219 protein-coding genes, 1 tRNA gene and 1 pseudogene (2 of these 221 only partly in view) are annotated in these 229,761 nt (G+C 56.9%); 108 read left to right on the top strand and 113 right to left on the bottom strand.

Annotated features, from left to right (window positions below):
• Together tgt and ACR0DE_RS12045 are read right to left on the bottom strand one after the other, a co-directional pair.
• Positions 1 to 381, bottom strand: the 5' portion of a protein-coding gene (gene tgt / locus ACR0DE_RS12040) for a tRNA guanosine(34) transglycosylase Tgt (protein ID WP_480753358.1). 750 nt of this gene lie to the left of the window's left edge; the window shows 381 of its 1,131 coding nt (coding positions 1-381); its start codon is at positions 379 to 381; its stop codon lies off the left edge, out of view.
• Between the two features lie 63 nt (positions 382 to 444).
• Entirely contained in the window at positions 445 to 1,356 is a 912-nt protein-coding gene (locus ACR0DE_RS12045) for a nucleoside hydrolase (RefSeq protein WP_170635657.1), read from the bottom strand.
• A 175-nt stretch (positions 1,357 to 1,531) separates the two neighbouring features.
• On the opposite strand from ACR0DE_RS12045, the gene ACR0DE_RS12050 reads away from it, so the two are divergent.
• The 3 genes from ACR0DE_RS12050 (at position 1,532) to ACR0DE_RS12060 (ending at position 3,158) form a co-directional block, all read left to right on the top strand.
• Positions 1,532 to 2,422: an SPFH domain-containing protein gene (locus ACR0DE_RS12050; RefSeq protein WP_170393209.1), complete on the top strand. Its 891-nt coding sequence runs from the start codon at positions 1,532 to 1,534 to the stop codon at positions 2,420 to 2,422.
• Complete coding sequence (locus ACR0DE_RS12055) at positions 2,422 to 2,700, top strand: NfeD family protein (RefSeq protein ID WP_170393210.1); 279 nt, start codon at positions 2,422 to 2,424, stop codon at positions 2,698 to 2,700. The genes ACR0DE_RS12050 and ACR0DE_RS12055 overlap by 1 nt, the downstream gene beginning before the upstream one ends.
• Before the next feature lie 95 nt (positions 2,701 to 2,795).
• The gene (locus ACR0DE_RS12060) at positions 2,796 to 3,158 is read left to right on the top strand and encodes an SUF system Fe-S cluster assembly protein (RefSeq protein ID WP_170393211.1); all 363 of its coding nucleotides are present in this window, start codon (positions 2,796 to 2,798) and stop codon (positions 3,156 to 3,158) included.
• A 304-nt stretch (positions 3,159 to 3,462) separates the two neighbouring features.
• On the opposite strand, the gene ACR0DE_RS12065 is transcribed toward ACR0DE_RS12060, so the two are convergent.
• Positions 3,463 to 3,786 carry a hypothetical protein gene (locus ACR0DE_RS12065; protein ID WP_170393212.1) on the bottom strand — a complete coding sequence of 108 codons (324 nt, stop codon included), beginning with the start codon at positions 3,784 to 3,786 and terminating at the stop codon, positions 3,463 to 3,465.
• A 164-nt stretch (positions 3,787 to 3,950) separates the two neighbouring features.
• Between ACR0DE_RS12065 and ACR0DE_RS12070 the strand changes: the two genes are divergently transcribed.
• Positions 3,951 to 4,316 carry a HesB/IscA family protein gene (locus ACR0DE_RS12070; protein WP_170465407.1) on the top strand — a complete coding sequence of 122 codons (366 nt, stop codon included), beginning with the start codon at positions 3,951 to 3,953 and terminating at the stop codon, positions 4,314 to 4,316.
• On the opposite strand, the gene ACR0DE_RS12075 is transcribed toward ACR0DE_RS12070, so the two are convergent.
• Positions 4,313 to 5,227 (bottom strand): isopenicillin N synthase family dioxygenase, encoded by a 915-nt coding sequence (locus ACR0DE_RS12075; protein ID WP_480753364.1) that lies wholly within the window; start codon positions 5,225 to 5,227, stop codon positions 4,313 to 4,315. The genes ACR0DE_RS12070 and ACR0DE_RS12075 overlap by 4 nt on opposite strands.
• A gap of 120 nt (positions 5,228 to 5,347) precedes the next feature.
• On the opposite strand from ACR0DE_RS12075, the gene tpiA reads away from it, so the two are divergent.
• Entirely contained in the window at positions 5,348 to 6,097 is a 750-nt protein-coding gene (gene tpiA / locus ACR0DE_RS12080) for a triose-phosphate isomerase (RefSeq protein WP_170465411.1), read from the top strand.
• A 9-nt stretch (positions 6,098 to 6,106) separates the two neighbouring features.
• Here the strand turns inward: tpiA and ACR0DE_RS12085 are convergent, their stop codons facing one another.
• From ACR0DE_RS12085 to ACR0DE_RS12115, 7 genes are all read right to left on the bottom strand, one after another.
• The gene (locus ACR0DE_RS12085) at positions 6,107 to 6,553 is read right to left on the bottom strand and encodes a nucleoside deaminase (protein WP_170510588.1); all 447 of its coding nucleotides are present in this window, start codon (positions 6,551 to 6,553) and stop codon (positions 6,107 to 6,109) included.
• A gap of 65 nt (positions 6,554 to 6,618) precedes the next feature.
• Complete coding sequence (locus ACR0DE_RS12090; RefSeq protein WP_480753367.1) at positions 6,619 to 6,930, bottom strand: DMT family transporter; 312 nt, start codon at positions 6,928 to 6,930, stop codon at positions 6,619 to 6,621.
• A gap of 156 nt (positions 6,931 to 7,086) precedes the next feature.
• On the bottom strand, positions 7,087 to 8,463 hold the full coding sequence (locus ACR0DE_RS12095; RefSeq protein WP_170393218.1) for a TRAP transporter large permease: 1,377 nt from the start codon (positions 8,461 to 8,463) through the stop codon (positions 7,087 to 7,089).
• Positions 8,463 to 9,140 (bottom strand): TRAP transporter small permease, encoded by a 678-nt coding sequence (locus ACR0DE_RS12100; RefSeq protein WP_170393219.1) that lies wholly within the window; start codon positions 9,138 to 9,140, stop codon positions 8,463 to 8,465. The genes ACR0DE_RS12095 and ACR0DE_RS12100 overlap by 1 nt, the downstream gene beginning before the upstream one ends.
• Before the next feature lie 116 nt (positions 9,141 to 9,256).
• Positions 9,257 to 10,258: a DctP family TRAP transporter solute-binding subunit gene (locus ACR0DE_RS12105; protein WP_480438504.1), complete on the bottom strand. Its 1,002-nt coding sequence runs from the start codon at positions 10,256 to 10,258 to the stop codon at positions 9,257 to 9,259.
• A gap of 318 nt (positions 10,259 to 10,576) precedes the next feature.
• Positions 10,577 to 11,806, bottom strand: coding sequence for a sigma-54-dependent transcriptional regulator (locus tag ACR0DE_RS12110; RefSeq protein WP_480753371.1), 1,230 nt, complete (start codon positions 11,804 to 11,806; stop codon positions 10,577 to 10,579).
• Positions 11,803 to 13,536, bottom strand: a complete 1,734-nt coding sequence (locus ACR0DE_RS12115; protein WP_170421367.1) for an ATP-binding protein — start codon at positions 13,534 to 13,536, stop codon at positions 11,803 to 11,805. Before ACR0DE_RS12115 ends, ACR0DE_RS12110 begins: the two co-directional genes overlap by 4 nt.
• A 46-nt stretch (positions 13,537 to 13,582) precedes the next feature.
• Here ACR0DE_RS12115 and ACR0DE_RS12120 point away from each other — a divergent pair, with 46 nt between their 5' ends.
• The gene (locus ACR0DE_RS12120) at positions 13,583 to 14,764 is read left to right on the top strand and encodes a cytochrome P450 (protein WP_480753795.1); all 1,182 of its coding nucleotides are present in this window, start codon (positions 13,583 to 13,585) and stop codon (positions 14,762 to 14,764) included.
• A 106-nt stretch (positions 14,765 to 14,870) separates the two neighbouring features.
• Here ACR0DE_RS12120 and ACR0DE_RS12125 read toward each other — a convergent pair whose 3' ends face one another.
• Positions 14,871 to 15,344, bottom strand: coding sequence for an Lrp/AsnC family transcriptional regulator (locus tag ACR0DE_RS12125; RefSeq protein ID WP_010439761.1), 474 nt, complete (start codon positions 15,342 to 15,344; stop codon positions 14,871 to 14,873).
• 245 nt (positions 15,345 to 15,589) lie between these two features.
• Here ACR0DE_RS12125 and ACR0DE_RS12130 point away from each other — a divergent pair, with 245 nt between their 5' ends.
• The 6 genes from ACR0DE_RS12130 (at position 15,590) to infC (ending at position 20,435) form a co-directional block, all read left to right on the top strand.
• The gene (locus ACR0DE_RS12130) at positions 15,590 to 15,904 is read left to right on the top strand and encodes a DUF2849 domain-containing protein (RefSeq protein WP_170393224.1); all 315 of its coding nucleotides are present in this window, start codon (positions 15,590 to 15,592) and stop codon (positions 15,902 to 15,904) included.
• Between the two features lie 65 nt (positions 15,905 to 15,969).
• Positions 15,970 to 17,634, top strand: a complete 1,665-nt coding sequence (locus ACR0DE_RS12135; protein ID WP_170625972.1) for a nitrite/sulfite reductase — start codon at positions 15,970 to 15,972, stop codon at positions 17,632 to 17,634.
• Complete coding sequence (locus ACR0DE_RS12140) at positions 17,624 to 18,385, top strand: phosphoadenylyl-sulfate reductase (protein WP_480753375.1); 762 nt, start codon at positions 17,624 to 17,626, stop codon at positions 18,383 to 18,385. Before ACR0DE_RS12135 ends, ACR0DE_RS12140 begins: the two co-directional genes overlap by 11 nt.
• Positions 18,382 to 18,789: a DUF934 domain-containing protein gene (locus ACR0DE_RS12145; RefSeq protein ID WP_170393227.1), complete on the top strand. Its 408-nt coding sequence runs from the start codon at positions 18,382 to 18,384 to the stop codon at positions 18,787 to 18,789. The genes ACR0DE_RS12140 and ACR0DE_RS12145 overlap by 4 nt, the downstream gene beginning before the upstream one ends.
• A 105-nt stretch (positions 18,790 to 18,894) precedes the next feature.
• Positions 18,895 to 19,728, top strand: coding sequence for a ferredoxin--NADP reductase (locus ACR0DE_RS12150; protein WP_170595767.1), 834 nt, complete (start codon positions 18,895 to 18,897; stop codon positions 19,726 to 19,728).
• 245 nt (positions 19,729 to 19,973) lie between these two features.
• Positions 19,974 to 20,435, top strand: coding sequence for a translation initiation factor IF-3 (gene infC, locus ACR0DE_RS12155; protein WP_238528775.1), 462 nt, complete (start codon positions 19,974 to 19,976; stop codon positions 20,433 to 20,435).
• 74 nt (positions 20,436 to 20,509) lie between these two features.
• On the opposite strand, the gene ACR0DE_RS12160 is transcribed toward infC, so the two are convergent.
• Together ACR0DE_RS12160 and ACR0DE_RS12165 are read right to left on the bottom strand one after the other, a co-directional pair.
• A complete protein-coding gene (locus tag ACR0DE_RS12160; protein WP_480704691.1) occupies positions 20,510 to 21,826 on the bottom strand; it encodes an aspartate aminotransferase family protein in 1,317 nt (438 codons plus the stop codon).
• Positions 21,823 to 22,596 carry a beta-keto acid cleavage family enzyme gene (locus ACR0DE_RS12165; protein WP_480753380.1) on the bottom strand — a complete coding sequence of 258 codons (774 nt, stop codon included), beginning with the start codon at positions 22,594 to 22,596 and terminating at the stop codon, positions 21,823 to 21,825. Before ACR0DE_RS12165 ends, ACR0DE_RS12160 begins: the two co-directional genes overlap by 4 nt.
• 88 nt (positions 22,597 to 22,684) lie before the next feature.
• Here ACR0DE_RS12165 and ACR0DE_RS12170 point away from each other — a divergent pair, with 88 nt between their 5' ends.
• Complete coding sequence (locus ACR0DE_RS12170) at positions 22,685 to 23,584, top strand: MurR/RpiR family transcriptional regulator (RefSeq protein ID WP_480613642.1); 900 nt, start codon at positions 22,685 to 22,687, stop codon at positions 23,582 to 23,584.
• Positions 23,585 to 23,631: 47 nt separating this feature from the next.
• Here the strand turns inward: ACR0DE_RS12170 and ACR0DE_RS12175 are convergent, their stop codons facing one another.
• The 5 genes from ACR0DE_RS12175 to ACR0DE_RS12195 form a co-directional block, all read right to left on the bottom strand.
• Positions 23,632 to 24,423 (bottom strand): FAD binding domain-containing protein, encoded by a 792-nt coding sequence (locus ACR0DE_RS12175; RefSeq protein ID WP_480753384.1) that lies wholly within the window; start codon positions 24,421 to 24,423, stop codon positions 23,632 to 23,634.
• Positions 24,424 to 24,518: 95 nt separating this feature from the next.
• Entirely contained in the window at positions 24,519 to 26,879 is a 2,361-nt protein-coding gene (locus ACR0DE_RS12180; protein WP_480753385.1) for a xanthine dehydrogenase family protein molybdopterin-binding subunit, read from the bottom strand.
• Between the two features lie 51 nt (positions 26,880 to 26,930).
• A complete protein-coding gene (locus ACR0DE_RS12185; RefSeq protein ID WP_170393234.1) occupies positions 26,931 to 27,416 on the bottom strand; it encodes a (2Fe-2S)-binding protein in 486 nt (161 codons plus the stop codon).
• Positions 27,417 to 27,572: 156 nt separating this feature from the next.
• Positions 27,573 to 28,574, bottom strand: a complete 1,002-nt coding sequence (locus ACR0DE_RS12190; protein ID WP_480753387.1) for a molybdopterin-binding protein — start codon at positions 28,572 to 28,574, stop codon at positions 27,573 to 27,575.
• Complete coding sequence (locus ACR0DE_RS12195; RefSeq protein ID WP_170421340.1) at positions 28,571 to 29,539, bottom strand: XdhC family protein; 969 nt, start codon at positions 29,537 to 29,539, stop codon at positions 28,571 to 28,573. Before ACR0DE_RS12195 ends, ACR0DE_RS12190 begins: the two co-directional genes overlap by 4 nt.
• A 206-nt stretch (positions 29,540 to 29,745) precedes the next feature.
• Here ACR0DE_RS12195 and ACR0DE_RS12200 point away from each other — a divergent pair, with 206 nt between their 5' ends.
• The gene (locus ACR0DE_RS12200; protein WP_480753392.1) at positions 29,746 to 30,246 is read left to right on the top strand and encodes a hypothetical protein; all 501 of its coding nucleotides are present in this window, start codon (positions 29,746 to 29,748) and stop codon (positions 30,244 to 30,246) included.
• Positions 30,247 to 30,249: 3 nt separating this feature from the next.
• Here ACR0DE_RS12200 and ACR0DE_RS12205 read toward each other — a convergent pair whose 3' ends face one another.
• Together ACR0DE_RS12205 and ACR0DE_RS12210 are read right to left on the bottom strand one after the other, a co-directional pair.
• Complete coding sequence (locus ACR0DE_RS12205) at positions 30,250 to 31,506, bottom strand: vWA domain-containing protein (protein WP_480613650.1); 1,257 nt, start codon at positions 31,504 to 31,506, stop codon at positions 30,250 to 30,252.
• A 34-nt stretch (positions 31,507 to 31,540) separates the two neighbouring features.
• A complete protein-coding gene (locus ACR0DE_RS12210) occupies positions 31,541 to 32,449 on the bottom strand; it encodes an AAA family ATPase (RefSeq protein WP_170421335.1) in 909 nt (302 codons plus the stop codon).
• Between the two features lie 146 nt (positions 32,450 to 32,595).
• Between ACR0DE_RS12210 and pyrC the strand changes: the two genes are divergently transcribed.
• Positions 32,596 to 33,633 (top strand): dihydroorotase, encoded by a 1,038-nt coding sequence (pyrC, locus tag ACR0DE_RS12215; protein WP_480753397.1) that lies wholly within the window; start codon positions 32,596 to 32,598, stop codon positions 33,631 to 33,633.
• Here pyrC and ACR0DE_RS12220 read toward each other — a convergent pair.
• Together ACR0DE_RS12220 and ACR0DE_RS12225 are read right to left on the bottom strand one after the other, a co-directional pair.
• A complete protein-coding gene (locus ACR0DE_RS12220; RefSeq protein WP_170610399.1) occupies positions 33,630 to 34,925 on the bottom strand; it encodes an MmgE/PrpD family protein in 1,296 nt (431 codons plus the stop codon). The two genes, pyrC and ACR0DE_RS12220, sit on opposite strands and share 4 nt — an antisense overlap.
• A gap of 38 nt (positions 34,926 to 34,963) precedes the next feature.
• Entirely contained in the window at positions 34,964 to 35,407 is a 444-nt protein-coding gene (locus ACR0DE_RS12225) for a type II toxin-antitoxin system RatA family toxin (RefSeq protein ID WP_170405416.1), read from the bottom strand.
• Between the two features lie 72 nt (positions 35,408 to 35,479).
• On the opposite strand from ACR0DE_RS12225, the gene hpt reads away from it, so the two are divergent.
• Together hpt and ACR0DE_RS12235 are read left to right on the top strand one after the other, a co-directional pair.
• Positions 35,480 to 36,028, top strand: a complete 549-nt coding sequence (gene hpt / locus ACR0DE_RS12230; protein WP_480753400.1) for a hypoxanthine phosphoribosyltransferase — start codon at positions 35,480 to 35,482, stop codon at positions 36,026 to 36,028.
• Positions 36,028 to 36,201, top strand: a complete 174-nt coding sequence (locus ACR0DE_RS12235; protein ID WP_170421327.1) for a hypothetical protein — start codon at positions 36,028 to 36,030, stop codon at positions 36,199 to 36,201. Before hpt ends, ACR0DE_RS12235 begins: the two co-directional genes overlap by 1 nt.
• Here the strand turns inward: ACR0DE_RS12235 and ACR0DE_RS12240 are convergent.
• Positions 36,191 to 37,336, bottom strand: a complete 1,146-nt coding sequence (locus ACR0DE_RS12240) for an amidohydrolase (RefSeq protein WP_480753403.1) — start codon at positions 37,334 to 37,336, stop codon at positions 36,191 to 36,193. The genes ACR0DE_RS12235 and ACR0DE_RS12240 overlap by 11 nt on opposite strands.
• On the bottom strand, positions 37,333 to 38,283 hold the full coding sequence (gene lipA / locus ACR0DE_RS12245) for a lipoyl synthase (protein WP_170405410.1): 951 nt from the start codon (positions 38,281 to 38,283) through the stop codon (positions 37,333 to 37,335). The genes ACR0DE_RS12240 and lipA overlap by 4 nt, the downstream gene beginning before the upstream one ends.
• A gap of 262 nt (positions 38,284 to 38,545) precedes the next feature.
• On the opposite strand from lipA, the gene ACR0DE_RS12250 reads away from it, so the two are divergent.
• Positions 38,546 to 39,094, top strand: a complete 549-nt coding sequence (locus tag ACR0DE_RS12250; protein WP_170645965.1) for a peroxiredoxin — start codon at positions 38,546 to 38,548, stop codon at positions 39,092 to 39,094.
• A gap of 51 nt (positions 39,095 to 39,145) precedes the next feature.
• On the opposite strand, the gene ACR0DE_RS12255 is transcribed toward ACR0DE_RS12250, so the two are convergent.
• Positions 39,146 to 40,069, bottom strand: a complete 924-nt coding sequence (locus ACR0DE_RS12255) for a hydrogen peroxide-inducible genes activator (protein ID WP_170732036.1) — start codon at positions 40,067 to 40,069, stop codon at positions 39,146 to 39,148.
• 60 nt (positions 40,070 to 40,129) lie between these two features.
• Positions 40,130 to 41,227: a DUF6456 domain-containing protein gene (locus tag ACR0DE_RS12260; RefSeq protein WP_170645964.1), complete on the bottom strand. Its 1,098-nt coding sequence runs from the start codon at positions 41,225 to 41,227 to the stop codon at positions 40,130 to 40,132.
• 241 nt (positions 41,228 to 41,468) lie between these two features.
• On the opposite strand from ACR0DE_RS12260, the gene ACR0DE_RS12265 reads away from it, so the two are divergent.
• Positions 41,469 to 41,768 (top strand): DUF6477 family protein, encoded by a 300-nt coding sequence (locus ACR0DE_RS12265; RefSeq protein WP_170510243.1) that lies wholly within the window; start codon positions 41,469 to 41,471, stop codon positions 41,766 to 41,768.
• On the opposite strand, the gene ACR0DE_RS12270 is transcribed toward ACR0DE_RS12265, so the two are convergent.
• A complete protein-coding gene (locus ACR0DE_RS12270) occupies positions 41,769 to 43,313 on the bottom strand; it encodes a trimethylamine methyltransferase family protein (protein ID WP_480753406.1) in 1,545 nt (514 codons plus the stop codon). It lies immediately after the preceding gene.
• A gap of 134 nt (positions 43,314 to 43,447) precedes the next feature.
• The gene (locus ACR0DE_RS12275; protein WP_480753409.1) at positions 43,448 to 43,888 is read right to left on the bottom strand and encodes a GNAT family N-acetyltransferase; all 441 of its coding nucleotides are present in this window, start codon (positions 43,886 to 43,888) and stop codon (positions 43,448 to 43,450) included.
• Positions 43,889 to 43,958: 70 nt separating this feature from the next.
• Here ACR0DE_RS12275 and guaA point away from each other — a divergent pair, with 70 nt between their 5' ends.
• The 10 genes and pseudogenes from guaA to ACR0DE_RS12325 all read left to right on the top strand — a co-directional run bounded on the left by guaA (position 43,959) and on the right by ACR0DE_RS12325 (position 54,038).
• Entirely contained in the window at positions 43,959 to 45,518 is a 1,560-nt protein-coding gene (gene guaA / locus ACR0DE_RS12280) for a glutamine-hydrolyzing GMP synthase (RefSeq protein ID WP_480590580.1), read from the top strand.
• A 57-nt stretch (positions 45,519 to 45,575) separates the two neighbouring features.
• Positions 45,576 to 46,168: pseudogene (locus ACR0DE_RS12285) on the top strand (acyltransferase).
• Positions 46,169 to 46,355: 187 nt separating this feature from the next.
• Positions 46,356 to 47,243, top strand: a complete 888-nt coding sequence (locus ACR0DE_RS12290) for a DMT family transporter (RefSeq protein WP_480753411.1) — start codon at positions 46,356 to 46,358, stop codon at positions 47,241 to 47,243.
• 137 nt (positions 47,244 to 47,380) lie between these two features.
• On the top strand, positions 47,381 to 48,607 hold the full coding sequence (locus tag ACR0DE_RS12295) for an OmpP1/FadL family transporter (protein ID WP_170393255.1): 1,227 nt from the start codon (positions 47,381 to 47,383) through the stop codon (positions 48,605 to 48,607).
• Positions 48,608 to 48,704: 97 nt separating this feature from the next.
• Positions 48,705 to 49,601 carry a DMT family transporter gene (locus ACR0DE_RS12300; protein WP_170393704.1) on the top strand — a complete coding sequence of 299 codons (897 nt, stop codon included), beginning with the start codon at positions 48,705 to 48,707 and terminating at the stop codon, positions 49,599 to 49,601.
• A gap of 49 nt (positions 49,602 to 49,650) precedes the next feature.
• On the top strand, positions 49,651 to 50,523 hold the full coding sequence (locus tag ACR0DE_RS12305; protein WP_480753414.1) for an ATPase: 873 nt from the start codon (positions 49,651 to 49,653) through the stop codon (positions 50,521 to 50,523).
• A gap of 38 nt (positions 50,524 to 50,561) precedes the next feature.
• Positions 50,562 to 51,479, top strand: a complete 918-nt coding sequence (metA, locus tag ACR0DE_RS12310) for a homoserine O-acetyltransferase MetA (RefSeq protein ID WP_170393257.1) — start codon at positions 50,562 to 50,564, stop codon at positions 51,477 to 51,479.
• The gene (locus ACR0DE_RS12315) at positions 51,469 to 52,422 is read left to right on the top strand and encodes an alpha/beta fold hydrolase (RefSeq protein WP_480753417.1); all 954 of its coding nucleotides are present in this window, start codon (positions 51,469 to 51,471) and stop codon (positions 52,420 to 52,422) included. Before metA ends, ACR0DE_RS12315 begins: the two co-directional genes overlap by 11 nt.
• 48 nt (positions 52,423 to 52,470) lie before the next feature.
• Positions 52,471 to 53,340: a polyphosphate kinase 2 gene (gene ppk2 / locus ACR0DE_RS12320; protein WP_170393259.1), complete on the top strand. Its 870-nt coding sequence runs from the start codon at positions 52,471 to 52,473 to the stop codon at positions 53,338 to 53,340.
• An 83-nt stretch (positions 53,341 to 53,423) separates the two neighbouring features.
• Positions 53,424 to 54,038, top strand: a complete 615-nt coding sequence (locus ACR0DE_RS12325; protein WP_170393260.1) for a TetR/AcrR family transcriptional regulator — start codon at positions 53,424 to 53,426, stop codon at positions 54,036 to 54,038.
• An 11-nt stretch (positions 54,039 to 54,049) separates the two neighbouring features.
• On the opposite strand, the gene ACR0DE_RS12330 is transcribed toward ACR0DE_RS12325, so the two are convergent.
• Complete coding sequence (locus tag ACR0DE_RS12330) at positions 54,050 to 55,267, bottom strand: tetratricopeptide repeat protein (RefSeq protein WP_480753419.1); 1,218 nt, start codon at positions 55,265 to 55,267, stop codon at positions 54,050 to 54,052.
• Positions 55,268 to 55,506: 239 nt separating this feature from the next.
• On the opposite strand from ACR0DE_RS12330, the gene ACR0DE_RS12335 reads away from it, so the two are divergent.
• The 5 genes from ACR0DE_RS12335 to ACR0DE_RS12355 all read left to right on the top strand — a co-directional run bounded on the left by ACR0DE_RS12335 (position 55,507) and on the right by ACR0DE_RS12355 (position 61,312).
• A complete protein-coding gene (locus tag ACR0DE_RS12335; RefSeq protein ID WP_480569452.1) occupies positions 55,507 to 55,785 on the top strand; it encodes a hypothetical protein in 279 nt (92 codons plus the stop codon).
• Positions 55,782 to 57,422 (top strand): sulfatase-like hydrolase/transferase, encoded by a 1,641-nt coding sequence (locus ACR0DE_RS12340; RefSeq protein ID WP_480753422.1) that lies wholly within the window; start codon positions 55,782 to 55,784, stop codon positions 57,420 to 57,422. Before ACR0DE_RS12335 ends, ACR0DE_RS12340 begins: the two co-directional genes overlap by 4 nt.
• 99 nt (positions 57,423 to 57,521) lie before the next feature.
• Complete coding sequence (locus ACR0DE_RS12345; protein ID WP_170421294.1) at positions 57,522 to 59,189, top strand: sulfatase-like hydrolase/transferase; 1,668 nt, start codon at positions 57,522 to 57,524, stop codon at positions 59,187 to 59,189.
• Positions 59,190 to 59,234: 45 nt separating this feature from the next.
• On the top strand, positions 59,235 to 60,479 hold the full coding sequence (locus ACR0DE_RS12350) for a DUF3179 domain-containing (seleno)protein (protein WP_480753425.1): 1,245 nt from the start codon (positions 59,235 to 59,237) through the stop codon (positions 60,477 to 60,479).
• Between the two features lie 80 nt (positions 60,480 to 60,559).
• Positions 60,560 to 61,312, top strand: coding sequence for an outer membrane protein (locus ACR0DE_RS12355; protein WP_255612112.1), 753 nt, complete (start codon positions 60,560 to 60,562; stop codon positions 61,310 to 61,312).
• 7 nt (positions 61,313 to 61,319) lie between these two features.
• On the opposite strand, the gene ACR0DE_RS12360 is transcribed toward ACR0DE_RS12355, so the two are convergent.
• The 13 genes from ACR0DE_RS12360 to ACR0DE_RS12420 form a co-directional block, all read right to left on the bottom strand.
• A complete protein-coding gene (locus ACR0DE_RS12360) occupies positions 61,320 to 62,027 on the bottom strand; it encodes an ABC transporter ATP-binding protein (protein ID WP_170393266.1) in 708 nt (235 codons plus the stop codon).
• Positions 62,027 to 62,758: an ABC transporter ATP-binding protein gene (locus tag ACR0DE_RS12365; protein ID WP_170393267.1), complete on the bottom strand. Its 732-nt coding sequence runs from the start codon at positions 62,756 to 62,758 to the stop codon at positions 62,027 to 62,029. Before ACR0DE_RS12365 ends, ACR0DE_RS12360 begins: the two co-directional genes overlap by 1 nt.
• Positions 62,755 to 63,702, bottom strand: coding sequence for a branched-chain amino acid ABC transporter permease (locus tag ACR0DE_RS12370; RefSeq protein ID WP_170393268.1), 948 nt, complete (start codon positions 63,700 to 63,702; stop codon positions 62,755 to 62,757). The genes ACR0DE_RS12365 and ACR0DE_RS12370 overlap by 4 nt, the downstream gene beginning before the upstream one ends.
• A 2-nt stretch (positions 63,703 to 63,704) precedes the next feature.
• Complete coding sequence (locus tag ACR0DE_RS12375; RefSeq protein ID WP_170393269.1) at positions 63,705 to 64,556, bottom strand: branched-chain amino acid ABC transporter permease; 852 nt, start codon at positions 64,554 to 64,556, stop codon at positions 63,705 to 63,707.
• 65 nt (positions 64,557 to 64,621) lie between these two features.
• Positions 64,622 to 65,902, bottom strand: a complete 1,281-nt coding sequence (locus ACR0DE_RS12380) for an ABC transporter substrate-binding protein (RefSeq protein WP_170393270.1) — start codon at positions 65,900 to 65,902, stop codon at positions 64,622 to 64,624.
• Positions 65,903 to 65,998: 96 nt separating this feature from the next.
• Positions 65,999 to 66,409 carry a Rid family hydrolase gene (locus ACR0DE_RS12385; protein ID WP_170510692.1) on the bottom strand — a complete coding sequence of 137 codons (411 nt, stop codon included), beginning with the start codon at positions 66,407 to 66,409 and terminating at the stop codon, positions 65,999 to 66,001.
• The gene (locus tag ACR0DE_RS12390; protein ID WP_480753427.1) at positions 66,406 to 67,587 is read right to left on the bottom strand and encodes a malate dehydrogenase; all 1,182 of its coding nucleotides are present in this window, start codon (positions 67,585 to 67,587) and stop codon (positions 66,406 to 66,408) included. The genes ACR0DE_RS12385 and ACR0DE_RS12390 overlap by 4 nt, the downstream gene beginning before the upstream one ends.
• Complete coding sequence (locus tag ACR0DE_RS12395; protein WP_170393272.1) at positions 67,587 to 68,210, bottom strand: BMC domain-containing protein; 624 nt, start codon at positions 68,208 to 68,210, stop codon at positions 67,587 to 67,589. The genes ACR0DE_RS12390 and ACR0DE_RS12395 overlap by 1 nt, the downstream gene beginning before the upstream one ends.
• Positions 68,207 to 69,586 (bottom strand): aldehyde dehydrogenase family protein, encoded by a 1,380-nt coding sequence (locus ACR0DE_RS12400; RefSeq protein WP_480753429.1) that lies wholly within the window; start codon positions 69,584 to 69,586, stop codon positions 68,207 to 68,209. The genes ACR0DE_RS12395 and ACR0DE_RS12400 overlap by 4 nt, the downstream gene beginning before the upstream one ends.
• A complete protein-coding gene (locus tag ACR0DE_RS12405; protein ID WP_480736393.1) occupies positions 69,586 to 70,770 on the bottom strand; it encodes a hypothetical protein in 1,185 nt (394 codons plus the stop codon). Before ACR0DE_RS12405 ends, ACR0DE_RS12400 begins: the two co-directional genes overlap by 1 nt.
• 23 nt (positions 70,771 to 70,793) lie before the next feature.
• On the bottom strand, positions 70,794 to 71,102 hold the full coding sequence (locus tag ACR0DE_RS12410; protein ID WP_170393275.1) for a BMC domain-containing protein: 309 nt from the start codon (positions 71,100 to 71,102) through the stop codon (positions 70,794 to 70,796).
• Between the two features lie 43 nt (positions 71,103 to 71,145).
• Positions 71,146 to 71,412, bottom strand: a complete 267-nt coding sequence (locus ACR0DE_RS12415; protein WP_170393276.1) for a EutN/CcmL family microcompartment protein — start codon at positions 71,410 to 71,412, stop codon at positions 71,146 to 71,148.
• Entirely contained in the window at positions 71,412 to 72,704 is a 1,293-nt protein-coding gene (locus ACR0DE_RS12420; protein ID WP_480753432.1) for a glutamine synthetase family protein, read from the bottom strand. Before ACR0DE_RS12420 ends, ACR0DE_RS12415 begins: the two co-directional genes overlap by 1 nt.
• 92 nt (positions 72,705 to 72,796) lie before the next feature.
• Between ACR0DE_RS12420 and ACR0DE_RS12425 the strand changes: the two genes are divergently transcribed.
• Positions 72,797 to 73,936, top strand: coding sequence for an FAD-dependent oxidoreductase (locus tag ACR0DE_RS12425; protein WP_480569433.1), 1,140 nt, complete (start codon positions 72,797 to 72,799; stop codon positions 73,934 to 73,936).
• Here the strand turns inward: ACR0DE_RS12425 and ACR0DE_RS12430 are convergent.
• From ACR0DE_RS12430 to ACR0DE_RS12450, 5 genes are all read right to left on the bottom strand, one after another.
• The gene (locus ACR0DE_RS12430; protein WP_480753436.1) at positions 73,933 to 74,283 is read right to left on the bottom strand and encodes a hypothetical protein; all 351 of its coding nucleotides are present in this window, start codon (positions 74,281 to 74,283) and stop codon (positions 73,933 to 73,935) included. The two genes, ACR0DE_RS12425 and ACR0DE_RS12430, sit on opposite strands and share 4 nt — an antisense overlap.
• Positions 74,284 to 74,372: 89 nt before the next feature.
• On the bottom strand, positions 74,373 to 75,017 hold the full coding sequence (locus ACR0DE_RS12435; protein WP_480753438.1) for a type 1 glutamine amidotransferase: 645 nt from the start codon (positions 75,015 to 75,017) through the stop codon (positions 74,373 to 74,375).
• A 50-nt stretch (positions 75,018 to 75,067) separates the two neighbouring features.
• Complete coding sequence (locus ACR0DE_RS12440) at positions 75,068 to 76,492, bottom strand: FMN-binding glutamate synthase family protein (RefSeq protein WP_170393281.1); 1,425 nt, start codon at positions 76,490 to 76,492, stop codon at positions 75,068 to 75,070.
• Positions 76,477 to 77,190 carry a GltB/FmdC/FwdC-like GXGXG domain-containing protein gene (locus ACR0DE_RS12445; protein ID WP_170405341.1) on the bottom strand — a complete coding sequence of 238 codons (714 nt, stop codon included), beginning with the start codon at positions 77,188 to 77,190 and terminating at the stop codon, positions 76,477 to 76,479. Before ACR0DE_RS12445 ends, ACR0DE_RS12440 begins: the two co-directional genes overlap by 16 nt.
• Entirely contained in the window at positions 77,187 to 78,131 is a 945-nt protein-coding gene (locus ACR0DE_RS12450) for a class II glutamine amidotransferase domain-containing protein (RefSeq protein WP_480753440.1), read from the bottom strand. Before ACR0DE_RS12450 ends, ACR0DE_RS12445 begins: the two co-directional genes overlap by 4 nt.
• A 128-nt stretch (positions 78,132 to 78,259) precedes the next feature.
• Here ACR0DE_RS12450 and ACR0DE_RS12455 point away from each other — a divergent pair, with 128 nt between their 5' ends.
• Positions 78,260 to 78,931, top strand: coding sequence for a GntR family transcriptional regulator (locus ACR0DE_RS12455; RefSeq protein WP_170405336.1), 672 nt, complete (start codon positions 78,260 to 78,262; stop codon positions 78,929 to 78,931).
• A 58-nt stretch (positions 78,932 to 78,989) separates the two neighbouring features.
• On the opposite strand, the gene ACR0DE_RS12460 is transcribed toward ACR0DE_RS12455, so the two are convergent.
• On the bottom strand, positions 78,990 to 80,297 hold the full coding sequence (locus ACR0DE_RS12460) for an aminotransferase class I/II-fold pyridoxal phosphate-dependent enzyme (protein ID WP_480753443.1): 1,308 nt from the start codon (positions 80,295 to 80,297) through the stop codon (positions 78,990 to 78,992).
• Between the two features lie 96 nt (positions 80,298 to 80,393).
• On the opposite strand from ACR0DE_RS12460, the gene ACR0DE_RS12465 reads away from it, so the two are divergent.
• A complete protein-coding gene (locus ACR0DE_RS12465) occupies positions 80,394 to 81,272 on the top strand; it encodes a LysR family transcriptional regulator (protein ID WP_480736404.1) in 879 nt (292 codons plus the stop codon).
• A 107-nt stretch (positions 81,273 to 81,379) separates the two neighbouring features.
• Here the strand turns inward: ACR0DE_RS12465 and ACR0DE_RS12470 are convergent.
• The 10 genes from ACR0DE_RS12470 to pyrH form a co-directional block, all read right to left on the bottom strand.
• A tRNA-Ser gene (locus ACR0DE_RS12470) sits at positions 81,380 to 81,469 on the bottom strand.
• A gap of 64 nt (positions 81,470 to 81,533) precedes the next feature.
• Positions 81,534 to 82,361, bottom strand: coding sequence for an exonuclease/endonuclease/phosphatase family protein (locus ACR0DE_RS12475; RefSeq protein WP_170595820.1), 828 nt, complete (start codon positions 82,359 to 82,361; stop codon positions 81,534 to 81,536).
• A gap of 87 nt (positions 82,362 to 82,448) precedes the next feature.
• Positions 82,449 to 84,902, bottom strand: a complete 2,454-nt coding sequence (locus tag ACR0DE_RS12480) for a DUF3772 domain-containing protein (RefSeq protein WP_480753446.1) — start codon at positions 84,900 to 84,902, stop codon at positions 82,449 to 82,451.
• A complete protein-coding gene (locus tag ACR0DE_RS12485) occupies positions 84,902 to 85,936 on the bottom strand; it encodes a cysteine synthase A (protein ID WP_170393289.1) in 1,035 nt (344 codons plus the stop codon). The genes ACR0DE_RS12480 and ACR0DE_RS12485 overlap by 1 nt, the downstream gene beginning before the upstream one ends.
• A gap of 66 nt (positions 85,937 to 86,002) precedes the next feature.
• Positions 86,003 to 87,121: an NUDIX domain-containing protein gene (locus ACR0DE_RS12490; RefSeq protein ID WP_480753447.1), complete on the bottom strand. Its 1,119-nt coding sequence runs from the start codon at positions 87,119 to 87,121 to the stop codon at positions 86,003 to 86,005.
• A 29-nt stretch (positions 87,122 to 87,150) separates the two neighbouring features.
• A complete protein-coding gene (locus ACR0DE_RS12495) occupies positions 87,151 to 87,591 on the bottom strand; it encodes a TrgA family protein (protein WP_170405320.1) in 441 nt (146 codons plus the stop codon).
• Between the two features lie 16 nt (positions 87,592 to 87,607).
• Entirely contained in the window at positions 87,608 to 88,816 is a 1,209-nt protein-coding gene (locus ACR0DE_RS12500; protein ID WP_170393292.1) for an SAM-dependent methyltransferase, read from the bottom strand.
• 69 nt (positions 88,817 to 88,885) lie between these two features.
• Positions 88,886 to 90,310, bottom strand: a complete 1,425-nt coding sequence (locus tag ACR0DE_RS12505) for a cryptochrome/photolyase family protein (protein WP_480753449.1) — start codon at positions 90,308 to 90,310, stop codon at positions 88,886 to 88,888.
• 47 nt (positions 90,311 to 90,357) lie between these two features.
• Positions 90,358 to 91,584: an aminotransferase class V-fold PLP-dependent enzyme gene (locus tag ACR0DE_RS12510; RefSeq protein ID WP_170393294.1), complete on the bottom strand. Its 1,227-nt coding sequence runs from the start codon at positions 91,582 to 91,584 to the stop codon at positions 90,358 to 90,360.
• 334 nt (positions 91,585 to 91,918) lie between these two features.
• On the bottom strand, positions 91,919 to 92,671 hold the full coding sequence (pyrH, locus tag ACR0DE_RS12515; RefSeq protein WP_170393296.1) for a UMP kinase: 753 nt from the start codon (positions 92,669 to 92,671) through the stop codon (positions 91,919 to 91,921).
• 97 nt (positions 92,672 to 92,768) lie between these two features.
• On the opposite strand from pyrH, the gene miaA reads away from it, so the two are divergent.
• The 5 genes from miaA (at position 92,769) to ACR0DE_RS12540 (ending at position 100,510) form a co-directional block, all read left to right on the top strand.
• Complete coding sequence (gene miaA, locus ACR0DE_RS12520; protein WP_480753451.1) at positions 92,769 to 93,662, top strand: tRNA (adenosine(37)-N6)-dimethylallyltransferase MiaA; 894 nt, start codon at positions 92,769 to 92,771, stop codon at positions 93,660 to 93,662.
• Between the two features lie 351 nt (positions 93,663 to 94,013).
• On the top strand, positions 94,014 to 95,684 hold the full coding sequence (locus tag ACR0DE_RS12525; RefSeq protein ID WP_170393298.1) for an ABC transporter substrate-binding protein: 1,671 nt from the start codon (positions 94,014 to 94,016) through the stop codon (positions 95,682 to 95,684).
• 121 nt (positions 95,685 to 95,805) lie between these two features.
• On the top strand, positions 95,806 to 96,852 hold the full coding sequence (locus tag ACR0DE_RS12530) for an ABC transporter permease (protein ID WP_170393299.1): 1,047 nt from the start codon (positions 95,806 to 95,808) through the stop codon (positions 96,850 to 96,852).
• A 13-nt stretch (positions 96,853 to 96,865) separates the two neighbouring features.
• Complete coding sequence (locus ACR0DE_RS12535) at positions 96,866 to 98,329, top strand: ABC transporter permease (RefSeq protein WP_480753453.1); 1,464 nt, start codon at positions 96,866 to 96,868, stop codon at positions 98,327 to 98,329.
• A 93-nt stretch (positions 98,330 to 98,422) separates the two neighbouring features.
• Positions 98,423 to 100,510 carry a dipeptide ABC transporter ATP-binding protein gene (locus ACR0DE_RS12540; RefSeq protein WP_170393301.1) on the top strand — a complete coding sequence of 696 codons (2,088 nt, stop codon included), beginning with the start codon at positions 98,423 to 98,425 and terminating at the stop codon, positions 100,508 to 100,510.
• 114 nt (positions 100,511 to 100,624) lie between these two features.
• Here ACR0DE_RS12540 and ACR0DE_RS12545 read toward each other — a convergent pair whose 3' ends face one another.
• The 3 genes from ACR0DE_RS12545 to ACR0DE_RS12555 all read right to left on the bottom strand — a co-directional run bounded on the left by ACR0DE_RS12545 (position 100,625) and on the right by ACR0DE_RS12555 (position 103,370).
• Positions 100,625 to 101,611: an MBL fold metallo-hydrolase gene (locus tag ACR0DE_RS12545; RefSeq protein ID WP_170510750.1), complete on the bottom strand. Its 987-nt coding sequence runs from the start codon at positions 101,609 to 101,611 to the stop codon at positions 100,625 to 100,627.
• Between the two features lie 130 nt (positions 101,612 to 101,741).
• Entirely contained in the window at positions 101,742 to 102,704 is a 963-nt protein-coding gene (locus ACR0DE_RS12550; protein WP_480753455.1) for a LuxR C-terminal-related transcriptional regulator, read from the bottom strand.
• A gap of 87 nt (positions 102,705 to 102,791) precedes the next feature.
• Positions 102,792 to 103,370: a lytic transglycosylase domain-containing protein gene (locus ACR0DE_RS12555; RefSeq protein ID WP_170421251.1), complete on the bottom strand. Its 579-nt coding sequence runs from the start codon at positions 103,368 to 103,370 to the stop codon at positions 102,792 to 102,794.
• Between the two features lie 207 nt (positions 103,371 to 103,577).
• On the opposite strand from ACR0DE_RS12555, the gene ssb reads away from it, so the two are divergent.
• Positions 103,578 to 104,063 (top strand): single-stranded DNA-binding protein, encoded by a 486-nt coding sequence (ssb, locus tag ACR0DE_RS12560; protein WP_170393305.1) that lies wholly within the window; start codon positions 103,578 to 103,580, stop codon positions 104,061 to 104,063.
• Between the two features lie 18 nt (positions 104,064 to 104,081).
• On the top strand, positions 104,082 to 105,152 hold the full coding sequence (locus ACR0DE_RS12565; protein ID WP_480753457.1) for a site-2 protease family protein: 1,071 nt from the start codon (positions 104,082 to 104,084) through the stop codon (positions 105,150 to 105,152).
• A gap of 3 nt (positions 105,153 to 105,155) precedes the next feature.
• Here the strand turns inward: ACR0DE_RS12565 and aroB are convergent, their stop codons facing one another.
• Together aroB and ACR0DE_RS12575 are read right to left on the bottom strand one after the other, a co-directional pair.
• Complete coding sequence (aroB, locus tag ACR0DE_RS12570; RefSeq protein ID WP_480753459.1) at positions 105,156 to 106,268, bottom strand: 3-dehydroquinate synthase; 1,113 nt, start codon at positions 106,266 to 106,268, stop codon at positions 105,156 to 105,158.
• Complete coding sequence (locus tag ACR0DE_RS12575) at positions 106,268 to 106,855, bottom strand: shikimate kinase (protein WP_170393308.1); 588 nt, start codon at positions 106,853 to 106,855, stop codon at positions 106,268 to 106,270. Before ACR0DE_RS12575 ends, aroB begins: the two co-directional genes overlap by 1 nt.
• A 218-nt stretch (positions 106,856 to 107,073) precedes the next feature.
• On the opposite strand from ACR0DE_RS12575, the gene ACR0DE_RS12580 reads away from it, so the two are divergent.
• The 8 genes from ACR0DE_RS12580 (at position 107,074) to ACR0DE_RS12615 (ending at position 118,489) form a co-directional block, all read left to right on the top strand.
• Positions 107,074 to 108,600, top strand: a complete 1,527-nt coding sequence (locus ACR0DE_RS12580; protein ID WP_480704622.1) for a hypothetical protein — start codon at positions 107,074 to 107,076, stop codon at positions 108,598 to 108,600.
• A gap of 2 nt (positions 108,601 to 108,602) precedes the next feature.
• A complete protein-coding gene (locus ACR0DE_RS12585; RefSeq protein ID WP_480753461.1) occupies positions 108,603 to 109,559 on the top strand; it encodes a site-specific tyrosine recombinase XerD in 957 nt (318 codons plus the stop codon).
• A 63-nt stretch (positions 109,560 to 109,622) separates the two neighbouring features.
• Positions 109,623 to 110,930 carry an HlyC/CorC family transporter gene (locus ACR0DE_RS12590; RefSeq protein WP_170393312.1) on the top strand — a complete coding sequence of 436 codons (1,308 nt, stop codon included), beginning with the start codon at positions 109,623 to 109,625 and terminating at the stop codon, positions 110,928 to 110,930.
• Between the two features lie 105 nt (positions 110,931 to 111,035).
• Positions 111,036 to 113,453, top strand: coding sequence for a GcvT family protein (locus tag ACR0DE_RS12595; RefSeq protein ID WP_480753464.1), 2,418 nt, complete (start codon positions 111,036 to 111,038; stop codon positions 113,451 to 113,453).
• 31 nt (positions 113,454 to 113,484) lie between these two features.
• Positions 113,485 to 114,099, top strand: coding sequence for a nucleotidyltransferase family protein (locus ACR0DE_RS12600; RefSeq protein ID WP_480753467.1), 615 nt, complete (start codon positions 113,485 to 113,487; stop codon positions 114,097 to 114,099).
• Between the two features lie 746 nt (positions 114,100 to 114,845).
• A complete protein-coding gene (locus ACR0DE_RS12605; protein WP_480753469.1) occupies positions 114,846 to 116,282 on the top strand; it encodes a DegQ family serine endoprotease in 1,437 nt (478 codons plus the stop codon).
• 163 nt (positions 116,283 to 116,445) lie between these two features.
• Positions 116,446 to 117,126 carry a response regulator transcription factor gene (locus ACR0DE_RS12610; protein ID WP_170393316.1) on the top strand — a complete coding sequence of 227 codons (681 nt, stop codon included), beginning with the start codon at positions 116,446 to 116,448 and terminating at the stop codon, positions 117,124 to 117,126.
• Positions 117,083 to 118,489, top strand: a complete 1,407-nt coding sequence (locus tag ACR0DE_RS12615) for a sensor histidine kinase (RefSeq protein WP_480753471.1) — start codon at positions 117,083 to 117,085, stop codon at positions 118,487 to 118,489. The genes ACR0DE_RS12610 and ACR0DE_RS12615 overlap by 44 nt, the downstream gene beginning before the upstream one ends.
• Positions 118,490 to 118,524: 35 nt before the next feature.
• Here ACR0DE_RS12615 and ACR0DE_RS12620 read toward each other — a convergent pair whose 3' ends face one another.
• The gene (locus ACR0DE_RS12620) at positions 118,525 to 119,748 is read right to left on the bottom strand and encodes a cytochrome P450 (protein ID WP_480753474.1); all 1,224 of its coding nucleotides are present in this window, start codon (positions 119,746 to 119,748) and stop codon (positions 118,525 to 118,527) included.
• Positions 119,749 to 119,840: 92 nt separating this feature from the next.
• Here ACR0DE_RS12620 and ACR0DE_RS12625 point away from each other — a divergent pair, with 92 nt between their 5' ends.
• The gene (locus tag ACR0DE_RS12625; protein ID WP_170563089.1) at positions 119,841 to 120,188 is read left to right on the top strand and encodes a TfoX/Sxy family protein; all 348 of its coding nucleotides are present in this window, start codon (positions 119,841 to 119,843) and stop codon (positions 120,186 to 120,188) included.
• Here the strand turns inward: ACR0DE_RS12625 and rpiB are convergent.
• From rpiB to ACR0DE_RS12640, 3 genes are all read right to left on the bottom strand, one after another.
• Complete coding sequence (rpiB, locus tag ACR0DE_RS12630) at positions 120,185 to 120,634, bottom strand: ribose 5-phosphate isomerase B (protein ID WP_480753476.1); 450 nt, start codon at positions 120,632 to 120,634, stop codon at positions 120,185 to 120,187. The two genes, ACR0DE_RS12625 and rpiB, sit on opposite strands and share 4 nt — an antisense overlap.
• 118 nt (positions 120,635 to 120,752) lie before the next feature.
• Positions 120,753 to 121,175: a nucleoside-diphosphate kinase gene (gene ndk / locus ACR0DE_RS12635; RefSeq protein WP_008757405.1), complete on the bottom strand. Its 423-nt coding sequence runs from the start codon at positions 121,173 to 121,175 to the stop codon at positions 120,753 to 120,755.
• 104 nt (positions 121,176 to 121,279) lie between these two features.
• Complete coding sequence (locus ACR0DE_RS12640) at positions 121,280 to 122,482, bottom strand: multidrug effflux MFS transporter (RefSeq protein ID WP_170405251.1); 1,203 nt, start codon at positions 122,480 to 122,482, stop codon at positions 121,280 to 121,282.
• A 105-nt stretch (positions 122,483 to 122,587) separates the two neighbouring features.
• On the opposite strand from ACR0DE_RS12640, the gene ACR0DE_RS12645 reads away from it, so the two are divergent.
• The 7 genes from ACR0DE_RS12645 (at position 122,588) to ACR0DE_RS12675 (ending at position 129,512) form a co-directional block, all read left to right on the top strand.
• The gene (locus ACR0DE_RS12645) at positions 122,588 to 124,441 is read left to right on the top strand and encodes an ABC-F family ATP-binding cassette domain-containing protein (RefSeq protein ID WP_480753477.1); all 1,854 of its coding nucleotides are present in this window, start codon (positions 122,588 to 122,590) and stop codon (positions 124,439 to 124,441) included.
• A complete protein-coding gene (locus ACR0DE_RS12650; protein ID WP_480753479.1) occupies positions 124,438 to 125,058 on the top strand; it encodes a MarC family protein in 621 nt (206 codons plus the stop codon). Before ACR0DE_RS12645 ends, ACR0DE_RS12650 begins: the two co-directional genes overlap by 4 nt.
• Before the next feature lie 41 nt (positions 125,059 to 125,099).
• Entirely contained in the window at positions 125,100 to 125,681 is a 582-nt protein-coding gene (locus ACR0DE_RS12655) for a retropepsin-like aspartic protease family protein (protein WP_170465448.1), read from the top strand.
• Positions 125,682 to 125,730: 49 nt separating this feature from the next.
• Positions 125,731 to 126,357, top strand: a complete 627-nt coding sequence (locus ACR0DE_RS12660) for an ImuA family protein (RefSeq protein ID WP_480753482.1) — start codon at positions 125,731 to 125,733, stop codon at positions 126,355 to 126,357.
• Between the two features lie 43 nt (positions 126,358 to 126,400).
• Positions 126,401 to 127,615: an MFS transporter gene (locus ACR0DE_RS12665; protein ID WP_170635609.1), complete on the top strand. Its 1,215-nt coding sequence runs from the start codon at positions 126,401 to 126,403 to the stop codon at positions 127,613 to 127,615.
• Positions 127,612 to 128,208, top strand: a complete 597-nt coding sequence (locus tag ACR0DE_RS12670) for a YceI family protein (RefSeq protein ID WP_170405236.1) — start codon at positions 127,612 to 127,614, stop codon at positions 128,206 to 128,208. The genes ACR0DE_RS12665 and ACR0DE_RS12670 overlap by 4 nt, the downstream gene beginning before the upstream one ends.
• Positions 128,209 to 128,288: 80 nt before the next feature.
• Complete coding sequence (locus ACR0DE_RS12675) at positions 128,289 to 129,512, top strand: MFS transporter (protein WP_480753483.1); 1,224 nt, start codon at positions 128,289 to 128,291, stop codon at positions 129,510 to 129,512.
• 31 nt (positions 129,513 to 129,543) lie between these two features.
• Here ACR0DE_RS12675 and ACR0DE_RS12680 read toward each other — a convergent pair whose 3' ends face one another.
• The 3 genes from ACR0DE_RS12680 to ACR0DE_RS12690 all read right to left on the bottom strand — a co-directional run bounded on the left by ACR0DE_RS12680 (position 129,544) and on the right by ACR0DE_RS12690 (position 133,102).
• Positions 129,544 to 131,217, bottom strand: coding sequence for a flotillin family protein (locus tag ACR0DE_RS12680; protein WP_480753486.1), 1,674 nt, complete (start codon positions 131,215 to 131,217; stop codon positions 129,544 to 129,546).
• A gap of 35 nt (positions 131,218 to 131,252) precedes the next feature.
• Entirely contained in the window at positions 131,253 to 131,969 is a 717-nt protein-coding gene (locus ACR0DE_RS12685) for an OB-fold-containig protein (protein WP_170563106.1), read from the bottom strand.
• Between the two features lie 206 nt (positions 131,970 to 132,175).
• Positions 132,176 to 133,102: a hypothetical protein gene (locus ACR0DE_RS12690; RefSeq protein WP_480753491.1), complete on the bottom strand. Its 927-nt coding sequence runs from the start codon at positions 133,100 to 133,102 to the stop codon at positions 132,176 to 132,178.
• 210 nt (positions 133,103 to 133,312) lie between these two features.
• Here ACR0DE_RS12690 and metG point away from each other — a divergent pair, with 210 nt between their 5' ends.
• From metG to ACR0DE_RS12705, 3 genes are all read left to right on the top strand, one after another.
• Positions 133,313 to 135,031: a methionine--tRNA ligase gene (gene metG, locus ACR0DE_RS12695; RefSeq protein ID WP_480753493.1), complete on the top strand. Its 1,719-nt coding sequence runs from the start codon at positions 133,313 to 133,315 to the stop codon at positions 135,029 to 135,031.
• Positions 135,032 to 135,322: 291 nt separating this feature from the next.
• Complete coding sequence (locus tag ACR0DE_RS12700) at positions 135,323 to 136,504, top strand: efflux RND transporter periplasmic adaptor subunit (protein ID WP_170393332.1); 1,182 nt, start codon at positions 135,323 to 135,325, stop codon at positions 136,502 to 136,504.
• Positions 136,504 to 139,641, top strand: a complete 3,138-nt coding sequence (locus ACR0DE_RS12705; protein ID WP_170626018.1) for an efflux RND transporter permease subunit — start codon at positions 136,504 to 136,506, stop codon at positions 139,639 to 139,641. The genes ACR0DE_RS12700 and ACR0DE_RS12705 overlap by 1 nt, the downstream gene beginning before the upstream one ends.
• Positions 139,642 to 139,719: 78 nt before the next feature.
• Here ACR0DE_RS12705 and glpD read toward each other — a convergent pair whose 3' ends face one another.
• Complete coding sequence (glpD, locus tag ACR0DE_RS12710) at positions 139,720 to 141,297, bottom strand: glycerol-3-phosphate dehydrogenase (protein ID WP_480753797.1); 1,578 nt, start codon at positions 141,295 to 141,297, stop codon at positions 139,720 to 139,722.
• A 189-nt stretch (positions 141,298 to 141,486) separates the two neighbouring features.
• On the opposite strand from glpD, the gene ACR0DE_RS12715 reads away from it, so the two are divergent.
• From ACR0DE_RS12715 to ACR0DE_RS12730, 4 genes are all read left to right on the top strand, one after another.
• Entirely contained in the window at positions 141,487 to 142,245 is a 759-nt protein-coding gene (locus ACR0DE_RS12715; protein WP_170801108.1) for a DeoR/GlpR family DNA-binding transcription regulator, read from the top strand.
• 89 nt (positions 142,246 to 142,334) lie between these two features.
• Positions 142,335 to 142,697: a DUF3302 domain-containing protein gene (locus ACR0DE_RS12720; protein ID WP_480753496.1), complete on the top strand. Its 363-nt coding sequence runs from the start codon at positions 142,335 to 142,337 to the stop codon at positions 142,695 to 142,697.
• Positions 142,698 to 142,718: 21 nt separating this feature from the next.
• Complete coding sequence (locus tag ACR0DE_RS12725) at positions 142,719 to 143,864, top strand: HlyD family secretion protein (protein ID WP_170393337.1); 1,146 nt, start codon at positions 142,719 to 142,721, stop codon at positions 143,862 to 143,864.
• An 11-nt stretch (positions 143,865 to 143,875) separates the two neighbouring features.
• The gene (locus ACR0DE_RS12730) at positions 143,876 to 145,426 is read left to right on the top strand and encodes an efflux transporter outer membrane subunit (RefSeq protein ID WP_480753498.1); all 1,551 of its coding nucleotides are present in this window, start codon (positions 143,876 to 143,878) and stop codon (positions 145,424 to 145,426) included.
• A 3-nt stretch (positions 145,427 to 145,429) separates the two neighbouring features.
• Here ACR0DE_RS12730 and mprF read toward each other — a convergent pair whose 3' ends face one another.
• Together mprF and ACR0DE_RS12740 are read right to left on the bottom strand one after the other, a co-directional pair.
• Complete coding sequence (mprF, locus tag ACR0DE_RS12735) at positions 145,430 to 148,036, bottom strand: bifunctional lysylphosphatidylglycerol flippase/synthetase MprF (RefSeq protein ID WP_480753500.1); 2,607 nt, start codon at positions 148,034 to 148,036, stop codon at positions 145,430 to 145,432.
• Positions 148,037 to 148,127: 91 nt separating this feature from the next.
• Positions 148,128 to 148,556: an Lrp/AsnC family transcriptional regulator gene (locus ACR0DE_RS12740; RefSeq protein WP_170393340.1), complete on the bottom strand. Its 429-nt coding sequence runs from the start codon at positions 148,554 to 148,556 to the stop codon at positions 148,128 to 148,130.
• A gap of 86 nt (positions 148,557 to 148,642) precedes the next feature.
• Here ACR0DE_RS12740 and rocF point away from each other — a divergent pair, with 86 nt between their 5' ends.
• From rocF to ACR0DE_RS12755, 3 genes are read left to right on the top strand one after another with little or no spacing between them, the layout of a single operon-like run.
• A complete protein-coding gene (gene rocF / locus ACR0DE_RS12745) occupies positions 148,643 to 149,563 on the top strand; it encodes an arginase (RefSeq protein WP_170735233.1) in 921 nt (306 codons plus the stop codon).
• Positions 149,563 to 150,483, top strand: a complete 921-nt coding sequence (gene ctlX / locus ACR0DE_RS12750) for a citrulline utilization hydrolase CtlX (protein ID WP_480753503.1) — start codon at positions 149,563 to 149,565, stop codon at positions 150,481 to 150,483. The genes rocF and ctlX overlap by 1 nt, the downstream gene beginning before the upstream one ends.
• A gap of 6 nt (positions 150,484 to 150,489) precedes the next feature.
• The gene (locus ACR0DE_RS12755; protein WP_480753505.1) at positions 150,490 to 151,533 is read left to right on the top strand and encodes an ornithine cyclodeaminase; all 1,044 of its coding nucleotides are present in this window, start codon (positions 150,490 to 150,492) and stop codon (positions 151,531 to 151,533) included.
• Positions 151,534 to 151,583: 50 nt separating this feature from the next.
• On the opposite strand, the gene ACR0DE_RS12760 is transcribed toward ACR0DE_RS12755, so the two are convergent.
• The 3 genes from ACR0DE_RS12760 to ACR0DE_RS12770 are packed head-to-tail and all read right to left on the bottom strand — an operon-like array spanning position 151,584 to position 154,696.
• Entirely contained in the window at positions 151,584 to 152,987 is a 1,404-nt protein-coding gene (locus tag ACR0DE_RS12760; protein ID WP_480753508.1) for a TRAP transporter large permease, read from the bottom strand.
• 3 nt (positions 152,988 to 152,990) lie between these two features.
• On the bottom strand, positions 152,991 to 153,620 hold the full coding sequence (locus tag ACR0DE_RS12765) for a TRAP transporter small permease subunit (protein ID WP_170393345.1): 630 nt from the start codon (positions 153,618 to 153,620) through the stop codon (positions 152,991 to 152,993).
• A 59-nt stretch (positions 153,621 to 153,679) separates the two neighbouring features.
• Positions 153,680 to 154,696, bottom strand: a complete 1,017-nt coding sequence (locus ACR0DE_RS12770; protein ID WP_170393346.1) for a C4-dicarboxylate TRAP transporter substrate-binding protein — start codon at positions 154,694 to 154,696, stop codon at positions 153,680 to 153,682.
• 408 nt (positions 154,697 to 155,104) lie between these two features.
• Here ACR0DE_RS12770 and acs point away from each other — a divergent pair, with 408 nt between their 5' ends.
• From acs to ACR0DE_RS12810, 8 genes are all read left to right on the top strand, one after another.
• Entirely contained in the window at positions 155,105 to 157,069 is a 1,965-nt protein-coding gene (acs, locus tag ACR0DE_RS12775; protein ID WP_480753510.1) for an acetate--CoA ligase, read from the top strand.
• A 7-nt stretch (positions 157,070 to 157,076) separates the two neighbouring features.
• On the top strand, positions 157,077 to 157,760 hold the full coding sequence (locus tag ACR0DE_RS12780; protein WP_170563131.1) for an adenylate kinase: 684 nt from the start codon (positions 157,077 to 157,079) through the stop codon (positions 157,758 to 157,760).
• Positions 157,761 to 157,942: 182 nt separating this feature from the next.
• Positions 157,943 to 158,227: a DUF4212 domain-containing protein gene (locus tag ACR0DE_RS12785; RefSeq protein ID WP_010439512.1), complete on the top strand. Its 285-nt coding sequence runs from the start codon at positions 157,943 to 157,945 to the stop codon at positions 158,225 to 158,227.
• Between the two features lie 5 nt (positions 158,228 to 158,232).
• The gene (locus tag ACR0DE_RS12790; RefSeq protein WP_170393349.1) at positions 158,233 to 160,017 is read left to right on the top strand and encodes a sodium:solute symporter family protein; all 1,785 of its coding nucleotides are present in this window, start codon (positions 158,233 to 158,235) and stop codon (positions 160,015 to 160,017) included.
• Positions 160,018 to 160,125: 108 nt separating this feature from the next.
• Positions 160,126 to 161,949 (top strand): DUF294 nucleotidyltransferase-like domain-containing protein, encoded by a 1,824-nt coding sequence (locus ACR0DE_RS12795; RefSeq protein ID WP_170405191.1) that lies wholly within the window; start codon positions 160,126 to 160,128, stop codon positions 161,947 to 161,949.
• 27 nt (positions 161,950 to 161,976) lie between these two features.
• Positions 161,977 to 162,495, top strand: coding sequence for a hypothetical protein (locus tag ACR0DE_RS12800; RefSeq protein WP_170393351.1), 519 nt, complete (start codon positions 161,977 to 161,979; stop codon positions 162,493 to 162,495).
• Between the two features lie 2 nt (positions 162,496 to 162,497).
• Positions 162,498 to 163,910, top strand: a complete 1,413-nt coding sequence (locus tag ACR0DE_RS12805; RefSeq protein ID WP_170421193.1) for a 3'-5' exonuclease — start codon at positions 162,498 to 162,500, stop codon at positions 163,908 to 163,910.
• Between the two features lie 86 nt (positions 163,911 to 163,996).
• Positions 163,997 to 164,497: a flavin reductase family protein gene (locus ACR0DE_RS12810; protein WP_170595890.1), complete on the top strand. Its 501-nt coding sequence runs from the start codon at positions 163,997 to 163,999 to the stop codon at positions 164,495 to 164,497.
• Here the strand turns inward: ACR0DE_RS12810 and ACR0DE_RS12815 are convergent.
• Genes ACR0DE_RS12815 through ACR0DE_RS12825 form a run of 3 tightly spaced genes read right to left on the bottom strand, consistent with a single transcriptional unit; the run spans position 164,494 to position 166,726 of the window.
• Entirely contained in the window at positions 164,494 to 164,973 is a 480-nt protein-coding gene (locus ACR0DE_RS12815) for a DUF6505 family protein (RefSeq protein WP_480753522.1), read from the bottom strand. The genes ACR0DE_RS12810 and ACR0DE_RS12815 overlap by 4 nt on opposite strands.
• Entirely contained in the window at positions 164,970 to 165,668 is a 699-nt protein-coding gene (locus ACR0DE_RS12820; protein ID WP_480753526.1) for a biotin/lipoate--protein ligase family protein, read from the bottom strand. Before ACR0DE_RS12820 ends, ACR0DE_RS12815 begins: the two co-directional genes overlap by 4 nt.
• A complete protein-coding gene (locus ACR0DE_RS12825; protein ID WP_170393356.1) occupies positions 165,665 to 166,726 on the bottom strand; it encodes an Mrp/NBP35 family ATP-binding protein in 1,062 nt (353 codons plus the stop codon). Before ACR0DE_RS12825 ends, ACR0DE_RS12820 begins: the two co-directional genes overlap by 4 nt.
• A 132-nt stretch (positions 166,727 to 166,858) precedes the next feature.
• On the opposite strand from ACR0DE_RS12825, the gene ACR0DE_RS12830 reads away from it, so the two are divergent.
• The gene (locus ACR0DE_RS12830; protein WP_170510435.1) at positions 166,859 to 167,587 is read left to right on the top strand and encodes a cytochrome c family protein; all 729 of its coding nucleotides are present in this window, start codon (positions 166,859 to 166,861) and stop codon (positions 167,585 to 167,587) included.
• Here ACR0DE_RS12830 and ACR0DE_RS12835 read toward each other — a convergent pair.
• Positions 167,581 to 169,536 (bottom strand): 4Fe-4S binding protein, encoded by a 1,956-nt coding sequence (locus ACR0DE_RS12835; RefSeq protein WP_480753798.1) that lies wholly within the window; start codon positions 169,534 to 169,536, stop codon positions 167,581 to 167,583. The two genes, ACR0DE_RS12830 and ACR0DE_RS12835, sit on opposite strands and share 7 nt — an antisense overlap.
• Before the next feature lie 250 nt (positions 169,537 to 169,786).
• Here ACR0DE_RS12835 and ACR0DE_RS12840 point away from each other — a divergent pair, with 250 nt between their 5' ends.
• The 10 genes from ACR0DE_RS12840 to ACR0DE_RS12885 all read left to right on the top strand — a co-directional run bounded on the left by ACR0DE_RS12840 (position 169,787) and on the right by ACR0DE_RS12885 (position 178,942).
• Complete coding sequence (locus ACR0DE_RS12840) at positions 169,787 to 170,341, top strand: DUF3305 domain-containing protein (RefSeq protein WP_170393358.1); 555 nt, start codon at positions 169,787 to 169,789, stop codon at positions 170,339 to 170,341.
• Positions 170,338 to 170,919, top strand: a complete 582-nt coding sequence (locus tag ACR0DE_RS12845) for a DUF3306 domain-containing protein (RefSeq protein WP_480753531.1) — start codon at positions 170,338 to 170,340, stop codon at positions 170,917 to 170,919. Before ACR0DE_RS12840 ends, ACR0DE_RS12845 begins: the two co-directional genes overlap by 4 nt.
• A 4-nt stretch (positions 170,920 to 170,923) precedes the next feature.
• Positions 170,924 to 171,535, top strand: coding sequence for a TorD/DmsD family molecular chaperone (locus ACR0DE_RS12850; protein WP_480753534.1), 612 nt, complete (start codon positions 170,924 to 170,926; stop codon positions 171,533 to 171,535).
• Positions 171,536 to 171,591: 56 nt separating this feature from the next.
• Positions 171,592 to 171,780 (top strand): ubiquinol-cytochrome c reductase iron-sulfur subunit N-terminal domain-containing protein, encoded by a 189-nt coding sequence (locus ACR0DE_RS12855; protein WP_170393361.1) that lies wholly within the window; start codon positions 171,592 to 171,594, stop codon positions 171,778 to 171,780.
• Positions 171,781 to 171,885: 105 nt separating this feature from the next.
• On the top strand, positions 171,886 to 174,780 hold the full coding sequence (locus tag ACR0DE_RS12860) for a formate dehydrogenase subunit alpha (protein WP_480753537.1): 2,895 nt from the start codon (positions 171,886 to 171,888) through the stop codon (positions 174,778 to 174,780).
• 11 nt (positions 174,781 to 174,791) lie between these two features.
• A complete protein-coding gene (fdh3B, locus tag ACR0DE_RS12865) occupies positions 174,792 to 175,385 on the top strand; it encodes a formate dehydrogenase FDH3 subunit beta (protein WP_037307340.1) in 594 nt (197 codons plus the stop codon).
• Positions 175,386 to 175,458: 73 nt separating this feature from the next.
• Entirely contained in the window at positions 175,459 to 176,667 is a 1,209-nt protein-coding gene (locus tag ACR0DE_RS12870) for a formate dehydrogenase subunit gamma (protein ID WP_480753540.1), read from the top strand.
• Positions 176,668 to 177,930: a c-type cytochrome gene (locus tag ACR0DE_RS12875; protein ID WP_480753543.1), complete on the top strand. Its 1,263-nt coding sequence runs from the start codon at positions 176,668 to 176,670 to the stop codon at positions 177,928 to 177,930. It abuts the gene before it with no gap.
• A gap of 13 nt (positions 177,931 to 177,943) precedes the next feature.
• Entirely contained in the window at positions 177,944 to 178,069 is a 126-nt protein-coding gene (locus ACR0DE_RS12880) for a hypothetical protein (protein ID WP_255612119.1), read from the top strand.
• A complete protein-coding gene (locus tag ACR0DE_RS12885) occupies positions 178,070 to 178,942 on the top strand; it encodes a substrate-binding domain-containing protein (RefSeq protein ID WP_480753547.1) in 873 nt (290 codons plus the stop codon). It begins immediately after the preceding gene.
• Between the two features lie 39 nt (positions 178,943 to 178,981).
• Here ACR0DE_RS12885 and ACR0DE_RS12890 read toward each other — a convergent pair whose 3' ends face one another.
• From ACR0DE_RS12890 to ACR0DE_RS12935, 10 genes are all read right to left on the bottom strand, one after another.
• Positions 178,982 to 179,797, bottom strand: coding sequence for an ABC transporter substrate-binding protein (locus ACR0DE_RS12890; protein ID WP_480584792.1), 816 nt, complete (start codon positions 179,795 to 179,797; stop codon positions 178,982 to 178,984).
• Positions 179,798 to 179,819: 22 nt separating this feature from the next.
• On the bottom strand, positions 179,820 to 180,554 hold the full coding sequence (locus tag ACR0DE_RS12895) for an ATP-binding cassette domain-containing protein (protein ID WP_480753554.1): 735 nt from the start codon (positions 180,552 to 180,554) through the stop codon (positions 179,820 to 179,822).
• Positions 180,547 to 181,260, bottom strand: a complete 714-nt coding sequence (locus tag ACR0DE_RS12900; RefSeq protein WP_480753559.1) for an ABC transporter permease — start codon at positions 181,258 to 181,260, stop codon at positions 180,547 to 180,549. Before ACR0DE_RS12900 ends, ACR0DE_RS12895 begins: the two co-directional genes overlap by 8 nt.
• Before the next feature lie 161 nt (positions 181,261 to 181,421).
• On the bottom strand, positions 181,422 to 182,411 hold the full coding sequence (locus tag ACR0DE_RS12905) for an ABC transporter substrate-binding protein (protein ID WP_480753562.1): 990 nt from the start codon (positions 182,409 to 182,411) through the stop codon (positions 181,422 to 181,424).
• A 59-nt stretch (positions 182,412 to 182,470) separates the two neighbouring features.
• On the bottom strand, positions 182,471 to 183,316 hold the full coding sequence (locus ACR0DE_RS12910; protein ID WP_480561690.1) for an ABC transporter permease: 846 nt from the start codon (positions 183,314 to 183,316) through the stop codon (positions 182,471 to 182,473).
• A complete protein-coding gene (locus ACR0DE_RS12915) occupies positions 183,313 to 184,230 on the bottom strand; it encodes an ABC transporter permease (RefSeq protein WP_480561692.1) in 918 nt (305 codons plus the stop codon). Before ACR0DE_RS12915 ends, ACR0DE_RS12910 begins: the two co-directional genes overlap by 4 nt.
• Entirely contained in the window at positions 184,227 to 184,658 is a 432-nt protein-coding gene (locus ACR0DE_RS12920) for a GNAT family N-acetyltransferase (RefSeq protein ID WP_170393374.1), read from the bottom strand. Before ACR0DE_RS12920 ends, ACR0DE_RS12915 begins: the two co-directional genes overlap by 4 nt.
• Positions 184,658 to 185,455, bottom strand: a complete 798-nt coding sequence (locus tag ACR0DE_RS12925) for an ABC transporter ATP-binding protein (RefSeq protein ID WP_170421163.1) — start codon at positions 185,453 to 185,455, stop codon at positions 184,658 to 184,660. Before ACR0DE_RS12925 ends, ACR0DE_RS12920 begins: the two co-directional genes overlap by 1 nt.
• Before the next feature lie 55 nt (positions 185,456 to 185,510).
• The gene (gene hydA / locus ACR0DE_RS12930; protein WP_170393377.1) at positions 185,511 to 186,965 is read right to left on the bottom strand and encodes a dihydropyrimidinase; all 1,455 of its coding nucleotides are present in this window, start codon (positions 186,963 to 186,965) and stop codon (positions 185,511 to 185,513) included.
• A 92-nt stretch (positions 186,966 to 187,057) separates the two neighbouring features.
• Positions 187,058 to 188,308: a Zn-dependent hydrolase gene (locus ACR0DE_RS12935; protein WP_170662813.1), complete on the bottom strand. Its 1,251-nt coding sequence runs from the start codon at positions 188,306 to 188,308 to the stop codon at positions 187,058 to 187,060.
• Between the two features lie 171 nt (positions 188,309 to 188,479).
• Here ACR0DE_RS12935 and ACR0DE_RS12940 point away from each other — a divergent pair, with 171 nt between their 5' ends.
• Both ACR0DE_RS12940 and ACR0DE_RS12945 read left to right on the top strand, forming a co-directional pair.
• The gene (locus ACR0DE_RS12940; RefSeq protein ID WP_170393378.1) at positions 188,480 to 189,088 is read left to right on the top strand and encodes a TetR family transcriptional regulator C-terminal domain-containing protein; all 609 of its coding nucleotides are present in this window, start codon (positions 188,480 to 188,482) and stop codon (positions 189,086 to 189,088) included.
• Between the two features lie 112 nt (positions 189,089 to 189,200).
• The gene (locus tag ACR0DE_RS12945) at positions 189,201 to 189,347 is read left to right on the top strand and encodes a hypothetical protein (protein WP_480503159.1); all 147 of its coding nucleotides are present in this window, start codon (positions 189,201 to 189,203) and stop codon (positions 189,345 to 189,347) included.
• 51 nt (positions 189,348 to 189,398) lie between these two features.
• Here the strand turns inward: ACR0DE_RS12945 and preA are convergent, their stop codons facing one another.
• From preA to ACR0DE_RS12960, 3 genes are all read right to left on the bottom strand, one after another.
• Positions 189,399 to 190,703, bottom strand: coding sequence for an NAD-dependent dihydropyrimidine dehydrogenase subunit PreA (gene preA / locus ACR0DE_RS12950; RefSeq protein WP_480753573.1), 1,305 nt, complete (start codon positions 190,701 to 190,703; stop codon positions 189,399 to 189,401).
• Between the two features lie 45 nt (positions 190,704 to 190,748).
• Positions 190,749 to 192,083, bottom strand: coding sequence for an NAD(P)-dependent oxidoreductase (locus ACR0DE_RS12955; protein ID WP_480753575.1), 1,335 nt, complete (start codon positions 192,081 to 192,083; stop codon positions 190,749 to 190,751).
• Between the two features lie 159 nt (positions 192,084 to 192,242).
• On the bottom strand, positions 192,243 to 192,875 hold the full coding sequence (locus ACR0DE_RS12960) for a cupin domain-containing protein (protein ID WP_480753578.1): 633 nt from the start codon (positions 192,873 to 192,875) through the stop codon (positions 192,243 to 192,245).
• Between the two features lie 152 nt (positions 192,876 to 193,027).
• On the opposite strand from ACR0DE_RS12960, the gene ACR0DE_RS12965 reads away from it, so the two are divergent.
• From ACR0DE_RS12965 to ACR0DE_RS12975, 3 genes are all read left to right on the top strand, one after another.
• Positions 193,028 to 194,023: a hypothetical protein gene (locus tag ACR0DE_RS12965; RefSeq protein ID WP_170817645.1), complete on the top strand. Its 996-nt coding sequence runs from the start codon at positions 193,028 to 193,030 to the stop codon at positions 194,021 to 194,023.
• Between the two features lie 72 nt (positions 194,024 to 194,095).
• Positions 194,096 to 195,388 carry an O-acetylhomoserine aminocarboxypropyltransferase/cysteine synthase family protein gene (locus tag ACR0DE_RS12970; protein ID WP_170393386.1) on the top strand — a complete coding sequence of 431 codons (1,293 nt, stop codon included), beginning with the start codon at positions 194,096 to 194,098 and terminating at the stop codon, positions 195,386 to 195,388.
• Positions 195,389 to 195,392: 4 nt separating this feature from the next.
• Entirely contained in the window at positions 195,393 to 196,103 is a 711-nt protein-coding gene (locus ACR0DE_RS12975; RefSeq protein WP_170662233.1) for a GNAT family N-acetyltransferase, read from the top strand.
• Between the two features lies 1 nt (position 196,104).
• On the opposite strand, the gene ACR0DE_RS12980 is transcribed toward ACR0DE_RS12975, so the two are convergent.
• Positions 196,105 to 196,800: an SIMPL domain-containing protein gene (locus tag ACR0DE_RS12980; protein ID WP_170421149.1), complete on the bottom strand. Its 696-nt coding sequence runs from the start codon at positions 196,798 to 196,800 to the stop codon at positions 196,105 to 196,107.
• Positions 196,801 to 196,964: 164 nt separating this feature from the next.
• On the opposite strand from ACR0DE_RS12980, the gene ACR0DE_RS12985 reads away from it, so the two are divergent.
• A complete protein-coding gene (locus ACR0DE_RS12985; protein ID WP_480753580.1) occupies positions 196,965 to 198,851 on the top strand; it encodes a hypothetical protein in 1,887 nt (628 codons plus the stop codon).
• Positions 198,852 to 198,907: 56 nt separating this feature from the next.
• On the opposite strand, the gene hppD is transcribed toward ACR0DE_RS12985, so the two are convergent.
• The gene (gene hppD, locus ACR0DE_RS12990; protein WP_170393394.1) at positions 198,908 to 200,005 is read right to left on the bottom strand and encodes a 4-hydroxyphenylpyruvate dioxygenase; all 1,098 of its coding nucleotides are present in this window, start codon (positions 200,003 to 200,005) and stop codon (positions 198,908 to 198,910) included.
• A 147-nt stretch (positions 200,006 to 200,152) separates the two neighbouring features.
• Between hppD and ACR0DE_RS12995 the strand changes: the two genes are divergently transcribed.
• Both ACR0DE_RS12995 and ACR0DE_RS13000 read left to right on the top strand, forming a co-directional pair.
• Complete coding sequence (locus ACR0DE_RS12995) at positions 200,153 to 200,608, top strand: Lrp/AsnC family transcriptional regulator (protein WP_170405101.1); 456 nt, start codon at positions 200,153 to 200,155, stop codon at positions 200,606 to 200,608.
• 20 nt (positions 200,609 to 200,628) lie between these two features.
• Entirely contained in the window at positions 200,629 to 202,512 is a 1,884-nt protein-coding gene (locus tag ACR0DE_RS13000) for a monovalent cation:proton antiporter-2 (CPA2) family protein (protein ID WP_170393396.1), read from the top strand.
• Here the strand turns inward: ACR0DE_RS13000 and cobT are convergent.
• Entirely contained in the window at positions 202,509 to 203,519 is a 1,011-nt protein-coding gene (gene cobT / locus ACR0DE_RS13005; RefSeq protein WP_480753583.1) for a nicotinate-nucleotide--dimethylbenzimidazole phosphoribosyltransferase, read from the bottom strand. The two genes, ACR0DE_RS13000 and cobT, sit on opposite strands and share 4 nt — an antisense overlap.
• A 79-nt stretch (positions 203,520 to 203,598) precedes the next feature.
• On the opposite strand from cobT, the gene cobS reads away from it, so the two are divergent.
• Positions 203,599 to 204,363: an adenosylcobinamide-GDP ribazoletransferase gene (gene cobS / locus ACR0DE_RS13010; protein WP_480753587.1), complete on the top strand. Its 765-nt coding sequence runs from the start codon at positions 203,599 to 203,601 to the stop codon at positions 204,361 to 204,363.
• On the opposite strand, the gene ACR0DE_RS13015 is transcribed toward cobS, so the two are convergent.
• From ACR0DE_RS13015 to ACR0DE_RS13040, 6 genes are all read right to left on the bottom strand, one after another.
• The gene (locus ACR0DE_RS13015) at positions 204,360 to 205,121 is read right to left on the bottom strand and encodes an ion channel (protein ID WP_170406404.1); all 762 of its coding nucleotides are present in this window, start codon (positions 205,119 to 205,121) and stop codon (positions 204,360 to 204,362) included. The genes cobS and ACR0DE_RS13015 overlap by 4 nt on opposite strands.
• Before the next feature lie 124 nt (positions 205,122 to 205,245).
• Complete coding sequence (locus ACR0DE_RS13020; protein ID WP_010439402.1) at positions 205,246 to 205,755, bottom strand: CarD family transcriptional regulator; 510 nt, start codon at positions 205,753 to 205,755, stop codon at positions 205,246 to 205,248.
• A gap of 284 nt (positions 205,756 to 206,039) precedes the next feature.
• Positions 206,040 to 206,378, bottom strand: coding sequence for a ferredoxin FdxA (gene fdxA, locus ACR0DE_RS13025; protein ID WP_480753590.1), 339 nt, complete (start codon positions 206,376 to 206,378; stop codon positions 206,040 to 206,042).
• Positions 206,379 to 206,443: 65 nt separating this feature from the next.
• Positions 206,444 to 206,809, bottom strand: a complete 366-nt coding sequence (locus ACR0DE_RS13030; RefSeq protein ID WP_170393403.1) for an RNA-binding S4 domain-containing protein — start codon at positions 206,807 to 206,809, stop codon at positions 206,444 to 206,446.
• A gap of 6 nt (positions 206,810 to 206,815) precedes the next feature.
• Complete coding sequence (locus ACR0DE_RS13035) at positions 206,816 to 209,632, bottom strand: helicase-related protein (RefSeq protein ID WP_480753593.1); 2,817 nt, start codon at positions 209,630 to 209,632, stop codon at positions 206,816 to 206,818.
• A gap of 23 nt (positions 209,633 to 209,655) precedes the next feature.
• Positions 209,656 to 210,264, bottom strand: a complete 609-nt coding sequence (locus ACR0DE_RS13040) for a tetratricopeptide repeat protein (RefSeq protein WP_170405089.1) — start codon at positions 210,262 to 210,264, stop codon at positions 209,656 to 209,658.
• 30 nt (positions 210,265 to 210,294) lie between these two features.
• On the opposite strand from ACR0DE_RS13040, the gene ACR0DE_RS13045 reads away from it, so the two are divergent.
• From ACR0DE_RS13045 to ACR0DE_RS13055, 3 genes are all read left to right on the top strand, one after another.
• Positions 210,295 to 210,585, top strand: coding sequence for an SCP2 sterol-binding domain-containing protein (locus tag ACR0DE_RS13045; RefSeq protein WP_170393409.1), 291 nt, complete (start codon positions 210,295 to 210,297; stop codon positions 210,583 to 210,585).
• Entirely contained in the window at positions 210,585 to 211,556 is a 972-nt protein-coding gene (locus tag ACR0DE_RS13050) for an alpha/beta hydrolase (RefSeq protein ID WP_170405086.1), read from the top strand. Before ACR0DE_RS13045 ends, ACR0DE_RS13050 begins: the two co-directional genes overlap by 1 nt.
• A gap of 79 nt (positions 211,557 to 211,635) precedes the next feature.
• Positions 211,636 to 213,456, top strand: coding sequence for a M3 family oligoendopeptidase (locus ACR0DE_RS13055; protein ID WP_480753596.1), 1,821 nt, complete (start codon positions 211,636 to 211,638; stop codon positions 213,454 to 213,456).
• 27 nt (positions 213,457 to 213,483) lie between these two features.
• Here the strand turns inward: ACR0DE_RS13055 and ACR0DE_RS13060 are convergent, their stop codons facing one another.
• From ACR0DE_RS13060 to ACR0DE_RS13070, 3 genes are read right to left on the bottom strand one after another with little or no spacing between them, the layout of a single operon-like run.
• Positions 213,484 to 214,377 (bottom strand): DMT family transporter, encoded by an 894-nt coding sequence (locus ACR0DE_RS13060; RefSeq protein WP_480753598.1) that lies wholly within the window; start codon positions 214,375 to 214,377, stop codon positions 213,484 to 213,486.
• A gap of 15 nt (positions 214,378 to 214,392) precedes the next feature.
• Positions 214,393 to 214,662, bottom strand: a complete 270-nt coding sequence (locus tag ACR0DE_RS13065) for a DksA/TraR family C4-type zinc finger protein (protein WP_170393417.1) — start codon at positions 214,660 to 214,662, stop codon at positions 214,393 to 214,395.
• A gap of 56 nt (positions 214,663 to 214,718) precedes the next feature.
• Positions 214,719 to 215,693, bottom strand: a complete 975-nt coding sequence (locus ACR0DE_RS13070; protein ID WP_480753600.1) for a Gfo/Idh/MocA family protein — start codon at positions 215,691 to 215,693, stop codon at positions 214,719 to 214,721.
• A 339-nt stretch (positions 215,694 to 216,032) separates the two neighbouring features.
• Here ACR0DE_RS13070 and ACR0DE_RS13075 point away from each other — a divergent pair, with 339 nt between their 5' ends.
• Positions 216,033 to 217,100, top strand: coding sequence for a fasciclin domain-containing protein (locus tag ACR0DE_RS13075; RefSeq protein ID WP_480753602.1), 1,068 nt, complete (start codon positions 216,033 to 216,035; stop codon positions 217,098 to 217,100).
• 47 nt (positions 217,101 to 217,147) lie between these two features.
• Here the strand turns inward: ACR0DE_RS13075 and rpoH are convergent, their stop codons facing one another.
• Positions 217,148 to 218,044, bottom strand: coding sequence for an RNA polymerase sigma factor RpoH (gene rpoH, locus ACR0DE_RS13080; protein ID WP_170393423.1), 897 nt, complete (start codon positions 218,042 to 218,044; stop codon positions 217,148 to 217,150).
• A 147-nt stretch (positions 218,045 to 218,191) separates the two neighbouring features.
• Positions 218,192 to 219,226, bottom strand: coding sequence for an RluA family pseudouridine synthase (locus tag ACR0DE_RS13085; protein ID WP_170405071.1), 1,035 nt, complete (start codon positions 219,224 to 219,226; stop codon positions 218,192 to 218,194).
• Here ACR0DE_RS13085 and ACR0DE_RS13090 point away from each other — a divergent pair.
• Positions 219,225 to 219,527, top strand: a complete 303-nt coding sequence (locus tag ACR0DE_RS13090; protein WP_170405068.1) for a DUF6476 family protein — start codon at positions 219,225 to 219,227, stop codon at positions 219,525 to 219,527. The genes ACR0DE_RS13085 and ACR0DE_RS13090 overlap by 2 nt on opposite strands.
• A gap of 1 nt (position 219,528) precedes the next feature.
• Here ACR0DE_RS13090 and ACR0DE_RS13095 read toward each other — a convergent pair whose 3' ends face one another.
• From ACR0DE_RS13095 to ACR0DE_RS13115, 5 genes are all read right to left on the bottom strand, one after another.
• A complete protein-coding gene (locus ACR0DE_RS13095) occupies positions 219,529 to 221,529 on the bottom strand; it encodes a tetratricopeptide repeat protein (protein ID WP_480753605.1) in 2,001 nt (666 codons plus the stop codon).
• 155 nt (positions 221,530 to 221,684) lie between these two features.
• Positions 221,685 to 222,818 (bottom strand): N-acetylglucosamine-6-phosphate deacetylase, encoded by a 1,134-nt coding sequence (gene nagA / locus ACR0DE_RS13100; RefSeq protein ID WP_170421123.1) that lies wholly within the window; start codon positions 222,816 to 222,818, stop codon positions 221,685 to 221,687.
• Positions 222,815 to 223,843 (bottom strand): SIS domain-containing protein, encoded by a 1,029-nt coding sequence (locus ACR0DE_RS13105; RefSeq protein WP_170662214.1) that lies wholly within the window; start codon positions 223,841 to 223,843, stop codon positions 222,815 to 222,817. Before ACR0DE_RS13105 ends, nagA begins: the two co-directional genes overlap by 4 nt.
• A gap of 12 nt (positions 223,844 to 223,855) precedes the next feature.
• Complete coding sequence (locus ACR0DE_RS13110) at positions 223,856 to 224,611, bottom strand: GntR family transcriptional regulator (RefSeq protein WP_170583864.1); 756 nt, start codon at positions 224,609 to 224,611, stop codon at positions 223,856 to 223,858.
• The gene (locus ACR0DE_RS13115; protein ID WP_480753610.1) at positions 224,598 to 225,485 is read right to left on the bottom strand and encodes a glucosamine kinase nucleotide-binding domain-containing protein; all 888 of its coding nucleotides are present in this window, start codon (positions 225,483 to 225,485) and stop codon (positions 224,598 to 224,600) included. The genes ACR0DE_RS13110 and ACR0DE_RS13115 overlap by 14 nt, the downstream gene beginning before the upstream one ends.
• Positions 225,486 to 225,644: 159 nt before the next feature.
• Between ACR0DE_RS13115 and ACR0DE_RS13120 the strand changes: the two genes are divergently transcribed.
• The 5 genes from ACR0DE_RS13120 to ACR0DE_RS13140 all read left to right on the top strand — a co-directional run.
• Complete coding sequence (locus tag ACR0DE_RS13120) at positions 225,645 to 226,568, top strand: N-acetylmuramic acid 6-phosphate etherase (protein ID WP_480753612.1); 924 nt, start codon at positions 225,645 to 225,647, stop codon at positions 226,566 to 226,568.
• Positions 226,565 to 227,815 (top strand): ABC transporter substrate-binding protein, encoded by a 1,251-nt coding sequence (locus ACR0DE_RS13125; RefSeq protein WP_480753614.1) that lies wholly within the window; start codon positions 226,565 to 226,567, stop codon positions 227,813 to 227,815. The genes ACR0DE_RS13120 and ACR0DE_RS13125 overlap by 4 nt, the downstream gene beginning before the upstream one ends.
• Positions 227,816 to 227,881: 66 nt before the next feature.
• Positions 227,882 to 228,796 (top strand): carbohydrate ABC transporter permease, encoded by a 915-nt coding sequence (locus ACR0DE_RS13130; protein ID WP_170421115.1) that lies wholly within the window; start codon positions 227,882 to 227,884, stop codon positions 228,794 to 228,796.
• Positions 228,797 to 228,806: 10 nt separating this feature from the next.
• The gene (locus tag ACR0DE_RS13135; RefSeq protein WP_170421113.1) at positions 228,807 to 229,646 is read left to right on the top strand and encodes a carbohydrate ABC transporter permease; all 840 of its coding nucleotides are present in this window, start codon (positions 228,807 to 228,809) and stop codon (positions 229,644 to 229,646) included.
• A protein-coding gene (locus ACR0DE_RS13140) for a Gfo/Idh/MocA family protein (protein ID WP_480753617.1) crosses the window boundary here: on the top strand, positions 229,643 to 229,761 show its 5' end (the start). 916 nt of this gene lie beyond the right edge of the window; 119 of the gene's 1,035 nt are visible here — the first part of the coding sequence; the start codon lies at positions 229,643 to 229,645; the stop codon falls past the right edge of the window. Before ACR0DE_RS13135 ends, ACR0DE_RS13140 begins: the two co-directional genes overlap by 4 nt.

Consider the following 229,761-nt stretch of genomic DNA (forward strand, 5'->3'; position numbering starts at 1 on the left):
CGTCAATTCGTGCTTCGAGCCATCGACGTGAGATTTAAAGGTCACGCCCTTCTCGGTCAGTTTGCGCAGACCGGCCAGCGACATCACCTGAAATCCGCCAGAATCCGTCAGGATGGGCCGGTCCCAGTTCATGAACTTGTGCAGGCCTCCCAAACGATCGATCCGCTCGGCCGTTGGGCGCAGCATCAGATGATAGGTGTTGCCCAACAGAATATCGGCACCTGTGGCGCGCACACTTTCCGGCATCATCGCCTTGACGGTCGCGGCTGTGCCCACAGGCATGAACGCCGGCGTCCGCACCTCACCGCGCGGCGTGTTGATCACGCCTGTGCGGGCCTTGCCATAGGTGGCTTTCAGGTCGAAAGAAAATCGTTGGGTCATGGTAACGCCTTGGATCGCTGAACCGGGCAGGCTTTGCCCGATCTGCAAGGGCATTGCAACCCGTCAGGGCAGCGAGGCTACACGGTCCGTAAACAGGCGCACCACCCCTGCCCCATCGACATCCCGGCACACTCGCACTGGTGGCCGTGCAGGGTCAGGACGAGTCGCACCGATTTCAGCCCCGTCCAACGCCACCTGCAAACCCGTTTCGACCATTTCGAACATCGGTTCATGGGTGCAGGCGATAACGGCAGTCGAGTCATGCAGTCCGCACCCTTCAAGCCCACCGATCTCCTTGTAGAACTTTAGATAGAAGCGTGAGATATCGCGCAGAAAACCACCCATGTCAGGGGAACGTTCAGCGAGCGCCTCAAAATCAGCGGTCTGGTAGAGCGTTTTCAGAGTCACATCCAATCCCACCAGAATCGTAGGCGGCGGTGCGGCAAAGACTTCGTCTGCTGCTTTGGCATCGTGATAGATATTCGCCTCGGCATGTTCGGTGATATTGCCCGGGCAGTACACGGCCCCGCCCATGATGACGAGCTTGCCAAGATTCTCTGCAAACTCAGGGTCCAATCGCATGGCATCAGCGATATTGGTCAATGGCCCAACCGCGCATACGACCAGCTCTCCGCGATGGCTGCGCGCCATGTCGACAAGAAACTCTGCGGCGGACAGGGCGTGGTTTTCACCGATCTCTTCAATCTGGGTCAGGTCACCAAAGCCTTCGGGGCCATGCACATGTTCCGAAGGTGAATGCGCGACCTCTCCCAATGCGAAGGGCGCGCCTTGGGCCACGGGAATGCCGAGCCCCAGTTTGTCCACCAGAAATCGCGCATTGCGGCTGGATTGATGCACATGGGTGTTGCCGAACACGGTGGTCAGGCCGATCAGGTCAATTTCGGAGGCAGCGGCGGCATAGGCAATGGCCATTGCGTCGTCGATGCCGGGGTCTGTATCGATAATCAGTTTCATCCTCGTCCGATAACGCAAACACCAGTGGGATGCAAAGCTGCCACAAAAGGGAATTTCTGGCCGGTATGAACGTTTTCACCGATTTGCATTCCGGCCAGCACAATCCATACCAGAGTTGAAATTGAGCGACTCAATCCCCATATGTATACCATAGTACACAATAAATGAGGACAGTATGATAGAAGACCAGATTATCGGACTGATTACTTCGAACATTATCTACCTGCTGGCAGCGGCGCTTATTGCCATTGTCATATTCAAAGGCATCAAAATCGTGCCTCAATCCGAAAAGTACGTGGTTGAACGGTTTGGCCGCCTGCATTCGGTGCTTGGGCCCGGGATCAATTTTATCGTTCCTTTTCTAGATGTTGCCCGCCACAAGATATCCATCCTTGAGCGTCAGTTGCCAAACGCAACGCAAGACGCAATTACCAAGGACAACGTTCTGGTGCAGATCGATACCTCGGTGTTCTACCGCATTCTCGAGCCAGAAAAGACGGTTTATCGCATCCGCGATGTCGACGGTGCGATTGCAACGACTGTAGCCGGTATCGTCCGCGCCGAGATCGGCAAGATGGACCTGGATGAAGTGCAATCGAACCGGGCGCAACTGATTGAACGTATTCAGGAAAGCGTAGAAACCGCTGTTGACGATTGGGGGATCGAAGTAACCCGCGCTGAGATTCTGGACGTGAACCTCGATCAGGCCACTCGTGACGCGATGTTGCAGCAATTGAACGCCGAACGTGCCCGCCGCGCGCAGGTGACCGAGGCCGAGGGCCAAAAGCGTGCCGTTGAGCTGCAGGCAGATGCCGAACTTTATGCGGCAGAGCAGACCGCCAAGGCCCGCCGAATCTCGGCTGAGGCCGAAGCTTATGCGACTCAGGTCGTGGCAAAGGCCATTCAGGACAACGGGCTGGAAGCGGCACAGTATCAGGTTGCGTTGAAACAGGTGGAATCGCTGAACGCCCTGGGCAACGGCACCGGCTCGCAGACCATCGTTGTGCCTGCAAACGCACTTGAAGCCTTCGGCAATGCCTTTAACATGCTTAAAGGAGGAAAATGATGGCCGATCCTTTCTGGCTGACGTGGTGGATTTGGTTGGCCGGAGCGCTTGCTCTGGGCATCCTTGAGGTCGCGCTGCCCGGCTTCATTTTCCTGGGTTTTGCCATCGGTGCAGCCATTACCGGAGTGGCTTTGCTGATCCCTGGCCTCACGCCATCCCTGCCCGTTCTGCTGTTGATATTTGCTGTTCTGTCACTGGTCGCATGGCTGGTTCTGCGCCGTATGTTTGCCCTGCCGCACGGTCAGGTCAAAACCTTCAGGCACGACATCAACGACTGATCTGTCGTGGCGCCCAAATCAGGCGCCACGGCACCTCTGGACGCTGCCCGGCACTTTCCCTATATAATTTCTCAGGTAACAGACCCGAGGCATCAATGACCCACCCCAGTGAACAGTTCGAAGGCAGCCCTCTGATCGCTCCCTCGACCATCGATCACCCGCTCTACGAACCCGTGGTCGAAGCTTGCCGGACGGTGTTTGACCCAGAAATACCGGTCAATATCTACGATCTCGGTCTGATCTATACGATCGACATCACCGGAGAAAACGCGGTCAAGGTGATCATGACCCTCACTGCGCCAGGTTGTCCTGTCGCAGGCGAAATGCCCGGTTGGATCGTGGAAGCAATCGAACCCGTTGCTGGCGTCAAAGAGGTCGACGTCGAACTGACTTGGGAGCCACCTTGGGGCATGGAAATGATGTCAGATGAAGCCCGGCTTGAGTTGGGTTTCATGTAACTCTCGACTTACTCACAAAAAACATGGCGATGTTACAAAACGGTGTACTGCGTGTTACTTAACCGTTTTCATGTTGTCACAATGCTGGGTCACAAGGTCCTCAGGTACTGACCCAGTGATTAAGCATGCGTTTTTCGATCTGCTGGACGTGCTGGCGCAGGATGTCGAGTAGCGGGCGTCTTATCCGATTGCCCCGCTAAATTGACATACTTCGTGAATTGCATGGGCCTCTGACCATAGCCATCCCCCATTCAATGGGCCCATTCCGGGCCGCTCTTGCCCGAGAGCGGCCCTTTTTGTTTGATTATTCGATGTTACAGGTCGACTTGATTTCAGCAGCGCGCGCGTCCAGCTCTTTTATATAGTCGCCTGACAGCATCTTCAGGTGCTTGCTCTCGGTTCCTGTGACGAGACCCAGCAAGGCACCGGCAGGGAGGATCGAGAACACGCTTTCAGCCTGCTGGTCCTCGGCATGTTTCTTTTCAGCTGCGATTGCGCGCAGATCACCGGGTGCGGTAGCACAGTTGACCGGGTGCCGTTTTGTGTCATCTATCGCAAGTGCCGCAGACGCGGACGCCAGCAACATAGATGTGAAAATGGCTGCTCCTGCCCAGTTCTGCGCTCTCATCGATCCAAACCTCTCTGGAATGCCTGTCCTTTACTTCAGATACGCTAAAGCTTCGCGCACCATCGTGACAACCCTGCGCGGAGTGTGTATTTGAACAGGCTCTCTCTTGAGCCCGGCGCGTGTCGGCCTTAGATTAGAGATAACGCGCGATAACGGAGCCCACCATGTTTGGCATTCCCGGCAAACAAGCCGTGACCATGACACCTAAAGCTGCTGAACAGATTGTTCGGCTTATGAAATCCGGCGGTCACACCGGATTGCGCATCGGCGTCAAGAAAGGCGGCTGCGCGGGGATGGAATACACCATGGACTATGTCGATGATGCGGACCCGAATGACGAAGTGGTCGAGCAGGATGGCGCGCGTGTGATGATCGCCCCCATGGCACAGATGTTCCTGTTCGGAACCGAGATCGACTACGAGGTTTCACTGCTTGAGGCCGGTTTCAAGTTCCGAAACCCGAATGTAGTCGATGCATGCGGATGCGGAGAATCGATCAAGTTCGACGAAACCTTGGCTGAACAACGCTAACTCGCAGCTTTTAGGTGGACGTAGGTCTCATTAAATCGCCGCGTCAGGTGCTCTCCGGCGCGGATCGTGGCGCATGAACCCGGCGGCGCAACATTTGTGTCGTAAGAAGGATTAAAGAACAACGGAACCGAGATCCTCTCGTTCACGCTGCCTTTGACCCTATGCTCGGTCGCTTTGACTTCTCCTGCCGTCCAAAACTCCAGCATCTCGCCGAAATTGATGATGAATTGTCCCGGCTTGGCGTTTACAGCTTGCCAATCGCCATCAGGCATACGAACTTCCAGACCCGGTGTGCCGTCCGTGGCCAGCAAAGTCAGGCAGCCATAATCCGTATGCGCGCCGATACCAAAGTCCTTTTCCCCTGCCCAATCAGGGCGTTGCGGATAGAAGTTACCGCGCAGCAGCGCCATTGGCGTATCAAAGGCCGCATCAAAACTGTTTGCATCCCTACCGATGGCAATCGCAATCGCGCGCAAAACGCGAATGGCAACTGAGCAGGCGTCTGAATAGTAACTCTGGATCGTTCTCCGAAAGGCGTCGGCCCCGTCTGGCCAGAGATTTGGGGCATACACACTTAATCCCCGCCCTGCATATGGATCATCGGCTGGCAGTTCAAAACCGCTATCAAAGACTTCTTTGAAATCCGGGTTCGCCCTGAGATCCACCTGTTCGGAACGCGGCGCACCCCAACCGCGGTTGGCACCCGTAGCTGCCATATCGACGCTCTGCTTGATCTCATCGGGTTGACGAAAAAAATCGCGATACGCGTCAATCACCAGCTGCACACGGGCGGCATCGAGGCCGGAATTGGAGATTGTTAGAAATCCGATCTGGTGAACAGCACGTCTCAGCTTTTCCATCTCAGCTGGATCACGCAGATCCAATTTGGCGAGATCGAGATCGTCTATCATGCCATCCTCCGCAACAACGCGCGCAATGTGTCCCGACACGTAGCGCTATGCAACCGGAATTGTCAGCCCCGCCTGCGGGTGATATCCGAGGGTTCAAAGCAGAAAACCGGAGGGATCGCGATGCGGCGTAAGTTGGCGGCAGGCAACTGGAAAATGAACGGAACTGGCGTTGCGCTGAGCGAGCTGGAAGCGTTGAAAGCCTCGCACCCATCTTCTGCGGTAGAAATCCTGATATGCCCACCAGCCACTTTGCTTCATCGCGCGGCAAATACGGTTGAAGGTTCGGGCATTACTGTTGGTGGCCAAGACTGCCACGCGGCGCTCTCGGGTGCGCATACCGGGGATCTGAGTGCCGAGATGCTGTTGGATGCAGGGGCGAGCGCAGTGATCCTTGGCCATTCCGAGCGCCGTGAAGATCATGCTGAGCAGAACGAAGACATTCGTGCCAAAGCCCGCACCGCCATGGATGCAGGCCTGAAGACGATCATCTGCGTTGGTGAAAGCCTTGAACAGCGCGAAGCAGCAAATACTCTGGATATCATCGGTGGACAGATGTCGGGTTCGATCCCGGATCAAGCGACAGGCGAGAACCTGATTGTCGCATATGAGCCGATCTGGGCCATCGGCACCGGTAAGGTTCCAACTTTGGAAGAGATCGGAGAAGTGCACGATTTCATACGCGCACGTCTGGAACGCCGATTTGGCGAAGGTGTCGGCCGGTCAGTCCGCCTGCTGTATGGCGGATCGGTCAAACCCGGTAATGCTGCCGAGATTTTTGGCGTTTCAAATGTTGACGGAGCGTTGGTGGGTGGCGCCAGTCTGAAAGCAAATGATTTCTCGGGCATCATTCAGGCGCTTGAAAGCGCCTGATCGCCAACTTCATTCAGCAATATCTTCGGCCCAAAGCGCGGGCTTCTCTTCGATAAAACGCTTCATCAATGTAATGCAGTCCGGGTCATCTGCGATGATGACCTCTACACCGCGATCGCGCAGGAAGTCCTCATTGCCGCCAAAATTCACGGTGTCTCCGATCACAACACGCGGGATACCGAACTGTACGATCGTGCCAGAACACATCATGCAAGGCGACAGCGAGGTATAGAGCACAGTATCGCGATAGGTCTTCTGCCGCCCTGCCTTGCGCAGCGCATCCATTTCCCCATGGGCAATCGGGTCGCCCAGTTGGACACGCTGATTACGCCCTTGCGCAACGACCTCACCACCCCGCGCAAGCACTGAACCGATTGGGCAGCCTCCTTCGTCAAATCCAGCTTTCGCCTCATCATAGGCAACGCGGAGCAAGCGTGCATCGGTGTCGGTCAGCATATGCAGGTGTCCTTTGTTCGGAGTTGTTTCGCAAAGCTGCCCGACACCACAACGGCGGTCAACGCTTAGGCCAGTTTCATGATGACCAAACCCGTCACGATTAGAATCGCAGCGCCGATCCGCATGGGCGTCAGCGCTTCGCCCAGGAATAGGACGCCAACAGTGAACGCCCCTACTGCGCCGATCCCGGTCCAGATCGTATAGGCGGTACCAAGCGGCAGATCCCGCATGGCTATTGCAAGCAGGCCAAATGACCCGATCATCGCAACACCCATGATCGCCGTCGGCCACAACCGCGTGAAACCAGCGGTCTGCTTCATCGCGACGGCCCAGACGATTTCGAGAAGGCCGGCAAACAACAGCAATATCCAGGGCATAAGAACACCTCACTTTCCGAGATCGGGTCGTCCCGAATAATCGTCCATGATGGTGAGGTCGTCCTCTGACCCTCAGATATGGGTTTAAGCATCAGTTTCAAGACAAAAAAACCGGGCGGATTACACCGCCCGGTTCATATGCTCGGTTTAACCGATCTAGTTGGTTATGATCTCAGGCCCCATGAAAGTGTTGGGCAGGAATGTCGAAATCCACGGGATGTAAGTAACCATGATGAGGAAGACGAACAGCACGGCCAAGAACGGCAACGCTGCCTTCACAACACTCATCATCGGCATACCCGCTACGCCCGAGGTTACGAACAAGTTCAACCCGACCGGAGGCGTGATCATCCCGATCTCCATGTTCACCACCATGATGATGCCCAGATGGATCGGATCGATGCCCAGCTCGATGGCAATCGGGAACACCAGGGGGGCCACAATGACCAGCAGACCTGAGGGCTCCATGAACTGGCCACCGATCAGCAGGATCACGTTGACCACAATCAGGAAAGTCACTGGCCCCAGACCCGCCGATAGCATGGCGCTTGCGATATGCTGGGGCACCTGCTCATCCGTCAGCACATGTTTCAGGATCAGCGCGTTGGCGATCACGAACAGCAGCGTGACAGTCAGTTTGCCCGCCTCGAAAAGTGTATGCTTGGTGTCGGGGTGCACAAAGGCCGTGATCAACGCATAGGGTTTCTTGAGCAGCGAGATGTTCTGCGCATCCCCTTCGGTGCTGAGCGGACCCATATCCTTGTAGACAAAACTTGCGATCAGGAACGCATAGACGGCAGCAACAGCCGCGGCCTCGGTCGGGGTAAAGATACCTCCGTAGATACCGCCGAGGATGATGACGATCAGGAACAGACCCCAACCGGCCTCGCGCGCCGAGGTGAAAACTTCGCCCCAACCTTTCCAATCGCCTTTGGGAAGGTTCTTGACCTTGGCCATGACGTAAATGGTGATCATCAGCATCAGACCAGCCATCAAACCCGGAATAACGCCCGCAAGGAACATCCGCCCGACCGAAACCTCCACGGCTGCCGCATAGACCACCATCACGATTGATGGCGGAATCAGAATGCCCAGTGTCCCTGCGTTACAGATCACACCGGCGGCGAATTCCTTGGAATAGCCCACCTGACGCATGCCAGCGATGACGATTGACCCGATTGCCACAACTGTCGCCGGAGACGAACCGGACAAGGCCGCAAACAACATACAAGCGAAGACGCCAGCAATTGCCAGACCTCCGGGCAAGTGCCCCACACAAGCGATCGAGAACCGGATGATCCGCCGCGCCACTCCACCTGTGGTCATGAAAGATGACGCGAGAATGAAAAACGGGATAGCCAAGAGGGTGAAATGCCCCTCAAATGCCTCAAACAGCGTGCCAGCGACCGAAGCCAATGAGCTGTCGGAATAGATCAGCAGGAAGAGGGTCGAGCTGAGACCAAGTGCCACCGCGATCGGAACGCCGATCAACAATAGGCCAATGACCATCGAGAAAAGTAGTACGACGTCCATCAGTCATGCTCCCCCTGCTGGGCGCGGACTTCTTCGATCTCGTCCTCAACCTCGTGGCTAGCTACAAGGCGATCAGTTTCACCGCGCCAAATCTGTACTGCGACCTGTGCGAAACGGATCACCAGCAGCAACATCGAAAGAGGCAGAACGAAATACGGAACGACCTTGGGCAGTTTCTCGTAATATTCGCCATAGTTGATCATATCTTCCAGAAACCGCAGCGGCGCGACCATCGGGATATCATCAACTTCATAGAAGCTCTGGCTGCGCGCACTCATGTCAAAGCCGGTCGGAAACCAGCGACCCGAGGTGGGCGGCAGATCGGCAAACACTGCCCAGTAGTCATACGAACCCTTGAGCAGGAGCAGAGAAAACACCAGACAGCAAGCAACGGCTATCAACGCTAAAACCCGGCGTGGCGCGGGGGCCAGCATGTTCAGGATCGCATCAACACCCAGATGTGCATGCTTTTTCACTGCATAAGACGCACCCAGCAGCACCAACCAACCGAAGGTGAATACTGTCAGTTCCAGCGCCCAAAGAATGTTAGAATTGAATACAAACCGCGCGATCACATTGGCGAAGGTGACGATTGTCATCAGACCCAACAGGCACGCAATCATGGTTTCTTCGATATGGTCGACCAGCCCGCCTTGGCCGGGTTTCGCACCAGACATCTCTCTGTCCCCGCATTTTTTTGATGAGAGTGGTGGGAGTGTGGCGGGCCATTAAGGCCCGCCCAGCCTATGCGTCCATAACTCCCCAGTCCCCGGACGCGTGGCTTGAACCGGGATCAGAACCCGGCGTTGATCGCCTGTGCGGCGTCGATCTTGTCCTGACCAACGTCACCGGCAAATTTGTCCCAGACTGGCTTCATCGCATCGACCCAGGCCTGGCGCTGCTCGGGGTTCAGTTCCCGGATGATGCCCCCTGCGTCAGTGATCGAAGCCTTGGCAGCTTCGTTTACGGAAAAGGCCTCCTTGTTACGGGTCTCGGTCACTTCGGCGAGAATCGTCAGGAATTGATCGCGAACTTCAGGCTCCAGGCTGTCCAGCCAGTCAACTGAGGTTACAACCAGATAATCGATGATACCGTGGTTCGTTTCTGTGATGCCGTCCTGCACCTCGAAGAACTTCTTGCCGTAGATGTTCGACCAGGTGTTTTCCTGCCCGTCAACAACGCCCTGTTGCAGAGCACCGTACACTTCTGAGAACGCCATCTTCTGAGGGCTGCCACCAATTGCTTCCATCTGGGCAACCAATACGTCCGATGACTGAACGCGGAACTTCAGGCCGTTCGCATCCGAAGGATCTTCCAACGGCTTGTTCGCAGACATCTGCTTCATGCCATTGTGCCAGAATGCCAGCCCCTGAAGGCCGCGGCGCTGCATGCTGTCTTTCATCGCCTGACCATCAGCCGAGGCTTGGAACGCATCCACAGCATCGATGTTCTTGAACATGAACGGCAGATCGAACAGGCGGAATTGCTTTGTAAATTTCTCGAACTTCGACAGCGAGGGCGCGGCCAACTGCACGTCGCCCTGCAGCATCGCTTCAAGAACCTTGTCATCGTTGTAAAGAGTGGAGTTCGGATAAACCTCCATGCACATCACGCCGTTCATCTCGTCATTGACGCGCTGCTCAAGCAGCGAAGCGGCGATGCCCTTGGGGTGTTTGTCCGTATTGGTCACATGCGCAAACTTCACGACGATCTCGCCATCATCGCAAGCTGCTACACCAGCGGTCGCTGTCACGGACAGTGCGATTGCGGTTGCTGCCGTTGTCAGGAATTTCATCAGTCTTATCCTCCCAGACTTCCCTAAAACTTCCATCGAGCGCTCAATCAGCGCCGTATGTTGCGGAGTGAACCGAATCGGCTCCTCACTCTCAACATTTTGTTTAGATGTTGCTGAAATCTGTTTTTTCCAATTAATTTCTTACGGTTAAATGATGATCGTTATAAATCTGGTGTTTCGGCAGAACTACGCTGTGCGATTTTTCGCACAGGCAGTCAGCACCTTGTGCGAATTTCCGCACAATATCCGAATCGATGCGAGCGAATCGCTCGCTTAAGCCACAGCGCAACCGCAGCCCGCCCTAGTGGAAGCGTTTTGCTAACGACGATAGTCTTCTGGCCTGATGTGGTAGCGGGTCAGCTTGTCATAAAAAGTTTTGCGCGGCAGCTTCAGTGCCTTGGCGGCATCCGCAGCCTTGCCATTGTGGCGCCCAAGGGCTGCAATCAGCAAAGACCTCTCAACCCGCGCCAATTGCTCGCTCAACCCCAGATCAGCGGCCTGTGCAACCTCATCCGGCATCCCCAACACAAACCGCATTGCCGCCGACATCAACGATCGGGCATTGCCCGGCCAATCCTGCGCCATCAACGAGGCCAGATGCTCGGGTGTCACTTCAGGTTCCGCAATCCCGGCCTGCTCAGCGGCCTGCGCCACATAGCGGCGAAAGATGACGGGGATATCCTCGGGCCGTTCTGACAGGGCCGGGATTCGCACCCGCATGACATCCAACCTATAGAACAGATCGGCATTGAATCTTCCTTGTGCAGTAAGTTCAGACAAATCAGCCGTTGCCCCCGCAATGATTCTGGCGTCCGTCCCTTGTTCGATCAGTTCCAGCGCGGCGTATTGCGTGGCATCCGACATCGCCGAGATCTCATCCAGATACAGCGATCCGCCTGCCGCATCCTTACAGACACGCAACAAATCATCCGGGTTCAGGCTTGAGGCAGGGCGTTTGACAAATGGCCCCTGTCCAACCGGAGACATCAGATGGACAACTTCAGCGACCTTTGAAACTCCGCTACCCGCTGGCCCGGTAACCAGTACCTCGGCCCGTGTTGGCGCTACGCTCCGCACTCGCTCACGCAAGGCCTCGGCTTGGTCTGACAACCCAAACAGCATGCGTGCTGCGGGATCGCCACGCTCAAGTTCGCGCCGTTGCTCGCGTTCCTGCAGAATTTCTGCGCGCGCTGCGAAGGCTCGCTCGAGTACCGCCAATAAATCCGCTGCTGCACAGGGCTTTTCCAGAAAATCAAATGCTCCCTGCCCCATGGCCTGTACCGCCATCGGGATATCGCCTTCACCTGTCAGCAATACCACCGGAAGCTCAGGATCAACCTCGCGCGCGTATGCGAGCAGATGAAACCCATCCCGCCCCGGCATGCGAATATCCGAGATGATCACACCGCCGAAGTCACGATGAATTTGATCCTTTGCGGCCACGAAAGATCCCGCGGTGACCGGTTCATACTCGGCCAATTCGAGGGTTTGCGCCAAGGCCTCACGTACGGCGGCATCATCATCGACCAAAAGCACTTTGCGGATCATGCTGCCTCATCTTCTTCAAAGGGTTCCAGTTCAACCGTGAATTCAGCACCCTCGTCCGTGTTGGCACCGCGAATATCCCCCCCGAAGCTCTGAACCAGACCGTAAGATATCGACAGCCCCAGACCCATCCCCTCGGACGTCCCAACCGTTTTTGTGGTGTAGAACGGCTCAAACACGCGGTCGGGGTCCTCGATGCCGGGTCCGGTATCCCGCACCGACACGCGAATAGGCTTCCCCCCTGACAGAGTGACCAATATTCTGCGCGTCGGTCGATCGACCATCGCATCCGCTGCATTATTGATTAGGTTGACAAACACCTGCACCAGACGCACCTCTCCACCCCAAGCATAGACCGCAGTCTTTGGCGGCACCCACTCCAACGCGACGTTCTCATCGCGCAGGCGCGCCTCGGTCAATTCTGTGGCAGTGTTCAGAACCTGAACCAGATCAACGCGCCCCATTGGTTCGCTTTCATTTCTCGCAAAGGCCCGCAGGTTCTTGATGATCCGCGCCATGCGTGCGGCCATATCGGAAATGCGGCCCAGATTTTCGCCAGCTCTCTGGCCCTTGCCGCGCTCAAGAAAGGCGGACCCGTTGTCGGCGAACTGCTGAATCGCCATCAAGGGCTGGTTCAATTCATGACTGATGCCAGCCGACATCTTGCCCAAAGCGCTCAACTTACCAGCCTGAACCAAATCGGCCTGCGCTTGTTTGAGCGCGGCCTCCGCCTCCTGCCTCTCGGCAACTTCGTGGCGCAAAGCGCTATTAGCCGCCGTCAAGGCGCGCGTACGTTGCGCGACCCGGCTTTCCAGCACGGTATTTGCCTCTGCAAGTGTCCGACGGCGTTCCGAGGCCAGAAACAACAACGCACCAAAGGCGAAACAGATCGCCGCAACCGCTGCCGCCTGTAACCCCGCCAACCGGCGCGCCGGGGCGACATCAACCAGCATCTCTGCGGTCATCGCAATCACCGGAAGATCGAGCGTCAGATGCAGGGCGCGACGGGGCAGATAGCGACCCCAATTGAGCTTCCACACTTCATATCCCGCAATCCAGGTTGAGGCGAAATCGACATTCTCACCTTCGGGTGACATCAGGCCCTGCTGCCCTTGCCCGCGGCGCCATAGTAGCAGATCCGATCGGTTCGAGATAAAGACAACCCCATCCGTATCAACGAAAAACACCGCATCGGTGCTACCGCGCCAAGTTTGTTCAACGTCCTGCACATCGGCCAGAACCATCAACGCGCCTTGTATCTGCCCCAATTCCCCAAATGCAGGGGCCGCATATGAATAGATGCGATCGCCGCTTGCGTCTTCGACCCCATGCGCGCTGCCCAGGGCCCCCTGCATGGCGCGCTCGAAGGCCGGATGTGCGGACATATCGCGCTGCGTCACCGGTTGGGCCGCGACAAGAACCTGACCCTCCGGATTCAGGTACATAACGTTAACGGCAGCGGTTTTGTCTGCCACATCCAGCAGCACCTTTCGGGCGGCCCGTTGCTGTTCTGATGTTTCTAGCTCCTGCAAAGCAGGATGATCCGCCATCAAGGCGGCCACTTCCTGATAGACCTGCATTTGCGTGCTCAGACGGTCGGCGGCCAGTTCCAAATCAGCCTCGGCCTTCTCGCTCAGTTGCGACAGGGCCTGACGATAGCCATAAGTCCAGACCGCCGCTGACAGCAATCCGACCGCGCATAAGAAACCGGCTATGATCCAAAAACGTTGCATATCTAGGGTCTTGCATTCAGCAGCCGCCATGGCAAGTCTGCACCGCATGAAGACGCTGACCCAATCCCCGACCGACCCGGCATTCGTGCAAAACCCATACCCCTTTTATGACAGCGCACGTCAGTCGGGCGATCTGTTCTACTGGAAAGACTACGGCCTTGTCACGGCTGTCTCGCACAAAGCGGTGCAAATTCTGCTGCGCGATCGGCGCTTCGGGCGTGAAATCCCGGCGGAACTTGCAAAACCCGGCCCAGACCATCTTGCACCCTGGCTAGAAGTCGAATCCCATTCGATGTTAGAGCTTGAACCCCCGCGTCATACTCGATTGCGTTCTCTGGTTCTGCGGGCGTTTACCTCTCGCGCGATCACGGCGCTTGAGGGGTCCACTGAACAGTTGTGCCACGATTTGATCAAGCAGTTCCCCGCTGGCCCCTTCGATCTGCTGGAGGCCTATTGCACCCAGGTCCCCGTGATCACGATCTGCCGTCTGCTTGGTGTGCCGGAAGACATGGCACCGCAACTGTTGCAGTGGTCGCACGCCATGGTGGCCATGTATCAGGCAAACCGGACGCGCCAGACCGAAGACGAAGCCGTCCGCGCCACACAAGCCTTTACCACCTATCTCGAAGAATACATCGAAAAACGCCGCACTGACCCGCGTGACGATCTGATCACCCGGTTGATCGCGGCAGAGGAAGATGGTGAAAAACTCTCGCGCGACGAACTGATCACGACCTGCATTTTGTTGCTGAACGCCGGTCACGAAGCCACCGTGCACGCCATCGGCAATGGCGTGAAGACTATATTAACAACGGGTACACAGCAGTATGTCCTGACGCCTGGCACCATCGATAGCACAGTCGAGGAAATCCTGCGTTTCGATCCACCACTGCACATGTTCAGACGCTATGCCTATGAAGACATTGAACTCTTCGGTCACCGCTTTGCGCGTGGTGACGAAGTTGCCTTGCTTCTGGGCGCAGCCAATCGCGACCCTGCTGCTTGGTCCCAACCCGATACATTCGACCCGATGCGAGATGTAAGCGCCAATACTAGCTTTGGTGGTGGCCTTCACTTCTGTGTGGGCGCTCCGCTGGCCCGGCTTGAGATGCGGATCGCCCTGCCCATCCTGTTCCAGCAATGCCCAAAGCTAAAGCTGACGGCAGAGCCGCAATATTCGGACAGCTACCATTTCCACGGGCTGACCAAACTCATGGTAACGGGCTGACTTAATATCCTGTCAAGAAACCCGGATCCGTGCTTCATCTGGCCATAAATATCTCGGGGGAGTCGCCTTCGGGCGGCGGGGGCGGCGCCCCCATTCACGCTTCATCCTATCCGACAGACTTCAGTGGTAGCATGGTGGTCGATTTGATCTCTTCCATCGAAAGCAAGGCTGTTACGTTGTGCACTCGCACCTCTGAAATCAACGCCTGATAAAACGCATCATACGCACGCGCGTTCTTGACGCGCACTTTCAGAATGTAATCAATGTCTCCCGCCAAACGGTGCGCTTCCTGAACCTCTGGACGATCGCGCAACGCTTTCAGGAACTTCTGCTGCCACTCCGCTTCATGTTCCGACGTACGGATCAGCACAAAGAATGTGGCCTCAAAGCCCAACGCTTCGGCATCCAGCAATACGGTCTGCTGGCCAATGACTCCTGCCCCCTTCAGCTTGCGAATGCGATTCCAAACCGGCGTCTTGGAGCTCCCTACACGGGCTGCGATTTCGTCAAGCGACTGGCTGGCATCCCGTTGCAGCTCGGCTAGAATTTTCCGATCCGTGTCGTCTATTCGCACCGACATTCCAATTTCCCTTCCAATTCAGAACAAACCTTCTTTCACTCACCGCATATAGAACGTTTGTTCTTATTTCTTCGCGCATATGGCGATTTGACGGGAATATTTCCTATATTGGCACTCAAGTCAAATCAGTCACGAGATGATCCGATGCAGGTCAAACAAACAAATATGCGCATTCACAAACCCGGCGTCGCCCGAGTTGCGCAATACCCGCATGTAGTCTCGGTTTTCAATAAGGAGCTTGCCTGATGGCCCGCGCTTTTACCCCCAAAGTCGTCACCGCCAACGACTTGTTGGAAGGTGATGTGATTTACCAGACCGAAGATGACCGGTGGTCGCGCGAGTTGTCCGATGCCGAACTGATCACGGACGAAGCTCACGCGCAGGTTCGTCTGCTGGATGCCGCGCGTCAGGCCAACAAGATCGTCGGCGCCTATCTTGCCGACGCGGTGGCCGGAGAAAACGGCCCCGAACCCACCCATTTTCGGGAGGATTTCCGCCGGACTGGTCCGTCCAACTATGCCCACGGCAAACAGGAAACCTCCCCGCAGCCTCGGGCCTGATCTCAGGCCATTCTCTCTCCCCTTCAAGGCCCCGGGTCCGGGGCTGCAACTAAGGACAGCTAAACATGTATCGCTACTCCGAGTTCGACACAGCATTTTTGGCAGAACGCAACGCGCAGTTCCGTGCGCAGGTTGAGCGTCGCATTGACGGTTCGCTGACAGAAGACGAATTCAAGCCACTGCGCCTGATGAATGGTCTGTATCTGCAATTGCACGCTTATATGCTGCGGGTCGCTATTCCATATGGCACGCTGTCCAGTGCTCAGATGCGTCAGCTCGCTTTGCTGGCCGAGAAATGGGACAAAGGTTACGGCCATTTTACCACCCGTCAGAACATTCAGTACAACTGGCCGAAGCTGAACGACGTGCCGGATATGCTGGACGCACTGGCCGAGGTTGGCATGCACGCCATCCAGACCTCGGGTAACACCATCCGCAACGTGACCGCCGATCATTTCGCCGGTGCCGCCGCGGATGAGGTCGCTGATCCGCGCCCCTATGCCGAACTGCTGCGCCAGTGGTCGACCGACCATCCTGAATTCCAGTTCATGCCCCGCAAATTCAAGATCGCCATCACCGGCAGCGAGAATGACCGCGCCGTGATCAAGGCGCATGACATCGGTCTGCAACTGGTCGAGCGTGATGGTGTTCTGGGTGCCCGCGTCATCGTTGGCGGTGGTCTGGGCCGTACGCCCATGATCGGCAAAGAGCTATCGGAATTCGTCGCCTTTGACGACCTGCTGGCCTATCTTGAGGCCACCGTTTCCGTGTGGAACCAGATCGGCCGTCGCGACAACAAGTACAAGGCACGTATCAAGATCACCGTGCATGAGCACGGCATCGACGCCATCCGTGCCAAAGTGAACGAACGCTTTTTGAAGGTTCGCCCGCAATTCAAAGGCGCGGATATGAACCTGCTGGAAGAAATCAAAGGCCACTTTGCGCCTCCGGCCTTCCGTGATGGTTCGGTTGCCTCGTTCGAGAGTGCCTACACCAACGATCCGGTCTTCCGTTCGTGGGTCGACACCAACATCGCGCCGCACAAGAACGCGGACCACGCGATCGTCACGATCTCGATCAAGAAGCACGGCCAGACGCCGGGCGATGCGACTGCAGAGCAGATGCGCGTGATGGCTGATCTGGCCGAAGAGTTCGCCTATGACGAACTGCGTATCAGCCATGAGCAGAACGTAATCCTGCCGCATGTCCACAAATCCGACCTGCCCGCGATCCACGCAACGCTGAAAGAACACGAGTTGGCGACCGCCAACATCGGCTTGATCAGCGACATTATCGCCTGTCCCGGTATGGATTACTGCGCACTGGCGACGGCACGTTCGATCCCCGTGGCGCAGGAAATCGCGACCCGGTTCGAAGACCTGAAACTGGAGCATGATATCGGCCACCTGAAGATCAAGATTTCAGGCTGCATCAACGCCTGTGGTCACCACCATGTGGGTCACATCGGCATTCTTGGCCTAGACCGCGCTGGCGTCGAAAACTACCAGATCACTCTGGGTGGTGACGGCACCGAATCCGCCGCCATCGGTGATCGTACTGGCCCGGGCTTCGCCTATGACGAGATCGTTCCGGCGGTCGAGCGCATCGTCGACACGTATCTAGAGCAGCGCGACAGCGCCGAAGAGACCTTCTTGCAGACCTATCGCCGCGTTGGCATGGCACCGTTCAAAGCGGCGCTTTACCCCGAGGCACAGGCCAATGCCGCTTGACCTGATCCAAACGGAACTGGGGGCTGACCGCGCCGAACTGACCGAAAAGGTCGAGGCGCTGAACGCCCGCTTCCGCCACCACAGTGCCCATGATGTGATGCATGGCGCATTGGACGAGATCGAGGAGCTTGCTCTGGTCTCCAGCTTTGGCGCGGAATCGGTGGTGTTGCTGCATATGGCTGCAGTGGTCGACAAGATGACCCCAGTACTGTTCGTGGACACCCAGATGCTGTTTGCCGAAACGCTGGAATACCAGCAGGAGGTCAGCGAGCGTCTGGGCCTGCGCAATGTGCAGATCATCCGCGCCGAGGATGAAGATATTCAGCGCGACGATCCTTATGGCGCGTTGCGTCTGCGTGACACCGATGCCTGCTGTAACCTGCGCAAGACCTTCCCGCTGCAGAAAGCTCTGACCGGGTATTGTGGCTGGATCACCGGGCGCAAACGGTTTCAGTCCGGCACCCGTGCCGCGCTGGACTTTTTCGAGGTCGAGGACGGAACCGGCCGGATCAAGGTCAACCCCTTGGCCCACTGGGCGCCCAACGATGTGCGCGCCTATATGGAAGAAAACAACCTGCCCCGGCATCCGCTGGTGGCCAAAGGATACCCCTCGATCGGCTGTGCGCCCTGCACTTCGCCGGTCAAAGAAGGCGAAGACCCCCGCGCCGGGCGCTGGCGCGATCAGAACAAGGAAGAATGCGGCATCCATTTTGTTGATGGAAAAATGGTGCGCATCGGAGAGAAAACATGAACGTAATCGTAAACGACGAGGGCTTTGCCCCCGATGATTGGACCGATGGCTATGTCACGCTGGACGATGCAGCGAATGACGTGGTTGCACTGGATATCGCCTCGGACACTGACCCCGATGAACTGTTTGACCGGCTGGGCAGCGCCCAGATGGTGCGCGTGGACTTTCCATCCTCAGCGGATGGGCGCGGCTTTACGATCGCGCGCGTTCTGCGTCTGAAAGGTTATACAGGTCGCCTGCGGGCAAAAGGCCATGTTCTTGCAGACCAATACGCCATGGCGCGTCGTAGCGGCTTTGACGAAGTCGAAATTGATGACACCTTGGCGAACCGGCAGCCCGAAGATCAGTGGCTGGCCCGGGCCAATTGGCAGGACAACAACTACCAGGCCCGCCTGCGCGGCTAACCCGCCATCGCCAACCTGTGATACGAAAGGGGCAATCTGCCCCTTTTCCTGACTTGGATCAAAGATTAAACGGAGATACCGGTTTAGCAGACCGGCAGTGAAATGATGACAGAGATGAAATCCGTGAGTGAAGCAACCGCCGTTAAGGCCCCCGTCCTGCCCGACGCCCAGACTGTGACCGAGGTCAAACATTGGACCGACCGCCTGTTCTCTTTCAAGGTGTCGCGCCCTGCATCGCTTCGTTTCCGCTCGGGTGAGTTCGTGATGATCGGCCTGCTGGGCGACAACGGCAAACCGCTGCTGCGCGCCTATTCCATCGCCTCGCCTTCATGGGATGAGGAACTGGAATTCTACTCGATCAAAGTGCAGGATGGCCCGCTGACCTCAAAACTGCAGCACATCCAGCCTGGTGATCAGATCATCCTTCGGCCTAAACCCGTTGGCACACTGGTGCATGACGCATTGCTGCCCGGCAAGCGCATCTGGTTCTTCGCCACCGGCACAGGCTTTGCGCCCTTCGCGTCGCTGCTGCGTGAACCGCAGACCTATGAGGATTATGACGAGGTTATCATCACCCATACCTGCCGCGACGTAGCTGAACTGGATTACGGTCGCGAGTTGATCGAGGGCGTCAAACAGGACGAGTTGCTGGCTGAACTGATTGGTGACGGTTTCGCCGACAAGATCCGCTATTATCCCACCACCACGCGGGAAGAGAGCCCAAAGATGGGCCGTATAACCGAGCTGTTAAAAGACGGCACCGTATTTGCCGATCTGGGCATCGAAGGTGGTATCAAGCCAGACACTGATCGCGCGATGGTTTGTGGCAGCCTTGCCTTCAACCATGACATCAAAGCAATTCTGGAAGAGTTCGGCCTGCGAGAAGGCGCCAATTCCGAACCCAAGGAATTCGTGATTGAAAAGGCATTTGTGGGCTAATGGGGTTTGCCGGTGGGGTTATCGACACCCTAAACCGGCAAAAACTCACGAATTTCATGGAAAATTCATGCGGCTTGCAATTTATGCCGCTTGAAACACCTCTCAGCCCGGTCTAAATTCCGGGCTCGAAATTCTGCAATCATCAAAGGAATGAACCCATAGCCCGCAGACCTCACAACGCGCCGCCACAGCGAGATACCGGCCCGCGCGTCAATGACAAGATCCGTGCTCCCGAAATTCGCCTGATTGGCGCCGAAGGCGAAAATGTCGGGGTGGTTCATCCCGCAAAAGCCATGCAAATGGCCGCCGACGTCGGTCTCGATCTGGTTGAGATTTCGCCCAACGCGAACCCTCCGGTCTGCAAAATCATGGATTTCGGCAAGTTCAAGTACGAACAGCAGAAACGCGAAAGCGAAGCCCGCAAGAAGCAAAAGATCATCGAGGTGAAAGAGGTCAAGTTCCGGCCCAACACCGATACGCATGACTATGACGTCAAGATGCGCAACGTGTTCAAGTTTCTTGAGAACGGCGACAAGGTCAAAGTCACCCTGCGTTTCCGTGGCCGCGAGATGGCGCACCAGAACCTGGGGCGTGAGCTGCTGGAACGTGTGGCCGAAGACGTCAAGGATCTGGGCAAGATCGAGAACATGCCCAAGATGGAAGGCCGTCAGATGATCATGATGATTGGCCCGCTGCCACAGAAGTAGGTTTTCTTTTGTAGAATGACAAAAGCCCCTCCGAAATCGGAGGGGCTTCTTTGTTTTCTGGCTTCTCGCCTAAATCAGATCACCGAGGATATCGCCCGATCCAGCTTGTCTACAAGCTCGACCAGTTGGTCATCTTCGATGATAAAGGGCGGTGCTAGGAGGATATGATCTCCGTTGCGTCCATCACGCGTTCCCGACATCGGGTAACAGATCAATCCCTCGGCCATAGCGGCCTTCTTGATCTTGGCCGCTAGGCCACGCGACGGATCAAACGGAGTTTTCGTATCCCGATCCTCGACCAACTCAATTCCTCGGAATAAGCCGCGGCCCCGTATGTCCCCGAAATTCGGGTGTTGGCCAAACTTGTTTTCCAACATGCTCTGCAATTTGCCCCCCATTACGCCGGCCCGCGCTGGCAGGTCACGAGAAGTAAGTTCCTGTACAACGGCAAGCGCAGCCGCAGTCGCGACCGGATGACCGATATAGGTGTGGCCATGCTGGAAGAAGCCCGATCCATCCCGGATCGCATCATAGATTCGACCCGAACACAGCATCGCTCCGATAGGCTGATACCCTGCCCCCAACCCTTTGGCGATACAAAGAATATCCGGCGCGACATCGTCATGATCACAGGCAAACAAATGCCCGGTACGCCCCATGCCGCACATTACTTCGTCGAGGATCAGAAGAACGCCGTGTTGATCGCAAATTTCACGGATTCGCTTGTAGTACCCCTCGACTGCCGGAACAGCCCCAAGCGTCGCACCAACCACCGGCTCTGCCATGAAAGCCATGACCGTTTCAGGCCCAAGGCGCAGGATTTCTGCCTCCAGCTCATTCGCAACGCGCTGACCATATTCAAAACTGCTCTCATCCTCAGGCTTTTCGGCGTACTCATAGCAAGGAGCGATATGTGTCATCTCGATCAGCATCGGTGCAAACTGCGCCCGCCGCCATTCATTGCCACCCGCCGAAAGTGCACCCAAAGTGTTGCCGTGATAGCTTTGTCGGCGCGCTATGACATGACGGCGTTCAGGCTGGCCGGTTTCCAGATAATACTGCCGCGCCAGTTTGATAGCAGCCTCGGTCGCCTCTGACCCGCCCGAGACAAAGTAGACCCGGTCCAGTTCGCCGGGGGCGTGTTTAATCAGCAGATCGGCCAGTGCCTCGGCCGGTGCCGATGTCATAAAGCCCGTATGCGCAAACGCAATCTGCGCCACCTGATCCTGCACCGCTTTGACCACAGCGGCGTTGGAATGGCCGAGGCATGAAACGGCAGCATCACCACAATCCAGATAGCGACGGCCGGTTGAGTCGATGAGATAACAGCCGTCACCACCAGCGGCCTCAGGCAGTTCCGACTTTGTATGGCGTGGAAATACGTGACTCATGTCGACGTCCTTTTCAGAAGATTAATGAGCGCCGCGACTGATGCAGCATTGTCTGCCCAAGCCTGGCCATCCGGACCTGCAAGGCTGTTTTCGAAACCCACTCGCACATCGCCACCCAACTGCGCGGCCTTTTGCAGGCACGCATGCTCCTGCCCTCCAAAGGCACAGACCATCCATGGATCAGCGCTGTGCGGAAACACATCCAGATCATTCGGACTCGATTCCTGCGCCGTGGCATAGCGACCAAGGACAAGCAGACGGTCGACCTGATCCGATTTTACCACCCCCCCAGCCTGCCAATGGGTCAGTAACTCAACGTCAGCGACATCATAGAGGATATGCTGAACACGAGTCCCTTGTTCCGCGCACAGAGCGTAGACCTTTGGCGCAAGTTCGGGCGACCGTGCAATCTCGCGCACCGAAATCGAAGCCCAGTCCGGGCGCACATTTTGCAAACAAGCAAGTTGTGCTTGAACGCCGAAAACGCCAGCAGCTTCTGTCGTAATCTGGATGTCCATATCAGGGGCCGCAGCACGCAGTTCAGCAATGGTTTCACAATACAAACCCGCATCAAGCGAATGCTGACCCGCCTGATCACGAACATGCAGGTGCAGGCCTTGCGCACCTGCCCGATTGCACGTCTTCGCAGCTTTGACGATTTCGTCCGTTGTGATCGGCAGCGCAGGATGATCCCCATGCCCCCGCCGCGCCCCGTTCGGAGCCACCAACACATATGGCCTTCCCGCCATCCTCGAACCAGTCTCTGACATTCCGTCACCTGTTTTGCACGATCCCGAATTAGACAGCCTGCCAACGTTTTCAATTTGCATTCTTCATAACATTTGTTTTTCTTATCGGATGCAACACACCTCATCCCAACTGACCGAGCAGCTTCGGCACGAAATCGACACCTTGCCTCAGCAAATGCAAGCCGCAGCGAAATACATCATCGACCATCCCGGCGATTTCGGGCTCGACCCAGTTCGACTAACCGCCGAGAAAATCGGTGTCAGTTCAAACGTTCTGGTTCGGTTGGCACAACGTATGGGGTTCGACAGTTTTGATGCGTTCAGACGCCCCTTTCGCCAAACCCTTGTCACAGACCGAGAAGATCGGCTGGGTCAGGGCTGGCTGGATCACATGAAATCGGGGGACCAATTCAGCGCTGCGCAAGCTGGGTTTGCGCAAAACGAACTGAACGTCGTAGCCCGCTCCCTGCGACTGGCCGATCCTGATTTGATGCAACAGGTCACAGAGTACATGATTGCAGCTAATCGCTGTTTCATAACCGCGACCCGGGCCAGCTATGCTTTGGCCTATTATCTCCACTATGCGGGCCGGATGGCACACCCAGGATTTCAGCTTATCCCGCGACATATGGGATCAGCCATCGATGATTTGCTCGAGGCCGATGAAGCAGACTGCCTTTTCGCTATTACCGTTCACCCCTATTCCTCTGACACCATACAATCCATGCGTTTTGCGCGTAAACGCGGAATGCGCATCGCGTTATTGTCGGATAGCGACGTCATCGCCCCTGGTGTTGACCCTGACATCGTGCTGCCTGTCAGTACCCGCGCGCAACATCACTTTTCCAGCTTCTCCGGAGCGATGGCAGTGCTTGAATGCCTGCTAGGTCATCTCTTTGCCGCCGGGGGATCAGCCGCGCGTGACCGCGTGGAACGCTATCAGACGGCACGAGAAGACACCGGCGCCTACTGGCGCCCCGCCAAGCCCCCAAGAGTTCGGAAAGAATAAAGAGCCCCGGCTTTCACCGAGGCTCTCAAAGCTGATTAACAATCAGATCAACTGCAAGCTTCGACAGCCCGTTTCGTCATAACAGTGACCAGATGCGCCCGATACGTTTTGCTCCCGTGCAGATCACCAATCATGTTCATCGGATTGATGTGCAGCCCCATCAAAGCGTCCGCGCGGAACTCTTTGTTCAGGGCCTCCTCGGCCTCTGCCCAGCGGAAAACTCCTTCCTCGCTTGCACCGGTTACTGCAACTCGAACGCCATCGGCAAACCGGGCAAGATATACCCCGACCAACGCAAACCGAGACGCGGGCTGCAAAAACTTCTGATAACTCGCCGCCTGAGGCACGGGGAAACGCACCGAAGTGATAATCTCGCCCTCTTCCAAAGCTGTCGTGAACATGCCCTGAAAGAAGTCATCCGCCGCTATCTGGCGATTATTGGTGACAATGGTCGCGCCTGAACCCAGCACTCCCGCCGGATAACAGGCCGCTGGATCATTGTTGGCAATCGAACCGCCAATAGTGCCACGATTACGCACCGCAGGATCACCGATCTGGCCGGCCAGCGCTGCCAGCGCCGGATAGTTGCCAGCAGCTTCAGCGGCCACATTTGCGTGGGTTGTCGCACCGCCTATCGCTACCGAGCCATCATCCTCGACGCAGACCCCTTTCATTTCAGCGATTCCGTTGACCGAAACCAGCTTGGATGGCGCGGCCAACCGCTGCTTCATTGTGGGGATCAGGGTTTGCCCACCCCCCAATGCCTGCGCATCCTCAACTCCCAACGCAGTAACCGCGTCAGCGATGGTCGAGGGTTTCTCATACTCGAAATTGTACATTTCGTTCTTCCTTTCCGAAAAGCGCGGATCCGCCCTTCATCTGGCTATAAATATCTCGGGGAGCGCGAGGGGCTGGCCCCTCGCACTCGAACCTCTCAACCATGCATTGCTGTCCAAACACGCGACGGGCTCATCGGCATGTCAATGTGATCAACAGCCTTTCCACCCGAGTTCAGCGCATCCAGAACCGCGTTGACTACCGCAGGCGGCGAGCCAATCGCACCAGCTTCACCGCAGCCCTTCACACCCAACGGGTTGTGCGTACACGGCGTCTGGCTGGAATGGTCGACCGCATAGAACGGCAGATCATCGGCGCGTGGCATCGCGTAATCCATGAAGGATGCGCTCAGCAACTGGCCATTCTCGTCATAGGCGCAATTTTCCAACAAAGCCTGACCGATACCCTGACCGATACCGCCATGTACCTGACCATCCACAATCATCGGGTTAACGATGTTGCCAAAGTCATCCGCAGCGGTGAAGGCTTCGATGATCACCTGTCCAGTCTCGGGATCCACCTCAACCTCGCAGGCATATGCCCCCGCTGGGAAGGTGAAGTTGGCCGGGTCATAAAATGCGGTCTCCTCCAGCCCCGGCTCAACCTCCAACGGGAAGTTGTGCGGTACATAGGCTGTCAGAGTCACATCACCCCAGGCCACGGACTTGTCAGTGCCCGCGACGCTGAATTGACCGTCCTTCAGCTCGATATCGGCCTCTGACGCCTCGAGCAGGTGTGCCGCGATCTTCTTGGCCTTGTCGATCACCTTTTCGGTCGCCTTAACCATGGCCGAACCACAGACCGCGAGCGAGCGTGAGCCATAAGTGCCCATGCCGAACGGGATCTTCGAGGTGTCGCCATGCACAATCTCGACCATCGACTCGTCGATGCCGATCATGTCGGCCACAACCTGCGGGAAAGCAGTCTCATGCCCCTGCCCGTGGCTATGTGCACCAACCATGACACTGATGGAACCAGTGGCGTTTACCCGCACCGTGGCAGCATCATAAAGACCCGCCCGGGCCCCCAGCATGCCGACGATGTTCGAGGGCGCGATGCCGCAGGCCTCGATATAGCAATTGACGCCTAGGCCACGCAGCTTGCCATTGGCCTCGCTTTCCGCCCGCCGCGCGGCAAAGCCAGCCAAATCAGCAGCAGCCTCAAGCTTATCCATCGTCCCGTTGTAATCCCCGGTGTCGTAGGTCAGCGCCACCGGTGTGTCATACGGGAACTGGGTGATGAAATTCTGGCGACGCAGGGCGATCGGATCGACACCCAGTTCACGCGCTGCCTTGTCGATGACGCGCTCCAACTGATAGGTCGCCTCTGGCCGACCCGCACCGCGATAAGCGTCCACCGGCACTGTGTTGGTGAACATTGCCTTCACATTCACCTGAATGACCGGCGTCTTGTAGTTGCCCGCCATCAGAGTGCCATGCAGCCAAGTCGGAACCGAGCTTGAGAAGGTCGACAGATACGCGCCCAGATTGGCGTAGGTGTTGGTGCGAAGGCCTGTGAAGTTATTGTCCGCGTCCAAAGCGAGCTCAATCGTGCTGACGTGGTCGCGGCCCTGCGCATCCGACATAAACGCCTCGGACCGGCTGGCGGTCCATTTGACCGGGCGGTTGCAGGCCTTGGCAGCGAACGTACAGAACGCCTCTTCCGCGTAGTGGAAAATCTTCGTGCCAAATCCACCACCAACATCAGGCGCTACAACACGCACTTTGTGTTCAGGCAAGCCCAGAACAAATGCGCACATCAGCAAGCGGATCACATGCGGGTTCTGCGAAGTGGTGTAGAGCGTGTACTCATCCGTACCCCGGCTGTATTCGGCCACCGCAACGCGCGGCTCCATCGGATTAGCAACCAGACGGTTATTGATCAGGTCCAGAGTGGTGACATGGGCCGCGTTGGCAAAAACCTCATTGACCTTGTCATTGTCTTCTTCGCCTAGATGCCAGTCATAGCAGATGTTGTTCTTCAAATCCTCATGGATAAGCGTCGCGCCATCCTGCGCTGCGGCTTTCATATCCAGCACGGCAGGGAGCTCTTCGATATCCACTTCAATCGCTTCCGCCGCATCGCGGGCGAGTTCAAGGCTGTCCGCGACAACGGCAGCGATGGGATCGCCTACATGTCGGACCTTGCCTTGCGCCAGAATGGGATGCGGTGGTTCCTGCATCGGGGCGCCATGACGGTCGGTTACTTCCCAGCCGCAAGGCATTCCGCCCACGCCTTCAAAGTCCTTGCCGGTGAACACCTTCACAACCCCCTGCATACCCTCGGCGGCAGATGTGTCGATGTTGGTGATCCGGCCATGCGCGATGTCGGACCGTAGGAAATGCACATAGGCCTGGCCATGTACGTTGATGTCGTCGGTGTAATTGCCTGCTCCGGTCAGAAAGCGTACGTCCTCGCGCCGCTTGGAACTGGCTCCGATGCCACTGTCTTTGGGCATTGCTTGTTCTCCTCCGTGGAAAAGAATTTTCGTCGAAAATTCTTAACCGCCTCACTCGGCGGCGATGCTGGAAACGTCTTGACCCGATGCGGCCATGATTGCCTTGACGATGTTGTGGTAGCCTGTGCACCGGCATAGGTTACCCTCAAGGTACTTGCGAATTTCGCCTTCGGTCGGGCGCGGGTTATCCTTTAGCAATGCTGCAGCGCTCATCACCATGCCCGGAGTGCAAAACCCGCATTGCAGCCCATGATGATCCTGAAAGGCCTGTTGGATCACGTTCAACGTGCCATCTTCGGCCGCCTGCCCCTCGATCGTGCCCACATCCGCGCCGTCTGCTTCAAGCGCCAGCATGTTGCAGGATTTGACCGCCTCACCATTCACGTGCACCACGCACGCGCCACATTGAGCCGTGTCGCAGCCAATATGTGTACCTGTCAAATTCAGGTGGTCGCGTAGAAATCCGGATAATAAAGTCCGCCCTTCGACATCACCGCTGACGGCAACGCCATTCACGGTCATTGAGACCTTGGTCATAAGATCCTCCCCTTTTTTTGGCTTATTTGCTAAGCCAGAGTTAAACACGGTAAATTTCGTTTGAGAACAAAAATATTTGCCTGATTTTTCCGCAGTTTCGCTGATCAGCCTTCTAACAATGATGCGTCTACCAAACAGGGCAAAATTGCCGTTGCGTCATTTACTCTTGGCAGCGCGGGGCTGTGGCCGCGTCGGGATTTCTTTTAGCAGCCCACCGACACCCATCCCTGCGATGTCCGCGCCCGTCGTTTCGATTCCGCAAGCAACGCGGGACAAGACCCAATCCGCCCCGTTCAATGCTGGTGAGCGCGCGCATCCGGGCAAACCGATGATGGGGCGCCCGCCGGAAGATCCCAAAAACAACAGGTTCCCCGGATCGACCGGCATTCCAAACCGGTCGACGATACCCCCCGCCGCCCGCACAGAAGCAGGCGCCACATCATCTTTATCCGACGTGGCCGATCCGGTCAGGATCATGACGATTTCACCCCGAATGGTCGAAATCGATGCTGTTAAGTCGCCCATCCGATGCGGCACCACCTGAACATCTGACAGATTCATACCCAAAGCCTCAACCCGGCTACGAATAGCAGCGATACCTTTTTCATTAGATGGCCCGCCAGCAATGTCGGTAACGATGAGACCCGCATTTTCGTATTTGGGCACCGATAACCGAATAGCGTCCTGCGCATGACGGGCCGCACTCTCAACGTCGGATCGAGGTACGGCATAAGAAATCACCTTGATCGTCGCGACCATGCCGCCAGCCGCCATCTGCTGATATTGCGGCACCGTCGCAACAGTGATCATCGGATTGACCTGATTGAACTTTTGCAAGGCATCGGTATCCAGCACCGCGACGCCTGGTCCATTTGCTAAAAGGTTGACCCGGCCTGTAAAGGCTTCGGTGACACGCAGATTTGCCTGTGTGGGACTTGGTGCAAGCGCTTCTGCCAGCAGCGCTGCGGCTTCGTCCTCATGGCAATCACCTTGCTCCAGTCTCGCGACTGTGACCTCGGTCAGACCGGCTTGGTGCAACTCGGCTATGTGCTCGGACGAAAGCGTTATACCCTTCCTAAGCTTGCGGTTTCCCGCTTTGACGGAATGGGCTAATATCGCGCCGTCGGCGTCGGAAACGGGTACCGGACCAAACTTCACGCTCTGCCTCGCAGGACCGCCGTCATCTGCGCCAGGATCGCAACGGCTATCTCAGACGGTCCAGCCGCCCCGATATCAAGCCCAACAGGTCCGTGAATCAGTGAAATCTGGTCATCGTTGAACCCGGCCTGCTTCATCCGCTCCACGCGTTTGGCATGTGTGCGCTTAGATCCGAGTGCGCCGATGTAGAACACATCGGCCGCCAAACCGGCCTGAAGCGCGGGGTCATCAAGTTTGGGGTCGTGGGTCAGCAACACAAGCGCCGTGCGCGAGTCGAGACCCAGCTTTGACACAGCCTCATCCGGCCAATCCGTCAGGATGGTTTCTCCGGGAAAACGTGCGTCCGATGCGAAGGCCTCGCGCGGATCTATAATCGCCGGGTCATAGCCCGCGATCCGGGCCATCGGCACCAGAGCTTGGGCGATGTGCACCGCTCCCACCACTATCAACCGTAGCGGTGGGTTGTGGACAGCGACAAAGGTTTGCCCATCCTCTTCGAACCCGGACCTGTCCATACGCAAGCGTTCGGAATAGGCATTACGGCGCAACGCGCGCTGGCCCGTCTCGACATTGACTTCATAGGCCAAGGGCTCGCGCCGCGCCCGTGCCGCGACCAGTTCGGCCAGCATTGGTTCGGGCAGGACCTTGCCGACCGGTTCAACCAAAACCCTGATCGTACCGCCGCAGGCCAGACCGACGGCAAACGCATCCTCGTCGCTTACACCGAACTCTAGCAGCCTTGCCTCGCCTTCCTCTATGGCTTCCAGCGCTTCGACGATCACGGCACCTTCGACGCAACCACCAGAAACCGAGCCTTCGATCCGACCATCGCCCGCAATGACTAACTGCGCGCCTACACGGCGCGGCGCGCTGCCCCAGGTCTCAACCACAGTGGCCAAAGCCGCGCCCTTCCCGGCGCGATACCATTTTAGTGCGGTTTCCGGGCTGCTATCGAATCGTTCCATTTAGACCTCCGGCCGTGCTTGGGTTCAACATAGTCAGCTTTGGAGCAATGAAAAGCGCTCAGCGGGTCGATCTTGTGGCGCTAACAAGCCGATTTCGAACTCACATTCACAAATTGTTGAATGTTGGAAGGCGTCATTCTAGCCTGCATGCGATTCCGGGGCCTATTCGGGATCGTCCCAACATATTTCATAGCGGAGACAAACAGTTGAAACGCATTCTTACACTCGGAGCAGCGATCGGCCTGTTGACTGCCAGCACCGGCTGGGCTGACACATTTCTGAAATACGGTGAGGTCGAAGGCTGGAAGGTTTTCATCGATCAGGACAAGAAATCCTGCCTTATCGAAGCGGTTGATGACGCTGAAAATGTCGTGCAGATGGGCCTGACCGAAGATCGCGGCGTTGGCTATGTTGGAGTCTTCACCAAGGCCAAAACCAACATCAAGAAAGGCGAGAAAGAGGCTGTTGCCATCCTTATCGGCGACAATATTTATGTCGGAGAAGCCACCGGTATGAAGGGGAACATCACCAAGGGCTATTCGGGCGGGTATGTTCTGTCAGACGACCCTCAGTTCGCAGATGATCTTGCCAAGAAGAAGGTGATGGTCGTTTTCCCGGAGAAAGAGTTCGCCTTCACCGTTGACCTGACTGGCACTTACAAAGCCATGGAGATGGCACGGAAGTGCACTGAAGAGCAGCTTTCGTAACAGCTAGTCTGAAAGCGCGGACATCAGCCGCGCTTTCTGCCCCTGATCATCTGGTTGCGAAATCACGGCGGCCAGATCTTCCAGCGACGCAATCGAATGCCCGGCGCGGAAGCTGTCGACATGTGGAAGCATTGTCGCCACACCCTGAGCTTTCGGTGCGAACCCGTCCCAGCGCAGCAATGGGTTCAGCCAAATCAGACGCCGCGACGACAGGTGCAGGCGCTCGATTTCCTTTTCCAGCATCTCGGGATCGCCCCGCTCTAACCCGTCGGTGATCAACAACACGACCGCCCCCTGCCCCATGACGCGCCGCGACCAGTCGCGATTGAACTGATGCAGGCATTCTCCGATCCGGGTTCCGCCTTCCCAGTCCTGTGCCTCGGCCCCAGCAGCGGCCAGCGCCGCATCGACATCACGTTGATGCAGATGGCGGGTGATGTTGGTCAGGCGTGTGCCAAACGTGAATGCGTGCACTTTGGCCCAACCTGCGCCTTTGGCATTCGAAACCGCGTGTAGAAAGTGCAGAATGATCCGACTGTATTGGCTCATCGACCCGGAGATATCGCACAACGCAACCAAATTCGGCCAGCGAGGTTTGGGTTGCAAGTGCGCGATATCGCGTAGTTCGCCACCCTGCCGCATCGCTGACCTAAGTGTCCGAGCGCGATCAATGCGGTGACCGAGGTGACTGGCCTGACCTCGGCGAGACTCAATGGGTTTGACCGGTAAGTTCAGGCGCGACAGCATGCGTTTGGCCTGGGCGATCTCGGATGTACTCATCTGTTCGAAATCAAGGTTGCGCAAGCGTTCTTCGGATGACGCGGTTTGGGTTGCGTCGATCTCGATCTCGCTTTCCTCTTGTTGCTCGGTTGATTCTGGCAAGTCGCGTTCGACGCCATCCAACAAGGCCTCAGCCGCCCGCTTTTCAGCCGCATCCGCTTTGCGCTCCTCCTGAACACCGCGAATGGCGGGCAGCATCATGGACATCATATGCTCTAGATACCGCGGATCGCGCCAATAGAGGCGGAAGACTTGCGCAAAAACCGCTCGATGTTCCGGCCGGTTCACGAAACAGGCATGCAGCGTCCAGTAGAAATCGCGTTTCTCGGTGAACCCCGCAGCCTGCACGGCGCGGATCGCGTCAACCACGCGCCCAGTTCCTATCGGCAGTCCGGCCTTGCGCAAAGCGCGCGCAAAATGGGTGATGTTCTGGGCCAGTTTGGGGTTGTCCGGTATATCGAGTGGGAGTTGTTCGGCCATCAAACCCCCGAAATATTTTCGAACAGATGAAGCATCAGGCCGGTTCGAGATCGGCTTTCGCCTGATCCAGAATGCGTTTGGCCTCGGACCCCTGCAACTTTTGGATGTCGTCCTGGTATTTCAGGATGGCACCCAACGTATCGCCGATTACTTCGGGACTGAGGTTGATAACGTCCAGCGCCAGCAGGCACTTGGCCCAATCGATAGTCTCGGCCACCCCCGGTTTCTTGAACAAATCTTCAGTGCGCAAGCGCTGAACAAAGGCGACCACCTCACGGCTCAGCGCTTCTGCCGCTTCGGGAGCCCGTGCGTGCAGGATTTCGATTTCGCGCGCAAAGTCAGGGTAATCAACCCAATGATATAGGCAGCGGCGTTTCAGTGCGTCGTGTACTTCGCGCGTGCGGTTCGAGGTGACGATCACGATCGGCGGTTCAGGCGCTTTGACAGTACCTAACTCGGGGATCGTTACCTGAAAGTCACTGAGCGCCTCCAGCAAGAAAGCCTCAAAGGGTTCGTCGGTCCGGTCCAATTCGTCAATTAGCAATACAGGTGCCCCATTGGCATCCGGACGCATGGCCTGCAGCAAGGGGCGCTCGATCAGATAATCATCCGAGAACAGCTCGGTCTGCAACGCGCCTCGGTCCGCCCCACCCGACGCTTCTGCGGTTCGGATCGCCACCATCTGGGCGGGGAAATTCCACTCATACACAGCGGAAGAGGCATCAAGGCCTTCGTAACACTGCAACCGGATCAAGCGGCGGCCTAGTCCTGCGGCCAGCGCCTTGGCAATTTCGGTTTTGCCGACGCCCGCCTCACCTTCCAGAAACAGAGGCCGACCAAGTTTCAGCGAAAGAAACACAACCGTCGCCAAAGCCCGGCCACAGACATAACCCTCAGAGCCCAAAAGCTCTTGCACGGCATCGATGGAGTTTGGTTGTGTCATGAGTTCCCCTTTTTCCTGCGCCCCAACAGGTCATGACCACAACCAGAGGTCAAGACCACCATCCGTCAGTGACTTACGGCGATCTGTCTCATCGGCAAGGGCAAGAGGGTCTTTCACCACCCAAGCGGCTGTGTTAGCCGGGGGCCATGACCCAATCCCTGACGATCCGCCGCCCCGATGACTGGCATTTGCATCTGCGCGATGGCGCGATGCTGCAAGCCGTCTTGCCTGAAACCGCGCGCCATTTTGCCCGTGCCATCATCATGCCGAATCTGGTTCCGCCCGTTGTCAAAGGTGACGACGCAGCAGCTTATCGGGACCGCATCCTTGCTGCTCTGCCTGAGGACATGACGTTTGAGCCGCTGATGACGCTCTACCTGACAGAAGACACAGACCCGGCGGATGTGGCCGCCGCACATGCAAGCGGATTGGTCAAGGCGGTAAAGCTCTACCCGGCTGGGGCAACAACCAACTCGTCTTCTGGCGTTCGCGATTTCGACAAGGTACGCCCGGTGCTGGAGAAGATGGCCGAGATCGGTCTGCCGCTATGTGTGCACGGCGAAGTCACGGATGCCGAGATCGATATCTTCGATCGCGAGGCGGTGTTCATCGAACGCGTTCTTGATCCAATTCGCAAAGCAACACCCGGACTGCGCGTGGTGATGGAGCACATCACGACGTCAAACGGCGTGGATTACGTCAAGGCGAACGAGAAAGATCTGGGTGCGACGATTACAACGCATCACCTGATCATCAACCGCAACCACATTCTGGTGGGTGGCATCAAGCCGCATTACTACTGCTTACCGGTCGCCAAACGCGAAGAGCATCGGCTGGCGCTGCTGACCGCCGCGACATCAGGCGATACGCGTTTCTTCTTGGGCACAGACAGCGCGCCGCACACGGATGCTAACAAGGAAATGGCCTGTGGCTGCGCCGGCTGTTTCACTGCAACTAATACAATGTCACTGCTGGCCGAAATGTTCGAGCGCGCAGATGCGTTGGACAAGCTAGAGGCGTTCGCGTCACTCAACGGCCCGGCCTTCTATCGCCTGCCAGTGAACGAAGAGACCATCACGCTGACCAAAGGCGATGAGGTCGTCTATCCGGCCAAAATCGAAAGCGGCGACGGCCCCGTCACAATATTCGATCCGGGTTTTCCGCTGCATTGGCGGGTCACTTAATCGGTTAACCTGTCAGCCAAATCCGCTGCGCGCCCGCCGGTGCGCAGCATCGACCAGATGGCGTCCGCCTCATCCCCCCCGATCAGCTTCGCCGCTTTCTCCCTGACGCGATCTTCGCGATCCGATAGAGACATCGGTGCCAGCAGATCATGGCTGGCCTCGCGGCGCGCGCCGTCCCGGCGTAACAGGGACAGATGGGCTTGTGTCTCGGATAGACTCTCATCCGCCTCAACCGTGATCCGGTCCCTTAAGGATTGCAGTCTTGGATCAGCACAAATCTTGTCGGAATAGCTCCCTGGCAGAGCTGTATCGTAGCCCATTGCCTGCATAGCAATCACGGTACGATAGGAAAACTTCGCTCCTAACCCACTGGTCGGCTGCAGTTGATTGCACACACTCATCCAGCGGGGGTGGGTTTTGATCTTGATCTCGGCCACCTCGGGCTCGGCGATGTCGAGATCGCGCGCAGCCTCAAGCGCCGCGTGCAGGCCATGGCAGCAAGCGTGGAATTTGTGGCTGATGCTTTCGAACAGCCACTCGTCCCCCAAACCATCAAGCGCAGCAGCTAAATCGTCAGCCCCCAAATGTGTCGCCCCAAACCCAAACGGGCCTTCCAATGCGTCAGCACCGGGTTGAAAACCGTTGCGGATCAACTGGGCGGCCTCAACCCCGTTCGAGGCCGCAAGTCCAGCGTTATAGGGTTTACCCATAGTCCCGAACTGTGATTTCTGCCCTGAGGCCCGGGTCGCGGTTAGCCCCAGCAGGTCACGCATCTGCTTTACGTCAAATGCCATAATCCGACCCGCAGCCACCGCAGCCCCAAACGCACCAGCCGTGGCTGTTTGGTGAAAACCAGCCTGATAATGACCACGACCAAGCCACAAACCGATGCGGATCGATAACTCCATTCCCACTAGCGCTGCCTCAAGCAGATCGACCAGAGGTCGGTCTTCCCACGCAGTAAGAGCAAGGGCTGCAGGAAAAACAGCAACCGATGGATGACCGATATGAGCGAAATGCGTGTCGTCATAATCAAGCGCATGAGAAATGGTACCATTCACCAGCGCAGCTGCGCGTAGCGGCGCATCACCGCCTCCGAACAAACGCGCCTGTGCGGCACCGCTCTCGGAAAGAACCATCTGACGTATGATGCGGGAAACCGGCTCATCTGCGCCTGCCCGCCCCACAGCAAGCCAGTCCAACGCGGATAGAGATGTCACGATACGAGCCTGCGCCGTGGTCGACACAGAACCAGCAGCAAACTCGGCAAGGGCAGTTGTCAAATCGGTCATGTGGCGCAGTCTAGCGCGCGCCGCTCGGGCGTAAAGCCTCAGCCGTACAGGACGGCAGCACGTTGTTCAAATGCTCGGACGATACGGTGCATGGCTTCGTTGAAAACCACGCCAATGATTCCTTGCAGAACCGCGTTCTTGAATTCGAAATCAACGTGGAACGAGACGTTGCAGCCATCATCCGTATCTTCGAACTCCCAATCCGAGCGCATATATTTGAAGGGGCCGTCCAGATACTCGGTATCGATCCGTTTAAGCTCATCAAATAGCGTGACCCGACTGCCAAAGCGTTCGCGGAACACCTTGAATGAAATCACCAGATCCGCCTCCATCACCTTGCCATCTCCGGCTTGATAGGTCCGACGAATGCGGGCCGCCGCGCACCATGGCAGGAACTCGGGGTATTTCGCCACATCCGCGACCAGATCATACATCTGCTGAGCGGTGTAAGGCAGCGGGCGGGTCTCGGAATGGGTTGGCATGATATCCGGGATTAACTGGTGACAATGGCGCGTGATTTCGTATGTTGCGCGCCAAAGATCAAGGGGGCAGCGATGAGCCAGCGCGCATATGTGATAGATGAGATGATCTCGGCCAAGGCAATTGCTGCCCGGATCGAAGAGCTTTGCCGCGAAATAACGGCTGAATTCGGCGGCACCGACAAGCTGGTCGTTGTCGGCCTGCTGCGCGGCAGCTTCGTCTTTATCGCTGATCTGGTGCGTGAGCTGGACCTGCCCATCGAGGTCGATTTTCTTGAGGCATCATCCTACGGAGACTCGACGGAAAGCAGTCGAGAAGTTCGTATTCTTAAGGACTTACGCGGCGCTATTGAAGGGCGCGATGTTTTGGTGGTCGAGGATATCGTGGATACTGGCCATACCCTGAACCACGTCTCCAAGCTGCTCCGCACCCGCAAGCCGCACCGGTTGAAATCCATCGCCCTTCTGGACAAACCCAGCCGGCGCGAGGTTGATTTCCGCTCGGACTGGATCGGGTTTGAAATCCCTGATGAATTTGTCGTGGGTTATGGCATCGACTATGCGCAGCGCAATCGCAACCTGCCGTTTATCGGCAAGGTTCGATTTGTCGAAGATCAGGACTGATGAGTCTGCGCCATTTTGTTCGCATGTCGAAATGGGGGCGAAACCCGCCCTCGGAACGGCGCGTGAAACTGGTGTTTGGCGCGATCCTTATCTGCCTGATGATTGCCGGAATTGAATATATGGGTTGGTGGCCCGAATGGGCAGAAAGCCAGCCCAGAAAACTCAGGCCTTGAGCGTTTGTTCGATAGCAGCCAAAAAAATATCTGTCCCGATCGGGATCAAAGCATCCGGGAAATCATAGTCGGGGTTGTGTAGCTGCGGATGATCCCGCCCCGCGCCTAGCCAGAACATGGCGCTTTTTGCGCCTTTTCCGAACTGCCCGAAATCTTCCGAAAACCTTTGTGGTGTCGCAACCAGCTTGCAAGGAATGTCGCGGCTTTGGCAGGCCTCTGACAGGATCTGCACGGCTTCACCCGAATTTGTGCAAGCCTCAAACACATCGTCATAGGTGATTTCAACACCTAATCCCTGTGCCTGAGCACGTGTAGTCACCAGCTGTTCTGCGTCGCGGATCAGGCTTGCCATCCGGCTGTCCGAGACCGTGCGCAGGGTCACCCACAGTTCGGCCTGACCGGGTGCGATACCAAAAGTGGCCTCACCCAGCCTAGCATGGGTTACCGTTGTCAGCGCATATTCTGCATCCAGCGCCCCACCCTGCCCCAGAATGGCCAAAGCAGGCATAAGCTCTGCCAGCGCACCGGCTGGCGACACTCCATCCTGAGGAGCCGCCGCGTGAGAGGTTTTGCCCGTCAAAACAATTCGCATCCCACGCGAGGCGCAATTCGCCGGACCCGAGCAAAGCTCAACCCCGCCCAATTCCAAACCCGGCAAATTGTGCAAAGAAAACACATAGTCAGGAGCGATATCCGCAAACTTGGGATCAGCACGATAGGCAATCGCACCTTGACCGGTTTCTTCGGCGGGTTGAAAAATCAGAACCACCCGCCCCTTGGTCGGACGCTTGTCCCCCAATACAAAGGCAACACCAAGCACCATCGCCATATGGCCATCATGCCCGCAAAGATGCCCCTTTCCGGGATGTTGCGACGCGTATCGTGCACTTGAGATTTCCTGGATCGGTAAACCGTCCAATTCACACCGGATTCCGATGGTTGGTCCGGGCTGTCCGCTATCATAAACCGCGGCGACACCGTGGCCACCAATACCTGTCAGAACCGCATCGGGATCACACGCCTGAAGCAAGTTCGAGATACTCGTCGCGGTTCCACGTTCCTCGCCCGATATCTCAGGCACTTGATGCAGTTCATGGCGCTTTTCGGTAAGCCAGGATTGAAGTTCGGGTTTCACCTCTGATTCAACTTCTTTTGTCGAGCTTCGCGCAAACGGGCGAAATCATCGCCCGCATGGTAAGACGACCGGGTCAAAGGAGTTGCCGAGACCATAAGGAAACCTTTGCCGAACGCAGCTTTTTCATAGGCCGCAAACTCTTCGGGTGTAACAAAGCGGTCAATGCCATGATGCTTGGGTGTTGGCTGCAGATACTGACCGATAGTCAGAAAATCGATATCCGCCGCGCGCATGTCATCCATTACCTGACGAACTTGCTGCTCGTCCTCGCCCAGTCCGACCATTATGCCGGATTTGGTGAAAATGGACGGGTCCATCTCTTTGACCCGCTGCAGTAAGCGCAATGAGTGGAAATATCGCGCACCGGGACGCACCTGAGGATATAGGCCCGGCACCGTTTCAAGATTGTGATTGAACACATCTGGCTTGGCCTCGACAACAATCTCAAGCACCGAGGGATCGCATTTCAGGAAATCCGGCGTCAGAATCTCGATCGTAGTCTTGGGCGAGCGGTGTCGCACCGCACGGATGGTCTGTGCAAAGTGATCAGCGCCTCCATCGAGCAGGTCATCCCGGTCCACGGATGTGATGACCACATGGTTCAAGCCCAGCTTCTGCACCGCATGCGCCACGCGACCCGGTTCAAATGCATCCAGAGTATCCGGCTTACCGGTCGCAATGTTGCAGAAGGTACAACCGCGCGTGCAGATTTCGCCCATGATCATCATGGTCGCGTGACCCTGGCTCCAGCACTCACCCACATTCGGGCATCCGGCTTCTTCGCAGACGGTGACCAGATTATTGTCACGCATGATCTTGTGCGTCTCGGCATAGCCCTTGCCACCCGGCGCTTTGACACGAATCCAATTCGGTTTGCGCGGAGCCGCATTGTCAGGTCGATGTGCCTTTTCGGGGTGTCTTTGCTCGGGTATTTTCAGATCACGCACAGCTGGCTTTCCTGACTTTGGGTCAATTTTCTTTGTTCATAACATAGACCGACTCATTTGGTTACACCAGCGGCGCATAGCCGCTATGCAGCACGTCTACGCGCGTGCAGCGAAAGTGACCATGCACATCATTTTACGCATTACTTATAATGCTTTAACGCCAACAAAGATATTATGCTTTTGCAGCATATATATCATTGAAGCCGAGTTAGAATCATTTTAACTCTCGCGGCAAACATATGTGAATCACAGGAGTTTGATGATGAAAACCGGTGCAAAACTACCTGACGTAACCTTCCACACCCGTGTCCGCGATGAGGCCGTCGAAGGCCCCAACCCGTTCCGTTGGGAAGACAAGACAACTGCGGATTATTTTGCAGGCAAGCGCGTTATCCTGTTCTCGCTGCCCGGCGCATTCACCCCGACATGCTCGACCTATCAATTGCCTGGTTTCGAAAAAGGCCACGGCGATTTTGCGGCCAAGGGCATCGATGCAATCTACTGCATGTCCGTCAACGACAGCTTTGTCATGAACAAATGGGCCGCCGATCAGGGTCTGGAAAACGTCAAGGTCATTCCTGATGGGTCCGGTGAGTTCACGCGTAAAATGGGTATGCTGGTCGACAAGGACAATCTGGGCTTTGGCATGCGCTCGTGGCGTTACGCAGCCATCGTCAACGATGGCGTTGTGGAGGCATGGTTCGAAGAGCCCGGCCTGATGGATAACTGCCCCGAAGACCCTTACGGCGTGTCGTCCCCAGAAAACCTAATGAAGCATCTGGACGAAGCCCGCGAACCGGCGCTTGTATAATCCTGTCATGCACTACTTTGAATGGCCCGCCATTTCGGCGGGCCTATTTCGTTAGGTTCGAGTTTTAGCTACCACGTCTTCACCGACCTGCCGAATTACTTGCGCCAATCGATCGAACCACTCCTCTGCTCCGGTCGAGCTGCGACGCACCAGGCCAATGGTCCTCGCCGGTTGCGGCGCACCAAATCGCAACAATCGCAATCCGGGGACTGCATCCGTCTCGGCCTGCGCCGCAAGTTCAGGCATCAACGTCAGGCCAAACCCTTCGGCGACCAAACGCGACAACGTGGCAAGTGAGGACGCACCCATATTAATTTGGCCGCTGGTACGATCCTGACCGCAAACTTCTAGCGCCTGATCTGTCAGGCAGTGCCCGTCTTCCAACAGCATCAACTGCGCTGTCTTCAAGTCCACAGGCCGCAACTCTTCCGGGCTGATGGTCAATCGATTCAAGCGAGTCTGACTTCCTGCCAGCAAGAACCGATCTTCGAATAGTGGCTCTTCGTGGAAAGTTCCATTTCCCAAGGGCAGCGCCAGTACGGCGGCATCTATTTCACCCAAGCCCAACATGGATAGCAATCGCTCGGTCCGGGCCTCACGAATCTGAACCCGCAACGAGACATCCGCAGCCCGCAACCCGGCTAACACCCCCGGCAGCAAATAAGGTGCAACCGTAGGAATAATCCCGATCGACAGGGACCTATGGCCACCCGAATGGTCGCGCGCAAATCGATCCAACCGTTCGGCCGCGTTCAGGACATGTTGGGCATAGTCCAAAACGTCTCGACCAAGTGGTGTCAACAGGATGTCGCGGGCCTGCCGTTCGAACAACGGCCCACCGATCGAGTCTTCCAGTGCCTTGATTTGAACCGAAAGCGCAGGCTGCGACACATGGCAGACCTGCGCGGCACGGCCAAAGTTACGCTGTTCGGCGACGGCCTGGAAATATTGCAGCTGGCGGAAGGTGAAATTCATAACCCCTGACTATCATTTGGGGTCATTTCCGCAAGGCCGGTATATGGCTGCATGAATCGTTCAGCCGATCATCCGATCCCGCTCGGTCTGGTCCTCGTAGTGGCGCTTCAGCCTTTGCAACGCGATCCGCAGCACGATCTTGCCTGATCGCGCAGACCAGCCCATCCGCTTTTCGGCCAGCTCAAGCCCTTCTAGATAACAACAACAGCGCAGCGCGACGTCGCTCAAACCCGGCCCAAGGTCAGACAGCGCGCGGGCCACACGATCCCTGGCACCAGAAGGTCCTCGCCCCACATGGCTGTCCGAGGCAAAGTCACCGCGTCCACCGCCTGTCAGAAAGCGATCCCAATTCTGTGTGACCTGAGGTCCGATCTGGGCCAGTTCGAAATCCTCACGCAAGCGCTCGCCCGCGCTCACCAGAGTTTCATCCAGAAACGGCTTGCCATCCCGGTCGCGGCGGCGCGCCAAAGCGATCAGCGGGCTTTCCACAGTGCTGTAACGGACGCGAGGCTGTGATGGCGCCCTTGCACCCGCAGTTGCGGGTTTGAATGCGGCCTGCGCTTCCGCCATGCCAAATTCATTCTGCGTGCGCGCTCGGTTTTCGGCCTCGGCAATCAAATGACTTAGCGCAGCCCTGCCCGAGGTTGAAATCCGGTAGCGCGAGATCCGACCCGGACTATCGCATGAAATCCAATCATTCAGCGCCAGAGCCTGCGCGATCCGGCAATCTACAACTGCTGTTTTAGTAGTTCCACCTTCGCCGTTGTCCCGAACCACAACAGCCTTGTCCATATCCTCGGCCACGGCAAGCACTGCACCGGATTCACACATGCGCCTCAGTACACGCAGCGACTCGCGCTCGAATTCGTCGTCTTGGGCTTCGGGCCGTTCTGCTTCAGACGTCACGATTGCAAATGCAGAACCTGTGCGCTCCATTGGCGCAAAGTGTGACTGGGCCAGAGAATGCAGAGCTGCATCCACCAAAGGATCGTCCCTGCGCATCTCGACCCTGCGGATCTGACGCAGAATGGTCGATGCATGGCACCCCGCAGACCGTGCGATATCCCGTATGGACCGTCCTGACTCTGTGTGGTCCAGATATCGCTGCGCCCCTTCGGGGACCCATGCCGGAACGGTGAATGCCACGCTGTTTTCCATATTTCTTCGCCCTCGTCGACAAAACAAACTGACAGTTTTAGCCGTCGGATTCTTAGTTAACCAAATCTAACTAGAGTTGCTTTCGTTACTCGTTCGTTAATCACAGACGGCACAGAGCAGAATTGATTCAAAAAGATAAACAGTGGTGAAACCATAGTTCGGGGTGATCCCGCACAAGGCAACACCCGCTTAGGTTGTGTCACATTTCAGACAGCGAAATTGAAAAAGAAGGAAAGCTGCCGTGCAGGACCTGATGACCATGATCACCACACTCCGCCGCCCGCGACTACTGGCCCGTGCCGCCAAGATCGGGGCGCAGGACTATAATCGCGACCGCCACCTGCAACGGCTTCTTGGGTATGGATCAACGCCGGCCACTGGAGCAGCGTTGATCCGGTTGCTGGAATTGGAGCGTGAGATAAACGCGCAGCGCATCGAAGAAGATGCGGCCTATTCACTGGTTCGCCATCTTGATCTGCTGATTGCATTGAATGGCGAAGCGCAACTGTATCAGGCCAGTCGCGCAACGCAGTATCAGTAATCAGGTGAACGCGTCCGGCATCGATGCTTTCTTTTCGGCAACATATGCGTCGAGCGCCGCCTTTACATCAGGGTCAAGCTGCGGCTGCTGGTAGTTCGCCAACAGATGCTCAACCCGTGCCGAAGCCAGCGTACGTGTATCGCGGGCGCCTTCTTCTTCCCAGGTCTCAAACGGCTTGTAATCCAAGAGATCGGTTTTCCAGAACGCTTCCTTGAAGTTGGCTTGCGTATGGGCACAACCCAAATAGTGACCTCCGGGACCGACTTCGCGGATGGCGTCCATCGCCTGTGCATTCTCATCATAGGCCACACCTTTGGCCAATCCGTGCAAGACGCCCAACTGATCTGCATCCATGACGAATTTCTCGAAATCCGCCACCAAGCCGCCTTCGAGCCAACCGCAGGAATGCAGCATGAAATTCACACCCGACATAAGACCCATGTTCAACGAGTTCGCGGTCTCATACGCAGCTTGCGCATCCGGCAATTTTGAACCACAGAACGAACCCGCAGAGCGATATGGTAGACCCAGTCGGCGCGCCAACTGACCCGCGCCATAAGTGACGTGCGAAGCCTCTGGGGTGCCAAAGGTCGGCGCTCCTGAATTCATGTCGATCGACGATACGAATGCCCCAAAGATCGCAGGAGCACCCGGACGGATGATCTGGCTATATGCTACACCTGCCATGACCTCGGCCAGAACCTGCGTCAGCGTGCCCGCGACCGAAACCGGTGCCATAGCACCACCCACGATGAACGGCGAAATAATGCAGGCCTGATTGTTTGCGGCATAAACTTCGAGAGAACCCATCATCACGTCGTCAAAGGTCATCGGCGAGTTGATGTTGGTCAACGATGTCATCACGGTGTTGTTCTGCACGAACTCTTTGCCGAACAGGATCTCGCACATCTCGATCGAATCCTGCGCCCGGCTAGGATCAGTGACCGAACCCATGAACGGTTTGTCGGACAGAGTCATATGCGCCATCAGCATGTCCAAATGGCGCTTGTTTACCGGAATATCTGTCGGTTCGCAGACCGTACCGCCCGAATGGTGCAGCCACTTGGACATGTAGGCCAGCTTCACGAACTTGTTGAAATCGTCCATTGTCGCGTAACGACGTCCGCCTTGCGCATCGCGTACGAACGGAGGACCATAGACCGGAGCCAGAACCATATTGCGACCGCCGATGACTACCGATTTCTCAGGATTGCGGGCGTGCTGGGTAAATTCGCTAGGGGCGGTCTTGATCAGCTCACGTGCCAGGCCGCGCGGCAGGCGGACACGCTCACCATCGACATCTGCACCCGCGTCTTTCCAGCGCTCAAGCGCTGCCGGATTGTCTATGAAATTGACGCCAATCTCAGCCAATACGGTTTCCGCATTGGTTTCGATAATCTCCAGCGCCTCTTCGTTGAGGACCTCGAAATTGGGGATATTGCGTTCGATATATTTCGCGGTTTCGATCTTGACCGCCGTACGCTCGGCACGACGGGCGGCACCACCGCCACCCCGTGCCCTGCGCCGGGTGTTTGCCTCTGCCATTGAGTAAATCCCGTGATTGGTTGGTTTGGTAGATGTGTTACATGAACGGCAAACTTCGCCACAGGTAGTTTACGGCGCTCTAGAGGTAAAAGCGACATGAACCGCGGGCCGCTGCGACATATGTCTGTCGGTTACTACTTTGCCTTATTCTGCATAACGACAGTGTTTCCTGACACCTCGACCTCAACCCAACCCAGATAAGTGTACATTTCGCGGGTTGCACGCATCAGCCGATGTGTCCGCAAGCGCAGGACTGAAAGCCCGGCCTCAACGGCCTTAGCTTCAGCAACTGCAAGCAGTTGCCGCGCAATACCCTTGCCCTGAGCCTCTGGCGAAACGGCGAGATTGAATATCATCACGGCCTCGGCCTGTTGATCGAATATGATGACACCGAGAAGTGCACCGTCCACTTCAGCAATGACGACCTGATGCTCTGCGATCTCTTCCTCGATACCAGACGCAACATCCGGCAGATCGGCAATGTCTCTCATCGCATCGGCATAAGCGCTTGCGATACAAACTTGTATCGACTTGGCGTCGCTTCGTTCGGCAGTTCTGAGTTTTATGGTGGTCATGTATCAGCCTCCTCGCTGAATTGACGTCATTACGCTTGCACAAGCAAGGCTTGCGACCTAATAGCCAATCATGACCCAAGACAGCCATGACCGCCTTTTGATCATCGACTTCGGCAGCCAGGTGACGCAGCTTATTGCCCGCCGCTTGCGCGAACTGAACGTCTATTGCGAAATCCACCCCTACCAGAACGTCACGATGGATTTCGTGCGAGAGATGGCGCCCAAGGCCGTCATTTTTTCGGGCGGCCCTGACAGTGTTACGCGCGAGGGTTCACCCCGCGCCCCGCAAGAGATTTTTGACTACGGCGTGCCGATCCTGGGCATCTGCTATGGTCAGCAGGTGATGATGCATCAACTGGGCGGCAAGGTTGAAAGCGGGCACGGCACCGCAGAATTTGGCCGCGCATTTGTTACTCAGAATAATCGGCTTGATATCCTCGATGGCTGGTTCGCCGAAGGTGACGAGCAGGTCTGGATGAGCCACGGCGATCATGTAAGCGAAATCGCTCCGGGTTTTGAGGTGTTCGGCACTTCACCCAACGCGCCGTATGCCATCACGGCCGACGCCTCGCGTCATTTCTATGCGGTGCAATTTCACCCCGAGGTTCATCACACACCCAAGGGTGCAAAGCTCTATGAGAATTTTGTCAAACTGGCAGGGTTCAAGGGCGATTGGACCATGGGGGCTTATCGGGACGAGATGATCCGCAAGATCCGCGAACAGGTCGGGGACAAAAAAGTCATTTGTGGCTTGTCTGGCGGTGTCGACAGCTCGGTTGCGGCGATCCTGATACATGAGGCGATTGGCGATCAGCTGACCTGCGTGTTTGTCGACCATGGGCTGCTACGCAAGAACGAAGCTGCCGAAGTCGTCGGCATGTTCCGCGACAATTACAACATCCAGTTGATCCACGCGGACGAAAGTGAACTGTTCCTGGGTGAACTTGATGGTCAATCCGATCCTGAGACCAAGCGCAAGATTATCGGCAAGCTGTTCATCGACGTGTTCCAGAAACACGCCGACACAATCGACGGCGCCGAGTTCTTGGCACAGGGCACCCTGTATCCAGATGTGATTGAATCCGTGTCGTTTTCGGGCGGTCCATCTGTGACCATCAAATCGCATCACAATGTGGGTGGCCTGCCTGAAAAGATGGGTTTGAAGCTGGTCGAGCCTCTGCGTGAACTCTTCAAGGACGAGGTCCGCGCGTTGGGCCGAGAGTTGGGCCTGCCCGACAGCTTCATCGGTCGCCACCCCTTCCCCGGCCCCGGCCTTGCCATTCGCTGCCCGGGTGAGATAACTCGCGAAAAGCTTGAGATCCTGCGCGAAGCCGATGCCATCTATATCGACCAGATTCGCAAACATGGTCTGTATGATGAGATTTGGCAGGCCTTTGTCGCCATTCTTCCGGTGCGCACAGTCGGTGTAATGGGGGATGGACGAACATACGATTACGCCTGCGCCCTCCGCGCGGTCACATCCGTCGATGGCATGACAGCGGACTACTATCCGTTCAGCCACGAATTCCTCGGTGAAACCGCCACGCGTATCATCAACGAAGTCAAGGGCATCAACCGGTGCACTTACGACATCACCTCGAAACCTCCCGGAACGATTGAATGGGAGTGATTATTCCCCCTCGACAGTGCTGAAATGCACCGCGTTTGACGGGAGAAGGACAATTCGATGAGCAACTACTCGGTACATGAAACGGCAATCGTCGATGAAGGCGCACAGATCGGAGATGGCTGCCGAATCTGGCATTGGGTGCACATCTGCGGCGGCGCTAAGCTGGGCCGAAATGTTTCACTTGGGCAGAATGTATTCGTTGGGAACAAGGTCATAATTGGCGACGATTGCAAAAAATTCAGAACAACGTTTTGAACTATGACAACACCACGCTGGAAGACGGCGTATTCTGTGGGCCGAGCATGGTGTTCACGAATGTGTACAACCCGCGTTCATTGATCGAACGAAAGGCCGAATACCGCAATACTCTGGTAAAGAAAGGGGCCACGCTGGGCGCCAATTGCACGATCGTTTGCGGTGCTACAATCGGGGAATACGCGTTTATCGGTGCAGGTGCCGTGGTTAATGCAGACGTGAAGCCATACGCACTGATGGTGGGCGTCGCTGCCAAACAGATTGGCTGGATGAGCGAGTATGGCGAGCAGTTGGATATCCCTCTCACTGGTCGTGGTGAGGTTACCTGCCCTCATACCGGTGCTCGATACGTGTTGAACGGCGATTCGGTCAGCAAAGCTCTGCCAACCACCTGAGTATCAGTGCCAGCGCGCTGACCGGTTAAGAACCCCCTTTATTTGCGGGTTCGCGTCAGAATACTGGCATCATCTAAGCCGCTCACCCAAAGCGATCATAGACGGCCAGACTTACATTTAGCCTTGCTTCATCGGGTAAAACGCAATCTATTCAGCCCGTTGCACCACGGCACATGTAAGAGATCTCATGAACAGCAATAAAATGCAGATCGGTAAGGCGGCGCTGTGGATGACAGGGGCGATCGCCTCATTCACATCGATGGCCATTGCCGGCCGCGAGCTGAGCGTGACGCACGACACCTTTGAGATCATGTTCTATCGCAGCCTAGTTGGTATCTGCGTGGTGGCAATCGTCCTCTCGGCTTCACGCAAATGGCATCAGGTAACCACCGAACGTCTTGGTTTGCATGGTATTCGAAACGTGTTGCATTTCATCGGGCAGAACCTGTGGTTCTATGCAGTAACGGTGATCCCGTTGGCCCAGGTCTTTGCACTCGAATTCACTCAGCCCATCTGGGTGATCCTGCTGTCCCCACTGCTGCTGCACGAGAGGTTGACCGCTTTGCGTCTGACCGCAGCCCTGATCGGATTTGCCGGGATTCTCATTGTGGCCCGTCCAGGGGCCGCCACACTTAGTGCCGGCGTTATTGCTGCGGCCGCATCTGCGATTTTCTTCGCGTTAACAGCAATATCGACCAAGTCCTTAACGCGCGCAGCCAGCATCGGATGCATTATGTTCTGGCTTACTTTGATGCAGGCCGGTTTGGGTCTGGTTGCATCAGGTCTGGATGGGCAAATCACACTTCCAACCTTAACGACTGCGCCGCTTCTTTTGCTTGTCGGCTTGGCAGGCCTATTGGCCCACTACTGTATTACCAATGCCCTGGCCATCGCGCCTGCGACCGTGGTCGTGCCGTTTGATTTTGCACGCCTTCCGACCATCGCGATCCTCGGGATGGTCCTTTATCACGAGCCGCTGGATCACTGGACGCTGCTGGGGGCCGTGGTGATCTTTGCCGGGATTTTCCTGAACGTTTGGTCCGAGAACCGTAGCAATTCAGCAACACCCGCATAGAGCTATTTTGCTGAATAACGCTCCGTCACCGGTTGACCCAATTTTAAAGTTTAAGACAGTAAAAAGCGGTAACGAGGCCGAATACGCCCAATGAGGATGCGTATAACAGGCAATTTGGACAGTGTAGGGAGGAATATATGAAACGAGTGTTGTTGCACACATGCGCGTTGTGCATTGGGGCAACCGCGGCGCAGGCCGGCGGCCTAGACCGAAGTGGGCAAGGTGTTAACATCCTGTTCGAAGAGGGATCTGTCGTGCAGTTTCGGCTTGGGTATACAAAGCCGGACGTAAGCGGATCGATGGAGGATCAAATCCCGACGAGCCCGACGTTTGGGGAAACGATTGACTCGGGCAATGTCTCGAACAGCTTTTTCACACCGCATCTGGCATACAAGACTTCTTTGACCGAAAAGCTCGACTTCGCGCTGGTTTATGACGAGCCGTTTGGCGCGGATATCGACTATTCTTCGGATTATCCCTTGTCGCAGAATGTCTTGGCTCTGGCAGGTCTTCCCGGAGCAACAACTGACGTGCTTCGCGCAAAAGCAGATACCGATGCGATCACGGCTTTGCTTCGCTACAAATTGGATGGTGGCTTCAGTGTTATCGGTGGTCTCCGCGCCCAGCGTCTGAAAGCAAGTGTTTCAGTTCCGATCGCTGGTGCAAGCACAACACCATTCGCGTCCGGCGGATACCGCGTTGAAACCGATGCCGAGATCGATTTCGGTTACGTTGTTGGTGTTGCTTGGGAACGGCCAGATATCGCCGCACGGGTCGCTCTGACCTATAACTCGAAAATCACACATGATCTATCGCAGACCGAAGCGAACGATGCCATCACGGGAATTGTTCCACCCGGCATACCCGTCGTGGGTCGCGTCAGCGCTGATTCATCGACCGAGGTTGTGACGCCTCAATCGGTCAATCTCGATTTCCAGACAGGTGTCGCGCCAAAAACCCTGTTGTTTGGTTCGATCCGTTGGGTTGACTGGCCGCAAACCGTGTACGCACCGCCGGTCTATACTGGTCTGACAGGTATTAACCTGGTCGACTACGAAGAGGCGACATGGACCTACTCACTGGGTCTCGGCTATCAGTTCAGCGAAGAATTCTCTGGCGCGGTAACGCTGGGTTACGAGAGCTCTCAGGGGAACTCGGTCTCGAACCTAGGCCCGACCGATGGGTTCTGGAGTATCGGTCTGGGCGGCACTTACTCTCTTGAAAAGGCCAAGATTTCCGGTGGTGTACGCTATACGGATATTGGGGATGCCACTGCCAACGGTACTGGCCCCGATAACCGTGCCACGTTCACTGGCAACAGCGCATGGAGCGTTGGTATTCAGGTGACTTACGCGCTGAACTAAAGCAGATGCAAATGTGCATATTAAGCCCCGCCATCTCGGTGGGGCTTTTTCGCATGTTCCGGGTCGATATGCTGATTGAGAGATGCCAGAACAAGCCATGACTTCTCAGAAAACACTCACAGCTCGCACTTGGTCCGAATTGATACTGCTTGGTGTCATTTGGGGAATGTCATTCCTTGCGATCCGAATCGCACTTGATACGATTCCCGTCATAACATCAGTTTTCCACAGGGTTTTTTGGGCAGCGCTGGCGTTGTGGATCGTCATCATCTTTCAACGCCAACCGGTCCCGAGCGATCCCAAGGTCTGGGGTATTTTTCTGATCATGGGGCTGTTGAACAATGTCCTGCCATTCTCGCTTATGGCCTGGGGGCAGCTCTATGTCGAAACTGGGCTGACATCGATTCTGAACGCTGCCACCGCGATCTTCGGCGTCCTTCTGGCGGCCTTGTTTTTTCGCGACGAGAGGCTGACCAAAACCCGCCTCCTTGGCGTAGGGCTTGGGTTTCTGGGCGTTTCAATCACAATTGGCCTCAGACAGTTTAGCAACCTAAACCCAAGCAACCTGGGTCAGGTTGCGATCCTGGCTGGGACGCTTTCTTATGCGTTTGCAGCCATCTGGGCTCGCATCCACATGAGCACACTTCCACCTCAGATCGCCGCGGCAGGTATGTTGACCGGATCTGCGATCCTGATGACGCCTGTTATGTTGTTGGTCGATGGAGTTCCGACCTTCACCCTGCCCCTGCAAACCTGGCTGGCAATCGCCTATTACGCCCTGCTCGCTACGGCCGGGGCGTATCTGCTGTATTATCGCGTACTGCAACAAGCAGGCAGTGGCAATGTTCTGCTCGTAACGCTCATCATTCCGCCAATCGCAATACTAATGGGTGCTTTGGTACGCGATGAAGCTTTGCCACCACGTGCTTTTATCGGTTTTACGGTACTGGCGATCGGCTTGCTCATCCTCAGCCGATCTCGCCGACGCGATTGACGCCGCCAGCGGCCCGTTTTAGCTAGGGCAAAACAAGGGACGGCGGATTATGATCTACAACTCGGCAACGGACTGGCGTCAGGCTGCGCGAAAGAAGGTGTTGTTCTTCGGTATGTCCGGGTTGGGAAAATCCTATGTCTCAAACACGCTGCGAGATGCCGGGGACTGGTTCCACTATTCAATCGATTACCGCATCGGCACCCGCTATATGGGCGAACATATCGCGGACAATGCCAAGGCTGAGGCGATGAAAGTACCCTTTCTCCGCGAGCTTTTGCTGTCGGATTCAATATATATCGGATCGAACATCACGTTTCAAAACCTGACCCCGGTGTCGACTTATCTGGGCAAGCCGGGCAATCCCGATCTGGGCGGCCTTGAAATCTCGGAATATCAGCTGCGGCAAGACCAGTTTCGGCAGGCCGAAATCCATGCCCTGTTGGATACCAAGTATTTCATAGACCGGGCCAATCGTCTTTATAACTATCCACACTTTATCTGCGATACCGGCGGGTCAATCTGCGAATGGGTAGAGCCTGACAATCCAAATGACCACATTCTGACTGAATTGTCGCGCCAGACCCTGATGATCTGGATCAAGGGCGATGAAGCCCACACTGAAGAACTGATCAAACGCTTCGACAAGGCACCAAAGCCTATGTCCTATAAGGCCGAGTTCCTGCTGAGGGTTTGGGACGAATACCTCGCCCTCAACAAGTGTTCCGGCACCAAGGTTGATCCAGATGCATTCATCCGCTGGACATATGCGCAAGCGCTGGCGCACCGGCAGCCACGCTATGAAGCGATGGCCCGAAATTGGGGTGTTACAATAGCAGCCGATGACATCGCCAAAGTGCGGGATAGTGGCGATTTCGATGAGTTGATCGAACGCACCCTTGAGACCCGCCCCAACCCCGCCTAAGTTCCAGACTTCCTTCGCAGTTTCAACAGCGTGACCAAATGCCGATCAAAATCCCCTCTGACCTGCCCGCCTTTGAAGTCCTGACAAATGAGGGCGTCATGGTCATGGCTGATGATCAGGCCGCACGGCAGGATATTCGCCCCCTTCGGATCGGGCTTTTGAACCTGATGCCAAAGAAGATACAGACCGAAAACCAGTTCGCACGCCTGATCGGAGCGACCCCACTGCAGATCGAGCTATCGCTGATCCGCATGACGGAACACCAGACAAAGAATACCGCCGCCGAGCATATGGCCGAGTTCTACCATCCTTTTCAGGAGGTGAAGGACCAGAAGTTCGACGGCCTGATCATAACCGGTGCACCAATCGAACATCTGGATTTCGCTGACGTCACCTATTGGGATGAAATCCGCGAAGTGTTTGAGTGGACCCAGACCAATGTGCATTCCACATTTGGCGTATGCTGGGGTGGTATGGCGATGATCAACCATTTCCACGACGTTGAAAAACACATGCTGGATGCGAAGGCCTTTGGCTGCTTCCGGCACCGGAACCTAGCACCCGCGTCTCCATTTTTGCGTGGTTTTTCTGATGATTGCGTGATACCCGTCAGCCGCTGGACCGAGATGCGGCAATACGAGATCGATGCGGTTCCTGATCTGATCACTTTGCTTGGCAGTGATGATGTCGGCCCCTGCCTGATCGAAGATCCCGTGCATCGGGCGCTCTATATCTTCAATCACTTTGAGTATGACAGCGATACGCTCAAACAGGAATATGACCGGGACATCGCAAATAACACGCCGATTAATGTGCCTATCAACTACTATCCCGACGATGATCCAAGCCAGAACCCTCAGAACAGGTGGCGCAGTCACGCGCATCTGCTTTATGGTAACTGGATCAATGAAATTTACCAGACAACCCCGTTTGATATGAGTAAAATTGGCCAGTAAGCTTTTGATATCACTCAGCGTTGCGCTTGTGGGTCTCGCTCTTGTGACCGCATGGCGCAGCGCGCAGCGTGAAAGCAGCGCCGAGGCTTCGTTTCCGCCAGAAGGCCAGATCGTCGATGTCGATGGCGTTGCTGTGCATGCCGTCGTGATGGGCGTAGGGCCGGATGTGGTGCTTATCCACGGGTCCAGCGGAAACACGCGCGACATGACTTTTGCGCTGGCCCCAATTCTGGCCGAGACCTATCGCGTCATCGTCTTTGACCGCCCGGGTCTTGGATATTCAGATAGCTTTAACTCCGACGGTGAAACCATTGTCGAACAAGCGGAAATCCTACAACGGGCTGCATCGAAACTAGGCGCAGAAAAACCGATCGTCGCCGGGCAAAGCTATGGCGGTTCGGTTTCGCTTGCCTGGGCTGTCACCCGGCCCGACAACATCGCAGCTTTGGTCCTGATCGCTCCGGCGGCGATCCCGTGGGAAACACCTCTGGACGCGTTCAACACTATTGGTGCGACGACAGCGGGCAACGCCCTTGCTTTGCCTTTGGTCAGCGCATTTGTTCCTGACTGGTTTGTTACGAAGGCGTTGGACCAGGTGTTTGCACCGCAAAAAGCCCCCAAAGGATATGCCGAGCATTTCGGGCCGGGCTTGACCATACGCCAGTCTTCGATGCACGCAAATGCCAAACAGCGTGCAAATCTGCTGGATGAAATCACCGAGCTTCAACCCCGCTATGGCGAGATCTCCGTGCCAACCGAAATTGTCCACGGCACCGCGGATACGACTGTCGGGCTGGGCTGGCATTCCGAGCGCCTGATCGAACAAATCCCTGGCGCTGAGCTGATCGAATTGGACGGCATAGGACACATGCCGCAGGTTGTGGCCGCCCCAGAGGTTGCCGCCGCAATCGACCGCGCAGCCGAGCGCGCGGGTTTGCGTTAAGCCCATCCGTAATTCATAGTAAGATATGGATTTTATTGCGAGGCGTGCATGACCCAATCAGACCCGGACACTATCGAGAACTATTTTCACAACCACGCCCCAAAACCCATACGCTCGGCTATTGAAGAGGCCAAGAAGGGTGAAATTCTGAACCCGACCTACCCCTACTCCAAAAAGCTTAAAGGCAAGGAATACGATCAGCAGATGGAAGGTCTGCAGATTGAGCTGGTCAAGATGCAGCGATGGGTCAAGGAGAATGACCAGCGCATCGCTATCCTGTTCGAGGGCCGTGACGCCGCTGGCAAAGGCGGAACCATCAAACGGTTCCGCGAGAATTTGAACCCGAGGGGCGCGCGGAACGTGGCGCTCAGCAAACCCTCGGACGCAGAACGCAGCCAATGGTATTTCCAACGCTATATCTCTCATCTCCCATCGGCCGGTGAAATCGTGTTTTTTGATCGCAGTTGGTATAATCGGGGCGTTGTCGAAAATGTCTTTGGCTTCTGCACGACGGAAGAGCGTGAACGGTTTTTCCGCCAGGTCCTGCCCTTGGAAACCGGGTTCAGCAATGATGGCATCCACATTTTCAAGTTCTGGCTGAATGTCGGGCGTGCCGAACAATTGAACCGCTTTCTTGCCCGCGAAACCGACCCTTTGAAGCAGTGGAAACTCAGCCCGATCGACATCGCAGGCCTACACAAATGGGATGAATACAGCCAGTCGATTACCGAAACCCTTACACGAAGCCATTCCGAAAACTGCCCTTGGACGATCATTCGATCAGATGACAAGAAACGCGCCCGGCTGGCAGCCATTCGCACCGTGCTAAGCCAACTCGACTACGAAGGCAAAAACCTGGAAGTAGTGGGCATGCCGGATGAAAAGATCAGTGGTGGTCCGGAAATCTGGGATGCATAAGCTAATTGCAACACTCTGCTCAGCCTATGCTGGATTAGGCCCTAGCCGCTGCATATATACAATAAAACGCGCCTGAGGCCGGGATGACGAAACGCGGATATCACCACGGAAACCTAAAGCAAGCCTTGATGGAGGCCGCCTTATCCCTGATCGAACAGAAGGGACCGACCGGTTTTACATTGTCAGAGGCCGCAAAGACTGCTGGGGTCACTCCCGCAGCCGTCTATCGCCATTTCGAAGGGCGTGAGGACCTGATCGCCGAGGCTGCCCGTCAGGGGTTTGAGATGTTCGCCGACCTGATGCAATTTGCCTATGACAAAGGGCAACCCTCGGCGCTTGCGGCGTTTGAGGCCACGGGCCGCGCCTATCTTGCCTTCGCCCGCAAGCACCCCGGCTATTATATCGCGATGTTCGAAAGCGGGATTTCAATCAATCGTACACCGGAACTGGCGCTGGCCGCGAACCGGGCCAAAAACGTGCTTGAAAAGGCCGCCAGCGATCTGTCGCAGCATATTCCGCCGGAGAAGCGTCCGCCCGCTTCGATGTTCAGCGCCCATATCTGGGCCATGAGCCATGGTGTTGTCGAACTTTTTGCACGCAATACCGGCGCAAGTTCCCCCTTCCCGCCTGAAGACCTTCTGGAGAGCGGAATTGGAATCTATTTGCGCGGTTTGGGTCTGGTCGCACAGGACGAATAAGACCCTGCCAGTCAATCACTTTCGCGGGCGGTCCCGCCGTCGATCAACGGGACTCCCGCTGCCCTCACGCCTGCAATAAGCGCATCAACCGGTTGCGACTCTTTGAATACGCGGCGTTTCAGGGCCTCCAGCGGAAAACCAGGCCAAGTTTTCTGGTAAACATTGGCGAGACGCTGTGCCTCGACTTGTTCGCCATTGTTCCAATGTGCGGCCATCAGATAGGCCGCTGAAATCGGCCCAAATGGCCCTCCGCGCTCGATCGTGTCCTCGTAAGTTCGGATCGCCGCTGCATAGTCTCCGGTATGAAAATGCGCAGACCCCAGTACATTGCCAAAGACAAGCCCGCCGCTGCGTTCCGCGAGCTCTTCATACCATTCAGATTGCGCCAGGATCCGCTCGAAATTCAGAGTATAGAGTGAAATAAGTGCATCGAACTCAGCGACATGCGGATCGGTGGGGGCCAGATCAACGGCTCTGCGAGACAGGGCCGATGCCCGATCGTAATTGCCCAGTGCAAATTCCAGCCAGGCCCGCGCCGAAAGCGCCCAGGCCTCATCAGGTGCGATATCCATCGCATGGGCGCTTTTTTCATCGGCAGACCTCAAATACTTTTCTGCATCCTGTTCAAAGAACAACAAAATGGCCAGCATGGTCTCGACCTGTGCCGCTCCGGCATAGCCGCAGAAAAAGAGTGGATCTCGTTCAATCGCCGTCTCAAAAATCAGCAAAGCCGGTTGCAGGCGCGATAGGTCAACGACGGGGAACATCACATCGCGGCCAGCACTACAAAGGTTTATTGCTTCTACCCGCGCGGGAGATACGTCATAAATCGCGCTTTGCCCTCGGCCCACAGCGCTGCGAGGCTCATTCTTTGAGTAATAGCCTGATACCCAGATGCCTAAGCCAATCAAAGCCAGAAAGAACGCGATGACCAACGCGCTTCGCCGAATGCCCTGTGGGTTCTGGGCTTGCGAACTCCCCAGCGTAAATTCGGGTGCATAGCTACCGACAGGCAGTGAAATCACCACGGGATCAGCTTCGCCATCACCTCCGTAGTAAGCTTTTAGCTTTCGCCTGACACGACCCGCATCAACGCGCACAACCCCTTCCCGCTTGGTCAAGTCTTCGGCGCTGTAACCATAAACATCCATGGCAATGGTCTTGGCGCGGATCTCATCCGTGCGGCCGGCAAGCGCTTCGGTCACGACATAGTTAAGAAAGGCCCGCATTCGGGCAGATCCTTTGAAACCACCCGAGGCCAAAACCCGCCCAAGGGCACTTCGCACCTCCTCATCCGAGAAAGAAGGCGCTGTGTCACGTTGTTTGTTATCCCCCCGGGAAATCAAGAACTATCCTTTCATGTCAATGGCTTGACCCCATGGTGCTACGGTAGCATGCGGCTTTATACGTTCAAGTCATATTCTAGGGAACGCATGCTTTACGAGCAATTTCCACGAAGGCAACGCGGATGGACGAAGAAGACTTCTTTGACGCACAATTCCCGGGAACCTCCGTTCTGATGCGAAACATGCGCGCCCAAGACAGTGAGTTCGACCGGATTTGCCTCGATTATCAGGAGATGATGACCGAGCTGGCACAGTCTCCTCTTTCCGACACGGGCGTTCGCCCTCGGTACCTCGCGGATCTGGCGGAAACCGTTACTGATTTGCGAAGCTCTATCGAAGCAAAGCTGTCAGACGTTCCGGGTACGCTTGGGCATATGGATAAAACGAAAGGCTTGAAATGACCCTGAAACACATTTTGCCCGCGCTAATCCTGACTGCAGCTTCGGCATATGCCCAACAGAACCCGATTATTCACGATGGTGAGTTCGAATTTCTGCGTGCCCAGTTCGGCGCGGTCTGGGATGCCCAGGACATTGAGATTGACGCGAAACTGGCCGAAATCCGCGAAGCAAACGGGGGCAAACCACCCAATATCCTGTACATCCTGATCGACGACATCAGCTTTGGTCAGATGGGTGATCGCAAGATGAACTACGTCATGGGCATCGAAACGCCCAGCATCAACCAGTTCGCCACCGAAGGTTTGTCGCTGATGCGAATGTACACGGAACCCTCGTGCACACCGACCCGAACGGCGATGCTGACCGGGCGACATCCGGTGCGTGCCGGTGTGACAGAAGTCAAAGTGGCTCTGGTAGGCGAAGGCCTTCCAGCCAGCGAGGTGACCCTGCCCGAGATCCTAAAAGAGGTTGGCTACAACACCGTGCATGTTGGCAAGTGGCACCAAGGTGACATCGAACAGGCCTACCCCCACAACCAAGGTTTCGATTGGGCCGCCTTCCCCCTGCATCAACAAGTTCAACTGAGCCTCATGACCCCCGAGGCGATGCGCGCGAATAACATGCTTGGATACGTGCCCGAGGGGCAGAACAATCAGTTTCTGCTGGATGAGCGTTTCAAACCCTACGGACTGGTGACTGGTGTCGAGGCAGAAGCAGGCGGCACCGCCCGAGAGGTGGATATGTCACCGGGCGAGGTCTGGACCCAAGCCAAGTATGAAGCGATGAACGAGAGGTACCAGCGTCAGGCTCTTGAGCAATTGGAGCGTGCCGCAGCCGAGGAAGAACCGTTTTTCCTGCAATATTGGCCGCTCTACCCGTTGAATTTCGTTTATGCCGAGAACGCGATCTCTCGCAACGGCGGGTTTCATGCCGACAAACTGCAACTACTGGATGGCTGGATCGGTGACCTGCTGGTCAAGCTCGAAGAAACCGGAGAAGCCGACAACACGATTGTGGTTTTGATGGCCGACAATGGACTGATGTACCACTACGAAGGAACTTCGGGGCTCAATCAACTGATCTATCGTGGCGGTAAGACCCAACATCTGGAAGGTGGCGTACGCACGGATGCATTCATTCGCTGGCCCGGAGTAATCGAGGCTGACAGCGCCGCCGGAGATATCTTTCATGTGTCTGATATCTATACCACAATGGCTCGGATCGCAGGCGCGACTGATCATATCCCGCGCGACCGCATCATCGATGGTGTCGATCAGACCGCCCTGCTGCTGAACGGTGAAGGCAACGGTCGCCGCGATTATGTATATGTCTATGAAGGCCCGGTTTTGCGCTCGGTGGTCAAGCAGGAATTCAAAATGCACCTGCCCGCGCCCGGCCAACCCGGAGCGGCGGCCCCGACCTTCAACATCTATCGTGATCCACGCGAACTGCACCCTTTGGTCGGTTACTCACTTTGGGCCGGAGCGTCGTTTCAGGACATGATCAAACGCCATCAGAAGATGATCGCGAAACACCCGCATTCCGAAATCGGGCGCGGCATCCCCTACGAGGGCATCGACAACCTGCGCCCGGAATCTGAACTCGCTCGCGATGTGTTCACCAGCTGGCAGCAGTGAAGGCTACAGAAATTCCTGTTTAAATATGATAATGTTTTAATGTGAAATCAGCGGCAGGAGTGTTTGCGTTCCGCCCAGTACACGATCGGGGGATATCGAATGAAGATTTCAGGGGTATTGGTTTTATTCGTCGGCCTTGCCGCGCGCAGCACGTTCGCGCAAGAAAACCCAATCCAACACGATGCCGAATTCTATATCTTGCAAGCACAGCGCGCAGAGCAATGGGCCCAGGATGATATGGCTGTGGATGAAGCCCTGGCTGCATTTCGCGAAGGCAACAACGGCAAGCCACCGAACATCATCAGCGTTCTGATCGATGATCTGGGATTCGGCGACATGGGGATACCCGAGTTGAACGCCGTTCGGGGTTATTCGACGCCGAATATCAACGATTTCTCCGACGACGCAATGCGCATGGTTCGGATGTATACCGAACCCTCTTGCACCCCTACTCGCGTCGCCCAAATGACAGGGCGGCTGCCTGTACGCATGGGAATGGGTGATACCACCGTTGATATTGCCGGCTTTGGCCTGCCGGGGGCAGAAGTGACATTGGCCGAAGTGCTGAAACAGGTTGGTTACGCAACCAGCCATGTTGGCAAGTGGCACATGGGGGATATCGCGGAAAGTTGGGCGATGAACCAAGGCTTTGACTATGCACAGCACGCCATTCACCAGCAGGGTCAGCTGACGATCTTTAATGATGATGCAATCAAAGAGCAGGTCTCGGTCGCGATCAGAGATTATGATGACAAATACACGCTGGACGGTTGGTTCAGGCCGGACGCCTCAGCGATGATGACCGTCATCGAAGGCGAAACAGGCGGTCCTATTCGCGAAATTCGGATGGAGTCAGGTGAGCGCTGGAATGCGGCCAAATACGATGAGATGAACCAGGCCTTTCAGGACAAAACCTTGTCAGAGCTTGAACGTCTTGCCAGCGACGATACCCCCTTTTTCCTGCAATATTGGCCGATGATCCCTCTGGATAATACCCGCGCCGGACGCTCTGGTCCCGAAAGCGCGAATGGCGGTCTCTATGTCGACAAGATGCAACTTTTGGATCAATGGCTGGGTGATTTGTTCGCCAGCATGGCAGAGTTGGGGGTCAGCGAGAATACCATCGTCATCGTTATGGGGGACAACGGCCACTTTACCAAATACGCCCCGCAATCTGGCTATACTCCGATGATATATGCTGGTGGCAAAGGGGATACGACTGAGGGCGGCGTTCGGGTCGATGCCTTTATTCGCTGGCCGGGGATGATACAGGCAGATGGTTTGCTGAACAGTATCATTCACGTGTCGGACCTTTATACAACGCTTTCACGTTTTGCGGGGGCCGAGCAATACATCCCGCGGGATCGTCTGGTGGATGGCGTCGATCAATCCGCAGCGCTATTGTTTGCGGACGAAGCCAAAGCGCGCAGAGATCACGTGATCATCTATTCGGTGAACAAACCCGAGGCGATCGTGAAGGACCAGCTTAAGCTGAAGCTGCCGGGAGCCGGGGAAAGCGCCATTCTGGCAAAGTTCTTTGATCTCTACCGGGACACGCGCGAGGAATATTCAGTCTCGACCGAGGTTGGCGCCTGGGGCGGGCAGGAATTCGCACGCATCCTTGGCCGACACATGGCCCGCAAAGAGAAATTCCCCGACACGCCACCCGCGTATGGCGTGCCCTATGAAGGGATCGAGAACCTGCGCCCCGAAACCCAACAAGCGGTCGAGGCTTTCCTGATCAAAAGCCAATCCCCGCAGCAATAGCACGGTGTCGCCGTCGTCATTCACTCAAGTTTCTAGGATCATCACATGCTTGGATTACTCCTATTCGCACTGGGTTTAATCGGATCACTTGGGATCGGGTTCGTCTACTTCCGTGATTTGGGCGACGTGTCCCAGATGCTGTTGAAGGTAAAGCGCGAGAATATGGTGCGTTTCATCCGCAATGAATACCGCTTGATTGCCATCGGGTTGGGCGCATTTGCTCTCGCAACGCTCGCGCATTTCGCCCTGGGAGCCGGTCCGTTCTGGCTTTGGCTCATTGCCGCTTTACTTGTTCTACTTCTCTATGGCTTTCCCTATGTCTGGGTTCATCTAGGTCTGAGAAATCAGCTAAATGAAGCGCAGTATTTTCCCATCGACGAGGCCCGCAAATATGTCGGGCCGACTGCCCCCGTGATGGTGATTGAAAATGAAGGCCATGCCCGCGCCCATCCTGATGCACAAATCATGCGCCCACATTTGGCGGGCGATGAAAAGGGGCTGGGCGGAGAAGACGTCGTGATGACCTATTGCGCCATGGCCAATCTCGGTCAGGGCTATGCGCCAAGCATCGAAGGCAAACGGCTAAACCTTGAGGTTCTCGCCCAGCACGGCAACAACCTGATCTTGCGTGATAATGAAACCGGTGAGCCCATCCAGCACATATACGGCTTTCGCGAAGCGGATCGTGACACAAATGCAAACGGCCTCGCGTGCCCTTTGCGGCCCGAAGCGCAGATGACACCCTGGCCAACCTATCGGATGACTTTCCGTGGATTTCAAAAGGCTTTCCCGGAAGGCGAGGTGTTTTTGAACAAACCCTCCCCAAACCCCTTGCTGCGGCTGCTGGACATGATGACCGAGATCACGTTCGGCTGGGGCATTGGCCGCCAGCATCAGGAAGAGGCTCCGGTGATGGACAACATGGACCGTTCGGACAATCGGCTGCCGAATAAAACCTATGTCTGGGGGATCACAATCGGACAGGATGCCACCTGCTGGACCGACGATTTCGTTGTCGACAACGATTGGATCGTCAACGCGCGTGTCGGCGGGCGGGATATCGTCGTCAGCCTCGATCCAAAATTTGAAAGCTTGGGCGTTTGGTACAATGACAGCGGTCAGCCAGTGACCCAATGTGACTTTTGGGGAATGTCTGATCAGGGCCAACTGCAACGGGTCGAAACCCTGCGCGCAGGCGTGTTCTGGCATGTCTGGTCCGAGTTTTTTCCCAGCACCGATATCAATCGTGTCGGTGACGGCGCAGGCAAATCCGAAGACGTGGCAGCATGAAAGAACGAACAATGCGCCTGGCTAGGTTGGCATGAGGCGACAATAGAAATCAATTCAAAGTTCTTGGCGGGAGACGGAAAATGGATGTGACAGTAAAGTGGACAGGATTGGCGCTTGGCCTCGCAATGGCAGGTTCGATGGCACCAATGGCCTTGGCCCAACAGTCGGACTGGTCATATGAGGCCTCAATCTATCTTTTCATGCCGGAAACTGAGACCTCACTCAGCACACCGATGGGTACACTGGATGGCACCCTGAGTTTTTCCGATGCGTTGGACAATCTCGATTTTGCCTTCATGGCCGCGTTTGCCGCCACAAATGGCCGGTGGTCCCTGTTGGCCGACTATAACTATACCAATCTGTCTTTCAGCAGCGACACTCCCGGCCCTGCCAGCTCAGGCTTGGACACATCCTTTACCACGCAATTTCTCAGCGGCTATGTCGGCTATAGGGTCTACGAGGATCAAACCGCGAATGTGGATATTGTCGGTGGATTCAGGTGGTTCAGCACGGAAACCGACTTTGAATTGCAACCGGGCGCGGCCCCCGGCCGTCGAACAACGGTTGATTCAAGCTGGACCGACCCCGTGATCGGGGCCCGCGCACGCGTCAAGTTCTCGGACAAATGGTCAGGAACTGGGTTTGTAGACTATGGCGGCTTCCGCAGTGGCAGCGAGACATGGCAGGTTCTGCTGACAGCCGACTATGCGATTAATGATCGTTGGCTGATCCGCGGTGGATACCGCTATATCTCATTCGACCACGACATCGACGGAAACGATTTCAAGTTCGACCAATCCGGTCCACTGATTGGCGCGACCTACCGCTTTTGAGCGGCTTTTAGTGACCGCCAAAGTAAGCCTCGAGCAATCGCTTATCATTCCGCAACTCGTCTGCGGTGCCTGATGTCTGCATGCGTCCTGACTCGAGCACGTAAATCCGGCTCGCCAGCGAAAGCGCGAAGTTGGCGTTTTGCTCGGTGATCACAACCGTCAGCCCGTATTCCTTGTTGAGCTTGCGCACCACCTCGGCGATTTCGTGACAGATTTTTGGGGCCAGACCAATCGTCGGTTCGTCGACGAGCAACAGCTCGGGGCTGGTCATCAACGCGCGTCCGAACGAGACCATCTGACGTTCCCCGCCCGACTGGGTCGAGGTCTCCTGCCCTTCCCTCTCTTCGAGACGCGGGAACAGGCTGTGTACCATTGCCAGATTGCTCTGGATGTCTTCGCGGGCCGTGAAGGCACCGACCATTAGGTTGTCACGCACCGACATATAGGGAAACAGGTTGAAGCGTTCGGGCGCATAACCCACGCCATGTCGTACAATTTCGGAAGGCGTCCGACCGGCAAGGCTGTGCCCCCTGAGCCGGATATCGCCCTCGATTTTGACTAGCCCCATGATGCTGTCCAGCAAGGTCGATTTTCCAGCCCCATTTGGACCCACCACAGCGACAATCTCACCGGGTTGGACGGTGATCGAGATGTCGGTCAGCGCTTGCGCCTTGCCATAGAATGCCGACAGGTTTTCGATTTCCAGATACGACATTACGCGCCCCCCAGATACGAGGCCTGAACAGCCTTGTCGTTCATGACTTCGCTGAACGAGCCCTCGGCAATCATGGTGCCCCGTTCAATGGCGATCGCACGGTCGACCAATGGCTCAAGCGCAGGCAAATCATGGCTGACGATCAGAAAAGTCATCCCATCTTTGCGCATCGACTGAATGAGATCAGAGATTTGGGCGATCTCTCCTGTGGTGAGACCCGCAAACACTTCATCCAGCAGCATCACCTTGGGCGCGGTTGCCATTGTGCGCGCCATCTCAAGTTTACGCAGATCACCCATGGCCAGTTCTGTTGGCGCGCGTTTCAAATCCGCTTCTGTAAACCCGACGCTGAGCGCAAGCTCTCGCTCACGTTCTTTATCTGGGGGTGAGACGATCATCTGCCAGATATTGTCGGGCATTAGGCCAACCCGGATATTTTCGGCAACGCTCATATCACCAAACGGGCGTGGGATCTGATAGGTTCGGCTGACCCCGGCCCGAATGCGTTGTGGCGTCGACAGTGTCGAAATCTCCTGCCCGAACAGTTCGATCGTTCCGCCGTTTTGCCGCAACTCACCCATGATCTGGCTGAACACGGTCGTCTTGCCTGCCCCGTTGGGACCGATCAAGCCAAGCGACTCGCCCTCTTTGAGAGAGAACGAAAGATCATTCGTCGCGACTAATCCGCCGAAACGTTTTACCAGACCTGATACCTGTAACGCCACGCTCATGTCGTCCGCCCCTTGCCCAGGCCTTTGAAACCACGCCGAACCAGCTCAACAATGCCTTTCGGCTGATACATATAGAGGAGCAGCGCTATGGCTCCGTAGACGAAATACCGTTCGGCGCCAGGAAGGACCGGTCGCAGATACTCCAACAGGAATGTCATGAAGAACGCGCCGATCATGGGGCCAATGATGGTCGAGGTTCCCCCCAGAAGTGCCGCAACGATGATTGTGAACAGGAAGTTAATATCAAACAACGCACGCGGCGCGAGCGATCCCAGATAGTGAACGTAGAAGGCACCACCCAAGCCCGCGATCATCGCACTTGTCAGAAAGGCAAAAGCTTTGAGGCGCGTGGTGCTGAGGCCCGAACCGCGCACACTTTCCTCGTTCATTCCGATGGCAGACAAGGCCGTACCTAGTCGCGTCTTCATCAAAAGCCACATGCTAACGGCGATCGCCAACATCAGCGTCGTGGACAGATAATACCCGTTCGCCGCGCCGCGCGTCAGAGTTTGAATACCCGACATGCCGCGTGTTCCGCCGGTCAGATCCGGGCGAATGACCTGAACCAGTTGGTAGAGCAACTCCATGAACGCCAGCGTGACGAGCGCAAAATAACTTCCACGGATACGCAGCGCTGGTAGCAGCACCAATAGGCCCGCGATCATGGTAACAAGTACGGCGATCGGGATCGAGATTTCGACAGCGACGTCAAAGCGCTTGGTCAGGATTGCCGTGGTGTAGGCCCCGATACCGATCAGGAATGGATGACCAAAGCTCACATAGCCTGTTCGGCCAGACAACACGTCCCAGCTGATAGCGAAGATCGCCAGGTAGTTGGCAAAGATCATCGTGCGCATCGTCCCGTTCGAGACGAATTGCGGAAGCAGGAACATTCCGACGATCAAGCCACCCCAGAGTGCAAAGTGAAACCAGCGTAGCCCCATCGTCACAGCTCCTCTCGGCCGAACAGGCCCTGCGGTCGCGTGACCAGCACCCCGATGATCAACAGCATCGTGAAAACACCGCGCAACTCAGGTGCAAGCGTCGCCACAACGATGACTTCGAGGAAGCCCACAATATGCGCCACCACCAAAGTGCCCAGGATCGATCCGATCCCGCCAACGATAACCACAGCCACCGAAATGATTAGCGGAGCCACCCACATGGATGGCGATAGCTGAGTGTAGCTGGCAAAGAAGACGCCTCCGATTGCGCCCAATGCGCCAGAGATACCCCAGGTGATCAGATTGATGCGATCCGGATCGATCCCGGAAATTGCAGCGCCTTTAGCATCCATCGACACCGCCTGCATCGCCCGTCCGGTATGTGTGAGCCGCACAAAGGCATAGAGCCCTAGCAGAATTGCCCAGCTAATAAGGGTTGCAATCAGGATGTTATACGTGACCGAGGCCCCGGCCACATTGATCACACCGGGGACAATCGGCAAAAGGATTTTGCTGCTGTCGCCAAAGACCAAAACGATCCCGGCCTGAATGACGACAGCAAGGATCAACGTCGAAATCTCGACAGCCACGTGATCCCCTTTGAGCGTTTTGACGATCAGGCGGTACTTCAGAACTCCCATCAAAACACCCAGCACAGCGGCAACGGCAACGCCCATGAGTTTTGGCATACCAAGTGACTGCGATATCCAGAAGTAAATGTAGCCGCCGACCATCAGATAGGCGCCATAGGCGAGATTCAGAACGCGGCCTATGCTGAAGATCAGCGTAAACCCCATTGCTATAAGCGCGTAGAGACCGCTGAGCAAAAGCCCCTGAATCAGTATCTGCAACATAAATGGATCCTTGGCTGCGGGTGCGCGCTGCCGCGCACCCGTTTCAAGCTAACGACGCGACCGGGTTACGGCTTGACCCAGCTGGGAAGCGTGAATTCGCCCGTCGCGTATTTCTCGGGGTACACAACTGCGGCAGTGCCGTCTTCATACCACTGAACAACGACCATTGACGGGGCCGCATCATCAAACGGCTCGGACAGATCAAAGCGAATGTTGTGAGGATAGGTGCGGCCTGTCACAGGCTCGACCTCATCATCGCCCCAGAAGGCGTAGCGCAGCCAAAGCTGACCATCCATCTCAAGAACCAGATCCTGCTTCTTCATTGCGTCGGCCCAGCCTTCGACATTGTCGAAGCCACCCGCCTCTTCCGCGGCAGCCATAGCCTGTTTCAGACCGTGGTAGGCGTTGAAACCATTGAAATGCGGCAGCAGTGGGCGGCTGTCATACTTGGCCTGATAGGTGTCGACAAAGGTCTGGCTTGCCGGGTCAAGTTTGAACCCTACAGACGGGATCGGTGACAGGGTCGAGATGCCGCCCCCGGCTCCGCCAGTGTCTTCCCAATATTCCATACCCAGTGCAGCTACGTTCACGCCTGTCATCGCCATGGGCACCTGCAGTTTCACATATTGCGACGAGACCACCTGAGAATTCACGGATGAGACCTGATAGATGAAATCCGCCCCAGTGTCCTGCGCACGGCTGAAGATCGGCGCGAAATCAACGGTGGCAACATCATAGGTGATGATGTCCTTGACCTCGATCCCCGCAACCGGCGCAAGCGCCTCGGTCACCAATCCGGTGATTGCCTCGCCAAACGCCGTATCCTCAGCCAGAATGACAACGGAATCCCAACCCATCTTTTCCTTCAGGACGTCGGCACCAAAATTGATATAGAGCGTGGCAAGCGCCTCGTCTGAGGCGATGTTCATGAAATATGGTGCCATGCTTTCGGGATCTTCGACCACCATGTCGATGATGCCGATATATGACGTCCACGTGTCCAGCGTCGGAATCCGGTATTCCTGCATTCGCGGCAGCCAGCCCAACGAAACATCATCGATAGAGCCTGAGATGATGAAATCCACTTCCTCGGTTTCCGCCAGATATTCATAGGCCCGCACACCTTCAGTCGGGTCCTGACCGGTATCGGCAGACACCAGCGTGATCTGTTCCCCCATAACGCCGCCATTCGCATTAAGCTCTTCAATCGCGATCTCTGCACCACGCAGCGTCGACAGACCGGTGTCTGAGGAAAGAGATCCAATAAAGCCCACCTTGATTTCAGCTGCGGCCGCCGAGGCCACAAGCGCGATACATGTTCCGCTGAGTAGCGCTGTCTTGATCATCACATTAGCTCCCTGTGTCTTATTGTGCCCTTCTTGTATTCTGTATACAGTACACAAGACGATAGTTCGATCAAATCCTTTCTTGGTGACTCATGTTCAGATTCCGCTGATTTCGCCGTTTTCGTCGTGAATTACCGCATCCACATCGATTTCCACCGTCAAACCGGGTTGCGTCAGCCCGGCTTGAACGGCTGTCAGAACAGGATCAATATCCTTGAATACCTCTCCGTGAACGCTCGCGAATTCACCCGCGCACGACAGATCGGTCAGATATGCGCGGACCCGGCCAACATGGCGCATCTCGGCACCGACGGCCTTAAGCGCCTCTTCTATACGGGACAGAATGTATTTTGTCTGGGCGCCCACATCTCCTGGCGCATGAATACGCCCGCTGGGTTCGATCGCTGTGGTCCCTGCGACCCAAACGAAGGGACCGATGCGCTTTGCGCGGGAATAAGACGCAACTTCTTCGAACCGCCCGCCTGACTTCCAGATGCGGAGGGTCACAGGCCTAACCTCGATCGGATGGCATCCGCCGCTTTCTGCAAGGCTGCTTGTTCTTGATCGGTCAGCCGCAACTCCTCGACTTCGACCAACCCGGAAGACCCCAGATGGGCAGGAACACCAAGCACAACCCCATCGATGCCATATTCCCCCTGCAACATGACCGAGACCGGAACCGGGCCGGTGCGTACGCCCCGGATATGGTCGATCAACTCGATCGACGCGTGCGCCGGTGCTATGGTTGCGGAACCGGATTTCTTCAGGGCAACTACCTGCCCACCGCCGGTCACGGCGTCCTGAACGCAAGCCTCAATCTGATCAGGCGATAAAAACACCTCCAATGCCCTGCCCTTAATTTTGGCCCGGCTTGGGATTGGCGCCATCTCGTCCCCGTGGCTTCCGAGCGTGAAGGCTTCGACATCAGCGGGCGCTACTCCCGCAGCCATAGCAAGGGCGTTGCGAAACCGGCTGCTGTCCAGAGTACCGGCCATGCCCAGCACTCTTTCACGAGGGAACCCGGTTGCACACAGCATTTCTACGGTCATTTCGTCAAGCGGATTGGTCACCACGATGACGATGGCATCAGGCGCAGCGGAGCGTATGGCCTCAGCGGCCTGGCGGATCACGCGCGCATTCACATCGATCAGATCCGCGCGGCTCATACCCGGTCGCCGGGCACGGCCTGCTGTCACCACGACCACCTCAGCACCTGCCACAAGGTCCAGCGACTCGCCGCCAACACATCGTGCCCGTGCGCCGGTAATGCCTGACGTGTGGTTCAGATCCAACGCCGTAGCAGCGGCCATTCCGGGCGCAATATCGATCAGCGCGATCTCATCCGCGATATCCTGCATCGCCGCCAGATGCGCCACATTGCCCCCGACGCCCCCTGCCCCGATCATGGCAAGTTTGCCAAGCCTTCGGGCGTTGTGTTTCGCACGCACCGGAGCAACCCATTTTGGCGAGCGGCGATACAACACCCGCTGCATTGAAATAGCAGCGTCTGTACGCGTTGGTTGTGGCTTTTCCAGCGGTCCGTCGACAAGCTTTATGCCAACACGCTCGGCAGTTTCGCGTGCCAAGGCCGTCACGATATCGTCGGGCAGGACTTCAAACACGATCCGACCGCGACGGCGGGCATCTTCGACCGCCTCTGAACCTATGACGCGCGGCGCTGCCATCAGTTGGCTTGCCCGTCCACCGCCTCGATGGCGCGGGTCGCAGCCTCGACGGCGGTTTTGACCGAATTTTCCGACCCGGAAATGAACAACCGCCCAAAACGCCCCACGGCGCGCACTTCGACAATATCGATCTCTGCCGCCTTCTCCGCTTCATTCGCGGCAATCGAGATATAGGCTGCCGGGGCACATTCGACGATGCCCAGCGTCTGCCCTGGAACGATCAGAGCCCCTTTGCGCCATTTGTTCAGCAGTTGCGCCTGATAGGGTTCGACGCTGGTGATAATCTGCGTGGAACTGATCGCCGGTTTCAACCGGTCAGACATTGTTGCGCCGAGCTCTGCCAGCATCGCATCGCGCGCAGCGGACACCTCCGCATTCGACGGAGACCGCAGGATAAAGAACCCGAACTCGCGCTCGACCATTTGTGTTGTCGCCTCAACCGAAGATGCCTTGAGCGCCCGGTCGATCAGCGAGAATACTCCGTTACCCGGCGCAAACTCTCCGATCAAAACCGTATCCCCGGACAAGGGCACCGACCCTTGCACCGTCGCACCGTTATAGGCGGCGAATTTTGGTTGCAGGTTGTCGATCTGCATCAGCGCCCGGATGGTAATCTCGCTCATGCGCCATACTCCTCGTAAATGTCGCGCCAGGGCCTGCTTTCATAGGCTACCCGTTTGATGTTGATGAGATGCAGGGCTGTCACATTGTCCGAAGTGATCGAACCTGACCACGTGCCGGTGCCCAACATGAAGGATGGTTCCAGATCAGTCGAATATCCCATGCCGCCCATGATGCCCGGTGTATTCACCAGTACCCGACCCGTCGGCACGGTGGCAAAACGGGCCACGATCTCAGGGTCGTCCGAATGGATGACCGAGGAATGACCCCAGCCTTCGAACTTGGCGATGGATTGCGCCAGCTCGATCCCATGGTCTGTGGATTTCGCCGCGTAGAACGCCAGAACGGGGTTCAGCTTTTCTGCAGACAGCGGGCGCTGCCAACCTACTTCAGTTTCTTCCGAGACAAGGCACCGGGTGCGTGGTGGGATGGAAAAACCGGCAGCATCCGCCAGCGCCTGCGGGCTTTGCCCCACCTTCTCAGGGTCCATGGCCTGTACGCCTTTGAAGATCACCCCGGCAAGTCGATCCGTTTCAGCCGGAGTGCAGAAATAGGCACCTTTCAACTTAAGCTCGTGGCGCAAATCACGTGCGATTTCTGGGTCGGCAACGACGGCCTGCTCACTGACGCAGGCGGTCCCGTAGTCAAAGCTCTTCGACGTCACGATCATCTCGGCGACTTCCGCCAGATCGCGTGCTTTCGACTTGTGTACGTAACACGGCACGTTGCCCGCACCGACCGCGAGCGTGGGTTTGCCGCTGGAATACGCCGCTTTGACCATGGCCGGACCACCGGTTGCCATCACAACCGAGGTACGGCGGTGTTTCATCAACTCGGCTGTGCCCTGAATTGTCACGGAATCCAGACATTGGATTAGACCCTTGGGCGCACCCATTTGTTCAGCCACGCGCGCCATAATTCGCACCGTTTCGATGCCACAACTCACACCACGCGGATGCGGCGCACACACGATCGCATTGCCTGCCTTCACCGCAGAAAGCACTTTGTAGATGATCGTTGAAGTGGGGTTCGTCACCGGGATCAGAGCTGCCACAACGCCCATCGGTTCACCGAAGGCTGCGATCTTTGTCGCATCATCGCGCCAAAGCAATCCCAGCGTTGTCACATCTCTTAGATAATCCGCGACTGAAAGCGCGTTGAACAGGTTCTTGACGCGCTTGTCCGGCACATTCCCATATCCGGTTTCCTCGACGGCCATTTGCCCCAGCCGTTCGGCCTCGGGCTCGATGGCGCGCGCCATGGCGTCGACTATTGCGTCTACCTGCGCCGGGTCGGTGCCCAAAAAGGCGCGATAAGCCTCGAAAGCGCTATCTGCGGCACGCCGTGCGGCGGCGATTGATTTCAGATCTGCATCCATCAAGAAGCTCCGGTGACGATGGTGTCAAAGATACGGCGCGCTTGAACAACGTCGCCCGCTGAAACCCCTATGGCTTCGAGGCGCCGTCCGGCGGCAGCCACATCCGCCCCCAAAATTCGATCGGACATCGCGATCAGGCTGTTCGTCAACGGGCTCGGGATACCCGCAAGCTCACCCGCTGAGACCAAAGGTACAAGCGAGCCCAACACGCCATCCCGCATCATACCGCGCGACGTTTGCTGATCCGGGATCGGACGCGCGCCCGAGCCACGTTCGGCGCCGGCAAAGGTGGCTATCCACTGCCCTGTCTCCGGCAGGTTGCGAACTCCAAACGCAGCAGCAATGCGTCGCCGTTCGTCTGCAAGACCCTGAATGACCTCTGCCTGGTCTGGACCAATCAGAGACACAAAGGTCTGGTTATCCTCAAGCGGAACACCACCCATTGGAATGTCAGGACCACCTGTCCCCATTGCGGCACCGCCGAGGATCAGCGCAGGTATCTCGACTGCGGCCGACAGATCGTTGAAGCCGCACGACAAAACCGAGTCGACCGCCTGAACGTTGGACAAATAGGCGGACACGGCGTCCAGAACTTCTTCCCGACCGCGCGGCAAGGTTGCCGCAGCCATCGGTGCCGCCTGCGAAAGCGTCAAAGCTGCGCCCTCGGAACGGAACCAGTATGGCAGACCCTGAACCTCGACCAGCGTGACGTCCGCCGCGCAGCCTCCGATCCGCAATAGCCACGCTGTTTCCACAGCCCCCAGGGATCGTCCTGGCGCAAGGACCAAGATTTGCCCGTCGTTGAGGTGATCGGCCAGCACCATCGCATACGTGCGCTGTTTGTGAAGCGGTCCGGTCAGGAATATCACCTGTGCATCGCGCACCGCTGCATCCAGCTCAGCGGTTGTGCGCACCGACGGCCCATCCCGATCGACTTGATAGGTCCCGACCGGACCTTCACCGCGAAGCGAGATGCCCGAGGACTGGGCCAACAGCGACAGTTCGGCCCCATAGGCCGAAAACAAGGTGACTTCAGCCCCTTCGGCAAGACAAAGAGCGGCCAACAGGCGCGCATCAGCCCCGCCGCCCAACACCGATATTCGGTCGAGCTTGGGATGTTCAGGTGCACCCCGGGTTGAGCCACGTGTCGCTGCACGTGTGAATTCCTCGAAACCGGCTGACATAGCGTCTCCTCAAGACAGACGGATTAAGCCGCAGAGCCAGCACCAAGGCTGTCGATTATGGCCTCAAGTTCATCATGTGGGCGCGCGATCACGTGGACGGATACGACTTCACCAACTTTATTTGCCGCTGTCGCACCTGCATCCGCGGCGGCTTTGACTGCGCCGACTTCACCACGCACAAGGGTGGTGACTAGGCCTCCGCCAGCCTTGGTTTGGCCGACAATCGAAACGCTGGCCGCCTTGACCATCGCATCTGCCGCTTCGATCGCGCCGACCAGTCCGCGCGTTTCGATCATGCCCAGGGCCATTTGCCCCGCCACTGGTTTCGCCATTTTTAGTTCCTCCAAAGAAATTTAGATGTTTGGTGTTCTTGGTTCAGGTCGTGGACACGCGATCCACAATCGCGATGATCGCCAGATCGACGGGCGCGGTGGACAGACCGGCGGCCATACGCGCCGCCGAGCCGTTGACCAGCAGAACCGTATCCCCCACCCCGGCACCGCAGGTGTCGACGGCGACCCGCGCCGGTTCGATCACCTTGCCTTTGCTATCGACCAAATCCGTCACCAGCAGTTTCGTACCGACCAGTTTTGCGTCTTTGGCCGTGGCTGTGACGGTCCCGGCGACCTTGCCCAAATGCATCAGAAGGTCCTCAGGTAACGGTCCAACTCAACCGGAGTGACCTGTTGATTGAAGAATTCAAGCTCGCGCTCAGCCTGCTGCAGAACCAGCTCCCACAGCATTTCGCCCATGAGATCGCGAAGCCATTCGGATCCTCGCGCCAGTTCGATCGCCGTTGGCAAGTCGGTCGGGATCGGATCGCCGATCCCTTCTTCGTAACCGTTGCCGGTTGTCGGCTCTGACGGAGCCAGGCCCTGCTCGATCCCGTCCAGCCCCGCTGCAATCTCGGCCGCCAGCAGAAGGTAGGGATTGGCATCTGCACCAGCATCGCGTTTTTCCACGCGCACCGCGCTGTCGGATCCTTCAATGACCCGAATACCAACGGTCCGGTTGTCATAACCCCAGCTCGTGTTGATCGGGCAGAAAGTATAAGGCTGACGGCGTCGATAACCATTGACGGTGCCACTGCCACAGATTGCCGTTTCGCACATGCGTTGTTGCAGCCCGGCGATGAAGGATTTGCCGGCATCGTTTATCTTGCCGTTATCGGCAAAGACATTCTTGCCGTCTTTCCAAAGCGAGTAGTGTGTGTGGAAGCCGTTGCCGGACTGATCGTAGAACGGTTTTGGCATGAAGGTTGCCAGATAGCCGTGGGCGATGCCCAGCTGGCGGATCAGCGACTTGAACAAGACGACACGATCTGCCGCTGCGAGCGCTTCGCCGTAACGGATATTCACCTCAATCTGACCCGCAGCATATTCCGGGTTCGATTGCTCGATGGGGATACCGCACTCGTTGATCTGCTGGCGGATCGGTCCAACGATGTGCTCCATCCGCGCAGCACGGCCCAGACCGTAGACCTGAATCCCGCTATCGCGCGGCTGTCCGGTCTCCGGATCCAGTAGATAGAATTCAAGTTCAGTACCGACATTGACCTCGAACCCCATTTCGCGGGCCCGTTCAACCTGACGCACCAGCGCCTGTCGAGGGTCGATCGGAACCGGCTTGTGATCCATACCTTCCGCCCGACCAAAGCAAACAGCGACGCCTGGCTCCCACGGCACAGCGACGGGCTGGGTCATTGGGAAGACGTGCATATCTGGGTAGCCGTTGTCGAAATTGACATAAGGCGTATCCCAGACGTCGCACGTCATATCGATCGCCATCAATGCAATCGACAGCGCATTGCCGCTTTTGCAGACGTGGTCCCAGTGGCTGGCCGGAATGCGCTTGCCGCGCATGATGCCGTTGAGGTCACCCACACCGAGTATGACGGTGTGCGTACCTTCGGGCAGATCAAATCCCGAACTCATTGATGCGCTCTCCCTGTTTTTTGGCTTTATAATTGTTGTATTCTGTATACAGTATTCACAAAGACAATCGATAAACAAGGAAAATCTGCATCATGTCCAAGAACTCGGTCATCGTTGTCGGAGGCGGCATCGTCGGCGTCATGACGGCGCTTACACTGCAACGACGTGGTGAGGCAGTGACTTTGATAGATCGCTGGGAACCGGGACATTCCCGTGCATCTTCAACGGATTACAACCGTGTCATCCGTGCGATTTCCGGGCGGGATGAGTTCTATACACGTTGGGCCCGCGAAAGCCGCCTGCGCTGGCTGGAACTGCAAGCCGAGAGCGGCCAGAACCTGATGTATGAATGCGGTGCGCTGATTCTTGCAACAGGCGGTCATTGCGACTGGGAGAACGCCACAGCCGAAACCTTCGACCGCGTTGGTGTGCCCTACTACAAGTTCGGGCGGCAGGACATCGAATCGCGATTTCCGCAGTTTCGCGTTCCTGACATCGAATACGCCCTGTTCGAACCCGAAGCCGGAATGCTGATGGCGCATCGCTGCGTCCTGACCGGGCTTGAACTGTTTCGTCGAGCGGGCGGGATCGTACAGCGCGGTCGCGTGACCACCGATGGATCAGAGCGCCCAATGCTGAATGGAAAGCCGCTTGAGGCCGATCTTATCATTGTCTCGACCGGCCCCTGGATGGCGGATATGTTCCCCAGGACGATCAAGCCGATATCGACGGTGGTTGGTGTGAATGTCCTCTATACCTCAACGCCAGATGGGTCCGAGGAGTTCGATATGAGCCGGATGCCCTGCTGGATCGATCATGGTCAGGGCTCATTCGGGCTACCCTCATCCGAAGGTTCAGGCGTGAAAGCCGCGGTCGTCATCCCGGACAAGATCGATCTGGACAATGACGAAAGGCTAATCCGACAGGAAACGCTAGGACGCACTCGCAGCTACATCCGTCATCGTCTTCCGGGCCTTGAAGGTGAGCGGGTGGTGGATTCCAAATTCAACCAGATCATCCTGACACCTGACACGCACTTTATTGTCGACTGGCACCCCGAGCATGAAAACGTGCTGTTCGCCGGAGGCTGCTCGGGACATCTGTTCAAACACGCGCCGGTTTTTGCAGAGTTTGCGGCCGGTGTTGGAATGAAGGATTTCGGAACGGCTGATCGTTTCAAGATCACTGGTCGAAGAAAGCTGAGCCCAAAAGAAAGTCCAAGCGGGCGTTAACCTTCTGAAAGCGCCGCATAGAGCCCTGAATTCGGGCACTTTTCCTGCGGCAAGCGATTACCTGATCGAATTGCATCGCGGCAGGTTTTCGCCTGACGGCAATGCCCACATTTTTCTGCAAGCTCAAGGCTAAGCTCAGGATGTGCATTGAGATCATCTTCGCTAAGACCAAACTGACTTGCCATAGAAAGGATACGCTCTCGCGCATTGGGCGCGCCAGAGCGCAACATGGCCAAATCAGCGCGGGACAGGCCGAGATCCGATAGCTCCAGATCGCTGATACTTCCCTCGCGTGGAGCATTCACAATCCGCGCAATCCTCTCAAAGAAATCCTTGTATCCCGTCATTGCCAAATCTCCCAACCGGTTGCGTATACAGTATACAAAATGCGGCTTGGCTGGACTTGATTAGGATCAAGAGCCGTTCGCTCAAACGCTTATTGTTCAGGGACGTATGCACCGCGAAAAAGCTCTACTGCTTGAAGCGCTGCAATATCGTCCGGCACCTTTGCCGCGTTGATCGAGGACATCCCATCATCCGCCTCCGTAGCTGACAAAAGCACCTCTCGACCTCTAGTGAACAGATCGCGCAAGTGATGCGCCTTGTATTCGGGATGAAACTGAACAGAGCGGGCAGGAAAATCATAATCCAGTGCACCAACTGGACAGTGGCCCGCTGATCCGGTCACCCGAGCCGAGTCCGGAATGCTTGTTACCTGATCCTGATGCCAGACATATGCATCCACGCTATCTCCGCCATAGTTGAAGGGCCGTGCGCCAACGACATTGCCTACCTCGGCTTTCTCGGCCTGACCACCATAGACGTCAGCCATGATCTGATGACCGAAACAGATACCAAAGACTGGTTTTCGGATTTCTCGACAACGGTCCAGGAAGGCACGTAGCGGCTGCATCCAATCCGTGTCATCATAAACACCAAATTCAGATCCGCCGACTATAGCGCCGTCGAAATCGCTCTCGTCCGGGAGCGGTTCTCCATCAACAACCCCCACTACTACGAACTCGGCTTCCGGTAGGTGTGGGGCGATCCACTCCTGAATCTGCTGTGAAGTCCGCGGCATTCCCTCCAACAATGGCAGCGGGTGGCTAGTCAACTCAAGAACTGCGATTTTCACCAGTCAAAAGCCCTGTCAATTCCAGCCATTTTCACCCCAGTGAAAGCTGACGCTTGAAAGCTAAGCGCGCGCAGGTCTTCAGTTTCCAGATTGTGTACCGAGGACTTTCCGCAGGCTTTCGCAAGCGCTGTAATCTCCATGGTCATGGCCGTCAGATAGCGCGCAATGCGCTCTGCCCCTGCATTCGGGTTCATACGAGCTTCGAGACTTTCATCCTGCGTCGCAATCCCGACCGGGCAGCGACCTGTGTGACAATGGTGGCAGGCACCGGGGGATGTTCCCAAGGCCGCGTAATCTTCGAGATAGCGCGGACTGTTGCACCCTAGCGCAACCATGGCCGCGTTGCCGATCATCACAGCGTCAGCACCGAGGGCCAGACACTTCGCCGCGTCCACACCGGACCGAATGCCACCGGCAGCGACCAGAGAGACTTTGCCGGTCATGCCGCATTCGTCTAATGCTTCACGCGCAGCGCGAATGGCGCTCATCGTCGGGATACCGGTATGGTTTAACAACAACTCCGGAGACGCGCCGGTACCACCTTCGGCACCATCAACTACTACAACATCAGCACCCGCTTTGGCGGCAACTGCCACGTCAAACCGGGGACGTGTCGCACCCATCTTGATGAAGATCGGCACCTGATAGTTGGTGGCGATGCGCAATTCTTCAATCTTCACTGCCAAATCATCAGCGCCGAGAAAATCTGGATGGCGGATCGTAGATCGCTGATCCACGCCTTCGGGCAAAGTTCGCATCTGGCTGACGCGCGGGCTGACCTTCATACCCAGCAACAGACCCCCGGTTCCGGGTTTCGCACCCTGCCCCACGACAAGTTCCAAGGCATCCGCGCGGCGCAGATGATCCAGATCCACACCATACCGCGCGGGTGACATCTGATAGAGCAGGCGTTGGGAGGCTTCGCGCTCCTCTTCCAGCATGCCACCCTCACCCGTGCAAGTCATGGTTCCTACTTTCGAGGCCCCATAACCCAGCGATGCCTTGGCCGATGCCGACAAAGCACCAAAGGACATTGAAGCGATGTAGATCGGGATCTTCAATTCAAGCGGGCGCTCCACAAGGCCGCGCCCTCCACCCAGTACGGTCGTCGTATCGCAATTCTCGCGATAGCCTTCCAGCGGCAGGCGGGTCATCGTTGCAGGAACGAATGTCAGATCATCAAAGGTCGGCAATTGCTTGTTGAACGTGTTGTATCCACGTACCTGATAGCGCCCAAGCTGCGCCAGCGCGTGAACTTCCGAGATCGCCTCGGGTGTCCAGCGGGTCGAACCTCCTTCATCATACGACGAAGGAACGCCAGCCGGGCGGCCGTCGATCGCTCCCGCATCGCGGAACCTGATTTCCTCTTCCGAGGCAACGTCGAACGGATATTCGTAAGGTTTACTCAGATCATGAGCCATGCGCTTGCGTCCCTGCTTTCAAAATACCAAAGACGCTGGCCCGAAACCATTTTGCGCCAATTTCGCGAACTGTCGACAAGCCCGAGCGGGTCGAGGATCGCATCGACCTCGGCCACTTCTTCAGCAGTCGGTTCGATCACGTCGACATCCACACCCAGGCTGTCGACCTCGCCAGCTACCCAGACCTCACCTTCCCAAAGCGCATCAGCACAGGATTCCCCCGCTCCGCCAAGCGCTATGATCCGACCGGAATGCGCCATGAAGCCGGACTGATAGCCAATCTTTCCTTCGACGACGATGTTTCCACCTTTCATCGCAACGCCGACCCTTGGGCCCGCATCGCCTTTGACATGGATCGTGCCGCCGATCATCGCAGCACCACAGGACATACCGGCATAGCCACCGACAGTGATGTGCCCTTTGGCCATACCTTCGCCAACGGCCCAGCCGCAGTTGCGTTCGATAGTGATTTTCGCCCCGGTGTTGAGACCGCCGCAGTAATAACCAACCGACCCCTCGAAAGTGATATCCACATTGTCTGGCAGACCCACGCCCAAATTATGACGAGACAGCGTATCTACCACGCGGATCGGCCGACCCATTGTGCAGGCTTCCATTATCTCACGATTGACCTCGCGGATATGTCGCTTGCCGACTTCGATGACGATCTCATCCATCTTTGCAGCCACCTCATTCATGCCGCCAAACTCCGGTTTCCGACGCCCCAGATACCGGTCAGCGACGGGCCGTCGTAGTTGATCACATCGCATTCCTCGGTCATCACCCGGCGGACCGCTTGTTCTTCGGTCGCAGCCGCCAGATCGCCATTGCGGTTGACGACGACCAGAGGCTTCATTGCAAATCGGTCTTTGGCAAACCCAATCCCGTTTGGCGTTGCGATCATGTAGGTAAACACACCATCGATAGAGGTAATGGACTTCTTTAGCGCCTGCTCCATGGTCAGGCCCGCCTTCATCTGGTCGCTGACCCAGACGGCAATCAACTCGCTGTCATTCTCAGTCAAGAACCGATAACCCATTCGGGTCAGCTTATCGCGCCAGGTGAAGTAATCGGTGATCTGCCCGTTATGTACGATCGCGACATCCGAAAATGGGCGCGCCCAGAACGGATGCGATGCGTTAGGCAATACCGAACTTTCCGTAGCAAGCCGTGCATGCCCCAGCCCATGTGTTCCTATCATATCGCGAACTCCGTGCTTTTCGGCCACGGCTTCGGCACCGCCAATATCCTTAATGATCTCAAGACTGCGGCCGCAGGATTGAACTTCAATGCGGTCTGTCAGCTCATCCGCGTCCGCGACCCAGGCTTGAAGATTCCTTGGGTCTGAAATTTCCATCCGAAAGCAATAGTGACGACTTTGGTCCGTTACGATTTGGGGGTCAGACAGAAAGCTGCTTCCGTGTTCACGCAATATCGTTTCAAACGCGGAGAGATCCGCATCCTGTTGAGACTTGTCGAATCCCATTCCGCGTAAAACGTATCCCGTTTCTCGTGGCAAACCATAAACGGCGAAGCCAGTGCTGTCGGCGCCTCGATGTTCCTGCGCATGCATCAGGTCAACAAGATCCGCCCCAACCTTCCCGGGCGCGGCCAGTATTCTACCAGCGATTCCACACATGAAGAGCTCCCTGTTCATTCTTTCCTGTATACTGTATACAGTACACGAACAATAGCAACCCCATTCGCCTTGGCAGCAGTTGTTTTATTGAATACAGAATTCATGAAGGACAGAAAGAGAGGCTCCGAGTGGCTCTGAAACAAATCAAAACACAACGCAGACGCCTGGCGGACGAGGTCTATGACCAACTGGTCGAAGCCATCATGAGTCGCGAGATCACCGGTGAAGATCGGCTGGTGCAGGAAAAGCTGGCCGCCGAGTTGAACATCAGCAGGACGCCTGTACGCGAAGCGCTCATGCGGTTGGAGACTGAAGGCGTGTTGGAAGTGGCCGCCAGCGGCGGATTTCGACTGGCGCGCATGGACCAGACCGAGGTTCGGCAACTATACCAGGCACGCGCAGCCATCGAAGGTCAAGCCGCACGCATACTTGCGGTACACGCTGAACCAGAGGTTCTTGATCGATTGCGCGAACTCATTCGTCGCGAAGAAGATCTGAGCCAGCCAACGACACGAGACTATTTTATCGCAAACCGACGCATTCATCGTGCCTTCATGGTTGAGGCGGGCAACAAATTTCTTATCGACATGTTCGATATGATCTGGGGCAAAGCGATGGCGTTCCATCTGTTTTCAGCAATTGAGAACGTTGATATATCCAAATCGCTCGGAAACCACCTGACGCTCGTTGACGCGATTGCGACGGGTGATGTCACCGAAGCGCTGGAAACTTTCACCAGCCACATTCAGGAAGGTTTCGACCTTCAGATCGAAGGTCTGAAAGAAGCGGATAACGGCTAAACCGCGTTTCTGATCGAGCGGCCAATCAGGGCCTGTGACCTGATTGGCCGCAACTGGTTCAAATCACAAAATGCAACCTGTCGAACTCACCGCGCCATCCAGATACCTCGGATAGAACGGATTCACCGCTCAAGCCACGTCGGATCAGTTCTGCCAGACGCTCTGCATCTCCCGCTGTCATACCCCACCGGACCAGCTCGGGCGTGCCGATCCGTAGGCCATTCATGTCGCCTTCCACCGGCTCAACTGGCAATCCGATGCCACATGCCAGAAACCCGGATTTACGAAGCAGTTTGGAGGCAGTCTGACCGCCACCATACGGCGCTGCCAGTACCGCGAATTGATGCGATTTGGTGAAACCCTCTCCACCCGCGAAGACCGGAACACCTTGCGCATCCAACGCGGCAGCAAGTGCTTTGGACATCGCAATCATCTCATCTGCATAGGCTGAGCCGAACTCTTTCCAATCCAGCATGGTGACGGCAAGTGCAGCCGTTTTTGCGGCATCAAAGTTGGCTGTCATACCGGGGAAAGCAATTGCATCCAGCGCCTTGGCGATTTCTGCATCGTTTGACACAATCAGACCCCCGGCCGGTCCGCCCAGGCTTTTGTAGGTACTCATGGTCATGAAATGCGCACCCTCCTTCAGCGGGTTGGACCACGCATGCCCGGCGATGATCCCGCACTGGTGGGCGGCGTCGAACATGACCTTTGCGCCGATTTCATCCGCTATGGCACGCACTTCGGCCACGGGATGCTCAAACAGGTTCAGACTGCCGCCTATCGTGATTAGCTTGGGGCATTCGGTCTTCGCCAATGCCCTCAACCGGTCCAGATCAACGGTATACCCATCCGCATTGACGGGGGCCTCAATAGTGCGCAGACCAAACAGCCCCGCACACCCCGCCAAATGATGAGTCACATGGCCACCAATCGATGCTGGCGGAGCGATTATCGCATCACCGGGTTTGCAGGTCGCCATAAAACCATAGAGGTTGGCAATTGCGCCCGAAGGCACGCGAACCTCGGCGAACTGCGCATCAAAGACATCGGCACTTAGTTCTGCGGCGATAACTTCGATCTCTTCGATCGCCTCCAGTCCCATTTCATATTTGTCACCGGGGTATCCCAGCGATGGTCTGGATCCAATGCCCGAAGACAATAGCGCCTCGGCCCTCGGGTTCATGACATTTGTCGCCGGGTTGAGATTGAAGCACTCTTTTTCGTGAATGCGCCGGTTTTCGTCCGCCAGATGCTCGATCCGGACCAGTAGATCGCCAGACGACGTCGAGGCGGCCTTTGTCGCGATATCCTGAATCAGGGTTTCGCTTGCGGCAGGCACCCAGTCTCTTTGTACAAGTGTCATCTGACATCCTCCTGTTTTTTGCAGTTTGGCGGCTTTCGCGTGACACCGCAAAGCAGAATTGTTATTTCTTGGCGTAGAAAAACTAAGGCTAGATCAATGAGTGTCGCCCCCAAACGCCCCAAGGGACCTCCGCTAAACGCAATGAGGGCGTTCGAGGCCGCGGCGCGTCACGTCAGCTTTGTCGCGGCGGCGGAAGAGCTGAACGTTTCTCCGGGTGCGATCTCACAGCATGTAAAGGCGTTGGAGGGTTGGGCAGGTGCGCCGCTGTTTCGCCGCAACGCGCAAGGGGTTGAACTGACGCCCCAAGGTCAATCACTTGTCGCTGTCTTCACCACAGCCTTTGATCAGATGGGCGATGCCGCTCGGGCCTTGCGAAACCTTAAACCAAATGCCGATTTTCACATCGCCGCTTTGCCTGCTGTTGCCCAACTCTGGTTGCCCAAACGATTGCGCCGGATCAGAGAGTGTTTTCCGCATATCAATTTTTCGGTCACGGCGCTGGAAACACCACCCAGCCTGTCGCGTGAGATGTTCGATTTGGCGATCTTCTTCGCGACCTTGGACGAAGCACCTGACCAAATTGTGCTGTGCGAGGATGAAACCCAACCGGTTTGCGCGCCTGCTCTGCTGGATCGGGTGACCGGCAACAACGGGTTTCAAGGCACTCCCTTGTTGCACGATCAGACGTGGAGCAGCGATTGGTCCACATGGTCGCGAAGCACAGGTTGTGAGGTCCCAGATGTCAAAACTGGTCCGCAGTTTTCGCTTTACAGCCTTGCCGTGGAAGAGGCCAAGGCCGCAGCTGGCGTGCTAATGGGGCACCTATGCTTACTCGAAGAGCCATTGAAATCTGGTGTACTCGTAACGGCCCACGCGCAATCCTGCCCGACAGGGCGTGCTCTAGCGGTTCAAGTGCCGGTGGCATCGCGACGAAGACCCGAGACCGATCAAGTCATCGCCTTGTTGTCAGATTGATTCAAATCTCATCAATCCGGTGCATTGTGCACGACGCTTCACATTGAAAGCCGTGCACAAAACAGTCTCGCATAGACCGCAAGGCAACTCAGATTTCATGGGGCATATGGCGGAGAGACAGGGATTCGAACCCTGGAGACGGTTTCCCGCCTACACACTTTCCAGGCGTGCGCCTTCGACCACTCGGCCACCTCTCCGGTAGAGGTGACTTATGCGAATTTCTGAACCGAGCGCAAGGCCCCTTTCGCAAAAATGGACGGGTCAGAAAATACGAAAGCTGGCAACAAATGGCAGATGATCCGACACCTCATCCTTGAACGCCTCGCGCCCCATATTCATGGTCCAGTGCATTGGAAACAGCCGCAGGCTGCCACGGACATAATCGGTGGAATAGGTGCGTGATACGGCAAAACCGTCCAGTAAATTGGCGCGACCCCTATCCAGAATATGCGAAAATCGGTCTTGCAGATCCCAGCATGAAACAAAGTCCATCATGTCATCCCCACCAAGATGGTGGAAGTTGCTAACGTCCTGACCGGGGATCATGTTGAAGTCGCCCATCAGCAGAATCGTGCGTTGTGTCAGACCGGGGGTCGAGCGGATTTCAGCGATCTTATCACCGATGATCTTGCATTGGCTGTCACGTATCTGCTGCTCGGGCCGGTCTCGTCCGGATTTAAGATGCACAGCGATCAGCTTGGCCTTGAATTTGCCGACCTCGACATCGGCGATCAGGGCCTGACGTCCGCCGGGATCGTCACCTTCCGAGCCGTCGATCAGCTGCAAACCTGTCACCGAGACCCCCGGTTTGTGCAGAAACCCGATATGGATATTGCCGTTGGGCTGCGGCAGGATCTTGACCTGATAGTCCAGCCCCTTATCGGCCAGACCCAAGGCAAGCCGATCGATATGTTCGATGGGGCTGACCTCGACCAGAGTGATCAGTTCGGCGTCCAGCAGGGCCAGCCCTTCGATTTGATGGGTGACCCGGTCACTGCTGGCTGGAATGCCTATACTTGTGTTTACTGGATTGAAGCCGGCCAGATTCCAGACGGCAATACGCGCGAGGCTGTGTGAAAATGTAACCATCAAAATTCCTCCTTCAAATGACTTCAGACTACATCAAAATGAAACAGTCCGATAACCATTTGCGGGAAAATGCCGATCGCATCACGCTCAGTGGTTGTCGCCCTCGCCGTCCTGATCCCCTGCCGCGTCCAGATCGTCTGCTGTCATGTCTACTGGTTTTGTCGATGGCGCTTGGGGTGATAGGTCGTCATCCACGGCAGAAGCATCATTGGACGGATCGGACTGACCCGTCAGCACCTCAGGGTTACGGAGCCACAGGTCACGCTGCGCGAACGGGATCTCGATACCTTCCTCAACGAACCGGCGATTGATCTCGTGGTTCATGTCGGATTTGACAGACAGCACCCAGTTCACATCCCGCAGGATTGCGCGGATTTCAAAATCCAACGAGTCTGCACCGAAGCCCTGGAACACTACGCTGGGCGCGGGATTGGCCAGAACCATCGGGTGCCCGTTTGCGATCTCGCCCAGAATAGTTTCGACCTTGCGGGTATCGGTACCATAGGCGACGCCTACAGGCACGATCACTCGGCCAATCGTATTGCCCCGGGTGTAATTCGTAACCACCCCACTGATCAGGTCCGAGTTTGGAACGATCACATCCGTCCGGTCGAACGTCTCGATCCGCGTCGACCGGACTGAGATATCGCGCACATATCCCATCATCCCGTTCACATCGATCCAGTCACCTTTGGAGATAGGACGCTCAACCAGCAGGATGATCCCTGAGACAAAGTTCGATACAATGGTCTGAAGACCGAAACCGATGCCGACCGACAAAGCACCCGCCACGATCGCAAGCGAGGACAGGTCAAAACCGGCAACCATGATAGCGATCAGTGCCGCTAGAAAAATTCCGACATATCCGGTACCCGACACGATGGCATTCTGCCCGCCGGGATCAATGCTGGTCTTCGGCAGCAGTGAATTGCGCAGCCCGCTTTGCAGCAAACGGGTCAGCGTATATCCAATGGCGAAAATGGCAACGAACGTCAGGAAGTTACTGGGTGAAATCGTAACCCCGCCAAAATCGAACCCCAGCAACAATCGCGACCAAGCTTCAAGCAGGTCCGTCTGGCGCGCGCCCCAGTAAAGCGCCAATATCGGCAACGCCAGAATGGCAAGCGCGAACCCGACCAGAACCGAAAACAGTGAATCGCGCGCGGCGTCGCCCTGCCCTGAAAGCCAGCCATATACCGTACCAATAAATCGCTGCACGATCACCAGTGCTGCAATCAGAACCAGCGTTTTGATGGCAGGAAATACGATAGCTTCGGCAGCGTTAATGTATCCGAAGGCCCCCAAGATTGGAGTCGCAATCCCAAGCATGAACAAGGCGCGCCGCAAGAACTCGACCAATTGGCTGAACCCTGCGCCACGGCGGGTAGCTTCCTGGTCGGTCTGTTCTTGCTGAGGCTCTGATTGGCGGACCTGACGCACACGCAGCAGAAGAAGGGCCGATACCACAACGATCGGGAAGCCAACAACGGCACGGGTCGCGTCAGAGATATTCTCGATCTGCTCGAACAATTGAGCCAGCTCATGCAGAATAAGCATGACCGCCAACAGGTCGATATAAACCCGCAATTCTCTGATTTTGCCTGCGGACAGTCTTTGGAAGTTCTGCGCCGCTCCCATCAGATAGACCTGCCGGCCGATCCAATCAAAATAGAAGATAATCGCGGCCCAATAGGGAATTTGCTGGAACAAAAGTGTACCGCGCAGGCCCAGCACGCCAGTTAGCACGACGGCGGTGACCAACGCCAACACGCCCAACCAAGGCAATAGAATGCGCAACAGCGAGACGATAAAGGTCCAGACCCCGCTGCCGCTACCTCCTAGCGAGCGGAGATATTCGCCGCCTTTCTCGGACCATTTGCGCCCAAACAGCAATAGAACTGCTGAAACAACCAACAGCACGAGAATGCCAAGACCGCGCTCGCGGATTTGTTCGCGCACCACATCAGAGCGCAAGTTTTCGATGGTTTCGTTAATAAGACTGTGCGTCGCCTCTTTGATGTCGACCCAGGCTGGTCCCCAATAGACGGGGTTGAGCGGCGACGGCCCGCGTTTCAGCATCTCTTTCTTTTGTCTGTCCCGGACGATCCGATCAATTTCGCTGATCAGCCCATTCGCGCGACTGAAAGCCTCTTCCGAGATGATGCGGGGAACACGCAAACTGTTCAACTGGGTTTCGAGTTGCGCGCGCAGCTTGGCAATGTCTTCGGCCTCGCTTTCCCCTTCAGCCGGCTTTGGGCCAAGCGCCTTGAGTTGGCTTTCCAGCGTCTGAATACGATCGGTGTTGGCACCCCGCGCTTTGTTAAAGTCTTCGCGATACTCATTTATTTCCGAACGCAAATTCTCTAATGCTGCATTGGATGCACGGTTCGCGCGAATAACAGATTCCGCCCGATCCGCCGTGCTGACCCAGCCCTGATAATACTCGCTCTGCCGATCAGTAAGTTGGGCAGAGGCGATCCCGCCCAACCCAATCAGGCAGAATAGCACCAGAACCAGACACAGGCGGACCTGTTGCAGCATCACACGTCCTCAAACACGCCAGGAATACTGCGCGGCGCATCGGTCATCCAATCGGGCACGGGAAGTTCCTTTTCACGCAGGAATTCAGGATTGAACAGTTTGGATTGATAGCGGGTGCCGTAGTCACACAAAATCGTAACAATGGTGTGCCCTGGCCCCAGTTCTTTCGCCAAACGGACGGCACCGGCAATGTTGATCGCGGTTGACCCGCCCATCACCAGACCCTCTTCGCGCAGCAGATCGAAGATATAGGGCAGCGCTTCGCTATCGGTAATCTGCCAGGAATGGTCAGGGGTGAACCCTTCGAGGTTCTTGGTAATCCGCACCTGTCCGATACCTTCGGCAATAGAACCACCCTCCATCGCGATCTCACCCGTAGTGTAGAAGGAATAGAGCCCCGCCCCCATCGGATCAGCCAAACCGATCTTGACACCCTTGGGCTGCAACGCTTCAGCCACCCCGGCCAGAGTACCACCCGATCCAACGGCACAGATGAAGCCATCGACTTTACCGCCGGTCTGCTCCCAGATTTCGGGACCAGTGGTTTCCACATGTGCCTGACGGTTGGCGACATTGTCGAACTGATTGGCCCAAATCGCGCCATTTGGTTCGGTTTGAGCCAACTGCTCGGCCAGACGGCGCGAATAGTGCACAAAGTTGTTGGGATTACGGTACGGCGCCGCAGGCACCTGCACAAGCTGAGCCCCCGCCAGGCGGAGCATATCCTTTTTCTCTTCGGATTGGGTTTCAGGAATGACGATCACCGTCTTGAACCCCATCGAGGCACCAACCAGCGCCAGACCGATGCCGGTATTTCCGGCCGTGCCCTCAACAATCGTGCCGCCGGGTTTCAGATCACCGCGCGCTATCGCATCGCGGATGATAAACAACGCAGCACGGTCTTTGACGGACTGACCCGGGTTCATGAATTCGGCCTTGCCGAGAATCTCGCATCCCGTTTCTTCGCTGACGCGACGCAGCCGGATCAAAGGTGTTTTACCGACAGCGTCGGCAAGGTCTCGTGCAATGCGCATGGCATCCTCTTGTCATATGGTATTGCAGCAGATTTACAGGTGCCCTGACGCGATCACAAGCAGGGATCACTTAGCGCGCAGTCGATCGCGGTTCCGCGCCAACCAATAAGCAAGAGTTAGAAGCGGCAGATCCTTGAAAACATGAGCATCTACCATGCTCATGAATTCATCAAACGGCAGAATTCTGCTGCGGATATCCTCACCTTCGGAAGCGAGGCCACCGCTTTCAACCGTACTAGTCAGATCCCCAAGACCGACATAGAGATAAACATATTCTGTTGACGATCCGCTGGATGAATAGGCACCACCTGCATATTCCAGTTGGTATAGTGAAATCTGCGCTTCTTCCATGGCCTCGCGGGTGGCCGCCTGCTGAGGTGTTTCGCCCGGATCGATCATACCAGCCACAGGCTCCCACATCCACGGCTCGGGGTCGTCGATCAGGAACACGGGCGCACGGAATTGCTCTACCAGCAACACCGTATCGCGCACCGGATCATAAGGCAGGACGATCACTGCAGACCCTTGCATCAACCCGCTGCGATGAAGCACCGGGCTCATGGCACCGTCATACTGACGATGCTGCAGTTCAATTTCATCCATCCCAAAATAATTTATATAGGCGTGCTTGCGGTCTTGAACGATCACGTCATCCGCAACGCTCCGCTCATCCCCCGTTCCACGTTGTCTTGCCGCTAATCTGGCCCAGGCGCGTGTTCTTATGGCTGGAAAGCTGCCCACGATGTCCGAGGCATCGACTCTTCCATAATGGGCCATCACCTCGTCTGCCGCGAACACCGAAAGCGCACCCCAATCCCTGATCCAGGTTTCAAGATCCCACGGTGCGCCTTTTTTCCAAATGTCAGTATCCGGAAAGAACACCTTGGCCTGATGTTCTTTTCCATCCTCAGTCACAATTGTCTCCGGGCGCAGTTCATATTCGAACCCGCCTTCATAGAAGGCCAATCGACTACGCTCGACGTCACCTAGGCCCTGCACCAGAACGCCACTGGCCTTACTGCCCTTTTCGGTGACAATCATTGGAAAGGGTTGATCTTGAACCGCATATACGGCGTGATCGGGCAAAACAGCCTGCATCGCCGATAAATCGTCTGCGCTGCGACCCATGACGAGTTCCAGCAAAGAGACATGGCGCAGAGTGCCATAGAAAAACAGATTGGACAAAGTTGAGGCCCCGAATTGGCAGATCAGATTTAACGCCAGCGGCGAAAGGCAATTTCGGTAAGTATCCCGCTGAGAACAGCACCAAAACCCAGCGTAAGCAAGATTTCCGGTGCCAGAAGCTGTTCACCATAGCCAATCCCGATCTGAAAGATAGCAAGCAGAGCCTCAAACGGACCACCAAACCGATGGCGCATCGCCTGACTGAACATCTCGTAGGTGCCCTGAACGAACAGCCCCCAGAACACCAGCGCCGCAACACCGGTCAAACCGTTGTTGACGGCCGCGGTCCAGCCACGGCCAGCACGTTTACCCATGACAACCCAGCCGCAGATCCAACCCAGGATTATGTTCACGTAGGTGAAATAACCATAGTCCTTACCCTCTTCCCCGTTATCGATAATCATGCCCGACACAAGGAACGCGATCACCAGCAGACACAATGCGGCGACGAGACGTGAGGCTGTAGGCATTCGATTTTTCCGTTCTTCAACTGGGTTTGGCTATCGTGATCTGTGTCACATCACAATTACCGGTGTCAAAGGCTGCGCCACATGCGGTCAAATAATAATTCCACATGCGGCGAAAACGCTCATCAAACCCCATCTCCGATATCTGATCCCACTTGGCATTGAAGGTCTCGTACCAGCGCCGCAGGGTCAGATCGTAGCTTTTGCCAAACTCTTTTGAGCGTACAACGGTCAACCCCGCCTGATCGATCTGATCTCTAAGGATAGACGGTGCTGGCAACATCCCGCCGGGAAAGATGTATTTCTGAATGAAATCAACGCCGTTCTTGTAAATATCCCAACGATGATCCGCGACCGTGATGATCTGCAAAGTGGCATGGGCACCCGGCTTCAACCGATCACGGACCGTGTTGAAATATGCGGGCCAATATTTCTGACCGACTGCCTCGAACATCTCGATCGAGGCAATTCCATCATATTGACCCTGCTCATCGCGGTAGTCCTGTAGCTTGAACTCCACTAGATCAGAAAGCCCTGCTTTTTCAATTCGCTCTCTAGCAAACTTCAACTGCTCTTGGCTAATGGTCAGCCCGGTGACGCGCAACCCACGCTCTTTCGCGGCATATTCGGCGAACCCACCCCAGCCGCACCCGATCTCAAGGATATGATCCCCCGGTTTGGCCCCCATTTCATCCACCAGGCTGGCGTATTTAGCAGTTTGCGCCTTTTCGAGGCTTTCCTGACCCGTTTCAAATATGGCACTGGAATAGGTCATCGTGTCATCCAGCCACAGGCCATAGAAGTCATTGCCGAGATCATAGTGATACGAGATGTTCTTTTTCGCCTGCGACCGGTTGTTACGATGCAACCAGAACCGCAGTCTTTCATAGGCTCGCACAAGAAACTGTCCGGTAAAATCATCGTAGACCGTCTCAGTTCCCAGATGCACGAGGTCCATGAAACTGCGTAGGTCCGGTGTGCTCCAATCGCCTTCAAGGTAGCCGTCCGAGAAGCCCAGCTCTCCCTCGCGCACCAGCCGGGAAAAGACGTCCGGGTCGTGGATGTCCACATGTGCCACGGGGCCTGGTTGTGGCGCATCCGCGCGGAAAATGCGTCCGTCGGGCAGCGCGATGTCAAGTCGGCCGCGCTCCATCCTCTTCAGCATCTTGAAGACTTGTGTAAAATATCTCGGCAGGTTTTCCTGCCCTTCGGTGCTCGTCAGGAACATCCGCTCTCCCCTCTGCGGTTGCGGGTCAAAGCTAGGACGGGATTCGGTTTCTGGCAAGTTTTCAGTTCCTTACTGGTCTTTTCCGGCATTATACGCGCCCAACGCACGGGCGCGGCCTTCCTTCAGCCCCACCACCGGTGCGGGATACATCTGGTCAGGAGAAAGCCCCCATGATCGCGGCACGGCATCAAAATAGGCTAGCGCGGTCGATGGCGGCTCGGATTGGCCCTCGGCAATCCAGCGACGCACATAACCTGAGTTTGGATCAAACCGCTCGCGCTGTGTGTCGGGATTGAAGATACGGAAATACGGTGCGGCATCAGGGCCGCAACCGGCCACCCATTGCCATCCCATCGCATTTGCAGCTGGGTCCCAGTCGATCAGGCAATCCCCGAACCAGTCTGCGCCGATTTTCCAATGCGTCATCAGATGCTTTGTCAGATAACTCGCGACAATCATCCGAGCCCGATTGTGCATGCGTCCGGTGACATACATTTGTCTTAGACCTGCATCGACAAGCGGAATTCCGGTTCTTGCCTGGCGCCACGCGCGCACTTCGGGTGTGTCGGGATCAGTATTCCAAGGGAATGCGTCCCATTCAGGCTTCCAATTGGCACTCAGAAGATGCGGCCAGTGGTACATTAAGTGATATGCGAACTCACGCCACACAAGCTGACGCAGATAGCCTTCACCACCATGCGCCCCGGTTTGGTCGGCGATTTGCACCCGATGCCAGATTGTACGCGGCCCGATCTCGCCCAGTGCAAGGTATTCTGAAAGATCAGAGGTTCCAGATTGATCCAGTTGGTCCCGCTGTTCGCGATACTGATCAATACGTTCTAGAAACGCATCCAACTGGTCCAGCGCCGCATTTTCGCCCGGGTGGACAAACGGGCGGACCACTGCGGCCCCGCGCTGCATATCCCGATCCAATCGCCAATCAGACAATTGATCGGACGCAGGCCAGGTTTTCGGCGTCATAAGCCGCGTGGGCGCGGGCTCGGGCAAAGAGACTTCGCGCCCCTGCACTGATCGCCACATCGGAGTGAAGACCCGAAACGGCTGGCCGGTTTTGGTGGCGATCGTCCAAGGCTCAAACAGAAGTTGGCCAGCAAAAGACTGTGCCTGGATACCCTGTTCGGTCAAAGCGGCCTTGATCTGGGTATCCCTGTTGATCGCCTCCGGATCATAAGCCCGCGTCCAGAATACGGAGCCTGCCCCAGTTTCTCTGACCAGTTCACAAAGAACATCCAGTGCTTGACCCTGGCGCAGTATCAACTTGCTGCCAAGCTGCTCAAGCCTGCTGGCAAAAGCGTCAAGGCCCAGACCAAGGCGCCATTTCGGCGCGGCACCCAAAGTCTGAACCTGATGATCGAGAACAAATACGGGCACGATGGGTCGACCTGATTGCACCGCCGCGCTCAGCGCCGGATGATCTCCTAACCGAAGATCGCGCCTGAACCACAAAATGATCGGAGAATGATCAAAATCCATGTCCGCCCCATGTTTTCTTCGAACTACGAAGCGCCGCAGAAACTGGATCACAAAACGCGGTCAAGCGCCTCCAAAAGCTGATCAATTTCCTGTCGACTGGTGTAGTGCGTAAAGCTAAGACGCAAGACCCCTTGGTCTGCATCGACACCCATCGCCTGCAGAGGGCGATGAGCATAGAAATCACCGCCACCTGCCATGATACCGTGTTTCGAAAGCTCGGCAGCAACAGGCTCGGCCTTCTTATTCAGACTTAACGCTACCGTCGGTGCGCGCCGACTGGCATCAGACGATCCGATCAGGCGCAGAGCGTTCCGGTCTTTGACCGCGTCCAGCAGAGGTTGCAATAGAGCGACCTCGTGTTCCCGCATCAGATCATGCACAAAGGACCCCCTTGCCGACGCTCCTGTTTCCGGTCCTCCATGATGGGCACAAAGCAGGTCCACATAGTCCGCCATGCCTGCGCTGGCCGCGATCTGAGCATGGTCAGGCCCGGCTGGTGTGAACCGCTTGAAAAGAGTGTCGCCGTTGAAATAATGCGCTTGGTTGGGCAGCAATTCACCCAGAGCTCGTCGAATAACCATGCAACCCTGATGCGGGCCATAGGTTTTGTAGGCGGAAAACAGATAGATATCAGGGCCCAGATCACCGACATTGGGGAACCCGTGCGGTGCGTAAGAAACCCCGTCGACACAGGCAAAAGCACCCGCAGCATGTGCGATTGCGGTGATTTCGGTGACCGGGTTGATTTCCCCAACGACATTCGAGCAATGCGGAAAGCACACCAGCCGCACTTTCTCGTCCAGCAAATTCTCCAAATCTTGCGGGTTCAAAGACCCACTCTCCGGATCAATCTTCCATTCCCGAATTTCGATCCCCTCATCGGCCAATCGCCGCCAGGGCCCCGAGTTTGCTTCGTGGTCCTGATTGGTCACGACAATCGCTTCGCCCGGCTGCATCCACTGCCGGAATGCCTGAGCCAGTACATAGGTGTTCTGCGTCGTCGAAGGGCCAAAGCTCAGCTCATCTGTTTCCACCCCCAATATCGCGGCAAGTCGCGCTCGTGCTTCGTCCATTTCCGCGCCACCCGCACGGCTCGCCTCATAGGGCGCGTAGGGCTGAACCTTTCGCTGGGTGTAGAACCGGCTCAACCGATCAAGCACAGGTTTGCAGGTATAGGATCCACCTGCATTCTCAAAAAAGGCCTGTCCTTGAAGGCTGGGTTCCGAAAAGGCCGGGAACTGTGCCCGAACGAATTCAATATCAAGAGCGCCCATCGCATCTCTCTCCCTTATCATGCACTACAGTCCGGGTCGTTGCCCGCGCAAAGTCCGGACATCCCCGAAAACAAGGCAGGTCTTCCAGCCCAGCCGCAGGTCCTTGGAACGGGTAAGGATCGACGGCAGCCCCCATGATGGCCCCATCACCACCAGCAGACCCGGCCAGATAGCCAGAGGCAGAAGGTTGGGTCAAGTGATTGCGTTAATGGTATTTTTTTGCCGCCACGCAATGTGTGCACTGACGAAGTCATTGGCCCACGCGGGGCTTAGTTTCATTTAGGTAGGAAAGTGCCGGGCAGAGATGCCCGGCTCAGTGTTGCTCAAATCAGCATTAGCCCTGAACTTTGGTATAAGTCCCCTCACCCGCCAGGATGCCGCGGAACCCGCCGGGTTCATCCAGACCGAAAACGATCAGTGGCAGATTGTTGTCGCGCGCCAATGCAATGGCCGATGCGTCCATCACGCGCAGCCGCTTGGCCAAAACATCGTCATAAGAAACCTGATCATAGCGCACTGCATCCGCGTGCACCTTGGGGTCTTTGTCATAAACGCCATCCACACCGTTCTTGCCCATGAAGATCGCCTGACACGCCATTTCGTTAGCACGCAGAGTCGCAGCGGTATCGGTGGTGAAATAGGGGTTCCCGGTTCCTGCGGCAAAGATGCAAACCCGCTTTTTCTCAAGGTGACGAACAGCACGGCGGCGAATGTAGGGCTCGCACACCTCATCCATCCGAATGGCCGAAATTACACGTGTAAAGACCCCTACCCCCTCCAGAGCGGATTGCATCGCCAGCGCGTTCATGACAGTCGCCAGCATACCCATGTAGTCGGCTGTCGTACGCTCCATCCCCTGCGCCGAACCAGACAGACCACGGAAGATATTGCCACCACCGATGACCATGCAAATCTCAACACCAAGATCATGAACCGATTTGACCTCTTGCGCGATGCGCTGAACGGTGGGCGGATGCAGTCCGAATCCCTGATCTCCCATCAGCGCCTCGCCGGAAATCTTCAACATGACACGGTCATATGTTGTTTTTGGGGTCTCGGTGGTCTCGACGGAAGGGGAAAGGCTCATGTTGCGCTCCGGGCTGGCACGGGGTTATTTTCCGGCGCAAAATGAAGCAAAACCTCCGCAGGTTCAATGCGGATAGTCAGGAACGGGGCAACCAGTCATGGCCGACAACTCTGAGAACCGGCTTTTGGCGCAATTGCCGTCGATTCCCGATGACAAACCTGTATTGATCGCCGGGCCCACTGCCTCGGGTAAATCGGCGCTGGCGCTGTTGATCGCCGAGCGTTTCGGAGGCGTGATTGTCAACGCCGATGCCAGTCAGGTCTATGACTGCTGGCGTATTATCTCGGCCCGCCCCTCGCCCGAGGATGAGGCCCGCGCACCGCACCGTCTGTATGGGCATGTTGCCTATGACCAGACCTATTCGACTGGTCATTGGCTGCGAGAGGTCACGCCGATGCTGTCGCAACGCCCTCGTCCGATAATCGTCGGAGGGACCGGTCTGTATTTCACAGCTCTGACCGAGGGGATGGCCGATATCCCCGCAACCCCGCCGGAAATCCGGGAACACGCGGATGAGTTGCCGTTGCAAGAACTAATCGCGGGTTTGGACGGTCTGACCCTGCAGAGGATCGACACCCAAAACCGCGCGCGTGTTCAACGCGCCTGGGAGGTTCAGAACGCAACCGGGCGATCCCTTTCGGATTGGCAGGCCGACACACCCGCCCCGATACTGGATATTCAAAACACGGTACCGATTGTTTTCGACGCCAGAAAAGACTGGCTGCTGGATCGCATCAACCGACGGTTCGACCTGATGTTGGACCAAGGAGCTATAGAGGAAGTGGAGGCCATGCGCGATCGCAATGACCCCTCTTTTCCCTCCTGTAAAGCGATCGGCGTTCCGGAGCTAATGGGCTACCTGGACGGCCGCATGACACTGGATGAGGCGCGCGAAAAAGCGACGATCGCGACACGTCAGTTTGCCAAGCGCCAACGCACATGGTTCCGTGCGCGCATGAAGTTCTGGCATCACCTTGACGCTGCGTGTTGAAGGCTGCAGTCGCCGGATACGATAAAGCCCAATATAACAACGCCTTAATCAGCACCATGGAGAGAGATAGATATATATCCATCTATCCGTCACAACGTGTCTCGTTTCCTTTCACATTGAAACTTTCCGAACCTCACTTTCTGCTCGGATGTCGTTTTTGTACCATCTATGACGATTTCCAACATTGACGCAGGGAAAAAACTGGTGCCGAATGCGGCTATGGGGATGTTGATAAATCGTAAATCCAAGCTCGTGGCCCTACCAACCGAGACTAAACGGTCCCTGTAGTGCCCGGCTCTATCAATCAGAAACACGAAATCTAAAAAAATTATGTGTCACAGGGAGACATCTATGGAAAACCAGACAATCAACGGAAAGCCGATGCATTGGGCGGCAGAGATGCACGCCAAGGAATATCGTGAGGGCAATCTGAGCCGTCGTGAATTTCTGGCCCGTGTAACCGCGCTGGGCGTTGCCGTACCGACGGCATATGGCATGATTGGCCTGCAGTCACCGGCAGCCGCTGCCGAACCTCAGCGTGGCGGCACCATCCGCTATCAAATGGAAGTGCGCGCACTGAAAGATCCGCGCACATATGACTGGACGCAGATCGCAACCTTCACGGCTGGCTGGCTGGAATATCTTGTCGAATACAATAATGACGGCTCGTTCAAACCCATGCTGCTGGAAAGCTGGGAAGCCAATGATGACGCCACTGAATACACGCTGAACGTCCGCAAAGGTGTGAAGTGGAACAATGGTGACGATTTCACTGCCGAAGACGTAGCTCGCAATATCGAAGGTTGGTGCGACGGGTCTCTGGAAGGGAACTCGATGGCCTCGCGCATGGCCTCACTGATGGATGAGAGCACTCAGAAAGCCGCAGATGGCGCCATCACCGTTGTCGACTCGCATACAGTCAAGCTGAAGTGCAACGCGCCGGATATCACGATCATCCCCGGCATGGCAGACTATCCGGGTGCAATCGTACACAGCAGCTTTGATGCAAATGATATGCTGTCCAACCCAGTTGGTACGGGTTTCATGATGCCCGAAAGCCATGAGGTCGGCGTGAAGGGCGTACTGGTCCGCAACGAAGGCTTTGACTGGTGGGGCTACGAAGCTGGTAAAGGCGGCTATATCGACCGGATCGAATTCATCGATTATGGCACTGACCCTGCCGCTTTCCTGGCCGCCTATGAGGCCGAAGAGATCGATATGAACTGGGAATCGGTTGGCGAGTTTGTCGACATCTTTGACAGTATTGGCCTTGTCCGCTCGGAAATCCCATCGGGCTTTACCATTGTCATTCGCCCCAACCAGCTGGCTGAAGACGCCGATGGCAACAAAATCTATGGCGACAAGAGGGTCCGTCAGGCCCTCGCCATGGCAGTCGACAACGCCGTCTGCCTTGAACTTGGCATGTCCGGCTACGGCATCACTGCCGACAACTGTCATGTAGGCCCGATGCACCCGGAGTACGACTCGGCTGTGACGCGTATCCCTTACGATCCGGCAGGCGCAAAGGCGCTGATGGACGAAGCGGGTATGGGCGATTTCGAGCACGAAGTGCAGTCGATCGACGATGACTGGCGTCGCAATACCACGGCTGCGGTAGTGGCTCAGTTGAACGATGCGGGCATCAAGGCAAAGCACACGGTTCTGCCTGGTTCGACATTCTGGAACGACTGGACCAAGTACCCGTATTCCTCGACCAACTGGAACCACCGCCCGCTGGGCACGCAGGTTCTGGCACTGGCGTATAAGTCGGGTGTCGCTTGGAATGAATCTGGTTTTGCCAACGAAGAGTTCGACAAGCTGCTGGCCGAGGCGAACTCGATCGCGGATGTCGATATGCGCCGCGAGGTGATGGCGAAACTGCAGGCGATCATGATCGACGAAGGCGTGGTCATCCAGCCGTATTGGCGGACCGCGATGCGTCACCACCGCGACAATATGGTCGGTGTCGAAAAGCACATTGCGGACCTGCCGCAGCTTTATAAGTTCGGCCTGACTTCCTAAGCCGAAACCTACAAGGGCCGCGCCAATCTGGCGCGGCCCTTCGTCCTCAATACGGCGACCAGAATAATAGCAATGCGTGGGGCGAAATGCCTGTCACGCCAGCCGATCAACAGGGGCTAACATGGGACTTTTTATTCTAAGGCGTGTGGGGATTATGCTGCTGACAGCATTGTGCCTGACATTCCTGGTCTTCTTCCTTACCAATCTCTACCCGAACCTGGAAAAGCTTGCGAAGACGCAGGGCAATTTCAGGATGTCTGATGAACAGGTCGAAAGCTATCTGGAGAAAAACGGCTACCTCCAGTCCACGCCGATCAAATACGGTGAATGGCTCGGTGTCCTGCCCTCGTTCCGACACACGAATGAGGACGGTACCGTTCAGGGCAGATGTATCCTGCCAGGCAAAACTGCCGAGGAATCTCCGAATTTCTGCGGTATCCTGCAGGGGTACTGGGGATATTCAACTGTCTTCAAGGAAGAGGTCTCTACCGTTGTTGGCAACCGGCTGGCACTGACCGGACGGCTGATGTTCTGGGTGATGCTGCTGATGGTCCCTTCGGCACTCATTCTGGGCATCCTGGCCGGGATGAAGGAAGGTTCGGCCACTGACCGGACGCTTTCAACCTTTGCCATTACGACGACGGCGACCCCAGAATACGTCTCGGGCGTTATCTTCATAGCGATCTTCACATCCTCCGCCGTAGGTTTGAAATGGTTCAAAGGCACCGCCACGCAAGCGATGGAGAACCCGACGTTCGAGAACTTCTTCCTACCAGTTCTGACCATCGCGCTTTACGGGATGGGCTATATCGCCCGGATGACCCGCGCCTCAATGACCGAGGTGATGACGGCGCAATACATCAGGACGGCGCGTCTGAAAGGCGTGTCATTCCCGAATATCGTCATGAAACACGCGCTGCGCAACGCGCTTATCGCGCCATTTACAGTCATCATGCTGCAGTTCCCATGGCTGCTGAATGGTGTCGTGATCGTCGAGACCCTGTTTAACTACAAGGGCTTTGGCTGGGCGCTTGTACAGGCAGCGGGCAACAATGACATCCAGCTGCTGCTGGCGATCTCGGTCGTGTCGGTCTTTGTGGTGCTGGTGACGCAGCTGATCTCGGATATCGGCTATGTCTACCTCAACCCGCGCATCCGCATTTCGTAAGGAGAGATAGATCATGGAACCACTTACCTGGACCGGCTCTATCGCCTTCCTGAACCCACTGTTGATGCTTGCGTTGGGAATGATGCTTTTGTCGATCGTTGTCTGGATGCTGGCGAGTATTGTGCTGCCCGAAGATCAGATGATTGTGAATGCCGATGGGACGCTCAGTTCGAGCTCTGGCCTGAGAATCCTGATACAATCGGCGCTGCGCTATAGCTTTCTGGCAAGTGTGGGAATCGCGGTGGCGTACATTGTCCTTGGCATCCTGATGGGGACCAGTGCTGGCATCATCGGCGCTATCTCTCAGCAGTTTCTGCCCGTCTGGCTGTCGCTGATCATCCTTTATGCGATGTCGATTGCGTTCAAGCGCAAGCTGGGCCTTTATGGCAAGCTGTTCGACAGCCCCATTGGTATGATCGGCTTTGGCCTTGTGATGTTCTGGGTGTTCACCGGCATATTTGGCGCACTCGATCTGATCGTAACCCACGATCCCCTGTCGCAGGTCTCAGGTATGAAGAACAAAGTGCCGGGCACCCCGCTTCCCAATCTGGAGGACGGTCAATACGCTTGGTATTTGCTGGGTGGAGATAACCTCGCGCGCGACGTCTTTAGCCGTATGGTTAAAGGTGCTTGGATCGTCGTGCAGATCGCGCCGCTGGCGACGATGTTTGCCTTCATGGTCGGTATCACTCTGGGTTTACCCGCAGGCTACTATGGCGGGCGTCTGGATACGCTCCTGTCATTCCTCGCGAACCTGATCCTGGCTTTTCCCGTTATCTTGCTGTTCTACCTTTTGGTCACGCCCGAGATCGTAGCGACCGGCGTGCCGAACTATATGGCGGCGATCCTATTCGTGTTCCCGATCATCTTCCTCGGCGTTCTGCTGAATTCGCGTTTCTATACGCGTCCCAGTTTTCGAACGCCTTTGTTGATCGGCGTTCTGGGTGTTGCGCTCTGGCTCTACCTGTCGCTGATTTCGACCGGTGGCTACATCATCAACACCGACAGCTACCGCATCTGGGGTCTGCCGACCTACCTTGATCTGTTCGATATTCCAGGCGGTATTCTGGTGGTGTTCGTCTCGGTGGTCTTCGTGAACTCTCCGACCGTGTTCCGCATCGTACGCGGACTGGCGCTGGACATCAAAACTCGCGACTATGTGGCTGCGGCCCAAACGCGCGGCGAGGGTCCATGGTACATCATGCTGTGGGAAATCCTGCCCAACGCGCGTGGCCCGCTGATCGTCGATTTCTGCCTGCGCATCGGCTACACGACCATCCTGCTTGGAACCTTGGGTTTCTTCGGGCTGGGGCTGCCACCGGAAAGCCCGGACTGGGGCTCGACGATCAACGAGGGGCGCAAGCTTCTGTCGATCTATCTACATCCCGCACTGCCGCCCGCGCTGGCATTGCTGTCGCTGGTTCTTGGCTTGAACCTGCTGGCGGATGGTCTGCGCGAAGAAAGTCTGAAGGACTGATTGTGATCGAGGCCGGGGGCTCTGCCCCCGGACCCCCGAGATATTTTTAGCCAGATGAAGGGGAACCCCCGGACTCTCGCGAGGAGTAATAAGATGAACAAACTGGCGGATTATGACGGGCCAATCCTGGAGATCGACAAGCTTTCGATTTCCTTCTTTACCCGCCTTCGTGAGATCCCTGCCGTGATGGATTTCTCGGTCAGTGTGCAACCCGGCGAAGCCGTCGGTTTGGTGGGTGAATCAGGTTGTGGGAAATCTACCGTGGCGTTGGGTGTCATGCAGGATTTGGGCAAGAATGGCCGCATCGTCGGTGGCTCGATCAAGTTCAAGGGGCGTGATCTGGGTGAAATGACCACCGAAGAGCTGCGCGACATACGTGGCAATGAAATCGCGATGATCTATCAAGAGCCGATGGCATCGCTGAATCCGGCGATGAAGATCGGCAAGCAGCTGATGGAAGTGCCGATGATCCACGAAGGTGTGGGCGCGGAAGAGGCCTACGCGCGTGCGCTGGAGGTCGTCACCGATGTACGCCTGCCCGACCCTGAGCGGATGCTGAACTCGTTCCCGCATCAGCTGTCAGGCGGTCAGCAGCAGCGGATCGTGATTGCGATGGCGCTGATGTCGAAACCTGCCTTGTTGATCTTGGATGAGCCAACAACCGCTCTGGACGTGACGGTCGAGGCCGCCGTGGTCGAGTTGGTCAAGGATCTGGGCAAGAAATACGGCACCTCGATGCTGTTCATTTCGCACAATCTGGGTCTGGTGCTGGAAACCTGCGACCGGCTGTGCGTGATGTATTCAGGTGAAGCCGTCGAGCGTGGCTCGATCAAGGATGTATTCGACGAGATGCAGCACCCGTATACGCAGGCGCTGTTCCGCTCGATCCCGCTGCCGGGCGCTGACAAGAACTCGCGCCCGCTGGTGGCCATACCTGGGAACTTTCCCCTGCCCCATGAGCGGCCTCCGGGATGTAACTTTGGTCCGCGCTGCGACTATTTCGAAGAAGGCCGCTGTGACGCCAAGGATATCCTGATGGAGGCGGTACCGGGCAACGACCGACACCATACGCGATGCTTGAAATTCCAGGAAATCGACTGGAACGCGCCAATCACCGTTGGTGAGCAGAAAGAGAAAGGCGAGATTGGCCGGACTGTTCTGAAAATGGATAACCTCAAGAAATACTATGAGGTGGCTGCGAATGCATTGTTCGGCGGTGGTGAGACCAAAGTGGTCAAGGCCAATGAGACGCTAAGCTTTGAAGCGCATGAATCCGAGACGCTTGCCATCGTCGGCGAATCCGGTTGCGGCAAATCCACTTTTGCGAAGGTCTTGATGGGGCTGGAAACGGCCACCGACGGGCAGATCCTGCTGGACAATCGCAATATCGAGGACGTGCCCATCGAAGAACGCGACGCCAAGACCGTTGGCGAAGTGCAGATGGTGTTTCAGAACCCGTTCGACACGCTGAACCCGTCGATGACCGTAGGCCGTCAAATCATCCGGGCGCTGGAAATCTTTGGTGTCGGTGACTCCGAGGCCGATCGCAAGAAGCGGATGCTGGAACTGCTGGATCTCGTGAAATTGCCCCGCGCCTTCGCGGACAGGATGCCACGCCAGCTATCAGGCGGTCAGAAGCAGCGCGTCGGTATCGCCCGCGCCTTTGCCGGTGATGCACGGATCGTGGTTGCGGATGAACCGGTTTCGGCGCTGGACGTATCCGTACAAGCTGCCGTTACAGACCTGTTGATGGAAATTCAGCGCGAGCACAAAACCACGCTGCTGTTCATCAGTCACGACCTTTCAATCGTGCGCTATCTCAGTGACCGTGTGATGGTGATGTATCTGGGGCATGTGGTTGAACTGGGCACCACCGATCAGGTCTTTAGCCCACCCTATCATCCCTACACTGAGGCATTGCTAAGTGCGGTTCCAATCGCGGACACATCGATCGAAAAACAGCACATCGTGCTTGAGGGCGATATCCCCTCGGCCATGAACCCGCCGCCGGGTTGCCCATTCCAAACACGCTGTCGCTGGAAATCAGAAGTGCCGGATGGGCGATGCGAATCCCATGTGCCCCCGGTGCAAACACTTGCGGATGGTCATCAGGTGAAATGTCACCTTGCCGAAGACATTCTGGCCAAAATGGAGCCGGTTATCAAAATTGCGGCCGAATAGATCCGCGCAAACGAAAGAAAAGGGCCGGTCAAAACCGGCCCTTTCAATTTGCGTCACGTTTAGTGGGGAGACAGGCGACGCAGGTCGTGGGTGAGTGGCAGTTTCTGATCGTAATCAGCCCGTCATCACGTTGTTGCCGAAGTGCATGAACTCCTGATTCATACCCGCCACATCTCCGGCTTCCAGTTTGAGACTGGCGCTGTCGAGCATCTTGTAACTCTGCTGGCTTTTGACCCAATCGTCTGCGGCCTGCAGCGTCGTAAGCGTGTATGACGTAACCTCATTTAGGTAATGCGTCGGGATGATGATCTTGGGCTTGAGCTTGGCGACAATATCGTTGCCCTGATCGAAGCTAAGGATGTGTTCCGATCCGTCGACAGGCAAAGTCAGCACGTCTACCTGTCCTATAGCATCCCAGAACTCCTGAGGCGGATTGTGGCGGTTGTCGCCCCAGATCAAGGTGCGAATGCCTCCGGTTTCGACAAGGTAGACCACCATATCCATATGTCCGACGTTGTTGGGCGGACAAGCTTCCGCGCCAAACTCGGCCAAGGCATTGGTCCATTCGTACCAACCCGGCGCAACGCAGGCATGTTTGTCAGCAAAACCTGTGATCTTAAGATCAGCAAATTCAAAATTGCCCGCCATCCTGTCTAAAACCATTGTGGAACTTGGCCGCTCGATAGCGTCATGGTCAAAATGAGCATGAGTGGACATAGTGATATCAACTGGGATCTGCGGGAACTCGTTGCGGAACCACAGGCCCCATGCGCCGGAGGGATCATCGCGCCAAGGATCAAACAACACGGTCGCTCCGTTTGGAGAGGTAATTTTGATCGCGCAGTGACCGTAATAATCGATTCCAACCGCTCCCGTGCTTGCCTGACCAGTCGAGCCCTGTAGATCGATTACGTGGTTATTATTGCCAGGCTGCAGCCAGGCCTGTGATTGCGCCTCGGCCGGTTTGCTACCCAGCAGTGAGGCCCCTGCACCGACACCGGCGGCCCCGGCAGCCATAAAGAACGATCGACGCGACAGACCAGTTGCCAATGTGTCGCGTTCTCCGTTTAGAATTGTGGGTTTCAGATCTTTGCGATCCATTTTTTATCCTCCCGAGTTGAAAAGGCCCGGCTTGGTCCGCACCCCTGCGACCAGCCTAGCGCGCGTGGCACAGGTTGCTCAGATCAGAAAAATCGGGGGGGAATATGGGGGAAATCCCCATATTCAGAAATCACGAAATCGACAAAAGATGGCTTCGCAAGTTCTGATCACGGCCTTCGAGGCCAAGTTTTCGACGAATATTGTTACGATGAAAATCAATTGTAGAAGTTTCGCGCGACATCGCCCGGGCGATATCTTTCGTGGTTTTGCCCGACATGACCAGCTGAGCAATTTCGATCTCGGTCGGCGTCATGACCGAAAACGCATCCGATAGTTTGTCGGAAATCATTGAAGTAATCTCTTGCAGATTACGCTCGGCCAGTTCCAGATAAACTTGCGAGGCGTCGCCTTCGGTCAATAGCCCGCGCAACTTGTCCAGATAAGGCAACACCATCGTGCGAACCTGATCTACGATATCCTGATCCCGGTCTTTCCGATCTTCGTCCAAACTGGTCAACAGCACCCGTAGCGCCGTGTTTGTTTCCTGCAGCTCCCGCGTCCTCGCCGCGACGCGGTGCTCCAGTTGCGCCAGAGTTTCATTCAACTTCACTTCCAGCGCTCGGCGCAGGTAAACCTCTTGGATCAAAGCCAAATCCGATTCAACCATGCGCGCAAACTGTGCCAAACCTTCACGAAACAACAAGGCCCGGCGATTGCGGTGACGGTCCAAGACGCAGATTGTTCCGAATACCGAACCATCCGGCCACTTCAGCGGAAAACCGATATAGAAGGACATTCCATGCTCCATGTCCTCATTGTCGCTCCAAGCCGGGTCACAGGTTGCGTCCTCGACAACAAATTCGCCGTCGCGTTCCAGAACGCCCTGACAATAGAGCTTCGGGTTCAGTCGAAAATTCATGCCGACCGGGTATGGGTTTTCTGGATGATCCGATGTGATCAGAACCGCATGATCCGGCGCTTCGGTCTTCATGATCAAAGTGGCGGGCACATCGGCCAGCTGCGAAACAAGGTCGACCAAACGCTGCCAGTTCGCCATTGTCTCGGGCGGTATGTTGGGTCGATCTTGGATCATCGCAATTCGCACCAGTCCGAAAAGTTATCCAATCAGACTAGGACAGCGTTTGGCGGTAGATCAAGAAACAGACACGCTGCGGCGCAGCTAGCCCCCCCAGATCACTTTTACGTAGTTCTGGGTTTCCTTGTAGGGTGGAATTCCGCCGTGCTTTTCAACTGCTTTGGGCCCTGCATTGTAAGCTGCCAGTGCAAGGCGCCAGGACTTGAACTTGCGGTATTGCCAGGAAAGATAACGCGCACCACCCTCCAGATTCTGGATCGGATCGTGCGGATTGACGCCCAGCAGCCGCGCGGTCTGGGGCATCAGTTGCGCAAGACCCAAGGCCCCTTTGTGGGATTTGGCATTCGGGTTCCACCCGCTTTCTTGTTGAACAAGTCGCAGGAAAAGTTCTTCCGGCACGTTATGTTGCCGCGCTGCTTTTCTGGCATGATCCAGATACTGGCCTCGATAGTTACCAGAGTAACGCTTGACGAATTTCCCACGCTCGGTCTTGGGTTTAAGCCGTTCAGAGCCGCGATATTGCGTAGCGGCCCGATTATCCAAAACCTTGGATTGCTTGAGGAATATCGCCTTGCGATTCTTGGTGGACAGCGTTTCTGCCTGCGTCGCAAACGACGTCAGACAAAGACCCAATACCGAGATACCGCCGACCAGAAAACGCATTAATGCCAATCCTGCACCATCAACAACCAATCAGATTATAGTTAAATCAGCCGGAAATGAAAGCTTGGTTAAGACAGTCCTAATGTTTTCCTGCTCAGCGTTGCACGATCAATCATGTTTCAACCAAGTCGTAGCCCGTATAGGGTCAGCACTAGAATACAGCGCCAGATTCGGGCGCCATCCAATCAGAGTAAAACGAGGGAATATATGGCGGGTTCAGTAAACAAGGTCATTCTGATCGGCAATCTCGGTGCCGACCCCGAGGTGCGGTCGTTCCAGAACGGTGGTAAGGTGTGCAACCTGCGCATCGCAACGTCAGAGACATGGAAAGACCGCAACACTGGTGAGCGTCGGGATCGAACCCAATGGCACACAGTCGCCATCTTCTCGGAACCTCTGGTTCGCGTTGCCGAGCAGTATTTGCGTAAAGGCAGCAAAGTCTATGTTGAGGGCCAGTTAGAGACCCGCAAGTGGCAGGATCAGTCGGGGCAGGATCGCTATTCGACTGAGGTTGTCCTGCGCCCTTACCGCAGCGAGCTAACTATGCTGGATGCCCGCGGTGAAGGCGGTGGCGGCGGTGGTGGCTATGGCGGTGGTCAGGCCGGAGGAGGCTATGGTGATCCCTATGGCGGCCAGTCCAGCGCCCCTGCCCCTGCATCCGGCGGCATCGATGACGACGAGATTCCGTTCTAAACCAAACGGAGAAACAACATGGCATGGTCCTTCTCACTTGGCCGATTGCTCGGCTCGGAACTGAGGGTCCATGTCACCTTCTTCCTGCTGCTCGCCTGGGTTGGTTTTGCGGCGTATTCCAGCGGCGGTTGGCCCGCTGCGCTCAACAACATCCTGTTCGTTCTGGCTTTGTTTGCCTGTGTCGTGGCGCATGAATTCGGTCACGCGCTCATGGCAAGGCGATACGGCATTCGCACCCCTGATATCACTTTGCTGCCAATCGGTGGACTGGCACGTCTTGAGCGGATGCCAGAAAAACCGATGCAGGAGGTTTGGGTCGCCTTAGCAGGCCCGGCCGTAAACGTCGTCATCTGGGCCATCCTTGTGGTTTTAGGCGCGGGGATACAACTTGGATCGCTGGCACAGATCGACTCGGCAGGCACGAACCTATTGAGCCGTCTGGCCTATGTGAATCTGCTGCTGGCGGCCTTCAACATGATCCCGGCATTTCCGATGGACGGCGGGCGTGTATTCCGCGCCTTGCTATGTATGAAGATGGAACGTGCCAAGGCCACGCGGATCGCCGCCCTTGGCGGTCAGATCGTAGCGGTCGGGCTTGGTTTTCTGGGGCTGACCTCTGGCAACCCGATCCTGGTTCTGATCGCCGTATTTGTCTTCATTGCCGCGAATTCCGAAAACCAGGACGTTGCACTACGTTCGGTTGCGCGGCGTGTTAAGGCCCGGGATGCGATGATCACCGAGTTCAAGGCGTTGTCGCCCGATGATACGTTGGCGACGGCGGCTCAAGCGGTCATTCATACGACCCAGCACGAGTTTCCCGTCTTGGCCGAGGATGGCAGCCTTTTGGGTTTTGTCACCCGTGACCGACTGTTCGCAGCGTTAGCAAGCGACCATCCCCGATCCGAGCCTGCAGCGTCGATTATGGATAAGAACATACCACAAGCCGCACTCACCAGCGGATTGGACCAAGTTCTGAATGGCCTGCATAAAGGTGCACCCGCAATTGCTGTATGCACCAAATCGGGACACATGGTTGGCTATATCACCCGCGAAAACATCGGCGAGCTGATGGTAATCCAGGGGCGCTGAATCTCAGCAGGCGGCCAGCGCATCATCAAGCACCGAGACCACTGTCTCGCGCGGCACTTCTGAAGTGACGAATGCCTGCCCGATGCCTCGTGCCATAATGAAACGCAACTGGCCATCCACGACCTTTTTGTCCTGCGCCATCAGATCGACCAGTGTTTCTGCATCCGGCAGTTCACCCGGAATATCGGCCAGATCAGTCTTCATGCCCATGGCGCGCAAATGCGCCCTGACACGGCTTGGATCTTCTTGCGGGCAAAGCCCCAGCCGAGAAGAAGTTTCAAACGCCAGCGCACAGCCGATGGCGACACCTTCACCGTGCAGCAATCGATCAGAATAATCGGTCGCAGCCTCAAGCGCGTGGCAGAAAGTATGACCCAGATTGAGCAGCGCCCGGTCGCCCTGCTCGGTCTCGTCGCGCGCCACGATATCGGCCTTCATCTGAACCGAACGTGTGACGGCCTGCACGCGCGCCGCCATGTCGCCGGATGCTAACAGAGGCCCGTTGTCTTCAAGCCACTCAAAGAACTGGGCATCACCCAACAGTCCATATTTGACGACTTCGCCATATCCGGCGAGAAAGTCCCGCGTCTGTAACGTACCCAGCACGTCCGTGTCGGCCAACACCAGTGACGGCTGGTGAAACGCTCCAATCAGGTTCTTGCCCTGTGGCGCATTGATCCCGGTCTTGCCGCCAACCGAGCTGTCGACCTGTGCTAGCAGCGAGGTAGGTATCTGAACAAAGCGCACCCCGCGCCGCATAACCGCAGCAGCAAAACCCGCCAGATCACCGATTACACCCCCACCTAGCGCAACGACGATGTCGTTCCGTTCGACCTTCTCTGCCAGCAACCATTCCACAGCGCGCTCAAAATGCGGCCAGCTTTTGGTCGCTTCACCTGCTGGTAGCGCCAGCGCGCTCATCCCGACCCCGGCTGAGGCCAGACCATCGCGCAGGGCGTCCAGATGCATTCCCGCGACCGTTTCATCGGTCAGAACGGCAACGCGTGGGCGCTTTAGAAGCGGGGCAATCCGTTCCCCTGATTGCGCCAAAAGGCCGGGGCAGATCTCTACATCATAAGAACGCTCGGCCAAATCAACATGTACGGTTTGATGCATTAAATTCGTTCCAATATATCCGGGCGCGTCACCAATGCGGCAATCACCCGATCCACCATATCTTCGATTGCGGTTTCGCCATCTGAGTCAGCCACCAGATCGGCCTGTTCATAGATCGGCACGCGCGCCTCGTACAAACCACGCAACGTTGCATACGGGTCTGCCGTACGCAGCAATGGGCGCGTGTCTTTATGTTTGACGCGATTCCACAACACGTTCAGATCGGCCCGCAACCACACAGATGCACCACGATCTGAGATCATTTTTCGATTGCCTTCTGCCAGAAACGCGCCGCCTCCAGTCGACAGAATGCCTTTTTCCTCGTCCAGAAGCCGCCCGATGATCTGACTTTCCTTGCTGCGAAAGAACGCCTCACCATCGCGGGCAAATATCTCGGGGATGGTCATGTTGGCTGCCGATTCGATCTCGGAATCGCTATCGAGAAAGGGAACGCCGAGCCGAGCCGCCAGAGCCCGGCCCACCGCAGTCTTTCCAGCCCCCATCATTCCGACCAAAACGACGGTTTTGTGCAGTTGAAACTGCGCGGCTGTGTCGGAACGCACCGTGTTATGCTTAATTTCGCTCATTTCGTCGTGAATGACGTGATCTTAAGAAAAATGCTAGTTATAACTTGGGCAAAAGCAAAAATTGAGGCAGCGTTCACCCATGGGCCGTTTAATCAAGTTCCTGATTTACCTCATCTGCCTGTGTTTCATCGGGCTGGTTGGGTATGCCTATGTCGGGCCGTTTTTTGGTGCGGACTTTTCCGCTCCTCAAAGTGAAGTCCGCGAACCGGTCATCTTGAATGCCGACTAGAACCACTCTTCTGGCGCTTTTTCTGGCCGGAACTGCGCAGGCACAATCGACGGAGCCCTTGTCGATCATCGACTGGCTGACCGACCCGCCTGAGAATCTGCCGGGCACAGTGCTATTAGAGCCACCTGTCACCCAGACAGGGTTACAGCCGGACGTGCAGGTCACCCCGCTTGAGGCGCTGTCGCCTCCGTTGGGTTTGGTGGCCTCTTCCGTCACGGGTCTGCCAGTCAACTTGTGGCAGAACAGCGATGCGGATCGTCTGGCGGAACTGATCGCGCAGGTGCGGGTCAAGTCCAACCCCGCTATGCAACGGCTGCTGTTCACCCTGCTCCTTTCCGAGGCACGTCCCCCGAGCGGAGGACAGGCAGAAGACAAATTGCTGATGGCGCGACTGGACCGCCTTATGCAATTGGGCGCATCCGATCCGGTACAATCTCTGGTTCAGCTGGCTGGTCCGACCGATACGCAAGCTCGTTTCAAACGCTGGTTCGATGCAACTTTGCTGACGGGTGACGAAGACCGGAGTTGTACGGCGCTGATCGCGCAGCCGAATTTGTCTCGGGATTACGCAGCGCAAATATTCTGCAAGGCCCGTCGTGGAGATTGGGCCTCAGCCGCGCTGACGCTCGAAGCCGCTCATGCGCTGCAGGTGCTGCCCGAGGACCAGCTTGCGTTGCTCGATCGCTTTCTCAGCCCGGAATTGTTCGAAGGGGCTGAGTATCTTCCTCAGCCCGACGACCCGAATCCGCTTACGTTCCGTCTGTTCGAGGCCATCGGTGAACGTTTGCCCACGGCTTCACTGCCACGGGCGTTCGCCAATGCCGATCTGCGCGATGTGGCGGGCTGGAAAGCCCAGGTCGAAGCTGCTGAACGATTGACGCGGATTGGGGCGCTGACACCCAATCAGTTACTTGGCCTATATACCGAACGTTCGCCGGCTGCTTCGGGCGCCGTGTGGGATCGCGTGGCTGCCATCCAACGGTTCGAAACCGCATTGGGAACCGGAAATCCCGATGCGGTTTCCAAGACTTTAATTGAGGTTTGGGCCCAGATGAAGTCAGTCGGGCTTGAAGTTCCGTTTGCCGAACTCTTTGCCCCGCGCCTGGCTGCAATCAAACTGTCTGGTCCGGCTGCCGAGAATCTGAGGTGGCGTATTCTGCTGTTGTCCGAGCTTTATGAAGACGCGGCGCAAAACGTGCCTGATAGTTCAGAGACCAACATGTTTCTGGCCGCCCTGGCACAGGGCGATCCGCAGCGCGCACCGTCACCAACCCCTCTGGCGGATGCCATTTCGCAGGGCTTTGCCTGGTCCGCGCCCATCCCTTCGGATATCGACGGGCTTCTGAGCAACGATCAATTGGGCGAAGCCATTCTGGAAACGATGCAATTGTTCGCCCATGGCGCGCGCGGCAATCTGGTCGACCTGACCGCTGCAATCGCTGCGTTCCGCCGCGTGGGTCTTGAAGACACCGCACGTCGGGCCGCGTTGCAGTTGATGATCTTGAACGGGGCTTGAGCATGACCGCGCCCGCGTCTCAGGAGCTGTGGATTTCCACCTTCCTCGAAGCGCAAGCTGCTGAGCTTGGCGCCGCCACCAACACCCTGCTCGCCTATGGCCGGGATCTGAAAGATTTCTCTGATTGGTTGACGCTTCGGAAATCGGGCTTTTCCGAAGCGGATCGCGATCGGATCGAAGGTTACCTGATCGATTGCGATGCGCAGGGCCTGTCGCGCTCGACAAGGGCACGGCGGTTGTCGGCGATCAAACAATTGTATCGATTTGCTTTCGAAGAAGGCTGGCGCGAAAGCAACCCGGCCATCCAGATCAAGGGACCAGGGCGCCCCAAGCAATTGCCTAAGACACTGGACGTGCCCGAAGTTGACCGCCTGCTTGCAGCAGCGCGGCGCACGGGTCGTTCCGACGCAGACAAAATTCGCAACACGTGCCTGATGGAACTGCTCTATGCGACGGGGATGCGGGTGACAGAACTGGTGTCGCTGCCGGTCAGTTCAGCCAGAGGTGATCCCCGCATGCTGCTGGTCCTAGGCAAAGGCGGGAAAGAGCGGATGGTTCCGCTGTCCCCCCCTGCCCGCGAGGCGTTGGCAGACTGGCTGCAAGCCCGCGATGCGGCCGAGGAAAAAGCCGTTTCCAAGGGAGGACAAGCGTCGCGTTTCCTGTTCCCGTCGCGCGGGAAGTCCGGGCACCTGACGCGGCATCGCTTCTTTCTGCTGGTCAAGGAATTGGCGATCGAAGGCGGTGTTTCGCCTGAAAAAGTCACACCTCACACGCTGCGCCATGCGTTTGCGACGCACCTGCTGGCCAATGGCGCGGATCTGCGATCGATTCAGACACTGTTGGGCCATGCCGATGTGGCGACAACCGAGATCTATACGCATGTTCTGGATGAGCGCCTGTCGGAACTGGTGTTGGAACACCACCCGCTGGCCAAAGACGACACCACAGATCAGGGCTAACCCCTTGATTGGCCGGGCCCGCACCCCCATAACGAATGCAGCAACACGAACAACCTAGGACCAATGGAACCCACTCCTTCTCTGCTTGATGGCGCATTCTGGATCACGACAGGATCCATTCTTCTTCTCCTTGTCCTATCGGGCTTTTTCTCGGGCTCCGAAACTGCGCTGACCGCATCATCGCGTGGCAAGCTGAGAGCGCAGGCCGACAAAGGCTCGCGCGGGGCGAAAAAAGCGCTGGAAATCACCGATGATAACGAACGTCTGATCGGCTCGGTCCTTCTCGGCAACAACCTTGTCAACATCCTTGCCGCTTCGTTGGCAACCGCCCTGTTTACTCGCCTGTTCGGCGAAAGCGGTGTGGCGCTGGCGACGCTCGTGATGACCCTTCTGGTGCTGATCTTTGCCGAGGTGCTGCCCAAGACCTACGCGATTACCAACGCCGAAAAAGCCGCCGCCTTGGTGGCACCCGTTATCAGCGTCGTCGTAACGGTGTTCTCGCCGGTGGTGGCTGCCGTCCGACTGCTGGTGCGCGGTGTATTGCGCCTGTTCGGCGTACAGATCGACCCCGATAGCAACATCCTTGCGGTCCGTGAAGAAATCGCTGGCGCATTGCAACTGGGCCATTCCGAAGGTGTGGTCGAAAAAGAAGATCGCGACCGTATTCTGGGCGCGCTCGATCTTGGCGACCGCGCGGTGGAAGAGATCATGCTTCACCGCTCGAATATTGAGATGATCGATGCGGATGACGAACCCGAGGCGATCCTGAAACAGTGTCTGGAAAGCCCACACACCCGCCTGCCTGTGTTCCGTGAAGAACAGGAAAACATCGTGGGTGTCGTGCACGCCAAAGACTTGTTCCGCGCAATGTATGCGCAGGTAGGTGGCGCCGATGGTGATCCAGAGCGGCTTAAGAATTTCGACATCGCGAAGGTTGCCAACGATCCTTATTTCGTGCCCGAAACCACCACTCTGGACGACCAAATGCGTGAGTTTCTTCGCATGCACAGCCATTTCGCGCTTGTTGTTGACGAATATGGATCGCTGCGCGGGCTGATCACGCTGGAAGATATTCTGGAAGAGATCGTGGGCGAGATCGCAGACGAGTTCGACATCGACGAAGATGTCCCCGTTACCCGATCTGACGACGGCCAGTATCTGGTCGAAGGCGCGATGACCATCCGCGACGCAAACCGCGCGCTTGACTGGTCGCTGCCGGATGAAGAAGCCAACACGCTGGCCGGGTTGGTGATCCACGAGGCTCAGATGATCCCCATTGTGGGCCAAGTATTCTCGTTCCACGGTTTCCGGTTTGAGGTCACGGCCCGCGAAGGCAACAGGATCACGGCCCTCAAGGTCCGTCCTCTCTAAGCCCTACAGCGCGCGTATTCAGCAAACGACGCGCGGTGTCGCGAACGGAACAGTAATACGCCAGAGCCCTCGGCAGGCTCGGCCAAAAGCCGAGGGAGAAACATCGTGAAAACCACCACCCGTGTCGCAGTTATCGGAGGCGGCGTTGTCGGATGCTCGGTCCTCTATCACCTGACCAAGCTCGGTTGGTCGGATGTGATGCTGCTGGAACGGTCTGAGCTAACCAGCGGTTCGACCTGGCATGCGGCGGGCGGGTTTCACACCCTGAACGGTGACACAAACATGGCCGCCCTGCAGGGCTATACCATCCGGCTGTACAAAGAGCTGGAAGAGATCACGGGCATGTCGTGTGGACTGCACCACGTCGGCGGCGTCACGCTGGCCGACAATCAAGACCGGTTCGACATGTTGCTCGCCGAACGCGCCAAGCACCGATTCATGGGTCTTGAGACCGAGATCGTCGGGCCTGAGGAGATCAAAAAAATTGCTCCGATCACCAACACCGATGGCATCCTTGGTGCGCTGTATGATCCGCTGGACGGGCATCTTGATCCGTCGGGTACAACACACGCATACGCCAAGGCCGCGCGTATGGGCGGGGCTACGATCGAAACACATTGCATGGTGCGCGAGACGAACCAGCGCCCGGACGGAACTTGGGACGTGGTGACCGACAAGGGTACAATTCACGCCGAACATATCGTCAATGCGGGCGGATTGTGGGCGCGCGAGGTCGGTGCGATGGCCGGGATCTATTTCCCGTTGCATCCGATGGAGCATCAATATCTGGTCACCGATAACATACCCGAGATCGAGGCCATCATCGACGCAGGTGGCGAGCACCCGCATGTGATGGACCCCGCTGGCGAAAGCTATCTGCGGCAGGAAGGGCGTGGACTGTGCATCGGCTTCTACGAACAGCCCTGCAAGCCTTGGGCGGTCGACGGCACCCCGTGGGAGTTTGGCCATGAATTGCTGCCCGATGACTTCGACAAGATCACCGATAGCATCGAATTCGCCTACAAACGCTTCCCTGTTCTCGCTGAGGCGGGTGTCAAATCCGTCATCCATGGGCCGTTTACCTTTGCCCCGGATGGCAACCCTCTGGTCGGTCCGGTGCCTGGCGTGCGGAACTACTGGTCAGCCTGCGGTGTCATGGCCGGTTTCAGCCAAGGCGGTGGTGTTGGCTTGACCCTTGCTCAATGGATGATCGAAGGCGAACCCGAACGCGATGTGTTTGCCATGGATGTGGCGCGGTTTGGCGATTGGATCAGCCCGGGCTATACGCGCCCCAAGGTGATCGAGAACTATCAGAAGCGGTTCAGCGTCGCTTATCCGAACGAGGAACTGCCTGCAGCGCGTCCCAACCGAACAACACCAATGTACGACATCTTCAGCGATCTCGGTGCCGTTTGGGGGCAGCAATACGGGCTGGAAGTACCAAACTACTTTGCCCAAGGCGACGAACCGGATTTCGAGACACCCTCGTTCCGCCGTTCCAACGCCTTTGAGGCCACCGGCCGCGAAGTTCGTGCCGTGCGTGGAGGTGTTGGGATCAACGAAGTCCACAATTTCGGAAAATACCGTATTACCGGTGCCGGTGCTCGTGCATGGCTGGATCGCATCATGGCGGGCCGCATACCCAAACCAGGCCGCGTTTCACTGACGCCAATGTTGTCGCATAAAGGTAAGCTGATCGGGGATTTCACCGTCTCCTGCTTGGGCGACGACCTTTTTCACCTGACCGCCTCATACGGCAGTCAGGCATTTCATATGCGCTGGTTCCTGCAAAACCAGGACCATGGCGTGGGCATCGAGAACATCAGCGACCGGTTGAATGGGTTTCAGATCGCAGGCCCCAAGGCCACCGAGGTTTTGTCGGCCTGCACCCGAGAAGCAGTCAACTCGCTCAGGTTTCTAGACGTGCGCGAGATGACAATTGGCATGACCGACTGCATCGTTCAGCGTGTCAGCTATACGGGCGATCTGGGTTATGAGATTTATTGCGACCCAATGGCCCAACGGCAACTTTGGTGGAGCCTGTGGCAAGCGGGTCAAGCCCACGGCATGACCCCGTTTGGCATGCGCGCAATGATGAGTCTGCGTCTGGACAAGTTCTTTGGCTCGTGGATGCGGGAGTTTTCACCGGACTATACAGCGGCAGAAACCGGGTTGGATCGGTTTATCTCATTCTCCAAGAACAGTGATTTCATAGGCCGAGCAGCGGCCGAGGCCGACCGCGCATCCGGTGTCGATCGCCGTTTGGTTGCGTTTGAGGTCGACGCGGCAGATGCAGATGTAAACGCGTACGAACCGATCTGGTTAGACAGCGTTGTTGTCGGCTTCTGTACATCTGGTGGGTATTCGCACTTTGCGGGCAAGTCGATTGCCATGGGGTTCCTCCCGACTGAACAGGCCACCGAGGGACGTGCGGTTGAAATTGAAATTCTAGGTCAGATGCGCAAAGCGCGTGTCATCACGACCCCATTTTTCGATCCCGATGGCGCAAGAATGCGGGGATGACTTATTAATCCACCGACGGCATGCTTGCGAAATGACCCAGATTCCCATCATCCTGCTCGCTGCCGGGCAATCCAGCCGCATGGGTGGTGCTGATAAGTTAATGCAACCGATTGAAGGCGTGCCGCTTCTGCGCCGAGTGGCTCAGCGGGCGCTTGCCGCAGGTCACGTTATCATCGCCCTGCCCCCGGCCCCACATCCCCGATATACGGTGCTACAGGGCCTCGATGTTCAACTGGTCGAAATCCCAAATGCGCAAGAAGGCATGAATGCCAGTTTGAGAGGCGCAATGGCCTCCGTTCCAGCAAATGCACCTGCGGTCATGATCCTGTTATCGGACCTTCCGGACCTCACAACCCAAGACCTGAACAGTGTTCTCCGATCAGTCAAAACCCACCCTGACAGTCTGATATGGCGTGGGGCTACTGACGAAGGCGCTCCCGGCCATCCTGTCGTGTTTGATCGTTCTCTATTTTCAGAGCTTTCGGAACTGAACGGTGACAGCGGCGCGCAGATTGTCGTGCAACGCTACAAGGGCAAGGTTCATCTGCATCGCCTGCCCGCCCAGAATGCGCTGCTTGATTTGGATACACCCGCCGATTGGACCCGTTGGAGTGCAGGCCGACCGCAAAAGCAGCCCCTCAAATAAACGCGACCCGGTCAATAATGACCGGGTCGCATGCCCAAAAACAGGACTACCACTTTCACCAATCTCTAAAGCGCGGTCAGATCGCCAATCAGGCTACCCGACGTTGTGCTGCTGAACCTAAACAAGACCCCCTCGTTAACATGCCGCTCAGCGCTATGGAGACTGAGATGCGCCTTTGACACCCCCTAGTGCCTAAGGCCCCCCTCACTTGGGCAACTCCAATGTCGCTGATCCGATGCGTTCAAACAATGTAAAATTGGATGAAATGGTAAATTTCAGCGCAGGCGCACTGGCTTTTGAGCAACAATGCAACACTCTGAATTCTACCAATGGTTGCATCGACTTATACTTTTTCCAGAAGTTTCCGTCAGTTGCGCACTTAGAATACGGCTAACTTACCTATTTCAAAGGCATCGACGGGCGTGTTCGAAATTTGAACACTCCATCTCACGCAACTTTTAGGAGAAGTACTTTTGAGACCGCAAAAGCGTCGTTTCTTTGTTAACAAAAATGAATCAATTCAATGCTTTTTCGAAATTATTGACTTTATCGGCAACAATCCACCGATTCGCCACATAGCACCCAAGCTGATTCTTGCTACCCGAGCACCTTGAACGGAGTCATTAAAGCGGCGAAACGTGGCGAAATTAAGGTTTCTTAATATTTCTCTCAGGATATCCCAAGGTTGCCAGTGCATCTCCTGTCTCAATGCGCGGGATCAACCGCCGAAATAGACAGGAGTCAAAATGAGCATCCGTAAATCCTCACTGCTTATTCCACGCACATCCAGCTGGATGGGAGCTACCGCACTGGGCGCGGCCATGATGGCCACCACCGCCCTGCCCGCAATGGCAGACGAGGCTCTGGCCGATCTGGTCGAAACCGTCTCGCCTTCGGTGGTCACGATCACCGCCAAGCAAGATGCCAAACCACGCCCCACACAAGGTCAAGAGTTCGACCTCGAAAACCATCCCTTTGGCGAGTTCTTTAAGCGGTTCGGCGGTCCTGAAGGATTTGACATGCCGCAGCGAGGCCCCAGCCAGGGTTTGGGATCAGGCTTTGTGCTGGATAAGGCAGGATACATCGTCACCAACCACCACGTTGTCGATAACGCTAGCGAAGTGACCGTACGTCTGAGCGATAACCGCACATTCGAAGCTGAAATCGTTGGTACAGATCCGCTTACGGACATCGCCGTGCTTAAAATCGACGCAGGAGAAAACCTGCAAGCCGTTCAAATGGGTGACAGCGATGTCATTCGCGTGGGCGAAGACGTCGTCGCCATCGGCAACCCGTTTGGCCTGAATGCAACTGTTACGACCGGTATTGTTTCCGCGAAGGGGCGCAATATTTCGGAAGGTCCCTACGCCGAATTCATCCAGACCGACGCTGCTATCAACAAAGGCAACTCGGGTGGTCCGCTATTCAACATGGATGGTGAGGTGATCGGTGTGAACTCGGCGATCTATTCGCCCAGCGGCGGCTCAGTCGGGCTCGGCTTTGCGGTGACTTCGAATATTGTAGATCACATCACGGCTGATCTGCGCGATGACGGCGAGGTCAGCCGCGGTTGGTTGGGAGTGTCGATCCAGAATGTCAGCCCCGAACTGGCTGCTGCGATGGGTATCGATACGGCAACAGGTGCACTGGTATCGGATGTTGTACCTGACAGCCCGGCCGATGGCGTACTGCAGCAAGGTGACGTGATCCTGACCTTCAATGACGAAGCCGTTGATTCCAGTAGCGATCTTCCGATCCTGGTTGGCACGACCAAGGTAGGTACTGATAGCACGCTGACTGTTCTTCGAAATGGCAAAGAAGAACAGATCGAACTGACAATCGGTCAGCATCAGTCAGCCTCGGCGGCGACCGATAGCGTGGTTGAAGACAAGTTCGAAGGTACGTCGCTGGGCGTAACCGTGGCACCGCTGACCGAAACCGCCCGCGCCGAGATTGGCGTGGCCGAGAACATCGATGGTGTTGTTGTCACCGATCTGGAGCCCGAAAGCCCTGCGGCCAAGGCCGGATTGCAGCGTGGTGATGTGATCGTTCGACTGGGCAATCTGGATACCGTTACGCCAGACGCTTTGAAAGAAGCGCTGGAGAACGAAAAGACGGATCCAGCTCTGGTTTTGATCAATCGCGGTGGCAACCAGATCTTCGTCGCGGTCGAAATCGCCTAACCCTACACCTAAGCGCGCCACATGATGGGGAAATCTGGAGCGCTTATTCTGGCAGGCACGGATTGTCCACGTGCCGCCGGAACAGCCGGGTGCACCTTTGCACCCGGCATGTTTTTTTCAAAGAGTATGTGTGTTTAAATCCCATTGGGAAGGAGCCCTGACCATGAGCAGACGCTTGTTGATCGTTGAAGATGACCAAGACACACGGGACTTCATTGCCAAGGGATTTGGTGAAGAAGGCTATGTTGTCGAAGTCGCATCAGATGGCCGCGAAGGCCTGTACCACGCAACTGACGGCGGATTTGATGCGGTCGTACTGGACCGAATGCTTCCCGGGCTGGACGGGTTATCACTGATTAAGTCAATGCGTGCGGCTGGGTTGAAAACACCTGTTCTGATGTTAACCGCCATGAGTGCAGTGGACGAGCGAGTCAAAGGCCTCCGCGCGGGCGCAGACGATTATCTGGTCAAACCATTTTCATTCCAGGAACTTCATGCCCGGATCGAAGCCCTGTTGCGTCGACCGCAAGAAGCCGAAGAAACGCCGACCCTTGCCTGCCGCGATCTCGAAATGGATCTGTTGACTCGCAAGGTCACGCGCAACGGTCGTGAAATCACCCTGACCCCGCGCGAATTTCAAATTCTGGAGTTCTTTCTGCGCCGAAAAAACCGCGTCGTCTCGCGCACGATGTTGCTTGAAGGTGTGTGGGATTACCACTTTGACCCGAACACCAACGTGGTCGACGTCCATATTTCGAAACTGCGCCGCCAGCTTGATGAAGACGGAGCCGACCCGGTGATTGAAACAGTCCGAGGCGCCGGATACATGGTTTCGGATGGATAACCTGCGCCTGTCGCTGAAAAACTCTCGTACTCGCTTGGTTCTGGCCAGCATGGTGCTTAGCACTTTGCTGACGGCGACCGTTCTGACGATGGTGTATTTTACGGCCAATCGCACGATTTCAGGCGAGACGCGTTCGGTCGTTCAGGCCGAGCTTACGGGCCTGGCAGATGAATATGAACGGCGTGGCATGATCGGGTTGATCTCTGCCATCGACCGCCGTTTGCCGACAGCGGCCGAGCGGGATGCCTTGTACCTGCTGACAGGTCGGCAAGGCACGAAACTGGCGGGCAACCTGACGCATTGGCCGGAAGGGATAACTCCGGGCAGCGGCTGGGTCGATCTTCAGCTTCGCAAAGAAGATACGGATCAATCTGTCCCGATCTCTGCCGCTTCGGTCCGGCTGCCGGGTGGTGAGAGGCTGCTTGTCGGGCGTGATTCATTGGCCAGACAGCAATTCGACCGGGTTCTGTTCCGGTCTGTTGCACTGGCACTTGCCACTGCATTGGCGCTGAGTTTGTTGACCGGCTGGCTGCTGACCCGGCTGGTGTTTTCACGACTGAAAGACATCGCCAATACAGCCGACAATATCGTTTCCGGCGATTTAGCTCTGCGCATGCCTCTACGTGGCACGGGCGATGAATTCGATCAGGTCGCGGGCACGTTGAACAACATGCTGGATCGTATTGAAGAACTGATCAGCAACCTGCGCACAACCTCCAATTCGATTGCTCATGACCTGCGCTCTCCCTTGTCGCGGCTGCGGCAACGGGTCGAATCCCTGGCTGAGCCCGGCAAAAGCGATCAAGATCGCGAGATCGACATGGCGCGCGCGACCGGCGAGATTGATCACCTGCTGCGCGTTCTCAGCCAACTGACCGAGATTTCGCGCGCCGAGGCCGGTCTGGGCCGCGAACAATTTGAACCGGTAAAGCTTTTGCAACTGGTCGGTGACGTGGTTGAGTTATACGAACCTGTCGCGTCTGATCAGAACATCCGACTTGAGGTCGTTGGAAACGCGGACCCAATCCAAGGCCATCGCCCTCTGCTGTCTCAAGCACTGTCGAACCTTCTTGAAAACGCCATGCGCTACGCCCCGCCCGGCACAGCGATCACCATCGAAATTCGAGACGACGGCGACTATGCGTTACTCAGCGTTCGCGACCGGGGCCCTGGCGTACCAGAAAGCGATCTGCCCCGATTGCAGATGCCGTTTGTCACGCTTGATCCTGCAAGGACCGGGCGGAATGCCGGCCTTGGACTGGCGCTTGTGGCGGCAATTTCACATATGCACGGCGGCACATTTCTGGCGCGCAATCGTAAACCAGGGCTTGAGACAACCCTGAAGTTGTCACGCAATTCGTAATTGCATAAAAAACATCTACTAGAGCGTTGATCTAATTACATAACTGCAGGCAACGACGCGTATCCGTTAAACCGAATGCGACCACCCTGCACCCGATTTCCTTGAATCTGGTAATCGGGAAATCGCTTCAGCAATCGATCCAGTGCAACACGACCTTCAAGGCGCGCCAAAGTCAGGCCAACGCAGACATGCGGCCCGCCCGCGAAGGCCAGGTGCCTGTTCGGCTTGCGTGTGATGTCAAATCGGGTCGGGTCGGCGAACACCTCGGGATCACGGTTCGCTGCCCCGATACAGAGATGCAGGTTCGTTCCTTTGGCGATCTGATGTCCTCGGATTTCAACGTCCTCCGTGGTTTCCCGGTTGCCAAATTGGTTGGGTGACCGAAAGCGCAAGACCTCTTCAACCGCCGGGACAATCAATTCGCTATCTTCCAGTAGTCTTTGGCGTTGTTCTGGATAGTCATGAAGCAGCGCCAGCCCATTGCCGATCAGATTGGTGGTCGTTTCGTGACCCGCATTCAGGATAAAGATACAGTTTTGCAGAAGCTCAATCTCGCTCAGCATCTCGTCCGCGCCTTCGCCTCGGATCAGACGTGTCAGAACATCTGTTTCCGGATCTCCCGGATTTGCGCGACGACGGGCAACAAGATCCTGAAGATAGGTTTTGAATTCGCGAACAGCAGTGTGGCCCTTTTCCAGCTGAGCTTCTGTCAAAGCGGGTTCCAAAGCACCAAGGATGGCCAACGACCAATCGCGCAGAGGCGCGCGTTCGTTCATCGGTACATCCAGCAGATTGCCGATGATCTGGATCGGAATGGTCGAAGCAAAATCCGCGATCAGGTCAACCTGCCCCCTGCCCGCCATATCATCCAGCAGCGTATCAACGGTTTCGATCAGACCCGGCTCCATCCGCGCGATTGCCCGGGGCGTCAGGGCTGAGGTCATGATCTTGCGCACACGCGTGTGCAAAGGCGGGTCGGAGAACACCAATGAAGTTGTATGATGTTCGAATAACGGCGAGCCAACACCGAATTTAGGGCCAAACGCCGCCTCCTTATCCGAGGAATAAAGCGTCGTGTTGCGATAAATGGCATCCAGATCCGCATGGCGTGACAACAACACGGAACCGTCCGGCTGTCGCAATACTGGCGCATGCTCAAGCAGTGCATCGTAAAAGGGGAACGGGTCGTCGACAAACCCCTCGGGCGGGTTCATCAGGTCCAGATTTTGCGCGACATTCTCTAGGCTTAGATCGTTCATTCTTGACCCCTCCAATGCTTGGGTAGCGGAAAGGGAAGCCGCAAACAACCTTGAGCGGGTGACAGGCCGCTTCGGGCGGGATAAGACAAGGCATGTCTGATCCGATCTCCTCCATCCGCAATCTTGGCCCGGCATTCGAACAAGCCTGCGCACGAGCGGGCATTATGACAGCTCAGGAGTTGCGCGCGTTGGGAGCAGACGAGGCTTATTCGCGCCTATTGCAGGCCGGAACGCGCCCTCATTTCATCGGCTATTATGTATTGGTCATGGGCTTGCAAGGTCGCCCCTGGAATGACTGCAAGGGCGAGGAAAAGAAGGCCTTGCGCGAACGGTTCGATGCGATCAAGGCCGGAGTCAGCATAGCACCAAAGCATCAGATGATTGCCGATCTTGATGCTTTGGGCGTGCGTATATCGGCCAAGGATTTGGCGGCAGACTAGGCTTCGAGCGCCCCGATCATATCGACCCGCATTGCGTGGCGACCACCTTCGAATTCGGATGTCAGGAAAGCAGCCGTGATTTCCAGTGCTTGCTTTTCATCGATAATCCGCGCCCCCAGCGAGAGCATGTTTGCGTCATTGTGCTGACGGATCATCTGGGCCGAAAAGACATCACTGCAAACGCCACATCTGACGCCGTTGATTTTGTTCGCCGCCATCATGATACCCTGACCGGTGCCACACAAGATGATACCAAAGCGACAATCACCCGAAGCCACAAGGCGCGCTGCGGCAGCTCCGTGTTCGGGATAATGAGTGCTTTCCGATGTGGTCGGGCCGATATCTACGGCCTCCCAACCTTCGGCTTCAACGTAAGCAGAGATAGCCTGCCTGAGGTCGATTGCAGCGTGATCACTGGAAAGAACAATGCGTTTGTTTGTGCTCATGACGGCATTTCGCTCCTGTCGACTAAAGCAATGCGGACAAACACTCTTGAGCCCTGCCCTCATAAGAAAGGCCGCACCCGATATGGGGTACGGCCTAAAGCTGTGATCTGACGGCCGATTAGCCGACCAGTTCGATGCCCGAGAAGAAGTAGGCGATCTCAACCGCGGCAGTTTCCGGTGCGTCCGAACCGTGGACCGAGTTTTCACCGACCGATTCAGCGAACTCGGCGCGGATGGTGCCAGGTGCTGCGTCTGCAGGGTTGGTTGCGCCCATGACTTCGCGGTTCTTTGCAATGGCGCCTTCGCCTTCGAGAACCTGAACAACAACGGGGGCCGACGACATGAATTCGCACAGTTCGTCATAGAACGGACGCTCGGCGTGCACGTCATAGAACTTGCCAGCTTGAGCTTTGGTCATGTGAATGCGCTTTTGCGCGACGATGCGTAGGCCAGCTTCTTCGAACTTGGCGTTGATCTTGCCAGTCAGGTTGCGGCGGGTTGCATCGGGTTTGATGATCGAGAATGTGCGTTCCAGTGCCATATTGGCCTCTCCTTGACTTAAGGGCGCGACACCCGCGCCGAAATCCATCGCGCGCCGCCTAACATGGTATTTGTCTCATGAAAAGCGTTATGATCGTTTATCGCTCAGATCGCCTCAGGCAGCGGGTCGGTACGATCCAACCGGCGGACATATAGCACTGCCAAAAGACCCGCAAAGCTGCTGCCGCACATCATGCTCAGCACCAGATAAGGCCCGTTTTCGGGGCTTACGAACGTCCCGGTCATCATGGTCAAGACCGCCCCCAGCGCCACGATCAAAGCGCCTGATAATCCAGCCGCGCTGCCGGCTAGTTTCGGACGTACCGACATCACCCCGGCCGAGGCATTTGCATTGGTCAAACCATTTCCGAAACCAACGCAGATGGCGGATCCAAAAAACACCCAGACCGAGCCCATATTGCCGATGAACAGCAGCAGCCCGCAAAATGGCCCAACCGACGCCACTACCCGACCGAACAAGATCATTGTCGTCAGCTGGGTGCGCTTTGCGATGCGCCCGGTGACAAAGTTGCCGACCATAAACCCGCCCGTGATGATACCGATGCCCAGACCCAGCATTGCTGGGCTCAGGTCGAACCAGGCTGCGGCGACCAATGGCGCGCCGGTGATAAAACTAAAAAAACCGCCGATGGAGAACGCGGCGCATAAGGCGTAACCCCAGAACCTACGCGCGCGGAACAAATGCGGGTATTCCCGCATCTGCGCCGCGAAAGTCGACGAGCGGTTGGTGTTGGTTTCACCCATGTCAGCCCAAAGCAGCAACAGCACCCCTGCCCCAAGCAGCGAATACAGCACGAACCCGGCCCGCCAACCAAAAAGCATATCCAGCGCGCCACCTAGCATTGGCCCAAGCATCGGTGCCAGTGCCATGGCCATTGCGACATAGCCCAGCTTGCTGGCGGCCTCGTTTGGTGGATATCGGTCGCGGATCGAAGCACTCGACAGCACCGGCCCGGCCACCACCGCCGCCTGAATCATCCGAAACGAAAGGAAAACCCAGATTGACTCGGCTAAGACGCATCCAATTGAAGCGGCGACAAATATGACCATCGCGATCAACAAGACAGGTCTTCGCCCGTAGCGATCCGACAGCGGCCCGACGATCAACTGCAAGACCGCCGAGACAAATAGGTACCCTGCGACGGCCACGTTCATCAGGCCATAATCCACGCCGAAATCTTCGCTCATATGCGCCAGCGACGGCAGGAACATGTTCAGTGTCAGAACCGAGAGCGCCGTTGCAAAGATCAGCGTTATCAGGGTCGGAGGAGATTGAGCCGCACGCATAGCGAAACCAATTGGAGGACGAACCGGAACAGCGCTAACACATCGCTTCTGAATTGAACATGGCGACCTCTGGCGGCGGTTTGGATGCTCTGGTAAGAGCGGCTCATGCTACGGATCGAGAACATCACCTACGCCGTTGAAGGCCGTCCTCTGTTCGACGGGGCCAGTGCGACCATTCCCGATGGCCACAAGGTCGGCCTTGTCGGGCGCAATGGTACCGGAAAGACGACGCTCTTTCGGTTGATCCGGGGCGAGCTGTCGCTGGAATCAGGCAATATATCCCTGCCCAAACGTGCGCGGATCGGGGGCGTGGCGCAGGAAGTGCCATCCTCGGATGTCTCGCTAATCAACACGGTTCTGGCCGCGGATGTGGAACGCAGCACATTGATGGCCGAAGCAGACAGCGCGACAGATCCGGACCGGATTGCTGAAATCCAGACACGGCTGGCTGATATTGATGCTTGGTCGGCTGAGGCTCGGGCAGCCTCGATCCTCAAAGGACTGGGCTTTGACGATGAGGATCAGCTGAAACCCTGTTCGGATTTCTCGGGCGGATGGCGCATGAGGGTAGCGCTGGCGGCCGTACTGTTTTCGCAGCCTGACCTGTTGCTGTTGGACGAACCGACCAATTATCTGGACCTTGAAGGTGCGTTGTGGCTTGAAAGCTATCTGACCAAATACCCTCACACCGTCATCATCATCAGCCACGACCGGGGGTTGTTGAACCGCGCCGTCGGATCAATTCTGCATCTCGAAGATCGCAAGCTGACTTATTACGCGGTTCCCTACGACAAATTTGCCGAACGTCGCGCTGAACGTCTGGCACAAGCAGAGTCGGAAAACGCCAAGGCCAAGGCCCGCATCGCACATCTGCAAAGTTTCGTGGATCGTTTCCGCTATAAGGCGTCAAAGGCCGTACAGGCCCAGTCTCGTTTGAAGATGATCGAGCGCATCCAACTGGTTTCAACTCCACAAGAGGCGGCTTTGCGCGCCTTTTCATTCCCCGAGCCAGAAGAACTGTCGCCACCGATCATTCAGCTTGAAGGAGGCGTGACCGGTTATGGTGAGACCGAGGTTCTGCGACGACTGAACCTGCGCATTGATCAGGATGATCGCATCGCTCTGCTGGGCAAGAATGGTCAGGGAAAGTCAACCCTTTCAAAACTGCTATCTGACCGCCTACCCCTGATGGCAGGTAAAATGACCCGAAGCTCCAAGCTGCGCATCGGCTATTTCGCGCAGCATCAGGTAGATGAGCTGCATGTTGACGAAACACCATTGGATCACCTGCGCCGCCTACGCCCAAATGAAGCACCCGGCAAGTGGCGCTCGCGTCTGGCGGGGTTCGGATTGAACGCGGATCAGGCAGAAACGCTGGTCGGTCGCCTGTCGGGCGGACAAAAGGCGCGCTTGTCGCTACTGATCGCCACCATCGACGCGCCGCATATGCTGATCCTCGACGAACCGACGAACCATCTGGACATCGAAAGCCGCGAAGCGTTGGTCGAAGCGCTGACTGCCTATTCCGGCGCGGTCATCTTGGTCAGCCACGACATGCATCTACTGTCGCTTGTCGCTGATCGGCTATGGCTGGTCTCGGATGGCACCGTGAAGCCATTCGATGGCGATCTTGAGGCCTATCGCGCTCTTTTGCTGGCCCGCGAGAAACCGGTCAAAGATAAACTACAGGCGCCCAAACCCAAACGTGCGTCACGCGAGACCGTATTGGCCCTGCGTGCGGATCTGCGCAAATGCGAAGACCGGGTCGAGAAACTGACCAATATGCACGACAAGCTTTCTGCCAAGCTGGCCGATCCGGCGCTTTATGAAGATGACCGGATCAACGATCTGGAAACCTGGAACCGCAAATTCGCCGAGGTGGTCGAAGCCATGCAAAAGGCTGAAGCCCTATGGGTCGCCGCCGCAGAACGGTTGGAACAGGCAGAGAGCGCAGCATGATCGACATTGCCTTTTTCATAACGGCTTTCACCACGATGTTCGTGGTGATTGACCCTTTCGGCACCACGCCAATTTTCGTTGCCTTGACGCAGGACATGGATGCGGCCACACGCCGTAAGATTGCCATTCGCAGCTGCCTGACCGCAGTTTTCATCCTGATCGCCTTTGCCGCTTTTGGTGAAGCGGTTCTTGGATTCGTCGGCATCTCGATGGAAGCCTTCCGCGTTGCAGGTGGCGCGCTTTTGTTTCTGACTGCGCTGGACATGCTGTTCGACCGCCGTACCAAACGCCGCGAGGACCGCGCCGAGGAAGAAGATCATTCTGACCCTTCGGTGTTCCCCTTGGCCATACCCCTGATCGCGGGCCCTGGATCGATCGCAACAATCATTCTTTTGGCCGGACAAAACCCGGGCGTCCCTGGGATCGCAGCGGCCTGCGCTGTTATGCTTGCCGTCATGTTGGTTGTATTTGTGTTCTTTCTGGCCGGAGGCATGATCGCCCGTATTCTAGGTAAGACCGGGCTGAACGTGCTGACACGGCTGCTGGGTATGCTGCTGGCTGCACTGTCGGTTCAGTTCATTCTTGATGGCCTCAAAGCCTTTGGTTTCGCCGCATGAAACACCATATTGGTATGAGACAACTGATTTCGGGTGATTGAATGGACGGCTACGATATTGGGCGATTGACCTATCTGGTTTTGCTGGGTGCTGCCCTGTTGATGTGGTTTATCACTCAGAACCGTCAGTCGTTGGGAAAAACCATGCAGCAGGTCGCGGCATGGGTGTTTATCTTTATCGGTGTCATTGCTGTTGTCGGATTGTGGGATGACATCCGTTCAACCGTCAGCCCGACCCCGCAACTGACTGTGACAGATCAGCGGATTGAAGTGCCCCGCTCTTATGATGGACACTACTATTTACCAATGCTGGTGAATGGCACAGCGGTGACCTTTCTGGTCGATACCGGGGCCAGCAATATCGTCATCAGCCCGAAAGATGCCGAACGAATTGGAATCGATACGGATCAATTGAACTATCTCGGCCGCGCCTCGACGGCCAATGGCATTGTGCGTACAGCGCCGGTTCGGCTGGACAGCCTGTCTTTGGGCCCCATCACCGATCGCGATATCCCGGCCTCGGTCAATGAAGGCGATCTGGGTCAATCCTTGCTAGGGATGGCGTATCTGCACCGCTTTTCGAACATCCAGTTCGCAGATGGGCGTCTAATCCTGTCGCGTTGACCGCATTCCCCAATTGAGAACAAAATGAGAACATGCTAATTTGATCAGCATGTCCACCAATCTTCTTGGCCGCAAGCCCGCGCGCACCCCACCCGGGGTGGCCCTGCACCCACAGATCAGTCTGCAACTGGCCCGTGTACACGAAGCCTGCGGCCCTGCCCGGCGTAGCTTTGCTCTGTGGGTGGCGGGGCAGACTCAAGGGCCAGTGATGTGGATTACCCCGGCTTGGGAGGTGGCGCAGCTGCATCCCGAGGGCATGCTGCCTTTTGCCGATCCGTCCCGGTTTCTGCTGATCCGCCCTGACAAACCTGAAGACCTGTTGTGGTGCATGGAAGAAGCCTTGCGCAGCGGTGCCGCCCCGTTGGTCATTGGCGATTTGCCCGGCCCGCCGGGTCTGACCCCGGTCCGGCGGATGCATCTGGCTGCCGAACAGGGCGGCATATCGGGACAGGCTCCGCTGGGGCTATTGCTGACGCCTGACGATGGTGGCGCACAGGGGATTGAGACGCGCTGGCATATGGCGCCCACCTATCGGGACGAGGCCTGCAGTTGGTGTCTGACCCGCCGCCGCGCCCGCGCCCTGCCCCCGGCCAGTTGGCACGTGACGCGGGCCGCTCCTCATTCCGGACTGCAGCTAAAGCAGATCAAATCCGAAGACGCCCCAATGATCACATAACTTGTGACTGGCCAAAACCGGACTTGCCCCCTAGCGTGCCGGCATGACACACCCGATCCATGACAGCCGATATTCCTGGCTTCGCCTGCTGATCACCCTGGCCATCGCAACCGTGGTCAATGTGGGCATGTGGGCTGTGATCGTCGTCATGCCCGCCATCGAGACCGAGTTTGGCGCAGACCGAGCCGCGGCGTCGATGCCCTATACGCTCGCCATGATCGGCTTTGCCTTCGGCAACATGTGGCTGGGCAAGCTGGTGGACCGACTGGGCGTGACAATGGCGTTGATCGGCGCCGCTGTGCTGAGCGCGGTAAGCTATCTGCTGGCAACCCTTGCGCCGAATATTGCGCTGCTGTCGGTTGCGCATCTTCTGCTGGGGCTCGGCACGTCAATCGGATTTGGACCGCTGATCGCCGATATCTCGCATTGGTTCATGCGCAGGCGAGGGATTGCCGTGGCACTGGTGGCCAGTGGCAACTACCTGTCGGGCGCGATCTGGCCCACGCTGCTGTCGGGCATTCTGCAGCGCGACGGGTGGCAGCAGGTTTATCTGAGTCTCGCCGTCATCACCCTGGTCGCCGTCATTCCTCTGTCCCTGCTTTTGCGCAGACAGGTCCCCGTCGAGGCGCACGGCACGGCAGCAGCGGCAGCACAGGTCAAAGCACAAAGCGTCGGCTTTTCACCCCGCGCCCTGCAGTACATCCTCGGGCTGGCTGGTATCGGCTGCTGCGTGGCCATGTCGATGCCTCAGGTCCATATTGTCTCCTATTGTGTGGGCTTGGGCTATGGCCCGGCCGTTGGTGCCGAGATGCTGTCTCTGATGCTGTTGGGCGGCGTGGTTAGCCGCATCATCTCGGGGCTTGTCGCGGACCGGTTGGGAGGGCTTTCAACACTGCTGATCGGCTCGGTCCTGCAATGTATCGCTCTGTTCCTGTTTCTCCCTTATGATGGGATGGTTTCGCTTTATGTCGTCAGCATGCTATTCGGGCTGGCCCAGGGTGGTATCGTCCCCAGCTACGCGCTGATTGTACGTGAATATATGCCCCCGCAAGAGGCCGGTGCGCGCGTGGGTTTTGTCATGATGATGACTATCCTCGGCATGGCTCTGGGTGGTTGGATGTCGGGCTGGATCTATGACGTGACTGGCAGTTATCAGCTTGCTTTCATCAATGGCATCCTTTGGAACGGGCTGAACATCGCAATCGTGCTGATGCTCATGAAACGCTCGCGCCCGCGCGGACGCACGGCGATGGCATGAGGAACCTTACCCGACGCAGCCTGATTGCAAGCCTTTGCGCGTTACCAATGGCACGGGCAGCGATGGCCGCCCTCACCCCATATGCGCTGGCAGCATCGCGCAGTTCCGTTGGCTTCACCTATGATTTGTCCGGCGCGCTTCAGACGGGCACGATGCCAGTACAGTCGGCCCAAATTCTTATTGATACCAATCGCTTGCAAAACAGCCGGGTCGATGTCGTGCTGGACGTGGCCCGGGCACGGACGAACCTACCATTTGCCCGAGGTCCGATGTTGGGAAAGAGTGTGTTGAACGCTGCCCAATACCCCACCATCCGTTTCATCACGACCAAGATTCAGTTGGGACCCACTGGCCGTATCTCGGAAGGTGCAACCGTGACCGGCGATCTGACAGTGCGCGGTATCACGCGTCCGGTGACTTTGAGCGCCAACCTGTATCGGAGACCGGGAAGCGCGGTGGATGATTTGGACACCCTGTCCATCCGGCTAGAGGGGGCGATCAATCGAAATGAGTTTGGCGCGTCTGGATATCCTGATCTTGTACAACCCACGATCGGCCTGGACATCCACGCCGAAATCATCCGGCAGGATTAACCACAAAAAGGCAAAAAACGACGTCAGGGCGTCGATAAGGCGCGCGCATTTCGTAGCGACAAGGTCAAGTTGCACCTATCATGCGTACGATCATTTCATTTGCCGCCCTCTTTCTTTCGGTCATTCTGCTGCAGCTCTCAACGGGCGGTGTTGGTCCGCTGGATGCAATCTCGGGGCTGACGCTTGATTTTTCGACCGAACAGATCGGTCTGCTGGGGTCATCGCACTTCATTGGGTTCTTTGTTGGTTGCTGGTGGGCTCCGCGGCTTATGGGCAGCGTCGGGCACTCGCGCGCATTTGCGGTCTGCACCGCTTTGGGCGCGATGGGGTTGCTGGGGCATACGCTGACTGAAAACCCTTATGTCTGGGCCGCGCTGCGTATCGCGTCGGGCACCTGTGTCGCAGGTTGTTACACCGTGATCGAGGCTTGGCTGAACGCCAAGGTCACCAACGAAACCCGTGGGCGCGCGATGGGTACCTACCGTATCGCCGATATGGGGGCCTCGCTTTGTGCACAGCTTATCATTGCTGTTCTGCCACCCGCCTCTTACGTTTCATACAACCTGCTTGCGATCCTATGCTGTGCATCGATCTTGCCGCTGGCCCTAACTCGCGCCAGCCAACCCAAGACACCGGACACCCCGCGCCTGCGTCCCAAGCTGGCCTGGCACAGCTCACCACTAGCTGTGGCGGGCGTTATCGTGGCTGCGCTTAGCTCGGCATCATTTCGCATGGTCGGCCCGGTATACGGTCAGGAGGTCGGACTGGGCGTAGATCAGATTGCATTCTTTCTGGCCTCTTTCGTTCTGGGCGGCGCACTGGCCCAGTACCCCTTGGGTTGGCTCGCAGACAAGTATGATCGACGCTGGGTGCTGATCTGGCTATCCGTGGCAGCGGTGCTAAGCTGCGGTGTCACGATGTTGGCTAGCGGAACTGGAACGGTCGGCGTTATGCTGGCCGCCGGGTTCTTTGGCCTGACCACGTTTCCGATTTTCTCGGTTTCCTCGGCCCATGCGAATGATTTTGCCACGACCGAACAACGCGTTGAATTGGCAGCAGCGTTGATGTTCTGGTATGCATTGGGGGCGATTGCCTCGCCCTACATCTCATCCACGTTGATCCAGCAATTCGGCCCCGGAGCCCTGTTTGCTTTTGTTGCATTGGGTCATCTGTTTCTTATTGTCTTTGGCCTCGCCCGTATGCGTTCGCGCCCGACGCCCGAGAAACGGACGAATTATGTCTATGCACCGCGCACATCCTTTACCATCGGCAGGCTGCTCAAGGGTTCTCGCGAAAAGCAATGAAAAAGGGCCGGGAAATCCCGGCCCTTCTGTTTTACTGCTGGACCGCTGGCCCGTGGTCCTCGACCGCGTCGACCACCTCATCTGGGTCCCCGGTGCTCTCAAGCGCACCGTTCACTACGCCCCCGACGCCGTTCTCCATGGACAAGCCAAGCTCTTCGCCCAGTTTCTTGAGCGCTGGCATCTGCACGGCCATTCCCATGATCGAATCCAACGCCTGATTGACGACCGGCTTTTCACCGCTTGAAACACCACCACCATTGGCAGCTCCGATCCCACCAACCTGATGGATTTTGATCGAGTCGATTTTTTCGGCCGGCTTGACCATTTCCGAGATGATCGAGGGCATGGTTTCAATGCGGGTCAAGTCGACCTTCATCCGGATCTGCTCAGGTGACAGGGCATTGTCCGCCTCTACGATCGCACGCTTACCTTCCGCCTCGGCCAGCATGTCGTTTTTCTTGGCCTCGGCGCGAATGTTCAGCGCGTCTGCTTCGGCCTGCGCTTCCTCGCGGCGGGCTTCGGCGCGGTCTGCGGCGGCCTCTTTCTCGGCCTGCGCTGACAAACGGATCGCGGTGGCCTGACGTTCGGCCTCACGGGTGGCTTCAATCAGAACAATCTGCTTCTGACGCTCGGCCTCGGCCACTTCGCGCGCCGTAGCCACAGCTTCGGTTGCTTTGGTCGCCTCGGCTCGAGCCAGATCGGCGGATGCGCGCGCACGGCTTTCCTCTTCGGATTTCTGCGCGATGATGATCTGGCGTTCCTGTTCTGCCACTTCGATCTCACGCTCTTTGGCGATCTCGGCATCGCGGATCTTGCGCTCGCGCTCAATCTCGGCGGAACGAATGGCCTCTTCACGGGCAATCCGGGCGCGTTCGGTTTCGCGTACCGAGTCTTCAGTTCGCGCAGCGATCTCCGCCTCTTGCGCCACACGAAGAGTTTCCACCTTCTGCGCCTGCTCGATGCGCGCCTGCTGTTCGTCCTGTTCGATCAGCAACTTCTGACGCTCCGCTTCCATCGCCGCACGACGCACCTCAACCTCGGCCTCGGCGTCGATCTGCGCGCGTTCTTTCTTGGATATGGCAATCACCTCGGCCAGCTTGCGCATACCCACGGCGTTAAAGGCGTTGTTCTCGTCCAGCGCTTCAAACGGCGTCTGGTCGAGCGCAGTTAGCGAGACGGATTCCAGCGACAAACCGTTCTTCAGCAAGTCTTCGGACACCGCATTCTGCACTTCCTGCACAAAGTCGGCGCGGTTTTCATGAAGACCATCCATGGTCATCTGAGCGGCCACGGCACGCAGACCGTCGATCAGCTTGCCTTCGATCATCTCACGCAGTTGCTCGACGTCAAAGGTGCGATCACCCAGCGTTTGCGCGGCGCGCGCGATGCCCTCTTCAGTCGCCATCACCGAGACGTAGAATTCGACACCCACGTCGACACGCATCCGGTCTTTGGTGATAAGCGCGGCCTCACCGCTGCGCTGCACCTCAAGGCGCAGAGTCTTCATGTTGACCGGGCTGACTTCGTGCAGCAACGGTACGATGATGACGCCGCCATCCATAATGACCTTTTTGCCACCCGCGCCGGTTTTCACCAGGCTGATCTCGCGCGTGGCGCGTCGATAAAGGCGGCCAAGTACAAGGCCTATGAACAAGAGTACCGCTAAAATAGTCACAACTGTAACGGCCAGGAATGATAGTTCCATGCAATATCCTCCGGATTGGGGTTAAGATTTTTTGGTTAAACTGACATGCGAACCAGAACGAACCGGTCGCGCCGTCGATCACGCAGAACAAGGACTTCTGTTCCCTGCTCCAGCGCATCTTTGTCCTGCAACGGCTCTGCGCGAAGGTAGTGCGTGTTGCCAAAGCGATCCATAACGCGGACTTCGGCTGGACGGCCTCGCGATGCGATACCCTGAGTGATCACGCCACGGCGGCGGGCCAGCATCCGTTCCGACATCGCGTCGGTTTCGGTTTTGGGCAGGAGGCGAGCGAAGACACCACCAAAGCCACGTGCGAACCATAGGCCGAACACTCCGGCCGGAATCGCGGCCAACCATGCAGGTAAGTCAAAGCCCAGCAGATCACGCAGCGCCAGTTGCAGGCCTATGCCACTCAGGCCGAAACCAGCCAGCAGCACAACGAGCCAGATCATGAATGGCATCTTGCCAATGCCCAACCAGCCAAACGGGCCGACGGGCGTAGCCGCAGGCACATCGGTTTCAATTTCGGCCAGCTCCAAGTCACCCAGATCGATGTCGGCGTCGATATCCAGATCAAAGTCGGCGACGTCCAGATCGGGCGCGCCGACCATGTCCAGATCAACCTCGCCCTCGCCTGCCAGAAGACTTCCCCCGAAAACCAATGCGATCAGTTCAAGGCCCAGAAGACCGAACAGAAGCGCAAGCGCCAAGGTAAAGGGCACAAATGCGCCCTCTAGTAAAAAGTCGAACATCAGCAGATTGCCCTCGTTATTGTATACTTTTGTATACACTACAAATGGGAAGTCATTGCTACAATTTCAAGAGGTTGTGATTCTGTGTTTCAACCTGAGGTTATTTACATCCAAATGTCAGTTACAATCTGCAACCATGACATTAAGCTCAATTTCTTTCGCCCGTGCGAAACGTATCACCTGTTCACACCTGCTGGAGTAATTCTCTAATCGATGGGCTTTGGCGGTGGTGCCGGGATCATTTCATCCAGGATCGATCCCGCCTCATATCCCAGCAGGTCAACCCGCATCCGTTCAGGGTCCCCGAACACCCATGCACCAACATGCCTCTGCATTCGAACGTATCCGGCATATCCGGCCAACGCGTCGTTCCCGTGTGCGTTCTCAGCGAACAGAACCTGCCCGGCAGCAACCTTTTCCGGCATCACGCGCTGTAGGTACAGTAGCACGACATTGATGTCTTTGACGCTTGAGCCGCCGTGATGCACGACATACATCTTGGTCCACTCCTCTTCGCTCATGGCTGCGCGTGCGTCGGACACGGCGGAATGAAGTGCGTTCAACTCCGCACGTGCAGATTTCTCCATATTCTCTGCCCAGATGGGCCGCATGTCGTTGATCACCTGCGAAACCGCTTCACGTGTGATCTGATCCTTGTCGAGTGCACCTTGAGCAAATGCCCGGGCTGTTTCGAGCATTTTGCGCTGGCTCGCCAAGTCGTCCTTGGCTATGTCCAGTTCGTCCAATGCCGCAAGAAATACATCTATCTCATTGATGATAATTGCAAACTCCGCCTTCCAGCGCTCATCATCGATATTTTCATCAGGCCATGGAGTCACCGCCCCGATCAATCCCAACACAACATGCGACGTGGACTTCAGATGTTGATAGAATGGCGCATTTCTTGGATAGCTTGCCTGTCCGTCTTCGGTCATGACTGTGACATCACGTGCGATAATCATGACGGGCCGGGTTTCAGCTGTCAGCGCATCCTGGCCACGGTGAAAGATCGAGAGCATAGCGTGGTCAAAAGCATGCACCGGATCATCTGTGGCGCTCTGGTCGGCGATGGCGCTGGCGGTAAATACAATAGCTGCAACGGCGGCACAGCAGCCCATCCATAAACTCTGCATAATGAAATCCCCTCTAAGCTGGGTTCTCCTGATCATAATACACCATTGGTACGCACGGGGCGAAATCGCTGGCGAACGCGACACAAACTCCCGAGAATGCACGAAGTCGCGTAGTAATACCCGTTAAATTCAAGCGGGTATGAATGCGGGCTTTTGCTTACTGGCCACATAAGGTAGACGGGCGCGCAGACAGATACGTGGAAGCGCATTATGGCCCGAATTCTCATCACCTCGGCGATCCCTTACATCAACGGGATCAAACATCTCGGCAACCTGATCGGCTCGCAATTGCCTGCCGATCTGTACGCTCGCTATCAGCGCGGCCGGGGCAATGAGGTCATGTTCCTGTGTGCAACCGACGAGCACGGCACCCCGGCCGAGCTGGCCGCCGCCAAAGCGGGCAAACCGGTAGCTGAATATTGCGCTGACATGTACGCAGTACAGGCCGATATCGCCAAGCGCTTTGGCCTGAGCTTTGATCACTTTGGCCGCTCGTCCAGCGATCAGAACCGTAAACTGACCCAGCATTTCGCTGGCAAACTGGATGAAGCCGGGCTGATCCGGGAAGTCAGCGAAAAGCAGGTTTATTCCAACGCCGATGGCCGTTTTCTGCCCGACCGCTATATTGAAGGCACCTGCCCCAATTGCGGCTATGATCGCGCACGTGGCGACCAGTGCGAGAACTGCACCAAACAACTGGACCCGACCGACCTGATTGAGCCTCGCAGCGCGATCAGCGGCTCGACCGATCTTGAGGTGCGTGAGACCAAGCATCTGTATTTGCGTCAATCCGCAATGAAAGATCAGTTGGACGCGTGGATCGACAGCAAGACAGACTGGCCGATCCTGACAACCTCGATCGCCAAGAAATGGTTGCATGATGGCGACGGCCTGCAGGATCGCGGCATTACCCGCGATCTGGATTGGGGTGTACCAGTCAAGAAAGGTGATCAAGATTGGCCCGGCATGGAAGGCAAAGTCTTCTATGTCTGGTTCGATGCCCCCATTGAGTACATCGCCTGCGCCAAGGAATGGGCCGACGCCAATGGTGAGTCTGATGCCGATTGGGAACGTTGGTGGCGCACCGACAAAGGCGCAGAAGATGTGCGTTACGTTCAGTTCATGGGCAAGGACAATGTGCCCTTCCACACCCTGTCTTTCCCGGCCACCATTCTGGGATCGGGCGAGCCCTGGAAGATGGTCGACCACCTGAAATCATTCAACTACCTGAACTATGACGGTGGCCAATTCTCGACCTCACAGGGCCGCGGAGTGTTCATGGATCAAGCGCTGGACATTCTGCCCGCCGACTACTGGCGCTGGTGGTTGCTAAGCCATGCGCCGGAAAGCAGCGACAGCGAGTTCACATGGGAGAACTTCCAGCAGTCGGCGAACAAAGATCTTGCGGATGTTCTGGGTAACTTTGTCAGCCGGATCACTAAGTTCTGCCGCTCGAAATTCGGTGAAGCAGTGCCCGAAGGTGGTGCGTATGGCGAACGTGAACAGACCCTGATTGCTGAGCTTACTAGACGAGTACGTGCCTACGAAGGCCACATGGAAGCGATGGAAGTGCGCAAATCCGCGCAAGAGCTGCGAGCGATCTGGGTCGCGGGCAACGAGTATCTGCAGGCTGCCGCACCATGGTCTACCTTTAAGGAAGATCCTGCGCAGGCTGCGGCGCAGGTGCGGCTGGGGCTGAACCTGATCCGCCTCTATGCAGTTCTGAGCGCGCCGTTCATTCCCGATGCGTCTGCAAAAATGCTTAGTGCGATGAACACACTCGATACCAGCTGGCCCGAAGATATCGATGCCGCGCTGCGCGCCCTGCCCGCTGGCCATGAATTTTCGGTTCCCGACGTGCTGTTTGCCAAAATCACGGACGAACAGCGCGAAGACTGGCAGAATCGGTTTGCGGGAACGCGTGAATAACAACAAAATTCGATTTATGAATGCCGCAGCGGAGCCCTGAAACGTCTCCGCTGCTGGTTTTTGGCATAGAAAATTCGCCCGCCCCTATTGTCATCGGGCAGGTAAACGCCTGCGGATGCAGGCTAAGTCTGCAGACTGGAAAGAAATTTCGGGTCGATTCTTGCCAACGCATTACCTCAACACGCTTGAGAAACCGCGTCAAACCCGCCATCCTGCCTATAAAATCAATCGACTCATCCGGGGGTTTCTGTTGCCCGGTTGTGCAATCTTTACTTTGAACGAGGCGCCAACATGTCCCTTGCATTTAAGAAGCCAGCACTCCGCCCACGCGGCTATTTCAGGGCACTCGGCGTTTCTGCCGCTTTGTTTGCATGTTCCAGCCTGCCTCAGATAGCGGTCGCGCAGGATCAGGGCGATGCCCCTGCGCCCAAGGTGTCGATCGCCGCAGCTTATACCGAAGAGATCACCGATCAGGCCACCTTCATTGGACGGGCCGAGGCAATCGACAAGGTCGATATCATCGCGCGCGTCAGTGGATTCCTGGACAGCCAGAACGTCGACGATGGCTCTCCGGTGAATGAGGATGACCTGCTGTTCACGATCGAACCGGATCTTTACGAAGCCACGCTTGAGGCACGTAAAGCCGATCTGGATCGGGCGCAGGCAAACCTTGAACTGGCCAAAGTCGATCTCGCCCGCAAGGAAGAGCTGTACAAGCGCGACGCTACACCGGAATCAGAACGTGACATTGCCCGAGCCAATGAACTGGTCGCCGAGGCCGAGGTCAAAGCCGCCAATGCAGCGATCCAACAGGCCGAGCTTGATCTGAGCTACACACAGATCCACGCCCCGTTTTCGGGCCGCATCGGCCGCGTGGAAACCAGTGTCGGTGATGTTGTGGGCCCCAACAATCCGCCGCTTGTCACCCTGGTCAGCGAAGCCCCCATCTATGTGAATTTTTCGTTGAATGAAAAGCAGTTCACGTCGGTTCTTGAACAATTTGGTGAAGACCCGGCCACGCTAGCTGAAAGCAGCCAAAGCCCGAATGTTCATGTGACTCTGCCGAATGGTACTGAGCTGGATGAAACCGGCGAAATCATTTTTGTCGACAACCGCATTGATCCACTGACCGGCGCCATTACGATCACGGCTCAATTCGACAATGCCAAGCGTCTGCTCGTTGATGGTGCCTTCGTGAACGTTCAGATCGAAGCGCTTGAGCCGACGCTGCAGGTATTGATCCCTCAAGCAGCGCTGCAGCGTGATCAGCGCGGCGAATTCGTTCTGGTCGTCAATGACAAGCAGATGGTTGAACAGCGCTACATCACAACCGGAGATACCGTGGACTCGGCGATTATCGTCACAGATGGCCTGCGCGAAGGCGAAAGCGTCATCGTCGAAGGCCTGCAACGCGTGCGCCCCGGCGTCGCCGTTGATGCAGTCGTCGCGTCCGAGCAGCCGGAGAATAACTGATGTTCTCAGCCCTGTTTATCAGCCGGCCCAAGCTGGCGCTTGTCATTTCGCTGGTCCTGACCATTTTGGGCGGGATCGGTTATCTGGTTCTGCCGGTTGCGCAGTTTCCCGATATCACGCCGCCGGTGGTCAGCGTAACGGCCACCTATACAGGTGCAAATGCCGAAACCGTGGAAAACACCGTGGCCGCCCCGATCGAGGCGCAGGTCAACGGTGTGGACGACATGATCTACATGACGTCGACCTCATCGGATAACGGCTCGTATTCGTTGAACGTTACGTTCGAGGTGGGCACCGACCCCGATATCGCCTCGGTCAACGTACAGAACCGTGTGGCACAGGCGATGGCATCGCTGCCGTCCGAAGTGACTTCATCCGGTGTTGTCACGCAAAAAGCGTCAACCAACATGTTGTTGCTGGTCACGCTGACCTCGCCCAATGGCACATATGACAGTGTGTTCCTGTCGAACTATGCCTCAATCAACTTGAAAGACGCTCTGGCGCGAGTTCAGGGCGTGGGTAAAGCGGATGTTCTGACCAATCTGGAATACGCCATGCGGATCTGGATGGATCCGGACAAGATGGCCGCGCTGTCAATCACTCCGGGTGATGTGATCAATGCCATCCGCGAACAGAATATCGAAGTCTCTGCGGGCTCAATCGGGTCGCCTCCTGTGCCTGAAGGACAAACCTTTCAGTACACGATCAAGACCAAAGGCCGCCTGACCTCGGCCGATGAATTCGGAGATATTGTAATCCGTACAGGCGAAGCCGGTGCGATTGTGCGCGTCAAAGACATTGCGCGGGTTGAATTGGGGGCGCAGTTCTATTCCGCCTCGGGCTATTTCGAAAGCGTTCCTGCGACCGTTATCGGCATCTATCAGGCCCCCGGCGCAAACGCCCTTGCGGTATCCGAACGTGTTGAGGCTGAACTTGAGCGCCTGTCACGGTCCTTTCCCACAGATGTCGAATACGATGTTCCATTCAATACGACGGATTTCGTGGAACAGTCGCTCAATGACGTGGTCTCGACCCTCATCCTGACATTCATATTGGTGATCACAGTTGTGTTCATCTTCCTTGGCAGTTGGCGGGCGACGATCATTCCTGCAGTGGCAATTCCGGTCTCATTGATCGGGACATTTGCATTCTTGCTGGCCTTTGGCATGTCGCTGAACACAATCTCTCTGTTCGCGCTCGTGCTGGCCATCGGGATCGTTGTGGATGACGCCATCGTTGTGGTGGAAAACGTCGAGCGTATCATCGCCGACGAAGGCCTATCCCCTGCCGAAGCGACCCGCAAAGCCATGGGTCAGATCACCGGCCCCGTGATCGCAACCACGTTGGTACTGCTGGCCGTGTTCGTGCCGGTGACGTTCATGCCCGGCATATCCGGGCGATTGTATTCGCAGTTTGCCGTCACGATCTCGACCGCTGTTGTGATCTCGTCGATCAACGCTCTGACGCTTTCACCGGCCCTTTGCGGGCTGGTGCTGCGGGCGCGTTCAGGACCGCCCAAGGGGCTGCTGGCCGTGTTCGAGGGATTTATCGGCGGCATGCGCAGCGGCTATGTCGCCATTGTGCGGAAGCTACTGATCCTGCCGGTCATTTCGCTTGGGATCATCGCGGCCTTCGCGGCAGGCACCGGGACCATTATGGGCAACACGTCCAAAGGGTTCATTCCGCTGGAAGACAACGGATATCTGTTCGTCGATATCCAGCTTCCCGATGCGGCGACGCTTGAACGGACCGAGGCGGTTTCTGCGCGGATCGATGAACAGATTCAACAGATCTCCGGCGTATCCAGCACCGTTCTGGTCAATGGGTTCTCACTGTTGAACGGGACCACTACCAATGGCGCAGCCATCTTTGTCAACCTGACCAACTGGGAAGAGCGGCAGGAACCCGAGCTCAGCGCGGATGCGATCCTGAACCAGGTTCTGGCGATTGCATATGGTGAGTCTGCCGCATCGATTGTTGCGTTCAACCCGCCACCCATTCAGGGCCTTGGTATGTCTGCAGGGGTTGAAATGGAAGTGCAGCAGACCGGTGGCGGCTCGCCGCAGGATCTGGCCTCGGCCGTTGGGTCGTATGTCTATGCCGCAAACCAGCGTCCTGAGATCGCGCAGGCCTACACCACCTTCCGCGCGAACGTGCCGCAATTGTTTGTCGATCTGGATCGGGAAAAGGCCAAAACCCTGCAAGTCTCGGTGGCCGAGATTTTCCAGACCATGCAAGCGCAGCTTGGCTCGTATTACGTGAATGACTTCAACCTGTTTGGTCGTGTCTATCGCGTAATGATCCAGGCCGAAGGGTCATACCGGAATAAGGTCGATGATATCTCGGAGCTTTATGTACGTTCCACCAAAGGTGAGATGGTACCGCTTGGCACGCTGATCGATATCGAGAACGTGCTGGGTCCGGTCCTGCTAAAGCGGCATAACCTGTTCCGCTCGGCCACTGTAACAGCGGTTCCGGCACCGGGGCTCTCCACCGGGGACGCCATCAATGTCATGACCGAGGAGTCGGCGACCGCCCTGCCCCCCGGCTATGCCTATGAATGGACCGGAACGGCGCAGCAGCAGCTGGCCTCGGGCGGTCTGGTCGTGGTGATCCTTGGGTTGGCGATCCTGTTTGGGTACCTGTTCCTTGTCGGCCAATATGAAAGTTGGACGATGCCCGTTTCGATCCTAATGTCGGTGACCGTGGCCTTGTTCGGTGCCGTCGCAGCGGTGGCAATCGTTGGCAGCGACATCAACCTCTACACGCAGATCGGGATGATCATGCTTGTCGGGCTTGCGTCAAAGAACGGGATTCTGATCGTCGAATTCGCGATGGAGCAAAGGGCCAAGGGGCTGTCAATCAAGGAGGCCGCGGCCGAAGCCGCATATCAGCGTTTCCGCGCTGTGATGATGACCGCCCTGTCCTTCCTTTTGGGCGTGGTTCCCCTGCTGGCCGCGAACGGGGCCGGAGCTGCCAGCCAGAAGGCCATCGGCGTTGCCGTGTTCGGCGGTATGCTGGCAGCCACTCTGTTCGGGGTCATTCTGGTTCCCGTCCTGTACGCTGTGATGCAGAGCCTGCGCGAGTGGGTCAAAGGCAGCAAGAACGATCCGGAACCGTCAGAGGAAGCTGCGTAGGGCCGGCATTGAAATCGAAATACGCTCCGCACATCTGCGGGGCGTTTCTTTTTTTGCACGGATCAACCGATCGGCGCGCTAGTCAGTTAACCGTTTGGCCATCCAGTCGTCTATCCGGCCGATCTGCTCGAGGCTGAGCCTTAGACCCAGCTTATTGCGCCGCCACACGACATCCTGAGCGGTGCGCGCGTATTCCTTGTCCATCAGCCAAACCAGTTCCGCCTCGGTCAACGTCGCGCCAAAATCGTCACCCAGATCGCTCTGATCCTTTGCCGGACCCAGAAGGTCCCAGGTCTCGGTGCCATAGGCCCGGATCAATCGACGGGCCCAAAAATCGGTCAGGAACGGGTACTCCGCTATCAATTTTCCGATCAAATCCTGCACGCCGTCGACCGGAAAATCCCCGCCGGGTAATGGGACGCCTGCGGTCCATGGTCCGCCAATATCCGGGAAATGCTCTCCAATCTTCTCCAGCGCGCTTTCCGCGAGGCGTCTGTAGGTGGTGATTTTACCACCAAAGACATTCAACACCGGAGCCCCGCTCTCGGCATCAACTTTCAGCGTGTAATCGCGGGTAGCCGCCGTGGCACTGCTTGCGCCGTCATCATATAGCGGACGGACGCCTGAATAGGTCCAGACAATATCTTCACGGGTAACGGGCTTCGCGAAGTAATTCGATGCGAAAGCGCACAGATACTCCTGCTCGGCCTCGGTACAAACCGGAGGATCGGAGGGGTCAGAATGATCCTGATCCGTGGTTCCGATCAAGGTAAAATCCTGCTCGTACGGGATCGCAAAGATGATGCGCCCGTCTTCGCCCTGAAAGAAATAGCACTTGTCATGGTCATACAGCTTGGGTGTCACGATATGGCTGCCACGCACCAGACGGACGCCTTCTCGGGAATTGACCCGGATCTTGGTCTGGATGATGTCACCTACCCAAGGTCCGCCCGCATTGATCAACATCTTCGCAAGGACGGTTTCGGTCTTGCCGCTATCCCGATCCCGGATCGTGACTTGCCACACTTGATCGATCCGCTCAGCCGAAAGAACTTCGGTCCTGACCATGATCTTGGCCCCGCGTGCCTCGGCATCACGGGCGTTCAGGACCACCAGCCGCGAATCCTCGACCCAGCAGTCCGAGTATTCATAGGCGGTTTCAAATTTGTCTTGCAGCGGAGCCCCCTCGGGTGCCGCGCGCAGGTTCAGCGAACGTGTGCCCGGCAGGATTTTACGACCGCCCAGATTGTCGTACAGAAACAGGCCAAGCCGGATCAGCCAGGCCGGACGCCGCCCGCGCATCCATGGCATCACCGTACTGAGCAACCGTGAGGTCGGCGTTTCAGAGTCAAAACGCATATCGGCGTGATAGGGCAGCACGAAACGCATGGGCCAACTGATATGGGGCATAGCGCGCAGTAAGGTCTCGCGTTCGACCAGCGCTTCACGCACCAAACGAAATTCAAAAAATTCCAGGTACCGTAGCCCGCCATGAAACAGTTTGGTCGAGGCTGACGACGTCGCCGAGGCCAGATCGTTCATTTCAGCCAAGGTGACCGATAGGCCCCGACCTGCCGCATCACGTGCGATACCGCACCCATTTATACCCCCGCCGATCACAAAAAGATCGGTAACTTGGCTGCTGTCCGATGACATATCCAATTGATTCCCCAACGTGGCAGTTTCAAGCGCATTAGCAGTATGATGGTTCGTATCGTCAACTTTATTTTTCGATAATGTTCGTTTTTAGCTGAAACAACAGCATTAATAAGTGCAACTAACGAATTCCCTTGCTTAACCGCAAAATTAGAACAAAAACGAAAACACCGGAACTCAGGACCGCCCATGTCACTATCATTTCGTCAATCGGACATTCTTTTAGTCGCCGAGCAAGAGGGCCGCGTTACTGTCGAAGGGCTGGCCGAGCGTTTTCAGGTGACGGTTCAAACCATTCGCCGTGACCTGACTGAACTGTCAGAAGCTGGTAAGTTGGATCGGGTTCACGGGGGTGCCGTTCTGCGTTCTGGCGTGTCTAATATTGGATACGAAGACCGGCGCGCCCTGAACCATGAAGCCAAGACACGCATCGCTGAACGCTGCGCGGCCGACATCCCCGAGGGCAGCTCGATCTTTATGAACATAGGCACCTCGACCGAGGCCGTTGCCCGCCAATTGCTGAAACACAAAAACCTAATGGTCGTGACCAACAATATGAACGTCGCCAATATCCTGGCCGATAACCCCGATTGCCAGATCGTCGTTGCAGGCGGTGTGCTGCGCAGATCAGATAGTGGGTTGGTCGGGAATCTTGCGGTCGCGACCATCCGCCAGTTCAAATTCGATCACGCGATTATCGGCTGTTCCGCATTGGATGCGGATGGGGATCTAATGGATTTCGATCTCCAAGAAGTACTGGTCAGTCAAACCATCATTGAACAAGCCCGGCAGATCAGCCTTGTAGCGGATGCTTCAAAGTTTCAGCGCACCGCGCCCGCACGCATCGCCTCATTATCCGATGTTGATATGGTTTATACCGATCTACCGCTACCCGGCGACCTCCATCAGAAGTGCATAGACTGGAACACCAAAATTATTGAATGCTGATGCATCCTTCCGATCAGCCAGAAAGTGATTGATTAGCTGGACAACAGCGCCCGAGGATGGAACAGTTTCCAACAACAGGAGGCGCGAGCATGGGACTTTTGGGGCAGCCGCTGGGCTACTATGACTATCTGACATTTGTGGCACTTATCTTGCTGCTGGCAGCGGTGATGGCGTTGTTTCTATTCATAATGGGCCTGCCCGGACGTATCGCGATCAAACGCAATCACCCCCATGCCGAAGCGGTCAAGATCATGGGATGGATGGGATTTTTGGCGATTGTCCCTTGGGTGCATGCCTTTATCTGGGCGTTTCACGACGGCGTCACCGTCGACATGCGCCGCGGCCCTGATGAAGAAAGCAAGGCCATAAGGGATGAAATCAAGCGTCTGGGCGGTACAGTCAAACCGGAATACCAGGACCCACTTGATACCGACGAAACAAAGCAAGCCTAAGGCCAAAGGAATTCAGCACTCATGTTCGTCGCCCTAGGCATCACGCTTTTCTACATTATTTTTGTCTGGTTCATCTTCTTCAAGGTGCAATGGCTGAAATTCAACATCATGTGGGGGATCGTCTCATTCTGGGTCGGCGCTCATCTGCTGCTGATCTTTTTGGTCGCGCTGCGCTTCTTTCAACCCTTTTCCGTCGACAGCCACGTCGTGCGCTCCACCATCCAGATCGTCCCGCGTCTGACTCAGCCCACAATCCTGTCCGAGGTTTTGGTCGAGCCCAACACCTGGGTCACTAAGGGCGATCCGCTGTATAAGTTCGACGACACGGTGTTTTCGCTGGCCGTGGACAAGGCGAATGCACAGCTGGTGGCGGCGCAGCAAAACGCGAAGATCCTTGAACAGGATGTCATCGCCGCTGGTGAAGCGGTCGAACGCGCAAACGCGCAGTTGGCCTATGCGCTGACCGAACAAGCGCGATACGAGAATCTCGTTCCCGCCGGAGGTGCCCGTCAGGATGAACTAGACCGCTGGAACGAACAGGTCGCGGAAGATCAGGCGAAGATTAAGGAAGCTCAGGCCAATTTGGAAAAGGCCAACCTTGCGCTGGATTCGCAGATCGACGGCGTGAATACGGGCATTATTGAGGCTGAGGCGCAGCTGGCCGAGGCCGAGTATTTTCTCGACAACACAACGATCTATGCCCCCGAAAATGGCATGATCGTTTCGCAACAGGCCCGCCCGGGGATGGTTGTGGGGGAAATTCGTCTGGGTGCCATTGCCAGCTTTGTCACCGAAGAAGACCCCTATATTCTAGCCACCTTCCGCCAGCAGAACCTGAAATTTGTCGAGGTCGGCCAACCAGTCGAAGTTGCTCTGGACCTCTATCCCGGAGAAATTCTGACCGGCAAAGTTGAGGCGGTCTGGTGGGCCACACGTCAGGGCCAATACTTGCCCTCAGGCCGCCTGCCCGGCTTTGAGCTACCAAAACTGCCCGGTCGGATCGCCGTTCAGATCTCGGTCGATGTGCCTGAGGGGCATACTTTTCCTGCAGGTGGCCACGCTGCGGTGGCGATTTACACCGGCATGGGAAAAAGCTTTGAATTTCTGAGGCGCATCAACATTCGCCTCTATTCCTTCGCCAACTTCATCCGGCCACTGGATATCTGAGGATGCGTACGATGACACTCCGCCGGTTGTTAGGCACTGCCCTTTGCGCCGCTACCCTCACCGCCTGTACGCCGGTGGGGCCTGATTTTGTGCGCCCCAGCTCTCCGGTCGTGAAGCAATGGATGGAGGTCAACAACCCCAGCGCGGGCCAGAGCGGCCTGACCTCGCGCAGCGCCCCGGTTGTGCGCTGGTGGGAGACATTCAACGACCCGACGCTGAACAAACTGATCGCAGAAGCCTATGCGCAGAACCTGACCTTACAGGTTGCAGGTGCCCGCGTACTTCAGGCCCGCGCACAACTTGGTATCGCATTCGGAGAGCTCTACCCGCAATCGCAGGCCGTGGGCGGTTCGCTCCAACGCCGACAGATCAGCGACAATCTTGGGCCGATTTCGGACATTCGGCGAATCATTCCCTTGGACACCGAATTCTCGACTTCGCAAGTTGGGTTTGATGCGCAATGGGAACTGGACGTATGGGGCCAGCAACGTCGCGGCGTACAAGCCGCGCGATCGAACCTGGCACTGCAGGTTGCTAATTATGACGACGCTTTGGTCACGCTGACTGGCGATGTTGCGGCGCTTTATATCAACATCCGTTCGTTGCAAGAGGCTCTGCGCATCGCGCGGGAAAACATCACGATTCAGCAGGCATCGGCAGACCTCACTCAGCTGCGCTTTAACAACGGCGTTACAACCGAGTTGGATGTGCAGGAATCGACTGCCCTGCTCAACAACACCAAGGCACTCGTGCCCGAGTTGGAAAGCGATATCCAACAAGCCAAGAACGCACTGGCGGTTCTGTTGGGCAAAACCCCTTCCCAGATGACTGGCTTGATCGGAAACTCGGGTCGCATTCCAACAGGGCGCAGCAACGTAGCTGTGGGAGTCCCTGCCGAATTGCTACGGCGGCGGCCTGACGTCCGCGCCGCCGAATTGGCGGCAGCCACCCAATCGGCGCAGGTGGGGATCGCGTTGGCTGATCTCTATCCACAATTCATCCTGTCGGGCGCGATCGGTTTGCAGGCCTCGGGTGGGCGCGATCTGTTCAGCACCAACAGCGCCACAGGATTGGCTAGCGCAGGCGTTGTCTGGAATGTCCTGAACTATGGCCGCATCAAGAACAACGTCCGCGCGCAGGATGCCGCCTATCAAGCGTTGATCGCCAACTATCAGAATACCGTTCTGACCGCGTATTCCGAGGTCGAAAGCGCGATGGTTGCTTACGCACAGGCGCGCAAACAGGTCACCTTTTATCAGCGCAGCGTCGAAGCTTCGCACAAGGCGGCTGAAATCGCGGTCGATCAGTACCGAGACGGCATCGCCAGCTATTCGCGTATCCTGAACACGCAGACCGCGCTATTACGATCGCAGGCGAACCTGATCGAGGCCCGGCAGGAGGTCTCTTCGAATCTGGTCGCGATCTACAAAGGTCTGGGTGGTGGTTGGCAGATTCGGCAGAATCAGGAATTCCTACCCGAGACGGTGCTGGCCGAGATGGCCTATCGCACCGATTGGGGTGATCTGTTGGAGAAAACGCCAACACGCGCCAGCTTGAACTGAGGCCTATTTCGTCAACCCGCGCAGGCCACCCGAGATCAGGATGTTAACTTCGTAGAGGATACGTGGCGCGGCCAACCCGCCGGGGCTGGCCAGATAGTTGGGGCTCCATTCCGGATCGAATTTCTGCTTGAAGGCGCGCAGGCCTTCGAAGTGGTAGAATTGTTCGCCATGTTCATAAACGAACCCACCGATCCGATTCCAAAGCGAGGCCAGCTGCCGGTTTTCGATCCCTGAAAATGGCGCTGCGCCCAGTGAGAACCAGTGGAATCCCTGCTCGGACCCCCAGACCATCATCTCAGCAAACAGCGCATCCATGACAAAGCTGGGGCTGTCCGGTTCATAACGCATCAAATCCAGAGACAGTTCGGATTTGTTTCCGCCTTGAAACAGGTTCGCAAAGGCCATGATCTTGCCCGTCTCATCCCGCAGAACCGCATGGTCGAAATAAGAAAGGTAGGCATCATCAAAGCCGCCCAAGGCAAAACCCTTTTCCTCACCTGCCTTTTGCGCCAACCAATCGTCCGAGATCTGACGAAGTTCGGGCAACACCGTTGCAAGCTGTTCTTTGGGGATAATTTCGAACTTGTACCCCTCACGCTCAGCCCTGTTCTTCGCCTGCCGGAACCGTTTGCGCGATTTTCCGTCCAGCGAGAAATTCTGCAGCGGTACGCGGGCCACTTCTCCGATCTTCAGGATCGACAGGCCCAGGTCCAGGAATGTCGGCAGATATTTGGTCGATACACTGTAAAACGCACAAAGCTTGCCTTCGCGATCGGCCATTTCTCGCAATTGCCAGATCAGTTGCTGCCCCGCTTGCTCATCACCCACAGGCTCTCCTTTGGTGATCAGCGCATTGCCAGTATCGGCATAGGCAAGGAATGCGGTTTCGTCAGGCGAGATCAGGAATTGCTTATCACCCGTCAGTGAAATCTGAGATTCGGTGTCTTCGCTCTCCATCACGAGACGTTCGACAACTTCGGGGATTTCAGTCCTAACCGGCGCGGGGATTTCACGGCCGAACAGCGAGTTCACCGCCACGATGCCAACGATCACGGCCACCACGAGGCTGGACCGCAGGAATCGCGAGGCATCTCCACTCCAGGCAAAGTCCCACCACAGCGCGTTTTGATATTCGACATGGGAATAAGCGAACAATCCAATCCAGAAAATCACCGCCAGCAACGCGACGACGCTGACCAGCCAAGGGATATTTAGCCGAAAGATAGATGCACCGCTTACCCGGTAAAACGCACCCCGAAACATCGCCAAAAGGCCAATCGTGAACAGCAATGAAAGGGCTTCATGCGTATCAAGCCCTTTGGCGAGCGAGGCGAAGAAACCCGCCACCATCAAAAGCATGGCAACAACCCATGCCCGATAGAGCTTGCGGAATAGGCCACGTGAGACAAGTAGCAGTAGGACACCCACGGCGCTGCCTGCAAGATGAGATGCCTCGACAAATGACAAAGGCAAAACCTCTCGCAGTACGCCAAGGTTCTGCGTACTGGAAGGCAAAGCCCCTGAAACCAACAGGATAACTCCTGCCACAGCCGCGACGCCGGCAGCCACCATCGGGACAATGGGGCGAATTGCGCGATAGACCCAAGTGACCGCGCCCCCGATGCGATGGCGCTGTGTCAGAACCGACGCGACCGCAATCGACAGGCTGGCGATGGCAAACGGAAGGAACGTATAGACCAGTCGGTAGAGCAGAAGCGCAGCGATCACATCAGACCGGCCCGACGCCCCTAGACCAGCGATCAGAGTGGCTTCGAACACACCGATTCCTCCCGGTGCATGGCTAAGGATACCCACCGCTATTGCGCCTATATAGACCGCGAAGAAATACGGGTAGCCAACCCCCAGATCGTCCGGCATGAGCACATACAGCGCCATTGAAGCGCCGAACAGATCGCCTACCGCCGCGATTGTCAGCAGACTTGCCAGCTTGCCGCCCGGCAGGTTGAACCCAAACCCACCATAGGCCAATCGCCGCCCTCCGCTTGAAAGCCAGACAAACAAGACCGCAAGCCCCGCCAACATGCTCAGACCGATCACAGTCTCCGTCGTTTCACTGATCGGCAGGACCTTGGAAATGCCATCCGGGTGTATTGTAAGCAACAGGCCCAAAAGCAGGATCAGTCCCATCCAGAACGCCACCCAAGAAGTCGCGATCACCCCGGCCACGCGGCCAAGATCAAGCCCCAGCGACGCATAGATACGGTATCGGATCGCGGTGCCGGTGATATAGGAGAATCCCAGGCAGTTCGATACCGCATAGCCGCTTGCACCGGCCATCCCCGCAACGGGCAGAGGCACTTTTCCATCGGCGACGCTCTGCACGGCAAGCACATCGTAGAACGAAAGCGACAGAAAACTGAAAGCCGTCCAGCACATCGCAAAAAACATGAATTTCCATGGTTTCGCTGCGATATCGCTTTGGATATCTGACCATTTCACATGCGCAGAGAGGTCATGCAGAACCGCAAGCGCGATTCCTGTAATCAGCAACGGAACCGCAATCTTGACCAGCGGCTTTTCCAACAGCCCTGTCACATACTCGGCCAGACGTACGGCGCGTGTCTCTTCCGTTGTCGGCTGTGTCGTCATTCCGTTCGCCCCTGCCCCGCGATCCTCAGATCAGTGTCAATTCAAAGCTTTGCACGATTTTCCCATCCGGCAAAGGGCCTTGGGCAACGCGTCACGAACGGCCCTTGCGTGTCGAGAGCAACAGATTGGTCTCAGATCGTGTGACACCCTCCATCCGACGGATCTGGAACAGGACTTCATCAAGCTCATCCAGTGTATCGGTTCCGATCTCTGCGATCAGATCCCAACTTCCATTGGTTGAGTGCACCGCCCGAACCTGACGCATCGCAGCGATCCGCGATCTGATCCGCTCGGTCCCGCGGCCTGCGATCTCAAGCATCATCAATCCACGAACAGGGCTTTCCGATACGCCCTGCCGTGTCACAACGGTAAAGCCGACGATTTCGCCAGACTGCTGAAGCCGCTTTAGTCGGCTGCGCACGGTTGTTCGGGTCACCCCGAGCAGTTCAGCCAGTTCCGACAACGATGCCCGAGCATCTCTGTGCAGTGCGTTCAATAAGCGATTGTCCAGTTCGTCCATGCGTGATTACCAAATCGGAATTTGCCAATTCACTTTGACCAATTTGATCTCTTTTCTCAACTCATATCGTATCGATAGATAGACTTATGAGCAAAATGAACATCATTCTCGCCGGAGCGCCGATGGATGCCGGCAAACACCGCCAAGGCTGTCGGATGGGTCCAGATGCCTATCGGGTCGCGGGTCTCGCCCAAGCGCTGTCAGATCTCGGGCATTCTGTGTCGGACATCGGTGACACGCGACCAGATGCCGTCTACATTTCGGAAGACACCCATCTGTTCTCTTTACCGGAATGCGTTGGCTGGACACAGGCGCTAAGCCGCACGGCTCAGGAAGCCGCGCTTGAAGGCCTTCCTATCTTCATGGGCGGTGATCACGCCCTGTCGATGGGCACGGTGGCAGGAATGGCGGCACATGCAGACCGTATCGGGCGCCCTCTTTTCGTGCTCTGGTTAGATGCACACAGTGATTTCCATACGCCCAGCAGTACGGCCAGCGGTAATTTGCATGGAACGCCGGTCGCTTATTTCACTGGCCAGTCAGGCTTTGACGCCTTTCCACCGCTGATATCGCCGATCCCAACGGATCGCGTCGGTATGATCGGTCTGCGCTCGGTCGATCCCGCCGAACGTGCGGCGTTGGAAAAAGATCACGCGATGCTGGCCGATATGCGTAGCATCGACGAGCACGGGATCAAGGCACCCCTACTGGCCTTCCTTGATAAAGTACGCGCAGCAAACGGCATCCTGCATGTCTCGCTGGATGTAGATTTCCTTGACCCGTCGATCGCACCAGCCGTCGGCACCACTGTCCCCGGCGGTGCCACCGAACGTGAGGCCCATCTGGTCATGGAATTGCTGCATGAAAGCGGTCTCGTTTGTTCGCTGGATCTAGTTGAACTGAACCCATTCCTGGATGAGCGCGGCCGAACCGCAAAACTGATGGTCGATCTTGCAGCCTCGCTTATGGGTCGTCGCATCTTCGATCGCCCAACCCGGAGCTTCTGATGATTTCTCTTCAATCTCCTTCAGCTGTCGTGATGGTGCGCCCGCACGCATTTGCGTCGAATCCTGAAACCCGCGACGACAATGCATTTCAAACACTGGCAAATCGATCTGCTGCAGCGACGTCTGCTACCGCGCGGGATGAGCATGACAAAGCAGTAGAACAGCTTCGCGCTGCTGGTGTGACCGTTCATGTGTTTGACGACGAAGGCGAACGTGACACACCCGACAGCGTGTTCCCAAACAACTGGTTTTCGACCCATCCAGGCGGTCATGTCGCTGTTTATCCGATGTTCGTTCCATCGCGCAGACGCGAAAGACGCTCAGATGTAATTGAGTTACTGAAGCGGGAATATCGAGTGCAAGACGTCATCGACTATTCCGGCCTCGAACAGGACGACCTCGCGCTTGAGGGCACTGGCGCAATGGTTCTGGATCACGTGGGCCGTATTGCCTACACTGTTCGATCCAACCGCGCCGATCCGGTGTTGTTGGAGCGTTTCTGTACGCATTTCAACTATGAGCCGATTGCCTTTGATGCAAAGGACGCTGAAGGCCGTGATGTCTATCACACCAATGTCCTGATGGGGATCGGCACGCACTACGCCCTTATCTGTTTGGACATGATTTCCAACCCAGAACGTCGGGCAACAGTTCGGGCACGGCTTGAGGAATCTGGCCGTACTGTCATCGATCTGTCCCATGAGCAGATTGCAGATTTTGCAGGAAACGCGATTGAGCTTAGTGGCAATGATGGTCTTGTCCTGGCGTTGTCTAGCCGAGCGCTACAGGCTCTTACACCTGCTCAAGTCGCGATCATCGAAGCCAGTGCAACTCCACTGCCGCTCTCGGTTCCCACAATTGAAACAGCCGGTGGATCCGTACGTTGTATGATCGCTGGTATCCATCTTTCCCGCCGATAGGAGTCTTTGATGCAACCTTCTGATAAGGCCCTCGTGCCATTTGTATCCGTCGACAACATGATGCGTCTGGTCCATCACATCGGGGTCGAACAGATGATCACGCAGATTGCCGCGCAGATCGAATCCGATTTTAAACGCTGGGAGAGCTTTGACAAAACGCCCCGCATCCCGGCCCACTCACCACATGGGGTGATCGAACTGATGCCAACCTCGGATGGTGAGGCGTACGGGTTCAAATACGTCAATGGGCATCCCAAAAATACGTCTGAGGGCCTGCAGACCGTGACCGCGTTTGGCCTGCTGGCTGATGTCTATACCGGTTACCCGACATTGTTGACCGAAATGACGATGTTGACTGCTTTGCGGACAGCGGCAACCTCTGCGCTGGTCGGCAAATATCTCGCGCCCAAATCCGCAACGACGATGGCGATGATTGGAAACGGCGCGCAATCCGAGTTCCAGTGCCTCGCCTTCAAAGCCATGTGCGGGATCGACACGGTCAGGCTCTACGACACCGACCCGAACGCGACGGCGAAATGTGCAGCCAATCTGCAGGGCAAAGGGCTGACGGTCCTGCCCTGCAAAACGCCGGAGGACGCAATCGAAGGCGCTCAGATCATAACGACCTGCACCGCTGACAAGAAATACGCCACCATCCTGACCGACAACATGGTCGGCCCCGGTGTGCACATCAACGCGATTGGCGGTGATTGCCCCGGCAAGACCGAACTGCACCGCGATATTCTGTTGCGCTCGGAGATCTTTGTAGAATACCCCGAGCAAACGCGGATCGAAGGTGAAATTCAAGCTCTGGAGAATGATCACCCTGTCACCGAGATGTGGGAAGTTATGACCGGACAAGCCAAAGGCCGCACCGATGATCGACAGATCACGTTGTTCGACAGTGTCGGCTTCGCGATCGAGGACTTCTCGGCACTACGTTACATCAAAAGCGCGATTGAAGGCACTGATTTCTATGAGCCATTGGACATGCTCGCAGACCCAGACGACCCGCGGGATCTGTTCGGGATGTTGATGCGGGCAGGATAAAGAACCCGCACTTCTAAAACTGTGCCCCGGCCTTTGGCCGGGGCTTTTTCTTATCCCGCAAGCGATGGCAGGTAGAGAACAATCCCTGGAAAGGCCACCAGCAGTGCGATGGTCAGAGCATCGGCAATGAAGAACGGCGTTACACCTTTGAAGACATCCTGAACACTAAGATCGGGCCTCACGCCTGCGACAACAAAACAGTTTAGACCAATAGGAGGTGTGATCAGGCAGAACTCGGCCATTTTGACCACCAAGATACCAAACCAGATCGCACACATCGGCCCGGACATACCAAAGGCGCTGTCTGCTGCGTTGACGGCCTCGCCTCCGTTCAGGGCCATAACGGCGGGATACACAACCGGAAGTGTCAAAAGCAACATACCGATCGCATCCATGAACATGCCCAGCACTGCGTAGGCCAGCAGGATGCAAATGAGGATCAACATAGGCGACATTTCGAGCGAAGTGATCCAGTCGGAAAACGCCCCCGGCAGATCTGCGAAACCAAGAAAGCGCACGTAGATCAAAACACCCCAAATAATCGCGAAAATCATGGCGGTCAGTTTGGCGGTTTCAAGCAAGGCCGATTTGAATTCAGGCCAGCGCATGCCGTGGATCAGGGCAAAGCAGAACACGATGAAGGCCCCGATGGCCCCGCCCTCGGTCGGGGTGCCCCAGGCCTTGTCGCCGAAAGGGTTGTAAACAAAGCAGATAATGATGAGGATCACCGCCACAATGGGCAGTGCGCCCGGAAGAGCAGCAAATCGTTGTTTCCAGGTAAACCCGGTGACCGGCGGTCCGACGGACTTGAAGATCACGGCGATACCGACGATCAGCAAGCCATAGATCACCGCCGAAAACGCGCCAGGGATGAAGCCTGCGAGCAGCAGTTTTCCCACATCCTGCTCGACAATGATGGCGTAAATCACAAGGATCGCGGATGGGGGGATTAGCGAGGCCAAGGTCCCGCCAGCGGCAACCACACCGGCGGCGAAACGTTTATTATACCCGACGGCCAGCATTTCAGGGATGGCGATGCGCGCAAAGACGGCTGATGTGGCGACCGATGCACCTGATACGGCGGCGAAACCGGCGGTCGCAAAAATCGTTGAAACCGCCAACCCGCCAGGCACCCATGCCACCCAGCGTTTTGCCGCCTCAAACAAGGCGCGGGTCAGGCCAGCGTAGTAGGCTAGATAGCCGATCAGGATGAATGTTGGGATCAGGCTCAGCGTATGAGACGCCACCTTGGAATGTGGCACCTGGCCAGCCGTTTTGACGGCCACCGTCAGTGCCTTACCAAACCGCTCGGGATCATACCCAAACTTTGCCCAGAATATCCAAACAAGGCCAACCAACCCTGCCAGACCTGCAGCAAATGCCACCCGCATGCCAGTGACGACAAGAACCAACAGTCCGGCAGTGACCCAAAGGCCGATATCAATCGTGTCCATGGGTCAGTTACGTCCTTCGAATTGTTCGGCCTCGGCTGCAGCCTGTGCGGCGGCATCCTGTATCAGCGGTACGGCCACCGGTGCCTCGAGCCCCAGCATGAAGGCGCGTCCATAGCCCCAGACCTGCAAGATTAGCCGGGCGCACAGCACCGAAAAAGCAACGGGTGCCAGCAGCTTGGCTGGCCAAATAGGAATCCCGATATCAATTGAGCTGTCGCGACTCCACATCGGAGCGCCGAAGTCAAAGGACCGGTCAAAGTGGGACCAACTACCCCAAACAAGCGCCAGCATCAGCAGCAGTATCAACAGAACCGAGATCAGCTCGAACAACCACAGCGCCCGCCCTTTCAGACGCGAGATAACGATATCCATTCGGATATGCCCGCCATCACGTTGCACAAACGAGATACCCAGAAACGCGATCAGGGGCATCGCCTGTTCAATCCAGTCAACATATCCGGGCAAAGGCGCGTTTAAGGCGTTTCGGCCGCTGACTGACACAACAGCCAGCACCATGAGCCCGAAAACCGCGAAACCGCTGATCAGCGCCATAAAACGCTCTAGACGTAACAAACGGTGATCCAACCGGCTTAGAAGACTGCCATCCTCAAGCACCGTGGCATGTCCTGCCATCTCAGCATTCCTTTGATTGAAGGAGATGCCGGGTGCCTAATGACACCCGGCTGTGGCGATCAGTTACCGCCGCGCTGCTGTTGCAGCGTCGATTGCACAAGATCATAAAGATCCTGCGCAGGCAGACCCTGGGCGGTCATGTCTTCGATCCACTTCGCGCGAATAGGATCAGCGGCTTTGGCGCGAAACTCCTCAAGCACGGCATCGTCAATCTCGACCTTTTCAACGCCTTTCTCTGCCAGCACGCCATCCCACTTTTCAAGCAGTCCACCGTAGTTGGCCAGATAGTGATCGATAGCCTCATTAATCGAGCTGTCCAGCGCTTCGCGATGTTCGGCTGGCAGCGCTTCATAAGCGTCGATATTCACCACCACCGGACAGTTTACCGTTCCAGGATTCAGATTGGCCGTCCACCAGTCAGCTTCGTTGATCGTCCCGAATGACAAATGCGCATGCTGAGCGAAAGCCACGGTATCGACCACGCCAGATTCCATCGCATTGTAGGCTTCGGTCGCAGGCACGGACGTAGGTACGCCACCAACTGCTTCAAATGCTTGCCCCAAACCGCCAGTTGCGCGTACGCGCATACCGTCGAACTCGGCAAGCTCATCACGAGGGTCACCGGTACCAACAAGATTATATTGAGGCATCGGTGAAGTCATGATGATGCGCGCGTTCCACTGCGCCATCTCGTCCTTGACTGCTGGATGATCGTAGACTGCGTGGCTGACGGCCACCTCTTCATCCAATGTGTTTACGCCAAGGAAGGGCAGTTCCAAAACGGTGATCGCGCGGTTCTTATCGCGGTGATAGCCCGCACAGAACTGCGCCATCTCGAACGCGCCAATCTCGATTCCATCCAGGTTTTCCTTGGGCTTCGACAATCCGCCATAGCTAACATTGATGGTGAAATCGCCGCCGGTTTTTTCGTTCACCAGTTCAGCCAGTTTCTCAACATGCTCGGTAAATGCGCGGCGCTTACCCCAGACCGAGGCATTCCATTCGGTCGCGGCTGCTTCGGTGACAAACGCCACACTCAGGGCGGCAAAAGCCGCACCGCTCAACATCTTTTTCATAGTGGTATCTCCCTTAGTTGCGCCCCCTATCGGGATGCTTGTTTGTGAAGCTAGCGCCAAGTCTAGAAGCTGCCAACCCCTGCGAGGAGAAGTGGTGTTATCGCCACCAGACTTCGAGATTAAAGTGAAGCTATCGGCCAAAGCCCCAGACACATGCCAATGAGCACTTAGGTCATTACAGCTATCTTGCTGATTTAAGGTGTATATTACGCACAATTTCAGAATTATTTACAATGTTAGTGCCGAAAATGAAATTTCTTTACAAAGAAATCCAAGGATTATGGCAATTTATTTATTTCTTTTCTGATCCCCGTATTATTCAACTTGGGGAGGAACCGGATCGACATTGCCTAATCGGCTGGCAAAATCGGTCCCATGTAATCCAGTCCAGAGGGAGGAGCCTCAAAGATGACTACCGCTGCCCAGGCAGATGCCAAGACATATCCGCCATCCGCAGAAACTGTCGCCCGTGCGCATGTCGACGCCGACAAATACGCAGATATGTACGCTGCGTCGATCAACAACCCCGAAGCATTCTGGGATGAGCAAGGCAAGCGCGTTGACTGGATCAAGCCTTATACTCAGGTCAAAGACGTCAGCTATGATTTTGGTTCGGTTGGTATCAACTGGTATGCGGACGGCACGCTAAACGTCTCGGCCAACTGTCTTGACCGTCATTTGAATACGCGCAGCGATCAGACCGCGATCATCTGGGAACCGGATGATCCAAACGACGAAGCTCAGCACATTACCTACGCCGAATTGCACCGTCGCACCTGTCGCATGGCCAATATTCTCGAATCGATGGGCGTGCGCAAAGGTGACCGCGTTGTGATCTATCTGCCGATGATCCCAGAAGCAGCCTATGCGATGCTGGCTTGTGCACGGATCGGAGCAATCCATTCGATTGTATTTGCTGGGTTTTCACCCGATGCGTTGGCAGCCCGAGTCAACGGATGTGATGCCAAGGTCGTCATCACTGCCGATGAGGCACCACGTGGTGGCCGAAAGACTCCGCTGAAGTCCAACGCAGACGCGGCCCTGCTGCACTGCAAAGACAGCGTGAAATGTCTGGTGGTCAAACGCACCGGTGGGCAGACCACTTGGATTGATGGCCGCGACTATGATTACAACGAAATGGCGCTTGAAGCGGATGACTATTGCGCACCCACCGAGATGAATGCCGAAGATCCGCTGTTCATTCTCTATACTTCCGGTTCGACCGGTCAGCCCAAAGGTGTCGTCCATACGACCGGCGGTTATCTGGTCTATGCCGCGATGACGCATGAGATCACATTCGACTACCATGAAAGCGACGTTTACTGGTGCACCGCCGATGTCGGCTGGGTCACCGGCCACAGCTATATCGTCTATGGCCCGCTGGCCAACGGAGCGACCACACTGATGTTCGAAGGCGTGCCGACCTATCCGGATGCATCACGCTTCTGGCAGGTGTGCGAAAAGCACAAGGTGAACCAGTTCTACACCGCTCCGACGGCAATTCGCGCTCTGATGGGTCAGGGTACCGAGTTCGTCGAGAAATGCGACCTGAGCGATCTCCGGACGCTGGGCACAGTCGGCGAGCCGATCAACCCGGAAGCCTGGAACTGGTACAATGAAGTTGTTGGCAAAGGCAAATGCCCGATTGTTGACACCTGGTGGCAGACCGAAACCGGCGGTCACCTGATGACCCCCCTGCCCGGTGCGCATGCGATGAAGCCGGGCTCGGCGATGAAACCGTTCTTCGGCATCCAGCCGGTGGTTTTGGACCCGCAATCCGGTGTTGAGATCGAGGGAAATGGCGTTGAGGGTGTTCTGTGCATCAAAGACAGCTGGCCCGGTCAGATGCGCACCGTCTGGGGCGATCATGAGCGGTTCGAGAAGACCTATTTCTCGGACTACAAAGGCTACTACTTCACCGGCGATGGCTGCCGTCGCGATGAGGATGGCGATTACTGGATCACTGGCCGCGTCGATGATGTAATCAACGTCTCCGGCCACCGGATGGGCACGGCCGAGGTGGAAAGCGCGCTGGTCGCCCATGCCGCCGTCGCCGAGGCCGCTGTGGTTGGTTACCCCCATGAAATCAAAGGGCAAGGCATCTATTGCTATGTCACTTTGATGAATGACCGCGAGCCGTCAGATGAGTTGCTGAAAGAGCTGCGCACCTGGGTCCGGACCGAGATCGGCCCGATTGCCTCGCCTGATGTGATCCAGTGGGCCCCCGGCCTGCCCAAGACTCGCTCGGGCAAGATCATGCGCCGAATTCTGCGCAAGATTGCCGAGAACGACTTTGGTTCGCTTGGCGATACGTCGACCCTGGCCGATCCGTCAGTGGTCGAAGACCTGATCGAAAACCGGGCAAACAAGTGAGGATGTGATGGACGCTGCCACGACCATATCCCCCGCTGTTCTGATCCTTCTCGGCCCTCCGGGCGCCGGGAAGGGTACGCAGGCTCGTATGCTTGAAGAGAAGTTCGGGCTTGTACAACTCAGCACCGGTGATCTGCTGCGCGACGCGGTCGCCGCAGGTACCGAGGCTGGTAATGCTGCCAAAGCGGTCATGGAGGCGGGCGATCTTGTTAGCGACGGCATCGTCATCGCGATCCTTCGCGACCGCATGGCGGAACCGGACTGCGCCAAGGGCGTCATACTGGATGGTTTCCCCCGGACCACAGTCCAGGCCGAGGCTCTTGATGGTCTGCTCGCGTCTTCAGATCAGAAGATCAACGCGGCCATCAGCCTTGAAGTTGAAGACGCCGAGATGGTGACGCGGATTTCTGGCCGCTACACCTGCGCCGGATGCGGTGAGGGCTATCACGACTCGTACAAGCAGCCCGTCGAAGACGGCAAATGCGACAAGTGCGGTCACACAGAATTCAAGCGCCGCGCCGATGACAATGCCGAGACGGTTGCCTCACGGCTTGCTGCCTACCACGCGCAAACCGCACCGCTGATTGACTACTATCAAGCCCAAGGTGTGCTGAAAGGCATCGATGCCATGGGTCAGATCGACGACATCGCGCAAGACCTTCAAGGGATTGTCGGCGAGGTCATGAAATAAGGGGAGGAGATAAGCCCTAGGGCTTTGATCCTAAATCAGAATACTTCAATGGACCCGCCTTGGCGGACCAGAGAAGTTATGCCTGACGTCACGGGGCGTTTGGCACAACCGAGAAGCGGCCCACCGCACTGGAGGAGTTGGGCAATGGGCCGCCAATGAGGGAAGCGAAGGAGGAACCCGCGATGGCGGATCATTCAACAAACTCCGCGCAGACTGCCGAAGCCGACAAGGGCTATTGGCAGGCCAACCTGCGCCTCATCTACATCAGCCTCGCGATTTGGGCGCTGGTGTCGTTTGGATTCGGCATTCTGCTGCGTCCGCTGCTGTCCGGCATCGCCGTTGGCGGTACAGATCTGGGCTTTTGGTTCGCTCAGCAAGGATCGATCCTGGTCTTTCTGGTGCTGATCTTCAACTACGCCTGGCGCATGAACAAGCTCGACGCTGAGCACGGCGTGGACGAGGAGTAATCGGCATGGATCAGTTTACCATCAACCTGCTGTTTGTGGGCGCGTCTTTTGCGCTTTACATCGGCATCGCGATCTGGGCCCGTGCGGGTTCCACATCGGAATTCTATGCCGCCGGTCGCGGCGTTCACCCGGTCACCAACGGTATGGCGACAGCAGCGGACTGGATGTCTGCGGCCTCGTTCATCTCGATGGCGGGCCTGATTGCCTTTACCGGCTATGACAACTCGACCTTCCTGATGGGTTGGACCGGTGGCTACGTGCTGCTGGCTCTGCTGCTTGCGCCCTACCTGCGTAAGTTCGGCAAGTTCACCGTGTCGGAATTCATCGGCGACCGTTTCTACAGCCAGACCGCACGTATCGTTGCTGTGATCTGTCTGATCGTTGCGTCGGTGACCTACGTGATCGGTCAGATGACCGGTGTTGGCGTGGCCTTTGGCCGCTTCCTCGAAGTGTCCAACACTACAGGTCTGCTGATCGGCGCCGGCGTTGTGTTTGCCTACGCAGTGTTTGGTGGGATGAAGGGCGTGACCTACACTCAGGTCGCTCAGTACTGCGTGCTGATCACCGCTTATACCATCCCGGCCATCTTTATCTCGCTGCAGTTGACCGGCACGCCTGTTCCGGCGCTGGGTCTGTTTGGTGACACCGCCAGCGGTGAACCCCTGCTGACCAAGCTGGACGCCATCGTGACCGAGCTGGGCTTCAACGACTACACGGCCCACCACTCGAACACGCTGAACATGGTGCTGTTCACCTTGTCGCTGATGATCGGTACAGCTGGTCTGCCGCACGTCATCATGCGCTTCTTCACCGTTCCCAAAGTGTCTGACGCACGTTGGTCGGCAGGCTGGGCGCTGGTCTTCATCGCTCTGCTGTACCTGACGGCTCCTGCTGTTGGTGCAATGGCGCGCCTGAACATCACCGACATGATGTGGCCCAATGGTGGCATCGAAGGTGGCGCTGTTTCGGTTGAGGAAATCGACAATGATCCGCGTTACGACTGGATGGCCACTTGGCAGAAAACCGGTCTGCTGGATTGGGAAGACAAGAACGGCGACGGCAAGATCCAGTACTACAACGACAAATCCGAGGCGATGACTGCAATCGCCGAAGAAAAAGGCTGGGTCGGTAACGAGCTGACCAAGTTCAACCGCGACATCCTGGTTCTGGCCAATCCTGAGATTGCCAACTTGCCAGGTTGGGTGATTGGTCTGGTCGCTGCTGGTGGTCTTGCGGCTGCTCTGTCAACCGCTGCGGGCCTGCTGCTGGCGATCTCGTCGGCTGTGTCCCATGACCTTGTCAAAGGTGCAATCAACCCGTCGATCTCTGAAAAGGGTGAACTTCTGGCGGCACGGATTGCAATGGCTGTAGCCATCGTCGTTGCAACCTACCTGGGTCTCAACCCTCCAGGCTTTGCGGCACAAACCGTGGCCTTGGCCTTCGGTCTGGCGGCTGCCTCGATCTTCCCGGCGCTGATGATGGGGATCTTCTCGACCCGCATCAACAACACCGGCGCGGTTGCAGGTATGCTGGCTGGTCTGACCGTAACCCTGGTCTACATCTTCCTGCACAAGGGCTGGCTGTTCATTCCGGGCACCAACTCGTTCACCGATGCTGACCCGCTGCTGGGTCCGATCAAGTCGACCTCGTTCGGCGCCATCGGTGCGATGATCAACTTCGGCGTTGCCTACGTCGTTGCCGGTATGACCAAAGAGACTCCGCAGGAGATCAAAGATATGGTCGAAAGCATTCGCATTCCCCGTGGTGCGGGCGCAGCTCAGGATCACTGAGTGTGATGCGGTCGGCGGCTCTTGTCTTCGATCGCATCTTTCGACTTACTGTTCCCGCCCGGCACACCACCGGGCGGGATTTTTTATTCGGAACTCCGGAGAGCGTAAATGCCCCTGTCCCATGACGAAATCACCCGGTTTCTGAAGTCTGTACACCCCTATGACTCGTTGCCCCATGATGCTTTGGACGATCTGGCCAAGCAGATCGAAGTGCGCGAAGTCGATGCCGATGGCAGCATTTACCAGTTGGGCAACGCTCTGCCCGGCGTATTTGTGATCTATGAAGGACAGGTAGAAATTACCGATGAAAACGGCGCTGTCGTCTCGCATCTGGGATTGCGCAATTCTTTTGGTGAGCGGGGATTGCTGAAGGACGGCAAAGCCGCCACACATGCGCGCGCGCACACGCCGTCAGTGTTGATCGTGTTGCCGCCAGACCTTGTGAAAAACCTGATCGAAGGTCACGATGTGGTGTCCAAGTTCTTTAACCGTTCACGCGGTGGGCGGAGCGGACCGCAAAGCCTGGCTACCAGTGCAATTGACGTGCTGATGGCTCGTGACCCTGCCACCTGCCCGCCCGATACTCCGGTTCAAAACGCCGCGCAGATCATGCGCGACCGCCACATCTCATCGCTTTGCGTGACCGAAGGGGACAGATTGTTGGGTATCGCAACCCTCCGCGATATTTCCGGCAAATACGTCGCCGAGGCGATGCCCGCTGACACCGCGGTTTCGGCGATCATGACCGCCGATCCAATCATTCTTGCCCCGACAGATATCGGCTCGGACGTATTACACGTGATGATGGAACGTGGCATCGGTCATATTCCAATTTCCGAGGCCGGTAAGCTGGTCGGAATCGTAACCCAAACCGATCTCACCCGCTATCAGGCGGTCAATTCTGCCGAGTTGGTAGGACGAATTGCCCGCGCCGACAGCCCGCAAGAGATGGCTCAAGTCACCGCTGAGATACCACAACTGCTGGTCCAACTCGTCGCGGGTGGCAACCGGCACGAGATCGTTACACGGCTGATCACCGACATCGCAGACACTGCGACGCGGCGGTTGCTGGCACTGGCTGAGGCTGAACTGGGTGCGCCGCCAGTGCCCTACTTGTGGCTTGCTTGCGGCTCGCAAGGACGGCAGGAACAGACCGGAGTTTCTGATCAGGACAATTGCCTGATGCTTGATGACAGTGTGGCAGACGGTGATATGGCCTACTTCGCTGCGCTGGCCAAATTCGTCTCAGACGGGCTGGATACCTGCGGTTATTTCTATTGCCCCGGTGACATGATGGCGACCAACCCTCGCTGGTGCCAGCCCGTGCGTGTCTGGCGCGAGTATTTCAATGGCTGGATCGCCAAACCCAACCCTGAGGCGCAAATGCTGGCCTCGGTGATGTTTGACCTGCGGCCCATCGGAGGGTCCTTCGATCTGTTCACCGACCTGCAGGCCGATACGCTGGCGGCAGCCAATGCGAATTCGATCTTTGTCGCGCATATGATTTCGAACTCACTGAAACACACGCCTCCTCTGGGCCTGCTGCGTGGATTCGCCACCATACGTTCGGGTGAGCATCGCAATACGCTCGACCTCAAGCATAATGGCGTGGTGCCTGTCGTGGATCTGGCACGCATCTACAGCCTGCAGGGACAATTAACCGAAGCGAACACCCGCGCCCGTCTTAGCGCCGCCGAGGCTGCGGGTGTGCTCAGCGCGTCTGGCGCACGCGATTTACTGGACGCATATGACCTGATCGCTGAGACCCGATTGGAACATCAAGTGCGTCTGGTCAAATCCGGGGATGCACCAGACAATTACCTGCCACCCGCTGAATTGTCGGACTTTGAGCGAAGTCATCTCCGCGATGCCTTTGTCGTGGTAAAAACCATGCAATCAGCGGTTGGCCATGGCAAAGGAATGCTGGGTTAAGAAACTGGAAATGAACGGAGAAATCACATGTTTCTGGAACTGATCGGCACGATTTTTGCAGGCTTTGCCTTTGCGGGTGTCGTGATGGTGGTGAACAAGCTGACCGGGGGCCGCTTGCCCAAATGGGCCGCGCCGGTTGCGGCAGGTGCGGGGATGATCGGTATGACGATTACCAGCGAGTATTCTTGGTATGACCGTACGCGCGACCAACTGCCCGACAGCCTCACCATCGTGCAGGAGGTGGAAAGCCGCGCCTTTTATCGCCCTTGGACGTACGCCGTGCCCTTTGTCGACCGCTTTGCTGCGATCGACGCCACATCGGTACGCACCAATGCCAATTTGCCGGACGAGCGTCTGGTCGATCTTTACTTTTTTGGTCGCTGGGCACCGGTCTCGAAGATGCCGGTCGCTGTAAACTGCGCCGAAAACAGCCGCGCCAACTTGGCAGACGGGGCCGAATTCGCCGATGACGGACGTTTGCTGAACGCCAGCTGGATCAAGATCGACGCTGAAGATCCGGTAATCGAGGCAACCTGCGGGGTCTGACTATGTTGAACCATCTGAGCCTGCGCCTGAGGGTGTTCCTGTTCTTCCTATTACTTGCGGCAGGAGGGCTGATCATCAGCACCCTGGCTTTGTGGGTCGGTTATCAGAGGGCAAGTGATCCCGCTCTTATGGATGCGTTCATCTTCGCAGAGATACTGATCGCGTTTGGAATGTTGGCGCTAGTTGCCGGAGTCTGGCTTCTTTTTGATGATAACGTTGCAAAACCAATCGAGCGGCTCTCGGCCCAACTCCGGGCGCGCGCACACGCCGGGGTCAGCACGGATCTGGACCTTCAGGCGGCGCGCTATTTGGGCGATCTGGCCCCCGCCGCCGCTGGACTGGCCGAACAACTGGCTGCCAACGCCATGACCACGGCTGAGGCCGTGGCTGCGGAAACGGCCCATCTGGCCTCGGAAAAACAGCGTCTCACCGCGCTCCTGACCGAGATTCCGGTTGCCATGCTTTTGGCCGGACCGAAGCATCAGATCGTACTATATGACGCGCAGGCGGCTGAGGTTCTGGCACAGATCGCACATCCCCGGTTGAACGCGTCGCTGTTTGACTATCTCGAAGCGACGGGCCTGACGGATTCTTATGCGAAGCTGGTCAAGACCGGGAAAGATGTCCATTGTACGCTGACCAGTGTTGATGGGCGGCAATCCTATTCGGCCCGTATGAAACCCTTGGGCGATGCCCCTGGTTACATGCTGGTTTTCGATGACAGTGCTGCGCAGATCGACCCCGACGCGGCCCGCCCGCTGGTTTACGATTTCGAACTTCTCGACACACCCGGTGATGACGCGTTTGAAGATAGACCTCTTTTGGACCTCTGCTTCGTGGTCTTTGACACCGAAACCACGGGCCTGCTCCCGCATAAGGATGAGATCGTACAGATCGGTGCGGTGCGCGTCGTAAAGGGTAAGATCGTCGAAGGCGAACGGCTTGATACCCTGGTCGACCCCGGCATCCCGATCCCCCCAGCTTCAACCAAAGTGCATAAGGTCAGCGACCGGATGGTTCAGGGTGCGCCTGATATTGCCGAGGCCGGTCGCAGCTTTCACCAATTTGCCCGGGATGCCGTCATTGTTGCCCACAATGCACCATTCGACATGGCTTTCCTGCGCCGCCATGCCGAGCGTATGGGGGTGGAATGGAGCCACCCCATTCTGGATACGGTCCTGCTGTCGGCGGTGCTGTTCGGGGCAAGCGAAACGCATACGCTGGACGCGGTCTGCGAGCGGTTAGGCATAACCATCCCGGAAGCCTTGCGTCACACGGCTTTGGGCGATGCCGTGGCGACCGCCGAAGTGTTGGTTCGGATGCTGCCGATGCTTACGGCCCGTAATTTGGTGACCTTTGGCGACGTCATCACCGAGACTCGCAAACACGGACGGTTGCTTGAAGACCTTAACTGACCAGAAATTCCTAAAATCACCGCAGCTTTCCGTGGACAATCCCGGCGTCGCGTGGCACCTGAGACAGGCCCATGTACGAGCGCGCGATGACGGAAAAAACTTTCATTCCCAGCCCCGAGCAAAGCCTTGCCTTTCGCGAGGCCCTGGGCTGTTTCGGCACCGGCGTCACCGTTGTGACCACAAATACCTCCGAGGGCCCCGCAGCAATAACGGTGAACTCATTTGCGTCTGTATCGCTGGACCCGCCGCTGGTCCTGTGGTGTCTTGATCGGGATTCGAACCGGTACGACGCGTTCCACAACTGCGAACATTACGCGATCCACGTAATGGCGCAGGACCAGCACGACCAAGCATTGCAATTCGCGCGAAACGGGTTCGATTTTTCCCATGCGGATTGGCAGGAGGATGACGCCGGGCGCCCCCGACTTGCGGAATGCCTCGCCCGTTTCGATTGCCGCCTGTCGGCCCGTCATGAGGCAGGTGACCACCTGATCCTTGTTGGTCATGTTGAACAGGTCATGCATCGCCCAGGTCAGGGGCTGATCTTCAAGCGCGGACAATTCGGCGGCTTCGCCGATCTGATCTAATCGTCCAGCGAGCCGTGGACGGCCAACGCTTCAAGTTGCGTCTCTTGCGGGGTGATCACTCGGAATGCCTCGTGCACCCCTGCCCCCGTCAGCTCTCGGGCGACGGTCAGCAATGTGTTCGGGGCATGATCTTCGCACAGCTCGGACATATGTGAGACTTCGGCCTGCGCCACTTCTAACGCGGCGTCAACCGAAGGCGCGCCGTAGAATTGCACGAAATGCTCGGCCAGATATTGCGTGATCTGGTCAATCTCGGCCTGCTCGACTTGTGTGACGGCAACAAATGTAACGCGCCCGAAGGTTTCAAGCCCCAGCCATCCATTAGCAAAGGCCTGACGCGCCTTGCCTTCCAGATCAGCCTCACTCCAGTTCGAAAACTCGAATCCGCCCGAGATGCACCATTCACCGGTTCTTGCGGGTGAATGAAACACGTTCATATCGCTTTCATCAAAATGGATAGCACGGGCGAGTTTCATCTGGCGATCTCCAATAATTCTGTCAGCGGGCGTATATGTGTGTCCGCGCCGTCACGGATCAGCATACCGAAGCGCTCATCGGTGCCCAGAAAGACACCCCCTTCTCCAATAGGTTCTCCGACACCGCGCAGCAGCCCCATCCACTCAGCGTGAATCGGCGCGTTACCGTCCTCGGTCCAGCGGTTCAACCAGGTCAACATGTGACGCGACCAGCTCTCGACCAACTGCGTCGCAGAAACCTCGGCGCATCCTTCATCATAGAGCGAGGTAACATCCGGTGTTTCCCCTGGTGCATCGCTGGTTTGAAGCAAGGCCAGTTCCCAACCAACGATCAGCCAATCGGGAACCTCATCCACCTCGGCAGACGACGCTGCAACTTTTATTGTCCCACATTTTGCACCGTTTACACAGATCAGCCCATCCCAACCCAAGTGCACCGCGACCTCGGGCGGGGCCAGCGCGCCCAGCGCATTCTGGAACCCGACAGCACAAAGCGGCAGCATTGCCATAGCATCCCGCAACGGAACCTCGGGCGCGAATACTATCGCAACGCGCAGACGATCCGCCTGAATATTGTGGACCACAGTTCCCGCGTCACAGCCCAGCGCTGCCATCGCCTGGGCACGCTCGAACGGGTCTTCGCCAGCCTTGGCAGGTTGCCCTTTGAGCAATGGGGGAAAGACCGGCTGGGTCACGCTTTGCCCTTGGCAATCATGTCGCGGGCGATCTTGCGGAAGGCTTCGGCTTGCGGGCTGTCAGGTTTGCTGACCACGATGGGGGCACCCCCGTCGGCGGCAACTCGGATATCCAGATGCAGCGGAATTTCCCCTAGCAATGGCACGCCCAGCGCCTCGGCTTCTGAGGCAACACCGCCATGGCCAAAGACATGTTCTTCGTGTCCGCAATTCGAGCAAATATGCGTCGACATGTTTTCGATCATCCCAACAATGGGCGTCTTGAGCTGGTTGAACATATCGATCCCCTTGCGGGCGTCGATCAAAGCAACATCCTGTGGGGTTGAGACGACAATGGCTCCATCCACCTGAAACTTCTGGCTCAGCGTCAGTTGCACATCGCCGGTTCCGGGGGGCAGATCAACGATCAACACATCCAATGCGCCCCATTGCACCTGACTCATCATCTGCTGCAAGGCGCCCATCAGCATGGGGCCGCGCCAGACAACCGCCTGCCCTTCGTTGGTCATTAACCCCATCGACATCATGGTGACACCGTGATTGCGCAGCGGCAGGATCGTCTTGCCATCTGGGCTGGCCGGTCGCCCCGACACACCCAGCATCCGGGGTTGTGAAGGGCCATATACGTCTGCGTCCAACAGGCCTACGCGACGGCCTTCAGCAGCCAGCGCACAGGCAAGGTTGGCCGACACGGTGGACTTGCCCACGCCACCCTTGCCCGACGCAACCGCGATGATCCGGTCCACACCGGGAACGGCCTGCGGTCCGGTTTGTGAGGGCTTGGGCTTGGGCTTCAAATCAGGCGGTGCCTTGTCCGAATGCGCGGTCAACATTGCCGAGACCTTTGAAACACCATCAACCATCTGCGCCGCCTGTTCGGCTGTGGCGCGAACGGGCTCCATCTTCTCGGCCTGTTTGGGATCGATCTCCAGCACAAACCGAACGGTATCGCCTTCAACATTCAATGCACGCACGATACCCGCGCTCACAATATCCTGACCAGAAACCGGATCGGTAATCTTCTTCAAGTTCGCTAGAACTGCATCACGGATGCTCATGCCGTATTCCCCTTGATCCGCCCCACGCTGGGCGCCTTGCGTATCGACAGAATATAGTCGCCGCTCATTGCATGTGTCTCCGTCTCATTTTGTACATTTGACGCATCGGGTCAGCCGCCGTTAGGCTTAACCATGCGCTTTGTCCTGTTGTGCCTGAGCCTGACGCTCACCGCCACCCCCTCTTGGTCACAAGAGGCATTGGGCCTTGCCGCCCCGGATGAGGTGACAAACTCAGGTCTTTTGCAACATATTCTTCCGCGCTTTTCTCTCAAGACCGGAATACGTGTTGTTGCGGATGAAAGCGGCGTCATGTCACTGGCCCCGAGTTCGCCCGGCGATCCGGTCTTTGCCCGTGACGGGGTGGTCTATCATCTACGAATCGACGACAGCGCCAAGCAGGTAAGGTTTCGTGAATGGCTACTTTCCGACATTGGCAGACGGACGGTTGAAAACTTCATCCCCGACGAGGGCACGCCCTTTAGCGCAAGTTTCGAAACTGCCACTGTTACCAAAGAGGTCGTGGTCGACGGAAACGCGCTGCTTGGCGAAGATCTGTCGATGACCCATTGTGGCCGGTGCCATGTGATTGGCCCACAGAATCGGATGAACGGGCTGGGTTCGACCCCGTCTTTCGCAGTGCTGCGCGCAATGCCCGACTGGTCGGAACGGTTTCAGGCGTTCTTTGCCCTGAACCCACACCCAGCTTTCACACAGATCGAGGGCGTCACCGAACCTTTCCCGCCCGAGCGCCCCTCGCCGATCCATCCGGTCGAGATGAGCCTGGATGACCTCGAAGCAATTCTGGCTTTCGTGACCGCCATGCGCGCCGCCGATCTGGGCGCGCCACTGCAACTTCAGTGATCCTTGCGCTTTGAAAGGTAATCATCCGTTGTGACAACCCGTGGTCTGGGGGCGGATTGAAACGGATTGTCAGCGCTATGGAACTGGGCGTTCACCCGGCAATTGTCGCACATCTGGATCATCCGCGCCTGATCCGAGGTCGCGAACATCGGATGTGTGCCCGACAACTTTTCCATGATCCGCTCAACCGTTGATCTAACCCCAAACGCTGCGCCGCATTCGACGCATTCAAAGGGTTCCTCTTCATTCAGCACCTGTTGTGACAGCGCTTGGTCGCTCAGATCAAGCTGGGGCACTAGTGTGATCGCCTGTTCTGGGCAGATCGTTCGGCAAATCCCGCATTGCAGGCAGGCGTCCTGCTGGAAATTCAACTGCGGCTTGTCCGGGTTATCGATCAGCGCCCCCGATGGGCAAAGGGACACGCAACTCAGGCACAATGTACAGGTGTCGGTATTCACTGCAATCGCGCCATAAGGCGCGCCCTCGGGCAGGGCCAGTGGCACCTCGACCTCCGGATTCAGAGCTTGCGCCGCCAGACGCGCTATTTGACGACGATTACCCAGTGGAAGCACCGGATCAGCCAATGGCTGCGGAACATTCTGCGCATAAAGCAGATCTGCCAGCGCATCCGGGTCGGTTTCATCAATCAGACTCAGCGCGTCGTGCATTGCGATAGCCCGAGCCAGCTCTAATTCAAGATCAAGCGCGTCCCGTTCGGTCTTAGGGCTAATCAGGATATCGGCGCGCGCAAAGCCATGCGCCAGCGCTGCCAGCATCTCGGCATGCCCAAAGCCCGAAACCACGTTCAGCTCCAGCGGAATGACGTCTGCTGGCAGTCCCCGTCCAAACCGGGCCGCCATCCGGATCATCTGCGCCCCATGGGCGTCGTGCACCAGTAATCGCGGTGCAACGCCGCCCGCGCGCCGGAAGGTCCGGGCCAGTATGTGCATTCGCGACAATACCGCCGAGACCGGAGGATCTTCATATGTGATAGCAGTCGACGGGCACAACGCCGAACACTCACCGCACCCGGCGCAAATCATCGGATCAATGGCTACATGATCGCCAGCCGGTGTGATCGCACCGGTCGGGCAGACGTCCAGACAGTTTGAACACCCCGTTTGTTCCGCTCGCGAATGGGCGCAAAGCGTCTCATCCAATCGGACATAGAGCGGTTTTTCAAAGGTCCCGACCAGTTGCACCGCTTCAAAAGCAAGACGCGCGACGGCCACCGCATCGCGGGGATCAGCGCGCAAGTACCCCTCGCGCTTTTCGGGGGCATTAACCAAAGGTGTTGCTCCGGTCAGATCAACAACAATGTCGCAACGCGACGTTGCACCGTCACGGGGTGTGCTCCAACCAAATTCTCCGCGTCCGCCGGGCTCTAGTTGCTGCACCTGATCCAGATGCCAAACAAATCCGCCCAGCGCGCCGGTCAGTCTGAGTATTCGTGCGCGCGCAACGTCATAGTTGCGGCTTAGCGGTTCTGCATCGTCAACCAAAAGCACAGTCACGGCCAACACAGCGGACAGCTGTTCGGCCAACGGAAAGACAACCTCTCCGGGCCCGACAATACAGCAGGTTCCTTCACTGATGACATCGAAACTTGGGGTCACTGGCTGCGGCAGTAATGCCTCAGCCGCGAGCGCAGCCATTTTGGGGGTTGCATCGGTCCCCTGTTCGGACCAGCCAGCTCGGTCGCGCAGATCGACAAATCCGGGCGCTTCAACACCCAGTTCCTCGGCAAGCTCGCTAAAAACTGCACTTTCCTGAGCGCAGGCAAACACCACCTGCTCATCGCCCGTCATCAACTCGGCGGCAGTTTGAATCTGGCGCGTACAAAGGGCGGTATGCACCTTCGAGCACTCCGTATCGCAGGCTGCAGAAATACCATCTGCGTTCAGGGACTGCGTCCCCTCGCAATCACACAATATGAGCTTGCTGGCCATTTCCCCTCCCGACGCTGCGTTCTGCCCCATCAGCAGCTTAGACCCAATCCGCGCCGAGGCAATGCGAAGCATCAGAGAAAATCCCGATATGTGCATTATTTTTCATCACAAATCGCCATCAAAACCTGAAGTTGGAAATAAACTCTAAGTGAATGTCTCATATTAGGCGAAACTAGACTTGGCAGGTCGCCAATTTATGTAACATAGTACATCAATGGAAGGCAGGGGAGAGCCTTCCGGGGAGGAGCCAGTGGCCAAGGCCGCAAGCCGGACTGAAATGACAATTGGCGTCGTCGTGCGCAGAACACCCGGGGTGACACGCTGGGCGCGTTGGAACTGGCGCGCGGTCGCTGTTTTGCCAGGTGCAAAGCCTGCCGACTGGCAAGAGTTGCGACGTGAAGGTGAGGCCATCGAATACCATGCAGCCACCCTGCCCCTCACCCTGTGGGCCGATGAAACCGAAGCCTACATGGTCAACCTGTCGGACGGTCAACCTTCGCTGTACCTGGTTTTGCGGGATGAGCTGAAAGGCGAAACACCCCTGAATGCCGTATTGATCACCGCCTCACCGTTCGAGGGTCAGGATTATGCGGATACCGGCGAAGAGATCGTTGAGAAGATTCCGATGACCGAAGGGTTGATTGCATGGCTCCGCGATTTCACCCTGCAGCATCATCAGGACGAGGTGTTCATAAAACGTAAACGGGACAAGAAACGCACCGATCTGGTGGAAGACGGCAAGGGCGATGCACGAATCCGGCAGGATTCAGATGTCTACCGGGCTCCGCGTCGGGTGCTGCAATGACCCAGGCCCGCGATTTCTGGTCCCGCCGCAAGGCCGCCGTTCAGGCCGAGACCGAAGCAGAAGCTTTGGCCGCAGAGGAACAGATTATCACAACGCGGCAAGCTGAGCTGGAGGAAAAAAGCGACGCCGAAATTCTGGCCGAGTTTGATCTGCCCGATCCCGATACGCTGGAAGCCGGCGATGATGTCTCGGGCTTCATGGCCAAAGCTGTACCTGACCGTTTGCGCCGCCGCGCCTTGCGGCGCCTATGGCGGTTGAATCCTGTTCTGGCCAATGTCGACGGGCTGGTCGATTACGGCGAGGATTATACCGATGCGGCCTGCGTGATTGAGAACATCCAGACCGCGTATCAGGTTGGCAAGGGTATGTTGGCGCATGTCGAAGCGCTCGCTGCCGAGGCAGAAATGTCCGAAGCAGAAACAGAAGCTGACATGCCCGAGGCGATCGAGTCAGGTGAAGAACCGATCAACGCCGTCGAACCAGAACCGGAAGCCCCACAGATGGTTGAAATGGAAGAGCCAGAGGAGATCGAACTCCCCCCTGCTCCACGCCGTATGAAATTCGAATTCGAAGGATAACTCTATGACCGCAGACAACGCGCAAACATTGGATATCTCGACTGAGGATCGTCTGCGTGCGGATTTCTATAATTTTCTTGGCCTGCTATTGGCCGGTCCACCCGATCAGTTGCTTTTGGATCAGATGGCCGGGCTAAGCGGTGATGACTCGGATCTAGTTCAGGCCATTCGGGCAATGGCACGGGTGGCCAAGGTGACCAAGCCTGCCGCCGCAGAGCGCGAGTTCAACGCACTTTTCATCGGATTGGGCCGAGGCGAACTGCTGCCTTATGCCTCTTTCTACCTGACGGGATTTCTGAACGAAAAACCCCTGGCGCAGCTGCGCAATGACATGGCCGCGCGGGGCATCACCCGGGCGCAGAATGTTTATGAACCCGAAGACAACATCGCCTCGCTAATGGAAATGATGGCGGGCATGATCGTCGGTCGGTTCGGCGCGCCCGCCACGCTGGAAGATCAAAAGGCGTTCTGGAGCAAACATATTGGGCCCTGGGCCGCGCATTTCTATTCGGATTTGGAAGGTGCCGAGAACTCGGTTCTCTACGCCTCGGTCGGCACGGCTGGTCGGGTGTTCATGGAGATTGAGCGTGAAGCCTTTCGAATGACGGCGGCCTAGCCCGCCACTCGCCGGTGCCTTTAGGCACCAAACCGCAATTGGGACAGGAGGAGCCCATGAGCAAGACCAAGGAAGAAGGCGCAACCCGCCGCGACTTCCTGAAACTGGCCGGTACCGCAGCGCCCGCTGCTGTAGCCGCCGCCAGCCTGTCTGGGAAAGCCGAAGCAGCCGAACTGCCGACGGACGAAACCCGGATGCAGGACACCGCGCACACGCGCGCATACCTCGACAGCGCCCGGTTTTGACCCGGACGTAGTCATACCCGACTGACGGTTGCGATTGGCCCTGAAGTCGGTTTCGCGAAGTACCAAGCCAGCCATGGGTTACATGGCCAGCAAGGGAGGAAAGAAATGCTTAGGAAAAAGACCAACGGGGTTGCGAGACGCCCCCAGCGGACAAGTATCCTGTCCCAGGTCGGCGAGAAAACCGTCGATCGCCGCGCATTCTTGCGTGGCTCGGGCCTGACGATCGGCGGCCTTGCCGCGATCAGCGCCACGGGTGGAACCGTAACGCCCGCCAGTGCCCAGACAGCGGCAAACACCGCCGTTGAGAATATCAAATCTGTATGCACTCACTGCTCGGTCGGCTGCACGGTCGTTGCCGAGGTACAGAACGGAGTCTGGATCGGGCAAGAACCCGGCTGGGACAGCCCATTCAATCTGGGTGCACACTGCGCCAAGGGGGCCTCGGTCCGCGAGCACGCCCATGGCGAGCGCCGCCTGAAATATCCGATGAAAAAGGAAGGTGGCGAGTGGAAGCGCATCAGCTGGGAAGAGGCGATCAACGAGATCGGCGATGGCATGATGAGCATCCGCGAAGAATCCGGGCCGGACAGCGTGTACTGGCTGGGGTCTGCGAAGCACAATAACGAACAGGCCTATCTGTTCCGCAAGTTCGCCGCCTATTGGGGCACGAACAACGTGGACCATCAGGCCCGTATCTGCCACTCGACCACTGTCGCGGGTGTTGCGAATACATGGGGCTACGGCGCCATGACCAATTCGTACAACGACATGCACAACAGCCGGGCCATCTTCATCATCGGTGGTAACCCGGCCGAGGCGCACCCCGTCTCGCTGCTGCATATCCTGCGTGCGAAAGAGCAGAACAATGCGCCTTTAATCGTCTGCGACCCGCGCTTTACGCGCACCGCGGCCCATGCGGATGAATATGTCCGCTTCCGCCCCGGCACAGACGTTGCGCTGATCTGGGGTATCCTGTGGCATATCTTCGACAATGGCTGGGAGGACAAAGAGTTTATCCGCACCCGTGTCTGGGGGATGGACCAAATCCGTGAAGAGGTTGCCAAGTGGAACCCGGATGAGGTTGAACGTGTCACCGGCACGCCCGGCTCGCAGCTGCGCCGCGTCGCAAGGACCATGGTGAACAACCGCCCCGGTACCGTTGTATGGTGCATGGGTGGTACGCAGCACACCAACGGCAACAACAACACTCGCGCCTACTGCGTGCTTCAGCTTGCGCTTGGCAACATGGGCACCTCGGGTGGTGGCACCAACATCTTCCGCGGCCATGACAACGTGCAAGGCGCGACGGACCTTGGTGTTCTGTCCCACACCCTGCCCGGCTACTATGGCTTATCCAAAGGCGCATGGGGTCACTGGGCACGAGTCTGGGGTGAAGAGCCCGAGTGGCTTGCAGGCCAGTTCGCCACGATCAAGGATAAGGAAGGCAAGGATAAACCGCTGCAGAATGAGCGCGGCATCCCGGTCTCCCGCTGGATCGACGGTGTTCTCGAAGACCCAGCTAACATGGATCAGGACAACAATGTCCGCGCCATGGTTCTGTGGGGCCACGCGCCCAACTCGCAGACCCGGATGACGGAAATGAAGACGGCGATGGAGAAGCTGGACATGCTGGTCGTGATCGACCCGTATCCCACCGTCTCGGCCGTGCTGCATGACCGCACCGATGGCGTCTATCTGCTGCCCGCCTGTACGCAGTTCGAAACCCGCGGCTCGGTCACGGCCTCGAACCGATCGCTGCAGTGGCGGGACCGCGTGGTCGAACCTCTGTTCGAAAGCCTGCCGGACGAGGTCATCATGGCCAAGTTCGCCAACAAGTTCGGCTGGGCGGATCGGTTCTTCCGCAATATCGAAATGGACGACCCGGAAACCCCGAATGTTGAAAGCATCACGCGTGAGTTCAACTCGGGCCTCTGGACCATCGGCTATACCGGTCAGTCGCCGGAACGTCTGAAAAGCCATATGGCCAACCAGCACACGTTCGACAGAACCACGCTGCAAGCCATCGGTGGACCAAACGACGGCGAATATTACGGTCTGCCCTGGCCCTGCTGGGGAACGGCTGAGATGGGTCATACTGGGACACCAAACCTGTATGATATGTCCAAACCGGTGGCCGAAGGTGGCCTGACCTTCCGCGCCCGTTTCGGAGTGGAACGTGACGGCGACAACCTGCTGGCCGAAGGGGTATATAGCGTTGGTTCGGAAATTCAGGATGGTTATCCGGAATTCACGATGCAGATGCTGATGGACCTTGGCTGGGACGGTGACCTGACGGCTGAGGAACGTGCGGCCATCGACGCCGTAGCGGGACCAGAGACCAACTGGAAAACCGACCTTAGCGGCGGTATCCAGCGGGTCGCGATTGCCCATGGCTGTGCGCCCTTCGGGAACGCAAAGGCACGCGCGGTCGTATGGACCTTCCCGGATCCGATCCCACTGCACCGCGAGCCGCTTTACACGAACCGGCGCGATCTGGTGGAGGACTATCCAACCTACGATGACCGTCAGGCCTATCGTCTACCTACCCTTTATGCGTCGATTCAAAAGAACGACTTTTCTAAGGATTACCCGATAATCCTCACGTCTGGTCGTCTGGTCGAATATGAAGGTGGCGGCGATGAGACGCGGTCGAACCCGTGGCTGGCCGAGCTGCAGCAGGACATGTTCGTCGAGATCAATCCGCGCGATGCCAATAACCTTGGTATTCGTGACGGATCGCAGGTCTGGGTCGAAGGTCCGGAAGGCGGCAAGGTCAAGGTGATGGCGATGCTGACCAACAGGGTCGGTGCCGGTGTCGCCTTCATGCCCTTCCACTTTGGCGGCCATTTCCAGGGCGAAGACCAGCGGCACAAGTATCCTGCTGGTGCAGACCCCTATGTGCTGGGTGAAAGTACCAACACCGCCCAGACCTATGGCTATGATTCAGTGACCCAGATGCAAGAGACCAAAGCGACTCTCTGCAAAATCTGGTCAGCGTAAGGAGGACGATAATGGCTAGAGCAAAGTTTCTCTGCGACGCTGAACGCTGCATCGAGTGTAATGCCTGCGTAACCGCGTGTAAGAACGAGCACGAGGTGCCGTGGGGCATCAACCGCCGCAGGGTGGTGACGATCAATGACGGCAATCCGGGTGAACGCTCGATCTCGGTGGCCTGTATGCATTGTTCGGATGCGCCCTGCATGGCGGTGTGCCCGGTCGACTGCTTCTATCAGAACGAAGAAGGGGTCGTCCTGCACTCCAAGGACCTGTGCATTGGCTGCGGCTATTGCTTCTATGCGTGCCCCTTCGGCGCGCCGCAATACCCGCAGGCGGGCAACTTCGGATCGCGAGGCAAGATGGACAAATGTACCTTCTGTGCTGGCGGCCCCGAGGAAACGCACTCGACCGCAGAGTTCGCCAAATACGGACGCAACCGGATCGCAGAGGGCAAATTGCCCATCTGCGCCGAGATGTGTTCTACCAAGGCCCTGCTCGCCGGCGATGGCGACGTGGTCTCGGCTATTTACCGTGAGCGTGTCGTCGCGCGCGGATTTGGTTCGGGCGCTTGGGGTTGGGGCACGGCCTACGATCAGAAAGACGGCTGACCCCGTCTACTAAAGCAAAACGGATGACCCGCAGATGTGGGTCATCCTGCATTGGATTTTTATTGAGGTTCCGATGTTGCGCTTATTCATCGCTTTCCTGCTTTCGCTAACGCTGACCCAAGTTGCGGGCGCTCAAACCAGTGAGGGGGCCGCCCCTGCGGATTCGACCGACCGGTCTACAACCGGCGGCGCGACCACGCTTGAGGACATTCTGGCCCGCCAGCGTGGCGAGAAGGTCGACAACAGCTACAGGTCTGAAAACACCGGTCAGGGCAATGTTGAAGGCCTGCTGGGACAGTTCGGCACCCATGGTGTTGCCTCTGACAGTGACGTCTACCGCGCGCTGCGTTACGGATCTGCGGACGTCACCGTTTCATCCCAGGGACCTGCGGACAGCGTGCTGATTCAAGACGGCGGCATGTGGTGGTTGAACTTCCGAACTGGCCCGTTGCGTGAATATGGAACCTACATTCTGGGCGGAATGCTTGCGATCATTGTGCTTTTCTTTCTGATCCGAGGAAAAATCCGCATCGACGGAGAAAAAACCGGCCGCACGGTCCTTCGTTTCAATAGTTTCGAACGTTTCGGTCACTGGCTCTTCGCCGGGTCGTTCCTTGTGCTCGGCATCACAGGCCTACTGACCCTTTATGGCCGCGATTTCTTGATCCCGGTCTTTGGCAAAGAAGGGTTCGCCACTATCGCGCAAGGGTGCAAGTGGCTTCACAACAACCTCGCATGGGCCTTCATGTTGGGTCTGATAATCATCACCATAAACTGGATTGCCCATAACATCCCCAACAAGACCGACCTGAAATGGTTGGCCGCCGGAGGGGGCTTGTTCACCAAAGACAGCCATCCACCAGCCAAGAAATTCAATGCGGGTCAAAAGATAATCTTCTGGGCTTGCATTCTACTGGGTGTCTCTATCAGCCTGTCAGGCCTGTCGCTGCTATTCCCGTTCGAGCTGCCGATGTTCGCCAAAACCTTCTCAATCGCCAACTCGACAGGTATTCCGCAGGCGTTGGGTCTGAACCTGCCAGTGCATATGTCACCGCAGGAAGAGATGCAATATGCCCAAGTCTGGCATGTCATGGTCGCCTATGTGTTCATCGCCATCATCATCGCCCATATCTACCTTGGCTCGGTTGGCATGGAGGGTGCGTTTGACGCCATGGGCACCGGTGAAGTCGAAGAACAATGGGCACGCGAGCACCACTCGCTGTGGCTGGAAGAGGTGCAAGAAAAAGAGGCGGGCAAGGCAGCGGCCTCACCTGCAGAATAGATGCGCTGGCTCGCTCTTGCGCTTGTTTTGACCCCCCTGCCCGCCTGGTCCGAGTTTTTCACGCTCAAAGGCCATGGCGGGCCGATCATGGGGATCGCTTCGGCGCCGGATGGGCGTATCGCAACGGCCAGTTTCGACAATTCGGTCGGTCTCTGGACCGGACAGACACCGGAATGGCTGGAGGGGCACGAAGCGGCAGTGAACTCGGTCGTTTTCAATGGCACTGCAATCTATTCTGCCGGGGATGACTTCACCCTCCGCCGCTGGCCCGGCGGGGATGTAGTCGGGCAGCACAAAGGCAAGATTATCAGCATTGCAGCGTCGAAAACTCATATCGCGACGGCCAGCTGGGATGGCACCATCGGCCTGTGGCCGGTGGACGGGTCCGAGCCGACCCTGCTTGGGCCAATCGGCAGCGGGGTGAATGCAGTTGTTTTTACGCCGGACGGAAAGCAGCTTTATTCGGCAGGTGTCGACGGAGCGTTGCGTATCTGGGATGTCGCCAGCGGTCAGGAAACGAATCGCCTGATTGAGCATGGTTTTGGCATCAATGAATTGGTCCTGAACGCACATGACAACTGGATCGGCTACGGTACCGTCGATGGAGTGACACGCATCCTGAGCCTCACCACCGAAGAAGAACATGACTTTACGTTGGATCGGCGCCCGATCCTCGCCATGGCATTGAGCCCCGATCGCAAGCTGTTGGCTGTCGGCGATGGTGAAGGCTTTATAATGGTCATCGACACTTTCGAATGGCGCATTGCACAAGATTTCCGTGCCACCCTGCGCGGTCCGGTTTGGGCGCTCGCTTTTTCTGCAGATGGTCAAAATCTTCACGCAGGCGGCATTGATGAGGCAATGTACAGCTGGCCCATTTCAGCGCTGGGCGATAGCGAACAGATGGCCGCTGCCGAACCCAGCTTTCTGAAAGACCCAAGCGAGATGGGCAACGGAGAACGGCAATTTGCACGCAAGTGTTCGATCTGTCACAGCCTGACGCCGGATGGAGGTCGACGTGCGGGCCCTACCTTGCACGACATCTTTGGGCGGAAGGCGGGCACATTGCCCGATTATTTGTACTCGGATACGCTGCAAGACTCTGATATTATTTGGAATGAAGAGACAATAAATGCTCTTTTCGACGAAGGCCCGGACCACTACATTCCGGGGTCAAAGATGCCAATGCAGCGGATCACGCAAGCACAGGACCGGTTAGATCTGGTCGCGTTCCTGCGCAGCGCCACCGCACCGCAGGATTGAGCCGGAGGAGAACATGAAAGCCTTTCTGACCGCCGTCGCCGCGATGGTCGTGATCACTGTCGCCGCTCCTTACACGCTGGATCAATTCGGTTTCAGCGCCGCCGACAAGACGTCCGGTTCGGCTGTACGCCTCGACTGAATGCCGCAATACCTGACCACCCGCGAATTGGCGGATCTGCTGCGCATTGGTGAGCGGAAGGCCTATGATCTGGCATCCTCGGGCGAAATCCCGTGTGTACGCGCCATGGGCAAGCTGTTGTTCCCAAAAGCCGAGATCATAGCGTGGCTCAACGCCTCACGCTCTGGCCCCGATGTCGTCGAACCACCCCTGCCGCCGATCGTGGCAGGTAGCCACGATCCCCTGCTGGACTGGGCTTTGCGGGAAAGCGGCTCTGGGCTTGCGACTTACTATGATGGGTCTTTCGACGGGCTGAATCGTCTTGCGGAGCGCAGCGCACAGGCGGCGGCCTTGCATATCCACGAACCGGAAGGCTTCAACACTCAGACCCTGCGCGACACGATGGGCGAAGCACCTGTGATCCTCTACCAGATTGCCAACCGGCAGCGCGGCCTGTTGCTGGCACCCGGCACTTCGGACATCTCGGGGTTTCAGGATCTGAAAGGCAGACGGATCATTCTGCGGCAAGACAGCGCCGCCAGCCAGCGTCTGTTCGATGCACTGCTCGACGCCCACGGTCTGGGTCGTGATGATCTGAACACCCTGCCCGTTTGCGCCCGCACAGAAGAAGAGCTGGCCACCGCCCTGCGTGACGGCAAGGCAGAGGTTGGTTTTGGCCTTGGTGCACTGGCGCGCCTGTATGGGCTGAATTTCATGCCCACCCATTCCGAGCGTCTGGACCTTGCAATCTGGCGCCGCGCCTTCTTCGAGGCCCCCATGCAGACGCTGACCCAGTTTTTGAAATCCGAGCGTTTTACCGAACGCGCTGATGAACTAGGCGGCTATGATTTCGCAAATCTGGGTCGGATCCACCACAACGGCGCCAGTGGCTGATCCGTCGTCCATTCCTTGTTGCGCTAACCCAAGGCGAACTTACTGTGCGTTCGGAAAAAACAACTGCTCACCATCCAGCGTGTAAGACGCAATCGCCGCCTGTCCATCAGGGCCGATAAGCCAGTCGATAAACCTTTGCCCGGCAGCGGCGCGAACGCCGGAGTGCTTTTCAGGGTTCACGAGGATTACACCATATTGGTTAAACAGGCGCGGATCGCCCTCGACCAAGACCTCCAGATTGCCCCGGTTTCCGAAAGACAACCAAGTCGCCCGGTCGGTCAGAGCATACGCGTCCATGCCGCTGGCCACGTTCAGCGTTGCCCCCATCCCCGATCCGGTCTCGCGATACCAAGTCCCCGAGGCCTCCGTCGGGTCAACGCCGGTCGCCTCCCAATAGCGCATCTCGGCTTTGTGAGTGCCGCTATCATCACCGCGCGAGGCAAACGGCAGTTTCGCTTCGGCCAAAGCGGTCAAAGCGGTTACAATGTCGTTGCCACCGGCAATTTCGGCTGGATCAGATTTTGGGCCAACCAATACAAAATCATTGTACATGACATCGAACCGTTCGACACCCCAACCGTCTGCTACAAACTGCTCTTCAGCGGGCTTGGAGTGAACCAGAAGAACATCGCCATCGCCGTTAATTGCGTTCCGGATCGCCTGACCGGTCCCGACGGCCACAACCCGTACATCGATACCGGTTTCGGCCTCGAACCCCGGCAGGATATAGTCCAGCAGACCCGAATTCTGCGTCGAGGTCGTTGATTGCACAACGATAAAGGGTTCTTCGGCCAAACCTGCGCCTGCGGTCAGCCCAAGCGCGACAATTGATGCCCGAACGAAATCAGGGATCATTCGAAGTCTCCATCTCTGTTCATCAGGTTACCAGACCGCCAGCCAGATACCGGCGCGACTCGTTGCTTCTTGGGGCTTCCAACACCTGCTGCGCCCTTCCGTATTCCACCACACGCCCTGCCTGCATCATCACGATGTCAGATGCCAGGCGCCGCGCCTGCCCGATGTCATGCGTCACCATCACGATGCGCACACCCCGGGCCGAGGCGCGCAAGACCATCCGTTCGATCATCTGCATAGCACTTGGATCCAATGCGCTGGTGGGTTCGTCCAGGAACAAGGTCTTGGGGTCTAAGGCCAACGCGCGCAGGATCGCCAACCTTTGCGCCTCGCCACCAGACAGCGAACGCGCGGATTGACGTGCTTTACCATCCAGTCCTCCTTCGGCCAGCAAAGCTTCGATACGATGCCTGCGCAAGGCACGGGGCATCGATTTCCGCTTTAGCACAAAGTCCAGATTGGCCGCGACCGAGCGGCGCAGCAACACGGGGCTTTGAAACACCATCGCCTGCCGCGCTTTGTGGGCTGCATTCAACACGACACCGTCCTGACAGACACGCCCGCTGTCGGGTTGAATCAGACCATGCAGACAACGCAGCAACAGACTTTTGCCAGCGCCGTTTGGGCCCAAGATCATGGTCGGACCCGGGCCATCCAAACACAAATGCGGGACATCGAGCAGCACCTTGCCTTCGCGCGCAATGTGCAACCCTTGGACCTCCAACATGCCCGGCGCCTCGGTCAGGACATCACGCATGGCGCAGCCCTTCCCGCTCGGCCCGCAGGGTCAACGCGCTAACCATCGCGTTTACTGCCACGGCCAAACCGATCAGGATCACACCCAAGGCCAGCGCCAGCGCCAAATTCCCCTTCGAGGTTTCGAGCGCAATCGTGGTCGTCATCACGCGCGTCACGTGATTGATATTGCCGCCGACAATAATCACCGCGCCTACCTCGGCGATTGCCCGGCCAAACCCAGCCAGTAATGCGGTGACAAGAGCCAGACGCGCGTCCCACAACAGCACCGGGATCGAAGCCAACCGCGATACGCCGAGCGAGCTGAGTTGTTCAGAATACTCCTCGGCCAGCATCTCGACCACCTGCCGGGTAAGTGCGGCCATGATCGGCGTCACCAGCACCACCTGCGCTATGATCATTGCGGTGGGGGTGTAGAGAAGTTCCAGCACCCCCAGAGGACCGGATCGGGACAACATCAGGTAGACCAGCAAACCGACGACGACTGGTGGGAACCCCATCAGAGCGTTCACAAGGATAATCAGCGCCCGCCGTCCCGGAAACCGCGCGACGGCCAAAGCTGCCCCAATAGGCATCCCGATGACCGCCGAAATCAGAACAGCAAAGATCGAAACACGCAGCGACAACAACACAATTGCCCACAGCTCTGCATCCCCTTCGAGGATCAGCGAGAGCGCTTGGGTGAATTCTGATGCAAATCCCTGCATATTCTACCATTCATGCCCTATGCTGTTACAAAATGCTATAAATTACAGGGAAATACTAAAGGTTCTGGCCAGCAAGTACAGGCACAAATTCGACATTCAAAACTAAGAACGCGGCCCCGTCAGGGCCGCGTTTGATTGGCACGTCTTTTGCTGTAGCTGGTTCAGTACAGCGCAGCGTCGGTGATCTGATGTGTCCATGCCCCTTCAGGCTTTTTGGTGATAACTGGATCAGATCCGCCCGCCAGCAGGGTATCAACCGTGCGGTCGAAATCGGCTGGATCCAGCGCCCCGTTCGACCCTGCGGTCAGCTTGGCAATCTCGCCCATCATGCGCTTTTGATGCTCTTCTGTCTGGGCACCGGTTGCATCGTTTTCGAGAACGATCTCGGCGGCTTCATCCGGGTTCTCTTCGGCGTATTTCCAACCCTTCATCGAGGCACGGACAAACCGTTCCATCTTGTCGGTGAAGGCCGCATCGCTCAAATTTTCTTCAAGCACATATAGACCATCCTCAAGCGTGGCGACGCCCTGATCTTCGTATTTGAAGGTTACCAGTTCTTCGGGCGTGACACCGGCATCAATGACCTGCCAATACTCATTGTAGGTCATGGTGCTAATGCAATCGGCCTGACGCTGCAGCAGCGGGTCGACGTTAAAGCCTTGTTTCAGCACTTCGACACCGCTGTCGCTTTTGCCATCGGTACCGATTCCCAGCTGACTCATCCAGCTCATGAACGGGAATTCGTTGCCGAAGAACCAGACTCCCAGCGTGCGATTTTTGAGATCTTCGGGCGAGGCAATCCCCGCATCTTTCCAGCAGGTCAGCATCATGCCCGAGCTCTTGAAAGGCTGCGCGATGTTCACCAGAGGCAGACCCTTTTCGCGCGCAGCAAGTGCAGCCGGCATCCATTCCACCGTAACGTCTGCTCCACCACCTGCGATCACCTGTGTGGGCGCAATATCAGGACCACCGGGCAGAATGGTGACGTCCAGCCCCTCTTCTTCGTAGAACCCTTTATCTTTTGCCACATAATAGCCCGCAAACTGCGCTTGCGTGACCCACTTCAATTGCAGTGTCACCTCATCCGCAGCAAGTGTCGCACTGGCTGCCAGGCTAAAGGCCGCAACCGCCCCACTGAGTAGCTTCTTCATCTTAATATCTCCTAGTTGCTTATGTTTGCCCCGTTTATGGGGTCTGTTGAGTTATTCCTTTATCCTCGCTGCGACGGATGCCAGAAGGTCACCGCCTTTTCGATCATCGCCACTACGCCATAGAAGGCCGTCCCCGCCAGCGCGGCCACCACAATCTCGGCCCACACCATATCCAGCGACAATTGCCCGACGCTGGTCGATATCCGAAAGCCCATGCCCAATGTGGGGGAGCCAAAGAACTCAGCCACGATAGCGCCGATCAGCGCCAGAGTGGTAGAAATCTTTAGCCCGTTGAAAATAAATGGCATAGCGGCGGGGAGGCGAAGTTTCAGGAAGCTCTGCCAATAGGTGGCGGCATAGGTCTCCATCAGATCGCGCTGCATCGTTGTGGCTTCGCGCAGCCCTGCCACCGTGTTCACCAGCATCGGGAAGAACACCATCACTACGACGACCGCCGCCTTGGAATGCCAGTCGAACCCGAACCACATCACTAGAATGGGTGCGGTGCCCACGATCGGCAGCGCTGCAACGAAGTTGCCGACGGGAAGAAGCCCGAGGCGCAGGAAATCCCATCTATCCACGGCAATTGCCATGAGAAAGGCCGAACCGCAGCCGATGATGTAGCCGCTGAGTGCTCCCTTGATGATCGTTTGAACAAAGTCAGCCCAAAGTGTCGGCAAACTGTCCCAGAAACGGTCCCAGATGACCGATGGTGCGGGCAGGATGACCAAGGGCACTTCTAGTCCACGCACCACCAGTTCCCAGATGCCAATCACGGTCAGACCGAAGATCAGGGGCGCAAGAAACCGCACCATCCGTGTGTCAGAATAGGGTCCGCTGGCCAGACTGCTGTTCAACCACCAGCCCAATAACCAGACTGCGATTGCACCAAGAATAGGTATCATTGTGCCATCCCCATTCGTTTCAGGACGGTCCGCTCGATCAGCCCCAGCAACCCGACGAGACAGGCGGCGAGAATGGCCGCAGCGAACAGCGCCGACCAGATCTGTACCGTCTGGCCATAGTAGCTACCGGCCAGCAGCCGTGCACCCAACCCGGCAACAGCCCCGGTCGGCAGTTCTCCAACAATGGCCCCGACCAGCGAAGCAGCGACGCCAATTTTCAGCGATGTGAAGAGATAGGGCATCGAGGCCGGCAGGCGCAGTTTCCAAAACCCCTGCGAACGGCTGGCATTGTAGGTTCGCAGCAAATCCAACTGCATAGCATCCGGGCTGCGCAGCCCTTTTACCATGCCTACGACGACGGGGAAGAAACTCAGATACGCCGAAATGATCGCCTTCGGAATGATCCCCTGAACCCCAACAGAATACAGAACAACGATGATCATCGGAGCCAGCGCAATGATAGGAATGGTCTGGCTAACGATCGCCCAGGGCATCACCGACAGATCCATCACCCGACTGTGCACGATCCCGACCGCCAGTAGGATGCCCAACCCGGTTCCGATAGCAAAACCCAGCATCGTGGCGCTCAGCGTGACCCAGCCATGATAAATCAGAGAGCGTTTCGAGGTGATTTTTTTCTCAATCGTGGTTTCCCACAACTCAATCCCAACTTGATGGGGTGCAGGCAGACGGGGGCGGTCCTGCTCCCATGTGGCTGGGATTGCAAACGCGTTGTTCAAGGCCAGACCGATCTCACCCATGTCCCGGCGATCCTTGGCTGAAGGTGGCTGGACTTCAGCACCCACGCGCTCCTGTTCAGTCAGAACCCCTTTGATATTCATAGGAATACAGGCCGCGTACCAGACAACGACAATGGCGGCGATCACGGTGAGGACTGCAATGATCTGCTTCATGCGTGCCACTCCATCCGAATGACAGGCACCGTGTCAGGTGGCACCGGAGGCTCTCTTCCCGTCTCAACAAAGCCCTCGCGCCGATAAAACCGTTGCGCGTCGACATTTGGCACATGTGTGGTCAGCCAAAGATGGTCGCGCCCCTCCTTCGCCTTATCCAGCAATTGCTTGCCGATGCCCTGCCCAGTGCGCAAACAATACAGCGCACCAACCTTATGTTCGACCGGATCGACAGACATATAGCAATCAATCGGATCACCTGCGATCCAGATGTCCCTGTTCGGAAACGCCTCAAGGATCAGATCCGCCAGCTTTTCTTCTGGCAATTCCTCGGGTATCCAATCGGTCTGCGCGGCCCAGGTCGCGATGATGCGCGCGCAATCCCCCACATCTTCGCGGGATGCCCGTCTGATGCCTTTATCCGCCATCACACATCATCCCCATGACCCGCTCGCAATCCTTCTCGCACGCGGTGGGCGACTTCGATAAACTCGGGCGTGTCACGGATATCCAGAGGCCGCTCTTTCGGCAGAGGGCTATCGATCACATCCGTGATCCGGCCAGGCCGAGGGCTCATTACCACGATCTTGGTGCTGAGATACACCGCTTCGGGGATCGAATGTGTTACGAAACCGATGGTCTTCTCGGTGCGCGCCCATAATGCCAGAAGCTGTTCGTTCAGATGGTCGCGCACAATCTCATCCAGCGCACCGAACGGTTCGTCCATCAGCAGAATATCCGCATCAAATGCCAAGGCCCGCGCAATACTGGCCCGCTGTTGCATCCCGCCCGAGAGCTGCCAGGGGAACTTACCGCCAAATCCATCAAGATCAACAAGTTCCAGAACCTTTCTAACGCGTTCCTCCTGCTCGGCGGAGGAATAGCCCATGATCTCAAGCGGCAGCTTGATGTTCTTTGCAATGGTCCGCCACGGGTAGAGCCCGGCCGCCTGAAACACATACCCATAAGCGCGCTTTCGCCGTGCTTCGTCAGGCGTCATGCCATTCACGGTCAGGGTCCCGCCGGTCGGTGTTTCCAGCGCTGCGATACAGCGCAGGAACGTCGTCTTGCCGCAGCCCGAGGGGCCGATAAAACTAACGAACTCCCCCTTGCCAATCGACAAGTTCACATCTTTCAGCGCATGAATAGGCCCATCATTCGTCTGAAATGTAAGATCCAGCTGCCTTGCCTCAATAACGGGCTGAGTAGTATTTTCTGTATTCATTCCATTGCCTTGAAGAAGCTCAGACCCGGATCGCCAGAAAGGCGACCCAAGGGGTTTATACTCCCGTTGCCGGTATACCTGTCCGCTCAACAGGCCGGGGCGCTGTCAACTCTTTCCAGGTGCTCAGCGCCTTGTTCACATGGGTATTGGCCTCACGTGCCACGAACTTCCCGTGCCCTTCCTGAGTCTGAATCTCGCCATCATGTACGGCCACCGCACCGCGGGTCAGCGTGAACCGGGGCAACCCGCGCACTTCCTTGCCTTCGAACACGTTGTAATCGATCGACGACTGCTGCGTATCAGCCGAGATCACCTTGGCCTTGTCCGGATCCCAAACCACCAGATCAGCATCCGCTCCCACGAGAACCGCACCTTTTTTCGGGTAACAATTCAATATCTTGGCAATATTAGTTGAAGTCACGGCCACGAACTCATTCGGTGTCAATCGCCCGGTATTCACCCCATGGGTCCACAGCATCGGCATCCGATCCTCCAGCCCTCCGGTCCCGTTCGGGATTTTGGTGAAATCACCCACGCCATATCGTTTCTGCTCGGTCGTAAAGGCACAATGGTCCGTTGCTACGACGCTCAGAGTTCCCGATTGCAAACCGTTCCACAAGCTGTCCTGATGCTGTTTGTTCCGGAACGGAGGGCTCATGACCCGACGTGCAGCGTGCTCCCAATCGTGGTGGAAGTATTCACTCTCATCCAATGTCAGGTGTTGGATCAAAGGTTCGCCCCAAACCCGCTTGCCCTGCATCTTGGCGCGCCGGATGGCCTCGTGCGCCTCCTCACAGGAAGTATGCACCACATAGAGCGGCACACCCGCCATATCTGCAATCATGATCGCCCGGTTGGTTGCCTCACCTTCCACCTGCGGTGGGCGGGAATAAGCATGTGCCTCTGGTCCAGTATTGCCTTCGGCGAGCAGTTTCGCGCTCAGCTCAGCAACCACATCGCCGTTCTCGGCATGCACCATCGCAGTGCCGCCCAGCTCGGCCAAACGCTTGAACGAGGCAAAAAGCTCATCGTCGTTCACCATCAGTGCGCCTTTATAGGCCATGAAATGCTTGAACGTGTTGATGCCGCGCGTCTCGATGACGGTTTTGATGTCATCAAACACCTGCTCGCCCCACCAGGTCACCGCCATATGGAACGAATAATCACAGTTCGCGCGCGTAGACTTGTTGTCCCAACGCTTCAGGGCGTCCAACAGGCTTTCGCCCGGATTAGGCAACGCGAAATCCACAACCATCGTGGTCCCGCCTGCCAGCGCTGCGCGCGTGCCGCTTTCGAAATCATCGCTGGAATAGGTTCCCATAAACGGCATTTCCAGATGCGTGTGCGGGTCAATCCCTCCGGGCATGACATAACAGCCCGATGCATCAAGTTCCTTATCACCTCGCAGGTCCGGCCCAATCTCAGTAATCACACCACCTTCGACCTTTACATCCGCCTTATAGGTCAGATCAGCGGTCACAACGGTTCCGTTCTTGATTACAGTGCTCATGTTAAACTCCCTGATGCGGTCTACGCCGCTTGCTTCATCTGGCTAAAAATACCCCGGGGGAGCCGCCCATCGGGCGACGGGGGCAGAGCCCCCTATTCCACAATCTCTGCTGTCTCAACGACCGCATGCAGCAGAACATCCGCCCCGGCTGCAGCCCAATCCTTGCTGATCTCCTCAGCTTCATTATGGCTCAACCCATCAACGCATGGGCACATCACCATCGCCGTTGGCGCTACCCGGTTGATCCAGCAGGCATCATGCCCGGCGCCCGAGATGATATCCGTATGCGAATACCCCAACCGCTCAGCCGCATCGCGCACCGCCGCCACGCAACCTTCATCAAACTTCACCGGATCAAAACCGCCCACTTTCTCGAATTCGATCTGCAGCCCCATCTCTTCGACGATATCTTCAGCTGCGACTCGCAGACGGTTCTCCATATCAGTGATAACGTCCAACTCGGGCGAGCGAAAATCGACCGTGAACACTGCCTTTCCGGGGATCACATTGCGTGAGTTCGGATAGACATCGATATGCCCCGCCGCACCCACGGCATGAGGTGCATGCGACCATGCAATCTCGTCCACTTTCTCAAGAATACGCGCCATCGCCAGCCCGGCATTCTTGCGCATCGGCATCGGTGTAGACCCAGTATGCGCATCCTTGCCGGTCACGGTAACCTGGGTCCAGCTCAAACCCTGACCATGGGTTACAACGCCAATATCCTTACCTTCAGCTTCCAGAATCGGGCCTTGTTCAATGTGCAACTCAAAGAAAGCGTGCATCTTGCGCGCACCAACCTCTTCATCGCCGCGCCAACCGATGCGGTTCAGTTCATCTCCGAACTTCTTTCCTTCGGCATCCTCACGTGCATAAGCCCAGTCCTGAGTGTGCATTCCGGCAAACACCCCCGAAGACAACATCGCCGGGGCAAATCGCGTTCCTTCTTCGTTGGTCCAATTGGTGGCCACAATAGGGTGCTTGGTCTTGATGCCCAGGTCATTCAGCGTGCGAATGATCTCCAGCCCACCAAGCACGCCAAGAACGCCATCATACTTGCCACCTGTGGGCTGCGTATCCAAATGCGACCCTACATAAACCGGCAGAGCCTCGGGGTCCGCTCCCTCTCGTCGGGCAAACATATTGCCCATCTGGTCCAGCCCCATCGAGCAACCGGCATCCTCGCACCATTTCTGAAACAGCGCGCGCCCTTCGGCGTCCTCGTCCGTTAGCGTCTGACGGTTGTTGCCACCCGCGACGCCTGGGCCGATCTTGGCCATCTCCATCAGGCTGTCCCATAACCTGTCGCCATTGATCCTGAGATTCTGCGCCGGAGCTGCCATCATGTTCTTCCCTGTTGCTTGCGATTTGGCTCGCTTTTGGTGTCTTGATTTGACCATCTGGTCAAACTCACGCTATCACGGGTTCGACATCAGTCAAGAAATTGCAGTGGCCTGCCGGAATTTTCGACATAATTGACGCCCAACTGGCCGAAAAAAGGACAACAGGTGAACATGCCCAAAGACCGCGCCCCAACCCGGATTCAGCAAAAGAACCGAGCAGCGATTCTCGAGGCGGCCCTGAATGTGTTCTCAGCCCACGGTTTTCGCGGCGCAACCGTCGACCAAATTGCAGCTGAGGCGGGGCTAAGCAAGCCCAATCTGCTCTATTATTTTCCATCGAAAGAAGCGATCCATACAGCCCTGTTGTCGGGTCTGCTTGAAGTCTGGCTCGCTCCCCTGCACGCGTTGAATGAGGATGGCGACCCGCTGGAAGAAATACTGTCTTATATCCAACGCAAGCTTGAGATGAGCCGCGACCTGCCGCGCGAGAGCCGCCTCTTTGCCAATGAGCTTGTTCAGGGCGCGCCGCGCATTCATGAAGCTTTGTCCAGCGATCTCAAAAAACTGGTCGATGAAAAAACCACGATTCTGACAAGCTGGATGGCTCAGGGCAAAATTGCACGAGTCCATCCCTATCATCTGATTTTTTCGATCTGGGCGCTGACACAGCATTATGCGGATTTCGATGTTCAAGTCCGGGCAATTCTTGGGGAAGAAGACCCTTTCGAAGGCGCGGTTCCGTTCGTAGAAACGCTCTATCGAAAACTGCTTACACCGTAAGAAACGCTTAACCCTATTGAGAAAAGCTCGGAGCATGATGACGTATCGCTCAGATCCCGAGCCTTGGATCACCCAGCTTTTCTCGTCCCGATCTGCTCGAACGGGAGCTGTTGTGCGACGCTTAGTTGCTTGGGTCGAACGGGAGGTTGGTCACGCGGCTTTTCAGGCAGAAGTGAAACGGCGCGGATACCATTTGATCCGCACCGCCAATCAATATGTCATCATCTGCCACAACGGACCCATCGACATTCTGTTCTGAGTAAATTCGTCGAATTTTCTACGCCAAGATTTTTCGACGAAAAATCTCTGACTACTCCGCCGCTTTCGCCATGGGGTTGTTGGGGTGTGTCGTCCAATTGGCATATTCAGGATCAACGACCTTGCCTGTGCGCGGATCAACCGCTCCGGCGGCCATCGGCTCCATGGAAATACACCCCTCTACAGGGCACACATCCACGCAAAGATTGCAGGCCACGCATTCCTCGTCGATAACCTCGAACACCCGATCCGCCGACATCGAAATCGCCTGATGGCTGGTGTCTTCACAGGCTGCAAAACAGCGACCGCATTTGATGCACTGATCCTGATCGATCTTCGCTTTGGCGATGTAGTTGAGGTTCAGATATTGCCAATCCGTCACATTGGGCACTGCGCGTCCGATCACTTCGTCGATATTGGCATAGCCTTTCTCATCCATCCATTCCGACAGGCCAGCCGTCAATTCATCGATGATTTTGAACCCATAGGTCATCGCTGCAGTGCAGACCTGAACATTGCCGCAACCCAGCGAGATAAACTCTGCTGCATCGCGCCAAGTGGTGACGCCACCGATGCCTGAGATCGGTAGCCCATGCGTGGCTTTGGCCCGCGCAATCTCGGACACCATCGACAACGCGATTGGTTTCACCGCCGGTCCGCAGTAGCCACCATGGCTGCCTTTACCGTCAATCGAGGGTTCGGGGCTGAACGTGTCCAGATTGACACTGGTGATCGAGTTGATCGTATTGATCAGCGATACCGCATCCGCGCCCCCATTCATCGCCGCCGCCGCAGGTTTGCGGATATCCGTAATGTTCGGCGTTAGCTTCACGATAACTGGGCGGTCGTAATACTGTTTGCACCAACGGGTCACCATTTCGATGTATTCCGGCACCTGCCCGACGGCAGACCCCATACCCCGCTCGCTCATCCCGTGCGGACAGCCAAAATTCAGCTCGATCCCGTCCGCACCGGTTTCAGCCACACGCGGCAGAATGGCCTTCCAAGCAGCCTCTTCACAGGGCACCATGATCGAGGCGATCAGGGCGCGATCTGGATAATCCGCCTTTACGCGGGCCATTTCCTCAAGGTTCACCTCAAGCGGTCGATCTGTGATCAGTTCGATGTTGTTGAGTCCCAACAACCGGCGGTCCGCGCCATAAATCGCGCCATAGCGTGGGCCGTTCACATTCACGACCGGAGGCCCCTCGGCCCCCAAGGTCTTCCACACTACGCCGCCCCATCCGGCCTCGAAGGCGCGGCGAACATTGTACTCCTTATCCGTCGGTGGCGCGGAGGCCAGCCAATACGGGTTCGGGCTTGATATTCCAAGAAAGTTTGATGTTAAATCAGCCATTTATCCGGCCTCCCTGATGCAGCTCTGCATCTTTGTCTTTGAGTTTCACGCGCTCAGAGCAGCGTGGATATCCATCGCGGCATCGCGACCTTCGGCTACGGCGGTCACGGTCAGGTCTTCGCCTCCTGCCGCACAGTCTCCGCCAGCCCACACACCGGTCATTGAAGTGCGTCCCGCCCCGGTCACGGCAATCTTATTGCCATCCAGCGTTAGGCCTTCCGGCGCACCGTCAAGCGTCTGACCGATGGCCTTAAAAACCTGATCGGCGGGCACACGGACAGTTTCACCCGTTCCGGTCAGTCGACCATCATGGCTCGCAGTATACTCCAATTCGATCTCTGCTGCGGCACCATTTCCGTGAATGGCCACCGGCTGAACATTGCAGAGAATCCGAACACCATGCGACGCCGCCAAATCCTGTTCGTACCGGCTGGCACCCATCGCGTCGCGACCTCGGCGATAGGCGATGGTGACGTGCTCAGCGCCTAGCAGTTTCGATTTCACTGCCGCATCTACGGCAGTCATACCACCGCCAATCACAACGACATTGCGACCCACAGGTAGATCAACCAGATCGCTGGCCTGTCGCACATCCGAGATAAAGTCGACCGCCGGGCGCACCCCGTCTTTATCGACCCCATCAGCACGCAGTGCGTTCACCCCCGCAAGTCCTATTGACAGGAAAACAGCGTCATAGTTCTCCTGCAACCCTTCCAGAGAAATCGTCTCTCCCAGAATCGAACCGGTCTCGATCGCGATCCCGCCTATTTTAAGCAGCCAATCGACCTCGGCCTGTGCAAAATCATTAGTAGATTTATACGCCGCAATCCCGTATTCGTTCAGACCGCCTGGCTTGGGCTTGCCTTCGTGGATCACCACATCGTGCCCCAGCATCGCCAGACGATGCGCACAGGCCAGACCGGCGGGCCCTGCCCCAACTACGGCAATTGTCTTGCCGGTTGATGCGGCGCGCTCGAACGGATGCGCACCCGAGGCCATCACATCATCGGTTGCATAACGCTGCAGGCGTCCGATCTCGACCGGCTTGCCTTCGGCCGTCTCACGCACGCAAGCCTCTTCACACAAAGTTTCGGTCGGACAAACCCGGGCACACATGCCGCCCAGAATGTTCTGCTCCAGAATGGTCTGCCCTGCCGCCTGCGGTTGCCCGGCCTGAATCTGGCGAATGAACAACGGAATATCGATATCCGTAGGACAGGCCGTCACACATGGCGCGTCATAGCAGAAATAGCATCGATCGGCGGCCACAGCGGCCTCGTGCGGGGCCAGTGGCGGATGCAGATCGGTGAAATTCGAGGTCAGCTCATCGCTGGAAAGCCGCCCGGAGACGATCCCGGGTGCCATCTGGCCCTGTGCCATCACTCTACTCCCTGTAGATATGTTTGTTATGGACCCCAGCTTGCCACAATCTGATTTTTTATCAATTGGTAAAATTTGCCAAATGGTCAAAAAATGAAAAATCCGGGCGGAATGGCCCGGATTCAGGCAGAAATTGCCTATTTTGTTGGCAGCGGCGGCTCAGACCATCCCGCCCAGGTGGCCGGATTTGATCCAAACACGGGCTCCGCCCTCTCCTGCTACAGCAGCAAAGCGTGATCCAGGCGGCAAGCGCAACCAGTCCCAAGTGCCAAATTCTTCGCCCGCCTCGGCAAAGCCACCTTCGATAACAAAGACCTCAAACCCCTTATTGGCGTCCAATTCAATATGTTCGCCCGCGCCCCAGGTTTGCACCTGGACATCCTCATGCACATCCTTGAACAAATCGATATCTCCGCCCCCGTTGATCGAGCGCCGAACCTCGGTGCGGTCATCGGGGTCGAACTGATGCAATTTGACCAGAATAGTCGCGCCTTCGCTGGCCGAGGGTGTATGGGAGGACGTCGGGGGATTGCGTACATAGCTGCCGACAGGGAAATCTCCGGTTTCATCCTGGAACACTCCGTCCAGCACCAGATATTCCTCACCCCCGTCATGAGTATGCGACGAAAACGCGCTGCCGGGGGCAAAGCGCACGATGGTTGTGGCACGCGCCACTTCCTCGCCAATGCGGTCCAGCATCTTGCGTTCGACGCCAGCAGCCGGTGACGCGACCCATTCGGTCTGATCAAAGTGAACGGCGACCCGCTGTGTGAAATCTGCATTGACCCGCATATGCAATCCTCCTGCGTTGCTGTCACATTAGATGGGAGCACGAGCCGGATTTGCAAACCGGTCATGTTTGGGGTTTTGACGCCCTTCACAGCTTGTTGTACTTCCGGTTGAGGCAGCGGCCGAATACCGGCCCGATCAGAAAGCGCAACACGATGCAGGCAAGCCCGGCGACATTCAACATCCTCATCATCGGGCAAAACAACCGGCTGCAATACGAGGCTCTTTTGTTCGCTGCCTCGCTGCGCCACAGCTCACCAGGGTTCAAAGGTCGGCTGTTCGTCGGGGTGCCACAGCCCGGCCCTCTTTGGCCTCAGAACCCCAGCATTCAGGATGCCGAAGTTCTTGAAGCCCTGCAGCATCTGGGTGCCGAGATTCTGCCTTTTGAATCTCATGCTTTTGGCTCGAGCTATCCCAATGGCAACAAGATCGAAGCTTTGCTGGCGATGCCAGAGGGCGAGCCCTTTGCCTTTTTCGACTCCGACACTCTGATCACCGGCGAAATTTCCGACGTCCCGTTCGATTTCGAACAGCCCGGCGCCTCACTTCGGGTCGAGGGAACATGGCCCAAACCCACGCTCTACGGCCCAGGATATGAGGGTATCTGGCGCGCACTGTATGACCGGTTCGGGCTAGATTTCGAAAGCTCTCTCGATCCCAGCCAGCCCGAGGGCTATTGGCGGCGCTACCTGTATTTTAACGCCGGTTATTTCTTCTACAAATGCCCCCGCCAATTTGGTGAGCGGTTTATGGGCTATGCCCGCACCATTCGCGACGAGGAAATCCCCGAACTGACCGGGCAAGTTCTGAACCCGTGGCTAGATCAGATCGCCTTGCCGCTGGTCATCCATTCCTTCGGTGGCGGACGGGATGCCCTGCCCGAGGGCCTGCTGGATGGTCGGATCAGCTGCCACTATCGCCTGTTCCCGATGCTCTACGCCCGCGAAAGCGATCATGTGGTCGAGATATTGGAAACCGTCGTGGCCCCGAACAAGATCAAAAAAGTGCTCAAAGGCTATGATCCACTGAAGAAGCTGGTGATACAGCGCAAGGGTGCGAAGATCCGGGCATTGTTCGACCGAAACAACCTGCCCGCACGCGAACAGGTCATTCGCAAAACGATCAAGTCCAAGGGGCTTTGGCTGCGGTGACGCGGACATTGTGCCGGGCGAGCCAATGTCCTAGAGATTCAGCAACACACATTCCAACAGGAGATTTCCTCGATGTCTGACGGACCCACCTACGGTTTTGACACGCTGCAAATTCACGCCGGGGCCCGCCCCGACCCTGCCACAGGCGCGCGCCAGACACCGATCTACCAGACCACCGCTTATGTCTTCCGCGACGCTGACCACGCCGCCGCGCTGTTCAATCTGCAGGAAGTGGGGTTCATCTATTCCCGCCTGACCAACCCGACGGTTGCCGTGCTGCAGGAACGTGTGGCGACGCTTGAGGGCGGCGTTGGCGCGGTGTGCTGTTCCTCGGGTCACGCGGCGCAGATCATGGCGCTGTTCCCGCTGATGGGACCGGGCTGCAACGTGGTGGCTTCGACCCGTCTGTACGGCGGCACGGTCACGCAGTTCAGCCAGACGATCAAACGCTTTGGCTGGTCGGCCAAGTTTGTCGACACCGATGATCTGGACGCCGTCAAGGACGCTATCGACGAAAACACCCGCGCGGTGTTCTGCGAATCCATCGCCAACCCGGGCGGTTATGTCACCGATATCCGTGCGCTGGCGGATGTGGCGGACGCAGCAGGCATTCCGCTGATCGTCGACAACACCTCGGCCACGCCCTACCTGTGCCGCCCGATTGAACACGGCGCGACTCTGGTCGTTCACTCGACCACCAAGTACCTGACCGGCAACGGCACCGTGACCGGCGGCTGCATCGTGGATTCGGGCAAGTTCGACTGGTCGGCGAATGACAAGTTCCCCTCGCTCAGCGAACCCGAATCCGCCTATCACGGCCTGAAATTCCACGAGACCTTCGGCCCGCTCGCCTTTACATTCCACGGCATCGCGATCGGTCTACGCGATCTGGGCATGACGATGAACCCTCAGGCGGCGCATTACACACTGATGGGGATAGAAACGCTATCGCTACGGATGGAGCGCCATGTCGAAAACGCGCAGAAAATAGCAGCGTGGCTCGAGGCAGACGACCGTGTGGATTACGTGACATATGCTGGCCTGCCATCCTCGCCTTATAGCGACAGGGTAAAAAAGCACTACCCGCGCGGCGCGGGCGCCCTGTTCACCTTTGCGGTCAAGGGCGGCTATGACGCCTGCGTAAAGCTGGTGAACGCGCTTGAGATCTTCAGCCACGTGGCCAACCTTGGCGACGCACGGTCGCTGATCATCCACTCGGCCTCGACCACACACCGTCAGTTGACGCCCGAGCAGCAGGAAGCTGCAGGCGCAGGCCCTGGAGTGGTGCGCGTGTCCATCGGGATCGAGGATGCAGACGATCTGATCGCTGATCTCGATCAGGCTCTGTCCAAAGCCAGCGCCTGATCCGATGACCGGGCACAACACAAATGAACTGGGTCAACCCATCGGTTTTTCGGTCACGGGCGAGTTCCCTCGCCCCACGCCACCTTACACACCGATGCAGGGCCGGTTCTGTTCCGTTGTGCCATTGGATGTAAACAGGCACGCGCCCGGCTTGTACCGGGCGTTTGCCAATGACATGGACGGCCGCAATTGGACTTACCTTCCCTACGGCCCGTTCGACTCTGAGGCGGATTTCACCGCATGGGCGCAGTCAAATTGCATGGATGCGGACCCGATGTTCCATACAGTGCTCGACGCGGATGAGGTACCCGTCGGGATGGCCTCGTACCTTCGAGTCGAACCAGCCGCGGGTGCGATCGAAGTGGGCCACATCCATTTCTCACCCCTGCTGCAGCGTAAACCGCAATCGACCGAAGTGATGTATCTGATGATGCGCCGGGTATTCGATGAGCTTGGCTATCGCCGCTACGAATGGAAATGCGATGCGCTGAACGCGCCATCAAAACGCGCAGCTGAACGTTTGGGTTTCACGTTCGAGGGCGTCTTCCGGCAGGCGACACATTACAAAGGACGCAACCGGGATACGGCGTGGTTTTCGATTATCGACAGCGAGTGGCCGCGCATTCGCGCGGCATTCGAGAACTGGCTTGCGCCGGGGAATTTCGATGCATCGGGCCAGCAGCGCCAACCGCTGCAAGCCCGCGTTGGATCGTAGCTTACTCCGCGATTTCGAACTCCATCGCGATATTGACCGAAACGGAAATCTCTCCGCCTGCGACCGGCACGCCACCGGCGTCCGACATCGCCATCTCGCGCATCTGAGCCATCGGGCGAACACCTCCGCCGTGGTCGTTGATCGATAGGACGGGACCCAGCGTAACCCCGGACGCCTGCGCTAGTTGCTGCGCCTTCTCGGTCGCATCTGCCACAGCTTTGGCCCGTGCTTCAGCCTCAAGCGGTTTGGGCTCTTGCACGCCAAAGCTCAGACCGCCGAAATCATTGGCACCGTCCTTGATGACCGCATCCATGATCTGGCCCAGATTATCCAGATCCCGCACGCGTACCGAAACGCGGTTGGACGCGGTGAACCCAGTGATCTTGGGTGGCTCATTGCTGGAATTGCTGCGCCCCGACCAGACCGGTGAAAGCGAAAGATCGCGCGTCTGAACATCGCGCGCCTCCAATCCCATTTCGTCCAGTCGTTTGAGGATCTGCGTCACCGCGTCCGAGGTCGCCTGCATCGCTACCGATGCCTGCGCATCCTGATTGGTCACGCCCAGTGTTATCGTTGCCATATCGGGTGCAACCAGAGCCGTACCGGTCCCGCTGACCGAGATGCGACGTTCTTCCGCATGGGCGGGCAGAGTCGCGGTGGCAGCGGCCATGGCGGCCAAAAAAGCAAGTGTCTTCAAGATGATCCCTCCTTGATGCTTGCTCTCAAGATGGGTGGTCGGGCCCGTACACGGCAAGGGGGAAACGTGCCTTTTTCTTTCCCTCGGCGAGTTCCTGCTCTAATCTCGGCGGGCAGACATCTAAGCGTTTGCATAAAAGCCGACAATTATGGTTCATCGCGATTATGAAACCCGCCTTTGCGCTGTCATTTTCTGAAAACGGCATTTCCTTGCATCATCAGTCGGATGGAGACTGGTACTGCATTGGAACCGTTCCGTTAGATGCGTCGGATTTCGCGGACCAGATGCAGGCCCTTCGGGATCAGGGATTCGCGCTGGAAAATGACCTGAGTTGCAAGCTTGTTATTCCATCCGATCAGGTGCGCCTCTTGGTTGTCGACACCGATGGTTTGGACACCGATGCAGCGGCGAAAAAGGTCAAGGATACGTTGGCCGCAGCCACGCCCTATGAGCTATCAGAGCTGGCTTATGTCGCGGGCAACGCGGGGACTGAGACCCCAGTTGCCGCTGTGGCCCAGCAAACGCTGGACGAAGCCAGCGCATTTGCCACCGATCATGGCTTTATCCCCGAGGCATTCTGGGTCAGCGCAACCGGCAACGATGCTCTGGACGCGCCATTTCTGGAACTGCCGATCATTGTGGATGAGGACGCTGTGATTGCGGCCCCCAAACCCGTTGATACGCCGGACATACCGGTTCACGCCATCGCTGAAGATGCAGCCCCCCCTGCATTTGAGCCTGCTACCAAAGCACTGCCCTCGTCTGCCAAGACAGGAACGGATCTGAAACGCTTTGCAATTCCTGCGATCGCAGCGTCGGTTGTGGTTGGAATGTTGCTGGGTGTCTGGTCTTACAACAGCTCTGACCCCGAAATTGTCGAAGTGGCCGAACCGTTAGAGCCCGAGCTGCAGCCAGAGCCAGAAATTGCAACTGCAGAACCGCAGGCACAACCCGAACCTCAGGAAACCGAGATCGCAAGCCTCCCACAAGAACCTGAAGTGGCAGAGGAAGAACCGGTGCTCACCCCCACGGACGAGGCCATTCTCGAAGCACTGAAGATTGAACCGGAGCCGGTCGAAGACATCGCTGATCTGCCAGAGAGCAGAACCGAGTTTCGTGAGTTTACCGGCACCGCCCCTGTTGAACCTTCAGAACTGGAGCCAGCGCCTGTGGCTGGCGTGGATAATCAATATCTCACATCGGTCGATCGCTCGAACCTGTCGACCGATTCCGTCGCACTACCCGAACTTGCCAGCCTCGACACAGATGCGTCTTTTGAGTCGATCTCTTTGCCAGGCCAAGCGGGGCAGCGGTTCAACCTGGATGAACGCGGACTTGTGACGCCAAGTGCCGAAGGCACGCTGAACCCGGCCGGTGTAATGGTTTATCTGGGTCGTCCCGCGTCCGTGCCCCCCGAACCCCCAACCAGGTTCGAAACAGAACCCGTTGTCATAGAAGAGTTCGATGAGAGACTCGCGGCGTTTCGCCCACGGCCACGCCCGGAAAATCTGGTGGATCAATTCGAACGCCAGCAACTTGGCGGTCGATCCCGGCAAGAACTGGCCTCGGTCCGGCCCAAGCTGCGGCCCGAGTCTCTGCAAACCCCTCCGCAGGTCGATGAAACCCCGACTGCGCTGGCTGTTGTACGGGTACCCCGTCCAAAAATCAGGCCTGCCAGCATCACGGCGCGCGCGACACGGCAACCTAGTTCTGGGAGTGCAGCGCTGGCCTCGACCGCAAATGTGGCCAGTAATGCCGATGAAGTTGGTTCGTTCCAACCCAGAACGGTCAATCCCAAAATTCCGTCTTCCGCGTCAGTTGCGCGACAAGCAACCATCGACAACGCGATTAACCTGCGCAAGTTGAACCTAATCGGCGTGTACGGCACCCCGGCAAACCGCCGTGCTTTGGTCCGCCTGCCCAGCGGACGCTACAAAAAGCTGAAGGTGGGCGATCGCATCGACGGAGGTAATGTCATCGCCATCGGCGACAGCGAGTTGCGCTATCAGAAGCGCGGCAAGAACATCACGCTCAAGATGCCGCGCGGGTAAAGAAAAAGCGCCATGTCGGTCAGACACGGCGCTCGGTTGATTTCATTGATTCATGTTTAGGCTGCCGAGATTTCACCCGACTCGATCTGCTCGCGTTCGATCGATTCAAACAGGGCTTTGAAGTTGCCCTCACCAAACCCGTCATCCCCTTTACGCTGAATGAACTCAAAGAAGATCGGGCCAATGACTGTTTTCGAAAAGATCTGCAGCAGAATCTTGGTCTCACCGCCATCAACTACACCTTCGCCGTCGATCAGAATGCCGTGCTTCATCATCCGATGCTTGGGCTCATCATGGCCGGACACACGGTCGTAAGACATGTCATAATAGGCCTCGTTCGGACCGGGCATGAACTTCAGACCCTTCTCGGCAATGGCATCGGTCGAGGCGTAGATGTCGTCGCTGCCCACCGCGATATGCTGGATGCCTTCGCCATTGTACTTCTTCAGGTAGGAGACGATCTGTCCGGTCTCGCCACGATCTTCATTGATCGGAATTCGGATGCGACCACAAGGTGAAGTCAACGCGCGACTGTAAAGCCCGGTGAACTTACCTTGAATGTCGAAAAAGCGGATTTCACGGAAGTTGAACAGGTCGCCGTAGAATTTGAACCACTTGTCCATGTTGCCCTTGAACACGTTGTGGGTCAGGTGATCGAGATAGTAGAACCCATCGCCGCGCGGTTTTGACTGCTCCAGCCATTCAAATTCCTCGTTGTAGGGCGAGGTGTCATAATACTGATCGATGAAGTAGATCAGCGAACCACCAATGCCCTTGATCGCCGGAACATTCATGGTCTTGTCTGCGCCATCATAAGGCTCAGCCCCTTTGGCGATCGCGTGTTCATAGGCCTTCTGAGCATCAACAACGCGCCAGCCCATGGCAGGGGCGCAGGGGCCGTGCTCGGCCACGAATTTGGCTGCAAAACTGTCAGGATCCGCGTTCAGGATGTAGGTTACATCACCCTGTTGCCAAAGCTCAACCTTGGGGGTGTTGCGGTGATAGCCGACATAGTCGAAGCCCATTCGCGCAAACAGGTCTCGCAGCTCTTGCGGCTCGGGGTGTGCGAATTCAACAAACTCAAACCCGTCGGTACCGGCTGGGTTTTCTTCGCTGATGACAGATTTCGGGGCGTTATGCGGGAAAGGACCCATGGCGCGTCTCCTCGGAAAACAGGAATTTCTTTGCTGATTCAAAAATACGCCTTAATGAGTGCTGTTTCTGCGCATTGTTTTCGTATAAACTAAGTTTAGATGCGTACTTTCCGCATATTGATTGCAAATTTTGGGGAAACGCCGCACGTGCTGGATCGGATTGATATCGGAATACTCGCAGCTTTGCAGCGCGACGCGCATCTGACGTCGCAGCAATTGGGTGATGTGCTGAATCTATCTGCCAGTCAGGCGGGCCGTCGCCGACAGCGCCTTGAGGCCGAGGGTTATATCACTGGGTACACCGCACGACTGGACCCGCTGAGGCTGGGGCTACAGGTTCAGGGGTTCATTCAGGTGCATCTGGGCACTCATGGCCCCGAACAATCCGCAGGCTTCGCCCGCATGGTCAACACCCGCCCCGAGATCACCAGCGCCTGGACGATGACAGGTGAGGCAGATTACCTGCTTCATGTCTATTGTGACGACTTATCCGCACTCAATACCTTGCTTCACGAAGTGATCCTGCCGCATCCTGCAGTTGCACGGGTGCAAAGCCAGATCGTAATGGACCAATTGAAACGCGACGCGCCGCTCCCGACCTGAGCGGATTTAAGAGGACAATAATGAACGAGTTCCTTTATCAGGCATCGATCTATCTGGCAGCTGCGGTGATCGCAGTGCCGCTTTCCGCCCGTCTGGGTCTGGGATCGGTGCTGGGTTATCTGGCCGCAGGCATCGCGATTGGTCCCATTTTGGGCCTTGTCGGGGCCGAGACGGAAAGCCTGCAGCATGTGGCCGAATTCGGCGTCGTGATGATGCTGTTCCTGATCGGGCTCGAGCTTGAGCCCCGTGCCTTGTGGGATATGCGGGACAAATTGTTAGGCTTGGGCGGGCTGCAGGTCGGCCTGTCGACCGCCGCAATCGCAGCTGTGGCGTTCTATGCGGGTCATCAGTGGTCGGTGGCGCTGGCGGTTGGATTAACCTTGTCACTTTCTTCCACTGCAATCGTGCTGCAGACCCTATCCGAAAAGGGCCTGATGCAAACCAACGGAGGTCGAGCGACCTTCTCGGTCCTGCTGACGCAGGACATTGCCGTAATCCCGATCCTAGCTTTCCTGCCGCTGCTTGCCCTGCCCGCAAGCATCCACATCGAAGATGACGGCTCCATCAGCCGTGGCGTAGGCATAGCCAAAGACGCGGATTATCACGCCAAACTCTCGCTGGTCGAAGGTCTGCCCGGCTGGGCCGTTACGCTTGTCACCATTGGCGCCGTCGCGTTTGTCGTATTGGCCGGCATCTACCTGACCCGCCCACTGTTCCGTTTCATCCACGCCACCCACCTGCGCGAAATGTATACGGCACTGGCGCTAATGATCGTGGTTGGCATCTCGTTCCTGATGACCCTTGTGGGCCTGTCGCCCGCTCTTGGCGCGTTTCTGGCCGGAGTGGTTCTGGCCAGTTCGGAGTTCCGACACGAAATGGAAAGCGACCTTGAGCCGTTCAAGGGGCTTTTGCTGGGCCTGTTCTTCATCACCGTGGGCGCTGGGATCGATATCGGGTATTTCTTCGCCGACCCGTTTGACCTGATCGGTTTGGCCTTGCTGGTCATACTGGCCAAGGGGATCATCCTGTTCATCGTCGGGCGCGCCTTCAAGCTGCGCGGGCGCGATCACTGGCTGTTCACGCTGGGTTTGGCCCAGGCCGGTGAATTCGGCTTTGTCTTGTTGGCGTTTTCTACGCAGCAGAACGTGATTCCGCCGGGCTTGTCGCAAAAACTGTTGATGATCATCGCGCTGACCATGTTGATCACACCGCTTCTGTTTATCGTCTACGACGTACTTTCGCGCTTTCTCGGCGAGAGCAATCCGCAGGTTGAACCCGATCAGATCGACGAAAAAGGCCCTGTCATCATCGCCGGGATCGGTCGCTTTGGGCAGATCGTCAACCGGCTGGTACAGGCAAGCGGGTTTAAAACAGTTGTTCTGGACCACGATATCGAAACGATCCAGCTGATGCGACGGTTCGGTGTCAAAGGCTTCCTTGGCGACCCCACTCGCCCCGAATTGCTGCGCGCTGCTGGAATCGAAAAGGCAGCGGTCCTTGTCGCGGCCATGGATGACTACAAACAGGTCACCCGTCTCGTCGGATATGCCCGCCGCCAGCGGCCCGATCTGCACATCATCGCCCGCGCCCGCGACCGCAACCATGTCTATGAACTGTATCAGGCAGGGGCCAACGATATTGTCCGCGAGATGTTCGACGGATCGCTACGCGCGGGCCGCTATGTATTGGAGAACATTGGCCTCAGTGAATACGAGGCTGCACAAGCTGAACAAACCTTTTATCACCACGACCGGGGATCGGTGCGCGAGCTTGCAGAACTGTGGATCCCCGGCATGCCCACAGCCGAAAACAAGAAATACATCGAGCGTGCGCGGCAACTGGAAAAAGATCTGGAAACCGCGCTGCTGGAACTGGCCGAGGAACACGCCAAGAAGTCGGCTTAACCGTCCGACACACCCGCTTCAGCGAATGTCGCCATGCCGGAATGGCAAGCAACCGCGCTTTTCAGAATGTTGATCGCCAACGCCCCGCCCGAGCCCTCGCCCAAGCGCAGGCCGAGGGTCAGCAATGGCTCCTTGCCGAGCTTGCCCAGCATCGCGGCATGCGCGCCCTCGGCGCTTTGGTGGCCCGCGATGGTGTGATCAAGCGTTGTTTCCGAAATCTGCGCCAGACAGGCTGCAGCTGCGGTGCAGATGAATCCATCCAGAATTACCGGTATCCGCAATACGCGCGCGGCGGCTATCGCACCCGCCATAGCCGCAATCTCGCGTCCGCCGAGGCACCTTAGAATATGAAGTCCATCGCCCTGACCATGCAGAGCGACGCCTTCCGCAACAACCCTGGTTTTGTTCGCCAGACCTGCATCATCCACACCGGTCCCGCGGCCAGTCCAGTCGGCAGCATCCCCGCCAAATAGCGCGCAAGCGATGGCGGCAGCCGGCGTGGTATTTCCGATCCCCATCTCTCCAACAACCAGCAGATCGGCCTGCGGATCAACCGCCTGCCATCCTGTGTGCAGTGCGCTTAGAAATTCCTCTTCGCTCATCGCGGGGGCTTGGGTAAAATCTGCGGTCGGACGGTCCAGCTCCAGCGCGTGCACGTCCATCTTCGCGCCCGCAGCCTTTGCCAACTGGTTGATCGCCGCGCCGCCATGTTCGAAATTCATGACCATCTGCACCGTCACTTCGGGCGGGAACGCCGAGACACCTTGAGCAGTTACGCCATGGTTGCCAGCAAACACGATGACCTGCGGCGCATCGATCCGAGGCCGCGCATCCCCGCGCCAACCTGCATACCAGATCGCCAGATCCTCAAGCCGCCCCAACGCGCCGGGCGGTTTGGTTAGTTGACCGTTGCGCTCTTCCGCGCCCTGCTTGGCAGCGGTGTCCGGACCGGGTGCGCCGGTCAGCGCATTGCGGAAACTGTTCAGGTCATTGAGTTCGGGCAGCATGGAAAGCCTCGTTGCATCAGAGTGGTTGTGTGTGTTTAACCAATGCTGGCAAAGCAACAAGACCCGGAAAGGCCTGGGAGTGACCAAAAACGACACCGCCCCGTTTTCCCTGTGGGATATCCCGCTGGCTCTGGTCCTTTTGACGCGCCTGCCCCTGCCACGCCTGCCCGATCAAGCGTTCACCCGCCAGTCGCGTGCGGCTTGGGCCTATCCCCTTGCCGGGCTTGTTGTGGGGGCGCTGGCTTGCGGCGTCGCCTGGATTGCAATCTGGGCGCAGCTGCCAACCCTTGCCACCGCCGCCCTGCTGGTCGCCACGTTGATCATCGCAACCGGAGCGATGCACGAAGACGGGCTAGCCGATACGGCCGACGGGCTTTGGGGCGGCTTCACAACCGAACGTCGACTGGAGATCATGAAGGACAGCCATATCGGTACTTACGGCGTACTGGCCCTGTTGCTGGGCCAACTGCTTCGAATTGCTGCTGTTATGGCACTGATCGGTGCGGGTCTGTTGACGGGCATATTGGCCGCCTGCCTGTTCTCACGCGCCATGATGCCCGTGCTGATGCGCGCGCTACCCTACGCTCGCAAATCGGGGCTGAGCCATTCGGTTGGTGCGCCCCCCTTGTCTGCGGTGCTGGCGGGTATCGTGTTGGCTATCGTCCTGTCGCTATTGCTGCTGGGTGGACCAGCCATCACGCCGATGCTCTGCGCCCTGCTTGCAGCGGCTTTTGTCGCTCGCATCGCCAAGACCAAGATCGGTGGCCAAACCGGTGATATTCTGGGGGCCACGCAGCAGGTCTCGGAAATCATCTTCCTCCTGGCGCTAACAGCCTCAATCTAAGACGCCCCACCGGTTTCAATGCGCAGCGTCGCGCCACAGTGTTTGCAATGCACAGCATCCGGATCGTGCCGGAACAGGCCGCAGCTTGGGCATTTGTAGCGCACTTTCTGCGGCATGAAGATCGCCTGCGCCAGACGGACAAACAACGCCACGCCAACAACCATGATGAAAACGGAAAACAGCTTTCCCGCTGGTGTGCCCAGCGTGATATCTCCGAACCCCGTTGTCGTCAGGGTCGCCATAGTGAAATAAAGTGCGTCGATATAGGGGGTCTGCGCATCTTCGGGGACGAAAAAGACCAGTACTGCAGTCGAGGTTGCAAAAACAAAGACCATCAGATTGATCGCCGCAATCACCGCGTCCTCGTGGGTTCGGAAGAAAGGACTATCTCGGCGCAAATCCCGCAGCAGATGATAGGAATGGATCAGCCGCAACGCGCGCAATATCCGAAGAAACGCGAGATTGCCGGTCAGGAACGGGTCAAGCAGCAGCGACACGATCACAACGATGTCTGCCATCGTGTAAATCTGGCGCAGCAGTTTCCAGCGGTCTTTGGAAATCCACATCCGCGCGCAGAAATCCATTAGGATGATCAGCCCGACACCCAAACTTGCCGCCGTCAGCCCAGGCCCATGCGGGATATTCGCCGTGGAGACAAAAAAGATGATCGAGGCGATATCGAACAGGATCAGCCCATAGCGAAACCAGACCGAGACCGGCTCGTGGCTGATGTAGAGAAACTTGACAGTTTGCTTCATCATGTCCCCGTATCTTCCTGCAGTTACAGAAAAATACCCGACACACACCACAAGACCAAGCGCCTAGTCACGAAAAAGGGCCGCCCCGGATATCGGGACGACCCTTAAATTGGCTTGAACGCGATCAGGCTGCGCGTGAGGTCAGAACCTCATCGACCTGTTTGGCAGCCGAAATCTCATCGGCGCCAGAAACTGCGGCCACTTCGCGTGTCAGACGTTCCAGCGCGGCTTCGTACAGCTGACGTTCGGAATAACTCTGCTCGCGCTGGTCGTCGGTGCGGTGCAGGTCGCGGACCACTTCGGCGATCGAGATCAGGTCACCCGAGTTGATCTTTTGCTCGTATTCCTGCGCCCGGCGCGACCACATGGCACGCTTGACCTTGGCTTTGCCCTTCAGCGTCTTCATTGCCTGGCTGATCACATCCGGTGAGCTGAGCGACCGAAGCCCCGATTCAGTGACCTTGTTAGTCGGCACGCGCAGGGTCATTTTGTCTTTTTCAAAAGAAATCACGAACAGCTCAAGCGAGAAGCCCGCAACTTCCTGCTCTTCGATTGACACGATCTGACCTACGCCATGAGCCGGGTAGACGACATAATCGTTCGGGCGGAACTCAAGCTTTTTCGATTTCGACATTCATATTCATCCTTCATTACTGATCGGGATATGAGACGACAAAAGCACCACAGCCGAGGCCCTGCATGGCCCCGTCAGGCGGCTTATTTGTCAAAAATTCAGAACTCCAAAGCGAGCATACTTACGGAGCACATCCCAATCACAGTCATCATTCGGTCCTAAGTATATCACAAATTTGCGACACTCAAAAGACCGCGCCGAGGTAAATGGGAAATTCCCTTTCTACCTCAACTAATTAATGCACAGATTGATGCCAAATGAACGGTAACCGGCTGCCGAATCGGTCAACCGCCATCGCCTGGGGCTTCCGAGAAATATTTCTCCATCTTGCCTTCTTCGCCGTCGCGTTCCTCGGCCTCGGGTAAGGGGTCTTTTTTGGTCACGATCACCGGCCACATTTCCGAGTATTTCCGGTTGAACTCGACCCACTGCTCCATCCCCGGCTCGGTATCGGGGCGGATGGCGTCGGCGGGGCATTCGGGTTCGCAGACACCGCAGTCAATGCATTCGTCGGGGTGAATGACCAATGTGTTTTCACCTTCGTAGAAACAATCCACCGGACAAACCTCGACACAGTCGGTGTATTTGCAGCCAATGCAGTTTTCGGTGACAACGTAGGTCATTTTGGATTTCCCGTTTGCGCTTTGGCGACTAGCTAATCCAGTCTGACCGCCGCTTCAAGGTCAGATCACCCCTTTGGGATGCGAGAAAGATCAAGCGCGCGTCTTTCTTTCTTGGTTGGACGACCTTTTCCCTCAAACGCAGGATTCTTGGGCGATACGTCCTGCTTTTCGGTCATATCGAAGTACAAAGCTTGCGCCTCGGGGGCCGGGCCGCGACGCACGCCAAGCGCTTCGATACGTACAACCCGAACAATACGCCCCTGCGGAAAGGTCAGGACATCTCCGGGTGCCACGGCTTGCGCCGGTTTCAGCACCCGATTTCCGTTCAGACGCACATGGCCGCCGCTGACCTGTTTGGCGGCCAGGCTACGGGTCTTGAAGAACCGCGCCTGCCACAACCATTTGTCGATCCGCAGCTTGGCCTCGGCCATCGCGGATCAGTTGCCGTCCTTCAGACCCATCAACGCTGCCGCAAACGGGTTATCGGGATCGATTGCCTTTTCCTTTTTGGGTGGCCGTGACGAGAAGGTCTTGGCGCCCTGAGGCTTGCCCCCCTTCTTGCCATGCGGCTTGCCCTGAGGTTTACCACGCGGCTTGCCCTTGCCCTGCCCCTGCTCGCGACGCGGACCACGGTTTTGCTGACGTTGGCGCCCCCAAGTGAAGGTGTAGAACACCTCAATTTCGGGCTCATCCAATTTGGACTCTGCTGATTTCTCAGTGGCCGTAACCTCTGCTGCCGCCTCGGTGCTTTCGGAGGCTTCGGCTGACGCCTCGGCAGTTATACCGACGTCATCCGCTTCGGCATTTGCGGTCGGTGTCTCATCGACGACAGGTTGTTCCTCGGCTTCCGCCACAGGCTGCTCCGTCGGGACCGGCTTGGCCTTCTCACGTTCGCCGCGTTCGGCCTTGTAACCCAGTCCCTGCATCAGGTCTGCAAACTGTTCCAAGGTCATGCCGGTAATCGACAACATGTCGGGTTTGGCTTCGAACCCACCGCGGCTATCCTCGGACCGCAGCATGTCGGCCAACCGTTCCAGCATATCGATCCGGATCGAGCGTTCGCCCGCATCGCGGTAGCCGCACATGGTGTCATAGCCCTGCGGCGCGTCCTTGGCGACCGGAACGGTAACCAGACCCGGAGGTGGTGCTTCGGGGAACTCCTGCAAGCCACCGGACAATGCCCATAGTACCAGACGCAGGCGCGTTGGCGCGGGTTTCAGCAGCAGCGGCATGAAGATGGTGAATTGACCGAACCGGATGCCATGTTTACGCAGCGCACCACGGGCGTCCTGATCCAGATCCTTGACCTCTTGCGCAACCTGCACACGGGGCAGCACGCCCAACGACTCGACCATACGGAAGGCAAAGCCCTTCGCCAGGCCCGTCAATTCTTCATCCCGCGACAGGTTCAGCAGCGGCTCGAACAGGGCTGCCACTTTGCGGTCGATGAAATGCTGCAGGCGGCGCTGAACCTTCTGTTCCACGTCCGGCCCGGCGGCCTCATCGACAAAAACCTCGACCACAGGCTTGAGAGGCTCGGCACCGGCAACAAGTTTGCCCACGGCATACTCGCCCCACATCAGGCCACCCTGATCAGTGAAATCAATTTCGGTATCGGGCGCATTGTAGAAGCGATCGGCACGCAGATGGAATTGCGGCGCGAGTGCTTGCAGAGAGGCTGACTTCAAGGCTTTCGCTTCAGTCCCCTGCGCGCTTTTGTCCGGGGTAAACCGGAACCCTTCCAGACGACCGACGAATTCGCCTTCGACGGTCACTTCACCCTTATCATTTACTTCGGCCAAAAGGGCCTCCTTCTGTTTGAGCCGGCGCAGCAACACTGACGTGCGCCGGTCCACAAATCGCTGAGTCAAACGGTCGTGAAGAGCGTCCGACAGCCTGTCTTCTACAGTGCGCGTTTCCTCGCGCCAATGGGATTCGTCACGCACCCAACCGTTTCGTTGCGCAACATATGTCCAAGTGCGAATATATGCCAACCTTTTGGACAATGCATCAATGTCGCCATGGGTTTGGTCGATACGGCGGATTTGCCGCGCCATGAAATCATCGGGGATACTTCCGCGCTCATGCAGATGGCCATAGATCACCTCAAGCAGGCTGGCATGTTCGGCATGGCTGATGCCGCGAAAATCGGGGATTCTGCACACATCCCATAGCAAACGGATCGACGGTCCATCGCTGGCACGGGCAACGACTTCGGTGACTTGGGACAGAGATTTCAGGACGTTCAGATCGTCAGCTGGCCGCGCTTTGATCAGGTGCTCATTGTCTGGGCTGACCTCAAGCGAGTCGATTAGTGCGTCGATTGAGCCGAACCGCAAAGCGGCATTCCGCCAATTCAACTTTTTCATAGGCGTGAACCGGCTGTCCATAATGGATTGGGCTACGCCCTCATCCAGCGGCGGAGCCTCGCCCGTCACACCAAACGTGCCATCCGACATTCCGCGCCCGGCCCGTCCTGCGATCTGGGCCAACTCGTTGGGGGCCAGAGGCCGCATTCGGCGGCCATCAAACTTGGTCAGAGATGAGAACGCCACATGGTTCACATCCAGGTTCAACCCCATACCGATGGCATCCGTAGCCACCAGATAATCAACCTCACCGTTCTGATAGAGGTCAACCTGCGCATTCCGCGTGCGAGGGCTGAGCGCCCCCATGACGACCGCCGCCCCGCCCTTTTGGCGACGAAGCAGCTCGGCGATGGCATAGACATTGTCGACCGAGAATCCGACGATCGCACTGCGCGCAGGCATTCGGCTGATCTTTTTCGAACCGGAATAGACCAGCTGAGACATCCGTTCACGCCGGATGAACTGCGCTTCGGGCACAAGGGCCGCGATGGGGCCGCGCATGGTGTCAGAGCCGAGGAATAGCGTTTCATTGGTGCCGCGCGACCGCAACAGGCGGTCAGTAAAGACATGGCCGCGTTCGGGGTCCACGCAAAGCTGAATTTCGTCAATCGCCACAAAATCAGTGCCCATGCCTTCTGGCATCGCCTCAACTGTACAGACCCAGTATTGTGTGCGCGGCGGTACGATCCGTTCCTCGCCTGTCAACAGCGCCACAACAGACGGACCGCGAATAGCGACAATCTTGTCATAGACCTCGCGCGCGAGCAGCCGCAGCGGCAGACCGATGACACCGGTCCGGTACCCCAGCATACGTTCAATCGCGTAGTGAGTTTTACCTGTGTTCGTCGGGCCAAGTACGGCCACGATTCGGGATGACCCGCTCACCTTTGCCCCCTGCGCCCTGAGACTTACAGCGCCTTGCCTTCAACCTGAGGCTTCAGCCGATTCACGGCATTGGTTACTTCTTCATGATGGGGATGTATAGCCAGCGCACGTGAATAGGCCTCAAGTGCTTGTTCTGGCTTGCCCACGATCTCAAAGATGAGGCCAAGGCCGTAAATAGCGTCGTAGTTGTTCGGATTCAGCGTCAATGCCTGTTCAAGATCCGCCGCAGCCATGCCAAACCTGTCAATGCCGAAGAAAACCGAAGCGCGCACATGCCAACCCTCGGCAAACTCGGGTGCGTGATCGGTAAGCGCCGTCAAATGATCAAGCGCGGCCTCGACATCCCCGTCATCCAGCGCTTCGCGTCCGCGTTCCAACAGCAAATCCGCTGAAGCCGAACCTGATTGTGACCACAGCGCCTGCAATTGCCGATCCAATCCGATGGCCTGTTCGGGCGTCGATTGCGCCAGTTGCTGCAACAGTGATGCCTCGTCCCGAGAATCCGCCTGCTGCGCGATGCAACTGGTGGAAAACGTGACTATGACGGCAAGTGCCGCGACGGTACGTTTGAGATTGGTGATTGCAATACCCATAACAATGGTCAGTGTAGCGTAGCGACCGGGGATGTCCATTCACGGCGCATGAACAATATGAGGAAGACCATGAGCGATATTCTGGAAAAAGCCGCGGCGGCATTGAATGAGAAACTGTCGGGCGGCGATTTCGATGCGTCAGCCAAATTTGCCATTGCCGATCTGGGTTCTATCATTCTGGATGCAAGCGGTGCGCGGGTAAGCGACGAAGATGCTGATGTGACCCTCAGCGCCGATGCGGACACCTTTGAACAGATTCTCAGCGGCGACCTGAACCCAACCGGTGCGTTCATGTCCGGCAAGCTGAGCGTTGACGGAGACATGGGTATTGCCATGAAACTCGCCTCGGTGCTGGCCTGATGGAGTTTTCGCCGGCCCCCTTATTCGAAGACGTGGCCGGCGGCCCTGCCGATGGTGCGGCGCATTGGCTGATCACCGAAGATGGCAAACGTATCCGCGTGGCACATTGGCTGCCCGACGGCGATGCGCACGGCACGGTGATGCTTTTCCCCGGTCGCACGGAATACATCGAAAAATATGGTGATACCGCCAAGGAATTTGTGAACCGGGGCTTTGCAAGTCTCGCGGTCGATTGGCGCGGGCAAGGGCTTGCAGATCGCCTGCTGGATGATCCGCGGATCGGTCATGTCGAACAATTCACCGATTACCAGCACGACGTTCGCTCAATACTGAAACTGGCCGAACAACTGGAGTTGCCCAAGCCCTGGTACGTCATAGGCCATTCCATGGGCGGAGCTATCGGGCTTCGCGCCGTTTTGGAGGGGGCTGATTTTGCGGCCTGCGCCTTTACGGGCCCGATGTGGGGGATTTTCTTTACACCAATCATGAAGCCACTCAGCCAGCTAACTGCCTATTGGGGGCCACGCTTGGGCTTGGGCGAGAAAACCCCGCCCACCACCACGCTAGAGAGCTATGTGGCCTCACAGCCCTTCGAAGGAAACGTGCTGACACGCGATCCGGCGATGTACCGAATGATGCAGGATCAGTTGGCCGCACACCCTGAACTTGCTTTGGGCGCACCGTCTACCATCTGGCTGCGCGAGGCGCTGGATGAATGCACCTGGCTGGTGGAACAGGCCGCGCCCGAGATCCCTGCCCTGACCTTCTTGGGTAGCCATGAACAGATCGTGGACCGCAAGGCCATTCGGGCACGTATGGCCAACTGGCCTAGCGGTACTCTGGTCGAGATTCCCAACGGCGAACACGAAGTTCTGATGGAGGCACCCGAGGTGCGCGGGCCGGTCTTTGATCAACTTGCTGCACATTTCGCGGCAGCCGCGGCGAAACCAAAACCCGAGCCCTGTCATTAAGGTTTGACCAGACAGCTTGCTTGTGATCCGGACGTGCCGCGCCTAAATGTTTGCCAACGCAGTTTATTCGAGGTGTTCCATGCGCGACCTTCCCTTTCCCGTCCGTGATGCAAATGCAGGCGGCGGTGCCGATGATCTGGGCAATTTGCCGGAATGGGATCTGACGGACCTCTATGCCTCGGAAGATGCACCCGAACTGGCCCGCGATCTGGACTGGTTGGAGGGCGAATGTGCGTCCTTTGCCGCAGATTATGAGGGTAAGCTGGCCGAATTGGACGCAGCTGGACTACTGACCTGCGTGCTGCGCAACGAAAAGATCAACGCCATCGCCGGGCGGATCATGTCCTTTGCCGGATTGCGCTATTACCAACTGACCACCGACGCGGATCGCGCCAAGTTCCTGTCTGACATGCAGGAGAAGATCACCGTCTTCACCACGCCTCTGGTGTTCTTCACGCTGGAACTGAATCGCATCGACGATGACGCGCTGGCTGCTCATTTTGCCGCCAATGCCGATCTGGCGCGATACGAGCCCGTGTTCCGTCGCATTCGCGCGATGAAACCCTATCAACTGTCTGATGAGTTGGAAAAATTCCTGCACGACCTCGGCGTTGTCGGCGACGCGTGGGAACGCCTATTCGACGAAACAATCGCGGGCCTGACCTTCACCGTCGATGGTGAAGAGCTGAACATCGAAGGTACGCTGAACCTGCTGACCGAGCAGGATCGCGCCAAGCGTGAAGCCGCAGCGCGCGAACTCGCCAACGTTTTCCAAAGCAATATCAAAACCTTCGCGCGCGTGCACAATACGCAGGCCAAGGAAAAAGAAATCGTTGACCGCTGGCGCAACATGCCAACTGCTCAGACTGGTCGCCACCTGTCGAACGATGTCGAGCCCGAAGTGGTCGAAGCCCTGCGCGAGGCCGTTGTGGCCGCCTACCCCAAGCTGAGCCATCGTTACTACGAACTGAAACGCAAATGGCTTGGTCTGGACGTGATGCAAGTGTGGGACCGTAATGCTCCGTTGCCGATGGAGGACACCCGCATCGTCGATTGGTCCGAGGCCGAGAAGACGGTGATGGACGCCTATAACGCGTTTGATCCTCGGATGGGTGAGATCGCAGCTCCCTTCTTCTCGAAGGGTTGGATCGATGCGGCCGTGAAGCCCGGCAAAGCGCCTGGCGCCTTTGCGCATCCCACCGTGACCGAAGTTCATCCCTACGTGATGCTCAACTATCTGGGCAAACCGCGCGATGTGATGACCTTGGCGCATGAATTGGGCCACGGGGTGCATCAGGTATTGGCCGCCAATCAGGGCGAGATGCTTTCATCGACCCCACTGACCTTGGCCGAAACTGCTTCGGTCTTTGGTGAAATGCTGACCTTCCGCAAAATGCTGGATCAGGCCGAGACAGCGGAACAGCGCAAGGTGCTTCTGGCCGGTAAGGTCGAGGACATGATCAACACAGTCGTCCGCCAGATCGCCTTCTACGACTTCGAATGCAAACTGCACGCCGCCCGTCGTGAGGGCGAGCTGACACCAGACGACATCAACGCCCTTTGGATGAGCGTTCAGGCTGAAAGCCTTGGCCCCGCATTCGAATTCATGGACGGGTACGAGACCTTCTGGGCCTATATCCCGCACTTCGTCCACTCGCCGTTCTACGTCTATGCCTATGCCTTCGGTGATGGCCTCGTGAACGCGCTGTATTCGGTTTACGAAAGCGGTGCGGACGGGTTTGAGGACAAGTATTTCGAGATGCTGCGCGCCGGTGGCTCCAAGCACCATAAAGAGCTTCTGGCCCCGTTCGGACTGGACGCCAGCGACCCTGAGTTCTGGGACAAAGGCCTGTCGATGATCTCGGGCTTTATTGACGAACTGGAAGCGATGGAAAGCTAATGTTGAAAGGCAGCCTGTATGGCTGCCTCATTTCTCTTTGGCTGATTTCATCGTCGTCACGAAAATGGCCGTGACAATCAATACCGCGCCAACAATCGAAAGCGGTGTGATCGTTGCGCCCAGAAACAGTGCCGAGTTGACAAAGGTAAACACAACCGAGGCGGCGAATAGCAACGTCGCCGTCAATGTCGACACGCGGGCGGCGGCCTCGTACCAAAGATAATAGGCAAGCGCGGTCGGCAAAACGCCCAGAAGGATCAAGAAGATCACGTCGTTTGCGGTCGGCATCTGAATAGAAAAAGCCGCCAGTGGCACCAGCAAAACGCCCGAACACAAAAAGATGCCAAACAGGAAGTTCAACCTTTCGGCAGTGGTCTCCGATGACTGCATCGCGCGGCTGCTGGAAATCAGGAACACCGCCCAGCTAAGTCCCGCCCCGATTTCCATCAGATCGCCCAGCAGGGGTTCTCCCCCGCCTTGAAAATCCCGATAGACGGTTAGAAACACACCGAGGATCGCCAGCAGGGTCGCCAATACATCAGTCCGGCCAACGGTGGTATCCGCGAAGAAATACAGGAATATCAACACAAAAAACGGCGCGGTATTCTCAAGCACCATCGCATTCGCGGCACCTGTATGCTCCAGGCCGATATGGAACAAAACATAGTTCACCACCGTCGACAACACCGCCAGTCGGAAGTTCCAATCCCTGTACTGGATTGAAACCCGTGCGCCCATCACCCGCAGCATGCAGTAAATCGCAAAAGCAGCAATGAACAGGCGCGACACGGCAATCTGTAACCCGCCGAGATCACTAGTCAAATATCGCACGATAACGCTGTGCGTGCCCCATAGAAACGCGGCTAGGAACCCAAGAACCAACCCGTTTTGCAGTACTGATCTCTGCGGCTGATCCTTCACCGGGTGCTCCTCGCGTTATTTCAACTGACTGTCTTTCGAACCCCGCCGATTGATCCCGCCGCGGGATTTGAAGCTGCTGTCACGCTCTTGCTGGCAATCCAGGCACAGCTTTACGCCGGGCAGAGCAAGGCGGCGTTTTTCGGGGATCGGTTCTTCGCATTCAGCACAATGTGTCAGGCTTTCGCCCACAGGTCGCTTTTGCGCCTGCATCCGCGCCAGTTCATCTGAAATCGACGCTTCGATCTGTTCACTCACCGCGCCATCGCGCGCCCAGCCGCCCGCCATTTAGCCCTCCTGATCCGGTCGGGACAGGATACGCGAGACACCACAGGGGTGGCAAGCTAGAGCGAAACGGCGGCGTCAAAGACCTGATCGATAACCTCTTGTGTGCCCCTCACGAATTCCAATGAACAGGGATATTCAACCCCTTCGCGAACCGATCGGCAGAACGCTTCGACCTGCAATTGATAGTGGTTGTCCGCAGGAAACCGGGGCACCAGAACTTCAAGGCCCGGTCGGTGCAGTTCAACCCGCGCCTCGCCGAACACACGGGCATTGAACGGAGCAGTCAGACGGATCATGCCACCTTCTCCGTGAAACACCATTTCCTGATGTGGATGCATGCGTGTTGAGACGTAGGCGGAATAGGTAAATTCGGGAAACTGCGCGCGTATTTCGGTGAAAACATCCACGTCATTTTCCCACCGGATCGCACCGCTGACCGAGACCGGCTCTTGCCCAGTCGCAAACCGAGCGCTGCCGATAACATACACCCCGATGTCACGCAGCCCGCCCCCACCGGTTTCCGCACGGTTGCGGATGTTGCCCGTGTCCGCCCGGTTGTCATAGCTGAACGCCCCGGTGACATGGACCAGCCGGCCGATCGCTCCGTCCTCGATCAGTTTACGGGTCAGATGCCACTGAGGGTGATGCACGATCATGTATGCTTCGGCAGCCAGCAAACCCGTCTGGTCCCTCTTTGCGATCAGCGCGTCAAACTCATCGGCCCGCATGGTCATCGGCTTTTCGCACAGCACATGCTTGCCCGCATCCAGCGCCTTCAGGCTCCATTCGACATGAAGATGGTTTGGCAGCGGGATGTACACCGCCTCAATCTCAGGATCGGCTAGCAATGCCTCATAGCTGTTGTAGACATTCAGATCAGGGCAATATCTGGCAAAGGGCTCGGCCTTGGCCGGATCCGAGGTCGCCAACCCCGCCAGCCGCGCGCCCTCTGCCGCATGGATGGCGGGCGCCATGTGTTGTCGTGCGAATCTGGCTGCACCCAGAACACCCCAATTGACCGGTTTATGCATGCGCGCCCCCTAAAAATTGATGTAACCCGCCCAGGGCGAGCTCAATGTAATTCAGTTCCTGATCTGTCTATCAACCACCTGCCAATAAGTCAGTCCTTTCTCTATCTATTTGAAAATCATACGCCTCGGTAAATTTTTTGATGAGATTAAAAAACCCCGATAACCTTATAATTTATATCGATAATCTAAAATCGATCGGCGTCAAACCGGCCCTCGCAAATCAGTTTTGTTGATCCAGTCTGATACTGCCGCCGTAGCTCAAACATCGACTGAATCATGCTCGGATGGCGCTCTGGCAACATCCGGAGCAACGGCAAACAGGGTGGGAGGCTTACTGAAATGCCAGCAACACATACGATTACAGGAACAGTGCTAAAAAGCGGTGATCCCGGAACGTTCGACAGCGACAATCAGGATTTCGACATTCTCCGCGAAGCGGTGATTGCAGCCGGGCTGGCGGAAACGCTGGACAATCCTGAGGCAGAACTGACCGTCTTTGCCCCAAATGACGCTGCCTTTATTACTCTGGCACAAACGCTTGGGTATAAAGGGGATGACGAGGCTGGAGCATTGGGCCACATCATCAAGGCGCTAACCCTGCTTGGCGGCGGAGACCCTATCCCTTTGCTAACCAACATTTTGAAGTATCACGTGGTCGATGGTGAGTTCGACAGCACCACAGTGGTCGGTCTAGGCGACGGGGCTGAAATCCAAACTCTGCTTGGGTCGTCAGTCGAACTGAACCTTGAAAGCGATCCTCCCAGCCTGGGCGATGCCGATCCGGGCATCGACGATCCCGGCTTGATCGCGTTCGACGTGGATGCGTCAAACGGTATCATTCACGTACTTGACGGCGTACTTCTACCCGTCTCGGTGTCGGGCATTCTGGGCAAAAAGAACACGGACTTTATCCTGGGTGACAGCAGCGATGAATTCATCTTTACCGGACGCGGCAAAGACTTTGTTCACGGTGATGGTGGCAATGACGTGATCAACACCGGCTCGGGCAATGATGTGGCGCTTGGCGGTGCCGGGAACGACATAATCTTCGGGGGGCGCGGAAAGGATATTCTGCGTGGCGATGAAGGCCATGACAAAATCTTCGGAGGTCGTGGGAAAGACATCATCGACGGCGGCGATGGCAATGACAAACTCTTTGGTGGGCGCGGTAAGGATACGTTTGTATTCGATGAAGGCGACGGTCACGACTGGATTGTCGATTTCCGCGTCGGCAAGGACAAGATCGACCTGTCCGAATACGATGGCATCACCAGCTTTGAGGACATCGAAGACGATATCGACGGAAAGTTCTTCGGGACCAAGATCGAGTTGGACGACGGAGACAGCATCTATCTATCAGGCATCTGGGCAAGCCACCTGTCCGAGTCCGATTTCATTTTCGCATAACTAAAAAAATCAGCCCGCTCATATGGCGGGCTGATATCAGTCTGGGGTTAGTTTGAACCCAGCATACCTTTTTCGCGCGCAAGCTCTCGCATCTTCTTTTGCAGCTTCTCAAACGCGCGCACTTCAATCTGACGAATACGTTCACGGCTGACATTGTACTGCGTGCTCAGCTCTTCCAGCGTAACAGCCTGGTCCATCAGACGGCGCTGAGTCAGGATGTCTTTCTCGCGATCGTTCAGAACATCCAGCGCAGCAGCGAGCAATTCGCGCCGGGCTTCCAATTCATCGCGCGCCTCGTAGTCACCAGCCTGATCGGCATCTTCATCTTCCAGCCAATCCTGCCACTGCATGGTGCCTTCGCCTTCGGACCCCACGGTCGCGTTCAGCGAAGCATCGCCACCGGACATCCGACGGTTCATGCTGATCACTTCTTCCTCGGTCACTCCGAGGTCTTCTGCAATCTTGGCCACGTTTTCAGGACGCAGATCACCTTCTTCCAGCGCGCCAATGCGTGCCTTTGCTTTACGCAGGTTGAAGAACAGCTTTTTCTGCGCCGATGTTGTACCCAGTTTCACCATCGACCACGACCGAAGGACGTATTCCTGGATCGAAGCGCGGATCCACCACATGGCATAGGTCGCCAGCCGGAAGCCTTTTTCGGGGTCAAATTTCTTGACCGCCTGCATCAGGCCCACATTGGCTTCGGAAATCACCTCGGCCTGCGGCAAGCCATAGCCGCGATATCCCATGGCGATCTTGGCCGCCAAGCGCAGATGAGACGTGACCATTTTATGCGCGGCCTCGGTATCCTGTTCCTCGACCCAGCGCTTGGCCAGCATATATTCTTCCTCCGGCTCCAGCAGAGGAAACTTGCGAATCTCCTGCATATAGCGGTTCAGCCCACCCTCGGGTGTCGGCGCTGGAAGATTTGAGTAATTTGCCATTTATTTCTGCCCCTTGGACAAATGTTTAAGCCCTTAACATGGGATATGGGTACCAGACCCGATACATTCAAGAGGATCTGTTAACAGTCTGGGATTAACCCTATGTAAAGGAAAGCTGAAAAGGCCTTTTTCACAAGCCTTTGCAGTTTATTTCAGTGGTTTTCTGAGATTTTCCAGCAGGTCTGCCATATCCTGCGGCAGCGGGGCTTCAAAACGTAATGCCTGGCCCGAAACCGGGTGTTCGAAGCCTAACACTGCTGCGTGCAGAGCTTGGCGGGGGAAAGCCTGCACCGCCTCGGCGGTTTCGGGCGTGAATGCCCGCGCGGCCAGTTTGCGCTTTCCGCCGTAAACCGGGTCTCCGACAAGCCCGTGGCCGGCATGGGCCATATGGACACGGATTTGATGCGTTCGGCCCGTCTCAAGCCAGCATTCGATCAGAGAGAGGCTGCCCGGCGTTCCAAAAACCTCGACAATCCGTGCGCGCGTTACCGCATGGCGCCCACCGTGAAACAACACAGCCTGCTTTTGTCGATCGGTCTTGTGCCGTGCCAGCTGTGTCGTCAGACGCATGATGTTGCCCGGCTCAAAGCTAACACCCTTGATCCCACGCAACCGAGGGTCATTGGCATCCGGCACACCATAGCAGATCGCGCGATAGTAGCGCTCGACGCTATGCGCCTCGAACTGGGCAGCCAGCCCGTGATGCGCCGCATCCGATTTCGCCACAACCAGCAACCCGCTGGTTTCCTTGTCGATCCGGTGCACGATGCCCGGGCGCTTGACGCCCCCAACACCCGAGAGATCATCCCCGCAATGATGCAGCAGCGCATTGACTAGCGTACCGTTCGGCGAGCCCGGCGCCGGATGCACGACCATCCCTGCTGGTTTGTTGATCACGATCAGATCGTCGTCCTCATAGACGACTTCAAGTGGGATATCCTCAGCGCCGATATGACTACCTTCGGCTTCGGCCACGGTGATTCCAATCTGCGCGCCTTCGGTTATCTTAGCTTTGGGGTCTTCTACGGCGACGCCATCAACGGTGACGGCACCCTCATTGATCAGTCGGGCCAGCCGGGTGCGCGACAGGTTCTCTTCCGCTGGCACATCCCGCGCAAGCGCCTTATCAAGGCGGGGCGGCGGAGCGGCCGCGATATGAAACTCTATCAGGCGGGTGCCCATGACTGTCCCTTCCGAACCTCAGGAACCGCAGGAAACACCGCAGCTTCGACTGCTGCGGCGCATGGTCATGCTGTTGACCGCGGTAATGATTGGCGGGGTTCTAGTGACATTCGCCTTGATTGTCATCCGCCTATCGGACCGAACTCCGACTCTGCCGGATCAGATAGACCTGCCGGATGGTGCAAAGGCCCAGGCCGTGACTATAGGCAACAACTGGTATGCGATCGTGACCGACGATAATCGCATTCTGATCTTCGACAGGACGACCGGAAAACTGCGCCAAGAGGTTACGCTGAACTAGTTTACGCCTGACCCGAAAGTCGATTCAGTTGATTGGTAAACCGCTTGTGGGGCGGATACAGGTCGCGCGCTTTCTCAAGATAGGGGCTTGCCTTGTTCTTGTTCCCGCGCCGCATGTGTATCTGGCCCGCCATGCCCTGAATAACGACGGTCACGTCATCAAGATCGGCAGCTTTCAGAATAAGCTTCTCGCCCTGCCCGATCTTGCCCGTCCGCTCAAGCAAGCGACCCATGGCGAACATGAGAAACGGGCTTTCCGGGTCACAAGCCAGCGCCTCTGACATCGCTCGATGGGCAGCTACGGTATCGCCTTCTGCTTCGAAAAGTTCGGACAGCCGCTTTTGGTACAAGGCACTTTCCGGCACTTCAGCTACGATCTGGCGGGTTTTATCAATGGCGTGGGCCCCTGACAATTCCCCCAGATGCCTCTGTAGTATCACCCTCGCGCCCAACAATCGCGGGTCGTCTGCTGGTACGTCGTGAATCTCATCGAGTGAGGTAGAAAGCGCTTCCAATCTTTGTTGGTGATCAAAGATACGACTTGCGCGTTGATCCAGCGCCAACTCGGCCCAATCCAAGAGTATGAAATCGAAGTTGCAAGGACGCCTGACGACAACCTTACGCTGAACCAGATACAGGTTATTGAACGGTGCAAACCGGCGTTGCCGAACGACCTTTTGCAATGACCAGTCCACAGGCGGCATCAGCCTAAGCGCGAGTTGAGCACGGTAGAGCATTCTGGACCCCAGAACCACAATATCCGGTCGTAACGACTTGGACCAGAACGCTTTTGCAAAATGGTGTGTCGCCGCATCACGCTTGCCTTGCATGCCGAGAACAGCGCCACGCAAGGCGCACAAAACAGAATAGTCTTCGGGCCAGAGATGCGGGTTCTGCAATCCCTCTTTGGCAAGTGCCTCGCTTTCCTGCCACTTCGACAGGTAAAAACAGTTCAGGGATTGCAGAAGTGGCATAAAGGCGTTGTCGGCCCCGGCGTCCAGAATAGGTTTCGCATTATCATACGCCTCTTCGCAGCGATCCTGCGCTGACAGATATTGCACCGCCTTTGAATAGATATGCGCCGCCTCTGAGGGATTCAGAAAGGCCGATGGCCCCTTCGCAACCCGTTCGATGAACCGCGCATTGGCCGCCTGCATCTCATCCTTGGACAATACATCGCGGAACACTTTACGCTGCTGCCCCGAAATCCGGGCTGCAGCCATCGAAAAGCCAGATATGTGTGGCGCGATCACCTGATCCGCCCGTGACATCGCAAAAAGCTCAAGAAAGTCCCGCTGCGCCCGGGTCAGAGCCGACAGATCAGCGATATCCGACATCTGCATGAGCTCCGGAAACCGTTGCTTGAAACGGTCTATCACCTCTGGCTGATCCGAAAACATGATCACCGTCTGGCCTTTGGATTTCTCCAGATGGGCCTCGTAAAACTCGTCAGGTTCGATCTTGGCGGGCCAGATCGAATGCTTCCATGGTAATCCGTTCAGGATTTCTCCGCGCCGAATGTGGTAAGCCGAAACCCCCTGCCCCGAGAGCTTCTGATCCGCGCGATCCATGATCTGACGAACCTCATCCACAAATCCAACGCTATGTATGAAATCGCGATAGCGGGGACGGATGGTTTCGATATCTTCCCACGGGAAGACCAGTATCTCGCTCGCTTCTTCGACCAGAACCGAACGGCCAGACGCCAAATGGTCGATCAGCCGCTCGGGCGATGGATCGTGTTGGAAGGCCCAAATTGGCAGAGCGGTCGCGCTTATCGTGTCGAACTCTGCCTGATCAAGGAAATGCGCATCCATCCAGTCTTTGGTGAATAACTCCTCGGGATGATCCAACTCCGGCGCATCGGCGCCTTGCGGGAACCAGTTCACCCGGTAGTCTGTCCCAAAGTCTTCGGCCAGACGGATACAGGTCAGGATCATCAGCAGGCGCGCGCCCAAACAATCCGTACGCTGACCAATGAAAACGCCACGCGTTTGGATCATTGCGCGATCCGGGTGGTCAATGCCCTGCCAACTATTCCAATTATCTGATACATACAGACATTCCCAAACCACGTTCGCCTAAGGTCTTACACAACCGCTACAGTTGAGGCGAGATGCGAAAAACGCGGTGTTTCGCAATTTGTTGCAATGCGAGGTTAAGCAACCGCCGGACGGGCCTGCGACAAGTCCGGAGAAATGCGAATGGCCTGCGAGATCAAGTTCAGGCGCGCGATTGAGCGCTGGGAAATGATATCCGCCGGAATGCGTGTGGCCGCTGCCAAGGCGTCCGTCAGTGAAACGCCGACATCCGTTGTCAACACGCGCAGCGCGGTGGTCAGGTTCAGATCGGCCCCGGCCAGGGTTCCATCCGGTAAGGTCAGCCTGCTGTTTTCACGTTGGATGACACGCCCTTCCAGCTTGAATTCCCGCAGATCCGTTCCAGCAACGGCCATCGCGTCGCTCACCAGAAACAGATGCCCCGGCCCCTGTTTAGCTGCAAAGGCGGCGCGCATCGTCTGCGGGTGAACATGGATTGCATCCGCTATCAACCCGGCAGACATCGCACCGCTGGACAAGACTGCGCCAACCAGCCCCGGTTCGCGGTTGCCCAACTGACTCATCGCGTTAAACAAATGGGTGGCGCAGTGCGCGCCCGCCTGTGCGTAAGCCACGCAGGTTTGAAACTCGGCATCACTGTGCCCCAACGACACGATGACCCCCGCCTTGCTGAGCGTTTCGACCTGAGCAATCGTGACACTTTCAGGCGCAAGCGTGACCATCAATGCAGGCAACGCCCCTGCCGCTTCTATCAGCTGTGCAAGATCAGCGTCCTGCATCCGGCGGATCAGCCCGCCGTCATGCGCGCCCTTGCGTCGCACCGAGAGATGCGGCCCCTCAAGATGCAAGCCGACAATCCCCTGAACTCCGCGCTGAATGGCCTGAGAAGCAGCAGAAATGGCAGCCGTTGTCTTTTCGGGCGTGTCCGTGATCAGCGTCGGAAGGATCGACGTCGCGCCAAGCTTGCGATGAGCCGCCGCAATACGCTGTAATGTCTCGACCGATGGATCGTCGTTGAACATGACGCCTCCGCCGCCATTCACCTGCAAATCTACATAGCCGGGGCTTAAAATATCGCCCGACAGATCCTGAACCATCTCATCCGAAGGCAACTCGGCTTCGGGCAAAATACTGTCGAGCAGCCCGCCGACGAAACGGGCGGCGTGGCCGTCCTTCAGGGTTTTACCATCAAAGATAAGCCCGCCCGCGAAGGTGATCGTCGCATCGGTCATACCGTCTCCGTCACTTTCCGCAGGTGACGCGGTGCATCGGGATTGATGCCCCGGCGCGTGGCCACAGTTTCGACCATACCGTAGAACGAAGCGATTGAGGCTACCGGATCTGTCATCCAGTGCGTGGTGCGGACATGTGGTAGCCTCACGGCATCAGACACCTGATTGGTCGTTGCGAAGACTTTTGCGCCCTTAGCTGCGAGCGCATCGGCGACTTCGGCGATGTTGGCCTCAGCCGCGTCTCCGGACGAGAACGCAATCACCGGAAAGCCCTGATCCACGATCGAAACTGGGCCATGCAGAACTTCGGCCGAGGAATAGCTTTCCGCATGAATCTGGCAGGTTTCCTTGAATTTCAGCGCCGCCTCATTCGAAATTGCCCAGGACATCCCACGTCCCAACGTGAACAGGGATTGTCCATCGACTGCCTCGACCACCGCGCTCCAATCGCAGGTGATCGCCCGCGATAAATCTTCCGGCAATTTGTGAATTGCAGCCAGCAAAGTGTCATCACCCTTTACCTCGGCCAACAGCCAAAGCCCGGCGACCAGAGAGGTGACGAAAGTCTTGGTGGCAGCCACGCTAAGCTCGGGGCCTGCAAGGATGGGCAGAGCCGAGGTGGCGTTCTGGGCCAGTGCAGACGTGGTATCGTTCGTGATCGCCACCGAATACGCGCCGCCTTCTGTCAGGGACTTCGTCAGCTGTACGATGTCGGGGCTTTGACCCGATTGGGATACCGAAATACACAGCGCACCGGGGCATCGCATATCGACCCCGTAGATCGATTTCACGCTCGGCCCAACCGAGGCCATGGGCAGGCCCAGCAGCAGTTCCGAAGCGTATTTCAGATAGCTGCAAGCATGGTCCGACGAACCTCGCGCAACCGAAATCAGGAAGCCGGGATCGTGCGCGCGGATCGCGCTGGCCGTCTTTGTAATCGCCGTGGCACCATCAGTGAGAAGCCGATCAACGGCAAAAGGTATCTCATTGATTTCCTGCCGCATTTGAGTTGTATCGCTGGACATGAGCCCCGCCTTTCAGGTTGACAGACGCAGCTCTGCTACGAAATCGTAGGCATCGCCGTGATAGATGGATCGGGTCAGTTCAGCAACGCGCCCGCTTTCTAGGTATGAGGTCCGCTGAATGCGCAGCCCCGCCGTACCTTCTGCAACATCAAGCAAGCCAGCCTCGGTTGCTTCGAGATTGATGGCCGAGATTTTCTGGATCGCACGCACCGGGCGATTGCCCGAGTGTTCGAGAAAGGCATAGAGCGATCCGGTAACCTCAGTCGGGTTAGGTAATATATCCAGCGGCAACGCCGCGCGTTCCAGCGCCATCGGTCGCCCGCCAGCCGCGCGCAGACGATGAATGCGGGCGACCTGATCACTCGCCGATAGGCCCAGCGCCAGCATCTCATCAGGTGACGGCAGGAATATTCCGCGCTCCAACCAGGTTGAGGTCGTTTCAAAACCCCGCCGCTCCATGTCTTCGGTGAACGAAGTCAGGTGCGACAGCGACTGCTCAACCCGCGCAACGGGTTGGCGCACGAAAGACCCCGAGCCCTGCCGCTGTTCGATCGCGCCCTTGCGCACAAGTTCCTGAATGGCCTTACGGACCGTCACCCGCGACAGGTCCGTCAGTTCGGCAATCTCGCGCTCGGGCGGGAGTGAACTGTTCGGGGCCAGAATACCCTCTTCGATCCCCTGCTCCAGCCGCTGCCGCAACTGCACGTAACGCGGACCGGCAGTCTGACCCAGCCAACCCTCGGGCCGCAAGAAGTCAGCAACGCTCATGTCGGGTCTCCTTTTGAAAGGCGTGGGCCAACGCGATGGCACCGGTCAACGGATCGCCCAGCGGGTCGGCCAATTCCTGTTGCATCTGTGCGGGAAGAAATTCCGCGTATTGCGGGCCGATGCCGCCGGTCAGGCAGATCGAAAGGCCGGGCATCCAGCCCATCGCCAACATCTGATCTGTCAGATATTGTGCACTATCCTCCATGATCGACAGCGCAAGTGCATCTCCTTGCTTTGCGTGTTGCGTGACAACAGGCGCCAGCGCTCCGAACTCGGTAGGCGACATCTTGGAGGCGGTCCTGACAATCCCAGCAGCGCCATCAAAACGCGACAACAGGCTGTCCGCCAATTCAGACGCAGGCTTCAGAGCGTCCACAAAGTCAAGCGTACAGGCCAAAGCCCGCCGCCCAACCCATTGCGCCGAGGCCTGATCCCCGAGAACAGGTCCCCAGCCCCCGGCAAATGACCTGCAATCCCCATTCTGGACCGCCAGAAAAGAACCCGTTCCGCAATGCGCTACGAAACCGTCTTTCGAGCCCAACGCACCACGTAATGCGGCGGGCCTGTCATCTTCAATCAGAACATGGTCAAATGGCAGCTTTTCTGCCAGCCGATCAGCCAGCGCGCGCCCCGTGATACCGGCCAGCCCCAAGTAGGCTGGCGCACGAGCGATTTGAGTTGCCTCTAGTCCGGCACGTCGGGCCAAAGCAGCAATTCCGTGCATCAACTCAGCGCAGGCTGCGTCAAAATCGGTTGATACATTTGACGCACCAACCTCGACACACTGAACCGCAGAGCCGTCTGAAACAGCAAGACGGCAGCGTGTTCCACCGCCATCAGCGGCCAGCACAATGGTATCAGAAGGGCGACTCATGGAGATACCTTTATAATACCTATTTCTAATTTTGAAGACCAAATTCCACAATAATGCAGTAATAGTTGTCTAAATCTTGAAAATAGTGGGCGTAAAAATAAAATGGTAGACTAATGGTATCTAAAAGGTATGATATTCAAAATCTCGGGGGAGAATCACGTGACCAAGCCAGTTACCGAACAGCTGCATCAAGACGCGATCGGACTTGACGCCCGACCGCTGACTGAAGTGGCCGAGCTGCTGGCCCGCTCGCAAGCCGACGCTGCCGCTGCCCCGCTTTCGTCGCTGCCCACCCTCTGCGCAGGCGCAAAAGCTATGGCGCAATCCATCCGATCGGGCGGGGTTTTGCGCTATTTGGCGGCAGGCTCTTCCGGCTTGATGGCCGCCTCGGATGCGCTGGAACTGGGGGGAACTTTTTCGATACCAGCCCGCCAGATTCGCATCCACATGGCAGGTGGATTGCCCTCAGGGGTTGAGATGCCGGGAGATGTCGAAGATGCCACCGACGGCCTTGCCCGTGAACTGGCCGATCTTTCCACCAAAGACACCTTGATCACCGTCTCGGCCAGCGGAACCACACCGTACACAACCGCAGCAGCGCGGATCGCGCGGGACAGAGGCGCCACAGTTATCGGCATTACCAATAACGGGGGCACCGAACTGTTGCAGCTTTCTGACCATCCAATCCTGCTTTCCACACCACCTGAACTGATCTCGGGCTCTACCCGCATGGGTGCTGGTACAGCGCAGAAAATAGCACTGAACATGCTTTCGACGCTGATGGCGATGGAGCTGGGGCATATTCAGGACGGCATGATGATCAATTTGCGCGCTGACAATGACAAGCTACGCGCCCGAGCCAACGGGATCGTCTGTCAGTTGACCGGTGTTTCCTCCGCGCAGGCTACAAAGGCGTTGACTGCGGCGGAGGGCAACCTCAAATGCGCGGCCCTTTTGGCTGTAGGCGCAGGGTCCCTGGACGCGGCGCAAGCAATGCTAAGCAACACCGACGATCACCTCCGCCCTGCGCTGGAGCGGATGAAACAAAACCAAGAAACCATCAACCTGGGAGATATCAAATGACACGCAAAGTTCTTAGCCTTGCCTTGATGAGCACGGCGCTGGTCACAAGCGCCTATGCGCAAGAGGCCACTTTGACCATCGAAAGTTGGCGAAACGACGATCTGGCGTTGTGGCAGGAAAAGATCATTCCGGCGTTCGAGGCCGAGAATCCCGGCATCAAAGTGATCTTCTCGCCCTCAGCACCGGCAGAATACAACGCTGTCTTGAACTCGAAGCTCGAGGCCGGTTCGGCTGGCGATCTGATTACCTGCCGTCCGTTTGATGCCTCGCTTGCGCTATACGAGTCGGGGCACCTGACCGATCTGTCTGATCTTGAGGCCATGGGAAACTTCTCGGACGTGGCCAAATCTGCGTGGCAAACCGATGACGGTTCGGCCAGTTTCTGCGTCCCGATGGCGTCAGTGATTCACGGCTTCATCTACAACAAAGATGCGTTCAATGAGTTGGGCATCGAAGTTCCAACTACCGAAGCTGAGTTCTTTGCCGCCCTCGATAAGATCAAGGAAGACGGTACCTATATCCCGATGGCGATGGGCACCAATGACCAGTGGGAAGCCGCAACGATGGGCTATAACAATATCGGCCCGAACTACTGGAAAGGTGAAGAAGGCCGTCAGGCGCTGATCAAGGGCGAGCAGAAGCTGACCGACCCCCAGTGGGTCGCCCCGTATGCGACACTGGCCAAGTGGGCGGACTACCTCGGCGACGGGTATGAGGCACAGACCTATCCCGACAGCCAGAACCTGTTCACCCTGGGTCGTGCAGCGGTCTATCCAGCAGGCAGCTGGGAAATCTCGGGCTTCAACACGCAGGCCGATTTCGAAATGGGCGCCTTTAAGCCACCGGTCCAGAACGCGGGCGATACCTGCTATATTTCGGACCACACCGATATCGGCATAGGCATGAACGCGGCGAGCGAAAACCAAGAAGCTGCGCGCACTTTCCTGGCTTGGGTCGCAAGCCCGGAATTCGCCAGCATCTTCGGTAACGCCCTACCCGGCTTCTTCCCGCTGTCCAGCACTCCGGTCGAGTTGGAAGACCCACTGGCCAGGGAAATCGTCGGTTGGCGGGATGAGTGCGAAAGCACGATCCGCTCGACCTACCAAATCCTGTCGCGCGGCACACCGAACCTCGAAAACGAGACTTGGGGTGCATCCGTTGCAGCCATCAAGGGTGCCGAGACACCCGAAGCGCTGGGTCAGCAACTGCAAGACGGTCTGGCCAGCTGGTACGCACCGCATCAGTAACACCTAGGCCACTCACACCGGACGCGGCTACCGCGTCGCGTCCGGACCTTTCCCCCGGAGATTCCCATGCAGACCCGCCGCATACGCTGGCACATTGCCGTTTTCCTCGCCCCTGCGGTGCTGGTCTACACGGCAGTGATGATCTTCCCCTTGTTCAACACACTGCGCCTCGCACTGTTCACCGAGGTTGATCAGACACGTATCTACGTGGGCTTGCAGAATTTCCGCACCCTGTTCTTCGATCCGATCTGGTCCGAGCAGTTCTGGAACGCTTTGGGCAACAACTTCTGGTTCTTCCTGATCCACATGCTGGTTCAGAACCCCATCGGTATCGCTTTGGCCGCGCTTTTGTCGCATCCACGCTTGCGGTTTGCCGCGCTCTATCGGTCCGCGATCTTCATTCCGACCATTCTGAGCTTTGTGATCGTCGGTTTCGCGTGGAAGCTGATATTGTCCCCGCTTTGGGGCATCGCACCTTCAATGCTGGACGCCATTGGTCTGAAGTCGCTGTTTGCACCATGGCTGGGCAAGGAAGAATACGCGCTGACAACACTGGCACTTGTCTCGGTCTGGCAATTCGTCGGCATCCCGATGATGTTGATCTACGCCGCCCTACTGTCGATCCCCGAAGAGATCCTTGAAGCCGGAGAAATAGACGGCATCACCGGTGCTTCGGCGTTCTGGAAGATCAAGCTGCCGTTGATCATTCCCTCGATTGGCATCATCTCGATCCTGACATTCGTCGGCAATTTCAACGCGTTCGACCTGATCTACGTCTCGCAGGGCGCGCTGGCGGGGCCGGATTTCTCGACCGACATCCTAGGTACCTTCATGTACCGCACGTTCTTCGGCTTCCAACTGCAACTGGGCGACCCGCATATGGGCTCCGCTATCGCAGGCGCCATGTTCGCCATCATTCTCGTGGGTGTCTGCATCTACCTCTTCGGCATCCAGACCCGGATGCGCCGGTATCAGCTGTGAGGGTGAACGCATGAACAAAGCACGCCATAACCCGCTGAACACGGCTGCCATGCACGGGGCGCTGATCCTCTATACCCTGATCGCCCTGTTCCCGGTCTTCGTGATCATCATCAACAGCTTCAAAACCCGACGCTCGATCTTCCGCGAGCCGCTCGCCATGCCCGATGCCGAAAGCTTTTCTCTCATCGGTTACCAGACGGTTATGAAACAAGGGGATTTCTTCCTTTATTTCCAAAACTCGCTGATCGTGACCGTGGTGTCGCTGGCCTTCGTTCTGCTGTTCGGCGCCATGGCCGCCTTTGCCCTGAGCGAATACAAATTCAAGGGCAACACTCTGATGGGCCTCTATCTGGCGCTTGGGATTATGATCCCGATCCGCATCGGCACCGTGGCGATACTTGAGATGATGGTGGCAACCGGTTTGGTGAACACCCTTTGGGCCCTGATCCTTGTCTATACCGCGCAAGGTCTGCCGCTGGCGGTGTTCATCCTGTCTGAATTCATGCGGCAAGTCTCGGACGATCTGAAGAACGCAGGCCGCGTCGATGGGCTGTCCGAATACACCATATTCTTCCGATTGGTCCTACCGCTGGTCCGCCCCGCCATGGCGACCGTGGCCGTGTTCAACATGATCCCCATCTGGAACGACCTCTGGTTCCCGCTGATCCTTGCCCCGGCCGAGGAAACCAAAACACTGACGCTGGGCAGCCAGGTCTTTATCGGCCAGTTCGTCACCGACTGGAACGCGGTTCTGTCGGCGCTCAGCATGGCGATCCTGCCGGTGCTGGTGCTCTATGTCATCTTCTCGCGCCAGCTGATCCGCGGCATTACTTCAGGAGCTGTCAAATGACCAAAGTTCTGATCGCTGGCCTTGGTAATATGGGGCTGAGCCACGCTTTGGCGCACCATCAGCACCCGGACGCTGAAGTCGTGGGGCTGGTGAACCGGTCTGGCCGCGTGGATCA

The organism is Ruegeria sp. C10 (genome assembly GCF_056537805.1).

Coding starts and splice junctions, on each gene's coding strand:
- ACR0DE_RS12045 (WP_170635657.1), bottom strand. CDS start 1,356: ATGAAACTGATTATCGATACAGACCCCGGCATCGACGACGCAATGGCC.
- ACR0DE_RS12050 (WP_170393209.1), top strand. CDS start 1,532: ATGATAGAAGACCAGATTATCGGACTGATTACTTCGAACATTATCTAC.
- ACR0DE_RS12055 (WP_170393210.1), top strand. CDS start 2,422: ATGGCCGATCCTTTCTGGCTGACGTGGTGGATTTGGTTGGCCGGAGCG.
- ACR0DE_RS12060 (WP_170393211.1), top strand. CDS start 2,796: ATGACCCACCCCAGTGAACAGTTCGAAGGCAGCCCTCTGATCGCTCCC.
- ACR0DE_RS12065 (WP_170393212.1), bottom strand. CDS start 3,786: ATGAGAGCGCAGAACTGGGCAGGAGCAGCCATTTTCACATCTATGTTG.
- ACR0DE_RS12070 (WP_170465407.1), top strand. CDS start 3,951: ATGTTTGGCATTCCCGGCAAACAAGCCGTGACCATGACACCTAAAGCT.
- ACR0DE_RS12075 (WP_480753364.1), bottom strand. CDS start 5,227: ATGATAGACGATCTCGATCTCGCCAAATTGGATCTGCGTGATCCAGCT.
- tpiA (WP_170465411.1), top strand. CDS start 5,348: ATGCGGCGTAAGTTGGCGGCAGGCAACTGGAAAATGAACGGAACTGGC.
- ACR0DE_RS12085 (WP_170510588.1), bottom strand. CDS start 6,553: ATGCTGACCGACACCGATGCACGCTTGCTCCGCGTTGCCTATGATGAG.
- ACR0DE_RS12090 (WP_480753367.1), bottom strand. CDS start 6,930: ATGCCCTGGATATTGCTGTTGTTTGCCGGCCTTCTCGAAATCGTCTGG.
- ACR0DE_RS12095 (WP_170393218.1), bottom strand. CDS start 8,463: ATGGACGTCGTACTACTTTTCTCGATGGTCATTGGCCTATTGTTGATC.
- ACR0DE_RS12100 (WP_170393219.1), bottom strand. CDS start 9,140: ATGTCTGGTGCGAAACCCGGCCAAGGCGGGCTGGTCGACCATATCGAA.
- ACR0DE_RS12105 (WP_480438504.1), bottom strand. CDS start 10,258: ATGAAATTCCTGACAACGGCAGCAACCGCAATCGCACTGTCCGTGACA.
- ACR0DE_RS12110 (WP_480753371.1), bottom strand. CDS start 11,806: ATGATCCGCAAAGTGCTTTTGGTCGATGATGATGCCGCCGTACGTGAG.
- ACR0DE_RS12115 (WP_170421367.1), bottom strand. CDS start 13,536: ATGCAACGTTTTTGGATCATAGCCGGTTTCTTATGCGCGGTCGGATTG.
- ACR0DE_RS12120 (WP_480753795.1), top strand. CDS start 13,583: ATGAAGACGCTGACCCAATCCCCGACCGACCCGGCATTCGTGCAAAAC.
- ACR0DE_RS12125 (WP_010439761.1), bottom strand. CDS start 15,344: ATGTCGGTGCGAATAGACGACACGGATCGGAAAATTCTAGCCGAGCTG.
- ACR0DE_RS12130 (WP_170393224.1), top strand. CDS start 15,590: ATGGCCCGCGCTTTTACCCCCAAAGTCGTCACCGCCAACGACTTGTTG.
- ACR0DE_RS12135 (WP_170625972.1), top strand. CDS start 15,970: ATGTATCGCTACTCCGAGTTCGACACAGCATTTTTGGCAGAACGCAAC.
- ACR0DE_RS12140 (WP_480753375.1), top strand. CDS start 17,624: ATGCCGCTTGACCTGATCCAAACGGAACTGGGGGCTGACCGCGCCGAA.
- ACR0DE_RS12145 (WP_170393227.1), top strand. CDS start 18,382: ATGAACGTAATCGTAAACGACGAGGGCTTTGCCCCCGATGATTGGACC.
- ACR0DE_RS12150 (WP_170595767.1), top strand. CDS start 18,895: ATGACAGAGATGAAATCCGTGAGTGAAGCAACCGCCGTTAAGGCCCCC.
- ACR0DE_RS12160 (WP_480704691.1), bottom strand. CDS start 21,826: ATGAGTCACGTATTTCCACGCCATACAAAGTCGGAACTGCCTGAGGCC.
- ACR0DE_RS12165 (WP_480753380.1), bottom strand. CDS start 22,596: ATGTCAGAGACTGGTTCGAGGATGGCGGGAAGGCCATATGTGTTGGTG.
- ACR0DE_RS12170 (WP_480613642.1), top strand. CDS start 22,685: ATGCAACACACCTCATCCCAACTGACCGAGCAGCTTCGGCACGAAATC.
- ACR0DE_RS12175 (WP_480753384.1), bottom strand. CDS start 24,423: ATGTACAATTTCGAGTATGAGAAACCCTCGACCATCGCTGACGCGGTT.
- ACR0DE_RS12180 (WP_480753385.1), bottom strand. CDS start 26,879: ATGCCCAAAGACAGTGGCATCGGAGCCAGTTCCAAGCGGCGCGAGGAC.
- ACR0DE_RS12185 (WP_170393234.1), bottom strand. CDS start 27,416: ATGACCAAGGTCTCAATGACCGTGAATGGCGTTGCCGTCAGCGGTGAT.
- ACR0DE_RS12195 (WP_170421340.1), bottom strand. CDS start 29,539: ATGGAACGATTCGATAGCAGCCCGGAAACCGCACTAAAATGGTATCGC.
- ACR0DE_RS12205 (WP_480613650.1), bottom strand. CDS start 31,506: ATGGCCGAACAACTCCCACTCGATATACCGGACAACCCCAAACTGGCC.
- ACR0DE_RS12210 (WP_170421335.1), bottom strand. CDS start 32,449: ATGACACAACCAAACTCCATCGATGCCGTGCAAGAGCTTTTGGGCTCT.
- pyrC (WP_480753397.1), top strand. CDS start 32,596: ATGACCCAATCCCTGACGATCCGCCGCCCCGATGACTGGCATTTGCAT.
- ACR0DE_RS12220 (WP_170610399.1), bottom strand. CDS start 34,925: ATGACCGATTTGACAACTGCCCTTGCCGAGTTTGCTGCTGGTTCTGTG.
- ACR0DE_RS12225 (WP_170405416.1), bottom strand. CDS start 35,407: ATGCCAACCCATTCCGAGACCCGCCCGCTGCCTTACACCGCTCAGCAG.
- hpt (WP_480753400.1), top strand. CDS start 35,480: ATGAGCCAGCGCGCATATGTGATAGATGAGATGATCTCGGCCAAGGCA.
- ACR0DE_RS12235 (WP_170421327.1), top strand. CDS start 36,028: ATGAGTCTGCGCCATTTTGTTCGCATGTCGAAATGGGGGCGAAACCCG.
- ACR0DE_RS12250 (WP_170645965.1), top strand. CDS start 38,546: ATGAAAACCGGTGCAAAACTACCTGACGTAACCTTCCACACCCGTGTC.
- ACR0DE_RS12255 (WP_170732036.1), bottom strand. CDS start 40,069: ATGAATTTCACCTTCCGCCAGCTGCAATATTTCCAGGCCGTCGCCGAA.
- ACR0DE_RS12260 (WP_170645964.1), bottom strand. CDS start 41,227: ATGGAAAACAGCGTGGCATTCACCGTTCCGGCATGGGTCCCCGAAGGG.
- ACR0DE_RS12270 (WP_480753406.1), bottom strand. CDS start 43,313: ATGGCAGAGGCAAACACCCGGCGCAGGGCACGGGGTGGCGGTGGTGCC.
- ACR0DE_RS12275 (WP_480753409.1), bottom strand. CDS start 43,888: ATGACCACCATAAAACTCAGAACTGCCGAACGAAGCGACGCCAAGTCG.
- guaA (WP_480590580.1), top strand. CDS start 43,959: ATGACCCAAGACAGCCATGACCGCCTTTTGATCATCGACTTCGGCAGC.
- ACR0DE_RS12290 (WP_480753411.1), top strand. CDS start 46,356: ATGAACAGCAATAAAATGCAGATCGGTAAGGCGGCGCTGTGGATGACA.
- ACR0DE_RS12295 (WP_170393255.1), top strand. CDS start 47,381: ATGAAACGAGTGTTGTTGCACACATGCGCGTTGTGCATTGGGGCAACC.
- ACR0DE_RS12300 (WP_170393704.1), top strand. CDS start 48,705: ATGACTTCTCAGAAAACACTCACAGCTCGCACTTGGTCCGAATTGATA.
- ACR0DE_RS12305 (WP_480753414.1), top strand. CDS start 49,651: ATGATCTACAACTCGGCAACGGACTGGCGTCAGGCTGCGCGAAAGAAG.
- metA (WP_170393257.1), top strand. CDS start 50,562: ATGCCGATCAAAATCCCCTCTGACCTGCCCGCCTTTGAAGTCCTGACA.
- ppk2 (WP_170393259.1), top strand. CDS start 52,471: ATGACCCAATCAGACCCGGACACTATCGAGAACTATTTTCACAACCAC.
- ACR0DE_RS12325 (WP_170393260.1), top strand. CDS start 53,424: ATGACGAAACGCGGATATCACCACGGAAACCTAAAGCAAGCCTTGATG.
- ACR0DE_RS12330 (WP_480753419.1), bottom strand. CDS start 55,267: ATGCGGGCCTTTCTTAACTATGTCGTGACCGAAGCGCTTGCCGGCCGC.
- ACR0DE_RS12335 (WP_480569452.1), top strand. CDS start 55,507: ATGGACGAAGAAGACTTCTTTGACGCACAATTCCCGGGAACCTCCGTT.
- ACR0DE_RS12340 (WP_480753422.1), top strand. CDS start 55,782: ATGACCCTGAAACACATTTTGCCCGCGCTAATCCTGACTGCAGCTTCG.
- ACR0DE_RS12345 (WP_170421294.1), top strand. CDS start 57,522: ATGAAGATTTCAGGGGTATTGGTTTTATTCGTCGGCCTTGCCGCGCGC.
- ACR0DE_RS12350 (WP_480753425.1), top strand. CDS start 59,235: ATGCTTGGATTACTCCTATTCGCACTGGGTTTAATCGGATCACTTGGG.
- ACR0DE_RS12355 (WP_255612112.1), top strand. CDS start 60,560: ATGGATGTGACAGTAAAGTGGACAGGATTGGCGCTTGGCCTCGCAATG.
- ACR0DE_RS12360 (WP_170393266.1), bottom strand. CDS start 62,027: ATGTCGTATCTGGAAATCGAAAACCTGTCGGCATTCTATGGCAAGGCG.
- ACR0DE_RS12365 (WP_170393267.1), bottom strand. CDS start 62,758: ATGAGCGTGGCGTTACAGGTATCAGGTCTGGTAAAACGTTTCGGCGGA.
- ACR0DE_RS12370 (WP_170393268.1), bottom strand. CDS start 63,702: ATGGGGCTACGCTGGTTTCACTTTGCACTCTGGGGTGGCTTGATCGTC.
- ACR0DE_RS12375 (WP_170393269.1), bottom strand. CDS start 64,556: ATGTTGCAGATACTGATTCAGGGGCTTTTGCTCAGCGGTCTCTACGCG.
- ACR0DE_RS12380 (WP_170393270.1), bottom strand. CDS start 65,902: ATGATCAAGACAGCGCTACTCAGCGGAACATGTATCGCGCTTGTGGCC.
- ACR0DE_RS12390 (WP_480753427.1), bottom strand. CDS start 67,587: ATGGCAGCGCCGCGCGTCATAGGTTCAGAGGCGGTCGAAGATGCCCGC.
- ACR0DE_RS12395 (WP_170393272.1), bottom strand. CDS start 68,210: ATGAGCGAGATTACCATCCGGGCGCTGATGCAGATCGACAACCTGCAA.
- ACR0DE_RS12400 (WP_480753429.1), bottom strand. CDS start 69,586: ATGGATGCAGATCTGAAATCAATCGCCGCCGCACGGCGTGCCGCAGAT.
- ACR0DE_RS12405 (WP_480736393.1), bottom strand. CDS start 70,770: ATGTCAGCCGGTTTCGAGGAATTCACACGTGCAGCGACACGTGGCTCA.
- ACR0DE_RS12410 (WP_170393275.1), bottom strand. CDS start 71,102: ATGGCGAAACCAGTGGCGGGGCAAATGGCCCTGGGCATGATCGAAACG.
- ACR0DE_RS12415 (WP_170393276.1), bottom strand. CDS start 71,412: ATGCATTTGGGCAAGGTCGCCGGGACCGTCACAGCCACGGCCAAAGAC.
- ACR0DE_RS12420 (WP_480753432.1), bottom strand. CDS start 72,704: ATGAGTTCGGGATTTGATCTGCCCGAAGGTACGCACACCGTCATACTC.
- ACR0DE_RS12425 (WP_480569433.1), top strand. CDS start 72,797: ATGTCCAAGAACTCGGTCATCGTTGTCGGAGGCGGCATCGTCGGCGTC.
- ACR0DE_RS12430 (WP_480753436.1), bottom strand. CDS start 74,283: ATGACGGGATACAAGGATTTCTTTGAGAGGATTGCGCGGATTGTGAAT.
- ACR0DE_RS12435 (WP_480753438.1), bottom strand. CDS start 75,017: ATGCCGCGGACTTCACAGCAGATTCAGGAGTGGATCGCCCCACACCTA.
- ACR0DE_RS12440 (WP_170393281.1), bottom strand. CDS start 76,492: ATGGCTCATGATCTGAGTAAACCTTACGAATATCCGTTCGACGTTGCC.
- ACR0DE_RS12445 (WP_170405341.1), bottom strand. CDS start 77,190: ATGAATGAGGTGGCTGCAAAGATGGATGAGATCGTCATCGAAGTCGGC.
- ACR0DE_RS12450 (WP_480753440.1), bottom strand. CDS start 78,131: ATGTGTGGAATCGCTGGTAGAATACTGGCCGCGCCCGGGAAGGTTGGG.
- ACR0DE_RS12460 (WP_480753443.1), bottom strand. CDS start 80,297: ATGACACTTGTACAAAGAGACTGGGTGCCTGCCGCAAGCGAAACCCTG.
- ACR0DE_RS12465 (WP_480736404.1), top strand. CDS start 80,394: ATGAGTGTCGCCCCCAAACGCCCCAAGGGACCTCCGCTAAACGCAATG.
- ACR0DE_RS12475 (WP_170595820.1), bottom strand. CDS start 82,361: ATGGTTACATTTTCACACAGCCTCGCGCGTATTGCCGTCTGGAATCTG.
- ACR0DE_RS12480 (WP_480753446.1), bottom strand. CDS start 84,902: ATGCTGCAACAGGTCCGCCTGTGTCTGGTTCTGGTGCTATTCTGCCTG.
- ACR0DE_RS12485 (WP_170393289.1), bottom strand. CDS start 85,936: ATGCGCATTGCACGAGACCTTGCCGACGCTGTCGGTAAAACACCTTTG.
- ACR0DE_RS12495 (WP_170405320.1), bottom strand. CDS start 87,591: ATGCCTACAGCCTCACGTCTCGTCGCCGCATTGTGTCTGCTGGTGATC.
- ACR0DE_RS12500 (WP_170393292.1), bottom strand. CDS start 88,816: ATGTTCCTGACGAGCACCGAAGGGCAGGAAAACCTGCCGAGATATTTT.
- ACR0DE_RS12505 (WP_480753449.1), bottom strand. CDS start 90,310: ATGGATTTTGATCATTCTCCGATCATTTTGTGGTTCAGGCGCGATCTT.
- ACR0DE_RS12510 (WP_170393294.1), bottom strand. CDS start 91,584: ATGGGCGCTCTTGATATTGAATTCGTTCGGGCACAGTTCCCGGCCTTT.
- pyrH (WP_170393296.1), bottom strand. CDS start 92,671: ATGAGCCTTTCCCCTTCCGTCGAGACCACCGAGACCCCAAAAACAACA.
- miaA (WP_480753451.1), top strand. CDS start 92,769: ATGGCCGACAACTCTGAGAACCGGCTTTTGGCGCAATTGCCGTCGATT.
- ACR0DE_RS12525 (WP_170393298.1), top strand. CDS start 94,014: ATGGAAAACCAGACAATCAACGGAAAGCCGATGCATTGGGCGGCAGAG.
- ACR0DE_RS12530 (WP_170393299.1), top strand. CDS start 95,806: ATGGGACTTTTTATTCTAAGGCGTGTGGGGATTATGCTGCTGACAGCA.
- ACR0DE_RS12535 (WP_480753453.1), top strand. CDS start 96,866: ATGGAACCACTTACCTGGACCGGCTCTATCGCCTTCCTGAACCCACTG.
- ACR0DE_RS12540 (WP_170393301.1), top strand. CDS start 98,423: ATGAACAAACTGGCGGATTATGACGGGCCAATCCTGGAGATCGACAAG.
- ACR0DE_RS12545 (WP_170510750.1), bottom strand. CDS start 101,611: ATGGATCGCAAAGATCTGAAACCCACAATTCTAAACGGAGAACGCGAC.
- ACR0DE_RS12550 (WP_480753455.1), bottom strand. CDS start 102,704: ATGATCCAAGATCGACCCAACATACCGCCCGAGACAATGGCGAACTGG.
- ACR0DE_RS12555 (WP_170421251.1), bottom strand. CDS start 103,370: ATGCGTTTTCTGGTCGGCGGTATCTCGGTATTGGGTCTTTGTCTGACG.
- ssb (WP_170393305.1), top strand. CDS start 103,578: ATGGCGGGTTCAGTAAACAAGGTCATTCTGATCGGCAATCTCGGTGCC.
- ACR0DE_RS12565 (WP_480753457.1), top strand. CDS start 104,082: ATGGCATGGTCCTTCTCACTTGGCCGATTGCTCGGCTCGGAACTGAGG.
- aroB (WP_480753459.1), bottom strand. CDS start 106,268: ATGCATCAAACCGTACATGTTGATTTGGCCGAGCGTTCTTATGATGTA.
- ACR0DE_RS12575 (WP_170393308.1), bottom strand. CDS start 106,855: ATGAGCGAAATTAAGCATAACACGGTGCGTTCCGACACAGCCGCGCAG.
- ACR0DE_RS12580 (WP_480704622.1), top strand. CDS start 107,074: ATGCCGACTAGAACCACTCTTCTGGCGCTTTTTCTGGCCGGAACTGCG.
- ACR0DE_RS12585 (WP_480753461.1), top strand. CDS start 108,603: ATGACCGCGCCCGCGTCTCAGGAGCTGTGGATTTCCACCTTCCTCGAA.
- ACR0DE_RS12590 (WP_170393312.1), top strand. CDS start 109,623: ATGGAACCCACTCCTTCTCTGCTTGATGGCGCATTCTGGATCACGACA.
- ACR0DE_RS12600 (WP_480753467.1), top strand. CDS start 113,485: ATGACCCAGATTCCCATCATCCTGCTCGCTGCCGGGCAATCCAGCCGC.
- ACR0DE_RS12605 (WP_480753469.1), top strand. CDS start 114,846: ATGAGCATCCGTAAATCCTCACTGCTTATTCCACGCACATCCAGCTGG.
- ACR0DE_RS12610 (WP_170393316.1), top strand. CDS start 116,446: ATGAGCAGACGCTTGTTGATCGTTGAAGATGACCAAGACACACGGGAC.
- ACR0DE_RS12620 (WP_480753474.1), bottom strand. CDS start 119,748: ATGAACGATCTAAGCCTAGAGAATGTCGCGCAAAATCTGGACCTGATG.
- ACR0DE_RS12625 (WP_170563089.1), top strand. CDS start 119,841: ATGTCTGATCCGATCTCCTCCATCCGCAATCTTGGCCCGGCATTCGAA.
- rpiB (WP_480753476.1), bottom strand. CDS start 120,634: ATGAGCACAAACAAACGCATTGTTCTTTCCAGTGATCACGCTGCAATC.
- ndk (WP_008757405.1), bottom strand. CDS start 121,175: ATGGCACTGGAACGCACATTCTCGATCATCAAACCCGATGCAACCCGC.
- ACR0DE_RS12640 (WP_170405251.1), bottom strand. CDS start 122,482: ATGCGTGCGGCTCAATCTCCTCCGACCCTGATAACGCTGATCTTTGCA.
- ACR0DE_RS12645 (WP_480753477.1), top strand. CDS start 122,588: ATGCTACGGATCGAGAACATCACCTACGCCGTTGAAGGCCGTCCTCTG.
- ACR0DE_RS12650 (WP_480753479.1), top strand. CDS start 124,438: ATGATCGACATTGCCTTTTTCATAACGGCTTTCACCACGATGTTCGTG.
- ACR0DE_RS12655 (WP_170465448.1), top strand. CDS start 125,100: ATGGACGGCTACGATATTGGGCGATTGACCTATCTGGTTTTGCTGGGT.
- ACR0DE_RS12660 (WP_480753482.1), top strand. CDS start 125,731: ATGTCCACCAATCTTCTTGGCCGCAAGCCCGCGCGCACCCCACCCGGG.
- ACR0DE_RS12665 (WP_170635609.1), top strand. CDS start 126,401: ATGACACACCCGATCCATGACAGCCGATATTCCTGGCTTCGCCTGCTG.
- ACR0DE_RS12670 (WP_170405236.1), top strand. CDS start 127,612: ATGAGGAACCTTACCCGACGCAGCCTGATTGCAAGCCTTTGCGCGTTA.
- ACR0DE_RS12675 (WP_480753483.1), top strand. CDS start 128,289: ATGCGTACGATCATTTCATTTGCCGCCCTCTTTCTTTCGGTCATTCTG.
- ACR0DE_RS12680 (WP_480753486.1), bottom strand. CDS start 131,217: ATGGAACTATCATTCCTGGCCGTTACAGTTGTGACTATTTTAGCGGTA.
- ACR0DE_RS12685 (WP_170563106.1), bottom strand. CDS start 131,969: ATGTTCGACTTTTTACTAGAGGGCGCATTTGTGCCCTTTACCTTGGCG.
- ACR0DE_RS12690 (WP_480753491.1), bottom strand. CDS start 133,102: ATGCAGAGTTTATGGATGGGCTGCTGTGCCGCCGTTGCAGCTATTGTA.
- metG (WP_480753493.1), top strand. CDS start 133,313: ATGGCCCGAATTCTCATCACCTCGGCGATCCCTTACATCAACGGGATC.
- ACR0DE_RS12700 (WP_170393332.1), top strand. CDS start 135,323: ATGTCCCTTGCATTTAAGAAGCCAGCACTCCGCCCACGCGGCTATTTC.
- ACR0DE_RS12705 (WP_170626018.1), top strand. CDS start 136,504: ATGTTCTCAGCCCTGTTTATCAGCCGGCCCAAGCTGGCGCTTGTCATT.
- glpD (WP_480753797.1), bottom strand. CDS start 141,297: ATGTCATCGGACAGCAGCCAAGTTACCGATCTTTTTGTGATCGGCGGG.
- ACR0DE_RS12715 (WP_170801108.1), top strand. CDS start 141,487: ATGTCACTATCATTTCGTCAATCGGACATTCTTTTAGTCGCCGAGCAA.
- ACR0DE_RS12720 (WP_480753496.1), top strand. CDS start 142,335: ATGGGACTTTTGGGGCAGCCGCTGGGCTACTATGACTATCTGACATTT.
- ACR0DE_RS12725 (WP_170393337.1), top strand. CDS start 142,719: ATGTTCGTCGCCCTAGGCATCACGCTTTTCTACATTATTTTTGTCTGG.
- ACR0DE_RS12730 (WP_480753498.1), top strand. CDS start 143,876: ATGACACTCCGCCGGTTGTTAGGCACTGCCCTTTGCGCCGCTACCCTC.
- mprF (WP_480753500.1), bottom strand. CDS start 148,036: ATGACGACACAGCCGACAACGGAAGAGACACGCGCCGTACGTCTGGCC.
- ACR0DE_RS12740 (WP_170393340.1), bottom strand. CDS start 148,556: ATGGACGAACTGGACAATCGCTTATTGAACGCACTGCACAGAGATGCT.
- rocF (WP_170735233.1), top strand. CDS start 148,643: ATGAGCAAAATGAACATCATTCTCGCCGGAGCGCCGATGGATGCCGGC.
- ctlX (WP_480753503.1), top strand. CDS start 149,563: ATGATTTCTCTTCAATCTCCTTCAGCTGTCGTGATGGTGCGCCCGCAC.
- ACR0DE_RS12760 (WP_480753508.1), bottom strand. CDS start 152,987: ATGGACACGATTGATATCGGCCTTTGGGTCACTGCCGGACTGTTGGTT.
- ACR0DE_RS12765 (WP_170393345.1), bottom strand. CDS start 153,620: ATGGCAGGACATGCCACGGTGCTTGAGGATGGCAGTCTTCTAAGCCGG.
- ACR0DE_RS12770 (WP_170393346.1), bottom strand. CDS start 154,696: ATGAAAAAGATGTTGAGCGGTGCGGCTTTTGCCGCCCTGAGTGTGGCG.
- acs (WP_480753510.1), top strand. CDS start 155,105: ATGACTACCGCTGCCCAGGCAGATGCCAAGACATATCCGCCATCCGCA.
- ACR0DE_RS12780 (WP_170563131.1), top strand. CDS start 157,077: ATGGACGCTGCCACGACCATATCCCCCGCTGTTCTGATCCTTCTCGGC.
- ACR0DE_RS12785 (WP_010439512.1), top strand. CDS start 157,943: ATGGCGGATCATTCAACAAACTCCGCGCAGACTGCCGAAGCCGACAAG.
- ACR0DE_RS12790 (WP_170393349.1), top strand. CDS start 158,233: ATGGATCAGTTTACCATCAACCTGCTGTTTGTGGGCGCGTCTTTTGCG.
- ACR0DE_RS12795 (WP_170405191.1), top strand. CDS start 160,126: ATGCCCCTGTCCCATGACGAAATCACCCGGTTTCTGAAGTCTGTACAC.
- ACR0DE_RS12800 (WP_170393351.1), top strand. CDS start 161,977: ATGTTTCTGGAACTGATCGGCACGATTTTTGCAGGCTTTGCCTTTGCG.
- ACR0DE_RS12805 (WP_170421193.1), top strand. CDS start 162,498: ATGTTGAACCATCTGAGCCTGCGCCTGAGGGTGTTCCTGTTCTTCCTA.
- ACR0DE_RS12810 (WP_170595890.1), top strand. CDS start 163,997: ATGACGGAAAAAACTTTCATTCCCAGCCCCGAGCAAAGCCTTGCCTTT.
- ACR0DE_RS12815 (WP_480753522.1), bottom strand. CDS start 164,973: ATGAAACTCGCCCGTGCTATCCATTTTGATGAAAGCGATATGAACGTG.
- ACR0DE_RS12825 (WP_170393356.1), bottom strand. CDS start 166,726: ATGAGCATCCGTGATGCAGTTCTAGCGAACTTGAAGAAGATTACCGAT.
- ACR0DE_RS12830 (WP_170510435.1), top strand. CDS start 166,859: ATGCGCTTTGTCCTGTTGTGCCTGAGCCTGACGCTCACCGCCACCCCC.
- ACR0DE_RS12835 (WP_480753798.1), bottom strand. CDS start 169,536: ATGGCCAGCAAGCTCATATTGTGTGATTGCGAGGGGACGCAGTCCCTG.
- ACR0DE_RS12845 (WP_480753531.1), top strand. CDS start 170,338: ATGACCCAGGCCCGCGATTTCTGGTCCCGCCGCAAGGCCGCCGTTCAG.
- ACR0DE_RS12850 (WP_480753534.1), top strand. CDS start 170,924: ATGACCGCAGACAACGCGCAAACATTGGATATCTCGACTGAGGATCGT.
- ACR0DE_RS12855 (WP_170393361.1), top strand. CDS start 171,592: ATGAGCAAGACCAAGGAAGAAGGCGCAACCCGCCGCGACTTCCTGAAA.
- ACR0DE_RS12860 (WP_480753537.1), top strand. CDS start 171,886: ATGCTTAGGAAAAAGACCAACGGGGTTGCGAGACGCCCCCAGCGGACA.
- fdh3B (WP_037307340.1), top strand. CDS start 174,792: ATGGCTAGAGCAAAGTTTCTCTGCGACGCTGAACGCTGCATCGAGTGT.
- ACR0DE_RS12870 (WP_480753540.1), top strand. CDS start 175,459: ATGTTGCGCTTATTCATCGCTTTCCTGCTTTCGCTAACGCTGACCCAA.
- ACR0DE_RS12875 (WP_480753543.1), top strand. CDS start 176,668: ATGCGCTGGCTCGCTCTTGCGCTTGTTTTGACCCCCCTGCCCGCCTGG.
- ACR0DE_RS12880 (WP_255612119.1), top strand. CDS start 177,944: ATGAAAGCCTTTCTGACCGCCGTCGCCGCGATGGTCGTGATCACTGTC.
- ACR0DE_RS12885 (WP_480753547.1), top strand. CDS start 178,070: ATGCCGCAATACCTGACCACCCGCGAATTGGCGGATCTGCTGCGCATT.
- ACR0DE_RS12890 (WP_480584792.1), bottom strand. CDS start 179,797: ATGATCCCTGATTTCGTTCGGGCATCAATTGTCGCGCTTGGGCTGACC.
- ACR0DE_RS12895 (WP_480753554.1), bottom strand. CDS start 180,554: ATGCGTGATGTCCTGACCGAGGCGCCGGGCATGTTGGAGGTCCAAGGG.
- ACR0DE_RS12900 (WP_480753559.1), bottom strand. CDS start 181,260: ATGCAGGGATTTGCATCAGAATTCACCCAAGCGCTCTCGCTGATCCTC.
- ACR0DE_RS12905 (WP_480753562.1), bottom strand. CDS start 182,411: ATGAAGAAGCTACTCAGTGGGGCGGTTGCGGCCTTTAGCCTGGCAGCC.
- ACR0DE_RS12910 (WP_480561690.1), bottom strand. CDS start 183,316: ATGATACCTATTCTTGGTGCAATCGCAGTCTGGTTATTGGGCTGGTGG.
- ACR0DE_RS12915 (WP_480561692.1), bottom strand. CDS start 184,230: ATGAAGCAGATCATTGCAGTCCTCACCGTGATCGCCGCCATTGTCGTT.
- ACR0DE_RS12920 (WP_170393374.1), bottom strand. CDS start 184,658: ATGGCGGATAAAGGCATCAGACGGGCATCCCGCGAAGATGTGGGGGAT.
- ACR0DE_RS12925 (WP_170421163.1), bottom strand. CDS start 185,455: ATGAATACAGAAAATACTACTCAGCCCGTTATTGAGGCAAGGCAGCTG.
- hydA (WP_170393377.1), bottom strand. CDS start 186,965: ATGAGCACTGTAATCAAGAACGGAACCGTTGTGACCGCTGATCTGACC.
- ACR0DE_RS12935 (WP_170662813.1), bottom strand. CDS start 188,308: ATGGCAGCTCCGGCGCAGAATCTCAGGATCAATGGCGACAGGTTATGG.
- ACR0DE_RS12940 (WP_170393378.1), top strand. CDS start 188,480: ATGCCCAAAGACCGCGCCCCAACCCGGATTCAGCAAAAGAACCGAGCA.
- preA (WP_480753573.1), bottom strand. CDS start 190,703: ATGGCTGATTTAACATCAAACTTTCTTGGAATATCAAGCCCGAACCCG.
- ACR0DE_RS12955 (WP_480753575.1), bottom strand. CDS start 192,083: ATGGCACAGGGCCAGATGGCACCCGGGATCGTCTCCGGGCGGCTTTCC.
- ACR0DE_RS12960 (WP_480753578.1), bottom strand. CDS start 192,875: ATGCGGGTCAATGCAGATTTCACACAGCGGGTCGCCGTTCACTTTGAT.
- ACR0DE_RS12965 (WP_170817645.1), top strand. CDS start 193,028: ATGCAGGCAAGCCCGGCGACATTCAACATCCTCATCATCGGGCAAAAC.
- ACR0DE_RS12970 (WP_170393386.1), top strand. CDS start 194,096: ATGTCTGACGGACCCACCTACGGTTTTGACACGCTGCAAATTCACGCC.
- ACR0DE_RS12975 (WP_170662233.1), top strand. CDS start 195,393: ATGACCGGGCACAACACAAATGAACTGGGTCAACCCATCGGTTTTTCG.
- ACR0DE_RS12985 (WP_480753580.1), top strand. CDS start 196,965: ATGAAACCCGCCTTTGCGCTGTCATTTTCTGAAAACGGCATTTCCTTG.
- hppD (WP_170393394.1), bottom strand. CDS start 200,005: ATGGGTCCTTTCCCGCATAACGCCCCGAAATCTGTCATCAGCGAAGAA.
- ACR0DE_RS13000 (WP_170393396.1), top strand. CDS start 200,629: ATGAACGAGTTCCTTTATCAGGCATCGATCTATCTGGCAGCTGCGGTG.
- cobT (WP_480753583.1), bottom strand. CDS start 203,519: ATGCTGCCCGAACTCAATGACCTGAACAGTTTCCGCAATGCGCTGACC.
- ACR0DE_RS13015 (WP_170406404.1), bottom strand. CDS start 205,121: ATGAAGCAAACTGTCAAGTTTCTCTACATCAGCCACGAGCCGGTCTCG.
- ACR0DE_RS13020 (WP_010439402.1), bottom strand. CDS start 205,755: ATGTCGAAATCGAAAAAGCTTGAGTTCCGCCCGAACGATTATGTCGTC.
- fdxA (WP_480753590.1), bottom strand. CDS start 206,378: ATGACCTACGTTGTCACCGAAAACTGCATTGGCTGCAAATACACCGAC.
- ACR0DE_RS13030 (WP_170393403.1), bottom strand. CDS start 206,809: ATGGCCGAGGCCAAGCTGCGGATCGACAAATGGTTGTGGCAGGCGCGG.
- ACR0DE_RS13040 (WP_170405089.1), bottom strand. CDS start 210,264: ATGGACATCCCCGGTCGCTACGCTACACTGACCATTGTTATGGGTATT.
- ACR0DE_RS13045 (WP_170393409.1), top strand. CDS start 210,295: ATGAGCGATATTCTGGAAAAAGCCGCGGCGGCATTGAATGAGAAACTG.
- ACR0DE_RS13050 (WP_170405086.1), top strand. CDS start 210,585: ATGGAGTTTTCGCCGGCCCCCTTATTCGAAGACGTGGCCGGCGGCCCT.
- ACR0DE_RS13055 (WP_480753596.1), top strand. CDS start 211,636: ATGCGCGACCTTCCCTTTCCCGTCCGTGATGCAAATGCAGGCGGCGGT.
- ACR0DE_RS13065 (WP_170393417.1), bottom strand. CDS start 214,662: ATGGCGGGCGGCTGGGCGCGCGATGGCGCGGTGAGTGAACAGATCGAA.
- ACR0DE_RS13070 (WP_480753600.1), bottom strand. CDS start 215,693: ATGCATAAACCGGTCAATTGGGGTGTTCTGGGTGCAGCCAGATTCGCA.
- ACR0DE_RS13075 (WP_480753602.1), top strand. CDS start 216,033: ATGCCAGCAACACATACGATTACAGGAACAGTGCTAAAAAGCGGTGAT.
- rpoH (WP_170393423.1), bottom strand. CDS start 218,044: ATGGCAAATTACTCAAATCTTCCAGCGCCGACACCCGAGGGTGGGCTG.
- ACR0DE_RS13090 (WP_170405068.1), top strand. CDS start 219,225: ATGACTGTCCCTTCCGAACCTCAGGAACCGCAGGAAACACCGCAGCTT.
- ACR0DE_RS13085 (WP_170405071.1), bottom strand. CDS start 219,226: ATGGGCACCCGCCTGATAGAGTTTCATATCGCGGCCGCTCCGCCGCCC.
- ACR0DE_RS13095 (WP_480753605.1), bottom strand. CDS start 221,529: ATGATCCAAACGCGTGGCGTTTTCATTGGTCAGCGTACGGATTGTTTG.
- nagA (WP_170421123.1), bottom strand. CDS start 222,818: ATGACCGATGCGACGATCACCTTCGCGGGCGGGCTTATCTTTGATGGT.
- ACR0DE_RS13105 (WP_170662214.1), bottom strand. CDS start 223,843: ATGTCCAGCGATACAACTCAAATGCGGCAGGAAATCAATGAGATACCT.
- ACR0DE_RS13110 (WP_170583864.1), bottom strand. CDS start 224,611: ATGAGCGTTGCTGACTTCTTGCGGCCCGAGGGTTGGCTGGGTCAGACT.
- ACR0DE_RS13115 (WP_480753610.1), bottom strand. CDS start 225,485: ATGAGTCGCCCTTCTGATACCATTGTGCTGGCCGCTGATGGCGGTGGA.
- ACR0DE_RS13125 (WP_480753614.1), top strand. CDS start 226,565: ATGACACGCAAAGTTCTTAGCCTTGCCTTGATGAGCACGGCGCTGGTC.
- ACR0DE_RS13130 (WP_170421115.1), top strand. CDS start 227,882: ATGCAGACCCGCCGCATACGCTGGCACATTGCCGTTTTCCTCGCCCCT.
- ACR0DE_RS13135 (WP_170421113.1), top strand. CDS start 228,807: ATGAACAAAGCACGCCATAACCCGCTGAACACGGCTGCCATGCACGGG.